This window comes from Burkholderia theae, assembly GCF_048565265.1.
GTDB lineage: Bacteria > Pseudomonadota > Gammaproteobacteria > Burkholderiales > Burkholderiaceae > Burkholderia > Burkholderia theae.
On sequence record NZ_CP183461.1, the window covers coordinates 1925725 to 2148392 of the forward strand.

At 66.8% G+C, this 222668-nt stretch carries 231 protein-coding genes and 3 riboswitches (2 of these 234 only partly in view); of the genes, 116 read left to right on the plus strand and 115 right to left on the minus strand.

Annotated features, from left to right (window positions below; all coding sequences use genetic code 11):
• Both ACN22W_RS08985 and cobA read right to left on the minus strand, forming a co-directional pair.
• Positions 1 to 166 carry the 5' end (the start) of a cobalamin biosynthesis protein gene (locus tag ACN22W_RS08985; protein WP_419683635.1) on the minus strand. 212 nt of this gene lie to the left of the window's left edge, so the window shows 166 of its 378 coding nt (coding positions 1–166); it begins with the start codon at positions 164 to 166; its stop codon lies beyond the left edge, outside the window.
• On the minus strand, positions 163 to 972 hold the full coding sequence (gene cobA, locus ACN22W_RS08990) for a uroporphyrinogen-III C-methyltransferase (protein ID WP_419683637.1): 810 nt from the start codon (positions 970 to 972) through the stop codon (positions 163 to 165). The genes ACN22W_RS08985 and cobA overlap by 4 nt, the downstream gene beginning before the upstream one ends.
• 109 nt (positions 973 to 1081) lie before the next feature.
• A riboswitch (cobalamin riboswitch) is annotated at positions 1082 to 1318 on the minus strand.
• Between the two features lie 114 nt (positions 1319 to 1432).
• Positions 1433 to 1698: riboswitch (cobalamin riboswitch) on the plus strand.
• Between the two features lie 187 nt (positions 1699 to 1885).
• Between cobA and ACN22W_RS08995 the strand changes: the two genes are divergently transcribed.
• The 8 genes from ACN22W_RS08995 to ACN22W_RS09030 all read left to right on the plus strand — a co-directional run bounded on the left by ACN22W_RS08995 (position 1886) and on the right by ACN22W_RS09030 (position 11226).
• Positions 1886 to 2944 (plus strand): HoxN/HupN/NixA family nickel/cobalt transporter, encoded by a 1059-nt coding sequence (locus ACN22W_RS08995; protein WP_419683639.1) that lies wholly within the window; start codon positions 1886 to 1888, stop codon positions 2942 to 2944.
• 25 nt (positions 2945 to 2969) lie between these two features.
• Positions 2970 to 4049, plus strand: coding sequence for a cobalamin biosynthesis protein CobW (cobW, locus tag ACN22W_RS09000; RefSeq protein WP_419683641.1), 1080 nt, complete (start codon positions 2970 to 2972; stop codon positions 4047 to 4049).
• A gap of 6 nt (positions 4050 to 4055) precedes the next feature.
• A complete protein-coding gene (gene cobN / locus ACN22W_RS09005; RefSeq protein ID WP_419683643.1) occupies positions 4056 to 7865 on the plus strand; it encodes a cobaltochelatase subunit CobN in 3810 nt (1269 codons plus the stop codon).
• Complete coding sequence (locus ACN22W_RS09010; RefSeq protein ID WP_419683645.1) at positions 7862 to 8938, plus strand: ATP-binding protein; 1077 nt, start codon at positions 7862 to 7864, stop codon at positions 8936 to 8938. Before cobN ends, ACN22W_RS09010 begins: the two co-directional genes overlap by 4 nt.
• A gap of 68 nt (positions 8939 to 9006) precedes the next feature.
• Positions 9007 to 9615 carry a vWA domain-containing protein gene (locus ACN22W_RS09015; protein ID WP_343491371.1) on the plus strand — a complete coding sequence of 203 codons (609 nt, stop codon included), beginning with the start codon at positions 9007 to 9009 and terminating at the stop codon, positions 9613 to 9615.
• 61 nt (positions 9616 to 9676) lie between these two features.
• Entirely contained in the window at positions 9677 to 10129 is a 453-nt protein-coding gene (locus ACN22W_RS09020; protein WP_193098345.1) for a YaiI/YqxD family protein, read from the plus strand.
• Between the two features lie 172 nt (positions 10130 to 10301).
• Positions 10302 to 10874 carry a DUF1993 domain-containing protein gene (locus ACN22W_RS09025; protein WP_129514552.1) on the plus strand — a complete coding sequence of 191 codons (573 nt, stop codon included), beginning with the start codon at positions 10302 to 10304 and terminating at the stop codon, positions 10872 to 10874.
• A gap of 25 nt (positions 10875 to 10899) precedes the next feature.
• Entirely contained in the window at positions 10900 to 11226 is a 327-nt protein-coding gene (locus ACN22W_RS09030) for a low molecular weight protein tyrosine phosphatase family protein (protein WP_419683648.1), read from the plus strand.
• 21 nt (positions 11227 to 11247) lie between these two features.
• Here the strand turns inward: ACN22W_RS09030 and ACN22W_RS09035 are convergent, their stop codons facing one another.
• Both ACN22W_RS09035 and ACN22W_RS09040 read right to left on the minus strand, forming a co-directional pair.
• Positions 11248 to 11670: an NUDIX hydrolase gene (locus tag ACN22W_RS09035; RefSeq protein WP_193098347.1), complete on the minus strand. Its 423-nt coding sequence runs from the start codon at positions 11668 to 11670 to the stop codon at positions 11248 to 11250.
• Positions 11671 to 11820: 150 nt separating this feature from the next.
• The gene (locus ACN22W_RS09040; protein ID WP_419683651.1) at positions 11821 to 12042 is read right to left on the minus strand and encodes a hypothetical protein; all 222 of its coding nucleotides are present in this window, start codon (positions 12040 to 12042) and stop codon (positions 11821 to 11823) included.
• A 276-nt stretch (positions 12043 to 12318) separates the two neighbouring features.
• Here ACN22W_RS09040 and ACN22W_RS09045 point away from each other — a divergent pair, with 276 nt between their 5' ends.
• From ACN22W_RS09045 to ACN22W_RS09060, 4 genes are all read left to right on the plus strand, one after another.
• Complete coding sequence (locus tag ACN22W_RS09045) at positions 12319 to 13479, plus strand: CaiB/BaiF CoA transferase family protein (protein ID WP_419683653.1); 1161 nt, start codon at positions 12319 to 12321, stop codon at positions 13477 to 13479.
• 116 nt (positions 13480 to 13595) lie between these two features.
• A complete protein-coding gene (locus ACN22W_RS09050) occupies positions 13596 to 14897 on the plus strand; it encodes a CitMHS family transporter (protein WP_419683655.1) in 1302 nt (433 codons plus the stop codon).
• A 37-nt stretch (positions 14898 to 14934) separates the two neighbouring features.
• A complete protein-coding gene (locus ACN22W_RS09055) occupies positions 14935 to 16101 on the plus strand; it encodes an acyl-CoA dehydrogenase family protein (RefSeq protein ID WP_343491365.1) in 1167 nt (388 codons plus the stop codon).
• A gap of 52 nt (positions 16102 to 16153) precedes the next feature.
• On the plus strand, positions 16154 to 16897 hold the full coding sequence (locus tag ACN22W_RS09060) for an IclR family transcriptional regulator (RefSeq protein ID WP_111017087.1): 744 nt from the start codon (positions 16154 to 16156) through the stop codon (positions 16895 to 16897).
• Positions 16898 to 16980: 83 nt separating this feature from the next.
• On the opposite strand, the gene ACN22W_RS09065 is transcribed toward ACN22W_RS09060, so the two are convergent.
• The gene (locus ACN22W_RS09065) at positions 16981 to 18336 is read right to left on the minus strand and encodes a chitinase (protein WP_419683658.1); all 1356 of its coding nucleotides are present in this window, start codon (positions 18334 to 18336) and stop codon (positions 16981 to 16983) included.
• A 390-nt stretch (positions 18337 to 18726) separates the two neighbouring features.
• Here ACN22W_RS09065 and ACN22W_RS09070 point away from each other — a divergent pair, with 390 nt between their 5' ends.
• Both ACN22W_RS09070 and ACN22W_RS09075 read left to right on the plus strand, forming a co-directional pair.
• Positions 18727 to 19050, plus strand: coding sequence for an H-type lectin domain-containing protein (locus tag ACN22W_RS09070; RefSeq protein ID WP_164992013.1), 324 nt, complete (start codon positions 18727 to 18729; stop codon positions 19048 to 19050).
• Between the two features lie 502 nt (positions 19051 to 19552).
• A complete protein-coding gene (locus ACN22W_RS09075; protein ID WP_419683660.1) occupies positions 19553 to 21808 on the plus strand; it encodes an Ig domain-containing protein in 2256 nt (751 codons plus the stop codon).
• Between the two features lie 194 nt (positions 21809 to 22002).
• On the opposite strand, the gene ACN22W_RS09080 is transcribed toward ACN22W_RS09075, so the two are convergent.
• Positions 22003 to 22905, minus strand: coding sequence for a LysR substrate-binding domain-containing protein (locus ACN22W_RS09080; protein ID WP_048243686.1), 903 nt, complete (start codon positions 22903 to 22905; stop codon positions 22003 to 22005).
• 94 nt (positions 22906 to 22999) lie between these two features.
• On the opposite strand from ACN22W_RS09080, the gene ACN22W_RS09085 reads away from it, so the two are divergent.
• Positions 23000 to 24202 carry an MFS transporter gene (locus ACN22W_RS09085; protein ID WP_419683662.1) on the plus strand — a complete coding sequence of 401 codons (1203 nt, stop codon included), beginning with the start codon at positions 23000 to 23002 and terminating at the stop codon, positions 24200 to 24202.
• Positions 24203 to 24208: 6 nt separating this feature from the next.
• Here the strand turns inward: ACN22W_RS09085 and cobJ are convergent, their stop codons facing one another.
• Genes cobJ through cobG form a run of 4 tightly spaced genes read right to left on the minus strand, consistent with a single transcriptional unit; the run spans position 24209 to position 28665 of the window.
• Positions 24209 to 25930: a precorrin-3B C(17)-methyltransferase gene (gene cobJ, locus ACN22W_RS09090; protein ID WP_419683664.1), complete on the minus strand. Its 1722-nt coding sequence runs from the start codon at positions 25928 to 25930 to the stop codon at positions 24209 to 24211.
• On the minus strand, positions 25927 to 26661 hold the full coding sequence (locus ACN22W_RS09095) for a precorrin-2 C(20)-methyltransferase (RefSeq protein ID WP_048243680.1): 735 nt from the start codon (positions 26659 to 26661) through the stop codon (positions 25927 to 25929). Before ACN22W_RS09095 ends, cobJ begins: the two co-directional genes overlap by 4 nt.
• Positions 26658 to 27284, minus strand: a complete 627-nt coding sequence (locus ACN22W_RS09100; protein WP_048243678.1) for a precorrin-8X methylmutase — start codon at positions 27282 to 27284, stop codon at positions 26658 to 26660. The genes ACN22W_RS09095 and ACN22W_RS09100 overlap by 4 nt, the downstream gene beginning before the upstream one ends.
• Positions 27277 to 28665 carry a precorrin-3B synthase gene (gene cobG / locus ACN22W_RS09105; protein WP_419683666.1) on the minus strand — a complete coding sequence of 463 codons (1389 nt, stop codon included), beginning with the start codon at positions 28663 to 28665 and terminating at the stop codon, positions 27277 to 27279. Before cobG ends, ACN22W_RS09100 begins: the two co-directional genes overlap by 8 nt.
• 67 nt (positions 28666 to 28732) lie before the next feature.
• A riboswitch (cobalamin riboswitch) is annotated at positions 28733 to 28924 on the minus strand.
• Between the two features lie 202 nt (positions 28925 to 29126).
• Here cobG and cbiE point away from each other — a divergent pair.
• Genes cbiE through cobM form a run of 4 tightly spaced genes read left to right on the plus strand, consistent with a single transcriptional unit; the run spans position 29127 to position 32965 of the window.
• Positions 29127 to 30371 (plus strand): precorrin-6y C5,15-methyltransferase (decarboxylating) subunit CbiE, encoded by a 1245-nt coding sequence (gene cbiE / locus ACN22W_RS09110; protein ID WP_419687394.1) that lies wholly within the window; start codon positions 29127 to 29129, stop codon positions 30369 to 30371.
• A complete protein-coding gene (locus ACN22W_RS09115; protein ID WP_419683668.1) occupies positions 30371 to 31459 on the plus strand; it encodes a cobalt-precorrin-5B (C(1))-methyltransferase in 1089 nt (362 codons plus the stop codon). Before cbiE ends, ACN22W_RS09115 begins: the two co-directional genes overlap by 1 nt.
• Positions 31456 to 32193, plus strand: a complete 738-nt coding sequence (locus ACN22W_RS09120) for a cobalt-precorrin-6A reductase (protein WP_419683670.1) — start codon at positions 31456 to 31458, stop codon at positions 32191 to 32193. The genes ACN22W_RS09115 and ACN22W_RS09120 overlap by 4 nt, the downstream gene beginning before the upstream one ends.
• A 43-nt stretch (positions 32194 to 32236) precedes the next feature.
• Positions 32237 to 32965 carry a precorrin-4 C(11)-methyltransferase gene (cobM, locus tag ACN22W_RS09125; protein ID WP_419683672.1) on the plus strand — a complete coding sequence of 243 codons (729 nt, stop codon included), beginning with the start codon at positions 32237 to 32239 and terminating at the stop codon, positions 32963 to 32965.
• Here cobM and ACN22W_RS09130 read toward each other — a convergent pair whose 3' ends face one another.
• A complete protein-coding gene (locus tag ACN22W_RS09130) occupies positions 32966 to 33880 on the minus strand; it encodes a DMT family transporter (protein WP_419683674.1) in 915 nt (304 codons plus the stop codon). It lies immediately after the preceding gene.
• A 141-nt stretch (positions 33881 to 34021) separates the two neighbouring features.
• Between ACN22W_RS09130 and ACN22W_RS09135 the strand changes: the two genes are divergently transcribed.
• Positions 34022 to 34558, plus strand: coding sequence for a MarR family winged helix-turn-helix transcriptional regulator (locus tag ACN22W_RS09135; protein WP_419683676.1), 537 nt, complete (start codon positions 34022 to 34024; stop codon positions 34556 to 34558).
• Between the two features lie 33 nt (positions 34559 to 34591).
• Here the strand turns inward: ACN22W_RS09135 and ACN22W_RS09140 are convergent, their stop codons facing one another.
• Positions 34592 to 35770 (minus strand): MFS transporter, encoded by a 1179-nt coding sequence (locus ACN22W_RS09140; protein ID WP_419683678.1) that lies wholly within the window; start codon positions 35768 to 35770, stop codon positions 34592 to 34594.
• A gap of 133 nt (positions 35771 to 35903) precedes the next feature.
• Between ACN22W_RS09140 and ACN22W_RS09145 the strand changes: the two genes are divergently transcribed.
• Positions 35904 to 36419 carry a MarR family winged helix-turn-helix transcriptional regulator gene (locus tag ACN22W_RS09145; protein WP_419683680.1) on the plus strand — a complete coding sequence of 172 codons (516 nt, stop codon included), beginning with the start codon at positions 35904 to 35906 and terminating at the stop codon, positions 36417 to 36419.
• A 105-nt stretch (positions 36420 to 36524) separates the two neighbouring features.
• Here the strand turns inward: ACN22W_RS09145 and ACN22W_RS09150 are convergent, their stop codons facing one another.
• Positions 36525 to 37229, minus strand: coding sequence for a glutathione S-transferase N-terminal domain-containing protein (locus tag ACN22W_RS09150; protein ID WP_419683682.1), 705 nt, complete (start codon positions 37227 to 37229; stop codon positions 36525 to 36527).
• Between the two features lie 370 nt (positions 37230 to 37599).
• On the opposite strand from ACN22W_RS09150, the gene ACN22W_RS09155 reads away from it, so the two are divergent.
• From ACN22W_RS09155 to ACN22W_RS09190, 8 genes are all read left to right on the plus strand, one after another.
• Positions 37600 to 37773: a hypothetical protein gene (locus ACN22W_RS09155; RefSeq protein WP_419683684.1), complete on the plus strand. Its 174-nt coding sequence runs from the start codon at positions 37600 to 37602 to the stop codon at positions 37771 to 37773.
• A gap of 1 nt (position 37774) precedes the next feature.
• The gene (locus ACN22W_RS09160; protein WP_419683686.1) at positions 37775 to 38161 is read left to right on the plus strand and encodes a type II toxin-antitoxin system death-on-curing family toxin; all 387 of its coding nucleotides are present in this window, start codon (positions 37775 to 37777) and stop codon (positions 38159 to 38161) included.
• A gap of 358 nt (positions 38162 to 38519) precedes the next feature.
• Complete coding sequence (locus tag ACN22W_RS09165; protein WP_419683688.1) at positions 38520 to 39686, plus strand: ABC transporter substrate-binding protein; 1167 nt, start codon at positions 38520 to 38522, stop codon at positions 39684 to 39686.
• Between the two features lie 49 nt (positions 39687 to 39735).
• Entirely contained in the window at positions 39736 to 40815 is a 1080-nt protein-coding gene (locus tag ACN22W_RS09170; RefSeq protein ID WP_129514585.1) for an ABC transporter ATP-binding protein, read from the plus strand.
• Positions 40816 to 40852: 37 nt separating this feature from the next.
• Positions 40853 to 41722 carry an ABC transporter permease gene (locus tag ACN22W_RS09175; protein WP_419683690.1) on the plus strand — a complete coding sequence of 290 codons (870 nt, stop codon included), beginning with the start codon at positions 40853 to 40855 and terminating at the stop codon, positions 41720 to 41722.
• Positions 41722 to 42645 (plus strand): ABC transporter permease, encoded by a 924-nt coding sequence (locus tag ACN22W_RS09180; protein WP_419683692.1) that lies wholly within the window; start codon positions 41722 to 41724, stop codon positions 42643 to 42645. Before ACN22W_RS09175 ends, ACN22W_RS09180 begins: the two co-directional genes overlap by 1 nt.
• 165 nt (positions 42646 to 42810) lie before the next feature.
• A complete protein-coding gene (locus tag ACN22W_RS09185) occupies positions 42811 to 43248 on the plus strand; it encodes a hypothetical protein (RefSeq protein WP_048243205.1) in 438 nt (145 codons plus the stop codon).
• Positions 43249 to 43550: 302 nt separating this feature from the next.
• Complete coding sequence (locus ACN22W_RS09190; protein ID WP_048243204.1) at positions 43551 to 43763, plus strand: hypothetical protein; 213 nt, start codon at positions 43551 to 43553, stop codon at positions 43761 to 43763.
• A 229-nt stretch (positions 43764 to 43992) separates the two neighbouring features.
• Here ACN22W_RS09190 and ACN22W_RS09195 read toward each other — a convergent pair whose 3' ends face one another.
• On the minus strand, positions 43993 to 44958 hold the full coding sequence (locus tag ACN22W_RS09195) for a D-2-hydroxyacid dehydrogenase (protein WP_419683694.1): 966 nt from the start codon (positions 44956 to 44958) through the stop codon (positions 43993 to 43995).
• A gap of 262 nt (positions 44959 to 45220) precedes the next feature.
• On the opposite strand from ACN22W_RS09195, the gene ACN22W_RS09200 reads away from it, so the two are divergent.
• The 9 genes from ACN22W_RS09200 (at position 45221) to ACN22W_RS09240 (ending at position 52290) form a co-directional block, all read left to right on the plus strand.
• The gene (locus tag ACN22W_RS09200; RefSeq protein WP_419683696.1) at positions 45221 to 46411 is read left to right on the plus strand and encodes a CaiB/BaiF CoA transferase family protein; all 1191 of its coding nucleotides are present in this window, start codon (positions 45221 to 45223) and stop codon (positions 46409 to 46411) included.
• Between the two features lie 22 nt (positions 46412 to 46433).
• Positions 46434 to 47396, plus strand: coding sequence for a hydroxymethylglutaryl-CoA lyase (locus ACN22W_RS09205; protein WP_419683698.1), 963 nt, complete (start codon positions 46434 to 46436; stop codon positions 47394 to 47396).
• 15 nt (positions 47397 to 47411) lie between these two features.
• Positions 47412 to 47795, plus strand: a complete 384-nt coding sequence (locus tag ACN22W_RS09210) for a VOC family protein (protein WP_129514590.1) — start codon at positions 47412 to 47414, stop codon at positions 47793 to 47795.
• A 178-nt stretch (positions 47796 to 47973) separates the two neighbouring features.
• Complete coding sequence (locus ACN22W_RS09215; protein ID WP_419683700.1) at positions 47974 to 48801, plus strand: alpha/beta hydrolase; 828 nt, start codon at positions 47974 to 47976, stop codon at positions 48799 to 48801.
• Between the two features lie 96 nt (positions 48802 to 48897).
• The gene (locus ACN22W_RS09220) at positions 48898 to 49791 is read left to right on the plus strand and encodes a LysR family transcriptional regulator (RefSeq protein WP_343491336.1); all 894 of its coding nucleotides are present in this window, start codon (positions 48898 to 48900) and stop codon (positions 49789 to 49791) included.
• A 427-nt stretch (positions 49792 to 50218) separates the two neighbouring features.
• A complete protein-coding gene (locus ACN22W_RS09225) occupies positions 50219 to 50803 on the plus strand; it encodes an RNA polymerase sigma factor (RefSeq protein ID WP_419683702.1) in 585 nt (194 codons plus the stop codon).
• A gap of 12 nt (positions 50804 to 50815) precedes the next feature.
• A complete protein-coding gene (locus ACN22W_RS09230) occupies positions 50816 to 51124 on the plus strand; it encodes a hypothetical protein (protein WP_419683704.1) in 309 nt (102 codons plus the stop codon).
• 2 nt (positions 51125 to 51126) lie between these two features.
• A complete protein-coding gene (locus tag ACN22W_RS09235; RefSeq protein ID WP_419683706.1) occupies positions 51127 to 51423 on the plus strand; it encodes a 4Fe-4S dicluster domain-containing protein in 297 nt (98 codons plus the stop codon).
• A gap of 105 nt (positions 51424 to 51528) precedes the next feature.
• Positions 51529 to 52290, plus strand: coding sequence for an O-methyltransferase (locus ACN22W_RS09240; protein WP_419683708.1), 762 nt, complete (start codon positions 51529 to 51531; stop codon positions 52288 to 52290).
• Between the two features lie 65 nt (positions 52291 to 52355).
• Here ACN22W_RS09240 and ACN22W_RS09245 read toward each other — a convergent pair whose 3' ends face one another.
• From ACN22W_RS09245 to ACN22W_RS09255, 3 genes are all read right to left on the minus strand, one after another.
• Positions 52356 to 53819, minus strand: a complete 1464-nt coding sequence (locus tag ACN22W_RS09245; RefSeq protein ID WP_419683710.1) for an MFS transporter — start codon at positions 53817 to 53819, stop codon at positions 52356 to 52358.
• Between the two features lie 523 nt (positions 53820 to 54342).
• Positions 54343 to 55026, minus strand: a complete 684-nt coding sequence (locus tag ACN22W_RS09250; RefSeq protein WP_419683712.1) for a hypothetical protein — start codon at positions 55024 to 55026, stop codon at positions 54343 to 54345.
• A gap of 62 nt (positions 55027 to 55088) precedes the next feature.
• Positions 55089 to 55721 carry a 5-formyltetrahydrofolate cyclo-ligase gene (locus tag ACN22W_RS09255; RefSeq protein ID WP_193098392.1) on the minus strand — a complete coding sequence of 211 codons (633 nt, stop codon included), beginning with the start codon at positions 55719 to 55721 and terminating at the stop codon, positions 55089 to 55091.
• Positions 55722 to 55954: 233 nt separating this feature from the next.
• On the opposite strand from ACN22W_RS09255, the gene ACN22W_RS09260 reads away from it, so the two are divergent.
• The 6 genes from ACN22W_RS09260 (at position 55955) to ACN22W_RS09285 (ending at position 60985) form a co-directional block, all read left to right on the plus strand.
• Positions 55955 to 56881 carry a LysR family transcriptional regulator gene (locus ACN22W_RS09260; protein ID WP_419683714.1) on the plus strand — a complete coding sequence of 309 codons (927 nt, stop codon included), beginning with the start codon at positions 55955 to 55957 and terminating at the stop codon, positions 56879 to 56881.
• A gap of 224 nt (positions 56882 to 57105) precedes the next feature.
• Positions 57106 to 58368: an MFS transporter gene (locus ACN22W_RS09265; protein ID WP_419683716.1), complete on the plus strand. Its 1263-nt coding sequence runs from the start codon at positions 57106 to 57108 to the stop codon at positions 58366 to 58368.
• 268 nt (positions 58369 to 58636) lie between these two features.
• The gene (locus ACN22W_RS09270; protein ID WP_419683718.1) at positions 58637 to 59737 is read left to right on the plus strand and encodes an NAD(P)H-dependent flavin oxidoreductase; all 1101 of its coding nucleotides are present in this window, start codon (positions 58637 to 58639) and stop codon (positions 59735 to 59737) included.
• Positions 59738 to 59908: 171 nt separating this feature from the next.
• The gene (locus tag ACN22W_RS09275; RefSeq protein ID WP_419683720.1) at positions 59909 to 60280 is read left to right on the plus strand and encodes a GFA family protein; all 372 of its coding nucleotides are present in this window, start codon (positions 59909 to 59911) and stop codon (positions 60278 to 60280) included.
• Positions 60277 to 60405 (plus strand): hypothetical protein, encoded by a 129-nt coding sequence (locus ACN22W_RS09280; RefSeq protein WP_343491327.1) that lies wholly within the window; start codon positions 60277 to 60279, stop codon positions 60403 to 60405. The genes ACN22W_RS09275 and ACN22W_RS09280 overlap by 4 nt, the downstream gene beginning before the upstream one ends.
• A gap of 124 nt (positions 60406 to 60529) precedes the next feature.
• Positions 60530 to 60985, plus strand: a complete 456-nt coding sequence (locus ACN22W_RS09285) for a MarR family winged helix-turn-helix transcriptional regulator (RefSeq protein WP_129514603.1) — start codon at positions 60530 to 60532, stop codon at positions 60983 to 60985.
• A gap of 48 nt (positions 60986 to 61033) precedes the next feature.
• Here ACN22W_RS09285 and ACN22W_RS09290 read toward each other — a convergent pair whose 3' ends face one another.
• The 6 genes from ACN22W_RS09290 to ACN22W_RS09315 all read right to left on the minus strand — a co-directional run bounded on the left by ACN22W_RS09290 (position 61034) and on the right by ACN22W_RS09315 (position 64285).
• Positions 61034 to 61750, minus strand: coding sequence for a GNAT family N-acetyltransferase (locus ACN22W_RS09290; RefSeq protein WP_419687395.1), 717 nt, complete (start codon positions 61748 to 61750; stop codon positions 61034 to 61036).
• A gap of 182 nt (positions 61751 to 61932) precedes the next feature.
• On the minus strand, positions 61933 to 62259 hold the full coding sequence (locus tag ACN22W_RS09295) for a DUF4148 domain-containing protein (RefSeq protein WP_419683723.1): 327 nt from the start codon (positions 62257 to 62259) through the stop codon (positions 61933 to 61935).
• A gap of 77 nt (positions 62260 to 62336) precedes the next feature.
• A complete protein-coding gene (locus ACN22W_RS09300; protein ID WP_419683725.1) occupies positions 62337 to 62663 on the minus strand; it encodes a DUF4148 domain-containing protein in 327 nt (108 codons plus the stop codon).
• A gap of 63 nt (positions 62664 to 62726) precedes the next feature.
• Entirely contained in the window at positions 62727 to 63056 is a 330-nt protein-coding gene (locus ACN22W_RS09305; RefSeq protein ID WP_419683727.1) for a DUF4148 domain-containing protein, read from the minus strand.
• Positions 63057 to 63119: 63 nt separating this feature from the next.
• The gene (locus ACN22W_RS09310; protein WP_048243225.1) at positions 63120 to 63539 is read right to left on the minus strand and encodes an organic hydroperoxide resistance protein; all 420 of its coding nucleotides are present in this window, start codon (positions 63537 to 63539) and stop codon (positions 63120 to 63122) included.
• A gap of 281 nt (positions 63540 to 63820) precedes the next feature.
• Positions 63821 to 64285, minus strand: coding sequence for a RidA family protein (locus tag ACN22W_RS09315; RefSeq protein WP_412021810.1), 465 nt, complete (start codon positions 64283 to 64285; stop codon positions 63821 to 63823).
• A 238-nt stretch (positions 64286 to 64523) separates the two neighbouring features.
• Between ACN22W_RS09315 and ACN22W_RS09320 the strand changes: the two genes are divergently transcribed.
• Entirely contained in the window at positions 64524 to 65489 is a 966-nt protein-coding gene (locus ACN22W_RS09320) for a LysR substrate-binding domain-containing protein (protein ID WP_419683730.1), read from the plus strand.
• A 30-nt stretch (positions 65490 to 65519) separates the two neighbouring features.
• Here the strand turns inward: ACN22W_RS09320 and ACN22W_RS09325 are convergent, their stop codons facing one another.
• A complete protein-coding gene (locus tag ACN22W_RS09325) occupies positions 65520 to 66227 on the minus strand; it encodes an SDR family NAD(P)-dependent oxidoreductase (protein WP_129514609.1) in 708 nt (235 codons plus the stop codon).
• A gap of 297 nt (positions 66228 to 66524) precedes the next feature.
• Between ACN22W_RS09325 and ACN22W_RS09330 the strand changes: the two genes are divergently transcribed.
• Positions 66525 to 66941, plus strand: a complete 417-nt coding sequence (locus tag ACN22W_RS09330) for a hypothetical protein (RefSeq protein WP_419683732.1) — start codon at positions 66525 to 66527, stop codon at positions 66939 to 66941.
• Positions 66942 to 66977: 36 nt separating this feature from the next.
• On the opposite strand, the gene ACN22W_RS09335 is transcribed toward ACN22W_RS09330, so the two are convergent.
• Genes ACN22W_RS09335 through ACN22W_RS09345 form a run of 3 tightly spaced genes read right to left on the minus strand, consistent with a single transcriptional unit; the run spans position 66978 to position 69320 of the window.
• The gene (locus ACN22W_RS09335) at positions 66978 to 67853 is read right to left on the minus strand and encodes a lipid A biosynthesis lauroyl acyltransferase (RefSeq protein ID WP_343491312.1); all 876 of its coding nucleotides are present in this window, start codon (positions 67851 to 67853) and stop codon (positions 66978 to 66980) included.
• Positions 67850 to 68581, minus strand: a complete 732-nt coding sequence (locus ACN22W_RS09340) for a class I SAM-dependent methyltransferase (RefSeq protein ID WP_419683734.1) — start codon at positions 68579 to 68581, stop codon at positions 67850 to 67852. Before ACN22W_RS09340 ends, ACN22W_RS09335 begins: the two co-directional genes overlap by 4 nt.
• Positions 68582 to 68624: 43 nt before the next feature.
• The gene (locus ACN22W_RS09345; protein WP_419683736.1) at positions 68625 to 69320 is read right to left on the minus strand and encodes a DedA family protein; all 696 of its coding nucleotides are present in this window, start codon (positions 69318 to 69320) and stop codon (positions 68625 to 68627) included.
• Positions 69321 to 69427: 107 nt separating this feature from the next.
• Between ACN22W_RS09345 and ACN22W_RS09350 the strand changes: the two genes are divergently transcribed.
• Together ACN22W_RS09350 and ACN22W_RS09355 are read left to right on the plus strand one after the other, a co-directional pair.
• The gene (locus tag ACN22W_RS09350) at positions 69428 to 70093 is read left to right on the plus strand and encodes a response regulator transcription factor (protein WP_048243167.1); all 666 of its coding nucleotides are present in this window, start codon (positions 69428 to 69430) and stop codon (positions 70091 to 70093) included.
• On the plus strand, positions 70090 to 71475 hold the full coding sequence (locus ACN22W_RS09355; protein ID WP_343491308.1) for an ATP-binding protein: 1386 nt from the start codon (positions 70090 to 70092) through the stop codon (positions 71473 to 71475). Before ACN22W_RS09350 ends, ACN22W_RS09355 begins: the two co-directional genes overlap by 4 nt.
• A gap of 31 nt (positions 71476 to 71506) precedes the next feature.
• Here ACN22W_RS09355 and ACN22W_RS09360 read toward each other — a convergent pair whose 3' ends face one another.
• Complete coding sequence (locus ACN22W_RS09360) at positions 71507 to 72076, minus strand: TetR/AcrR family transcriptional regulator (protein WP_129514619.1); 570 nt, start codon at positions 72074 to 72076, stop codon at positions 71507 to 71509.
• Between the two features lie 265 nt (positions 72077 to 72341).
• Between ACN22W_RS09360 and ACN22W_RS09365 the strand changes: the two genes are divergently transcribed.
• The 3 genes from ACN22W_RS09365 to ACN22W_RS09375 all read left to right on the plus strand — a co-directional run bounded on the left by ACN22W_RS09365 (position 72342) and on the right by ACN22W_RS09375 (position 75383).
• Positions 72342 to 73085, plus strand: a complete 744-nt coding sequence (locus tag ACN22W_RS09365; RefSeq protein WP_419683739.1) for an SDR family oxidoreductase — start codon at positions 72342 to 72344, stop codon at positions 73083 to 73085.
• Between the two features lie 40 nt (positions 73086 to 73125).
• Positions 73126 to 73722: a 2-hydroxychromene-2-carboxylate isomerase gene (locus tag ACN22W_RS09370; RefSeq protein ID WP_419687397.1), complete on the plus strand. Its 597-nt coding sequence runs from the start codon at positions 73126 to 73128 to the stop codon at positions 73720 to 73722.
• Between the two features lie 149 nt (positions 73723 to 73871).
• Positions 73872 to 75383 (plus strand): AMP-binding protein, encoded by a 1512-nt coding sequence (locus tag ACN22W_RS09375; protein ID WP_419687398.1) that lies wholly within the window; start codon positions 73872 to 73874, stop codon positions 75381 to 75383.
• A 57-nt stretch (positions 75384 to 75440) separates the two neighbouring features.
• On the opposite strand, the gene ACN22W_RS09380 is transcribed toward ACN22W_RS09375, so the two are convergent.
• Positions 75441 to 75728: a DUF4148 domain-containing protein gene (locus ACN22W_RS09380; RefSeq protein WP_419683741.1), complete on the minus strand. Its 288-nt coding sequence runs from the start codon at positions 75726 to 75728 to the stop codon at positions 75441 to 75443.
• Between the two features lie 293 nt (positions 75729 to 76021).
• Between ACN22W_RS09380 and ACN22W_RS09385 the strand changes: the two genes are divergently transcribed.
• Entirely contained in the window at positions 76022 to 76744 is a 723-nt protein-coding gene (locus tag ACN22W_RS09385; RefSeq protein WP_419683743.1) for a gamma-glutamylcyclotransferase, read from the plus strand.
• An 18-nt stretch (positions 76745 to 76762) separates the two neighbouring features.
• On the opposite strand, the gene ACN22W_RS09390 is transcribed toward ACN22W_RS09385, so the two are convergent.
• Both ACN22W_RS09390 and ACN22W_RS09395 read right to left on the minus strand, forming a co-directional pair.
• On the minus strand, positions 76763 to 77674 hold the full coding sequence (locus ACN22W_RS09390; protein WP_419683745.1) for a LysR substrate-binding domain-containing protein: 912 nt from the start codon (positions 77672 to 77674) through the stop codon (positions 76763 to 76765).
• An 86-nt stretch (positions 77675 to 77760) separates the two neighbouring features.
• A complete protein-coding gene (locus ACN22W_RS09395) occupies positions 77761 to 78213 on the minus strand; it encodes a MaoC family dehydratase (RefSeq protein ID WP_412021788.1) in 453 nt (150 codons plus the stop codon).
• Positions 78214 to 78624: 411 nt separating this feature from the next.
• Between ACN22W_RS09395 and ACN22W_RS09400 the strand changes: the two genes are divergently transcribed.
• Positions 78625 to 79245, plus strand: coding sequence for an N-acetyltransferase family protein (locus ACN22W_RS09400; protein ID WP_419683747.1), 621 nt, complete (start codon positions 78625 to 78627; stop codon positions 79243 to 79245).
• Here ACN22W_RS09400 and ACN22W_RS09405 read toward each other — a convergent pair.
• Positions 79212 to 80030, minus strand: a complete 819-nt coding sequence (locus ACN22W_RS09405) for a helix-turn-helix transcriptional regulator (RefSeq protein ID WP_343491301.1) — start codon at positions 80028 to 80030, stop codon at positions 79212 to 79214. The two genes, ACN22W_RS09400 and ACN22W_RS09405, sit on opposite strands and share 34 nt — an antisense overlap.
• A gap of 178 nt (positions 80031 to 80208) precedes the next feature.
• Here ACN22W_RS09405 and ACN22W_RS09410 point away from each other — a divergent pair, with 178 nt between their 5' ends.
• The 3 genes from ACN22W_RS09410 (at position 80209) to ACN22W_RS09420 (ending at position 82983) form a co-directional block, all read left to right on the plus strand.
• Positions 80209 to 81054, plus strand: coding sequence for a carbon-nitrogen hydrolase family protein (locus tag ACN22W_RS09410; RefSeq protein WP_419683749.1), 846 nt, complete (start codon positions 80209 to 80211; stop codon positions 81052 to 81054).
• Positions 81055 to 81183: 129 nt separating this feature from the next.
• Positions 81184 to 82524: an APC family permease gene (locus tag ACN22W_RS09415; RefSeq protein ID WP_129514630.1), complete on the plus strand. Its 1341-nt coding sequence runs from the start codon at positions 81184 to 81186 to the stop codon at positions 82522 to 82524.
• A 276-nt stretch (positions 82525 to 82800) separates the two neighbouring features.
• Positions 82801 to 82983, plus strand: a complete 183-nt coding sequence (locus ACN22W_RS09420) for a hypothetical protein (RefSeq protein ID WP_419683751.1) — start codon at positions 82801 to 82803, stop codon at positions 82981 to 82983.
• Positions 82984 to 83255: 272 nt separating this feature from the next.
• Here ACN22W_RS09420 and ACN22W_RS09425 read toward each other — a convergent pair whose 3' ends face one another.
• Positions 83256 to 83459: a hypothetical protein gene (locus ACN22W_RS09425; protein WP_419683753.1), complete on the minus strand. Its 204-nt coding sequence runs from the start codon at positions 83457 to 83459 to the stop codon at positions 83256 to 83258.
• Between the two features lie 157 nt (positions 83460 to 83616).
• Positions 83617 to 84480, minus strand: coding sequence for a DUF5677 domain-containing protein (locus tag ACN22W_RS09430; protein WP_419683755.1), 864 nt, complete (start codon positions 84478 to 84480; stop codon positions 83617 to 83619).
• 419 nt (positions 84481 to 84899) lie between these two features.
• Here ACN22W_RS09430 and ACN22W_RS09435 point away from each other — a divergent pair, with 419 nt between their 5' ends.
• Together ACN22W_RS09435 and ACN22W_RS09440 are read left to right on the plus strand one after the other, a co-directional pair.
• On the plus strand, positions 84900 to 85454 hold the full coding sequence (locus ACN22W_RS09435) for a site-specific integrase (protein WP_419683757.1): 555 nt from the start codon (positions 84900 to 84902) through the stop codon (positions 85452 to 85454).
• Positions 85432 to 85782: a hypothetical protein gene (locus ACN22W_RS09440; protein WP_419683759.1), complete on the plus strand. Its 351-nt coding sequence runs from the start codon at positions 85432 to 85434 to the stop codon at positions 85780 to 85782. Before ACN22W_RS09435 ends, ACN22W_RS09440 begins: the two co-directional genes overlap by 23 nt.
• Here ACN22W_RS09440 and ACN22W_RS09445 read toward each other — a convergent pair.
• From ACN22W_RS09445 to ACN22W_RS09460, 4 genes are all read right to left on the minus strand, one after another.
• Positions 85762 to 86547, minus strand: a complete 786-nt coding sequence (locus ACN22W_RS09445; protein ID WP_419683761.1) for a hypothetical protein — start codon at positions 86545 to 86547, stop codon at positions 85762 to 85764. The genes ACN22W_RS09440 and ACN22W_RS09445 overlap by 21 nt on opposite strands.
• A 17-nt stretch (positions 86548 to 86564) precedes the next feature.
• Positions 86565 to 87080 carry a hypothetical protein gene (locus ACN22W_RS09450; protein WP_419683763.1) on the minus strand — a complete coding sequence of 172 codons (516 nt, stop codon included), beginning with the start codon at positions 87078 to 87080 and terminating at the stop codon, positions 86565 to 86567.
• Between the two features lie 246 nt (positions 87081 to 87326).
• Entirely contained in the window at positions 87327 to 87509 is a 183-nt protein-coding gene (locus ACN22W_RS09455; RefSeq protein ID WP_419683765.1) for a helix-turn-helix domain-containing protein, read from the minus strand.
• A 132-nt stretch (positions 87510 to 87641) separates the two neighbouring features.
• On the minus strand, positions 87642 to 87971 hold the full coding sequence (locus ACN22W_RS09460) for a helix-turn-helix transcriptional regulator (RefSeq protein WP_419683768.1): 330 nt from the start codon (positions 87969 to 87971) through the stop codon (positions 87642 to 87644).
• A gap of 394 nt (positions 87972 to 88365) precedes the next feature.
• Between ACN22W_RS09460 and ACN22W_RS09465 the strand changes: the two genes are divergently transcribed.
• The 23 genes from ACN22W_RS09465 (at position 88366) to ACN22W_RS09575 (ending at position 99908) form a co-directional block, all read left to right on the plus strand.
• The gene (locus tag ACN22W_RS09465) at positions 88366 to 88545 is read left to right on the plus strand and encodes a hypothetical protein (protein ID WP_419683770.1); all 180 of its coding nucleotides are present in this window, start codon (positions 88366 to 88368) and stop codon (positions 88543 to 88545) included.
• 15 nt (positions 88546 to 88560) lie between these two features.
• Entirely contained in the window at positions 88561 to 88830 is a 270-nt protein-coding gene (locus tag ACN22W_RS09470; RefSeq protein WP_419683772.1) for a hypothetical protein, read from the plus strand.
• Entirely contained in the window at positions 88830 to 89198 is a 369-nt protein-coding gene (locus ACN22W_RS09475; RefSeq protein ID WP_419683774.1) for a hypothetical protein, read from the plus strand. The genes ACN22W_RS09470 and ACN22W_RS09475 overlap by 1 nt, the downstream gene beginning before the upstream one ends.
• A gap of 247 nt (positions 89199 to 89445) precedes the next feature.
• A complete protein-coding gene (locus tag ACN22W_RS09480; protein ID WP_419683776.1) occupies positions 89446 to 90645 on the plus strand; it encodes a protein rep in 1200 nt (399 codons plus the stop codon).
• The gene (locus ACN22W_RS09485) at positions 90638 to 90811 is read left to right on the plus strand and encodes a hypothetical protein (protein WP_419683778.1); all 174 of its coding nucleotides are present in this window, start codon (positions 90638 to 90640) and stop codon (positions 90809 to 90811) included. The genes ACN22W_RS09480 and ACN22W_RS09485 overlap by 8 nt, the downstream gene beginning before the upstream one ends.
• Positions 90812 to 90859: 48 nt before the next feature.
• Positions 90860 to 91288 (plus strand): hypothetical protein, encoded by a 429-nt coding sequence (locus tag ACN22W_RS09490; protein WP_419683780.1) that lies wholly within the window; start codon positions 90860 to 90862, stop codon positions 91286 to 91288.
• Between the two features lie 15 nt (positions 91289 to 91303).
• The gene (locus ACN22W_RS09495) at positions 91304 to 91633 is read left to right on the plus strand and encodes a hypothetical protein (RefSeq protein WP_419683782.1); all 330 of its coding nucleotides are present in this window, start codon (positions 91304 to 91306) and stop codon (positions 91631 to 91633) included.
• A gap of 5 nt (positions 91634 to 91638) precedes the next feature.
• Positions 91639 to 92199: a hypothetical protein gene (locus tag ACN22W_RS09500; protein ID WP_419683784.1), complete on the plus strand. Its 561-nt coding sequence runs from the start codon at positions 91639 to 91641 to the stop codon at positions 92197 to 92199.
• On the plus strand, positions 92196 to 92846 hold the full coding sequence (locus ACN22W_RS09505; RefSeq protein WP_059728446.1) for a hypothetical protein: 651 nt from the start codon (positions 92196 to 92198) through the stop codon (positions 92844 to 92846). The genes ACN22W_RS09500 and ACN22W_RS09505 overlap by 4 nt, the downstream gene beginning before the upstream one ends.
• A gap of 127 nt (positions 92847 to 92973) precedes the next feature.
• Positions 92974 to 93147, plus strand: coding sequence for a hypothetical protein (locus ACN22W_RS09510; RefSeq protein ID WP_419683787.1), 174 nt, complete (start codon positions 92974 to 92976; stop codon positions 93145 to 93147).
• Positions 93148 to 93154: 7 nt separating this feature from the next.
• Positions 93155 to 93286, plus strand: a complete 132-nt coding sequence (locus ACN22W_RS09515) for a hypothetical protein (protein WP_260449303.1) — start codon at positions 93155 to 93157, stop codon at positions 93284 to 93286.
• A 45-nt stretch (positions 93287 to 93331) separates the two neighbouring features.
• The gene (locus tag ACN22W_RS09520; protein WP_419683789.1) at positions 93332 to 94186 is read left to right on the plus strand and encodes a major capsid protein P2; all 855 of its coding nucleotides are present in this window, start codon (positions 93332 to 93334) and stop codon (positions 94184 to 94186) included.
• Between the two features lie 16 nt (positions 94187 to 94202).
• Entirely contained in the window at positions 94203 to 94649 is a 447-nt protein-coding gene (locus ACN22W_RS09525) for a hypothetical protein (RefSeq protein ID WP_419683791.1), read from the plus strand.
• Positions 94649 to 94915 (plus strand): hypothetical protein, encoded by a 267-nt coding sequence (locus ACN22W_RS09530; RefSeq protein ID WP_419683793.1) that lies wholly within the window; start codon positions 94649 to 94651, stop codon positions 94913 to 94915. The genes ACN22W_RS09525 and ACN22W_RS09530 overlap by 1 nt, the downstream gene beginning before the upstream one ends.
• Positions 94885 to 95289 carry a hypothetical protein gene (locus ACN22W_RS09535; protein WP_419683795.1) on the plus strand — a complete coding sequence of 135 codons (405 nt, stop codon included), beginning with the start codon at positions 94885 to 94887 and terminating at the stop codon, positions 95287 to 95289. The genes ACN22W_RS09530 and ACN22W_RS09535 overlap by 31 nt, the downstream gene beginning before the upstream one ends.
• Positions 95286 to 95798, plus strand: coding sequence for a hypothetical protein (locus ACN22W_RS09540; RefSeq protein WP_419683797.1), 513 nt, complete (start codon positions 95286 to 95288; stop codon positions 95796 to 95798). The genes ACN22W_RS09535 and ACN22W_RS09540 overlap by 4 nt, the downstream gene beginning before the upstream one ends.
• Positions 95798 to 96505 carry a hypothetical protein gene (locus tag ACN22W_RS09545; RefSeq protein ID WP_419683799.1) on the plus strand — a complete coding sequence of 236 codons (708 nt, stop codon included), beginning with the start codon at positions 95798 to 95800 and terminating at the stop codon, positions 96503 to 96505. The genes ACN22W_RS09540 and ACN22W_RS09545 overlap by 1 nt, the downstream gene beginning before the upstream one ends.
• On the plus strand, positions 96502 to 98133 hold the full coding sequence (locus tag ACN22W_RS09550) for an SGNH/GDSL hydrolase family protein (RefSeq protein WP_419683801.1): 1632 nt from the start codon (positions 96502 to 96504) through the stop codon (positions 98131 to 98133). Before ACN22W_RS09545 ends, ACN22W_RS09550 begins: the two co-directional genes overlap by 4 nt.
• Entirely contained in the window at positions 98133 to 98792 is a 660-nt protein-coding gene (locus tag ACN22W_RS09555) for a hypothetical protein (protein WP_419683803.1), read from the plus strand. The genes ACN22W_RS09550 and ACN22W_RS09555 overlap by 1 nt, the downstream gene beginning before the upstream one ends.
• On the plus strand, positions 98789 to 99139 hold the full coding sequence (locus ACN22W_RS09560; RefSeq protein WP_419683805.1) for a hypothetical protein: 351 nt from the start codon (positions 98789 to 98791) through the stop codon (positions 99137 to 99139). The genes ACN22W_RS09555 and ACN22W_RS09560 overlap by 4 nt, the downstream gene beginning before the upstream one ends.
• A complete protein-coding gene (locus tag ACN22W_RS09565) occupies positions 99136 to 99546 on the plus strand; it encodes a hypothetical protein (RefSeq protein WP_419683807.1) in 411 nt (136 codons plus the stop codon). The genes ACN22W_RS09560 and ACN22W_RS09565 overlap by 4 nt, the downstream gene beginning before the upstream one ends.
• A 15-nt stretch (positions 99547 to 99561) precedes the next feature.
• A complete protein-coding gene (locus ACN22W_RS09570) occupies positions 99562 to 99771 on the plus strand; it encodes a hypothetical protein (protein WP_419683809.1) in 210 nt (69 codons plus the stop codon).
• Complete coding sequence (locus tag ACN22W_RS09575; protein WP_419683811.1) at positions 99771 to 99908, plus strand: hypothetical protein; 138 nt, start codon at positions 99771 to 99773, stop codon at positions 99906 to 99908. Before ACN22W_RS09570 ends, ACN22W_RS09575 begins: the two co-directional genes overlap by 1 nt.
• 105 nt (positions 99909 to 100013) lie before the next feature.
• Here ACN22W_RS09575 and ACN22W_RS09580 read toward each other — a convergent pair whose 3' ends face one another.
• The 14 genes from ACN22W_RS09580 to ACN22W_RS09645 form a co-directional block, all read right to left on the minus strand.
• Positions 100014 to 100436, minus strand: coding sequence for a hypothetical protein (locus ACN22W_RS09580; RefSeq protein ID WP_419683813.1), 423 nt, complete (start codon positions 100434 to 100436; stop codon positions 100014 to 100016).
• A 19-nt stretch (positions 100437 to 100455) separates the two neighbouring features.
• Positions 100456 to 100818: a hypothetical protein gene (locus tag ACN22W_RS09585; RefSeq protein WP_419683815.1), complete on the minus strand. Its 363-nt coding sequence runs from the start codon at positions 100816 to 100818 to the stop codon at positions 100456 to 100458.
• A 186-nt stretch (positions 100819 to 101004) separates the two neighbouring features.
• The gene (locus ACN22W_RS09590; protein WP_419683817.1) at positions 101005 to 104178 is read right to left on the minus strand and encodes a multidrug efflux RND transporter permease subunit; all 3174 of its coding nucleotides are present in this window, start codon (positions 104176 to 104178) and stop codon (positions 101005 to 101007) included.
• A gap of 124 nt (positions 104179 to 104302) precedes the next feature.
• Complete coding sequence (locus ACN22W_RS09595) at positions 104303 to 105937, minus strand: ABC transporter ATP-binding protein (protein WP_419687399.1); 1635 nt, start codon at positions 105935 to 105937, stop codon at positions 104303 to 104305.
• The gene (locus tag ACN22W_RS09600; protein ID WP_193098424.1) at positions 105937 to 107046 is read right to left on the minus strand and encodes an ABC transporter permease; all 1110 of its coding nucleotides are present in this window, start codon (positions 107044 to 107046) and stop codon (positions 105937 to 105939) included. The genes ACN22W_RS09595 and ACN22W_RS09600 overlap by 1 nt, the downstream gene beginning before the upstream one ends.
• Positions 107000 to 108052, minus strand: coding sequence for a microcin C ABC transporter permease YejB (locus ACN22W_RS09605; protein ID WP_048250978.1), 1053 nt, complete (start codon positions 108050 to 108052; stop codon positions 107000 to 107002). Before ACN22W_RS09605 ends, ACN22W_RS09600 begins: the two co-directional genes overlap by 47 nt.
• A gap of 12 nt (positions 108053 to 108064) precedes the next feature.
• Complete coding sequence (locus tag ACN22W_RS09610; protein WP_419683820.1) at positions 108065 to 109987, minus strand: extracellular solute-binding protein; 1923 nt, start codon at positions 109985 to 109987, stop codon at positions 108065 to 108067.
• 217 nt (positions 109988 to 110204) lie between these two features.
• Positions 110205 to 113003, minus strand: a complete 2799-nt coding sequence (locus ACN22W_RS09615) for a TonB-dependent receptor (RefSeq protein ID WP_419683822.1) — start codon at positions 113001 to 113003, stop codon at positions 110205 to 110207.
• Positions 113004 to 113351: 348 nt separating this feature from the next.
• Positions 113352 to 113927: a helix-turn-helix domain-containing protein gene (locus ACN22W_RS09620; RefSeq protein ID WP_419683825.1), complete on the minus strand. Its 576-nt coding sequence runs from the start codon at positions 113925 to 113927 to the stop codon at positions 113352 to 113354.
• Positions 113928 to 114237: 310 nt separating this feature from the next.
• Positions 114238 to 115428: a tetratricopeptide repeat protein gene (locus tag ACN22W_RS09625; RefSeq protein ID WP_419683827.1), complete on the minus strand. Its 1191-nt coding sequence runs from the start codon at positions 115426 to 115428 to the stop codon at positions 114238 to 114240.
• Positions 115429 to 115444: 16 nt separating this feature from the next.
• The gene (locus ACN22W_RS09630) at positions 115445 to 115876 is read right to left on the minus strand and encodes an ExbD/TolR family protein (RefSeq protein WP_048250973.1); all 432 of its coding nucleotides are present in this window, start codon (positions 115874 to 115876) and stop codon (positions 115445 to 115447) included.
• Between the two features lie 273 nt (positions 115877 to 116149).
• The gene (locus ACN22W_RS09635; protein WP_048250972.1) at positions 116150 to 116572 is read right to left on the minus strand and encodes an ExbD/TolR family protein; all 423 of its coding nucleotides are present in this window, start codon (positions 116570 to 116572) and stop codon (positions 116150 to 116152) included.
• A 20-nt stretch (positions 116573 to 116592) separates the two neighbouring features.
• Positions 116593 to 117507 (minus strand): MotA/TolQ/ExbB proton channel family protein, encoded by a 915-nt coding sequence (locus tag ACN22W_RS09640; RefSeq protein ID WP_129514637.1) that lies wholly within the window; start codon positions 117505 to 117507, stop codon positions 116593 to 116595.
• Between the two features lie 86 nt (positions 117508 to 117593).
• On the minus strand, positions 117594 to 118292 hold the full coding sequence (locus tag ACN22W_RS09645; RefSeq protein WP_129514638.1) for an energy transducer TonB: 699 nt from the start codon (positions 118290 to 118292) through the stop codon (positions 117594 to 117596).
• Here ACN22W_RS09645 and ACN22W_RS09650 point away from each other — a divergent pair.
• Complete coding sequence (locus ACN22W_RS09650) at positions 118246 to 118653, plus strand: hypothetical protein (protein WP_164991955.1); 408 nt, start codon at positions 118246 to 118248, stop codon at positions 118651 to 118653. The two genes, ACN22W_RS09645 and ACN22W_RS09650, sit on opposite strands and share 47 nt — an antisense overlap.
• 491 nt (positions 118654 to 119144) lie before the next feature.
• Here the strand turns inward: ACN22W_RS09650 and ACN22W_RS09655 are convergent, their stop codons facing one another.
• Positions 119145 to 119630, minus strand: coding sequence for an aminoacyl-tRNA deacylase (locus ACN22W_RS09655; protein WP_048250969.1), 486 nt, complete (start codon positions 119628 to 119630; stop codon positions 119145 to 119147).
• Between the two features lie 101 nt (positions 119631 to 119731).
• The gene (locus tag ACN22W_RS09660) at positions 119732 to 120718 is read right to left on the minus strand and encodes a cysteine synthase A (protein WP_419687401.1); all 987 of its coding nucleotides are present in this window, start codon (positions 120716 to 120718) and stop codon (positions 119732 to 119734) included.
• 142 nt (positions 120719 to 120860) lie between these two features.
• On the opposite strand from ACN22W_RS09660, the gene ACN22W_RS09665 reads away from it, so the two are divergent.
• Entirely contained in the window at positions 120861 to 121349 is a 489-nt protein-coding gene (locus tag ACN22W_RS09665; protein WP_129514641.1) for an adenosine-specific kinase, read from the plus strand.
• A 300-nt stretch (positions 121350 to 121649) separates the two neighbouring features.
• Positions 121650 to 121937, plus strand: a complete 288-nt coding sequence (locus ACN22W_RS09670) for a YciI-like protein (protein ID WP_129514642.1) — start codon at positions 121650 to 121652, stop codon at positions 121935 to 121937.
• A 10-nt stretch (positions 121938 to 121947) separates the two neighbouring features.
• Here the strand turns inward: ACN22W_RS09670 and corA are convergent, their stop codons facing one another.
• A complete protein-coding gene (gene corA / locus ACN22W_RS09675) occupies positions 121948 to 122925 on the minus strand; it encodes a magnesium/cobalt transporter CorA (protein ID WP_419683831.1) in 978 nt (325 codons plus the stop codon).
• A gap of 170 nt (positions 122926 to 123095) precedes the next feature.
• Between corA and cydX the strand changes: the two genes are divergently transcribed.
• Both cydX and ACN22W_RS09685 read left to right on the plus strand, forming a co-directional pair.
• Positions 123096 to 123254 carry a cytochrome bd-I oxidase subunit CydX gene (gene cydX / locus ACN22W_RS09680; protein WP_419683833.1) on the plus strand — a complete coding sequence of 53 codons (159 nt, stop codon included), beginning with the start codon at positions 123096 to 123098 and terminating at the stop codon, positions 123252 to 123254.
• Entirely contained in the window at positions 123251 to 123868 is a 618-nt protein-coding gene (locus tag ACN22W_RS09685; RefSeq protein ID WP_193098433.1) for an AAA family ATPase, read from the plus strand. Before cydX ends, ACN22W_RS09685 begins: the two co-directional genes overlap by 4 nt.
• A gap of 95 nt (positions 123869 to 123963) precedes the next feature.
• Here ACN22W_RS09685 and ACN22W_RS09690 read toward each other — a convergent pair whose 3' ends face one another.
• The gene (locus tag ACN22W_RS09690; RefSeq protein ID WP_034181371.1) at positions 123964 to 125064 is read right to left on the minus strand and encodes a saccharopine dehydrogenase family protein; all 1101 of its coding nucleotides are present in this window, start codon (positions 125062 to 125064) and stop codon (positions 123964 to 123966) included.
• A 250-nt stretch (positions 125065 to 125314) separates the two neighbouring features.
• On the opposite strand from ACN22W_RS09690, the gene ACN22W_RS09695 reads away from it, so the two are divergent.
• The 4 genes from ACN22W_RS09695 to ACN22W_RS09710 all read left to right on the plus strand — a co-directional run bounded on the left by ACN22W_RS09695 (position 125315) and on the right by ACN22W_RS09710 (position 128676).
• Positions 125315 to 126097 (plus strand): hypothetical protein, encoded by a 783-nt coding sequence (locus ACN22W_RS09695; RefSeq protein WP_419683838.1) that lies wholly within the window; start codon positions 125315 to 125317, stop codon positions 126095 to 126097.
• Positions 126098 to 126135: 38 nt separating this feature from the next.
• Positions 126136 to 126576 carry a hypothetical protein gene (locus ACN22W_RS09700; protein WP_419683840.1) on the plus strand — a complete coding sequence of 147 codons (441 nt, stop codon included), beginning with the start codon at positions 126136 to 126138 and terminating at the stop codon, positions 126574 to 126576.
• Positions 126577 to 126658: 82 nt separating this feature from the next.
• A complete protein-coding gene (locus tag ACN22W_RS09705) occupies positions 126659 to 127324 on the plus strand; it encodes a response regulator transcription factor (RefSeq protein ID WP_193098436.1) in 666 nt (221 codons plus the stop codon).
• Positions 127300 to 128676 (plus strand): sensor histidine kinase, encoded by a 1377-nt coding sequence (locus ACN22W_RS09710; protein WP_419683842.1) that lies wholly within the window; start codon positions 127300 to 127302, stop codon positions 128674 to 128676. The genes ACN22W_RS09705 and ACN22W_RS09710 overlap by 25 nt, the downstream gene beginning before the upstream one ends.
• A gap of 52 nt (positions 128677 to 128728) precedes the next feature.
• Here the strand turns inward: ACN22W_RS09710 and ACN22W_RS09715 are convergent, their stop codons facing one another.
• A complete protein-coding gene (locus tag ACN22W_RS09715) occupies positions 128729 to 129193 on the minus strand; it encodes an Lrp/AsnC family transcriptional regulator (RefSeq protein WP_006481526.1) in 465 nt (154 codons plus the stop codon).
• 255 nt (positions 129194 to 129448) lie between these two features.
• On the opposite strand from ACN22W_RS09715, the gene ACN22W_RS09720 reads away from it, so the two are divergent.
• Together ACN22W_RS09720 and ACN22W_RS09725 are read left to right on the plus strand one after the other, a co-directional pair.
• Entirely contained in the window at positions 129449 to 129994 is a 546-nt protein-coding gene (locus tag ACN22W_RS09720; RefSeq protein ID WP_419683858.1) for a Spy/CpxP family protein refolding chaperone, read from the plus strand.
• 128 nt (positions 129995 to 130122) lie between these two features.
• Positions 130123 to 130554 carry a PGDYG domain-containing protein gene (locus tag ACN22W_RS09725; RefSeq protein WP_193098439.1) on the plus strand — a complete coding sequence of 144 codons (432 nt, stop codon included), beginning with the start codon at positions 130123 to 130125 and terminating at the stop codon, positions 130552 to 130554.
• Between the two features lie 33 nt (positions 130555 to 130587).
• Here the strand turns inward: ACN22W_RS09725 and ACN22W_RS09730 are convergent, their stop codons facing one another.
• From ACN22W_RS09730 to ACN22W_RS09765, 8 genes are all read right to left on the minus strand, one after another.
• Complete coding sequence (locus tag ACN22W_RS09730; protein WP_048250956.1) at positions 130588 to 130950, minus strand: DUF3022 domain-containing protein; 363 nt, start codon at positions 130948 to 130950, stop codon at positions 130588 to 130590.
• 13 nt (positions 130951 to 130963) lie between these two features.
• Positions 130964 to 131752 (minus strand): YhfC family intramembrane metalloprotease, encoded by a 789-nt coding sequence (locus ACN22W_RS09735; RefSeq protein WP_129514651.1) that lies wholly within the window; start codon positions 131750 to 131752, stop codon positions 130964 to 130966.
• Positions 131753 to 131805: 53 nt separating this feature from the next.
• On the minus strand, positions 131806 to 132849 hold the full coding sequence (locus ACN22W_RS09740; RefSeq protein WP_419683861.1) for a LacI family DNA-binding transcriptional regulator: 1044 nt from the start codon (positions 132847 to 132849) through the stop codon (positions 131806 to 131808).
• Positions 132850 to 133156: 307 nt separating this feature from the next.
• A complete protein-coding gene (locus ACN22W_RS09745; protein WP_419683863.1) occupies positions 133157 to 134122 on the minus strand; it encodes an NAD(P)-dependent oxidoreductase in 966 nt (321 codons plus the stop codon).
• Between the two features lie 4 nt (positions 134123 to 134126).
• A complete protein-coding gene (locus tag ACN22W_RS09750; RefSeq protein WP_129514654.1) occupies positions 134127 to 135407 on the minus strand; it encodes an MFS transporter in 1281 nt (426 codons plus the stop codon).
• Between the two features lie 158 nt (positions 135408 to 135565).
• Positions 135566 to 136558: a sugar kinase gene (locus ACN22W_RS09755; protein ID WP_419683865.1), complete on the minus strand. Its 993-nt coding sequence runs from the start codon at positions 136556 to 136558 to the stop codon at positions 135566 to 135568.
• 28 nt (positions 136559 to 136586) lie between these two features.
• Complete coding sequence (locus ACN22W_RS09760; RefSeq protein ID WP_419683867.1) at positions 136587 to 137351, minus strand: sugar phosphate isomerase/epimerase family protein; 765 nt, start codon at positions 137349 to 137351, stop codon at positions 136587 to 136589.
• Between the two features lie 161 nt (positions 137352 to 137512).
• On the minus strand, positions 137513 to 138406 hold the full coding sequence (locus tag ACN22W_RS09765) for a LysR family transcriptional regulator (RefSeq protein ID WP_419683869.1): 894 nt from the start codon (positions 138404 to 138406) through the stop codon (positions 137513 to 137515).
• Positions 138407 to 138518: 112 nt separating this feature from the next.
• Here ACN22W_RS09765 and ACN22W_RS09770 point away from each other — a divergent pair, with 112 nt between their 5' ends.
• Both ACN22W_RS09770 and ACN22W_RS09775 read left to right on the plus strand, forming a co-directional pair.
• On the plus strand, positions 138519 to 139586 hold the full coding sequence (locus tag ACN22W_RS09770; protein WP_343492333.1) for a YeiH family protein: 1068 nt from the start codon (positions 138519 to 138521) through the stop codon (positions 139584 to 139586).
• A 97-nt stretch (positions 139587 to 139683) separates the two neighbouring features.
• Positions 139684 to 141417, plus strand: a complete 1734-nt coding sequence (locus tag ACN22W_RS09775; RefSeq protein ID WP_419687403.1) for a ClcB-like voltage-gated chloride channel protein — start codon at positions 139684 to 139686, stop codon at positions 141415 to 141417.
• 21 nt (positions 141418 to 141438) lie between these two features.
• Here the strand turns inward: ACN22W_RS09775 and ACN22W_RS09780 are convergent, their stop codons facing one another.
• On the minus strand, positions 141439 to 142059 hold the full coding sequence (locus ACN22W_RS09780; RefSeq protein WP_129514660.1) for a TetR/AcrR family transcriptional regulator: 621 nt from the start codon (positions 142057 to 142059) through the stop codon (positions 141439 to 141441).
• A gap of 179 nt (positions 142060 to 142238) precedes the next feature.
• Here ACN22W_RS09780 and ACN22W_RS09785 point away from each other — a divergent pair, with 179 nt between their 5' ends.
• The 4 genes from ACN22W_RS09785 (at position 142239) to ACN22W_RS09800 (ending at position 149211) form a co-directional block, all read left to right on the plus strand.
• Positions 142239 to 143348 carry an efflux RND transporter periplasmic adaptor subunit gene (locus ACN22W_RS09785; protein WP_419683872.1) on the plus strand — a complete coding sequence of 370 codons (1110 nt, stop codon included), beginning with the start codon at positions 142239 to 142241 and terminating at the stop codon, positions 143346 to 143348.
• On the plus strand, positions 143345 to 146494 hold the full coding sequence (locus tag ACN22W_RS09790) for an efflux RND transporter permease subunit (protein WP_419683874.1): 3150 nt from the start codon (positions 143345 to 143347) through the stop codon (positions 146492 to 146494). The genes ACN22W_RS09785 and ACN22W_RS09790 overlap by 4 nt, the downstream gene beginning before the upstream one ends.
• 2 nt (positions 146495 to 146496) lie before the next feature.
• Positions 146497 to 148065: an efflux transporter outer membrane subunit gene (locus ACN22W_RS09795; protein WP_419683876.1), complete on the plus strand. Its 1569-nt coding sequence runs from the start codon at positions 146497 to 146499 to the stop codon at positions 148063 to 148065.
• A 117-nt stretch (positions 148066 to 148182) separates the two neighbouring features.
• Entirely contained in the window at positions 148183 to 149211 is a 1029-nt protein-coding gene (locus ACN22W_RS09800) for a MerR family transcriptional regulator (RefSeq protein WP_129514664.1), read from the plus strand.
• A 213-nt stretch (positions 149212 to 149424) separates the two neighbouring features.
• On the opposite strand, the gene ACN22W_RS09805 is transcribed toward ACN22W_RS09800, so the two are convergent.
• From ACN22W_RS09805 to ACN22W_RS09820, 4 genes are all read right to left on the minus strand, one after another.
• A complete protein-coding gene (locus tag ACN22W_RS09805; protein ID WP_129514665.1) occupies positions 149425 to 149649 on the minus strand; it encodes a helix-turn-helix domain-containing protein in 225 nt (74 codons plus the stop codon).
• An 8-nt stretch (positions 149650 to 149657) separates the two neighbouring features.
• On the minus strand, positions 149658 to 150221 hold the full coding sequence (locus ACN22W_RS09810; protein ID WP_419683879.1) for a DUF2975 domain-containing protein: 564 nt from the start codon (positions 150219 to 150221) through the stop codon (positions 149658 to 149660).
• Positions 150222 to 150381: 160 nt separating this feature from the next.
• Positions 150382 to 150909, minus strand: coding sequence for a M949_RS01915 family surface polysaccharide biosynthesis protein (locus ACN22W_RS09815; RefSeq protein WP_419683881.1), 528 nt, complete (start codon positions 150907 to 150909; stop codon positions 150382 to 150384).
• Positions 150910 to 150989: 80 nt separating this feature from the next.
• On the minus strand, positions 150990 to 152387 hold the full coding sequence (locus tag ACN22W_RS09820) for a sigma-54 interaction domain-containing protein (protein ID WP_419683883.1): 1398 nt from the start codon (positions 152385 to 152387) through the stop codon (positions 150990 to 150992).
• A 249-nt stretch (positions 152388 to 152636) separates the two neighbouring features.
• Between ACN22W_RS09820 and ACN22W_RS09825 the strand changes: the two genes are divergently transcribed.
• The 4 genes from ACN22W_RS09825 to ACN22W_RS09840 all read left to right on the plus strand — a co-directional run bounded on the left by ACN22W_RS09825 (position 152637) and on the right by ACN22W_RS09840 (position 157798).
• Complete coding sequence (locus ACN22W_RS09825; protein WP_419683885.1) at positions 152637 to 153521, plus strand: MBL fold metallo-hydrolase; 885 nt, start codon at positions 152637 to 152639, stop codon at positions 153519 to 153521.
• Between the two features lie 30 nt (positions 153522 to 153551).
• A complete protein-coding gene (locus ACN22W_RS09830; RefSeq protein ID WP_419683887.1) occupies positions 153552 to 155222 on the plus strand; it encodes a TIGR01244 family sulfur transferase in 1671 nt (556 codons plus the stop codon).
• 18 nt (positions 155223 to 155240) lie between these two features.
• Positions 155241 to 156047 (plus strand): sulfite exporter TauE/SafE family protein, encoded by an 807-nt coding sequence (locus ACN22W_RS09835; protein WP_343492324.1) that lies wholly within the window; start codon positions 155241 to 155243, stop codon positions 156045 to 156047.
• A 140-nt stretch (positions 156048 to 156187) separates the two neighbouring features.
• On the plus strand, positions 156188 to 157798 hold the full coding sequence (locus ACN22W_RS09840) for a ricin-type beta-trefoil lectin domain protein (protein ID WP_419683890.1): 1611 nt from the start codon (positions 156188 to 156190) through the stop codon (positions 157796 to 157798).
• 95 nt (positions 157799 to 157893) lie between these two features.
• On the opposite strand, the gene ACN22W_RS09845 is transcribed toward ACN22W_RS09840, so the two are convergent.
• The 4 genes from ACN22W_RS09845 to ACN22W_RS09860 form a co-directional block, all read right to left on the minus strand.
• Entirely contained in the window at positions 157894 to 158715 is an 822-nt protein-coding gene (locus tag ACN22W_RS09845) for an ABC transporter permease subunit (RefSeq protein WP_419683892.1), read from the minus strand.
• A complete protein-coding gene (locus ACN22W_RS09850) occupies positions 158712 to 159638 on the minus strand; it encodes an ABC transporter permease subunit (protein ID WP_129512211.1) in 927 nt (308 codons plus the stop codon). Before ACN22W_RS09850 ends, ACN22W_RS09845 begins: the two co-directional genes overlap by 4 nt.
• Complete coding sequence (locus tag ACN22W_RS09855) at positions 159635 to 160795, minus strand: ABC transporter ATP-binding protein (protein WP_419683894.1); 1161 nt, start codon at positions 160793 to 160795, stop codon at positions 159635 to 159637. The genes ACN22W_RS09850 and ACN22W_RS09855 overlap by 4 nt, the downstream gene beginning before the upstream one ends.
• A gap of 85 nt (positions 160796 to 160880) precedes the next feature.
• Positions 160881 to 161975 carry a polyamine ABC transporter substrate-binding protein gene (locus tag ACN22W_RS09860; RefSeq protein WP_193098457.1) on the minus strand — a complete coding sequence of 365 codons (1095 nt, stop codon included), beginning with the start codon at positions 161973 to 161975 and terminating at the stop codon, positions 160881 to 160883.
• 511 nt (positions 161976 to 162486) lie between these two features.
• Here ACN22W_RS09860 and ACN22W_RS09865 point away from each other — a divergent pair.
• Positions 162487 to 162690, plus strand: coding sequence for a DUF1289 domain-containing protein (locus ACN22W_RS09865; RefSeq protein ID WP_006493160.1), 204 nt, complete (start codon positions 162487 to 162489; stop codon positions 162688 to 162690).
• 74 nt (positions 162691 to 162764) lie between these two features.
• On the opposite strand, the gene ACN22W_RS09870 is transcribed toward ACN22W_RS09865, so the two are convergent.
• The 3 genes from ACN22W_RS09870 to ACN22W_RS09880 form a co-directional block, all read right to left on the minus strand.
• Positions 162765 to 163406 carry an OmpW/AlkL family protein gene (locus tag ACN22W_RS09870; protein WP_129512214.1) on the minus strand — a complete coding sequence of 214 codons (642 nt, stop codon included), beginning with the start codon at positions 163404 to 163406 and terminating at the stop codon, positions 162765 to 162767.
• 65 nt (positions 163407 to 163471) lie between these two features.
• Positions 163472 to 164662 (minus strand): NAD(P)H-dependent flavin oxidoreductase, encoded by a 1191-nt coding sequence (locus ACN22W_RS09875; RefSeq protein WP_419683900.1) that lies wholly within the window; start codon positions 164660 to 164662, stop codon positions 163472 to 163474.
• A 123-nt stretch (positions 164663 to 164785) separates the two neighbouring features.
• Positions 164786 to 166222, minus strand: coding sequence for an aldehyde dehydrogenase family protein (locus tag ACN22W_RS09880; RefSeq protein ID WP_419683902.1), 1437 nt, complete (start codon positions 166220 to 166222; stop codon positions 164786 to 164788).
• Positions 166223 to 166632: 410 nt separating this feature from the next.
• Here ACN22W_RS09880 and ACN22W_RS09885 point away from each other — a divergent pair, with 410 nt between their 5' ends.
• Positions 166633 to 166998 carry a hypothetical protein gene (locus ACN22W_RS09885; protein ID WP_047900785.1) on the plus strand — a complete coding sequence of 122 codons (366 nt, stop codon included), beginning with the start codon at positions 166633 to 166635 and terminating at the stop codon, positions 166996 to 166998.
• Positions 166999 to 167269: 271 nt separating this feature from the next.
• On the opposite strand, the gene ACN22W_RS09890 is transcribed toward ACN22W_RS09885, so the two are convergent.
• Entirely contained in the window at positions 167270 to 167749 is a 480-nt protein-coding gene (locus ACN22W_RS09890) for a DUF2501 domain-containing protein (RefSeq protein WP_419683904.1), read from the minus strand.
• Between the two features lie 298 nt (positions 167750 to 168047).
• Here ACN22W_RS09890 and ACN22W_RS09895 point away from each other — a divergent pair, with 298 nt between their 5' ends.
• Together ACN22W_RS09895 and ACN22W_RS09900 are read left to right on the plus strand one after the other, a co-directional pair.
• Positions 168048 to 168605 carry a hypothetical protein gene (locus ACN22W_RS09895; protein ID WP_419687405.1) on the plus strand — a complete coding sequence of 186 codons (558 nt, stop codon included), beginning with the start codon at positions 168048 to 168050 and terminating at the stop codon, positions 168603 to 168605.
• Between the two features lie 85 nt (positions 168606 to 168690).
• Positions 168691 to 169266, plus strand: coding sequence for a polysaccharide deacetylase family protein (locus tag ACN22W_RS09900; RefSeq protein WP_419683906.1), 576 nt, complete (start codon positions 168691 to 168693; stop codon positions 169264 to 169266).
• A 20-nt stretch (positions 169267 to 169286) separates the two neighbouring features.
• On the opposite strand, the gene ACN22W_RS09905 is transcribed toward ACN22W_RS09900, so the two are convergent.
• Entirely contained in the window at positions 169287 to 170273 is a 987-nt protein-coding gene (locus ACN22W_RS09905; protein WP_419683908.1) for a phosphotransferase, read from the minus strand.
• On the opposite strand from ACN22W_RS09905, the gene ACN22W_RS09910 reads away from it, so the two are divergent.
• Positions 170272 to 170961 carry a cephalosporin hydroxylase family protein gene (locus tag ACN22W_RS09910; protein WP_419683910.1) on the plus strand — a complete coding sequence of 230 codons (690 nt, stop codon included), beginning with the start codon at positions 170272 to 170274 and terminating at the stop codon, positions 170959 to 170961. The genes ACN22W_RS09905 and ACN22W_RS09910 overlap by 2 nt on opposite strands.
• On the opposite strand, the gene ACN22W_RS09915 is transcribed toward ACN22W_RS09910, so the two are convergent.
• From ACN22W_RS09915 to ACN22W_RS09940, 6 genes are all read right to left on the minus strand, one after another.
• Positions 170918 to 172123, minus strand: a complete 1206-nt coding sequence (locus tag ACN22W_RS09915; RefSeq protein ID WP_419683912.1) for a glycosyltransferase — start codon at positions 172121 to 172123, stop codon at positions 170918 to 170920. The two genes, ACN22W_RS09910 and ACN22W_RS09915, sit on opposite strands and share 44 nt — an antisense overlap.
• A 7-nt stretch (positions 172124 to 172130) precedes the next feature.
• Complete coding sequence (locus ACN22W_RS09920; protein ID WP_419683914.1) at positions 172131 to 173192, minus strand: asparagine synthase-related protein; 1062 nt, start codon at positions 173190 to 173192, stop codon at positions 172131 to 172133.
• Positions 173189 to 174067 (minus strand): radical SAM protein, encoded by an 879-nt coding sequence (locus ACN22W_RS09925; RefSeq protein WP_419683916.1) that lies wholly within the window; start codon positions 174065 to 174067, stop codon positions 173189 to 173191. Before ACN22W_RS09925 ends, ACN22W_RS09920 begins: the two co-directional genes overlap by 4 nt.
• Position 174068: 1 nt before the next feature.
• On the minus strand, positions 174069 to 175067 hold the full coding sequence (locus ACN22W_RS09930) for a phosphotransferase enzyme family protein (RefSeq protein WP_419683918.1): 999 nt from the start codon (positions 175065 to 175067) through the stop codon (positions 174069 to 174071).
• On the minus strand, positions 175068 to 175817 hold the full coding sequence (locus ACN22W_RS09935; RefSeq protein ID WP_419683920.1) for an FkbM family methyltransferase: 750 nt from the start codon (positions 175815 to 175817) through the stop codon (positions 175068 to 175070).
• 250 nt (positions 175818 to 176067) lie between these two features.
• Complete coding sequence (locus ACN22W_RS09940) at positions 176068 to 177660, minus strand: ABC-F family ATPase (RefSeq protein ID WP_193098482.1); 1593 nt, start codon at positions 177658 to 177660, stop codon at positions 176068 to 176070.
• Between the two features lie 172 nt (positions 177661 to 177832).
• On the opposite strand from ACN22W_RS09940, the gene ACN22W_RS09945 reads away from it, so the two are divergent.
• Complete coding sequence (locus tag ACN22W_RS09945; RefSeq protein WP_193098483.1) at positions 177833 to 178285, plus strand: lipocalin-like domain-containing protein; 453 nt, start codon at positions 177833 to 177835, stop codon at positions 178283 to 178285.
• A gap of 148 nt (positions 178286 to 178433) precedes the next feature.
• On the opposite strand, the gene ACN22W_RS09950 is transcribed toward ACN22W_RS09945, so the two are convergent.
• Positions 178434 to 180737 (minus strand): AsmA family protein, encoded by a 2304-nt coding sequence (locus ACN22W_RS09950; protein WP_419683923.1) that lies wholly within the window; start codon positions 180735 to 180737, stop codon positions 178434 to 178436.
• Positions 180738 to 180889: 152 nt separating this feature from the next.
• Between ACN22W_RS09950 and ACN22W_RS09955 the strand changes: the two genes are divergently transcribed.
• Both ACN22W_RS09955 and ACN22W_RS09960 read left to right on the plus strand, forming a co-directional pair.
• On the plus strand, positions 180890 to 181591 hold the full coding sequence (locus ACN22W_RS09955) for an ABC transporter ATP-binding protein (protein ID WP_419683925.1): 702 nt from the start codon (positions 180890 to 180892) through the stop codon (positions 181589 to 181591).
• Entirely contained in the window at positions 181588 to 182391 is an 804-nt protein-coding gene (locus tag ACN22W_RS09960; protein WP_419683927.1) for an ABC transporter permease, read from the plus strand. The genes ACN22W_RS09955 and ACN22W_RS09960 overlap by 4 nt, the downstream gene beginning before the upstream one ends.
• 42 nt (positions 182392 to 182433) lie before the next feature.
• Here ACN22W_RS09960 and ACN22W_RS09965 read toward each other — a convergent pair whose 3' ends face one another.
• From ACN22W_RS09965 to ACN22W_RS09975, 3 genes are all read right to left on the minus strand, one after another.
• Complete coding sequence (locus ACN22W_RS09965; protein WP_419683929.1) at positions 182434 to 182907, minus strand: PliI family lysozyme inhibitor of I-type lysozyme; 474 nt, start codon at positions 182905 to 182907, stop codon at positions 182434 to 182436.
• 244 nt (positions 182908 to 183151) lie between these two features.
• Positions 183152 to 183703: a DUF6013 family protein gene (locus ACN22W_RS09970; protein WP_412021730.1), complete on the minus strand. Its 552-nt coding sequence runs from the start codon at positions 183701 to 183703 to the stop codon at positions 183152 to 183154.
• A gap of 249 nt (positions 183704 to 183952) precedes the next feature.
• A complete protein-coding gene (locus ACN22W_RS09975) occupies positions 183953 to 184969 on the minus strand; it encodes a zinc-binding alcohol dehydrogenase family protein (RefSeq protein ID WP_419683931.1) in 1017 nt (338 codons plus the stop codon).
• Between the two features lie 124 nt (positions 184970 to 185093).
• Here ACN22W_RS09975 and ACN22W_RS09980 point away from each other — a divergent pair, with 124 nt between their 5' ends.
• Complete coding sequence (locus tag ACN22W_RS09980; RefSeq protein ID WP_129512250.1) at positions 185094 to 186035, plus strand: LysR family transcriptional regulator; 942 nt, start codon at positions 185094 to 185096, stop codon at positions 186033 to 186035.
• Positions 186036 to 186224: 189 nt separating this feature from the next.
• Positions 186225 to 187070, plus strand: a complete 846-nt coding sequence (gene serB, locus ACN22W_RS09985; protein WP_048250981.1) for a phosphoserine phosphatase SerB — start codon at positions 186225 to 186227, stop codon at positions 187068 to 187070.
• A gap of 86 nt (positions 187071 to 187156) precedes the next feature.
• On the opposite strand, the gene ACN22W_RS09990 is transcribed toward serB, so the two are convergent.
• The 5 genes from ACN22W_RS09990 to rimO form a co-directional block, all read right to left on the minus strand.
• A complete protein-coding gene (locus ACN22W_RS09990) occupies positions 187157 to 188338 on the minus strand; it encodes a cystathionine beta-lyase (RefSeq protein ID WP_129512252.1) in 1182 nt (393 codons plus the stop codon).
• Positions 188339 to 188451: 113 nt separating this feature from the next.
• On the minus strand, positions 188452 to 188994 hold the full coding sequence (locus tag ACN22W_RS09995) for a hypothetical protein (RefSeq protein WP_419683934.1): 543 nt from the start codon (positions 188992 to 188994) through the stop codon (positions 188452 to 188454).
• Positions 188995 to 189012: 18 nt separating this feature from the next.
• A complete protein-coding gene (bktB, locus tag ACN22W_RS10000) occupies positions 189013 to 190203 on the minus strand; it encodes a beta-ketothiolase BktB (protein ID WP_419683936.1) in 1191 nt (396 codons plus the stop codon).
• A 69-nt stretch (positions 190204 to 190272) separates the two neighbouring features.
• The gene (locus ACN22W_RS10005) at positions 190273 to 191199 is read right to left on the minus strand and encodes a sugar kinase (protein WP_419683938.1); all 927 of its coding nucleotides are present in this window, start codon (positions 191197 to 191199) and stop codon (positions 190273 to 190275) included.
• Positions 191200 to 191202: 3 nt separating this feature from the next.
• Complete coding sequence (rimO, locus tag ACN22W_RS10010; RefSeq protein ID WP_048250895.1) at positions 191203 to 192564, minus strand: 30S ribosomal protein S12 methylthiotransferase RimO; 1362 nt, start codon at positions 192562 to 192564, stop codon at positions 191203 to 191205.
• Between the two features lie 1313 nt (positions 192565 to 193877).
• Between rimO and ACN22W_RS10015 the strand changes: the two genes are divergently transcribed.
• The gene (locus ACN22W_RS10015; RefSeq protein WP_419683940.1) at positions 193878 to 194456 is read left to right on the plus strand and encodes an AidA/PixA family protein; all 579 of its coding nucleotides are present in this window, start codon (positions 193878 to 193880) and stop codon (positions 194454 to 194456) included.
• 566 nt (positions 194457 to 195022) lie between these two features.
• Complete coding sequence (locus ACN22W_RS10020; RefSeq protein ID WP_419683942.1) at positions 195023 to 195256, plus strand: hypothetical protein; 234 nt, start codon at positions 195023 to 195025, stop codon at positions 195254 to 195256.
• Between the two features lie 147 nt (positions 195257 to 195403).
• On the opposite strand, the gene ACN22W_RS10025 is transcribed toward ACN22W_RS10020, so the two are convergent.
• The 7 genes from ACN22W_RS10025 to ACN22W_RS10055 form a co-directional block, all read right to left on the minus strand.
• Complete coding sequence (locus tag ACN22W_RS10025; RefSeq protein ID WP_419683944.1) at positions 195404 to 196384, minus strand: lysozyme inhibitor LprI family protein; 981 nt, start codon at positions 196382 to 196384, stop codon at positions 195404 to 195406.
• Positions 196385 to 196672: 288 nt separating this feature from the next.
• Entirely contained in the window at positions 196673 to 197239 is a 567-nt protein-coding gene (gene phaR / locus ACN22W_RS10030) for a polyhydroxyalkanoate synthesis repressor PhaR (protein WP_129512258.1), read from the minus strand.
• Between the two features lie 119 nt (positions 197240 to 197358).
• Positions 197359 to 198099: a 3-ketoacyl-ACP reductase gene (locus ACN22W_RS10035; protein WP_166964704.1), complete on the minus strand. Its 741-nt coding sequence runs from the start codon at positions 198097 to 198099 to the stop codon at positions 197359 to 197361.
• 120 nt (positions 198100 to 198219) lie between these two features.
• A complete protein-coding gene (locus tag ACN22W_RS10040) occupies positions 198220 to 199401 on the minus strand; it encodes an acetyl-CoA C-acetyltransferase (RefSeq protein ID WP_412021719.1) in 1182 nt (393 codons plus the stop codon).
• A gap of 99 nt (positions 199402 to 199500) precedes the next feature.
• Positions 199501 to 201366, minus strand: coding sequence for a class I poly(R)-hydroxyalkanoic acid synthase (gene phaC / locus ACN22W_RS10045; protein ID WP_419683947.1), 1866 nt, complete (start codon positions 201364 to 201366; stop codon positions 199501 to 199503).
• A gap of 361 nt (positions 201367 to 201727) precedes the next feature.
• On the minus strand, positions 201728 to 202567 hold the full coding sequence (gene pgeF, locus ACN22W_RS10050; protein ID WP_193098497.1) for a peptidoglycan editing factor PgeF: 840 nt from the start codon (positions 202565 to 202567) through the stop codon (positions 201728 to 201730).
• A gap of 6 nt (positions 202568 to 202573) precedes the next feature.
• Positions 202574 to 203782 (minus strand): RluA family pseudouridine synthase, encoded by a 1209-nt coding sequence (locus tag ACN22W_RS10055; RefSeq protein ID WP_129512263.1) that lies wholly within the window; start codon positions 203780 to 203782, stop codon positions 202574 to 202576.
• A gap of 41 nt (positions 203783 to 203823) precedes the next feature.
• On the opposite strand from ACN22W_RS10055, the gene ACN22W_RS10060 reads away from it, so the two are divergent.
• Positions 203824 to 204648, plus strand: coding sequence for an outer membrane protein assembly factor BamD (locus ACN22W_RS10060; RefSeq protein WP_129512264.1), 825 nt, complete (start codon positions 203824 to 203826; stop codon positions 204646 to 204648).
• Between the two features lie 120 nt (positions 204649 to 204768).
• Here the strand turns inward: ACN22W_RS10060 and ACN22W_RS10065 are convergent, their stop codons facing one another.
• From ACN22W_RS10065 to ACN22W_RS10075, 3 genes are all read right to left on the minus strand, one after another.
• Positions 204769 to 207018, minus strand: a complete 2250-nt coding sequence (locus tag ACN22W_RS10065; protein WP_129512265.1) for an ATP-dependent DNA helicase — start codon at positions 207016 to 207018, stop codon at positions 204769 to 204771.
• A 57-nt stretch (positions 207019 to 207075) separates the two neighbouring features.
• Positions 207076 to 207291, minus strand: a complete 216-nt coding sequence (locus ACN22W_RS10070; RefSeq protein ID WP_006478692.1) for a YdcH family protein — start codon at positions 207289 to 207291, stop codon at positions 207076 to 207078.
• A 77-nt stretch (positions 207292 to 207368) separates the two neighbouring features.
• Positions 207369 to 208121 (minus strand): hypothetical protein, encoded by a 753-nt coding sequence (locus ACN22W_RS10075; protein ID WP_419683962.1) that lies wholly within the window; start codon positions 208119 to 208121, stop codon positions 207369 to 207371.
• Between the two features lie 160 nt (positions 208122 to 208281).
• Between ACN22W_RS10075 and ACN22W_RS10080 the strand changes: the two genes are divergently transcribed.
• Positions 208282 to 210609, plus strand: coding sequence for a Tex family protein (locus ACN22W_RS10080; protein WP_419683964.1), 2328 nt, complete (start codon positions 208282 to 208284; stop codon positions 210607 to 210609).
• A 221-nt stretch (positions 210610 to 210830) separates the two neighbouring features.
• Here the strand turns inward: ACN22W_RS10080 and ACN22W_RS10085 are convergent, their stop codons facing one another.
• The 11 genes from ACN22W_RS10085 to bamB all read right to left on the minus strand — a co-directional run.
• A complete protein-coding gene (locus tag ACN22W_RS10085) occupies positions 210831 to 212747 on the minus strand; it encodes a potassium transporter Kup (RefSeq protein WP_412021713.1) in 1917 nt (638 codons plus the stop codon).
• A 274-nt stretch (positions 212748 to 213021) separates the two neighbouring features.
• The gene (locus ACN22W_RS10090) at positions 213022 to 213618 is read right to left on the minus strand and encodes a phosphoribosyltransferase (RefSeq protein ID WP_048246924.1); all 597 of its coding nucleotides are present in this window, start codon (positions 213616 to 213618) and stop codon (positions 213022 to 213024) included.
• Between the two features lie 6 nt (positions 213619 to 213624).
• Positions 213625 to 214971 (minus strand): adenylosuccinate synthase, encoded by a 1347-nt coding sequence (locus ACN22W_RS10095; RefSeq protein WP_419683967.1) that lies wholly within the window; start codon positions 214969 to 214971, stop codon positions 213625 to 213627.
• Between the two features lie 113 nt (positions 214972 to 215084).
• The gene (locus ACN22W_RS10100) at positions 215085 to 216233 is read right to left on the minus strand and encodes an ATP phosphoribosyltransferase regulatory subunit (RefSeq protein WP_129512270.1); all 1149 of its coding nucleotides are present in this window, start codon (positions 216231 to 216233) and stop codon (positions 215085 to 215087) included.
• A 101-nt stretch (positions 216234 to 216334) separates the two neighbouring features.
• Positions 216335 to 216526, minus strand: coding sequence for a DUF2065 domain-containing protein (locus ACN22W_RS10105; RefSeq protein WP_009687995.1), 192 nt, complete (start codon positions 216524 to 216526; stop codon positions 216335 to 216337).
• 36 nt (positions 216527 to 216562) lie between these two features.
• Complete coding sequence (hflC, locus tag ACN22W_RS10110) at positions 216563 to 217462, minus strand: protease modulator HflC (RefSeq protein WP_419683971.1); 900 nt, start codon at positions 217460 to 217462, stop codon at positions 216563 to 216565.
• A gap of 14 nt (positions 217463 to 217476) precedes the next feature.
• Entirely contained in the window at positions 217477 to 218817 is a 1341-nt protein-coding gene (gene hflK, locus ACN22W_RS10115) for an FtsH protease activity modulator HflK (RefSeq protein WP_419683973.1), read from the minus strand.
• A gap of 47 nt (positions 218818 to 218864) precedes the next feature.
• Entirely contained in the window at positions 218865 to 220028 is a 1164-nt protein-coding gene (hflX, locus tag ACN22W_RS10120; RefSeq protein WP_193099478.1) for a GTPase HflX, read from the minus strand.
• Between the two features lie 72 nt (positions 220029 to 220100).
• Entirely contained in the window at positions 220101 to 220340 is a 240-nt protein-coding gene (gene hfq, locus ACN22W_RS10125; RefSeq protein WP_047901242.1) for an RNA chaperone Hfq, read from the minus strand.
• 142 nt (positions 220341 to 220482) lie between these two features.
• Entirely contained in the window at positions 220483 to 221820 is a 1338-nt protein-coding gene (gene der, locus ACN22W_RS10130) for a ribosome biogenesis GTPase Der (RefSeq protein ID WP_048246912.1), read from the minus strand.
• Between the two features lie 247 nt (positions 221821 to 222067).
• On the minus strand, positions 222068 to 222668 hold the 3' portion of the coding sequence (gene bamB, locus ACN22W_RS10135) for an outer membrane protein assembly factor BamB (protein ID WP_129512273.1). It continues 545 nt past the right edge of the window; the window shows 601 of its 1146 coding nt (coding positions 546–1146); the start codon falls outside the window, past its right edge; its stop codon occupies positions 222068 to 222070.

Here is a 222668-nt window from a genome sequence, read left to right on the forward strand (position 1 = left end):
GCGCGCACAGCGTGCGCAGCGCACGGGCGTGCGCCTTGTCGGCAAGCGTCGCGACGACCGCCGGTTCGGCGTCCGGGTAAAGCGCCAGCGCCGCGCGGATCGCGGCGTCGAGTTGCGCGGCCGTCGTGCCCGCGCGAAAACCGACGCCGAGCGCGACGCGCATCATGCACCGCCGCCGAGCGCCGCACGCACCGCCGGATCGTCAGCGAGCGCCGCGACGCGGCCGATCACGACAATCGCTGGCGAACCGATGCCGGTCGCGCCGACCTGTTCGACAAGGGTGTCGAGCGTCGCGAGCACGTGCCGCTGCCCGGGACGCGTCGCATTCTCGATCGCCGCGCACGGCGTATCGCCGGGCAGGCCGCCGTCGCGCAGCGCCGCGGCAATCGTATCGAGCCGGCGGATGCCCATGTAGATCACGATCGTCATGCGCGTCGCCGCGAGCGCGCGCCAGTCGGGTTCGTCGGCGCCCGCGCCGTGGCCCGTGACGAAGATCACGCCCTGCGCGTCGCCGCGCTGCGTGACCGGAATGCCCAGTGCGGCCGGTGCGGCGATGCCCGCAGTGATGCCGTTCACGACCTCGACCGGAAAACCCGCCGCGCCGAGCGCGGCCAGTTCCTCGCCGCCGCGACCGAACACGAACGGATCGCCACCCTTGAGCCGCGCGACGCTGCGGCCCGCGCGCAGGTGCGCGAGCATCGCCGCGACGATCGCCTCCTGCGGCGTGGACGCATGGCCGCCGCGCTTGCCGACGTGCTCGATGTGCGCGTCGGCGCGCGCATGGCGCAGCACGTCGGGGTTCACGAGATCGTCGACGAGCAGCACGTCCGCCGCGCCGATCGCACGCACGGCCTTGAGCGTCAGCAGGTCGGCATCGCCGGGGCCGGCGCCGATGAGCCACGCGCGGCTCATCGCGCGCGGCACGGCGCGCACCGTGTCGAAACAGTGGAAAGGGGAAGGCGGGCGGCACATCGGCGGCCGGCAAACAGGCAAGACATGACGGATCGGGCGAAGCCCGCGCGAACGCGGGTGGAATGCGCACCCCATCCGTCCCCCGCGGATCGGGCGTTCGGCGAGCGTCGGGCTCGCCCCTTGCGTCGGCCGGTATCCGGGCTGGCCGCTTGCCAGGCCGCGGCCTTCCCGCCCGGTGAAGGGCAGTGGCATCGTGGGCGGCATGGGCGCGTGCGCGGGGAAGCGCGTCGCGCGGGCGGCGTACCGTTGCGGGGACAGCACAGGCCGGGCGGTCGTCCGCCTCCTGTTTCCCGTTTAACTGCATGCGCGGAATGCGCGTGCGAGCACCGAACGCGGCGCTACGATAGCACAGCGGTCCGCCCGCGCGAACCCGCCGCGCACGGCCTCCGGCGCGGCGCGCGGGCCGTGCGAAACCCGGCCCGGCGGCCCGCGTCGCCTTGACGCTCCCGCCCCCGACGCCTACACTCGCACGCGTTTTGGTGCTCGCGCGCGCCGCTCCGGCGCGCGCAGTTAAACGGGAAACAGGGAGCCTGCCTGCGTCGCAGTCGAGCCAACCTGTGCTGCCCCCGCAACGGTAAGCGAACGCATCGTGCCCGCCACGATGCAACGCCGCTTCGCCGCATGCCGCGCGCATGCGGACGACCGCCACTGGATGCCTTGCGCATCCGGGAAGGCGAAGCGGCGTGTTCGCCAGCCCGGATACCGGCCTAAACGTTGGGGTTCAGCGCCGCGGGGAGGCGGCGCATCGTCCACGGCCGCAGCGTGCCCGACACCCGAGCGTTTCCCGATTCCCGTCGTCCGGCCGCCCGCGCGAGCGCGCATGATCCGGCCCGATGGAGGGCGGGGCCGCACGGGGCCGCGCAGCGACGGCCGTGTTGGCATGCTTCATGTCGACCGTTCGCAAAGGAGCGTCATGCTCGATTCGCTGTTTCGCCTGTTCAACGACAGTTCATCCGGGCTGCGCGGCAAGATTGTCGCGATCTACGCACTGCTGATCGCCTTCAACGTCGGCGCGTGGGTCTGGGCATTCATCGCCTTCCACGGCCAGCCCGTGCTGCTCGGCACCGCGCTGCTCGCGTACGTGTTCGGGCTGCGCCACGCGGTCGACGCCGACCACATCGCGGCGATCGACAACGTGACGCGCAAGCTGATGCAGGAGGGCCGCAGCCCGCTCGGCGCGGGCCTGTTCTTCTCGCTCGGCCACTCGACGGTCGTGATCGTGATGTCGGCCGTGGTCGCGGCAACCGCCGCGTCGCTGTCGCGCTTCGACGGCATGCGCGAGCTGGGCGGCACGATCGGTACCTGCGTATCCGCGTTCTTCCTGCTGCTGCTCGCGGCCGCGAACCTGATGATCCTGGTTTCCGTGTATCGCACGTTTCGCGCGGTGAAGCGCGGCGAGCCGCTCGTCGAGGCGGATCTCGACCTGCTGATGAACCAGCGCGGCGTGCTCGCGCGCATCTTCCGCCCGCTGTTCCGGATCGTGTCGCGCAGCTGGCACCTGTATCCGGTCGGCTTCATGTTCGGCATCGGCTTCGACACCGCGACCGAGATCGCGCTGTTCGGCATCTCGGCCACGCAGGTGCAGGGCGGCCTGTCGTTCTGGTCGGTGATGGTGCTGCCCGCGCTGTTTACGGCCGGCATGACGCTCGTCGACACGACCGACGGCATCCTGATGATGGGTGCGTACCGCTGGGCGTACGTGCGGCCGATCCGCAAGATCTACTACAACATGACGATCACGTTCGTCTCGGTGCTGGTCGCGGCGCTGATCGGCGGCATCGAGGTGCTGGCGCTGCTCGCCGGCAAGCTGTCGCTGCAGGGCACCGTGTGGGACTTCGCGACGACGGCGGCCGCGCATTTCGGGATGCTCGGCTACGTCGTGATCGGGCTGTTCCTCGCGAGCTGGCTCGTGTCCGCCGCGATCTATCGCATCAAACGCTACGACGAGATCGATGTGACGATCTCTGCCTGAACCCCCATTCGACCCAGGACCCACCATGACCCTACGCAAGCTTCCCGTCACGATCGTCACGGGCTTTCTCGGCAGCGGCAAGACGACGCTGATGCGCCACATCCTGCAGCACGCCGAAGGCCGCCGCATCGCGGTGATCGTCAACGAATTCGGTGAACTCGGCATCGACGGCGAAATCCTCAAGGGTTGCGGCATCGGCTGCGACGACACGCAGGACGAAACGTCCGGCCAGCTTTACGAACTCGCAAACGGCTGCCTGTGCTGCACCGTGCAGGAAGAGTTCTATCCGGTGATGGAAGCGCTCGTCGAGCGGCGCGCGGACATCGACCACGTGCTGATCGAGACGTCGGGCCTCGCGCTGCCGAAGCCGCTCGTGCAGGCGTTCAACTGGCCGACGATCCGCAACAGCTTCACGGTCGACGCGGTCGTGACGGTCGTCGACGGGCCGGCCGCCGCGAGCGGCCAGTTCGCGGAAAACCCGCAGGCCGTCGACGCGCAACGCCGTGCGGACCCGAACCTCGACCACGAATCGCCGCTGCACGAGCTGTTCGCCGATCAGCTGTCGTCCGCCGATCTCGTGATCGTGAACAAGGCCGATCTCGTCGGCGACGCGCAGTTCGCGCAGATCGAAACCGCGATCCGCGACGAGATTCCGCCGCAGGTGAAGATCGTGCGCGCGACGCGCGGCGAGCTCGACCTCGCGATGCTGCTCGGGCTCGAATCGGCATCGGAAGACACGATCCACCTGCGTCACGACCATCACGGCTCGGCCGACGACGGAGATCACGATCACCACCACGACGATTTCGACTCGGTCGTCGTATCGGGCGACGCGGGCACGCGCGAAGCGACGATCGCCGCACTGCAGCGCGTGGTCGAGACGCACACGATCTATCGCGCGAAGGGTTTCGCCGCGCTGCCCGGCGCGCCGATGCGGCTCGTGATCCAGGGCGTCGGCCGCCGCTTCGACAGCTATTTCGACCGTCGCTGGCAGGACGGCGAAACGCGCGCGAGCCGCTTCGTGCTGATCGGCGAGGATCTCGACGCGGCCGCACTGCAGCGCGCGTTCGACGCCGCGTGCGCGGCCGAACCGCAACAGGCGTAACGCACGATGCATCTGCTGCGCACCACGCCGGGCGGCTTCGTCGACGATACGCAGGGCGTCGTCCGGATCGACCAGCAACCGGCCGACATCGTGATCCTGAGCTCGGCCGACACGACGCTGTCGCTGCTCGCGAGCGTCGTGCCGCAGCTGCCGGCCGGCTTTCCGAGCGTGCGGCTCGCGAACGTCACGTTCCTGCGGCAGCCGGCGTCGGTCGATTTCTATGTCGACGACGTGCTGCGCCACGCGAAGGCGGTCGTGATCGATCATCTCGGCGGCGAAGCGTACTGGCCGTACGGGATCGAGCAGGCCGTGTCGCTCGCGTCGAAGCGCGGGCAGCAGCTCGCGATGTTCTCGGGCGACCTGCAGGAAGACCCGAACCTCGTTGCGAAGAGCACGGTCGCGCCCGACCTGTGCCGGCTGTGGTGGCGCTACCTGCGCGAGGGTGGCGTGCACAACGCCGACGCGCTGCTGCGCAGCATCGCGTTCCACACGCTCGGCTTCGGCGACGAACCCGAGTTGCCGCGCCCGCTGCCGGCCGCCGCGCTGTATCACCCGGCGCGCGACCGCGCGAGCATCGACGACTGGCGGCCGCGCTGGACGCCCGGCGCGCCGGTCGTCGCGATCCTGTTCTATCGCGCGCACTGGCAGGCCGCGAACACCGCCGTGTTCGACGCGCTGGCCGACGCGCTCGCGCGGGAAGGGCTGAATCCGCTGCCGATCGCGGTGACGTCGCTCAAGGACGCGGTGAGCCGCGAGGTCATCACGCAGCTGTGCGACACGCACGACGTCGCGCTCGTGCTGAACACGACCGCGTTCGCGGCCGGCGCGATCGATGCGGCCGAGCCGGAAGTGCTCGCCGGCGACGCGCCGGTGCTGCAGGTGATCCTGTCCGGCGGCAATCGCGACGCATGGGTGGCCGACAACCAGGGCCTGCACGCGCGCGACATCGCGATGCACATCGCGCTGCCCGAGGTCGACGGGCGCATCGTCACGCGCGCGGTGAGCTTCAAGGGGCTCGCGTATCGCTGCCCGCACACCGAGGTCGACGTCGTGCGCTACCAGCCGGACGCCGAACGGATCGCGTTCGTCGCGGCGCTGGCGCGCGGCTGGTGCCGGCTGCGCACGCTGGACAACGCGAGCAAGCGCGTCGCGCTGATTCTCGCGAACTATCCGCAAAGCGAAGGGCGGATCGGCAACGGCGTCGGGCTCGACACGCCGGCATCCGCGTTGCGCGTGCTCGCTGCGCTGCGCGACGCGGGCTACGCGGTGGCCGACCTGCCGCCCGACGGCGACGCGCTGATCGCGCGGCTCACCGAAGGCGTGACCAACGACGCGGCCGTGCATGCATTGCGCCCGGCGTTCCAGAGTTTTGCACTGGCCGATTACGCCGCGCATTTCGCGCGGCTGCCGGCGGCCGTGCGCGACGCGCTGAACGCGCGCTGGGGGCCGCCCGAAACCGACCCGACGCTGCGGCAAGGGCGTTTCACGATCGCCGGCTGGCGCGCGGGCAACGTGTTCGTCGGCATCCAGCCGTCGCGCTCGCGCGGCGAAAACGACTACGCGAGCTACCACGACGCGGATCTGGTGCCGCCGCACGCGTATCTCGCGTTCTATTTCTGGCTGCGCGATGCATATCGCATCGACGCGGTCATCCACCTCGGCAAGCACGGCAACCTCGAATGGCTGCCGGGCAAGAGCGTCGCGCTGTCCGACGCGTGCTGGCCCGACCTGACGCTCGGGCCGCTGCCGCACCTGTATCCGTTCATCGTCAACGATCCGGGCGAGGGCAGCCAGGCGAAGCGGCGCGCACAGGCCGTGATCATCGATCACCTGATGCCGCCGCTCACGCGCGCGGAAAACTACGGCCCGCTGCAGGATCTCGAACGGCAGGTCGACGAATACTACGAGGCGCTGATGGTCGATGCGCGGCGCGCGAAGCTGCTACGCAAGACGATCCTCGCGACGATCGCCGAGCACCGGCTGCACGACGAGCTGAGCGTATCGCCGCCGCGCGACACCGGCGACGAGGATGCGCTGCTGACGCGCGTCGACGCCTGGCTGTGCGAGTTGAAGGAAGCGCAGATTCGCGACGGGCTGCACGTGTTCGGCGTATCGCCGGCCGACCGGCAGCGGCGCGACACGCTGCTCGCGCTCGCGCGTTTTCCAATTGGCGACGGCAAGGGCGTGCGTGCGGGGCTGATCGGCGCGCTCGCGCGCGATCTCGCGCTCGGCGACGACTTCGATCCGCTGTCGGCCGACTGGGCCGCACCGTGGGCTGGCCCGCGGCCGACGATCCTGCAGGCGCTCGACGCATCGCCGTGGCGCCATGCGGGCGATACGCGCGAGCGGCTCGAACGGCTCGCGCAGCAGTGGCTGGACGGGCTGTGCGCAGCCGCAGGCGGCAACGCCAGCACCGACGCGACACCGCCCGGCGCATGGCCGCACACGCTCGCGGTGATCGAGCGTGTGCGCTCGACGCTGATACCCGCGCTCGACGCATGCGGCGGCGAGGAAATGCGCCAGCTGCTGCGCGGGCTCGACGGCCGCTTCGTGCCGCCGGGGCCGAGCGGCTCGCCGTCGCGCGGCCGCCCCGACGTGCTGCCGACCGGCCGCAACTTCTACTCGGTCGACACGCGCGCGGTGCCGACGCAGGCCGCGTGGTCGCTCGGCCTGAAATCCGCGCAGCAACTGATCGAGCGCCATCTGCAGGATCACGGCGACTATCCGCGCGCGATCGGCCTGTCCGTGTGGGGCACGGCGACGATGCGCACGGGCGGCGACGATATCGCGCAAGCGTTCGCGCTGCTCGGCGTGCGGCCGAAATGGGCGCACGGCAGCCATCGCGTGACCGACTTCGAGATCCTGCCGATCGAGATCTTCGACCGGCCGCGCATCGACGTGACGCTGCGCGTATCCGGTTTCTTCCGCGATGCGTTCCCGAACCTGATGCATCTGTTCGATGCGGCGGTGCAGGCCGTCGCCGCCCTCGACGAGCCGGAGGAACTGAACCCGATCCGCGCGCGCATCGAGCGCGAACGCGCGAAATGGGTCGCGCAAGGCGTGTCGCCCGACGAAGCGCGCCGCCGCGCCGGCTGGCGCGTGTTCGGCGCGCGGCCGGGCAGCTACGGCGCGGGCCTGCAGGACCTGATCGACCAGCGCCGCTGGCAGACCGACGCCGATCTCGCCGACGCCTACCGCCAGTGGGGCGGCCATGCGTATGCGCAGAACAGCGCGGGCGATGCCGCGCCCGACGTGTTCGGCGAGCGGCTGGCGACGATCGACGTCGTCGTGCAGAACCAGGACAGCCGCGAGCACGACATCCTCGATTCGAACGACTACTACCAGTTCCAGGGCGGGATGACGGCGGCCGTGCGGCACCTGTCCGGGCAGCAGCCAAGCATCTACCACGGCGACCATGCGAACCCGGTCGCGCCGAAGATGCGCACGCTGCGCGAGGAGATCGCGCGCGTGATCCGCTCGCGCGTCGTCAACCCGAAATGGCTCGACGGCGTGAAGCGCCACGGCTACAAGGGCGCGGCCGAACTGGCCGCGACCGTCGACTACCTGTACGGCTATGACGCGACCGCGCGCGTGCTGTCCGACCACCAGTACGCGCTCGTCGCCGACGCGTACCTGTTCGACGACGACACGCGCGCGTTCCTCGAACGGCACAATCCGAAGGCGCTGCACGGCATCTGCGAACGCTTCGTCGAGGCGATGCAGCGCGGCTTGTGGCAGCAGCCGGGCGACTATCGCGAGCGGATCGAAGCGGTCTGGCTCGAAAGCGAACAACTCCAGGAAGGGGGACGGCGATGACCGATCCGACACTGCACCGCGCCCGCGCGGTCTTTCCGTTTGCGGCGCTCGTCGCGCAGGATGCATTGCAGCAGGCGCTGCTGCTCGCCGCGATCGACCCGTCGCTCGGCGGCGTGCTGGTGAGCGGGCCGCGCGGCACCGCGAAATCGACCGCCGCGCGCGGCCTCGCGGAGCTGCTGCCCGAAGGGCAGTTCGTCACGCTGCCGCTGTCGGCGAGCGACGAACAGGTCACCGGCACGCTCGATCTCGCGCATGCGCTGGCCGAAAACGGCGTGCGCTTCCGGCCGGGCCTGCTTGCGCGGGCGCACCTCGGCGTGCTGTATGTCGACGAAGTGAACCTGCTCGCCGACGGGCTCGTCGATACGCTGCTCGACGTGGCCGCGAGCGGCGTGAATCTCGTCGAGCGCGATGGCGTGTCGCACGCGCATGACGCGCGCTTCGTGCTGATCGGCACGATGAATCCCGAAGAAGGCGAATTGCGTCCGCAACTGCTCGACCGTTTCGGGCTGATGGTCGAGCTGGAGAACTGTTTCGATGCCGCGCAGCGCGAGCGGATCGTGAAGGCGCGGCTGGCATTCGATCTCGATCCGGACGCGTTCCGCGCACGCCATGCAGCCGCGCAGCGCGAACTCGGCGACCGGATTCACGCGGCGCGTGCGCGGCTGCCGATGCTCGATCTCGGCGATGCGGTGCATGCGCATGTCAGCGCGCTGTGCATCGACGCAGCCGTCGACGGGTTGCGTGCCGATCTCGTGATGCTGCGCGCCGCGCGCGCACTCGCCGCGCTGGAGCAGGCCGATGCGGTGACGGTGTCGCACGTGACGCGCGTGGCCGAAGCCGTGCTGCGGCACCGGCGCCATGCCGGTACGCCGCCGTCGTCCGGCGCGTCGCAGCCGGACCGCGCACGCGACGATCGTTCGCCGCCGGAGGCACGCCATCAGCCGGAAGATCAACCGGGCACAACCGGGAACGACACCGCCGTCGCGCAGGGCGACTGGGGCTACCTGCGGCCCGAGCCGGCCGGGCTGCGCGACGTGAAAAGCGTGGTGCCGCTGCCGCTAAAAAAACACTGAGCCATCGAGCCGGCGCCGCCGCGAACGCCATTCGCGGTCCTCGATGGCAGCAAGGCGCAGCCGCGCGCGTGCCGGGTACGGCGCGCGCCGGCACGGCCGTCGCGTGGCCGGCGACGTTCGCCGCGAAGCGCGGCGATCCGTTGCATCACGGCCATCTGCGCTTCCGGAAGCGAACCGGCGCACCGGATGCGCTGCATTGCTTCGTGCTCGACTGTTCGGCGTCGATGCTGTCGCACGACCGGCTCGCGCTGGCGAAGGGGCTGATCGTCGCGTATTTCGATCGCGCCGCGCGCGACCGCGTCGAAACCGCGCTGATCTGCTTCGGCGGCAACGGCGCCGCGCGGCGCTTCGGCCCGGCCGTGCCGCGCTGGTGGAACGCGCGCTGGCTCGAACCGGTCGACGGCGGCGGCGGCACGCCGCTCGCGGACGGCATCGCGGCCGCCGCGCACCTGCTCGCGCACGATGCACGGCGCGAGCCCGACAAGCAGCGCTGGCTGTGGGTGTTGTCCGACGGGCGCACGCGCGAGACGCCGGCGAAACCCGCGGCGGCCGATCACGTCGTGTTCGTCGACTTCGACGATGCGGCCGTGCGGATCGGGCAGGGCGCGCGGCTCGCCGCTGCATGGGGCGCGCAGTGGGTGACGGCCGATGCGCTTTGCACGGACCCGATCGGCTGATTGCCGGCCGGCGGTGCGCTATGATCGCCGCTTCTGCTGCTGCCCACTGGAAACAACCGCCATGCAAGTATTGGTCGATGCCGACGCGTGTCCCGCCGTCATCAAGGACATGCTGTTTCGCGCCGCGCGTCGTGCCGAAATCTGCGTGACGCTGGTCGCGAACCAGTTTCTGCGCACGCCGCCGTCGCCGTTCATCAAGGCGGTGCAGGTGCCGGCCGGCTTCGACGTGGCCGATGCGCGCATCGTCGAGATGGCCGAGGCCGGCGATCTCGTGATCACCGCCGACATCCCGCTGGCCGCTGCCGTGCTCGACAAGGGCGCGCATGCGCTCGACCCGCGCGGCAACTGGTTCAGCCGCGAGAACATCGAGGAGCGCCTGTCGACGCGCGCGATGATGGATCAGTTGCGCAGCGCGGGCATCGACACGGGCGGGCCGGCGCCATTCAGCGCGCGCGACGGCAAGACGTTTGCGTCGCAACTCGACCGGTTCCTGGCCCGCCACGGCAAGCCTTGATGCTGCATGTCGGCGGTCAGGCGCCGTCGATCGTCCGGCAAGCGGACACGCTCGCACGCGCCACGCGACAACGCGCCGGATCCGCATCGGATCGTGTGCATCACCGCGGTCGGGATGCAGTTTTGCGCCGACGCTGATATCGTGACGCGAATCACTACACAGGAGCGCACACGTGTCACCGACCCAACTTCTCGTTCCCACATTTACCCAGATGCTGCGCGCGCAGTCCGCGTGGCTCGACAAGGCTGTCGCGCACCGGCAGGCCGCAGGCGGCGAGCTCGACGCAGTGATGACGCTGAAGCTGGCGGCCGACATGTATCCGCTCGCCGCACAGGTGCGCTTCTCGTGCTTCCAGTCGATGGAGCCGGTTTACCGGCTGCGCGGCGAGCCGTTGCCGGCGGCGCTGCTGGCATTGCGCGAAGCCGGATGGAACGCGGATGCGCAGCCCGGCTCGCTGAGCGACGCGCAGGGCATCCTCGCCGGCACGCTTGCGTTTCTCGGCGAACTCGCGCCGGATGCGCTCGACGGCGGCGCCGCGCTGCCAATCGCGCTCGAATTGCCGAACGGGATCGCGTTCGACATGACGGGCGAGCAGTACGCGCGCGACTGGGCGCTGCCGCAGTTCTACTTCCACGCGATCGCCGCGTACGCGATCCTGCGCCATCACGGCGTCGAGCTCGGCAAGGCCGACTACGTGCCGCACATGCTCGCCTACGTTCGGCCCGGCACGATTCCTCAGGGTTAAGCGGGCCAGTGGGCGGAGAAGCGGCATGACGCGGGCGCTGTTCATCTGCAGCCGCAACCGGCTGCGCAGCCCGACGGCCGAAGCGGTGTTTGCCGCGTGGCCGGGCATCGAAACCGACTCCGCGGGCCTCGCGCCCGATGCGGACATGCGCCTGTCCGCCGACCAGCTCGACTGGGCCGACATCGTCTTCGTGATGGAGCGTGCGCACCGCACCAGGCTGTCGGCGTTATTCGGCGCTTACCTGAAGCACAAGCAGATCGTCTGCCTCGACATCCCCGACCGGTACGCGTTCATGCAGCCCAAACTCATCACGCTGCTCGAACGCAAGGCCGGCCCGTTCCTGCGCGCGTGAGCGGCGCAGGCGACATCGGCGTCAGCGCCGCGGGCCGTTCAGAATCGCCGAAAAACAGTCGAGGCGCAGCAACTCGATGATCTTGCGCGTCGGCACGCTCGCGCGCAGCGTTTCGAGCCGGTCGACGGTGAACCACTTGCAGCGGGCGATCTCGTTGCTTGCGTGCGGGGTCAGGTGCGCCGGCACCTCGGCCACGAACACGTGATGCAGCTTCGTCAGCCCGCCGAATTGAACCGCGTAGTCGAGCACGAGCCCCTCCAGCCGCGTTTCCTCGGCAAGCTCCCGCTGCGCGGCCTCGAGCGGCGTCTCGCCGCGCCGGATCGTACCGCCCGGCAGCGACCAGCGCGACGCGGTGCGGGCGACCAGCAGCACGCTGCTGCGCTGGCGGCACACGATCGTGGCGCGTTCCTTGATGACGGCGAGGGTATCCGGCCCGGTACTCATGTTCGGCAAAACAGGTGCTGAATCGTGGAGAAAATGCGCGTCGGCGGTTCGTGATCCGGCAGCGGGCCGCGACGGCATGCAGGCAGCCGCGCCGATCTTACCGGCCGTTCGTGACAGTTCCGTGCACGGCGTCGCGCGATCGACGCCGCGTCACGCGTGCGTATAGATCCCGCTGCGCGTTGGCTTCACGTGGCGCGGATGGCGGCTCTTGTGAACGGCGCGCCGGTGATGGGGCGCCGGCGCGTGCCGGCTTGCAGGCGCCGCGCCGGGCATCTGCGTCTGTCCTTCGCCGAATTGGAAAGTCTGGGTCTGCGCGTGTGCGACGCCCAGCGTCGACGTCAGCACGAAGGCCGTCAGCAGCAACCGTTTCATGAATAGTCCGCCTTATTTTTTCGAGATGACCGTATTTCGTCAGCTTAACGAAGGGCGGGGCGGCACCGCAACCGGCCCGGGTTCGGTGTCGTCCCCACTTGCGCGCGGCGGCGTTCTCCATGCGGCAGCCGGGTGGATCCGGGCTTGACAATATAATTCTCGAGTGTGAATATAAATTCACACACAAGAATTATTCGACGAATCCGGAAGGGTGCGCCGCAGGCGCCGAACCACCGGAACCGGCAGTCCGATCAACCGGAAGCAGGAGCGAGACGCATGGCGGAACACGAGCAGCAGGGCGCGCTGGCGGGATTGCGCATCATCGATCTGTCGCGGGTGCTGGGCGGCCCGTACGCGACGCAGATCCTCGCCGACCATGGCGCGGAGGTGATCAAGGTCGAACCGCCGACGGGCGACGAGACGCGCACGTGGGGCCCGCCGTTCGACGGCGACACCGCGTCGTATTTCCTCGGCGTGAACCGCAACAAGCTCGGCATCGCGCTCGACCTGACGAAACCGGACGATCGCGAGCGGCTGCTCGGCCTGCTCGAACACGCGGACGCGGTCGTCGAGAACTTCAAGATCGGCACGATGGAGCGCTGGGGGCTCGGTTTCGACGCGCTGCATGCGCGGTTTCCGCGCCTCGTCTATTGCCGCGTGTCGGGCTTCGGCGCGGACGGCCCGCTCGGCGGGCTGCCCGGCTACGACGCGGCCGTGCAGGCGCTCGCGGGGCTGATGAGCGTGAACGGCGAAGCAGGCGGCGCGCCGCTGCGCGTCGGCGTGCCGATCGTGGACCTCGTCACGGGGCTGAACGCGGCGCTCGGCGTGCTGATGGCGCTGCGCGAGCGCGACGCGAGCGGCCGCGGCCAGTTCGTCGAATCGACGCTGTTCGACTGCGCGCTGTCGATCCTGCATCCGCATACGCCGAACTTCTTCCATTCGGGCAACGCGCCCGTGCGCACCGGCAACGCGCACCCGAACATCACGCCGTACGACAGCTTTCCGACCGCCACCGTCGACATCTTCCTGGCGGTCGGCAACAACGGGCAGTTCGCGGCGCTGTGCGACGTGCTCGGTACGCGCGACTGGCCCGGCGATCCGCGGTTCGCGGACAACCGCGCGCGCAGCGCGAACCGCGCCGCGCTGCGCGCGCTGCTCGAAACGGCGCTGGCCGGACACGACGGCGCGGCGCTCGCCGAGCAGCTGATGCGTCGCGGCGTGCCGTGCGCGCCCGTGCTCGGGCTCGACGCGGCGCTCGACCATCCGCACGTCGCGCATCGGGAGATGAAGGTCGAGCTGGGCCGGCATCGTGGCATCGCGTCGCCGATCAAGCTCGGCCGCACGCCGGCCACATACCGGCGGCCGCCGCCCGCGCTGAACGAACACGCGGCGCAGGTGTTTGCCGACGACGAGCACGGCGCGCCCCGCCGGGACTGACCGGCAACGCGGCATCCCGGCATCGCGGCCACCCGACGCGCGAGCCGGACGCCCCCATTCGGATATCACGCCGGCCCGCGCACCGAGGCGCGCACCGGCTGCAGAGGAGACGCATCATGCTCGCATGGATCGGCGCGATCGCCATCGTCGCGCTGTTCGGCCTGATCATCACGAAGCGGCTGTCGCCGCTGGTCGCGCTGATCGTCGTGCCGGTGGCCGCGTCGCTCGCGGCCGGGTTCGGGCTCACGACCGGCAAGTTCATCGTGCACGGCGTACAGAACATCGGCCCGATTGCCGGGATGTTTGTTTTTGCGATTCTATTTTTCGGAATCCTTACTGATGCGGGGATGCTCGACCCGATCATCGCGGGCGTGCTGCGCGTGATCGGCTGCCATCCGCCGCGCATCGTGATGGGCTCGGCGCTGCTCGCGCTGCTGATCCATCTCGACGGCTCGGGCGCCGTCACGTTTCTCGTCACGCTGCCCGCGATGATGCCGCTCTATACGCGGCTCGGGATGGATCGCCGCATCCTCGCGTGCGTCGCGTCGATGGCGGCCGGCGTCAATTTCCTGCCGTGGGTCGGGCCGATGCTGCGCGCGTCAGCGGCGTTGCATATTCCCGGCTCGGCGATCTTCATGCCGATGATCCCGGTGCAGATCGTCGGGCTCGTGTTCGTATTCGGCACCGCGTACGTGCTCGGTGCGCGCGAGGCGAAGCGGCTCGGGCTCGATCGCGCCGGCGCGGCGTCGCTCGCGGTCGCGCAGCGCGAGCTGACCGACGCCGAACGCGCGTTGCGCCGGCCGGACCGCTTCCGGATCAACCTCGCGCTGACGCTCGTCGTGCTCGTCACGCTGGTGTCGGGCATCGTCGACCCGATGGTGATGTTCATGCTCGGCACGGTCGCCGCGCTGGTGATCAACTACCCGGACGTGCAGGCCCAGCGCGAGCGGATCGACGCGCATGCGAAGGCCGCGCTGATGATGGCGAGCGTGCTGCTCGCGGCCGGCGCGTTCACCGGCATCATGTCCGGCACCGGGATGCTGAAGGCGATGGCGGAGGTCGTCGTCGCGCACGTGCCGGTCGAGCATGCGCGCCACATGCCGTTCGTGCTCGGGCTGCTGTCGATGCCGCTCAGCCTGCTGTTCGATCCCGATTCGTTCTACTTCGGCGTGCTGCCGGTGCTCGCGGAGAGCGGCAAGCTGCTCGGCGTGCCGCCGATCCAGATGGCGCAGGCCGCGCTGCTCGGCCAGATGACGACGGGTTTCCCGGTGAGCCCGCTCACGCCCGCGACGTTCCTGATCGTCGGCCTGACCGGCGTCGAACTGGCCGAGCACCAGAAATTCACGATTCCGTTCCTGTTCGCCGCCACCGTGCTGATGGTCTTCGCCGCGGTCGCGACGGGCGTGTTTCCGCTATGAGCGGCGCATCCGTTCATCTTTTCCGGGAGAGCAGTCCATGCAGTTCGACCTGACCGACGACCAGCGCGCGATCGAAAGCGCGATCGAGAAAATCTGCGCGCGCTTCGGCGACGACTACTGGCTCGAACGCGATCGCGCGGGCGGGTTTCCGGCCGATTTCCACGCGGCGCTCGCCGAGGCCGGCTGGCTCGGCATCGCGATGGACCCGGCCCACGGCGGCGCCGGGCTCGGGATGACCGAGGCCGCACTGATGATGCGCACGATCAGCGCTTCGGGCGCCGGCCTGTCCGGCGCGTCGGCCGTCCACATGAACATCTTCGGGCTGAACCCGGTGCAGGTGTTCGGCAACGACGCGCAGAAGGCGCGCTTCCTGCCGCCGCTGATCGCCGGGCGCGACAAGGCCTGCTTCGCGGTGACGGAACCCGACGCGGGCCTCGACACCACGCACCTGACCACGCAGGCGCGCCGCGACGGCGACCACTATGTGCTGAGCGGGCGCAAGATCTGGATCTCGACCGCGCAGGTCGCGAACAAGATGCTGATCATCGCGCGCACGACGCCGCTCGACCAGGTCGCGAAACCGACCGACGGGCTGAGCCTGTTCTATACCGACCTCGACCGCGCGCGCGTCGAGGTGCGCGAGATCGAGAAGATGGGCCGCAAGGCCGTCGATTCGAACATGCTGTTCATCGACAACCTGCGCGTGTCGCGCGACGACCTGATCGGCAACGAAGGCGACGGCTTCCGGTACCTGCTGCACGGGCTGAATCCTGAACGGATCCTGATCGCCGCCGAGGCGATCGGCCTCGGGCAGGCCGCGCTGCGCCGCGCGACGCAGTATGCGTGCGAGCGCGTCGTGTTCGGCCGGCCGATCGGGCAGAACCAGTCGATCCAGCATCCGCTCGCGCTGGCGTGGATGCAGCTCGAGGCCGCGTGGCTGATGGTGATGAAGGCCGCGACGCGCTACGACGCGGGGCAGCCGTGCGGCGCGGAGGCGAACGCGGCGAAATACCTCGGCGCGGAAGCCGCGTTCCACGCGTGCCAGACGGCGATCGCGACGCACGGCGGGATGGGCTACGCGAAGGAATACCATGTCGAGCGCTACCTGCGCGAGTGTATGATTCCGAGGCTCGCGCCCGTGAGCCCGCAACTGATCCTGTGCTACATCGCGGAGAAGGTGCTCGGGCTGCCGAAGTCGTACTGACGCGCGGCAGCCCGCCGGCGCGCGGTTTCCCGTTTCGAATCAAGCGCTCGTCATGGACGTCAAACTCGTTGCCCGCACGCTCGACCTGTTCGAGCTGTTCGCCGCCGAACGGCGGCCGCTGCCGCTCACCGAACTCGCGCGCCTGCTCAATGTGCCGGCGTCGAGTTGCCTCGCGATGGCGCGCACGCTCGTGAGCCGCGGTTACCTGTACGAAGTGCGCAAGCGCGGCGGCTACTACCCGACGCGCCGATTGCAGACGATCGCCGCCGCGATCGACGCGACCGATCCCGTCGTCGACATCGTCCATCCGCATCTCGTCGCGCTGCGCGACGCGAGCCGCGAGACGGCCGTGCTCGGCAAGATCCAGGGCCTGTCGGTCACGTACCTCGACGTCGTCGAATCGGAGCAGGCGATCCGCTATACGCGCCAGCCAGGTGAACTGCGCCCGCTGCACGCGAACTCGATCGGCAAGGCGATCTTCGCGGAACTCGCCGGCGATGCGCAGCAGGCACTCGGCGTGCAGCTGCCGTTCGAACGCTTCACCGACGCGACGGTGGCCGACCTGCCGGCGCTCGTCGCGCAGACCGCGCGGTTTCGCGAACTCGGCTGGGCCGAGAACTTCGGCGAGAGCGCGCCCGAGCTGTCGGCGATCGCGGTCGCGCTGACGCTCGACGGCGACTGGTACGGGCTGTCGGTCGTCGGGCCGACCGAGCGGATCCGCCAGCATCGCGACACGCATGCGGCGCTGCTCGTCGACGCGAAGGCGCGACTGCTGGCCGAGCACGCACGCGGGTAGGGCAGTACGCCACCACTAGGGGCGGGCCGTTCGCCGGCGCGCGATCCCGCCGCGCCGGAACCGGCCCGCCGCGCGTCACACCATCACGACTTCACCCACACGCCGCCCGCACTCGGGTTGTCGCCCTGCGTCCACCATTTCGCGCAGTACTTCGCGCCCTGGTACATCACGCACGTGCCACCCTGGTAGGCGGTCGTGGCCGACCACACGGGCGAGCCGCCGCCGACCGGCTTCCACACGGCGGCCTGGCCGGGCACGTCGCCCTGCGTCCACCATTGCGCCTGATACGTCGTGCCCTGGTAGGTGACCGTCGCGCCGGCCGTATAGACCTGGCCGGCCGCCCAGGGCGCGCCCGGCTGCGGCGTGCCGCCGTTCGAGCCGCCGCCGTAGTTCGGGTCCTGCGTGACGCCCGCGCCCCACTTGCCGTCGAGTGCCTTGAAGATCGTCGCGAACGCGTACGGCTGCTGCGCGACGCCCGAGCAGGTCGGCGACGCATACGCGCCGTTGCTCGGGCACGGCTGGTCGCGGCCGACCGACCAGTTGCCGAAGAACCCGTAACCGTTGTTGACTGCCGCGTTCAGCACGCTTTGCGCGTTCGCGAGCGTGAAGGTCTCGCCCTGCACGTCGTTCACGCCGATCATCGGCGTGACGCCGACCATCTGCCAGAGCTGCGCGCTGGTCTTCGTCTGGCCGACCGACTTGAACGCGGTGTCGAGCTGCGCGTACAGCGCTTGCGCGGCGCTGATCGCGGCCGCGCCCATGTCGATGTTCGCGGGGCCGTAGTCCATCGTCATCAGGTTGACGGCGTCGAACGACGTGTTGTTCGCGATCGCCGCGTTGACGACGTTTACACCGTCCTGCGTGAGCCCGGTCGGCATCGTCGGCAGCGTCAGCGTGACGTGCAGCGGCTTGCCCTTGGCTGCATAGTCGGACTGCAGTTGCGCGACGGCCTGGAAGTTGCGTGCGACCGACGCAGTGTCCTGCTGCGACGCGCCCTCGATGTCGAAGTCGATATGCGTGAGGCCATACGTGTCGATCACGGTCTGGTACGCCGTCTTCAGCGCGGGGACCGTCGAGCACGCCTGCATCAGCGGCGTGCCGTTCGCGCCGCCGAACGATACGGCGACTTCGCCGCCTTTCGCGCGATAGCTCGCGAGCGACGTCGACAGCGCGGTGAGCAGGCCGCCGCTCGCGCCGTTGCCGATCGGCTGCACGCCGCCCCACGACGGCGCGCAGCCGTTGCCCGCGACCACGAACGCGAGCGTGAACTGCTGGATGCCTTGCTGGACGCCGATCTGGTCGACGAGCGGCGTCGGATAGAGCGTGACGTCGACGAAAGGCGCATAGACGCCGGCACCCTGGGACGCGCTCGCGGCTGCGAGCAGACAACCCGCGGCAAGCGCGCGCGGGATGAAACGCGGCAACACATTGTTGTTCATTGGGTTCTCCAAGTGGAAGAGGGATACGCTGGCCCGCGTATCACCGCCGGACGGGCGACCGGGCATGCCCGGGCGGCGGCGTGCCCATCTTGGAGGATTCGCGCCGAATAGTGAATGGTTAGGTGTTCTTTTTGTTATTTGATTCCCGATACGTAACGATCTTGCCGATTCGACACTGTTCTGTAATGCGCCGGGCATCGATCAAGAAAAACTTACCACCGGTTTCGAAATAAAAACGTCACGCTCGGCACGCCCTGACAGCCGCTTCAATCGTGTAATCACGTGTAATCGCTTTCGCCTTGCGCACGGCATAACTTTGCCTTCGAGCGGAGTGCTTTCGCGCGCGGCTCACCCACGATGCAATGTCGTCTTATCCATAAGGAGCTCAAAATGCTGGAAAGAATCGTAGCAAAGCAGGCAGTCGGAAGCGTTCCAGGCGGCGACCAGAATTCCTGGATCAACCCGCCTTTCAATGCGCAAATCACGTTCCCGGGCACGTTTTCGACCGCGCCCATTGTTGTCGTGACGGCCCTCCAGGACCCCAACGACTCAACCAATTATCCGGACACGTTCTCGGTGACGGTGACCCAAGTCACGACGACCGGATTCAACGTCAACATCACCCGCGAAGATAAGGTGTTTCCCAATTACTCGGGCAGCGATTGGGGGCAAAACCTCTACGTTTCGTATATCGCCGAAGTGCCGAGCCAATAAAAATCGAACCGGAATAATGCGGTCGCTGCCTCTTTTCTAACTGCGCCGGCTCCACCGCCGGAAGTTTGACCAGGCAGTTCGGCGGCTGGCCAGTCGCAGCCATTCGCTGCGGCTGGCCGCCATCGGCGTCGCTTGTTGCGCCGCATGCTCCGCGCAGGTTGCTTGCGTCGGCGAGGGCTGTTGAGGCGGTCGTGGTGCGTTGTCGGACGCAAGGCTCACGACGCAGATCCCGCGATCCCGATGCCGTAAAGGATCGCGCTTCGAAAGCCGGCACGGTTGCCTTTCGATGAAAGATGGCCGCCGTCGACGGCAGGCGGGAGCGCTCGAATCCGTCGGCCCGATCGGCCATGTCCCATGTCCGGGGTATCCGCCGACCACCGCTGCATGTACGTCACGAGCATCGATTCGGTGTTCTGAATATTGGCTCACGGCACGCGAGGGAAGGGTGCACTGGTGCATCTGCGCCGCTCGCGCCCCCCATTCTCGTCAGGAAGGTCGAAAAATGACAAGCACTCTACACATTCCGGCTGGCTACTTGACGCTGGGCCTGGACTCCACCGGCGCCATCGTCGAACTCATCGATTCCCGCAGCGGCCGCAACTACATCTCGCCCGGGAAGTTCGTCCTGCTCGTCAGACTCGTGATCAACGGAATACTGGTGTTGCCCGCCAGCGTCCGGTGGTCCGCCGCTTACAACACGCTGTCCTTCGCGAATGACACCGGCATCGCATTCGAGGTCGATGTCCGCGTCCTGCAGAAGAACGGCTATGCCACCTTTGAAGTCACCCGCGTGAAGACCGACCGCGATTACGACGTTCAGGCGCTGCTGTGGGGGCCATTGCCTGTCGCGATCAACCAGACCGTCGGCGAAGCCGCGGGCGTGGTACGAGACAACGAATTCGCCATCGGCCTCAAGCCGCTCAACGACCGCACCGAAGGCGCGTGGCCCAAGGAATATCCGCAATACGGCTGGGGAAACGACATTATCTCCAATCCGTACAATCTGTACGTGGCGTCGATGGAACCGTGGAGCGTGGCGGCAAAGACGTCATGGGGGGCCGTGCTGCGAGCCTTTACGTACGACTACACGCGCCGGCGCGATCGGCTCAACCCCGATGGCTATCCGATCCCGCTCGGCCCACTCGACCGCGCAGGCTCGGTAATCGGATCGAAGATTGCGCTATACGGCAGCGCACCGGAGCTCGTGACGACCCTGTTGTCGTTCATTGCTTCGGGTGAAAATCTCCCGTATCCGACCCAGAATGGCCAGTGGCAGAAAGTGGCGCAGGCCAGCGGCCAGTCGTCTTTCGTGGTGAACGATCTCGACACCGGCAATGTCGACAAGGCTGCCCGCCTCGCCCACAGCGCGGGAATCAACTACATCTACTCGCCAGAGAACTATCGCGGCCCCTGGAAATCCACCGGGCATTATCAGTTCGACTCCACCTTCGGCGGCAGCGACAACGGGGCTGAAAAGCTGGTGAAAACTGCCAAGGAGCACGGTGTCCGCGTCGGCGTTCATACCATGTCGGACTTCATCAGCGTCGGCCAGCCCACCTCCATCGATCGCTACGTTTCACCGCCCGCGGACCCTCGTTTGGCCTTGGGTTGCCAAGCCACCTTGTCCCGGTCGTTGAACATGACGAACGCGATGCTCTACTTGAGTGGATTCGTGCCGATGCCGGACGGGATCAAAGTGAAGATGCTACGTATCGGCGACGAGTTCATCTCGTACAAAGATGCCCAAAGGAGCGGCAGTGAATGGAAAGTCAGTGGGCTGACCCGAGGCCAGTGGGACTCCATCCCCGCCCCGGCCGCGCGCGGCACGCCCGTTGCGAGTGTGATCGTGAATTCGTATAACGGGGCCATCGGCGGCCTCGGCATCATCGACGAGATCGCCACCCGGCTGGGGACCATCAGGAACAACGTCGGCATCCGGTACCACTCCTTCGACGGGGTGGAATCCGCCAGTGATACCGGCTGGGGCAGCTTCGGCATTGCCCGGTTGATAAACGGCACCTACGCTGCCCAGACCGGGCACGATGGATACATCAGCGAGACAAGCCGGATGACCTCGAATGCGTGGGATATGCTGACCCGGGCGAACTGGACCAACGTGGATATGGATCAGCTGTACCGCAACAACGTCTTCTACCAGGCCAACTACCTGCCGGGCATGCTTGGATGGTTCGATATCACAGACCTCTCGTTGACCCAGATCGAAACCAGGCTCGCACGCGGCGCGGCGCTCAACGCCGGCATAGGCTTCCGGGGCTGGGTGGCAACCTTGCCCTCGGCGCCGAAGATTCTCGACAAGATCAAGCAGTGGGAAACAGCCAGGAATCTCGGCGCGTTCACCGAAAAGCAAAGGGCCGCGCTTCGCGACCAGACTACCTGCTGGACCCTGGAGACCATTACCCCCGGCCAAAGTTGGTCGTTGCGGCCGGTAAGTTCCGGAGGCATCCCGATCGGCAATCCGCAGACCGTATCGGTGCCGACACCGCAACTGGGCCCCGCAGTCTTGCCAGCCGCCGCTCGAGGCACGCTCTACGCAGCGAAAATCACGTCGAATACGCCTGCGACCGTCCGTTTCACGGTGACCAGCGGGGGATTGCCCCCAGGCCTCCAGTTCAATCAGGATACTGGCGGGATCGTTGGTACGCCCGGGAGGACCGGGAGTTACACGTTTGGCGTCACGGCCACGAACGACGGGGGACTGGCTGACGCGCGTGCGGTTTACACCATCGTGGTGAACTGAAGTATCGAGCAGCCCTCATCGAATTCGCGGGCGACTGCGCCGGCATTCGGGACGCGCGTCAATCCGGCGATACCTGCGGCATTCGGTGAGGGCGATCCCCCGTTTTGGCTAACGTGATCGGTGTGGAAGAGGGGGTTGCGCGGCCAGGACACCGGAACCACGGGGAAAGAGCGATCCGGGTCGTTTGACCCGCATCATGCCGATGCGGGTTGCACAAGCGAGCGCGCGAGCGCGACGAAGCGTTCGACGCACGCCGACGAAAACGGCTCGCTCCACGACACGATCTGCTCGACCGCACGCGTGCCGGCGAGCGGCACGTACACGACGCCCGGACGCTGCAGCGTCGCCGTGAAGCCCGGCACGATCGCGATGCCGCGTTCGGCGGCCACCAGCGACACGAGCGTCGTGATCTGCGCAGCGGTCGCGCCGATGCGCGGTGCGAATCCGGCCTGCGCGCACAGGTCGTCCAGCGCCGCGGTCAACGCCGAACCGTAACCGGGCGGAAAGGTCACGAAGGTTTCGTTTGCAAGCGCCGCGACGTCGACGCTCGCGCGGCCCGCGAGCGGATTCCCGGCCGGCACGGCCGCGACGAGCGGTTCGCGCGACACGACGAGCGACGCAACCGGCACACCGGGCGCGCCGTCCCACGCCCAGCCGAAGCCGATGTCCATCGTGCCGTCCGCGATCTGCTGGCGCTGGCTGGCGGTCGCCGCTTCGCGGAACGCGAGCTCGACGTCGGGCATCGTCCGGCTCGCGACGCGGATGACGTCCGGGAACGTGTCGGACATCGGAATCGAGCTCGCATAACCGATCACGAGGCGCCCGGCGATGCCTTGCGCCATCTTGCGCGCGCTCGCCTCGGCCTCGGCGGCCGCGCTGACGACGTTACGCGCATGCTCGAGGAACAGCGCGCCTTCGGGCGTCAACCGCACCGCGCGTGTCGACCGCTCGAACAGCCGAACGCCGAGTTCGCTTTCCAGCGCGGCGATATGGCGCGTCAGCGGCGGTTGCGCGACGCGCAGGCGCAATGCCGCGCGGCCGAAGTGCAGTTCGTCGGCGACGACCACGAAATAACGGAGGCGGCGCAGGTCGAGCATTGTTGTCGTTCCGGTATCAATGGCGGTGAAAACGGTATTGGCGTGCATGCGGCGCGCTCGTCAGACTGTCGACATCGACGATCAGGCATCCCCGATGAACGACCGGACCACGCGCATCGCGTTCTTTCTTTGCGGCTTCGCCGCGTTTCTCAATCTCTATTCGACGCAGGGCATCCTGCACGAACTCGCGGCGACCTTCGGCGTCAGCGCGGAGCGCGCGGGGCAGGGCGTGAGCGCGACCACGACGGCCGTCGCCATTATCGCGCCGTTCGTCGGCGTGCTGGCCGCACGCATCGAGCGGCGCATCGCGATCGCGTGCGCGGCGGTGGCCGTCGCGCTGCCGGTCGTGTGGTCCGCGCATGCGGTGAGTTTCACGTCGTTTCTCGGCGCGCGCTTTGCCGCCGGCCTGATCATGCCGTTCGTCTTTGCGCTGTCGATCGCGACTATCGGCGAACGTTTCGATCGCGGCACGTCGGCCGAGATCGGCGCGCTGTTCGTCGCCGGCACGACGCTCGGCGGTTTCGCGGGCCGCTTCGCGACCAACCTGCTGACGTCGATGTGGGGCTGGCGGCACGCGCTCGACGTCGTCGCCGCGCTGTGTCTCGTGACGGGTGTGGCGATCTATGCGAGCCTGCCGGCGTCCCGCGCGATCGCGCCGCGTTCCGGCCACGATGCGGATGCGGGGCCGTCGTGGCGAGTCGTCACGCGCGGCCCGCTGCTCGCGTCGTTCGCGATTGGCGCGTGCGTGCTCGCGTCGCAGGTCGCGACGTTCACGTTCGTCGGCCTGCGGCTTGCGCGCGCGCCGTTTGGCTTCGGCACGGTCGAGATCGGCGCGATCTATGCGGTGTTTCTGGTGGCGGTGGTGGTGACGCCGCTCGCGGGGCGCGTCGCGCGGCATCGCGGCCCGCGCGCGCCGGGGCTCGCCGCGGCCGCGCTCGCGATCGGCGGGGCGCTGTTGACGCTGTCCGACAGCGTGCCGGTGATCCTGGCCGGCCTCGCGCTCAGCTCGACCGCCGTGTTCGTCGAACAGGCGTCGGCCAACACGTTCATCTCGCAGGCGGCAGCGTCGGCGCGCTCGACGGCGATCGGCATCTACCTGTCCTGCTATTACTTCGGCGGCAGTCTCGGCTCGATCCTGCCGGTACCCGGCTGGCATCGGTGGGGATGGGCCGGCTGCGTCGCGTTCGTGGTCGTGGCGCAGACCATCGTCGGCGTGCTCGTGTACCGCTTCTGGCGAACCGGCAGCGCGGCCGGCACGGCGCATGCCGACGCGCGCGGTGCCGGGTTCACACGCTAGCCCGGTTCAGCGATACCAGCGCGGCGTATAGACCCACTCGCGCCCGTCGCCAATCGCGAAACGCCGGGTGGTCGACGAGCCGACGATCACCATCGTGCGCATGTCGACCTGATCGCTGCGCAGCGCGCCGAGCGTCGTCGTCGCGAGCGTCGCGCCCGGCCGGCCGATGTCGCGCCCGAGCACGATCACAGTATCGGCCGCGCGGTGCGCGCGCACGACGTCGAGCGCACGGTCAAGCTGCCACGGCCGCGCACGCGAGATCGGGTTGTAGAACGCCATCACGAGGTCGGCTTGCGCCGCATGCCGCAGACGTGTCTCGATCACGTCCCACGGCTTCAGGTTGTCCGACAGCGAGATCGCGCAGAAGTCATGGCCGAGCGGCGCACCGGCCTGCGCGGCCGTCGCGAGCGAGGCCGATACGCCGGGCTCCACACGCAGGTCGACCGCGGCCCATTGCGGGTCGCGCGCTTCGTCGAGCGCTTCGAGCACGGCCGCGGCCATCGCGAACACGCCGGGGTCGCCCGACGACACGACCACGACGCGCCGGCCTTCGGCCGCGAGCTCGAACGCATGGCGCGCGCGCTGCATCTCCTCGCGATTGTCGGTGCCGTGCACGCGCTGGTCGTCGCGAAACGGGCCAGCCATGGTCACGTAGGTCGTGTAGCCGAGGATGTCGGTCGCCTGGTCGAGCGCGGCACGCGCGGCCGGCGTGAGCCACGCAGCGCCGCCCGGGCCGAGGCCGAGCACCGTCAGGCGGCCGCGCGCGCGGCCGAGCGTGGCGGGATCGACCGGCTGCGACGCGACCGCGCATGCGAGGCCATCCGACGCGGCACGCAGCGTGTGCGTGACGCGCAATGCATGGCCGAGCAGCGTGGCCGCATCGGCTTGCGCGTCGCGGTCGGCATCGATATCGATATCGACGAAACGCAGTGGCACATCGAGCGTTTGCGCGGCGTCCTCCAGTACGGTATCGCCGATCGCCGATGCCGGCGCGACGATGGCCGCGAGCGCCAGCCGCGCGAGGCCTTGTGCGTCGAGCGCCGCTTCGATGCGCGCGGCGAGCGTTTCGTGCGCGTGAACGGCATCCGCAGCGACGCCGACCACCACGCTGCGCGGATGGATCACGAGCTCGTCGCGCGTGCCGCGCCACGCATCGGGCGTCACGCGGATCGCATGCGCGGCTGCGTCGTCGCGCGGCAGCGCGACATCGTCGAGCCACGGCGCCGCGCCATCGATGCGCGTCGATGCGCCCGCAAGCAGGTCGGACACGAAGCGCTTGCCCTGCGAGAGATCGGCGAGTGCATATCCTTCGGGCGGGTTGAGCACGCATGCGCCGAAGCGCAGTTCGCCGCTCGTCGTGATCGCCGGCGCGACGCCGAGCCATTCGGCCAGTTCGCGCGCGATCGCGTTCACGCCCGTCAACCCGCCGAGCAGCGGCACGACGGCCGACCCGTCTTCCGCGACCGCGAGCACGGGCGGCTCGACGCCCTTGTCGGCGAGCGCGGGCGCGATGCAACGGATCACGATGCCGGCCGCGCACAGCGCGACGATCGGCAGGCCGCGCGCATAGAGTTCGCGCAGGTGTGCGCCGAGTTCGTCGAACGGCACGTCGGCATCGACGCGCGACGCGAGCCCGTGGATGCGCGCACCCGGATAACGCGCCTGGATGCGCCGTGCGGTGTCGAGCGCGCCCGCGCCGAGAATCACGATCGCGGGCGGAGTCGTCATCCTTGCCATTTTTCCCCCGGCACGACCAGCAGCGAGAAATACGGCGACGCCATCGGGTCGACTTCGTCGAGCGGCACGATGCGCTGGCTCGCCATCGTCGCGCGCTCGACATACAGCGCGCGCTTCGCGAGCCCCAGTTCGTCGAGCACGCGCCGCACCTTGTCGAAATTGCGGCCGAGCTTCATCACGACGGCCGCGTCGGCCTGCGCGAGCCGCGCGCGCAGTTCGTGCTCGGGCAGCACGCCCGACAGCACCGACAGGCTCTGGTTGCGATAGACGAGCGGCTGGCCGAGCACGGCCGTGCCGCCGAGCATCGCGCACACGCCCGGGATGACCTCGGTGTCGTAGCGCGGCGCGAGGCGGTCGTGCAGGTACATGTACGAGCCGTAGAAGAACGGGTCGCCCTCGCAGATCACCGCGACGTCGCGGCCCGCGTCGAGGTGCGCGGCGACGATCTCGGCGGCCGTATCGTAGAAGTCGGCGATCACCGTCTCGTAGCAAAGCGGCGGCGGCAGTGCCTCGGTCGTCACCGGATAGACGAGCGGCAGTTGCGTCTGCGCGTCGAGCAGGTGCGCTTCGACGATGCCATAGGCATTGCCTTTCTTGCCCTTCGCGACGAAATACGCGACCACGGGCGCGGCCTGCAGCACGCGCAGCGCCTTGATCGTCATCAGTTCAGGGTCGCCGGGGCCGACGCCGACCCCGAACAGGCGTCCGCGCGCGGTCGTCATTCGACCTCCGTCGCGAGCGCGTTGACCGCGGCGGCCGCCATCGCGCTGCCGCCGCGCCGGCCGAGCAGCGCGACGTACGGCACGCCGCGGCTGTCGGCGTCGAGCATCGCCTTCGATTCGGCCGCGCCGATGAAACCGACCGGGAACCCGAGGATCAGCGCGGGGCGCGGCGCGCCGGCGTCGATCATGTCGAGCAGATGGAACAGCGCGGTCGGCGCATTGCCGATCACGACGACGCTGCCTGCCAGATGCGGGCGCCACAGTTCGAGCGCCGCGGCCGAGCGCGTGTTGCCCAGATGCCGCGCGAGATCGGGCACCTCCGGCTCGCCGAGCGTGCAGATCACGCGGTTGGCCGCAGGCAGCCGCGCGCGCGTGATGCCTTCGGCGACCATCTTCGCGTCGCACAGGATCGGCGCGCCCGCCGCGAGTGCCGCGCGGCCCGCCGTGCCGGCACCGGCCGAGAAGCGCAGGTCGTAGACGACGTCGACCATCCCGCTCGCGTGAATCACGCGCACCGCCAGTTTCTCGAGATCGGGCGGGACCTGCGACAGGTCGGCCTCGGCACGGATCGTCGCGAACGACTGGCGGTAGATTTCCTGCCCGTCGCGAATGTAGTCAAGCATCGGTGTGTCCTGGCTGTGCCGCGCCCGTCAGTCGGGCCGCGGCCTGGTCAATCGTCAGATGGCGCGCGAGCGGGGCGCCGAGGCCCGCGACGGCGTCGCGCCGGTAAAGGTCGTAGTGCGCGGGTGCCACCGCGACGAGCGTGTGCGTCGCGGGATGCGGCAGCGCGCAGTGGCGCTCGCAGCCGCTCAGGTGCACGTCGACCGGACGGCCGATACGTGCGGCGAGGGCGAGCGCGTCGTGTTTCGTGTCCGCATGCGCTTTCGCGCAACCCGCGCTGCCGGTGCATGCGACCAGCGTCGCAAGCGGGTCCGACGGCGTGCAGACGAGGCCGAGCGACGCGAGCGCGGCGAGCGTGGCCGGTGCGCGTTCGCGCGACACGCCGTGCATGAACACGCCTTGCCACGGCGTCATCGACAGCGTGCCGTCGCCGTCGGTGTCGGCCAGTGCGGCGAGCCGTTCCAGTTGCGTCGCGTCGAGCCGGCCGAGCACGAACTGCGCGCCGACGCTGCAGCGCGCCGCGTCGTACGACGGGCGCGCGCCGAAACGCAGCGCCGGGTCGGCACGCATGCGCCGCCAGCCCGCCAGCGCCGGATCGGCCGCGAGCGGGAACGGCAGGTAGTGCTGGGCGCGTTCGAGCAATGCGCGTTCGCCGCACGTCGCGATCAGGGCGCGCATCCGCGTGACGTCGGCCGGCGCGAGATCGAGGAACGCGAGGAGCAAGGCGCGGACCAGCGCGACACTCTGATCGGGCGACACGTCGACCAAAGCCGGCCGGTCGCCATGCGCGACGGGCGGGCAGCCGGCCAGCCCGGCCGCGATGCGTACCGCGCCGTCGTCGCGACGCCACGCGGCCAGCCAGATGTCGTGCGGATGATCGAGCGCGGCGACCGATTCGCCGCCGTCGAGCTGGATCGAGAATTTCGGCGATAGCTCGCCGCGACGCGGTTCACGCGCCAGCATGTCGAGCAGCGGCATTGAGAGCGAACGGCTGTCGACGAGTGCGGCGGGATCGTGCCCGGCAAGCGGGCTGAGCATCAGGTTGCGGGCATCGTCGCTCGCGGCGAGCGCGGCCGCATCGGCGCCGGCGTCGATGCGCGGGCCAAGACCCGCGTCGAGCAACGCGCGCGTCAGCGCGTCAGCCGCATCGTCGCGGATGCCGCGCAACTGGAGATTCGCGCGATTGGTCGCGTCGATCGCGCCGGAGCCGCAGGCGCGCGCGGCGGCGGCGATCGCGCGCGCCTGATGCGCGTCGAGCCGGCCGCCCGGCAGCTTGATCCGGCACAGCCCGCCATCGGCGGCCGCGACCACGCGCACGAGCCCCGGGCAGGCCGACGGGCGCACGACGGGGGACGCAGGAATCGAATCGGGGGCGGAACTCAACGGGGTACCGGGGCAGTGTCGCGCCGCGGCCAACGCATCGGTACACCCCGCCCGACGCCGACTGGCACGCACGCACTTTCTGGCCGGCAGGTCTCCTGGCTGACAGGTCGGCACCGGCTCCCGGCCTTCCCGGTCGAACCAGTGGCATGAGGGGGAGATCGGCTCGCTGTCTACAGTTGCGGGGGCAGCCACAGCGGCGCGCGGTGCGCCCTGTGTTCCCTCTTCGGCCCCGAAGGGCACCGGCGAACGAACGGCCGTAGGATACCCGATTTCGACCGCGATTCGCGACCGGCAAGCCGTTCGCGACGGGCGAAGCGGAAGAGGGCCGGCCAGCGGCGGGCCGGCAGATGAAACGGGCGATGGAACACGGTACCATGCCGTTTTTCGCAATGCGGACGGCTGCGCCGGCTCTTTCACGGCCGCGCGGCGACACGATGGATTCGAACGATGGGGAAGGGTGCATGACGGCGTGGCTGACGGTAGTGGGCATCGGCGACGACGGTTACGCGGGGCTCGGACGCAGCGCGCGGCGCGCGCTGCTCGACGCGACGCGCGTCGTCGGCGCGACGCGCCATCTCGACATGCTGCCCGCACGGCTGCCGGCCGCGCGCGAAGCGTGGCCGTCGCCGTTCGATCTCGCGGGCGTGCTCGCGCGGCGAGGGTCGCCCGTCTGCGTGCTCGCGAGCGGCGACCCGATGCTGTTCGGCGTCGGCGCGACGCTCGCGCGCGCGCTTTCCCCCGACGAATGGCGCGTGCTGCCCGCACCGTCGTCGCTGTCGCTCGCGGCCGCGCGCCTCGGCTGGGCGCTGCAGGACATCGGCGCGGTATCGCTCGTCGGCCGTCCGCTCGCGACGCTCGCGCGCCACCTGCTGCCGGGCCGGCGCCTGTTCGTGCTGAGCGCCGACGGCCGCACGCCGGCCGCCGTCGCGGCCGAACTCGTCGCGCGCGGCTTCGGGCCGACGCGCATCAGTGTCTTCGAACATCTGGGCGGCCCGCTCGAGCGTCGTCTCGACGGCCTCGCGCACGACTGGAACGTCGACGAAACCGCCGCGCTCAATCTGGTCGCGCTCGATTGCCAGGCCGGCCCCGACGCACCGCGCCGCGCGCTCACGCCCGGCCTGCCCGACGATGCATACCGCCACGATGGCCAGCTCACCAAGCGCGACCTGCGCGCGATGACGCTCGGCCGCCTCGCGCCCGCGCCCGGCGAGCTGCTGTGGGATGTCGGTGCCGGCAGCGGCTCGATCGGCATCGAATGGATGCGTGCGCATCCGTCGTGCCAGGCGATCGCGATCGAAGCGCATGCGGAGCGGCAGCGCTTCATCGAGCACAACCGCGATGCGCTCGGCGTGCCGGGCCTGCAACTCGTCGCGGGCCGCGCGCCCGATGCGCTCGCGGGGCTTGCCGCGCCCGACGCGATCTTCATCGGCGGCGGGGCGACGGCGTCCGGCGTGCTCGACGCGTGCTGGTCGTCGCTGAAGCCGGGCGGCCGACTGGTTGCTAACGCGGTCACGCTGCAGGGCGAGATGGCGCTCGCTGCATGGCGCGATGCGCACGGCGGCACGCTCACGCGCGTGTCGCTCGCGCATGCCGAGCCGCTCGGCCGCTTCGATACGTGGCGGCAGCCGTTGCCGGTCACGCTGTATGACGTGCGCAAGCCCGACGCGATCGACGCGACCGGGCCGTCGAACCCGACCAACGTGTGATGCGCGACGAAACCCCCGAACAGCCCGCGCCGCTGCGTTTCGGCTATACGACCGGAAGCTGCGCGACCGCGACGTCGCTCGCGGCCGCGCGCCTGCTGCTCGCGGGCCGTGCGGACGACGCGGTCGAGATCGTGCTCCCAAAGGGACAACACGTGTTGATGCGGCTCGAGTTCTGCCGGATCACCGCTGACGGCGCCGAGGCCGGCACGATCAAGGATGCCGGCGACGATCCGGACGTGACCCACGGCGCGCTGATCTTCGCGCGCGTCGCGCTCGCGGCGGCGCCCGGCGTGCGCTTTCATGCGGGCCCGGGCGTCGGCACGGTCACGCGCGCGGGGCTGACGCTACCGGTCGGCGAACCGGCGATCAACCCGGTGCCGCGCCAGATGATGACGACGCACCTCGACGCGCTGGCGGCCGAGCATGGCTACGCGGGCGGTTTCGACGTGACGATCGGCGTCGAAGGCGGCGAGGCGCTCGCGCTGAAGACGATGAATCCGCGCCTCGGTATCGTCGGCGGGCTGTCGATTCTCGGCACGACCGGCATCGTGCGGCCGTTCTCGTGCTCGGCCTATATCGCGTCGATTCACCAGGGCATCGACGTCGCGCGCGCGAACGGCATCGCGCATATCGCCGCGTGCACGGGCAATGCGAGCGAGGACGCGATGCGCGCGCACTACCACCTGCCCGACATGGCGCTGATCGAGATGGGAGATTTCGCGGGCGCGGTGCTCAAGCACCTGCGGCGCGCGCCGATCGCGCGCCTGTCGATGTGCGGCGGCTTCGGCAAGCTCAGCAAGCTCGCGGCCGGCCACCTCGACCTGCATAGCCGCCATTCGAGCATCGATCTGCCGATGCTCGCGCAGTGGGCGGCCGAAGCGGGCGCGAGCGATGCGCTGCAGGCCGCGATGCGCGGCGCGAACACGAGCCAGGAAGCGTTGAAGCTCGCGCTGGCCGACGGCGTGCCGCTCGGCGATCTCGTGTGCGCGCAGGCGCTGCGGGTCGCACGCGACATCGTGCCGTCAACGGTCGCCGTCGAGATGTTCGCGATCGACCGGCAAGGCCGCTTCGTCGGGCAAGCGCGATGAGCGCGCGCATCCTGCTGCTCGGCGGCACCGGCGACGCGCTGACCATCGCGCGCGCGCTCGGCCCGCGGCACGTCTACAGCCTGGCCGGCCTCGGCAAGGTGCCCGGCGACCTGCGCTGCGACGTGCGGGTCGGCGGCTTCGGCGGCGCCGCCGGATTGGCGGCCTATTTGCGCGACGCCGGCATCGGCCTCGTGATCGACGCAACGCATCCGTATGCCGCACGAATCAGCGCGAACGCGGCCGCCGCGACGCGCGACGCGGGCGTGCCGCTATGGGCGCTGCGCCGCGCGCCGTGGGTGCCGCAACCCGGCGACGACTGGCGGATGGTCGACGACTGGGCCGGCATCGAGGCCGCGCTCGCGCCGTTCAGGCGGCCGCTGTTCACGCTCGGCCGCGAGCCGCTCGCGCATCTCGACGCGATCCCGCCACACCAGTTCTGGCTTGTGCGCTGCCTCGACGCGCATCCCGGCAACGCGCAGGCGCAGGCGCAGATCATTGCCGCGCGCGGGCCGTTTACGCTCGACGGCGAGCGTGCGCTGTTCGCGCTGATGGGCGTCGACGTCGTCGTCAGCAAGAACAGCGGCGGCGCGGCCACCGAGGCCAAGCTCGACGTCGCGCGCGAACACCGGCTGCCGGTCGTGATGCTGCGCCGGCCGCCGCTGCCCGACGCCGACCGCGCATTCGACTCGGCCGCCGCGCTGCTCGACGCACTCGATCCGGCTGCACGCGCGTGACGCCGCGCAGCCGATCATCCAACGAATAAACGGAGATTTTTCGATGACGGTGTATTTCATCGGCGCGGGCCCCGGCGACCCGGAGCTGATCACGGTGAAGGGCCAGCGCCTCGTGCGCACGTGCCCGGTGATCCTGTATGCGGGCTCGCTGGTCCCGCCGGCCGTGCTCGACGGCCATCGCGCGGAGCAGGTCGTCAATACGGCCGAGCTCGACCTCGACGCGATCGTCGCGTTGCTCGCCGGTGCGCATGCGAAAGGGCAGGACGTCGCGCGCGTGCATTCGGGCGACCCGTCGCTGTACGGCGCGATCGGCGAGCAGATTCGCCGCCTGAAGGCGCTCGGGATTCCCTACGAAATCGTGCCGGGCGTGACGGCCACGGCCGCGTGCGCGGCGACGCTCGGCGTCGAGCTGACGCTGCCCGGCGTCGCGCAGACGGTGATCCTCACGCGTTTCGCGGGCAAGACGACGATGCCGGAAGGCGAGGCGCTCGGCTCGCTCGCGGCGCACCGCGCGACACTCGCGATCCATCTCGGCGTGCGTCATCTCGTGCGGATCGTCGACGAAGTGCTGCCGCACTACGGCGCCGATTGCCCGGTCGCGGTGATTTATCGCGCGAGCTGGCCCGACGAGGAACGCGTGACCGGCACGCTCGCCGACATCGTCGGCAAGGTGCAGGGCACGCAGATCGAGCGCACCGCGCTGATCCTGATCGGGCGCGTGCTCGACGCCGAAGGGTTCGCGGATTCGACGCTGTACGCGAGCGCGGGCTGATCACGCGCGCGCCGGCCGGAGTTCGGCGCGGCGTTCGCGCAGGTGCGTGTAGATCGCAGCGCCGATCGTGATCGCTCCGCCGACGAAGTAGATCGGTGACGCCGATTCCCCGAGAATCAGGATCGAAGCAGCGATGCCGACGACGGGGATCAGGTTGAGCACGACCACGCTCCAGTACGACGTGTTGTCGCGCGCACCGCGAAAATAGAACAGGAATGCGAGCGTGAACTGCAGCACGCCGATCGCCAGCGCGGGCCACACTGCCGACCAGGCCGGCAGTGGGTGCAGCCCGTTGCCGCCGTCGGCCTCGAAACCGAGCAGCACGAGCGCCAGGAGCAGCGAGCCGGCCTGCTGAATCAGCAGCATCGTCGTCGCGGACGGGAGCGTCACGGCCTGCGTCGACAGCGACACATACAGCGCGGCCACCATCACGCCGGCGAACACGAACGCGTCGCCGCGCAGCGATGCGTGCCCGTCCGCCGACGCATCGCCGAGCGCGATGACCACGACGCCCGTCAACGCGACGACGCCCGCGACCAGCAGCCGCGTGTCGACCCTGAACCGGAACAGCATGATGTTGAACGCGAGGATGCCGAGCGGTTCGAGCGCGAAGATCACCGCCGTGTGCAGCGCGGACGTGGATTGCATGCCGACGAATCCGAGGTAGTACGCGCCGCACGGTTCGAGCATGCCGATCAGCGCGACGACGGCGACCTGCGCCGGTGCGATGCCGGCGAGGCTGACGCGTTGCACGGCGGCGACGCACGCGAGCGCCGCGACGCTCGCGGCGATCTGCAGCACGATGAGCCACGCGGGCGAGAGGGCAGGCAACGCCATCTTGCTGAACGGAATGGCGACGCCCCAGCACAGCGTCGCCATGATCAGGCATCCGGTCTTGCGCGCGCTGCCGTTCATGCGGTGACTCCGCTCGAAATATCGACACGTAGAATGCGGGCGTGCGGCCGCCCGGATCGACGGGATCGCGCCGCGGCTGACATCGGTGACACGATGGTTTAAATTATATGCGTGACGCACACATATACTAGGAGCGCCTACGTGAAAAAGCAACGCCTGAACAATCTGCTGGGTGCGCTCGCGCTTGCGCTGAACGACCGGGTAGAGGATGCGATCGCCCGCGAGACGGGGCTGCATGGGTCGATCGCGGATGCGCTGGTTCTGCTGTCGCAGGCGCATACGCTGACGATCGACGCGCTTGCGCGGCAACTGATGCTCGTGCATTCGTCGGCCGTGCGGCTTGCCGAGCGGATGGCGCAGGAAGGGCTCGTCGCGCGCGAGCCCGGCGAAGACAGGCGGACGGTCGTGCTGGCGCTGACCGAGGCCGGGTACGACGCGGTGCAGCAGGTGCTGGGCGCGCGCGGCGCGGCGATCGCAGACCTCACGCGCACGTTGACGACCGAACAGTGCGCGCAGCTCATGCCGATCTGCGAGCAACTGATCGGCGCACTGGCCGACGACATGCAGAACGCGATCCGGGTGTGCCGGCTGTGCGACGAAGATGCGTGCGACGTGCGGCGGTGCCCGTCCGAACGCGCGTATCGGCGGTTCGTCGCAGAGCGCGATGCGACGGGCTGACCGGGCTGATGGGGCTGACGCGGGGCCGAGCGCCTAGGCGCTCGCGACACGCCGCGCGAGCCTCGGCGCAAAACCTGCCGCCAAGACGAACAGCACGATACACAGGCACGCCATCGCCACCCAAGCAGGCGTCAGATCCGCGAGATGCTGGCGCACGACGCCGGCCGCGAACGGAAACAACCCGGCGATCAGGTAGCCGATCCCCTGTACGAAGCCCGTCAGCGACGCGGCATCGGCTGGCGTCGCCGCATGGTCGACGGTGACGATCAGCGACAGCGGAAACAGCGCGCCGATCCCCGCGCCGAGCAGCAGCGCAGCCGGCAGCGCAAGCGCCTCGGGCGCGGCCAGCATCACCAGCAAACCGATCAACAGCGACGCGATCGCCGCATGCAGCGCGGGCCGGCGATCGGGCAGGCGGTCGATCGCCGCCGAGATCGTCAGCCCCGCGACGACTTCCGCGAGCGTCACGCCGCCGAGCAGGCTGCCGGCCGCGGTCGGCGACCAGCCGAGCCGCATGTAGTACGGCGGCAGCCACGCGAGCACGAGCGTGTACGCGCCCGTCGCGATCCCGAAGAACAGCGCGAGCCGCCAGGCGCGCGGCGAGCGCGACGGCTGCGCATTCGACGCCGAAGCCGGCCCGGCCGCGAGCGCATCGCCGCCGCGGCTGGCGAGCGGCCAGGCGAGCGCGGCCACCACGGCCGGCAACGCCCAGCCCGCGAGCGCGGCGAGCCAGCCCCAGCGGGCCGCGGCGAACGGCGCGACGACACTCGCGAGCACCGCGCCGCCCATGATCGACGTCGAATACACGCCCATCGCGCCGCCGATCCGCGTCGCGAAATGCGCCTTCACGAAGCCGGGCAGCAGCGCCTGCACCATCGCGATCCCGATGCCCGCGCAGCACGCGCTCGCGAGCAACAGCCACGCGTGCTGCGCGCCGATGCGCGCCACGCAGGCCAGCCCGATCAGCGCGACGCCGAGCCATACGCCGCCCGCGATACCGGTCACGCGCTGCAGGCGCCGCGCGCTCAGCGCGCCGAGCCCCATCAGCAGGACCGGGATCGTCGTCAGCAGGCTGGCCGCGCCGTCGCTCATGCCGGTCGCGCGCTGGATCATGTCGAGCAGCGGGCCGACCGCGGCCAGCGCCGGCCGCAGGTTCAGCCCGACGAGCACGATGGCGGCGAGCCGCCATCCGGGGGAAGTGAAGCGATTCATCGACAGGCCCTCGGTATCGGTGCACGGCATCCGTCCGGGTGCCGTGGGTTTTCAGGTAAAGTATCTCGACGTCAAGATAAACGCCCATTTATCTCGACGTCAAGATAACTGGTGAGCCGAGGAGGGTTAATCAATGGATCGAGCCGCGCATGCGCTCGCGCAATGGCGCGCCGAGCGTCCGGATCTCGACGCGTCGTCGATGGTGGTGATGGGGCGGCTGCAGGAAGCCGCGCTGGTGATCGCGCGCGACCGTCTCAATCCGCTGTTTGCGCGCTTCGGGATGCAGCCGGGCGAATTCGACGTGCTCGCGACCTTGCGGCGCGGCGGTGCGCCGTTCGCGCTGACGCCGACGGCGCTGTACGACGCGCTGATGATGTCGTCGGGCGGGATGACCGCGCGCATCGACCGGCTGCAGAGGGCCGGCTGGGTCGAGCGCCGGCCGAACCCGGCCGACGGGCGCGGCACGCTCGTCGCGCTGACCGAAACCGGCCGCGCGCTGATCGACGACGCCGTTGTCGCGCACATCGACAACCAGCGTGCGATGCTGGCCGCGCTGTCGGACGCGGAACAGGCACAGTTGTCACGGCTGCTGGAAAAGCTGCTGGCGGGGCTGGAGGAAACGGCGCCGGAAAGTCAGGGCCGGAAGTAGCGCCGCCGAAGGCGCAATACGAACGCGCCGGGCGGGTGGAAAGACACGCCCGCCGCGCAATGCGACGGGCTGGGCAGATCGCGGGCGACCCGCCCGCGCTGCCGATCAGCCGCGGGCCGGGATGTTGAGCCCGCGCGCGACGGCCGGACGTGCGACGAACGCGTCGAGCGCCCGCGCGACGTGCCGGAATTCGCTGAAGCCGACGAGATCGCCCGCTTCGTAGAAGCCGACGAGGTTGCGCACCCACGGGAAGATCGCGATGTCGGCGATCGTGTAGGTATCGCCCATCACCCACTTGCGGTTCGCGAGATGCGCGTCGAGCACGGCGAGCAAACGCTTCGATTCGGCAGCGTAGCGGTCGCGCGGGCGCTTGTCCTCGTAGTCGCGGCCGGCGAACTTGTGGAAGAAGCCGACCTGGCCGAACATCGGCCCGATGCCGCCCATCTGGAACATCACCCACTGGATCGTCTCGTAGCGGCCCGCGAGATCCTTCGGGATCAGCTGGCCCGTCTTGTCCGCGAGATAGATCAGGATCGCGCCCGATTCGAACAGCGGCAGCGGCTTGCCGTCGGGGCCGTTCGGATCGATGATCGCCGGGATCTTGTTGTTCGGGTTCAGCGACAGGAACGCGGGCGACAACTGGTCGTCCGTGTCGAAGCGCACGAGGTGCGGCTCGTACGGCAGGCCGGTTTCCTCGAGCATGATCGACACCTTGACGCCGTTCGGCGTCGGCAGCGAGTAGAGCTGGAGACGGTCGGGATGCTGGGCCGGCCACTTTTGCGTGATCGGGAAGGCGGACAGGTCGGGCATGGAAGTTCGCTCGTCGACGAGGTGGGTGAACCGCGCCCCGCCAACCAGTCGCGTGCCGCGGACGATCCGCGGCGCGGGCGGCATCGGCGGGGCGCGCCGAAAAACGCCCACTGTAGCCGATCCTCGCAATCGATGCAGGCGGCGGGGTATGGCGAGTGGCATGACGCGGAGCGGCTGATCGGCGAAGTGGCGGCGCTTGGCGAAAGTCATTCCGGCTTGACGAATTGACGAATTGACACGCCGACATCTTTGCCGGCCTCGGAACTCCTTCGGCAATCCGTCGAGTGCTATGATTATCGGCAACGTAGCCGCGTCGCGAGAATGCGCGATAAGCGGCTGATTGTTATAGTTTTTTGAGCGGAAGGCTGCCATGGCTCCCAAAAGAAAGGTGCTGTACGGGGTTGAGTTGAAACCCCGCACGATCATTCGTCCCACGACGGAGGTCAAGGCTTCGACCGAAACCGAGAAGGACGACGTACTTCGCGCGGCACGAAAAGTCATTTCCGAGCATCGGGACGTACTGATCGCGTTGAAGGATCGCTGATTTGCTGGATCTCGACTACGTCATCACGATCCACGACGAGATCATCCGGGATCTCGGCGGTCTCAGCGGATTCGCGCATGGTGGTCGGGGCGGTGTCGAAGCCGCCCTGCACCGAATCGAAAATCATGCCCATTACGCGGGTCTCGATGACGTGTTCGGCATTGCCGCGACTTATGCCGCCGCGATCGCGCGCGGGCATGTGTTCAATGATGCAAACAAGCGCACCGGCCTGACTTGCGCATTGACGTATATGGAGCGGCAGGGTATCTCGATTCCTCGCCTCGCCGATCTCGAGGACCTCATGGTCGACGTTGCGGACGGCAGCGTGACGAGTGAAGAACTGGCCGACTATTTCAGTGCGATCTGGGCGTTGTCGCTGTCCCGCTGAAAGCCCGCTCCACCGGATCATCCCCTTGCACACTTGGTCACTGCCAATCGATCACGCGGCTGGCGTATCGGGCCTCGCCCGGCCTTGCATTCATCCTGCGAAATACGCGGGTCGAACCCGCTCGGCACATCGAGTTCATTGTGCATCCATCGACATACGATGTCTTAGCACACGTCACTTCTCGCGCTGCGACAATCCCCGAAATCCGTTTCGCTTTTTGAATCGCGTCATCAAGTGAAGGGGTTTTGTCAGGGAAAGTCCCGCCCCACGCGTCATGGTTTTTTGTTGACCGACATCGTATAACGCCGTCATGATTTCCTGAAAGAAAGGTCCCATCCACCGACCGAAGTGAGGAGACATGAACACAACCACGATCGCGCGCCGGGTTCGCCGGATCGCACTCGCGCTGGGCGTTACGCTGTCGGCCGCGGCTGCCGTTGCCGCACCCGTGTCGCTGAACATCGTCGACGTCGCGGGCAACCTGCAGCTCACGCAGAAGGCCATCGAGGCATTCAAGGACAAGAACCCGAACCTCGTGTCGACCGTCACGTTCACGAATGCGCCCGCGCCGCAGCTGCCGGGCAAGATCAAGGCGATGCAGGCGGCCGGGCGCTCCGACATCGACCTCGTGCTGACGGGCACCGATGCGCTGGCCGCCGGCATCGAACAGAACCTGTGGCAGAAACTCCTGCCCGACGACGCGGCCGCGTTCCCCGGCGTGCTCGACAAGTACGCACCCGGCCCGCGCAAGATGCAGGATCTCGCGCAGGGCTTCGGCCTCGAAGTCACCTACATGCCGGCCGGCCCGCTGCTCGAATACAACCCGGCGAAGGTCGGCAACCCGCCGAAGACGCCCGACCAGCTGCTCGCGTGGTGCAAGGCGCACCCAAACAAGCTGATCTATGCGCGCCCGGCGAATTCGGGCCCCGGCCGCACGTTCCTGATGGGGCTGCCGTACGTGCTCGGCGACAAGAATCCGCTGGATCCGATCAACGGCTGGGACAAGACCTGGGCGTTCCTCAAGGCGTTGAACGACTGCGTGCCGTACTACCCGGGCGGCACGTCGGCGGTGATGAAGGAACTCGGCGAAGGCACGCGCGACATGACCGTGACCGTCACCGGCTGGGACCTCAACCCACGCGCGCTCGGCATCGTGCCGGCCGAGTTCCGGATCCAGGCGTTCGACAACATGACGTGGGTCAACGACGCGCACTACATGGTGATCCCGAAGGGCGTGCCGAAGGAAAAGCTCGACGTGCTGTTCAAGCTGATGAACTTCCTGCTCGAACCGGCGCAGCAGGCGATGACGTACGACGACGGCTACTTCTATCCGGGCCCGGCGGTGAAGGGCGTGACGCTCGAGATGGCGCCCGCGCACAGCCAGGAAGTGATCCGCAAGTTCGGCCGCCCCGAGTACGCGAAGCTGCTCGCGGATCGCCCGCACGTGCAGCCGCTCAACGCGCAGGCGATGGTCGCCGCGTTCCAGAAGTGGGATCGCGAGATCGGTTCGCAGAAGTCGAAGTGACGCATGAACCGGCGGGCGCCGCGGCGCCCGCGTCCATGGAGTTCGCGCAATGAAGCACAGTTTCGAACGGTTGCGTCTCGACGGCGTGTGCCGCAGTTTCACCAACGCACAAGGCGCGCAGGTCGCCGCGCTGAACGGGCTCGACCTCGAGATCCGGCGCGGCGAGTTCATCGCGCTGCTCGGCCCGTCGGGCTGCGGCAAGTCGACCGCGCTCAACTGCATCGCGGGGCTGCAGCCGCTCACGAGCGGCGGCATCTGGCTCGACGACACGCGCATCGACGTGCTGCCGCCCGAGCGCCGCGGCTTCGGGATGGTGTTCCAGAACTACGCGCTGTTTCCGCACATGTCGGTGCTCGACAACGTCGGCTTCGGCCTGAAGATGCGCGGCGTGCCGAAGCAGGAAACGCGGCGGCGCGCGCAGCAGGCGCTCGAACTCGTGCAGCTCGTCGGCCACGAGGGCAAGCTGCCCGGGCAGTTGTCGGGCGGGCAGCAGCAGCGCGTCGCGATCGCGCGCGCGATCGTCATCGAGCCGCCGCTCGTGCTGATGGACGAGCCGTTGTCGAACCTCGACACGAAGCTGCGCATCGAGATGCGCGCGGAGATCCGCCGCATCCACACGCAGCTCGAACGCGCGACGATCTACGTGACGCACGACCAGGACGAGGCGTTGTCGATGGCCGACCGCATCGTCGTGATGAAGGAGGGCGTCGTGCAGCAGGTCGCGTCGCCGAAGGACGTCTACACGCGCCCGCACAACCTGCATGTCGCGCGCTTCATGGGTTATCGCAACGTGCTGCCGTTCACGCTCGAAGGGATGGCCGGCGACTGCGTGAACGTCACGGCCGGTGGCGTGCGCATCGCGGGCGTGCCGATGGCCGGCTTCGACGCGAAGGACGTCATGGTCGCGCTGCGCCCCGACGACATCGAGCGCGCGGACGACGCCGGCGACAACACGTTCGACGCGACGGTCGAAACGGTCGAGTACGGCGGCCGCGATTCGCTGATCCGAGCGGTCACGCCGTTCGGCCCGATCTGGGCGCGCGTGGCCGGCGAATTCGCGGAAGGCGAGCGGCTGCGGTTGCGCGTTGCGCCATCGCGCACACTCGTTTATCCGGGAGAGCCGACATGAGCGGCCCGACCGCAGCACCGTCACGCCCGGAGGCCGCATGAGCGCGCTCGCGGCCGGCACGCCGCGCGACACGAAGGCCTGGCTCGTCACGCCCGCGCTCGCGTTCATCGCCGCGCTGTTCATCTACCCGTTCGCGTACGGCCTCGTGTTGTCGTTCCAGCCGATGAACGGCGGCGGCGCGCTCGCGAACTACGTGCAGTTCTTCACCGATACCGCGATGTGGCCGACCGTGCTCGTCACGCTGAAGCTCGCGGTGCCGGCCACGCTGATCAACGTCGGCGTGTCCGTGCCCGTCGCGTTCGCGCTGCGCCGCAATTCGCCGTACCAGAAGTTCGTCACGACGCTGCTCGTGATTCCCGTCACGCTCGGCACGGTGCTCGTCGCCGACGGGATGCTCACGTACTTCGGGCCGAACGGCTGGTTCCCGCAGGCGCTGCAGGGACTGCACCTGTACTCCGATGAAGTGCGCCTCACGCACAACTACTGGGGCGTGCTGCTGTCGCTGATCGTGTCGGGCTTTCCGTTCGCGTTCCTGCTGATGCTGTCGTACATCAGCGGCATCGATCCGACGCTCGCGCGCGCGGCGGCGACGCTCGGCGCGAACCCGTGGCAGCAGTTCCGGCAGATCTACCTGCCGCTGCTCGTGCCGGGGCTCACGATGGCCGCGTGCCTGTCGTTCGTGCAGGCGTTCTCGGTGTTCCCGTCGGCCGTGCTGCTCGGCGCGCCGGCCGGGCCGACGCGCGTGATCTCGATCGCGGCGGCCGAGGCCGCGTTCGAGAGCTACGACTATTCGCTCGCGTCGGCGATCGCGATCGTGATGGGCTTCGTGCAGTTGCTGGTGGTCGCATCGATGCTCGGCGCGCGCCGTTTCTTCTATATGGGCGCGGTGACGGGAGGCAAGGGCTGATGGCGACCGACAATCATGCCGCGCGAGCCTGGCCGCCGAAGCAGGACGCGCCCGATGCACGGCCGGTCAACGCGAGGAAACCGCAAAAGATGAGAAGCAATCTCGCCGGTCGCGCGTGGAAGGCGCTCGTCTGGGGGCTGATGGCGTTCTTCCTGCTGAACGTGATGCTGCTGATCGCGACCGTCGCGGTGAACTCGGTCGCGACCCGCTGGTTCGGCACGCCGCTGCCGCAAGGCTTCACGCTGCGCTGGTATGCGAAGGCATGGGAGGACTTCCAGCTCGCGAGCGTGCTGTGGGTGACCGTCGAGGTCGTCGGCGCGGTCGTGTTGCTGTCGATCGCGCTCGGCGTGCCGGCCGCCTATGCACTGGCACGCGTGCAGTTTCGCGGCAAGCGCGTCGCGCTGCTGGTGTTCCTGCTGCCGCTGATGGTGCCGCCCGTCACGTACGGGATTCCGATGGCGACCGTGATGTACAAGGTCGGGCTCGCCGGCACGCTGCCGGGCGTGATCCTCGCGAACCTCGTGCCGGCGCTGCCGTTCGTGATCCTCGTGATGACGCCGTTCATCGAACAGATCGATCCGAATCTCGAAGCCGCCGCGCGGATCTTCGGCGCGAACACGTGGCGCTATTTCCGCCATGTGCTGCTGCCGCTGCTCGTGCCCGGCATGCTCGCGGCCGGGTTGCTCGTGCTGGTTCGGACGATCGGGATGTTCGAGCTGACGTTCTTCACCGCCGGCCCAAGCACGCAAACGCTCGTCGTCGCGCTGTATTACGCGGTGTTCTCGACCGGCGTGCGCGCGCCGCAGTCGATCGACGCGATGGCGATGATCTACATGGCCATTACACTCGTGTGGGTCGTGATCGCGCTGCAGTTCGTCAGCCCGACGCAGCTCGTCAGCCGCGTGAAGCAGGAGCGGCAGTAGAAGGGAAGAGGGCCTGCCGTGCCGCTGCGCGTCCGTGCAATTGGTTACAAATGGATACCGCGAACGACGCGCGGACGTTGCAGACTACGCGGCGTACCGGTTTGGCGGCTGCGTTCGTGCATGGCGCCGCACACCACCCGACGCTCACTCGATTGACGGATATCCATGAAGTTTCAAACGCTGCTGACACTCGGCTGTGCATCGACCCTGCTGGCCGCCTGCAACCTGCTCCACGACGGCCCCGGATCGAGCGACGTCGACGCCGCGGTGCGCCGCGCGCTCGAAGCGGAAAACCACGGCGGCCTGAACGCGCTGTTCGGCCAGCCGCTGCCGGTATCGGCCGATGTCGTGTCGGCGAAGCCCGACGGCGACTGCAAGAAGCTCGGCGACCGCACGTACTCGTGCGACGTCGTGGTCACGTGGCGCAATGCCGACTACTCGCCGTCGCGTGCGAACCTGACCTTCGTGAAGGCCGCCGACGGCTCGTGGCAGACGTCGGGCGTCGACGCGGCACTCGCGACCGGCACCGCGAAATCGCTGATCGACCAGATCGGCAAGGCATGGCACGGCGACGCGGCAAGCGGCGCGTCGGCGCCGCAGTGATGCGCCGGCGGCGGGCTGTTCACTTCCTTCCTGCCGCGCACGGTTTCTCGCTCATGAAAGCCGCGCCGTTCCACACGCTCCGCTGACAGCAATCCATCGATGACGGTTGCCCGTGCGAGCACCACCCGCGCACGGGCACGTGTCGTTCGGCGCCCGCGACCGGCGCGCAAGCACGGATCAACTAAAAAAGGGCGCAAGCACCGGGCCCGCCATCGGTCGAAGGCATCCCCGGTATGCGGGCCGGGTTATAGGGAAAACCCTTATCTCAGGGTATAATCTCAGGCTAAGAGAAAGGTCGAACCATGCCTGAACGTTTCCAAACCCTTGAAAAATTTGTGTTTTCCCTGATCGTGATGTCCGCGGTCGTGTGCTCGGCATTCCTCGCGTACGAGCGTCACCCCGAGATCAAGATCGCACTGCACGAAGGCGAAGCGCTGATGCGCGAGAGCGCCAAGTATTCGGTCATCTGCTCGCCGTCCAAGGTCGATCCTTGCGTCGAGATGTCTGCTTACTAAGCCGTTTTCCGGCTCGCCCTGTATCCCCGTCGGTCTGAATGCGTTGAAGCAGCACCCATCAGGCATTCAGAAACTGACCGCACGATAGGGCGGATGCACGAACCCGTCACGTGCCGAGTCGCTGGCGCAAGCAGCCCCTGATTCAGCAAGCCCCGCTTCGAGCAATCGAGCGGGGCTTTTCTGTTTGCGCGGCTGAAACGATCTCGCTCAGCGGCGCCCATCACACGAGTCACACCACATGCCGCGGTTCGCCCGCCACAAACGCGGCAACGTTGTCGACGAGCTGATCGGCGAGCGCCTGCATCGCCTCGTCGCTTGCCCATGCGACGTGCGGCGTCAGGATGAACGCCGGATGCGACAGGATCGCGTGAAACGGATGCTGGGCCGGCAGCGGCTCCTGCGTGACCACGTCGAATCCGGCACCCGCGATCTGCCCCGACTGCAGCGCGTCGACCAGCGCGTTTTCGTCCACGAGCCCGCCGCGCGCGGTATTGATCAGCAGCGGCCGGCGCGCCATCCGCGCAAATGCGGCCGCATCGATCAGGTGCCGCGTCGCGGGCGTGAGCGGGCAGTGCAGCGTGATCACGTCGCTGTCGCGCAGCAGCGTGTCGAGCGGCACGTAGTCGGCGCCGTCGGCATTGCCGTGCGCCGCGAACAGCACGCGCATGTCGAGCGCACGCGCGATGCCGGCCACCGCGCGCCCGAGCACGCCGTCGCCGACGATCCCGAGCGTCGAACCGGCCAGGTCGCGGATCGGATGATCGAAGAAGCAGAACTGCCCGCTGTCGAGCCAGCGCCCCGCGCGCACCGCGTCGCGATAAGCGACGACGCTGCGGCGCAGCGCGAAGATCAGCGCGAACGTATGCTCGGGCACCGTGCGGACCGCATACCCGCGTATGTTGCTCACAACGATTCCGCGCGACGCGCACGCGTCGAGATCGACGATGTCGGTCCCCGTCGCGGCGATCGCGATCATGCGCACGCGCCGTGCGTCGGCGAGTGCCGCCGCGTCGAGCCGCACCTTGTTGGTCACGACGATGTCGGCGTCGGTGATGCGCGCCGCGACTTCGTGCGCGGCCGTCCGTTCGAACGCACGCAGTTCGTGCGGAAACGGGAACGGCTTCAGCACGGTCTGCGGCGACAGCGTCGCGCGGTCGAGAAACACGATCTTCGCGGGAGAGGAAACAGAAAACATGGCGGATCTCGCTGACAGGCGCCCGGCGGGCGCGGAACGGGTTCGATTCTGCCGCCGGTTTGCGCGCCGTCGTTTGACCGTTGCGCGAGTGCGCTTTCCCGGACGGAAAGGCTGACGCACCCGCACGAGAACGCGTGCGGCAATCGCACCGGCCCGCGCCTTTCCGTTTCGGAAAGGCTGGTTGAGCATCGATCGATTTTCGCCGTGCACGAACGCCGTCATGATCGCCGTCATCGACAACACGATTTCATCGGAGACAGTCATGACGCGACCCCTGGACGGCATCCGCGTGCTGGAACTCGGCCAACTGATCGCCGGGCCGTTCGCGGGCAGGATGCTCGCCGAATTCGGCGCGGACGTGATCAAGGTCGAGCCGCCCGGCCTCGGCGACCCGCTGCGCAAATGGCGGCTGCTGCACGACGGCACATCGGTCTGGTGGGCCGCGCAGTCGCGCAACAAGACCTCGCTCACGCTCGACCTGCGTACACCCGAAGGACAGGACGTCGTGCGCCGTCTGGTCGCCGAGACCGACGTGCTGATCGAGAACTTCCGGCCCGGCACGCTCGAGGGCTGGGGGCTCGGCTGGGACGCGCTGTCCGCGATCAACCCGGGGCTCGTGATGCTGCGCGTGTCCGGTTTCGGACAGACCGGCCCGTATCGCGACCGCCCCGGTTTCGGCGTGATCGCCGAGGCGATGGGCGGCCTGCGGCACCTGACCGGCGAACCCGGCCGCACGCCGGTGCGCGTCGGCATCTCGCTCGGCGATTCGCTGTCGGCGCTGCACGGCGTGATCGGCGTGCTGCTTGCGCTGCGGCATCGCGAGCAACAGGGCGGTAAAGGGCAGGTCGTCGACGTCGCGCTGTACGAATCGGTGTTCAACATGATGGAAAGCCTGCTGCCCGAATATTCGGCATTCGGCGCGGTGCGCGAGCCGGCCGGCAGCAGCCTGCCCGGCATCGCGCCGACCAACGCGTATCGCTGCCGCGACGGCAAATACGCGCTGATCGCCGGCAATGGCGACAGCATCTTCCGGCGCCTGATGGAGCTGATCGGCCGGCCCGAGCTCGGCAACGATCCCGCGCTCGCGCACAACGACGGGCGTGTCGCACAGGTCGAGCGCATCGACGCGGCGATCGGCGCGTGGAGCGCGCGCCACGATCTCGACGACGTGCTGGCCGCGCTGAACGAAGCGCGCATCCCGTCCGGGCGCATCTACGACGTCGCGGACATCGCCGCCGACCCGCATTACCGCGCGCGCGACATGATCGTCGACGCCGCGCTGCCCGACGGCACACCCGTGCTGGTGCCGGGCATCGTGCCGAAACTCGGCGCGACGCCCGGGCGCATCGAGCGCGCGGCGCCCGCGCTCGGCGCGGATACCGATGCGGTGCTCGAATCGATCGGCATCGATGCCACGACGCGCGGCGACTGGCGCACGCGCGGCGTGATCTGAACGGAATACGGGAGACGACGACATGAGCACGCAACGCAAACGGCTCTACATCCAGGAAGTCGCGACACGCGACGGTTTCCAGAACGAAGCGGCATTCGTCGACACCGACGACAAGATCGCGCTCGTCGATGCGCTGAGCGCATGCGGCTACGCGAAGATCGAGGTCACGTCGTTCACGTCGCCGAAGGCGATCCCCGCACTGCGCGACGCGGAGGCCGTGATGCACGGCATCGTGCGCGTGCCGGGCATCGTCTATACGGTGCTCGTGCCGAACGTGCGCGGCGCCGAGCGCGCGCTGTCGTGCGGCGTCGACGAAGTGAACCTCGTGATGTCGATGAGCGAAAGCCACAACCGCGCGAACCTGCGGATGACGCGCGAGCAATCGTTCGCGCAACTGCGCGACGTGATCGACGCGGTGCGCGGCACGGGTACCGCGATCAACGTGTCGCTGTCGACCGCGATGGGCTGCCCGATGGAAGGCGACGTCCCGGCCGAAACGGTGCTCGCGTGGATGCAGCGTTTCGCGGATCTCGGCGTGCACGGCTTCACGCTGTGCGACACGACGGGCATGGCGTTTCCGTCGCAGGTGCGCACGCTGGCCGAGCGTGCGCGCGAGCGCTTCGGTGCGTTGCAGCTCGCGCTGCATTTTCACAATACGCGCGGGATGGCGCTCGCGAACACGCTCGCGGCGCTCGATGCCGGTATCGACCGCTTCGACGCGTCGCTCGGCGGGCTCGGCGGTTGCCCGTACGCACCGGGCGCGACCGGCAACGCCTGCACCGAGGAACTCGTGCACATGCTCGACCTCGACGGCTACGATACGGGCATCGATCTCGCGGCCGTGCTCGCCGCATCGGCACGGCTGCCCGCGCTGATCGGGCATGACGTGCCGAGCCAGATCCTGAAGGCCGGGCGCCGCTCGGATCTTCATCCGCCACCGCGCGCCGACGCCGGCGACATGCCCGCGCAACGCGCTTTCTCGTGAACAGGAGCGAACCCCATGGCGCTGATTGACCACCTCGACCATCTCGTGCTGACCTGCGTCGATCCCGAGCGGACCCGGCATTTCTATACCGAGGTGCTGCAGATGCAGCTCGAAACCTTCGGTGCCGGCCGGCTCGCGTTTCGCTTCGGCAACCAGAAGATCAACCTGCACGTACGCGGCGCGGAGTTCGAACCGAAAGCGCATGTGCCGGTGCCCGGTGCGCTCGACCTGTGTTTTATCGCATCGGTGCCGCTCGACGACGTGATCGCGCACCTGAAGCGCGTCGACTGGCCGATCGTCGAGGGGCCGGTCGAGCGCACCGGCGCGACGCAGAAGATCCGCTCGGTGTACGTGCGCGATCCCGACCTGAACCTGATCGAGATCTCCGAGTTGATCTGACGGGCACCGCAGTCCTTCGCCGAAAGCGGACAGATCAGCGCCGCGTCCGCCGATTCCGGATAGCCGGCCCCGGCCACGCTGCGGATAATGGCGCAACGGCGTCGGCCCGGCCGCCGCCTTCGCAGCGGGGAGGGCAAACCTCCCCGCGCATCCGCAACCCGACCCAGGCGCTCCCCGAATGACGATCCTCTATCGCGGCATGGACCGCGCGGCGCTCGACGCCGCCTACCTGAACACGAAGGCCATTCCCGATTTCCCGGCCGTGCTCGCATCGTGCCAGGCGCGCAGCGCGGCACTGTACGACGCGACGCCGGGCCGCCGCGACCTGCGTTACGGCACGCGCCCCGCGCAGCGCTTCGACTGGCTGTCGTGCGGGCAACCCGGCGCGCCGCTGTTCGTGTTCATTCACGGCGGCTACTGGCAGCACTGCGCGAAAGAAGATTTCGCGTACGCGGCGAGCGGACCGCTCGCGCGCGGTTTCGACGTCGTGCTTGCCGAATACACGCTGGCACCGGTCGCGTCGATGGCCGACATCGTCGCCGAGATCGGCGCGTTGCTCGATTACCTCGCCGCCGATCCCGACGGGCTGGGCACCGCGCGACGGCCGATCCACCTGAGCGGCCACTCGGCAGGCGGCCATCTGACGGCCATGTATCGCGCGCATCCGGCCGTCGTCTCGGCGCTTGCGATCAGTCCGCTCGTCGATCTCGAACCGATCTCGCTGTGCTGCCTGAACGACAAGCTGCAGCTCACCGCGCACGAAATCGATACCTGCAGCCCGCTGCGCCATATCGGGCCGGGTGTGCCGACCGTCGTCGCGGTCGGCGACGCCGAACTGCCCGAACTGATTCGGCAAGCGCATGACTATGCGGCGGCATGCGACGCAGCCGGCGAACCGATCGCACACGTGCGGCTACCGGGCATGAAACACTTCGACGTGCTCGACGATCTCGCGAACCCGCACGGCGAGATGCTCGCCGTGTTGCAGGCAATCGCGCCGCGTTAGCCGCGCCATATCGCGCACACATGGCCGGGCGTATGATCGGCGTCAGGCCGCCGCGATGATTTGCTTGCGCCGAACGGCCTTCCCAGGACCCACGACATGGTGAACCCGCTTCATTTCGATCTGCAGTCGCTGCGCGTGTTCGCGCTCGTCGCCGAGCACGGCAGCCTGACGAAGGCCGCCGAACACGGCCAGCTCACGCTGTCCGCGGTCAGCAAGCGCATCGCCGAGCTCGAAAGCGTGACGGGCAGCGCGCTGTTCGTCCGGCATGCACGCGGTGTCGAGCTGACGCCCGCGGGCCGCGCGCTGCTCGACCACGCGGCGAAGGTGATCGAGCAGGTCAACCGGATGGCGCACGAGATGAGCGACTACGTCGCAGGCGTGCGTGGTCACATCCATGTGTGGACCAACACGTCCGCGATCGTCCAGTTCCTGCCCGCCGATCTCGCCGCGTTCCTCACCGTCAATCCGGGCATCAAGGTGAGTCTCGAGGAACGGCTGAGCCACGAGATCGTCGACGCACTCGCGTCGGGCAAGGCCGATCTCGGCGTGTTCGCCGACAACGTGCCGGCGCCCGGCATCGAACGGCGGCTGTATCGGCGCGACGAACTCGTGCTGCTCGTGCCGCGCACGCACCGTTTCGCCACGCGCGACAGCATCCGCTTCGCGGACACGCTCGACGAGGACTACGTCGGCCTGAGCGACGGCAGCTCGCTGCTCGCGCGCATGACCGACGCCGCGTTCGCGGTCGAGCGTTCGCTGAAGCTGCGGATCCAGGTATCGAATTTCGACGGCGTGAGCCGGATGATCGAGGCCGGGCTCGGTATCGGCATCCTGCCGCGCGATGCGGTGACCGGCGAGCGCGCGGCGCGGCTCGGGGTCGTGAAGCTCGACGATGCATGGGCGACGCGCACGCTGTGGGTCGGCGTGAAGGCCGGCACCGTGCTGTCGACCGATATCGCGAAGCTGTTCGATTTCATGTCGGCACGTTGAGGCCAGCCCGCAAGCGGTAGAAGTTGGCGCGGTGCGGCTTCGAGGACGTGCGATCATCGGTGCGCGTTCAGCCCACCGCTGCAGGAAGCCGATTCGACGCATCCGCGCCAGACCGACCGGCAGGCGACCGCGAACGACTGTCGCGGGGTACGGTTCGATTGCAGCCGACAATCGCGAGCACGGCACGCGCTTGCCGCCCGCACGTTTCGCTGCCGCGAAGCGCATTTTCCGCGTTGTCGTCGCGGGTTCGTTCCTTGCACTATCTTTACACCGTTCCCGACTGCGTCGGCGATGACCTCCGGGCCGGACAAACGGGTATTCCGCTGGCTTGGCCGCGTGATCGACACCGCCCCGTAAAGCCGACGCGCTCGGCAGTCATTTTTCGCACTCGACACAATATTCACGCGCCTGAAACGTCTTCAGGCACATGGAATCGCCACCCACTTCACGCACGATGACCGACCCGGACCGCGACATCACCGCGATAGTGACACGTGAGCGAACGAGACTCGTGAGCTTTATCCGGCGTCGGATACGCGATCCGGACGATGCCGAGGACATTCTGCAGGATGTGTTCCACGAATTCGTTCAGGCTTACCGGCTTCCCGCGCCCATTGAGCAGGTGAGCGCGTGGCTGTTCCGTGCCGCGCGCAACCGTATCGTCGACCGCTTTCGCAAGAAGAAGGAGCAGCCGCTGGCCGACCTGCTCGAGGCCGACGACGAAGCGAACAGCGAGTATCGCCTGGACCTTGCGCTACCGGCACACGATGCCGGCCCCGAAGCGCGCTACGCTCGCACGCTCTTGCTCAAGGCGTTGCAGGATGCGCTCGACGAGTTGCCGGCGAATCAGCGCGAGGTATTTGTCGCGCACGAACTGGACGGCCAGTCCTTCAAGGAGATGGCCGCGCAAAGCGGTGTCGCGCTCAATACGCTGCTCGCTCGCAAACGCTATGCGGTCTTGCATCTGCGTGCCCGACTGCAGCTCATTTATGACGAATTGGACAATACCTAGAGGAGTCGACAGATGAATTTTCGAATCAGATGTGCGGGCAAGGCGCTGTTCGTCGTGGTCGCCATAGGCGTGCTCGGCTGGATCGTCATGATGTTATGGAACTGGGTGATTCCGGCGCTGTTCGTCGGCGCCCGGACGATCGACTTTGCCCATGCGCTGGGCCTGCTCGTGTTGAGCCGCATCCTGTTCGGCGGATTCCGCGGACACCACGGCTGGCGCGGCCGGCGCCACTGGCGCAAGTGGGAATCCATGACACCCGAGGAACGCGAGCATTTCCGGACCGCGTGGCAAGCCGGCAGCAACCGGCCCACGGGAGAGTGAACGTGCGCGAAACATCAACGGGCGACTGCAAACAGAAACCGGGCGTGATCGCGCCGGTCGTCAATCTGAAGCGTTGCGAAGGCAAAGGGGATTGCGTCGAGGTGTGCCCTGAGAACGTGTTCGAGATCCGGCGCATCGACAACGCCGATTACGTCGGCCTTGATCTGATGCATCGCTTGAAGCTGCGCGTGCATGGCATGAAAGTCGCCTACACGCCGAACGCGGATGCGTGCCGGTCATGCGGACTGTGCGTGACGGCGTGCCCCGAGCGCGCCATCACGCTCGCCCGAACGGTTTAGCAACCCCCGTGTATCGCCGCGATCGAGCGACTGCGCAGCAACCCTGACGGGACGCGCAGTCGCCGGATACCGCGTCGACGTGATCAATCTCGCCCAGGAGCGCACATGGCTTCACCCACCCTCGGTCTTCTGCGACGGCTCCACGAAGAGAGCCGGACCGAAATCATCGCCCGCGCCCGCGCGCAGTTCCAGGGATCAAACGAGGATTTCCTGTCGTTAGCCGACGAATATGAAGCGATCGCCCCCCGTCTGCGGGGACGGTTTCTCGAAACGCTCGGGCTGTCCACCGACGACTTCGAGTCGTCGCAACGCAGTGCGTTATCGTTGGCCGTGTCGCCGGAAACGGGAGGATTCTTGCGCAACATGGTGCTCTCGCAACGGCCGGCCAGGATCCTCGAACTCGGCAGTTCATGCGGCGTGTCCACGCTGTATTTCGCCGAGGCGCTGCGCACATTGGGCCGTGGCGTGGTCGTCGCGACCGAACGCGATGCGCTCAAGTGCGCACGATTGCGCGATCACGTCAGGGCGGCGGGCCTGGACGCCCATGTCGACCTGCGGGAGGGCGATGTATTCGACACCGTTGCCGAACTGGACGGTCGCTTCGACATGGTCTTCATCGACGTATGGGCCGACGCCTATCTGAAGTTGTTCAAGGGGATCGAGCGCCTGCTGCGCCCGGGATCGATCGTCCTCGCCGACAACATGTACACGGCCGAGGACGCCGTTCGACCGTACAAGCACTACCTCGATGACGATCCGCGGTTCTCGACCATGACACTGAATTTTGAATCGGGGATCGAATTCACGGTCGTCGTTCCTCAAGTAGGAATGTCGTCGACCGATCCTCGCCGCTCAGGCCCGGACTGAAGGACGCAGCCATCGATCGACACGCATCTCGCGTCGGACTGCGCCCGCCATCGGTTGGCACACGCTCAAACCGGATTGATTTCATCCTGGCTGCGCCGCGTGGTCAGCGGCCCGAGCACGCGCAGCGTGACCGCGACGATGCCGAGCGCGATCGAGATCACGCCGAACATCGCGCCCGCGCCGTGGCTGACGAGCACCGGCAGCAACACGAATGGCAGCGCGCCACTGACAATACGCGACAGCGCGTACGTACTGCCGATCGCCGTCGAGCGCACACGCGCCGGAAAGATCTCGGCCTGGTACACGTGATACGCATTGCTGAACACATTCGATGCGCAGGTCGTCAGCAACCCGAAGCCGACGATCAGCACGGTATTGCCCGAATACGCGAAGCAGAGCCCGAATACCGCGATCGACAGGATCGACACGATCACGAGCGTGCGGCGTTCGATCCAGTTGAGCAGCGGAATCGACAGCAGCGAACCGATCGGATAACCGACGAACGACAGCGCGATGAACAGCGTGCTGTCCGTCACGTCGAAGCCGCGGCTCTTCACGACCGTGCCGGCCAGCGTGCCGAATCCGTAATAACCGAAGCCCTGCAACAGGTGAAAGATCGCGAGCATCACATAGCGCGCGCCGTAGGGTTCGCGGCGCAGCAGCGCGATGCGCTCGCCGAGCCCGAGCGGCCGCTGCGGCTCGGCCGGTTCCGCGAATTGCTCGGGCACGCGCACGCCGGTGCCTTCCGCGAAGCGTCGCAGCGCCGCGTGCGCGTCGGCCGTGCGGCCTTGCGCGAGCAGCCAGCGCGGGCTCTCCGGCAACCGGTGCTGGACGAGCAGCACGTAGACGGCGCCAAGGCTGCCGATCGCGAGGATGATGCGCCAGCCGGCCACGCCGGCCACATGCAGCGGGTTCAGCCACAGCGCGAGGAAACCGACGAGCGGCACCGCGACATAGGAAGTCGTATAGGCCCACGCGGCGAGCCGCCCGCGCTTTTCCTTCGGCAGGATTTCGGACAGGAAGCTGTCGGCGACCGGATAGATCGCGCCGACGCCGATGCCCGTCAGGAACCGGCACGCGACCAGCATGTCGGCGTTCACCGAAAACGCGCCGACCAGCGAGAACGCGCTGTACCACACGAGCGTCAGCAGGAACGCCTTGCGCCGGCCGATACGATCGGCGAGGCTGCCGAGAAACATCGCGCCGACGAACATCCCGATGAACGCCGATGCCAGCAGCAGCTTGAAATCGGCGCTTTGCCGGCTCAACCCGTATTCGTTCTGCAACGCGGAACCGATCGTGCTGACGAGGAAGATCTCGTACATGTCGAAGAACAGCCCGATGCCGATCACCCAGACGACGAACCGGTGCAATGCACCGACCGGCAGGTCGTCCATGAAATCGCCGAGCGTGACGCGGCGGGCGGGGAGGGCCGCCGCATCGGCGCCGACGCCGGCGGGAGCGGCCGGCAGTCGGGCGGACGCGGGCTCGCCCGCGGTGCCACCCAGATCGAGGGATTGGCTGTTCATCGTGTCTCCTGATTATCGATATGCCGTCGCGCAATGCGGCCGGTCGCACGACGCGACGGCAGGCACCGCGAGGCCCGTGAAAGGGCCGGCCATGCGGGCTGCGCCGATCGTCCGACACATGGTGGGCAAATCCGGGGCACGTGATAATTGCGGATGTCTCAAGCGTCCTTTCCCGCGCAGAAAGGGTAGGGATCGCGCGGCGGCCGGCATGCGCGCGGCAGGCCGGTGCAGCCTGCGTGGCGGGTGGTTGTGCACGGGATCCGGTTGTGCGAGCGCGCAGCCGGCTGGCCGGGAAAACCATGAGCCCGATTGCCCGGCCGCCGCACTCAATCGGTCGGTATGAACGCCACGCCATGAATGAAACACGCGCACGGGGTTACCGCGCTCCAGCGCAAAATGCTGCAGCCGCCGTTGCCGGCGCGCATCCGAAGCGCATGCGGTGCGATACGAAGTCTGAAACGACAACACCGTTGCTCGCACCGGTACGCCGAATGTCACGAGCGGCGTACCGACGCGACGCGCATCATTTCAATTCCGGATTCTGCTGCGTCGCGCACGCGCGCAGCGCGGTGACGAGATCCGTCTTGCCCAGCTTCTCGAACAGGTCGGCCATCTCCATCTGCGCGACGGGGTCGCCTTCGCGTGCCGCGCGCCAGCGCAACGACGCGATCATCCCGCGCATGCGCTCGCCGGGCGTTTCGCCGTCGTAGCCGGACATCGCCTGCAGCACGTCCGCGAGCTTGTTGTATCCGGCCGGCACGTGATGAACGAGCAGCCACGCGATGACCGGCTGCGCGCCTTCCCAATCCTCGTCGTCGAGCGAACTGTTCACCAGGCGCGCGGCCGCACGCCACGACCCGAGCGATGCGGCCTTCGCATAGGCCTTGTCGGCGTCGCGGCCGCGCGGCGACGGCGCTGCGTCGAACGCGGCCTGTGCTTCGGCGGACGGCGACGGCAGCGCGAGCTTCGTGCACTGGAAGTTGCCCGCGTCGGGGGCATTGCCGGGCAAATCGGCCCAGCGCACCTGGTCCTTCAGCGTGCGATCGAGCGTCGGCCGCACGTCGCTTTCCTTCATCGACGCGAACACCCAGTCGGTGCGGACATGGCGCGCGGCGTCCCAGTCGCTTTCAGCGATGGCGTGTTGCGCGAATGCCAGGCAACCGGCCAGGCAGCCGATCCGGAACAGCTTTCGGGCAGGAGATTTCATCTTGGATTCCGGTTTGTCGAGAGGTTGTCGACGCATCGCGACCAGCCCTCGATGCGCCGATCTCAGCTCGCCATGACGATGAATGCAGTCAGCGCGATCGGGAACAACGCCAGACCGAGCAGGCCGAGCGCGCCGTCCGCCGCCATCGTGATCGGCGACAACGCCAGCTTGGCGCCGTGGCCGACCGCCGTCAGCTTCTCCGTCACCGTGACTTGATACGGACGATTGAACGCCTGCGGTACCGACGACGGCGTGACCTCGTTCGGCAGGTAGCGCTTGCCGCTGATCGTGCCTTCTTCCTCCAGGTAACCGGATTCTTCCTTGAAACCGTCCGCGAGCGCGCGCGCGCTCGTCTCAGAGCCGTCCGGCGCATCCGCATAAGGGAGTCGCATCGCATAACGACCGGTGATCCGCTCGCCGCGCGCCTCGAAATCGAGGAACGCCGTCTGAAGCTTCGGACGATAGGGTGCCTTGAGCACGGTCGCGAGACTCGGCGGCAAATCGAAGATGTAGTGGTACTTCGTGCCCAGCACGACGAGCTGCTTGCCGTCCGCGGTAATCAGAAAGGTCGACAACGTTTCGTCGTATTTCGAATCCTTCATCCATTCCTTGGTGACGGGACCGAAATCGCTGCAGCCGGCAAGCATGCCGGACGCCGCCACGGCGGGCAGCGCGAGAAATGTTCTTCTTTTCATGAGTGCTGTTCAGGTTGTTGTTCGTTATTCAGCGCAACCGCTTGAATGTCCGGCGCCGCGTTCGATGAACGCGGCGTCGTGACGGCCGTTCGTGCGGTTTCTTCGCCTGCGCATTGTAGGGCCAAAACCGCGACCGCAGCATCCCCCCGGCAAGGCACCGCACCCGCGTGCGGTAGACTGCACGCTCGCTGGCCCGCCGCCAGTCACACGACCGCTCGCCCCATTCACACGCCATGGATCGAATCGACGCGATGAAGGTGTTCGTCGCCACGCTGGACGAGGGCAGCCTCGCGGGCGCGAGCCGGCGGCTCGGCCGCTCGCCGGCGGCGGTCAGCCGCGCGATCGCCTTTCTCGAGGCGCACACGGGCACCGCGCTGCTGTACCGGACCACCCGGACGATTCGGCTGAGCGAGGCCGGCGAACGCTACGCGGCCGCGTGCCGCCGCATCCTGTCCGATCTCGAGGAAGCCGACATGCTGGTCGCCGACGAACGTTCGGCGCCGCGCGGCATGTTGACGATCACCGCGCCGGTCGCCGCGGGCGAGGACGTGCTGCGTGCGCTGCTCGACGAATTCATCGAGCGCCATCCGGCCGTGTCGATCCGCCTGCAGCTGCTCGACCGTCCCGTCAGCCTGATCGACGAAGGGATGGACGTCGCGCTGCGCATCGCGCACCTGACCGATTCCACACTCGTCGCGATTCCGGTCGGCACGGTGCGGCGCGTCGTCGTGGCGTCGCCCGATTACCTGGCGAAGCATGCCGCGATCGAGACGCCGGCCGATCTCGCGCAGCACCGGATCATCTCGATGACGCACTTCGGGCTCGACTCGTGGAGCTTCCCACCGTCCGGGCCATCGGCGCTGCCGCAGGTCGTCCAGTTCGCGCCGCGCTTCATCATCAACACGATCCGCGGCGCGGTCGCGTCGGCCATCGCCGGCCACGGCGTCACGCGGCTGTTTTCGTATCACGTCGCCGAACCGGTGCGCGACGGCGCGCTGCGGATCGTGCTGAGCGACAGCGAACATGCGCCGCTGCCCATCCATCTCGTCACACCTTACGGACGGCTGTCGGTCCCGAAGGTGCGCGCGTTCGTCGATTTCGCGGCGCCGCGCCTGCGCGAGCATTTCGCACGGCTGGCCGCCATCACCGATGGTGATTAAACCGAAGCGCGGAAGAATGGCTTTCGCGTAACGGGGATTCTCTCGACATTCGACTCAATCTAGACTTCCTTCAACCGACGGACGCGCGTGGCGCCCGTCCAGCGAATGGAGGTCGACATGCATCAAGCCCTTCTGGATCAACCGCGTGCGCTCGACGCGTGGCGCGGCACGCCGTGTGCCGTCGGTGCCGGCCCGGCCGGCCCGATTCGCGTCGCGAGGGCGCGATGAGCACGACCGCACACTTGCCGGCGCCGGCGCCGACGCCCGCCGAACGGCCGGCCGCCAGCTATGCGGAACGCAACACGCGCTACTGGCGGCGCAATCTCGCCGTCTGCGTATTCGGATCGTTCACGACGCTCGTCAGCCTGAGCATGCTGCTGCCGTTCCTGCCGCTGTACGTGCGGCAACTCGGCGTCGACTCGCAGTCGGCCGTAATTCAGTGGTCGGGCGTCGCGTTCAGCGCGACGTTTCTCGGCACGGCCGTCACCGCGCCGCTGTGGGGCCGGCTCGCGGATCGTTTCGGCCGCAAGCCGATGCTCGTGCGCGCGGCGATCGGGATGGCCATCGTGATGTCGCTGATCGGCATCGCGCACAACGTGTTCGAACTTGTCGCGCTGCGACTGATCGCGGGGCTCGTCGGCGGCTACGCGTCGGCGTCGACCGTGATGGTCGGCACGCAGGCGCCGCGCGAACGTGCGGGCTGGGCGCTCGGCATCCTGTCGACCGGTGCACTCGCGGGCAATCTCGTCGGGCCGCTCGTCGGCGGGCTGCTGCCGGGTTGGGTCGGCATTCGCGGCACGTTCTTCGCCGGTGGCGCGATGATCGCGGTCGCCGCGCTGCTGACGATCGTCTTCGTGAAGGAAGACTTCCACGCGGACACCGACGCGAAAGCACGTACCTCCGGCGCGGCCGCAAGCACGGCGCAACGCACGAATCGCGCGGCGGTCGCCGCGCTGCTGGTGACGGCGATGATGGTGCTGCTCGCGAACATGTCGATCGAGCCGATCATCACGGTCTATATCGGCGGCCTCGGCGTAGGCGGCGACGGCCTCGCGCGCATCGCCGGCGTCGTGATGGCGTGCTCGGCGCTCGGCAGCATGCTGACCGCCGCGCGGCTCGGCGCGCTGGCCGACCGGATCGGCAGCTGGAACGTGATCGTCGGCTGCCTGCTGCTGACCGCGCTCGCGATGGTGCCGCAGGCGTTCGTCACGCACTGGTGGCAGCTTGCCGCGCTGCGCGTGGTGATGGGCATGACACTCGCGGGGCTGCTGCCGTCGATCGGCAAGCTCGTCCGGCAGTCGGTCGACGAGCGCGCGACGGGGCAGATGCTCGGCTACCTGCAGTCCGCGCAGTTCAGCGGACAGGTGATCGGCCCGGTGATCGGCGGGCAGATCGGCGTCGCGCTCGGCCTGCATTCGGTGTTCTTCGTGACGGGCGCGCTGCTGGCGGCCTGCGCGGTACTCGCGCACTGGGCGCGCGGCCGATAGCGGCTGGCCCGAGGATCGAGGTGTGGCGTAGGATGGTCGCAGCTGCGGATGCGTGCCCGGAAGCGGCGATAACACACACCGTCGCCGAGCCTTCCGTGCACCGCACCTTAACGCTGCCCATCATTTCCCATCATTTTCGACACCGCTTTCACATGTCCGGCTACGCGCGAAGAACGACGAACGCGCGTCGTGCCGGACTCGACCAACACGCGTCGGCCGACATGCGGCCGACGCATTTCGATGACGGATCGTGCAGGAGGCAAGCAACATGAATCAATCGACCGAAAACCGGACGCTGTTGCGCACGCTCGGCATTCGCGCGCCGATCGTGCAGGCGCCGATGGCCGGCGTCAGCACGCCGGCGCTGGCGGCCGCCGTGTCGAACGCGGGCGGGCTCGGCTCGCTCGGCGTCGGCGCGACGAACGCCGACGGCGCACGCAAGATGATCCGCGACACGCGTGCGCTCACCGACCGGCCATTCAACATCAACGTGTTCTGCCACCGTCCGGCCCGGGCGGACGCGGTGGTCGAGCGCGCGTGGCTCGACTGGCTCGCGCCGGCGTTCCGCGAATACGGCGCGACGCCGCCCGCATCGCTGTCCGAGATCTATACGAGTTTCGTCGCGGACGACGCGATGCAGGCGATGCTCGTCGAGGAAACGCCGGCCGTCGTCAGCTTCCATTTCGGATTGCCGTCGGCGGACGTGATCGCTGCGCTGAAGCGCGCGGGCATCACGCTGTTCGCGGCCGCGACGAATCTCGACGAGGCGCGGCAGATCGCTGCCGCCGGCATCGACGCGATCGTCGCGCAGGGCATCGAAGCCGGCGGGCACCGCGGCGTGTTCGATTCGACCGCCCGCGACGATCGCCTCGGCACGTTCGCGCTGACGCGGCTGATCGTGCGCGAATGCGCGCTGCCCGTGATCGCCGCGGGCGGCATCATGGACGGCGAAGGCATCGCCGCCGCGCTCGCGCTCGGCGCGCAGGCCGCGCAGCTCGGCACCGCGTTCGTCGCGTGCCCGGAGACGTCGATCGACGACGGTTATCGCCGTGCGATCCTCGGCGACGCGGCACGCCGCACCACGTTCACGAGCGCGATCTCGGGCCGGGTCGCGCGCGGCATCGCGAACCGGCTGACCGCGCTCGGCGACGACCCGCATGCGCCGGCCACGCCCGCGTATCCGATCGCGTACGACGCGGGCAAGGCGCTGCATGCGGCGGCAAAGGCGAAGGGCGAATTCGGCTACGGCGCGCAGTGGGCCGGGCAGGCGGCGCCGCTCGTGCGCGCGCTGCCGGCCGCCGAGCTGTTCGCGACGCTCGAGCGCGAAACGCGGGCCGCGATCGCGCGGTTGCAGCACGCGCTGGACTGATCACGCACGGCTCGCAAGCCGCACACACGTGCCGGCGATCAGCGCACGAACGTGCACCGCCGGCTACCGATTTGCAATGTTCTGTATCTGCTCGGACCGCGGATACAGTGCGATACAACGCGGCTGCGCGGGTCCGCTATAAAGCAGGCATGACCTCTTCTGGAGCGCATCATGTCTGCAGCTTGGTTCAAAGGGTCCTGCCATTGCGGGACCGTCAAATTCGAAGTCCGAACGGCCATTGCGCCGGCCGCCCGCTGCAACTGCAGCCTGTGCCGGCGCCGCGGCGCGCTGATGAGCCCGATGTTCCCCGCTGACGATCTGAAGATCGTCGCAGGCGAGGGCGCGCTGACGTGCTACCACTTCAACACCCACACGGCCCGGCACTATTTCTGCAGTCGTTGCGGCATCTATCCGTTCCATCGGACGCGCATGGACCCGGCGTGCTGGCGCGTCAATCTCGGTTGCCTCGACGGCATCGATCCGTATGCGCTGGACGCGACGGTCGCCAACGGCGCGAGCCTGTCGGTCGTGGAGGACGCATGAAACGCTGGCTGATGATCCTGCTGTTTGCCGCAGGCGGGCTCGCGACCGAAATCGCCCATCCGGTGCAATGCGCGCTGCGCTCGGAAAGCCGCGTGCAGACCGGCAAGCGCCGCAGCCAGGCCTGACGGCGATCGGGCCGCGGTGCACCATCCCGCCGGTTCATCGAGACCGATTATCATGCTTCCGATAAGATCGCACGCGATATATAATGCGCTTATCTGCGACCGTTCGCGTCGCTGGAGGAAGTTCATGAAACCGACCGAAGCACCATCGCCCGCCGCGCCGAAGCTGTCCGATTTCCTGTGTTTTGCGATCTACTCGACGAACCTCGCGTTCGGCAAGGCGTACAAACCGATCCTCGACGAGCTCGGCCTCACGTACACGCAATACATCACGATCATTGCGCTGTGGGAGCAGGACAACCAGACGGTCGGCCAGCTCGGCGAGAAGCTGTTCCTCGAATCCAATACGCTGACGCCGATCCTGAAGAAGCTCGAGGCGATGGGCTATCTGGAGCGGCACCGCGATCCGTCGGACGAACGCCAGGTACTCGTCAGCCTGACGAAGAGCGGCCGCCGCGTGCGCGAGAAGGGGCTCGACATGAATCTGGTCGAGGCCACCGGCTTGAAGCCGGACGAATTCGCGAAGATGCAGAAGGCGATCGTCACGCTGCGCGGCAACCTGATCCGGTCGACCGAAGAATAAACGCCATACAGGAGCCAGCCGACGCCCGAGCGGCGTCGGCTGGCATCGTCACGCCTGCGCTTCCCCCAGCACCAGCAGGTTCATCTCGCGCCGCACGACAAAACCGAGAGCAAGGTAGCGCTCGATCGCGACCTGGTTCGTCGTGAGGACGTGCAGGAACGGCGTTTCCGAGCGTGCGCCGATGGTCGCGATCAACGTACGGATCAGTCGCGCCGCAAGACCTTGCCGCCGAAACGCGGCATCCACGCATACGGCACTGATCTCGGTATAACCGTCGAGCCGCATCCGCTCGCCCGCCATCGCGGCGAGCCGGCCTTCGCTGCGTACGCCGATATAGCCGCCGAGTTCGAACGTGCGCGGGCCGAACGGGCCCGGTTGCGCGGCGGTGGTCAGCGCGAGCATGTCCGGCACATCGGCTTCGGCCAGCGCGACGTGCTCCGATGCGGATGCCGGTTCGAGCGTCCCTTGCCAGACCATTTGCAGCAACGTCGCGCGCCGGATCACCGACAATCCCGCCGGCGGCTGGATCTCGTCCGGCGTGACCAGCGCCGCCGGCCCGTGCGCGGCGATCAGCTCGCGCAATGCATCGAAGGATGCCGGGCTCGCATCCTTGAGCGCGGCGAACGGCGCAACGGCCGCCGGAAACCGCAACGCGCGGTCGTTGCCGAGTGCAAAGTGGCGCTGCTTGCTTGTGAGCGCGTTCCAGACGACCTGGTCGAGCGCGTGTGCGCCGCTTATCGCGTTCCCGGTGGTGGTTTCCGGCATCGGCTGCTCCTCGTTTGAAGATTGCGTGCCGCACAGAATAGACCGGATCGGCCGGGGACGTCGCACCGCGGCCGCTCGAATTGGCGCTGCAAATCCGGTCGCCCCAAATAGAAAAGCGCACGCGATTACATCGCATGCGCTTTATGTGACGGACGTTGGCGACCGATTGCGTCGCGCCACGCTCAATGACCGAAATAAATCGAACGCTCGGCCACGCGAACCACGCTGCGGCTGCCGGACTGGGCCGCGCCGTCGGCGTCGCGGCCATAACCGGACGCCTGCGTATCGGCCGCGACGGCGCCATCGTCGTGAATCCGGCTCAGCGCCGCCTGGAGATTGTCCGGGTAGTGCGGGTCATTGGGCCGGTTCGGCTGGAAACCGGCCTTCTGCAGCGCGGCCAGTTCCGCTCGCACTTGCGCACGCGTGACGGTACTTTCGCTGGCGTTCGCCGGTGCGGCGGCGACGGCCGACACGGCAACGAGGAGGGCGGCAATCAATTGGGTCTTCATCTTTTACCTCGACAGGAAATCAGGAATTCGGGAGTCGCGCACCGCACGCCGGCCATCGGCGCCGATCGCGGTTCTGTTCAATGACCGAAGTAGATCGAGCGCTCGGCGATGCGCGTCGCGGGCCGGCTGCCCGACTGCGAGGCGGCAACGGCGTCGCGGCCGTAACCGGATGCCGCTGCATCGGCCGTCACGGCGTCGTTCGCGTGAACGCGCGTCAATGCGGTCTGCAGATCGTCCGGGTAGTGCGGATCGTTCGCGCGGCCCGGCCGATAACCGGCTTGTTCGAGCTGGACGAGCTCGGCACGCACTTGCGCGCGGGACACGGTGGTTTCATTGGCGAACGCCGGTGCGGCAGCAGAAGCCGAAACAGCGACGAGAAGGGCGGCGATCAATTGGGTTTTCATCATTTACCTCGATTCAGAACAGGAATGGAAAGGATTCAGCGTTCAGGTATCGGCGCGCGGCGCTCAATGACCGAAATACACCGAGCGGTCGGCCACGCTGACGGCGTGCGGGCGGCCCGCTTGCGTCGCCGCGTCGCCGTTGCCGCCGTAGCCGGAAGCCCGCTCGTTGGCCGCGACCGCATCGGCCGCATGGATCTGCGTCAGCGCGGCCTGCAGATCGTTCGGATAGGTCGCATCGGTGGCGCGATTCAGCGGATAACCGGCCGTTTGAAGCTGGGTCAGCTCGGCGCGCACTTGCGCACGGGTCACGGTGGTTTCATTGGCGAACGCCGGTGCGGCGGCAGAAGCCGAAACAGCGACGAGCAGGGCGGCGATCAGTCGGATATTCAACATTCACCTCGATAGGAAAGAAGTCTGGAATGTGGCGGGCGGCGTATCGGCCGCCCGATGCCACGTTCATGCGATACGGATTTCGACGTCGATGTTGCCGCGCGTCGCCTTCGAATACGGGCAGGTCTGATGCGCGGCATCGACGAGGCGCTGCGCGACGTCACGATCGAGCCCCGGCACGCTCACGTTCAGGCGTGCCTGCAGGAAGTACGCGTTGCCGGCCGTGCCGAGATCCACTTCGGCGTCGACGGCCAGATCTTCCGGCAGCGTCACCTTCGCGGCACGCGCCGCAAGCTGCATCGCGCCGATGAAGCAGGCCGACCAGCCGGCCGCGAACAGCTGTTCCGGGTTGGTGCCGGTGCCGGCGCTGCCCGGCGACGACAACTGGATGTCGAGGCGGCCGTCGGAACTGCGCGCCGTACCGTCGCGGCCGCCCGAAGTCGTATGCGTCTTGCCCGTGTACAGCACTTTTTCGATCTTGCTCATCATTTGCTCCGTCAGTGGGTTCAGCAGGTTTTCTCTGATGCGATTCGATCGCATGCGATGGAGTTTCGTCGAGGCGACCACCCATGTCAAGCGCATTCGATTAGATCGCATCCGATATTTTGTATTTCAATGTATCCGGAACGTGTCTGGCTTGGCTGGACAAGGCTTCCGGACGATCAAGCCCCGATATCCACGGTACCGAGGCAGGCGACGAAATCCCGGGCAGGGCGGGCGAACACGCCCGCGGGAATGGCTTGCGGCCGCGCGGGGCGGCCGAGGCGTCAGGCCGGGTCGATCTCGGCGATCACGACGAGGATGACGGCTGCGTCGGCCGGCAACTGGCGCTGAGAGAACGCCGAGCGCGCGTGTCCCGCCTTGCCGCCCAGCACGGCGGCGAACAGGTCGGACGCGCCGTCGATCACGGCCGGCTGCCCGAAAAATCCGTCCGCCGAACTTACGTGCCCCTCGACGCGCACGATCTTGCGCAGTCGGTCGAACCCGCCCAGATGCTTTTGGATCTGCGCGAGCACGTTCAGCGCCGCAAGCCGGGCCGCATGCCGGCCTTCGTCGACGCTCAACTGCTCGCCGACGCGGCCGGTGTAGGCGACTTTGCCGTCGACGAGCGGCAGTTGCCCCGATACGAACAGCAGGTTGCCGGCTTCACTTGCGGCCGTATAGCTGCCGAGCGGTTGCGGCGGTTCGGGTAATGCGAGGCCGAGTTCGGCCAGTTTCTGTTCGACGGTCATGTCGTGCTCCTTGCGGGAAAATGGATCGGACGATCGGTATTGCCTGTCAGTCACTCTAGTGATGCGGCCGAAGCCGGTAAATGTCAGCGGCGCAATTGATTCACAACGCGGTGTAACGCATGACGCATCGCGCGCAACGCGCCGATACGGACCGCGTTCACCCAAGTACGCTCGCTGGTTTCCCGCGCGATATTCATGCACACTCGTTGCTCCATCGCGCGACGGCAGGAACCGCCCCATGCAACGCAAATTCGACGATCTGCTGCTGGGCAGCATCGAGCTGTTCTGTCTTGCCGCCGAACTCGGCAGCTTCACGCTGGCGGCAACCGCGGCGAGCGTCACGCCGGCCGCGGTCAGCCGGTCGGTGGCGCGGCTCGAGGAACGTCTCGGCGTGCGGCTGTTCGTGCGCACGACACGGCAGATCCGCCTGACCGATTCCGGCCGGCGTTATTTCGAGCAGTGCCGCGATGCGCTGTCGCAGCTCGTCGACGCGGAACGCGAAGCGACCGGCCAGCAGGCGACGCCCGCCGGCGTGCTGCGGATCAGCATGCCGACGCCATACGGGCACTATCGCGTGCTCCCGCTGCTGCCCGCGTTTCGCGAGCGGTATCCGGACGTGCGTGTCGAAACCCACCTGAGCAACCGCAACATCGACTTCGCCGAGGAAGGCTTCGATCTCGCGATCCGCGGCCGCACACCGGCCGATTCGACGCTGGTCGCGCGCAAGCTGGAGGACGCCGAACTCGTGGTCGTCGCGACGCCCGGCTACCTGAAGCGTGCGGGCACGCCGGCCGCCATCGACGATCTGCATGCGCACGAATGCATCCAGTTCGAACTGCCCAGCAGCGGGCGGCCGATTCCCTGGCTGTTCGACGACGGATCGGACGAGATCGAGATCGCGACGACCGGCAACTACAGTGCGTCGGGCGACGTCCTCGCCGGCGTGACGCTCGCGCGCAGCGGCGCGGGCCTGTTCCAGACCTACCGCTTCATCGTCGAACAGGATCTGCGCGCCGGCACGCTCGTCGAGGTGCTGACCGGCCTTGGCGGCCGGTCGCGGCCGTTCATGCTGCTGTACCCGCATGCGCGCTTTCTGTCGTCGCGCGTGCGCGTGTTCGTCGACTTTCTCGTCGAGCATCTGGAGCGCGCCCCCGCCAGGCAGGCGGGCGGTGCGCGCACCAAACGCGCCACCGCATCGCGATAGGCACGCCGGCGCGTTCTTTCGACGCTGCACTCAATGCCCGGCGCTCTGGCCGCCGTCGACGTGCAGGATCTCGCCGGTGACGAACGGCGCCGAGTCGAGATACAGGATCGCGCCGACGATGTCGCTCATCTCGCCCATGCGGCCGACCGGATGCAGCGACGCGAGCGTCGCATGCGTTTCCGGCGCATGCATCGGCGACTTGATGACGCCCGGCGACACGGCATTCACGCGGATGCCGGCCTTCGCATACTCGATCGCGAGCGATTTCGTCGCCGCATTCAATCCGCCTTTCGTCAACGATGCGAGCACCGACGGCACGTTGCTGTTCGCGTGATCGACCAGGCTCGTCGTGATGCTGACCACGTGGCCGCTGCCATGCTTTTGCATCGCGGCAATCGCGCGCTGCGTGACGTGGAAGAACCCGCTCAGGTTGACGTTCGTGATCTGCGCGTAGTCGTCCGCGGTGTATTGCGTGAACGGCTTCGCGACAAACACGCCGGCGTTGTTGACGAGCGTGTCGACGCGGCCGAAGCGTTCGATTGCCGCGTCGACCACGCGCCGCGCGACGGCCGGATCGCCGATGTCGCCCGCGACGGTGACGAGATCGGGATCGTTCGACGGGCCGATCGAACGGGACGTCGCGACGACGCGATGGCCGCGTGCGCGGAATGCGTTGACCGTTTCCGCGCCGATGCCTTGCGATGCGCCGGTGACGATGATGACTTTGGATGCGCTCATGACATGCCTCGATAAGTAATGGGTGTTCGGCTTCGGTGCCGACCGGATCGATGAATCCGATGGGCAGACTGTAGGCGTGCCGATCGCGATTTCGAACACCCACCGTGGAGCAACAGTCTTGCGTCGCGGGAACAAATGGGGGGAGGCGGGGTTTGAAGCGGGGCGCGCACACGGTCGAAATACGGCCGACACCGGCCCCGATTTGCCTGTCACGGAACACGCAGTTGGATAAATTCATCCGCCTATCCGGATAACGTCGATTATCTCGACAGCCTCGTTCCGGCCGAGCAACGCCTGATGCCTGCCGGCGGCCCGGAGCGGGTGCGCGCGATGCAGCTCGTCAGCTATGCGGCGGCTTGTTACGACAAGCTGGCGCGCTATTGCGACGAACTGATGCTGCGCCCCGAGTCTCACCGGCTGCCGCATCTGCAGGCCGGCTACCTGGAGCAGATGCAGGCCGGGTTCGGCGTACTGAATGCAGCGCATGCAGAACCGTGGTTGCTCGGCGCACGCATTTCGCAAGCCGACATCATGACGGTCATCGCATTTCAGAGTGCCGCGGTCGTCATGCCGCACGCGGTCAACGACGATGCCTTCCCGCAACTGGCGCGCCTCGCGCACCATGCGATGCAATCGACGGCGTTTTCATCGACGGTTCCCGACCTGAGCGATCTGCAAGCGTCCGGGCTGGTCGACCGGAACGGCGGCGCATGACGGCCGCGGCCGCCGGCCGTGCCGCTCATCCAGCCGTCAATAAACGCCTGGCTCGCCGGCCGGACGATGCTTGAAGCGCCGGTGCACCCAGTAGTACTGCTCGGGAAATCGCAGGATCTGCGCTTCGAGAAACGCATTCATCGTGCGCGCGTCGATCGACTCGCTATCGGTCGGATAACTGCCGAGCGGTTCGAAGATGGTCAGCTTGTAGCCGCGAAAGTCCGGCAGCACTTCGGTCACGAACGGCACGACCCGCGCGCCGCTCAGCTTCGCCAGCCGCGATACCGACGTCAGCGTGCAGGCCTGCACGCCGAACAGCGGCGCAAACACCGAACCCGTCGTGCCGTGATCCATGTCCGCGGCGAGCATCACCGGGGTGCCCGCGCGCAGCAGCCTGACGAGGTGTTTCGCGCTCGCGCTGCGTTCGATCATCTCGGCGCCGAAGCGTCCGCGCTGACGTTTGGCGAGATCGCACATGCGACGGTTCGACATGCGCGTGTAGAGCGCCGCCACGGGCAGCGACGACGAATAGAGCATGCAGCCCACCTCGATGCCGACGAAGTGAAAACCCATGAAGATCGTCGGCGGCGCATCCGGATCGTGGAGATCGATGTGGCTGTCCAGTTCGACCAGCCGATTGATCGACCGCGCGCTGCCGAACCACTGGAAGCCGCGCTCCAGGTAGCTCCGCACGACATGTTCGAAATGGGCACGCGCGAGCACGTCGCGTTCCGCGTCGGTCTTCAGCGGAAAGCAGAGTTGCAGGTTCACGTGCACCACGTGTTTGCGTCGGCTCGGTATGCGGTAAAGCGCGGCGCCGATGCCGCTGCCGGTTCGCGCGACCAGCGCGTACGGAAGAATGGCCAGGAGCCGTAGCAGGCCGAGCATCAGCCAGTACCCGAGAGCGTTCATGATGATGGACTTCCGTCTGTTGACTGCCCGGCGCCGCTCGAGTCGAGTGATGGTGTACGGGAGAATCGGGTTGTGTCGAGGCTGGTTGAAGAAGTGGCTTGCGCGACTACCTCTGACAGAGGCCGCGTGCCAGGCCGCTGGTGGCCGGCCGCATCGAACCGACGTTCGAAGCGATACACGAAGGCGGGCGGGAAGTTCATCCACGCGATGCCGACTCGGACTGCGCGAAGGCGCATGGCCTCCAGATAACGCGCCGGGATCGGACAGCGCGGCACATACGTGAATTGGTAGAACGCACCCCCGGCAGCCAGGTGGCGCGCGAAGGCGCAGTGAACGATCGCGACGGCCTGTTCGACCGGCATCGCGACGAGTGGCAATCCGCTCACAATAACATGGGCGCGCTCCCCGCCGAAGAAATCACCCGTCATGCCGAGCTGGGCCGCATCCATCTGCATGATCCGCAATGCGGGAAACTGATGCCGCAGCGCGTTCGCGAAAGCCGGATCGGCTTCCACCAGCACCAGCCTGTCGCTCGCGACGCCGCGTGCGAGCAGTGCGCGCGTGAACACGCCGGTGCCCGCGCCGAGTTCGATCACGGATGCGCCGCCGCGCGGAATATGTGCGGTAATCAGCGCGGCGAGCGCCGGGCCGGACGGCGCAAGCGCGCCGACCCGGCGCGGATGGCGCAACCAGGACCGCAGGAACAGCATCCATTCGGGGATTCGCATCGACAAGCTCCTGGCGGAATCGATCGGGACGTGTCATGTCCGGCTAGATAGTGACTTGCGCGGCCAGATAGCCGGCGGTGATGAACAGCGTGTTCCATAGCGCGATGCCGGCCGCGGCGCCCGACGCGAACCGCGCGAAACTCGTTTCCAGCAAGCCGGCGAGCGCCGGCGCGACGAGCCGGACGAACGGCACCAGTTGCGACCAAAGCGCGAGGCGCGTCGGCCGCGCGCGGATTCCCGCGATCAGCGCGTCCATTCTTGCGGGCTGCAGCCTACCGAGGGGCGCGAGGCGGCGCAGCAGGGTCAGCGCGCGCTCTTCCGGCCACAGATTGCCGAGCGCGTAATGAAACAGGCAGCCCGCGAAGCTGCCGAGCACCGTGACAATGATCGCTTCCGGCAGCGTCCATGCCCCTTGCGCGCCGGCGACACCGATCATCGTGAGGAGCACGTGCGATGGCAGCACGGGGATCAGCCGCTCGATCAGCGACAGGCCGACGAGGCAGGCGATGCTATTGGTACCGGCGAGGCTGAGCGCGAGGCCGAACGGGACGAGCGTGGCGAACTGGTTCATCGCGCCGCTCCCGTGCGGCAGGCGCGCAACGCGCACGACATTCCATGCCAGAATGGCCCGCACCGGGACGGCGCGAGGGTGGAACCCCGTGCCGCCTTGCATCGCAGCAACGGAATCGAACGACAGAACACGGTCATGGCGGGCCTCTCGAGTCAGCGCCAGATGCATTGCACCGGCAATGCGGCGATCGACACGGATCGTGGCCCCCGGGCTTTAAGAAGTTTTTAATCGCGGTCCGTCAGGCTGGTGACCTCGTCATTCGAGGAGCGAAACCGATGCATATCCTGTTGGTGGAAGACGATGTCATGCTGGCCGATGCCGTTCGTGCCGGCCTGGCGCAGAACGGCTGGCGTGCGGACTGGTCGGCCGACGTGCCGGCCGCGCGGCTCGCGCTCGTCGATCACGGCTACGACGCGGTGCTGCTCGACCTGCAGTTGCCGGGCGCGTCCGGTTTCACGCTGCTCGCCGCGATGCGCGAGAACTACGACGCGACACCGGTATTGATCGTCACCGCGCGCGATCAGCTGAGCGACCGGATCCGCGGCCTCGACGCAGGCGCCGACGACTATCTGGTCAAGCCGTTCCAGCTGGAAGAGCTCTATGCGCGGCTTCGCGCGCTGACGCGCCGCAGCCAGGGCCGCGTGTCGGAGCGGTTGATCTACCGCGACGTACACGTCGATCCGGCGCGCAAGGAAGTCACGCGCGCCGGCGAACCCGTTGCGCTCAGCATTCACGAGTACCGGACCCTGGTCGCACTGATGGAGCGGCAAGGGCGAATCGTCACGCGCACGCAGCTCGAAGAGCGCGTGTACGGCAACGACGGCGCGATCGAAAGCAACACGATCGCGGTGTACATCCATCAGCTTCGGCGCAAGCTCGGCGACGAACTGATCGTGACGGTGCATGGCTTCGGCTATCGCGTCGGGGAGGGCACGGCATGAAGTCGCTACGCCTGCGCCTGCTCGCGACCGTGATGGCGACGGTCATCGTGTTCTGGGCGGGCTGGGGCGCGTTTCTCGGCATCGGCCTGTGGCGCGAACAGCGCGGCTGGCGCGACGGCATGCTCGAGGGCGCCGCGCAACTGCTGCTGTTGTCGTTGCCCGATGCGATCGATCGGCTGCCCGAAGCAAGCGCTCAGGCGGTATTGCCGAAAGCCGCGTACGGCAAGTACGACGTCGCATTCCAGATCTGGGTCGACGGCCGCAACGTGATGCACAGCGCGGATGCGCCGGGGCCGGCGCTCAAGGCCGATCCGCAGGACGGATACGGTATGAGCACCGGGCGTGGCGTCGCGCACGACGAGACCTGGCGGGTCTACTCGCTGTCGGATCCGGCGCGCCGGATTCGCGTTCAGACGGGCGGCCCGGCCACGACCTGGCAGGAGAAGGCGAGCAATGCGCTGCAACTCGGCCTGTTCAATACGGCGCTGATGCTCGGGATGCTGGGCGTCGCGATCTGGTGGGTGATCCGCTGGTCGTTCGGGCCGGTGCGCGACGTTCAGCGCACGATCCAGCGGAAGGCCGCGTTCGATTTCTCGCCGTTGCCGCTGACGACGCTGCCGCGCGAGCTCCGGCCGCTCGTCGAATCGTTCAATCGTCTGCTCGCGCGGCTGAGTCAGGCCGTCGACACCGAGCGCCGTTTCATCGGCGATGCGGCGCACGAGTTGCGCATTCCGCTGGCGGCGTTGTCGGCTCAGGCGGAAGTGGCGTTGCGGGCGGACAGTCTGGCGGACAAGGACGCAGCCCTGCGCCGGCTGGCCACGGGCGTCGAGCGCAGCGCGCGGCTAACCGGGCAATTGCTCGAACTGGCGCGGCTGGATGCTGGATCGCGGGCGGAGCAGCACGGGCCGGTGGACCTGTCACGGCTCGTTGCGCTGATCGCGAGCGACTTCGACGCGGCGGCGCATGCACGCCGACAGACGATGCGGGTCGCGGTCGAACCGGTGCACGTCTGGGGCGACCTGGACGAGATCGCGATTGCGGTGCGTAACGTGATCGACAACGCGCTGCGTTACGGCCGCGAAGGCGGGCGGGTCGAGATCACGTGCGACAGTCCAGCGGACGCGGATGGCGCGCGGGTCAGGCTGCGTATCGCGGACGACGGGCCGGGCGTGCCGGTCGACGAGCGTGCGCGGATCTTCGAACGCTTCTACCGGGTGCCCGGTACGGTGCAGCCGGGAAGCGGCATCGGCCTGTCGCTGGTCGCGCGGATCGCCGCGTCTCACGGCGGGTCGGTCGACGTCGCGGACGGTATCGACGGGCGCGGACTGGCGGTGATCCTGTCGTTCCCGATCTGGCTGGAGCCGGCGCGCTGGCAGCGCTAGCGCGGGCGCCGGCGAGAGGTGAAGACCCGGTTCAGCGCAGCGAATCGATCGCCAGCGCCTTGCCAAGGAAGCGCCGGCTGGCGGCAAGAATCTCCTTGCGCGTGCGCTCCGACTCCACGGAGCGTGCGAGCACCAATGCGCCGACGCACTGGGCAATCAGTGCCCATGCCGCATCGGCATCACCCGTGCGGCCGCTCCAGCTCTTTTGCGTGCGCTTGAGTGCCTGCTCCACGACTTCCCGAACCTCCGGTTCCGCGCGTGCGATCTCCGGCCCGAGGGTCGGCAACACGCAGCCGTCCTCCGGGTGCAACGCATGAACCGAACTCAGGTAGTTTCGCAAACAGCGTGCGACATGGTCGGCAGGCGACGCATCGTCCCCGGCCAGCATCTCCGCGCTCTTCTCGACCTCTTCGCTGACGAGCGCTTCAAACAGCGCCTGCTTCGAAGGGAAGTGCGTATAGAAGGCACCGCCGGTGAGCCCGATCGACGCCATCAACGCATCGATGCCCGTTGTCGCAAAACCGCCGCGCTTCGCGATCGCTCGGCTCTGGGCGATCAGCTTCTGGCGGGTTTCTTCCTTGTGGGTACTTGAGTAGCGCATGGTCGCCGGGATCCATCGTTGGCAAAAAATTCAAATTCAGAATAGCCGTCCGTTGCCGGCCATTCAAGCCTGGACTCGCAGCGATCACGAACGCCAAGGTTGACGCGGGAAAGGGCCGATCGATGTTAGCACGCCCGCCCGGCGCTGCCGGGGGCCGTCAACCGCCTTTCCGCGAAATCCGGACGGTACTAGGGTAATCAATGACTAGGCAGATCGGGACCTGTGCCCTATAAGTAAACGATCGTTAATCAATGAAGGAGAAGAGATGGCCAATGAGATCGCGAAGGGCCGGCCGGCAGCGCTCGTCATCGGCGCCGGCGATGCGACCGGCGGCGCCATCGCGCGACGCTTCGCGCGCGAAGGGCTGGTGGCCTGCGTGGTGCGTCGCCAGGCGGACAAGCTCGAGCCGTTGATCCGGCAAATCGAGGCCGAAGGTGGGGCGGCAGTCGGTTTCGGGGCCGATGCGCGCAAGGAGGAAGACGTGATCGATGTCGTGTCGCGGATCGAACAGGAGATCGGCCCGATCGAGGCGATGGTCTTCAACATCGGTGCGAACGTACCATGCAGCATCCTCGAGGAAACCGCGCGCAAGTACTACAAGATCTGGGAAATGGCCTGCTTCAGCGGCTTCCTGTTCGGCCGGGAAGTGGCAAAGCGCATGGTCGGGCGAGAGCGGGGAACCATCATCTTCACCGGCGCGACCGCCGCCATTCGCGGGTCCGCCAATTTCGCGGCGTTCGCCGGCGCCAAGCATGCACTGCGCGCACTGGCCCAGAGCATGGCGCGCGAATTGGGAAAGAAGAACATCCATGTCGCGCACGTCGTGGTGGACGGCGCGATCGACACCGAATTCATTCGCGAGAATTTCCCGGAGCGGTACGCGACGAAGGCGGAAGACGGCATCCTCAATCCGGATCACATCGCCGACAACTACTGGCATCTGCATACCCAACCTCGCGATGCGTGGACGCACGAGCTGGATCTGCGGCCGTGGCGTGAAACGTGGTGAGTCATCCGTCTCGACGGCCCGCAATCCAAAAGGAATCTCCATGAGCAAACGCATCGACTTCTACTTCGACTTCGGCAGCCCGACGGCCTACCTCGCGTGGACCCAGCTTCCCGGCATCGCCGCCGACCATCAGGCGGAACTCGTCTTCAAGCCGGTCCTGCTGGGCGGCATCCATAAGGCGACGAACAATGCGTCGCCGGCAACGATCCCCGCCAAGTCCGCGTGGATGCGCAAGGATCTCGAACGGTTCGCGCGCAAGTACGGCGTGCGCTTCGAATACAACCCGTATTTCCCCATCAACACGCTGGTCCTGATGCGCGGCGCCACCGGCACGCAGATGCGCGACGAAGCGCTGTTCCAGCGATATGTCGACGCGATGTTCCGGGCGATGTGGGAAACGCCGCAGAACCTCGGCGACATGGAGACGTTGCAAAAGGTCTTGCGAGACGCCGATCTCGATCCTCGGCTGCTCTACGAGATCACCCAGGATCAGTCGGTCAAGGACAAGCTGAAGGCGGATACCGAGGCGGCGGTTGCCAGAGGGCTCTTCGGCGCGCCAACGATGTTCGTCGGCGAACACATGTTCTTCGGGCAGGATCGGCTCGACTTCGTGCGCGACGCACTCGCGGCCGATTGAACGAACCCAGTCAGGGGGCACGCAGCATGAAGAGAATCTGGCAGCGGCAGTACCAGGAAGGTGTTCCCGCGGACATCGACATCGAAGGCTATCGGTCGGCGGTCGATTTCCTCACCCGGGCCGCCGACGCGCGCCCCGACGAGACGGCCATGGTATGTCTGGGCTCGACACTGAGTTATCGCGAACTGGATACGCTCAGTCGCGCGTTCGCCGGCTACCTGTTGGACGTCGAAGGGCTGCATGCCGGCGACCGTGTCGCGATCATGCTGCCGAACCTGCTTCACTATCCCGTCGTCGTGTTCGGCGCGCTGCGGGCGGGCCTCACGCTCGTGAACCTGAATCCGTTCTATACGGCGCGCGAGGTGCTGTTCAATCTGCAGGATAGCGGCGCGAGCCTGCTCGTCGTGGCGGAATCGGCACTGGACGCGGTGCCGGCCGACGTCGACGGGCGGCCCTGCCGGGTCGTCGTCGCGGCGGCCGACGAAATGCCGTCGTTCGCGCAGTGGGCGCGGCAAGCGGTCACAACCGCTGCGCTTCCGGCGCAAGGGGAGCGGTGCCGGTTCAAGGACGCGCTCCTGACAGGTCGCACCGTGGCCTATCGCGATCCGGTCGTGACACCGGACATGAATGCCTTCTTGCAGTACACCGGCGGCACGACGGGAAAAAACAAGGCGGCCATTCTGTCGCACCGGAACATCATCGCGAACACCCGGATCATGTGCGACTGGTTCGGCGCCGATTTCACGCGCGGTGACGAGTGTCTCGTGACCGTCCTGCCGATCTATCACATCATGGGTCTGGCCGTCGGTTGCTTCTTTTCGGTGGCGATGACACGCAAGAACGTGCTGATCCCGAACCCGCGCGATCTCGAACATTTCGCGAACGCGTTCCGCGCTCATCGCTTTACGTTTCTGCTTGGCGTCAACACGTTGTTCAATGCGCTGCTCGAACACGAGCCGTTTCGTGCACTGGATTTCAGTTGCCTCCGGCAAACGATCGGCGCCGGTGCGCAGGTGGAGGCGAGCGTCGCGAGAAGGTGGCTCGAACTGACCGGCTGCCATCTTCTCAGTGCCTACGGGTTGACCGAGGCCTCGCCCAGCGTCTGTGCCACGCCGCCCCATGCATTCGCGCGCCGGGATAGCGTCGGCGTGCCGTTTCCGTCGACCGACATCAAGCTGCTGGACGAAGAGGGGGACGAGGCGCCGATCGGCACACCGGGCGAAATCACGGTAAAAGGCCCGCAGGTCATGAGCGGCTACTGGAACCGGCCCGAGGAAACCCGCGAGACCTTTACCGCCGACGGTTATCTTCGAACCGGCGATATCGGCATGCTCGACAAGGACGGATTCCTGTCGATCGTCGATCGCAAGAAGGACGTCGTGCTGGTGTCCGGATTCAACGTCTACCCGAACGAGATCGAGGCCGTCATCAGCCTGCACGACGCAGTCGTCGAGTGCGCGTGTATCGGCATTCCGGACGAAAGGACGGGTGAAGCGCTCAAGGTGTTCGTGGTGTCGCGGCGGCGCGAACTCACGGCAGACGTTCTGCAGCGATTCGCCCGCGAGCACCTGACCGCGTACAAGGTGCCTCGACAGTTCGAATTTATCGACGCGTTGCCGAAGTCACCGGTCGGGAAAGTGCTCCGTCGCGCGTTGAGGTAAGCGCAATGGGCGTAGCGGCTGGTGCACGGGAAGCCGGTTCCCGTGCACCGCGACATTTCATTTCCGCGTGACGTTCAGCGGCGAATGCGCTTCCGCCTGGAACATGACCTGCTTGCTGCCGGATTCGGTCTGCGCGTCACGTTCATGCTGGCGTGCAACCTTCGCTTCGGCGGCCTGCAGGCTTTCCGCGTAGTAGTAGTCCATCGGGTTGTAACCGGCATGCTCCAGCTCGACGAGTTCGGCGCGAACCTGCGCGCGCGTCAGCGGCTGGGCTTCCTGCGCGAAAACGACTGCCGGCGCGGCGAGTGCGGATGCAACGACGAGTGTGCGAATCAGCGATTTCATGATGACCACCTCCGGAATATTGGGCGAAGCGACCTGTGTTTCAGTCGTTGAGCGGAGCTTAGGATCGAACGACGTCGCGATAAATGGCCGACGCTCCAATTCAACGTTCCAGTTGGAACAAAAATGCTGGAACGAGCGTGCCGCCCGATGAAAAGGGCCGCTGGTCGCACGTCGCCCGCATCGCGTTCGCTTTTTCATTCGCGACAAAAGCGCATTGTTCGCGCTCGGCTTCCCCGCACCGGCAGCGCAATCTACAGTCGTTTCATCACCACGACGCGCAATCGCATCCGGCCATGTCCGACGATCGACGCACCACCGATGATTCCGACTACGAGATGACGCGCGAGCGTCTGGCGCGAGGCACGCTGCTGCACACGCTGCGCGCGGATCCGCCGGCCGGCATGACGGTGCGAAGCGATGCGGAACTCGAACGCACGTTGCAGGCCACGCTCGACCGCCACCCATCCGGGCGCGATCTCCACGTATTCGCATATGGCTCGCTGATGTGGAATCCGGCGCTCGATATGGCCGGCTCGTCGGTTGCGCGCGTCGACGGCTGGCACCGCGCGTTCTGCCTGCGGCTCATCATCGCGCGCGGCACGCCCGAGCAACCGGGTGCAATGCTCGCGCTCGACCGCGGCGGCAGGTGCGACGGCGTGCTGTACCGGATCGACGCAGCCAAGGTCGAAGCCGAATTGCGCTTGCTGTGGCGGCGTGAAATGCTTGCCGATTCATACCAGCCGCGCTGGATCACGGCGAAGGTCGACGGCCGGGCGATCCGCGCGCTGACGTTCGTCGTCAACCGGTCGCACGACCGTTACCTCGGCGGATACGCACTCGACCGTGTCGCGCACCTGATCCGCACCGGCCACGGCCCGCTCGGCACGTCGCGCGACTACTTCGATTCGACCGTGCAGGCGTTGACGCGCCTCGGCCTCCATGACGCCGGCATCGAACGGCTCGTGCGCGAAATACGTGGTGCGGACGACGCGGAAGCCGAATCCGCGAACGGCTAACCCTCCGCGTTTGCGGCGTCAGCGGCGCCTGAGGTGTTCGTCGCGCTCGAACAGCGCGATGACCCAGTCGATGAACACACGCACTTTCGCGCTCAGGTAGCGGTTGGGCGCGTAGATCACGTAGACCGGATTCGCATGGGGCGTCCAGTCCTCGAGGATCGGCACGAGCGTGCCGGCGGCGATGGCGGCGCGGACCGAATAGGACGGCGCCTGGATGATGCCGAGGTTCGCATGGCCCGCGGCCAGGTAGGCATTCGTATCGTTCACGACGAGCCGATGATTCAATGCGAGATCGTTTCTTTTGCCGTCTTCCGAGAACTGGAACGGCAGCGAGCGGCCGCCGCGGGAAGGAATCATGCCGAGCGTCGGCAAATCGCGCAGCGCATCCGGCGACGCAGGCGTGCCGTGCGTGTCGAGAAACGCGGGCGTCGCGCAGGTCGTGAAGCCGAAGCTGCCGATCTGCCGCGCGACCAGCGACTGCTCGTCGACTTCGCCCGCGCGTATCGCGCAGTCGATCCCTTCGGCGATCAGGTCGGTCCGCTTGTTGCCGATATCGAGTTCGATCTCGATGTCGGGGTAGGCGTCATAGAATGCCGCGAGCGCGGGCACGAGAACGAGCGTGCCGATCGCCGCGGCCGTATCCACGCGAATCTTGCCGGACGGCTTCGCACGCGCATGGGTCGTCGACGATTCGATTTCCGCGAGATCGGCAAGCAGCCGCACGACGCGCTCGTAGTAGATCGCCCCTTCGGGCGTGACCGTCACCGATCGCGTGGTGCGATGCAGCAAGCGCACCTGCAGGTCTTCCTCGAGTTTCTGGATCAACCGCGTCAGCGTCGCATTCGGCATGTCGAGCGTATCGGCCGCTTTCGTGAAGGTTCCGGCCTCCACGACGCGGACGAAGGCATTCATCGCAGCGATGCGGTCCATGTGCGCGACTCCAGTCGAGAGTGGAGTCGCCATTAAACCGCAATCCGGCTGCGCGCCGCTAGTTGGGCGGTGCAGGGCAGGGCGCGTCACGCGGCGCGACGCTCGACCATCAGCCTGGCGGTCAGAATCTGCACGACTTCGCCGCGCTGATTGACCGTCCTGGTTCGGAGCGTCAGCACGCCGTACTGCGGGCGCGACCGGGACGGCGTCAGCTCGACGACTTCGCTCTCGACGCGCAGCACGTCGCCGGCGCGCGTCGGCCGTTTCCATTCGACGTCGGCGCCGGCGCCGAGTATTCCGTTCGCCAGCTTCGGCCCGCTCAGCACGAGCAGCCGCATCGTGATCGCCGCGGTATGCCAGCCGCTGGCGGCCAGGCCGCCGAACATCGTGCCGCGCGCGGCTTCGTCGTCGAGATGGAACGGCTGCGGATCGAATTCCGCGGCGAAGCGCTTGATGTCGGCCTCGGTGACCTCGACCGAGTCGCCGACGAAGGTGTCGCCGACCGTGAAATCGTCGAAGTAGAAAAGCGGCTGTTCCATGGACGTATCCGATGCGCGGGAGGGAAGATCCGGGCGGCGTCGCTGATGCGCTGTCGTCCGGGCTTGATGCCACTGTATGAAACGTTCCGACGCGGAGTAAGAGGGTGGCGATGAATGCGGCATTCCGGATCGGTCAATAATCGGCGCGACGGGATGCGGGTGCCACGAGCGGCGACGAACGGGGAGCAGGCCCCGCGTGACGGGGCTGCACGGTGGTCGTGCTCACGCCACCTGCCGGCCGGCATTATTGATGCGATTGGAAAACCGCTTTGATCCGGCACACCTGGGGGAGAGGCAGGCGTATCGCTAGACTGGATGCCTGATGAAGCGCCAGCCGAAAGCGGTTTGCTTTCCGCGTCGAAAGGAATCCCGACACACGGCGGGCAGTGCGCCAACCCTGCGGAGGCATGGATGGATACGATCGAGATCGAACAAGCCCCGTCCCCCGACGCGGCGCCGGACGCACCGGCCCTCAGCATCCGGCACATCTGGGAGGCGAGGGACAAAACGCCGGTACTCCTGCGCGCAATCGAGCACCGCGATCTCGGGATCGAGCGCGACCTGGTCGACCGGCTGTCGAACCAGAGCCGCTACATGCGGCTGATGTCGGCGCGCAAGCCGACCGAGGACGAGATGGTTCGATGGACCCGCATTGATCGCCGGCGGGAAGGCGCGGTGATCGCGACGATCCGGCCCGGCGGCCGCGAGCGGTTGATCGGCGTCGCGCGTTACGCGATGAACGACGGCGATTCCGATGTCGTCGAGTGCGCGATCGTGATCGACGATGCGTGGCAACGGCAAGGACTCGGCCGTGCGCTGCTGTCGAGCCTGATCGATCTGGCGAGACGGTCGGGCATGAAGCGCATGGTTGGCACGACGTTGAGCGAGAACGATGCGATGGCCGGCCTCGCGCGGTCACTCGGATTCACGCTGTCCCGCGAACCGGGGGCCGCGTTCGTGACGAATCTGCGACTCGATCTGGACGCGAGTCACGCATGTCACGCGGGCTCGCTCGTTCTCCCCGGGTCGTAGAACATCGCGAACAGTTCGGACTGCGAGCCGACACCCAGCTTCGCGTAGATGTGTTTTTTGTGCGCGCGCACGGTCTCGAACGAGATCGACAGTTTCTCCCCGATCGCCCGCGACGAGTAGCCGCTCAAGGACAGCATCGCCACTTCGATTTCGCGCGTCGTCAACGCGCCGCGCCCGTTCTTTCCGGTCAGCATGCCGAAGCGCGCATGCAGGTCGGGCGCTTCGCCTTCGGTGGTACCCGGCGCTTCTTTCACCGCGAACTTCTCGAAGCGCATGCGCTGCTGCATCAACGACAGCACCCACGGCGAGTACAGCGTGAGCAATGCCATCTCGCGTTCGTCGTACTTGCTCGTTTTGCCGAGCGAAAAACCCAGCGTGTGATCCCGGTCGATCACGACGTTGAAATGCACTTCGTCGCCGACGATGTTTTTCTTGAAGTAGCGCTGGTAGTACTCGGTCATCCGGAAGTTGTCCGGCGCGACGTCGGCCAGCGTGTAGAAGCCCGACGCCTGCGTTTCGAACGCGGCGAGATAGAACGGATCGAGCTGATAGAGCGCGGCCAGATAGTCCTGGAACATCAGGTCGATCTTGCCGTCGGGCATCGCCTGTTCGGCGAGCACGAGCGGCGCGCCATCGCGCGCGAAACGCAGCGCGACCCAGTTGTCGAAACCGAGATGCCGCTCGAGCACGCGCGTGAGGCGCGCCCAGAAATGCGGGCCATCGAGGGCGTCGATGGCCGAACCAATCTCCCGATGAAAAGCGAGATCTCGCCATTCGAAGTCCATCGTGTCCTCCGGTGAGGGTAACCCTGGCGGGGAATTTCAGGTCAAAAATAATACCTCGATAATCGGCCTCACTTCGAAAGGCAGCGGGTCATGCGCTGGTTCGCTTGCCGAGGCGTCGTACGGGACGTGCCAACGCCTGCGACACACCGATGAAAGGTTATTGGAAGGAGACGGCTTCATGCAGGTAGCACTCGCGCAACTCGCGCTGATCGACGGCGACGTCGCGCATAACACGCGCAAGGTGATCGAGACGATCGAGCGTATCGACGTGGCAGGCGGCACGAAGCTGATCGTGTTCCCCGAAACGACGCTGTCGGGGTTCCCGACCCGGGAAAACGTCGCCGATATCGCGCAGACGCTCGACGGTCCCGCGTTGTCGGCAGTACGCGACGCGGCACGGCAGAAGGGCGTCGCCGTCGCGGTCGGCCTCGCGGAACGCGACGGCGGACAGTTCTACAACACCACGGTGCTGGTCGACGAGCAGGGCGACATCGTGCTGCGGTATCGCAAGACGCATCTGTGGGCGTCGGATGTCGGCGTCTTCACGCCGGGTGACCGCTTCGCGACCTGCATCTGGAACGGCCTGACGGTGGGCCTGCTGATCTGCTACGACATCGAATTCCCCGAGACGGCACGCGCCGTCGGTGCGCTCGACGCCGATCTGCTGATCGTCACCAACGGCAACATGGACCCGTTCGGCCCCGTGCATCGCCGCGCGATCGCGGCACGCGCGATGGAGAACCAGATGTTCGCGCTGATGGTAAACCGCTGCGGTTCCGGCGACGACAACCTGACGTTCGCCGGCCTGTCCGCGCTCGTCGATCCGTTCGGCGACACCACCGTCGAGCTGGGCCGGGACGAGGCGGTCGTGCAGGCGAACCTCGATCTGACGCGTCTCGAAGCGAGCCGCGAACACTACAGCTATCTGCACGACGCACGCGTCGCGCTCGGTCTCGCGCCTGTCGAACAGGCGAACGGGCATCGCGCGCTCATGATCGACGCGCGCCGTCACCGCACCGAGTAATCCGGTTTCACTGTCCCTCCATGGCATCGCGCGGGCGCCACGCCTCGCGCATGCCCGCCCATTCCATTGAAATGCCGGCCGGGTGGCAACAAGGCATTCGTATCGGCCCCCGAAAGCCCAGGAGATAACATGCAAGCGTCGTCATCCCATGAACCCGTGCGCCTGAAGCGCACGCTCGGACTGCCGTCCGTGCTGCTGTTCGGCCTCGCCTATATGGCTCCGCTGATCGTCTACGGCACCTACGGCGTGCTCGCCAAGGCCAGCGACGATACGGCGGCGCTGGCGTATCTGCTCGCGCTGATCGCGATCGCGTTCACCGCGCTCAGCTACGGCAAGCTCGCGCGGCTCTATCCCGCCGCAGGCTCCGCCTATACGTACACGCGCAAGACCTTCAACCCGCACGTGGGCTTCATGATCGGCTGGGCGACGCTGCTCGACTATTTCTTCCTGCCGATGGTGATCTGGTTGATCGGCGCCGCGTACCTGAACGCGGCATTTCCGCATGTGCCGACCTGGATCTGGATCGTTGCATTCATCGTGTTGACGAGCGGGCTGAACATCGTCGGCATCGAACTGGCCGCGCGCTTCAATATCGTGCTGATGGTCGTGCAACTGGCGATCGTCGCGATGTTCGTCGTGCTGTGCTGGCACTACGCGTCGGCGGCGGCAGGCGCGGGCGGTATCGCGATGGCCGAGCCGTTCTTCAAGCCGCACGTGCCGTTCGGCGCGACGATGGCCGGTGCCGCGATCGCCGCGTATTCGTATCTCGGTTTCGACGCCGTCTCGACGCTGACCGAAGAGACGATCGATCCGAAGAAGAACATGCCGCGCGCGATCCTGCTGATTGCGCTGATCGGTGGCGCGATCTTCGTGATCGCGGCGTACACGATGCAGCTCGCACACCCTGGCGTCGAGTTCAAGGATACGGATTCGGCCGCGTTCGAAGTGGCGAAGATGATCGGCGGCGATCTGTTCGTGACCGTGTTCCTCGCGGGCCTGATCCTCGCGCAGTTCGCGTCGGGCATCTCGGCTCAGGCGAGCGTCGGCCGGCTGCTCTATGCGATGGGTCGCGATGAAATCCTGCCGAAGCGCATCTTTGGGTTCATTCATCCGCGCTTCAAGACGCCGGCGATCAACATCGCGCTTGCCGGCGTCGTCGGATTGATCGCGCTGAAGCTGGATGTCGCCACGTCGACGTCGTTCATCAATTTCGGCGCGTTCCTCGCCTTTACGGCCGTCAATCTGTGCGTGATTCGGCTGTACCTGTCGGGCAATCACGGCGACCGCAGGATCGGCGTGTTCGGCGGCATCGTGTTTCCTGTGATCGGCGCGGTGTCCGATATCTGGCTGCTCGTCAGCCTCGAGAAAACTGCGCTCGTGCTCGGCGTCGTGTGGTTCGCGCTCGGGCTGGTGTATCTGTGCTGGATTACGCGGCTGTTCCGTCAGGCGCCGCCTGAAGTGGCGATTTGATCGAGGCGAGGAGGGGGCATTCGGACTCGGAAGCTGACAGACAGGGCTGCAGTCACCGTCAACGGGCCCGATCCACACTAGTGCGGCTGGACTTCGAATCCGGGTTGGGCGGTGTCAGACACGCTCGAGTCGGTTCGAGTCCGGCGGCCTGGGCTGCTTGAGCGCAGCCAATCCGGCAAAACCGGATTCCCGATTGTGAAATCGCACCTCCTCTGATAGTGTTTTTCGCCCGGCAGCGGCTCCCGTTGCCAATCACATAACGACAGCGAAAGACCTATGGCAACCAAGTTTGTGCATTTTGAAGACGTGAATGGCAATGCCGTCTACGTCAATCCCGAACGCGTAACTTTCGTGCGCGAAGCCCAGTCGGACGAAACCCAGATTTTCTTCGGCGCCGAGCATGCGTTGAGAGTCAAGGGTCGCGCGGCCGATGTCGCCAGTCGGATTGCCGACGAATAACACGCGGCGACCGATGGATGGGCCCGATCATGGGTGCGACTCACTGCATTCTCGGGGCCCTAAACGCGACATTTCCAGCTGGCTAGAACACAACATTTCAAGCGCGTAACGCCAGCGTCCGAAAACCCTTCGAAATCGTTTCCCAAGCGTTCGCCCAAAGTTCGCGCCGGTGTTCGTCGCGCGCCCGCTCGATATGGATTGCGGCGATGACTTCGAACGCACTCACGCCGAGCAAATATGATTTACAACCCATTCTGATATCCGATTGATATTTAGGTGATCGCAATGGCGATAACGAAACACTCAGGCGCGGCGGTGAACAGCACTCCCGATGCACAGGCAACGTCCGCAGCTTCGGAGCCCAGCAAACGGTCGAGCAAAGCACCGATCAGTCTGACGATCGCGCCGAATCTCCTTGTCGACGTCGATCGTGTGGCCAAGCGACTCGGTCTGAGCCGTGCAGCAGCCATTTCCATGGCCCCGGCTCGGTTCGTAGAAGCCGAGGGCACACGATAGCCGACTTCCAACGCCGGCGCATACACCTTCTGCAGCCCAGCATCCGCGGGATTTGTTTTGTCTGCTCGCCGGTGCGAGATCTGTCCTGACGGCATTGATGCGAGCTCGCAATTCGGTCTACACCACAGTTTCGACTGGATGATCGGGGTCGGCCTCGTGAAGCTCTCGATATGCATTCGTGAGCGCACTCAGCTTCGCCTTCTCCTCTGGCGTGCCAAAGCGCTCCATGAACCCGTCTAACGCGACGAGCAGGGAACAGGCCGCGAGCTCCAGCGTGTCGGCAAACTGCAAGTAGTCGGGGCCGATGCGCAGACCGGTTATCTTTCCCTCAGCGTTTACCTCAACGTGGTGCTGAAGGGAGAGGGCGGACGGGTGAGCATCCTGAGAGAGTGGTCGGTAGACGACCGTATAAAGGTTGGACAGCCCCAGATCTGCCGCCAATCCGTGAAGGTCGATGTCCTGGTGCTTCCCTGGTGTGCCGATCTCGTCGATCAAGTCTTCGAGGGCCGCTCCCGTTTCAACTGGTACGTTGGGCATACTCCTTATCTCGGCCGCTACTTGCCCGCGGAATCGCTGGTGCCCACCTTCGAACGCATCGACAAACCGCGTCGTCGGCACTTCGCCCTTCTTGGGTTTGATCTTGGCGCCCTGCGACAACACTATGTCGCGTGCAGCCGCCATGCAGTACAGCGCCGTTTCAAAAGTCGATCGCACCATGGTGCGCGACTGCGCACGCAATCCCCTGGCAGCCAGGAGCACGGCGGCTTCGAAGTCTTGAATCGCTCGCCCCAAAAGCGTGACAGCAAAGAGGTCAGCGTCACGCTGTTGGATGTCGCGCGGCACGATCATGGTAGCAATGGCGAAGCGGTTGATCCGGTCCACGAGCGCTGTGTGGCCGGGGCAGTAGGCCCGCAAAGCCTCATCCGCAAGGGCGTTGATCTGCTCAGATAGGAAGCCGTCACGGCTCAGAGTCATGGTCATCTCCTGTTTCCTGACGGAGCGTAAGTGGGGTACTGTCCGTCGTCAACAATGACCCCAGCCCGATCTCTTCACTTTCCGCGGCACCAGCTGCAGCTCGTCGACGGCGATCGAATGATTAGGTATACAGAACAGTTCGACCTTACCTCCAAGGGACGGCCGGCGCCGCGACCGCGGACGGACGAGCTCGACCGGGCGCGATCGACAGCTCGAGCGCGGCGTCGACGGCCCCACGACCGAAATTCAGACATTGGGGGAGGGCATGCACCCCTAAGTCCTTGATTCCTGACTCATGGTAAGGCGATTTCTTTAGAATCAAAGGGTTAGAGTCGAAATCCGGCCGATGCCATGATTCCACCCAAAAATCTCGCCCCCGCCTCCAGCATCCGCTCGAAATTTCCGTCCAAAAGTGGACAGAATTCATGCATTACTCTCGAGGCAGATCGGCGCGGACTGTCCGCGCGTACACCGATGCCCTGGACAAGCTGGGCGAGTTTCTCGGAAAGCGAGACTTCAAAACCGCGACGGTCGACGACCTGACCGCGTTACCCGGCATCTGGCCGCACAAGCAGGGGCTTGTCGGAATCTCGCGGCGGCCGATCATTGCCTCGGTACGTGGGTTTTATGCCTGGTTGGCGCAGCAGGGCGTGATCGCAGTCAATCCGGCCCAGGAAGTGAACTACCCGAAGACCGGTCTGAAGCTGCCCCGTGTGATAACCCTGTCGAATGCGGAGCGGATGCTTTGGGCGTCGAACTTCCACAAGCTCAAGGGAGTTCGCGACGCGGCCATACTGGCGCTCATGATGGGCTGCGGACTACGCGTGAACGACGTGGTTGAACACGTCGCAACTGCTGACGATCGACTACGGGGGCGAGAGGCGCAAGGCCGAACGGCCCGTTTCGAAAGGCAATCGGAAGCGCACGGTGCCGGTGCCGCGCGAAGCCGAGCTGACCGTGCGCCTGTACCTCGAGCATGACGGCCCCGAGGAGGTCGATCGACGCCTGGAGAACAGCGACGACGTGCTGTTCGTCAGCGTGCGAAACGGGACTGTGCCGGCCCATGAATACCGCAGTGAGAATCGCTGGATGAATGTCCGTTCCGTACAGCGCAAAATCGAGCGTTACTGCCGACGGATCGGGATTCCAGAGGAGCAGTTGCACCCGCACCGATGGCGAAGATGCGCACGTCGGCAGGCGATCTGCTGGTTCGGCTCCGGCGTACGAGTTGAATATGCAAGACACTCGCGGGAATTTATAGCACCCCACGAATTTTACGAACGGCAGTTACAACTTAAGCTCTTCTAGATCACCAGCAAGCTTGCCGAGAAGAGTCGGTGTAATCCATGTGGTTTTATCGACGGGAATCGAAATTTTGCTTTTTGTCGAATCTAGCGCCACCCCCATCGGGGTTACCCAATTTTCCAGCCCCTCGGCAAATTCGCCCCAGATATGACGAGGTTCATTTTTATACGAAATAATCAAATAAAACCAATAACTTCTAAAGCCGACCAGTCGAACACAAAATCTATTGCTCAATCGCCCGTCATAGGCCACTACGGCGCACCGCAAAACATCCGGCATTAGCTCACCGATTTCGTGTCCGAGGAAAGTAATGGCCTTTGACGTCGTTACGATCTGCAATCTCACCATAATCGACATGAATACTCCTCCATACAGAATCTGTTTTGCGTATTTCGCCAACAAATTTTTCTGCTTTTCATTAGCAGTGGAACGAACCGAGTTATAGGAGATTTTTAGCAGGCCTCGAAGCAGTGCATTGTAATCGTACGAAAACTCAGCCGATTGGCCAGCCTCGACATAGTTAGCGAAATGGCTGTCAAAAAGACCCGCCAAATAGGCGTCCACTTTGCTCAGATATGTGTTGTTGCATGGGCCGCACACATCCTTAACGACAGGATCTCCCTTGTAAAAATTCTCATTTCGAGGATTGTAGGTCAACAAATCCTCGAATTTATCAATCAAATTATTTGGCCAAATATGTTCTTTTGTGAATTTGACGCCAGAAACATTACAATACGCGCATCGCTTCATGGTTAAAATTCCCCACATTTTTTGATCCAAAATAATTATTCGCCAACACTCGATCCGATAGTGACGTTGGATGTGATCAAGTACTCACGAAGCGAGCCTCTATGGCCTGCCGCAATGAACGGATCATTGTCTATCAACTTTCCCTGCCAATATTTCTCGTAATAATATTTGAATTTTTCAGGATTTCTGGGAAACTTAAAGTCCAGCCATGTCATGTCGTAGGCACTATGCTCGCCAATAGCATACACGGTATAGATGCGGGGCGGTCGTGGGTATCCGGGCTTGTTTAGTATGAAGCGACGCGCATCTTCAATGTTATCGACTGCGAAGAAAGATGACAATCGCGATACGGCCGGGATGCCGCGCAGACTAGGCAAATGGCGCCGAAAGAATTCCAGATAGAATTCGCGATAATCTATGTCCCGCAATCCGGCATGATTCAACGGGTTATGACCGCTCTGCAGCGCATCCGCGACTCCCTCACGGCTAAATGCTGCCGCATATTTCCAACCAAAGCGTGACAGCTCATTTGGATCGAGATTGATAGACATCCCAGACTTCAAGGTCCAATTGAAGTCAACGTGATAATAAGTCTTATACATTGGCCTAAGATATTTTTTCTTTAAGTTTCGGAAGCGCAAATATTAGCGTAAAAAATCAACTGATGTCCGGCGCGGCAGCGTATTCCTCTGTCGCGAGCAAGTGGAAGAAGATCCGTGCACGCTCCGGATGATTGTGAGCACGCGAAGCGCCAGTCCGTCGTCCAGCTTCCGGTTGCCCGGAAAACCGCGCTTGCGCTACACCAGTCCCGCCACGCCGGCCGCGCGATAGCGCAACACGAGGCGCTCAACCTGCCGCACGCTCAATCTCAGCCGGTCGGCTGCCTGGCCGGGCTTGAGCCGGCACTCGGCCACCGCCTCAATGACCTTGAACCTGTCCAGCTCGCGCATCGTCATCGTGATCCGCTCCGTTGCAGCCATCGCAGCCTCCGGCGCCGGACACCCGGCGGCCGGACAGCTTACGTGGCACGAAAGCGGACATTTCAATCTAGCCACTACACACGCAAACGGTCGATAATGTTGAACACGTCAAATCGCTAATTAAAGCTGGTGCTACACCTGCGGGACCCAAGCCCCACAAGCATTAGCGCGAAGCACCAGCGTGCGAAAACCCTCGGAAAATTTCTCCAACGCCCGCGTCCAAACGGCGCGACGATCGGCGTCCTTGATCCACTCGATTTTGACCGTTGCGAGCACCTCGAACGGGCTCACGTCGAGTTTCTCTGCAATCTGCAGGCACATTTCTTCGGTGAACGTCTTGTGTCCGTTCCGCCAGCTGCTCACTGCCTGGCGCGTCACGCCGAGTTCCTTCGCAAGCGCGTAGTCGGACGGCAGATTAAGCCGCTCCTTCAATGCATCGAGCCACTCACCAGTGGTTTTCATGACAGACCCCTTACAAAAATCGTTGACCCGGTGTCAAGCGTAGGGAAACGGTTCTTGATTTGCAACGGTTCTTGTTTCGGACCGTTACAGAACGGTTGACGCGTCATCCGAATTGGACCTATTCTCCCGACCATCGCCCGGGCTGTCGTCTGACCCCGACTGAGCGCCCTGACGGGGGCGCATTCCGGGCGACCTTTTTTCGGGACAGGGTCAGATAGGGGTCGATCATGCGTAAAGAGCCGTTACAAATTCACCAGGCCGCGCTCGGTGGCTACACCATCGACGGGCCGTATCGAGTTCAGGCGAGAGCGGGCGAGCGGGGCGGGCTAGTAGCGAAGCCGTCCCGCTTTTTTGCGTTCCGCCGCCTGGTCGCGCGGCTCTTCCGCTCGGGGGTGTGACCATGATCCTGAGCCACTCATCGGTCGGCCGTTCGCCGTTCCCCGAAGTGCTGAGTGTGATTGACGACTTCGGCACCTTGTGGACGCTTGTCCCGGCGGAGGATTTCTTCGGCACATACGAGCTCGCGACCGCACTGGCTGCAATCGCGTTCGAGCGTTCGGGCGAGGTGCACTGACATGCGCCTGATCCGATGCAAACACTGCCGCTCGATGTTCCCCGCCGGCACCTGCTGCAAGCGCTGTCTGCGCCTCTTCGTGTGGGGTGCGTGATGGGCGGCACTCACAACTACGACGAACAGCAGGCCCCGGGCCCGACGCCGTTCGAGATTGGCCACACGGCCTTCTACGAAGGGGCCGCCCTGGGCGACAACCCGTTCGAATGGCTGTCCGACGAGTGGCACGCCTGGCGCTCGGGCTTCTGCCGCGCCGAAACGATCTTCGGCCAAGGGGAAGCGTTCTGATGACAGGCCCTTCCAACGCTTTCCTCGACCTGGGCTATACCGAGCCCAGCGAGCCCCGTCCCCCGCGCGCCCGCCGCGCTCCTGCCGTCTCCGTTCCCGTCCACCACGAATCCGCCCCTGGCGATCGCTCGCCGGCGGCGGCCGCGCTGCGCGCCATGCGCGAGCAGCTCGACGCGAAGAAGGGCTTTCTGCCCTCCGACCAGGGCGTGCGGGCCGGCGACGATCCGTTCGCCCGCGCGCAGCTCGCGATGGCGTACGAGCGGCTGCGGTCGGCCCTGGCGCTCTACAACACGTTCGCGGCCGACCTGGACGTGCCAGGCGCGCGCGCCTTCATTGGCGACGTCGAAGTGCCGGGGGCAGGCCGATGAACATCATTTCGATGGGCGGCAACTGCCGCCGCTGCGGCTGCCGCTGGCTCAACGAAACCCGGTGCCCGCGTTGCCACGCGCGCACGCTGATGGGCGCGTTCGCGCTCGCCCGCCGTCTTCGGGAGCGCCGCAAATGACCGCCCCCGAAAAATTGCCGTCTGGTTTTCTTGGTATAAACGCGAAATCGATACACGCGGCCCGCACGCCCAATACCGACGCGGTTTCCCGGGCGAAGGCGAAGGGCCGTTTGCACGATCTGCTGCGCGTCTCCCAGTCGGTCATCTACGATCCGGCCGCGGCGAAAGAAGCGCAGCACCGTACCTGCTGGTGCCAGCGCGCGCTTACGTCCCCGGGCGAAACGCTCGGCGTGCGGCGCAACGTCGACGGTTCGGGCGCCAGCCTGGCCGGCGTGTCGACCTGCGGCTCGGTCTGGGCCTGCCCGGTCTGCTCGCTCAAGGTCTGCATGCAGCGCCAGGCCGAAGTGGCAGACGGAATGAAGGCACACGTCGGCAACGGCGGCTACGTCTGGCTGATGACCAACACCTTCCCGCACGAAGCGGGCGAGCGGCCGCTCGCCGACATGCTCGCGCTGCAGGCGAAGGCGATGCAGAAGTTCCAGAACTGCCGCACGTACAAGCGGATCCTCGGCAAGGGCGTGCGCGCCGGCTCGATCAAGGCGCTCGAAATCACGCTCGGCACGCACGGCTGGCACCCACATACGCACTCCCTGGTGTTCGCGACGCCCGATGCGTTCGGCGACGTGAAAGAGGGCGACACCGGCCGCATGGCGTCGCGCCTCATCGACGAGCTGAAGCGCGCCTGGTACGAGGCGCTGCTCAAGGTCGGCCTGTGCGAGCCGTCGCAGCTGTCGGACGTGCTCGACCACGGGCTCGACGTGCGCGGCGGCCAGTACGCGGCGGAATACGTCGCGAAGTTCGGCCGCGATACGAAGTGGGGCCTGTCGCGCGAGCTGACGATGAACGCGGCGAAGACGGGCGGCGGCCAGAAGGGCGCGCATCCGTTCCAGCTGCTCGAGTGGGCGGCGGCCGGCGACGGCCAGGCGGCCGCGCAGTTCCGCGAGTATGTCGCCGCCTTCACCGGTCGCCGCATGCTGACCTGGACGCCTGGCCTGAAAGCTGCGCTCGGCCTGGACGAGCTGGAGCAGTCCGACGAAGAAGCGGCCGCCGCGCAACTGCCGGAAGAGGAGGTGGTCGGCGCGATCTCGGCCGAAGACCTGTCCGTGCTGACCGCGCGCAGCATGCTCGGCCGCTTCCTGGCGTTCGTGTCGGAGTACTGCTACGACCCGGCGACGGCCCAGGCCGACATCGACGATTTCATGACGTTCGCGCGCGAGCACGAACGCAGGGCGAGCGGCGCAATCAGCGCGCCGTACTGGAGCGCCCGTACCCGCAAGTTCTACGACCCTGAGAGGGAATCCCATGCCTGACACCAACGAAACCGTCCAGGTTTCCAGCGCGCGCCTGTCGCACGCGCTGAAGATCGCCGGCGAGCTGCGCGCGATGTACGAAGCGCTGACGCCGTTTGAACGCGGCCTGGCGTCGAAGCAAATCACCGCCATCAAGCGCCTGGTCGAAGCCGTCGAATCGCTGTAACGGAACGCGGCCGGCCGACTCCGGCCGCACACCATCGAGAGGAAGACCATGTCCGAACTGCAATCCCTGATCGCGGCCGTGAAGGAAAAGGCCGAAGAGCTCGTCGTGCTCGTCGCCGGCAACCTGCCGCACAACCAGACGTTGACCGAGCTGGCCGGCGCGCTGCACGACGCGCTGTCCGATATCGACGGCCGCGTCGCGGCGATCGAAGCGGCCGCGAAGGCCGACCTGTCGACGCTCGAAGACGCCCTGAGCGAGAAACTGACCGCGTTCGTCAACGGCAAGATCGACACGTTCGCCCAGGGCGTCACGTCGACGCTGCAGAGCCACATGTCCCAGGTGCAGCAGGCCGTCACGCTGGCCGACCAAGCGCTCGGCACCGCGAAGCTCGTACAGGCCGACTTCATGCTCGCCCAGGGCAAGACGGCGGCCCAGGACACCGACGCGACGAAGACGCCGACCGACGCGCAGGCATAAGGGGAGGGCGCACCCATGTCCGCACCTGGCAAGTACATCGGCACCGTGCCCTGCAAGACGAAGGGCTGCTCGGAAGTCGTGAGGGTCAAGCTGAACAGGGGCGGACGCGCCTACGGCAAGTGTGATCGCTGCACGTGCCGTTTCGAGTACGACGGCGTTGCGCACTCACAGCGTTTCGTGCGAGAGGAAGTCACGCTGATGGCTGACCCTTACGACGACAACCCCGGGAATCCCGGGGAAACCACGCCTCCCGGCGGCCCGACCCCGGCCGCTAATCCCAAGCAAATCCCGGAGAAACCGAAGCGGCGCTCGCTGCTCGCGGGCACTCCCTTCGAAGGGCTCTGACCATCATGGATATCAAGGCGCTCGACCAGATCGGGCAGGAAGAGGCGGCGGAGCGCGCGGCGCTCGCCGACGAGCAACAGCAGCAGCTGCAGGCTGAAGAGGCGAAGGAAGCCGCATCGCTGTCGGACCAGTATTTCTTCGGGCTGAACAAGGCGCGCAGCGTCGTGCTGAAGATGCTGCCGGAGTGCACGGACGACTGGACCGACGACGTTACGCGCGAGATTGCCGACGCGCTGGCCGAATGCGATGCGTACTACGGCTGGGGCGGTGTCACGAACGTCATCAAGCATCCGCTGCTGAAGCTGGCGGTCGCTGCCGTGCCGCTCGCCTGGAGCATCGGTTTCGCGCTGCGCAACCGGCGCATGCGCGCGCAGATGGAAGCGGCGGCCGCCGGCAAGCATCACGTCGTGCGCGCCGTCGCGCCGGCACCGGCGAAGCCCGGGCAGAACGTCGAGCCGATGCCTGCTGCCGCTGCAGAACCGGCACCGGACGCGCAGGCCGGCGAGCCTGCATTCGTCGGTGTCGACCCGGGCGCGCTGATGGCTGACCAGATGGTGGCGGCATGACGCGGCGCACCGGCACGCGGCACGGCGGCATCATCGGCGTGATCGGCCGCTCGCGCTCGGGCAAAGGCGTGTGGATCAAGCGCTATTTCCTCCCGAAGGTGCGCGGCCCGATCCTGGTGTGGTCGCCTCTCGAAATCTCCCGGCCGGACGACTACGCGGGCGAGATCGGCGGCGAGCGCGTCTATACGATCCAGGAGCTGGTGAAGGCGCTGGCCGCCGGCAAAACGCGCCTGGTGTTCGTGCCGTCCCAGGACGACGCCGAGCGCGAAGCGCAGTTCGATCGCTTCTGCAGAATCCTGGAGAATCCCGGGTTCAAACGGTGGACCGTCATCGTCGAAGAGCTGATGCTGGTCACGAAGCCGCACAAGGCTCCGACCGCCTGGAAGAGCATGACGACGGCCGGCGCGCACTCGCGCGAGATGACGCTGATCGGCGTGTCGCAGCGGCCCGCCCAGGTCGACAAAGACTTCCTCGGCAACTGCACCGAGATTCACTGTTACGCGGTGTCGAACGTGGCCGATGCGAAGGTGATGGCCGACGTGCTGTTCGTCGACAAGGCTGAAATCCTCGGCCTGCAGAAGTTCCACTACATCCATCGCGACGCGGAGAAAGGGGAGGTGACCACGGGCGTCGTGTCGTACGAGTAGCGTCGAAGCAACATTTTTTGCAGGCCCGGAAAGCCGGGAATCCCTGATCTGACAAGGGATTCCCGGCTTTTGTCATTTCCGGCGCCCGTCCGCAGGATGAGGGCTCTTTCACCCCATAGAACGCTACGTGTCCCTCTCCGCCTACCTGCCCTCGAAGCACCGCCTCGCCCAGGAAGTCATCGCGACGACGGTCGGCGTCCTGGTCGCCGCCTGGATCATTTCCAAGTGGCCGGCCGCGAAGAAGCTGGTCGACGGCAACACGATCTGGTCCACGTCGCAATCTGACTTCCCCAACTCCTGAGGTCCACATGAAAAACCCGCACGTCAAGACCGCCATCGTCGTTCTCGGCACCTTCGCCCTTTGCGCCTTCATCCAGAAGTCGGTGTTCCAGATCCCGGTGATCGGCCCGTACCTCCCGGGCGGCGCTAGCGCAGCCTAAGCGCCTCGCGGCAACGGTCCACCTTCACGAACATAGGAGCGCGCGATGCGCAAAGAGCAACTCGTCAACCTGCAGAACGTCAACCCGGGGCAGACCGCGCTGCTGTCGATCCCGTGCGGCCCGACGTACGAGCGGATCAAGCTGTACTTCACCGGCGGCCTGCTGATCTCGATGATCGACCTCATCACGATCAAGCAAAACGGTAAGCCCGTGTGGGCCGTGGCCGGCTCGGATTTGCTCGCACAGAACCTGTACGAGGGCAAGCCGAACCCGACCAACGTCGCGCTGATCGACTTCACGCGGCGCGGCGCGAAAAGCTCGGCGACGAAAAACAGCGCGGGCGTCACGATCCAGTCCACGCAGGTGCAGGAAGAGCTGTTCACGTGCCTGGCAACGGCCGGCCTGCAGCAATGCACGATGGAAATCAAGATCAACGCGTCCGCGCCGGCCGGCGTCGGCATGACGGCCTGGGCGCAGGAAAGCGATCCGTCCAAGAACCCCTGGGTTTTCAAGGAACAGTCGGCGACCTACGCTCTGATGACGGTCGGGCAAAACGACATTGCGCTGCCGGTGCAGCAAGCCGGTTCGGTCATCACGAAGATCTACCTGCACCAGTCGAACTACGGCCAGGCCGGCGCGGGCTCGATCCAGTCGCTCCAGATCCGCAACAACCAGGTGATCATTTCCGAAGGCACCCCGGCGGTGTACCAGGACGACCAGACCGACTACCAGAAGGTGCCGCAGGCTGGCCTGTTCGTCGTCGACTTCGATCTGCAGGGCATGCGCGAGAAGTGGCTCAACACGACGCTCTCGAAGAACGTGTTCATCCGCGTCATCACGCAGACCGGGCCGGTGTTCCTGATGGGCTACGCGAAAATCGTCGACCCGATCAACCGCTAACCGACCGGGAGGCGGCATGTCGCTCTACGATTTCTCCCTCGACGGGACCGACGTCGGATCCGGTTCGGTTGACCCGAGTGGGGCGGATGCGTCGACGCTGTACGGGATCTACGGTCCCGATTCGACGAATTCGAACTACACGTATACGACGAGCCAAGACACGTCGGACAACACGAGCCTGCCGTCGACGCTCGGCCAGCTGCAGACGAACGGCAGCACGAATTCGAGCGGCAACAACGGTGCGCTGTGGCTGTCGGGCTTCCAGTCGCTGTTGGGCGCGGCCGTGGCCGGCGACGCGATCGCCAACGGCCTGACGGCCCAGGGCAATGTGCCGTATTACCGCGCACCGAACGGGACCACGTATCCGGTCGGCACCGGGCCGAGCCTGACGCGCGGTAACGGTATGGGCATGCTGTTGCTGATCGGCCTGGCCGTGCTGCTGCTCGATCGCGGGGAGGGCTGATGACTTCCCCTATCACTGCAGGCGCGCCGTCCTGGGCCGGTATGCCTTCACTGCAAGCCGCGTTCGGCGGCGGCCCATCGGCCGCGTACTCGACGACGAACAGCACGTTCAATGACGGCTCGTTCGTCGTCTCGAACGGCGGCGGCTCGCTCGATACCGCGTTGGCCGGCACCGCGGCGGTCGGCAGCGGAATCCTGCAGCAATACCTTCCTTACCTCTTGATCGGGGCGGTCGCATGGTACGCGCTGAAGCATCGCAAGGCGTGACCATGCGGCCGGCGACGCGCGACGAAATCGCGCGCATGTTCGCGCCCGTCGATCGCTGGATGACGACGGGCGAGGGCGCGGCCGACTGCGCGGCGAAGGGCGATTGCTTCGTGCTCGAGCAAGAGGGCGTGCCGGTGCTCGCCTGGTCGCTGAAGGTCGACGGCGGCGAACTATTCATCCAGGCAGCGGCCGGCCGCGCCGGTTTCGACCTGACCGAATTCGGGCTCGCGCTCGTCGAACGCCAGGCGGAAGGATTCCGGTCGATCGCCTTCCGCACGCGTCGGCGCGGCCTCATCAAAAAAGCCATCGACAGCGGCTTCTATCCGGCATGGCGCCGGGGCGACGTCGTGCTGATGCGAAAGGACCTGAAATGATTCTTCGCCCTCAACAGATTCACCTGGTCCGCCTCGGCCTGCCGGCGACGCCGTGCAACGGTGGCAGTTCGAGCAGCTCGGACAAGACCAGCAACCAGAACGTCGACCAGCGGCTTGACGTCGGTGGCGGCGGCGTCGGCGCGACTGCGTCGAGCGGCGGCTCGGTCAACATCAACGTGACGCCGACCGATCAAGGATCGATCGCCGCATCGTTCGGCCTAGCGCATGACGCGCTTTCCGACGTGACGGCAATCGGCACGTCGTCGGTGAGCGCGAGCTCGCACACGGCCGAGCTCGCGATCAACGGCGCGCTGGATAGCGTCGCGGGCGCGCAGGCGGCATTCCAGCAAGCCACGCAGGCGGTGCAGTCTGCATACCAGGATTCGTCGCAACAGGTCGCCGCCGCATACCAGGATTCGAAGACCGGCAACCAACGCGTGATCGTGATCGGCGCGCTCGTCGTCGTCGGCCTGGTCGTGCTCGCGCCGGTGCTGCGGGAGGCCGCGTAATGCAGACGATTAAGCAGCTCATCAAGGGTGGATCGGTCGGTCAACGGTTCCCGATCCAGGGGAAGGTATTTTTTCTGCAGGGTGCCGACCAGGGCAACAACGTGTCGGTCAAGTTCGACTCTGGGAACTCCGAACTGTACGAGGTCGATAACGTCGGTCAGTCGTTCAAGGCGACGCCGCGCGGTGGCTTCGCAGGGGTCACGCTTACGGTCGCGGTCGACACGAACGTCATTTTCATCATCACGGACGGCGACGTAGACCTGCAGTTCCTGCAGACCACCGTCACCATCGCGAATGCGATCGGCAACCCGGTTCCCGTCGTCGTAGAGGGCACGGTGAACGTGTCGGGCGCGACGCTGACCGCAACGAACGTCGGCATCAACAACACGACCGCGAACCCCGTGCCGGTGCAGCCGATGCAGGCGACGAGCGTAACGGACGCCGCGCCGGTGCCCGTGCCGGCCTTCAACGGTGGCGCGCCGAACCAGGTGCATTTCCGCCCGGCGGGCGCATGCCGCGCGCTGCGCGTCGCGAACCCGCTCGCGTCGACGGGCAAGCTGTTCGTCGGCGGGGCAGGCGTTACGCCGACCAACGCAGTGATCGTGCTGCTGCCTGGCGATATCTGGAGTGAGACGGACGCGCCGCAGATTGACTGGTACGCGACGAGCGACACCGGCGCGTCGGCAAACCTGCAGGTGATCGCATGAGCGGCCGCTTTTCCGGAATCGCCGCGCGCCTCGCGAGCGCGAACTACGGCGCGAACATCGTCGCGTATACGCAACCGCAGGCGGGGGCGGTGCCGAGCACGCTGCAGCAAAAAGCGCTGCTGTCGAAGAGCCTCAACGAATTCGACAACGTGCAAGACGCGATCAACGCGACCGACCTCGAAGGCGAGTTGTACATTCCGGCCGGCTTCAACGTGCTGGCCGCCGCGTACGACAACCGCTACGGCGCGAAGCTGAAGGGACCGGGCGCGCTGATGCTCGCGGACGGCCTGTCCACGTCGCCGGTGTCGGTGCGAAAGCAAAACCTGTCGTGGCAAGACACGCAGATCGTGAGCAACCGTCAGCTTGCGTCGAACGTGATCGCCAACGTGCGCGCCGGCGCGGGAAACAAAATCATCCTGTCGGGGCCGAGCACGGTCGCGGGCGATGGCCTGGTCGACACCACGTTCAAGCTCGACCAGCTGCTGACCGTCGCCGCGCTCGATCGCGGTATCCAGTTCCAGACGATCATCAACGCAGGGCACGGCGGCGCAAAGATCGATGATTGGCTGGTCCCCAGCACGGGCTACCTTGACCAGGACATGGCGCAGGGGCCGACCGGATACCTGATGGCGTGGGGCGCAAACGACCCGGGCGCAATGCAGGCGGCCGACGCAAAGGCGTTCATCGACAAGTACTACCAGGGCCTGTCGCGCATCCGCGCGTCGTATCCGGTCGGCACGCTCGCGCTGTACCTGTGCGTGCCGATGACGATGGGCGACACGCCGTCCGGGCGCTGCGAATACTGGTGCGAAATGATCGCGCCAGGTATCCGCGCGCTGGCCGAGCACTTCGATTGCGTGCTGATCGACCTGTACACGTTCGCGCAGCAAGCGCGCAGCGCGGCAACGCACTGGATGGCCGACGACATCGTTGCGGGCTCGGGGCGCGTGATCCACCCGAACGAAAACCTGAACGCGCACTACGCGCAGCTGCTAGCGGACGTGATTTGGCCGATGGCTGGCCTGACGGGGCAGCGCACGAATCGCGTGTTCAACCTGTCGAGCGCGCAGGGTGGCGGCACGCTGTACAGCGCAACCGCGATGCCGAGTCAGATGTTGATGGGCATCGGTATGTACCGCACGGATGCATCGTGGACATTCGGTCCGCACACGTACAACGGCGCGGTGTACACGTTCAAGCAAGCCGATACGGTCACGTGGCAGTTGGTCGCGGACTACGGCGCGAACCCCTGGATGATGATTCGCGCGGCCGTGACGGGCACCAACGCGTGGGGTGCGCCCGTACCGCTGGTGAATCAGGCCGCCAATCTGACTGTCGCGTCGGGCTGGTCGGGAACGCCGAGCGTGTGCAACAAGCAATGCCGGTGCGCGATTCGAGGCACGCAGTCGCAGCCGGCCGGCGCGGTCGCGTCGGGCGCGACCGTGGCGACGTTGCCAGCAGGCTATGCGCCGGCCGCACCGGTGCCGATCGTGATCGCGTATTCGGGCGGCTCGTCGGGCGACGGCACCGCGCCAGGGCGGATCAATGCGAACGGAACGATCGTCATCCTCGCGGCCGTCGCGGGCGCAGCGAACCTCCAGTACGTCGGCACCTGGGATCTCGACTGATGGCCGACAACACGGGGCTCGCGGTTCTCGTGCTCGCGGCCGGCGCGGCGGCGCTTCTCTACTCGCAGTCGAGCAGCGCGAGCGTCGCACCGAGCGATTCGAGCAGCTCGACGGACCTGGGATTTTCTGACCTGCTCGATAGCGCATCCGGCGCTTGGAGCGACTTGAACGGAACGGTGAACACTATGCTTGGCACGGCTGACAATCCGAACTCCAACGGCTACGACGCGAACCTGTCCGCATTCCTGTACATGCTGCGCATGGCTGAGTCGAACAATCGCTACAACGTCATCAACGGCGGGCGCACGTTCACCGACTACAGCCGGCACCCGGACATCGGAGTGCCGATCCCGTGGCGCCCCGGTTACGTCAGCACGGCGGCCGGCGCGTACCAGTTCATCTTCAGCACCTGGAACCAGGTTGCAGGGGAAGCGGGACTCGTCGACTTCACGCCGGCCAGCCAGGACGCCGGCGCGGTGCAATACCTGTCTGACCTGGGCGCATTGCCGTACATCGAAGCCGGCGACTTGAACGGCGCATACGCACAGATCAATTCGACGGGCGTCATCTTCGAGAGCCTGCCGAACTCGCAGGGGCACAACCGCAGCCCCTCGCAACTGCAGTCGTGGTATCAGGCGGCCGGGGGAGTACTCGCATGAAAGACACGGCCAACAACCTCGCGCTCGGGCTCGGCGTCGCTGTGCTCGGCTTCGCGCTCTATCGCTACTTCAAAGGACAGGGCGCGACGAACGCGGCCGCACCGTCGTCGTCAACGCCCGCCGTCGTTTCCGGGCAGAGCGGCAGCGGTTTTCCTGGCGCGCTATCCACGCTGCTGAATTTCGGCGGCTCGACGAACGGCACGACGCCGCTCGCCGTCGACAACCCGTACGCGTCCACGTCGTGGAACCCGGATGCGTTGAGCGGCGCGATGTCTCAGGACCTGTCGGATGCGCTTGCAAAGGCAGGCGAGGCGGGGATCAACAACTATGGTTTCACGCTGCCATGAGCCTAAAAGCGAACGCTGCAGGGCTCGCGATCGGCGCGGGCGTGATCCTGATCGGCCTGGCCTACGTGAAGCGAGGCTCGATCGTCGCATCGGCCGGCCAGGCCGTGAGCAACGTCGACGGCACGCTGACGGGGGCCGTCCTGCAGATCCCGGGCGCATCCGCGCTGACCGATCCGGCTACGGGCGACTTCAACCCGGCAGCGGCCGGCTACGCGTCCGGCCAGGCAACGCGCGATTGGCTCGGTCAGCAATGGTCGAGCGTGAAGAACTGGTTCACGCTCGCCGGCACGTCGCCGGACCCGACCTTTGACACCGGCAACAGTGCAGGGTGGGGCGGCGGCACCAGTGACGTATCACCGGGAAACGGTGCGGCGCCGACCGATTTCGGCAACTTCCTTTCGTTGTGACACCAGGAGAAAACCATGTCCTTACTCGATCGGCTCGGCGAACCGAGCACGCACGCCGGCATCGGCGTACTCGCAACCGCAGCGTCGACGGCCGCTATCCAGCTCGGCGCGAACCCGACGAAGGTCGGCGCGATCACCGCGATCCTCCAAGCGCTGTTCGGCCTGTTCGCCGTGTTCGTGCCGGACAGCCCGTCGACGCCGCCGACCGGCGCGCCGGGGGCGTAATGGATATCGGGCAGGCGTTGACGATCGGCGTAAGCGTCGTGAATCTGCTGGCGGTGCCGGTAGTCGCCATCAAGATCAGCGTCACGCTGGAGCGACGCCTGACGCGCATTGAAACGAAACTCGGGATCGATAAATAGGAGGATCTATGTCGAAGCACCATAAGCGTCGTACGCCGCCGCGCGACAACAAAGGCCGCTTCCGTCGCCGGAAGTAAAAAAGCCCCGGGAAACCGGGGCTTTTTGTTAGAACGCGCCTCCTTGCGATATGCAGGATATGTCGATGAATTCATGGCCTCGAGCGCGCATGCCGGAAACATCTGCCCGCGCGCGGCTACCCTGGACGATAGAGTTGCCCGTAGCCGGCGTGCCCTCGATCGTGACGCCGTACATGCGAGGCGGGGCCGTCCCAGGGCCGCGCGGAAACAGCGGTGAGTTGTGCTCAAAACCGAATACAGCAACAACCGGCAGGCCGTTGAACGTGATTCCTCGACGCGGCGGATAGTACGCAATGTCCGACACGAATGGGCGGCGCAGCGATGCCGCCTCAGCTCGCACGAAAGGAATGGCTCCGTTGAAGACATTGCAGCTGAGTATCGGGTACGACAGATCTTCAGCGTGTGCGGTAAGACATGCAGCGGCGAGCGTGAGTGCAACGGTAAGCTTCAAAACGGTCTCCTTCGGTTGTTTAGGCGATCCAGCGCTCGGCGGGCGCAGGCGGTATCAGCTCCAGTTGCACGAGCGCCGGGTATTGGATGATGGGGTCATTTGCGGCGCACGGCGCGGACGCGGCGTGCTGCGCGCAAGACCTCGCGGAAATTTTCTCGTCGTGTGCCGCCCAGGTCATTTCGCGAACGCGGTTCCCGTGCTCGTACCGGCGCAGGCGCAGCAGCTCGGGCACCCAGAATGGTACGCGCTCGCGGCCGACCAGCCAGTCGTGCACCGTGCGCTCTGATCGGCGCAGCTCCCGCGCCAGTTGCTTGATTGGCCGATCTGCAGCGTAGTGTCGAAGCTCGGCCGGGTTCCCGTATCGTTGGTTGGGGTACTTCATCGTCTTATTTGTCCGAAAAAAAAAGCCCGGGGAATCCGGGCTTTGCATGGTGCGATGTGGGCCTTACAACTTCTTTGGGGTCTAATCAGACAAATCGCGATTTGACGTTGATAATGTTGATTATGTCAAATACGATATTCACGTCTCCCAACCCCTGATTCCGTCGCCAACAACCCTCCGCGACCGTCAATCAATCTCCAGATCCCCAACCGTTTCCGCCCGCCGCGCCTCCCGCCGCGTCGTCGCAACATGCTTGCCACGCTTACCGACGGACGCCACCACCCGAAACGCCACCGGCGCGAACACGAGCCCGAACATCGTCGCGGCGAGCACGCCCCCGAACGCGCCGGTCCCGATCGACCGCCGGCTTTCCGCACCCGCGCCCGTCGCCAGCACGAGCGGCACGACCCCGAGCAAAAATGCCATCGACGTCATCACGATCGGCCGGAATCGCGCGGCGGCCGCGTCGATCACCGCCTGCCGCAGCGGCACACCTCGCCCGGCCAGATCGCGCGCGTACTGCACGATCAGGATCGCGTTCTTCGCCGCCAATCCGACCACGGTGATCATCCCGACCTTGAAATACACGTCGTTCGGCATGTCGCGCGCGAGCGCCGCCGCAATCGCGCCGATCATGCCGAGCGGCACGATCGTCAGCACCGACAGCGGAATCGTCCAGCTTTCATACAGCGCGGCCAACGCCATGAACACCGCGAGCACGGACAGCCCGACGAGCAGCGGCGTTTGCCGTGCGGCGACCTGCTCCTCGCGCGCCGCGTCGACCCAGTCGAAGCCGATCCCAGCGGGCAGCGCGCCGGCGAGCCGCTCCATCTCCGCCATCGCCGCGCCCGAACTCGTGCCGGTCGCCGGCCGGCCGCTGATGTCGAGCGACGGATAACCGTTGTACCTATTCAGCATCACCGGGCCGATCGTCCAGTGCGGCGCGGCAATCGCCGACAGCGGCACCATGTCGCCGGTGCGGTTCGGCACCGTCAGCGCCATCAGCTGCGCATCGGTCGCGCGTGCGGTCGGGTCGGCCTCGATGATCACCCGCCGCATCCGCCCTGACGCCGGAAAATCGTTGATGTAGTTCGAGCCGAACGTACCGCCCAGCAACCCCGCGATCCGCTCGAACGGTACGCCGAGCGCATACGCCTTCGCGCGATCGACGTCGAGCTCGATACGCGGCGCGTCCGGCAGGTCTTCGAAATGCACGGCGGCGAGCAACGGATCGGCCTTCGCGCGTTCGGAAAGCTGCTCGCGAGCCGCCTTCAACGCGTCGAGCCCGACACCGCCCCGATCCTCGAGCCGGAACGTGAATCCGTCGGAATGCCCGATACCGCGCACCGACGGCGGCAGCGACGCTTCGACGTCGCCGTCGAGAATCGTGCCGAAACGCTGGTTGAGCCGGTCGCGCAACGCCATCGCGTCGGAGTCGCGCTTCGCCCAGTCCTTCAGCTCCACGAACGCCATCCCGACGTTCTGCCCGCTGCCCGCGAAACTCCAGCCGATCACGCTCGTCACGTTCGCGATCGCCGGCTCCGCATGCAGCACCGCCTCGACACGCTCGACGACCGCGAGCGTGCGCGCCTGCGTGGCACCGGCCGGCAACTGGATCATCACCTGCAGTTGCCCCTGGTCCTCGGTCGGCAGGAAGCCGCCCGGCATCATCCAGTAAAGCAGCCCGCAGACGATCACGAGTGCCGCGTAGACCGCCACGACCATGCCGGTGCGGCGCACGGCGAACACCGCGACGCGGCGATAACCGGTTTCGGCGCGCGTGAACGCCGCACCGAACCGGTCGGCCAGGCGCGCGCCGATCCCGCGTCGCCGCGCACGGCCGGTTGCGCCGTCGTGTCGCGCGACCGGCTTCAGCAGGTTCGCGCACAGCGCGGGCGTGAGCGACAGCGCCATGAACGACGACACCAGCATCGACGCGATCATCGCCACCGCGAACTGCCGGTAGATGCCGCCGACGGTGCCCGGAAAGAACGCCATCGGCACGAACACGGCGGTCAGCACCGCGGTCACGCCGACGATCGCCCCACCGATCCGCTTCATCGCGCGGCGCGTCGCGTCGCGCGGCGACACGCCCTCCTCCATCACCCGGTGCACGCTCTCGACGACGACGATCGCATCGTCGACGAGGATGCCGATCGCCAGCACGAGGCCGAACATCGTGAACACGTTGATCGACAGCCCGAACGCCCACATCGCGACGAACGCACCCATCAGCGTGACGGGAATCACGACGGTCGGCACCAGCGTGTAGCGCAGGTCGCGCAGGAACAGCCACATCACGCAGAACACCAGCACGACCGCCTCGATGAGCGTCAGCACGACTTCGCGGATCGCGATCTTCACGAAATGCGCGCCGTCGAACGGAATCTCGATCGCGACGCCCGGCGGCAATGTCCTCGACAGCTCGGCGAGCCGCGCGCGGATCGCGTTCGACGTTTCGAGCGCGTTGCCGCGCGGGCCGAGCTGGATGCCGACGGTCGCCGCCGGCCGGCCGTTCAGCCGCGAATAGAACGAATAGTCGTCGCGGCCGATCTCGACCCGCGCGACGTCGGCGACGCGCACCGCCGAACCGTCCGTCTTCGACTTCAGCACGATCCGGCCGAACTCGTCCGGCGACGCGAGCTGCCCCTTGACGACGATCGACGCGGTGAGCTGCTGGCCGCCCGGAAACGGCGCATCGCCGATCGCGCCGGCCGTCACAGTCGCGTTCTGCGTGCCGATCGCCGCGATCACGTCGTCGGCGCCGACTCCGTATTCGCGCAGCTTGTGCGGATCGAGCCAGACCCGCAGCGCTTCGTCGGCGTCCCACAGTTCGGCTGCGCCGACGCCCGGCGCGCGCTTCAGTTCGCGCAGCACGTAGCGGTTCAGGTAATCGCCGAGCTGCGCGGAATCGCGCGTGCCGTCGGTCGACGTCAGCGTGACGAGCATCAGGAACGTGTTCGCCGCCTTGAACACGCCGATCCCCTGCTGGACGACCTGCTGCGGCAACCGCGACTCGACCTGCTTCAGCCGGTTGTTCACGTCGACGAGCGCGATGTCCGGATCGGTGCCGGGCGAAAACGTCACGTCGATCTCGAGGTTGCCGTGACCGTCGCTGCTCGTCTCGTAGTACAGGAGCCCGTCGGCACCGTCGAGGCTTTCCTCGATGATGCTGCCGACGTCGCCGTCGACCGTCTCGGTCGACGCGCCCGGATACGCGGCGGTGATCACGACCCGCGGCGGGGCGAGGCGCGGATACTGCGCGATCGGAAGCTGCGGAATCGCGAGCACGCCCGCGACGACGATCGCGAGCGCGACGATCCACGCAAAGACGGGACGATCGATGAAAAACGACGGCATGGGCACGCGTCAGCGAACCGCCGGCGTGCCGGCGCGGGACCGCCGGACGGCTTGGGCAACAGCAACGAAATCGGCACCGCCGCGCCGCGCGCGGGCGACTTGGGCGCGCTTCGCCCGGTTCACGTCAATCATCGGTTCTCTCTTGCGGGCCGCGCTCCGGCGCCAGCATCGACGACGCCAGCAGCGCGCGGGTATACGGATGGGTGGGCGCATGCAGCACGTCGAGCGTATCGCCCTCCTCGACCACGCGCCCCGCTTTCATCACGACGACCCGGTGGGCCATCGCACGCATCACCGCGAGATCATGCGTGATGAACAGGTAGCTCAGTTTGTACTTCTTTTGCAGATTCGTCAGCAGATTCAGCACCTGCTTCTGGATCGACACGTCGAGCGCGCTCGTCGGCTCGTCCAGCACCAGCAGTTCCGGCTCCACCGCCAGCGCGCGCGCGATCGCGATCCGCTGCCGCTGACCACCGGAGAATTCGTGCGGATAGCGCAGCATCGATTCGGCCGGCAACCCGACCTCCTGCAGCAGCGCGGCGACGCGCGCACGACGCGCGGCGCCGGCCACCTGCGGACGGTGCACCGCGAGCCCCTCGCCGACGATCTGCTCGACCGTCATCCGCGGCGACAGCGAGCCGAACGGGTCCTGGAACACGACCTGCATCCTGCCGTACAGCGCGCGCCGGCCACCCGTCGTGCGCAGCGAGTCGAGCGGCATGCCGTCGATCGCAATCGAGCCGGCCGCCGGCCGCTGCAGGCCGAGCACAGTCGCCGCCAGTGTCGATTTCCCCGACCCCGACTCGCCGACGATCCCGAGCGTTTCGCCGCGCCTCAGGTTCAGCTTCACGTCGTGCACGGCCCGGAACGTCGTCTTGCCGAGCACCGCGCGCCAGCCCTTCGCCGCGATGCGGTAGTCGACGGCGAGATTCTGCACGTCGAGGATCGTCTGCGCGCCGGCGGCGACCGGCTCGACGTCCCGCTGCGGTGCGCTGTCGAGTAGCCGGCGCGTGTACGCGTGCTGCGGCGCGGCGAACAGCGCACCGGTCGTGTTCGTCTCCACCAGCACGCCCTGCTCCATCACGGCCACGCGCTGCGCGAAGCGCCGCACGAGATTCAGGTCATGCGTGATCAGCAGCACGGCCATCCCGCGCGCGGCGGCCTCCTGCTCCTGCAATTCGATCAGCAGGTCGACGATCTGCTGGCGCACCGTCACGTCGAGCGCCGTCGTCGGCTCGTCCGCGAGCAACAAGCGCGGCCGACACGCGAGCGCCATCGCGATCATCGCGCGCTGGCGCTGCCCGCCCGACAACTGGTGCGGAAAGCTGTCGATACGACGCTCCGGCTCGGGGATACCGGTGCGCCGCAGCAACGCGATTCCCCGCTCTCGCGCGTCGCCCGGGCGCAACCCCTCGTGCAGCCGCAGGCTCTCGGCGATCTGCTTGCCGATCGTATACAGCGGATTCAGCGCGGTCATCGGTTCCTGGAACACCATCGCAATGTCGGCACCGCGAATGCCGCGCATCTGCTGTTCGGTCTTAGCGAGCAGATCCTCGCCGTCGAACAGCATCCGTCCCGACAGCGTCGCCTGCTGCGCGAGCCGCAGGATCGACAGCGCCGTCACGCTCTTGCCCGAGCCCGATTCGCCGACGAGCGCCACGCGCTCGCCGCGACCGACCGACAGGCTCAGGTCCTGCACCGCCGCCTTCGCGCCGAAACGCGCGGAAAATCCGTCGATCTGCAGCAACGCGTTCGTCATCATCGCCCCCCGCCGAACGCCGAGCCGCGTGCGCGGGTGTCGAGCGCATTGCGCAGCGCGTCGCCCATGAAGGTCAGCAGCAGCAGCGTCACCACCAGCACCGCGAACGCGGAGACCGAGATCCACCATGCGTCGAGGTAGTTCTTCCCCTCCTGCAGCAGCTCGCCGAGGCTCGGCGTCGGCGGCTGCACGCCGAGCCCCAGGAAATCGAGGCTCGTCAGCGACAGGATCGCGGCGCTCATCCGGAACGGCAGGAACGTGATCACCGGCGTGAGGCTGTTCGGCAGCACGTGGCGCCACATGATCTGCGCATTCGTCAGCCCCATCGTGCGTGCCGCTTTGACGTAATCGAGCGTGCGGTTGCGCAGGAATTCGGCGCGTACGTAATCGGACAGCACGAGCCAGCCGAACATCGACAGCAGGATGAACAGCAGCCACAGCGACGGCGTGAACAACGACGCGAAGATGATCAGCAGATACAGGTCGGGCAGCGCGCTCCATATCTCGATCAGGCGCTGCCCGAACAGGTCGGTGCGGCCGCCGTAGAAGCCCTGCAGCGCGCCGGTCAGCACGCCGACCAGCACCCCCGACACGGTCAGCGCGAACGCCATCAGCACCGACAGCCGGAACCCGTACAGCAGCCGCGCGAGCACGTCGCGCCCGAACTGGTCGGTGCCAAGCCAGTTGCTTGCCGACGGCGGCGCCGGATACGGTCGCGACGCGAAGTAGTCGATCGTGTCGTAGCGGTAGCGGTTCGGCGGATAGATCGCGAAATTGCCGTGCGTCTCGAGCTTCGCGCGGATGTACGGATCGAGGTAGTTCGTCTTCGCGGGAAAGTCGCCGCCGAACTCGGTTTCCGGATAATCCTTCGCGATCGGAAAATAATAGTGCCCGTCGTAGCGCACGAGCAGCGGCCGGTCGTTCGACAGCACGTCGGCACACAGGCTGAGCGCGAACAGCGCCGCGAAGATCACGAGGCTCGCATAACCGAGCGGCTGTGCGCGAAAGCGCTGCCACGTGCGTCGCCATGGCGACGGCGACGGCGCGCACGCGCACGGGGAATCAGTGGTCCAGGCGGCTGAACTGGATACGGGGGTCGACGACGACATAACAGATATCCGCGATGAGCTTGGTCAGCAGACCGATCAGGGTGAACAGGAACAGCGAGCCGAGCACGACCGGATAGTCGCGGCGGATCACCGAGTCGTACGACAGTTGCCCCATCCCGTCGAGCGAGAACAGCGTCTCGATCAGCAGGTTGCCGTTCAGGAACGCGCCGACGAATGCCGCCGGCAGCCCGGTGAGCAGCGGGATCGCCGCATTGCGCAGCACGTGTTTCCACAGCACGTCGCGCTCCGGCGCCCCCTTCGCGCGCGCGGTCAGCACGTACTGCCGGCCGATTTCCTCGAGGAACGTGTTCTTCGTCAGGATCGTGACGATCGCGAAATTGCCGATCACCGCCGCCGTCACCGGCATCACGATGTGCCACAGATAGTCGAGCGTCTTGCCGATCAGCGTCAGGTCGTCGAAGTTGTCCGACGTGAGCCCGCGCATCGGAAACACCTGCCAGAACGTGCCGCCGCCGAACAGCATCAAGAGCAGCACGCCGAGCACGAAACCCGGCACCGCGTAGCCGGTCAACACCAGCACACTCGTCACGGTGTCGAAGCGCGAGCCGTTGCGCACCGCCTTCGCGATGCCGAGCGGCACCGACACGAGATACGTGAGGATCACCGTCCACAGCCCGAGCGTGATCGACACCGGCAGCTTCGAGCGGATCACGGCCCACACGCTGCGGTGCGCGAAGTAGGACTGGCCGAGGTCGAACGTCGCATAGCTTTTCAGCATCAGCACGTAGCGTTCAAGCGGCGGCTTGTCGAAACCGAACTGCTTGCGGATCTGCTCGATCTGCTGCGGATCGACACCCTGGCTGCCGTGGTAGCCGCCCCCGCCTCCGCCCGCCTCGCCTCCGCGTGCGCTGCCGTGGCGCAACTGCGCGAGCACCTGCTCCACCGGGCCGCCCGGCACGAACTGCGTGACCGCGAACGTGATCGTCACCACCCCGAGCAGCGTCGGGATCATCAGCAGCAGCCGCCTCACTATGTATGCCAGCATCGTTGCTCCCCGTCAGGCCGCCGGAGCGGGTTGCGCCGCCGGTTTCTTCACGTACCAGTAGTCGATGATCCAGTCCTCGTACAGATAGGAGTCCGGCACGATCGCCGGATGGCCGAGCGTCGCCTTGTACCCGATCCGCGCGTTCGGCAGGTAGTACTGCGGGATCAACGCGTACAGGTTGATCAGCACGCGGTCGAGCGCATGCGTGGCCGTTTTGAGATCGTCGAGCGTGTTGGCCGCGAGCGCCGCGCGGATCAGCGCATCGACCGCCTTCGACTTCACGCCCGGATAATTCTCGGAGCCCGGCTCCGACGCGGCCGCGCTGCCGAAACGGCGTGTCAGCTCCGCGCCCGGGATCGTCACGGGCAGGTAGATGTACGTCGTCATGTCGTACTCGAAATTGTCGAGCCGCTTCAGGTAGAGGGCGCTGTCGATCTCGTGCAGGTACGCGTGGATGCCGAGCGTCGCGAGCGCCTGCGTGTACGGCAGGATCAGGCGGTCCATGCCGGGCTGGTCGTCGATGATCTCGATCGTCATCGGCGTGCCGTTCGCGTCGCGCAGCGCGTCGTCGCGATAGTGCCAGCCGGCCTGCGCAAGCAGGTCGCGCGCTTCCTTCAGGTTCGCGCGCAGCGAACCGGGCGGCAGCGTCGATGGCTGGCTGACCATCGGGCCGAACACCTCGGGCGGCAGTGTCGACCGGTACGGTTCGAGCAGCGCGAGCTCCTTCGCGCTCGGCATGCCGGACGCCGCGAACGGGCTCGCCTCCCAGAAGCTGCTGGTGCGGCGATATTGGCCGTAGAACATCATCCGGCTCATCCAGTCGAAGTCGAACGCCAGCGCGAGCGCACGCCGCACGCGCACGTCCTGGAACATCGGCTTGCGCATGTTGATCAGGAACCCCTGCATCTGCGCGGGGCCGTCCGGGAATTCGCCCTTCTTCAGCAGGCCGTTGCGAAAATTCTTGCCGACGTACTTGCGCGCCCATTGCGTCGAGCTGTATTCCATCCGCGCGTCGATGTCGCCGGCCTTGAACGCTTCGAGCGCCGTGTACTCGTCCAGGTACAGCTTGAACGACACGCGGGAGAAGCGGAACATCCCGCGCCGCGACGGCAGGTTCGCGGCCCAGTAGTGCGGGTTGCGCACGTAGCGGATCTGCTTGTCGTTCTTGCGCTGCTCGATCAGGTACGCGCCGCTCGCGATCGGCGGTGTGTTCGCGATCTGGTCGAACGGCGGCCGCGTGCCGTCCGCGCGTTGCCCCCATTTCGGCGAGAACACCGGCAGGTCGCCCGCGATCAGCGCCGCGTCGCGCTCCGCGTGCTTGAATTCGAAACGGACCGCATGGCTGTCGACCACCACCGCGCGTTTGATGATCGAAAACTGCGCGTTGTAGATCGGCGATGCCTGCGGGCTCGTCAGCGTGTCGAACGAATACTTGACGTCGGCCGCGGTAATCGCGTCGCCGTTCGAGAAGCGCGCGGCCGGGTTGATGTGGAACGTCGCGGACGTCCCGTCGGGCGCGATCTCGACGTCGTCGGCGATCAACGCGTATTCGGATGCGAGTTCGTCCCAACTGCGCTGCATCAGCGTGTCGAACATCAGGTTCTTGATGTCCGGCGCGGGCGAGCCGCGCACGAGGAACGGGTTCAGCGAATCGTAGCTTTGCCGCTCGTCGTAGTTTTCGAAATTGAGCGTGCCGGTGTCCGGAGCATCCACATCCGCATAGTCGAAATGCGTGAAATCCGGCCGATACTTCGGCTGGTCGTATTGCGAGATCGCCGACACCGCGAGCGCGGCCCGTGGCATGGCGCCGCCCGACACGAATAGCGCCGCGCAGGCGAGCAGCGCGGCACGCGTGCCGTTGCGCATCCGTGCGTGCGTGCGCGTCGGGCGCGCGTGGCGCGGCTCACGTGTCCATCGCCATTTCAACAGTGTCATGGTCAGTCTGTCCGGAAGCGTGCGGGCGTGACGCCCGCGCGCGGTCGAAGCCTGTGCCGGACGCCGCGTGCCCGCCGCGTCCCGCTGGGTGTTCGTGCTGTAGAAGATCCTGCAAGCTGCACCGTCGTGGCGCCAGGCGAAAAAAGGCCGCTCCATAAAGGGGGGGTGTGGACGCGGAGCGGCCGGTCTAAAGCCTGTCAGTGCATCGCAATCGCCATCAGAACTTGTACGTCGCGCCGATCTGCGCAAACCGGCCGATGTACGAATACACCGACGTGTCATAGCCGCTCTGGTCCAGCGTGCCGTTCGCGAAGATCGGGTCGTACGGCGGCGTACGGTTGAAGATGTTGTTGATGCCGCCGTAGATCGTCCAGTTCTTGAAGCCCGTGTACGACATCATCAGGTTGAACTGGCTGTACGAACCGACTTTCGACGGCGCGGGCGCCGGCGTGAGGTTCTGCGCGTACGGACCGGTGAACTCCCACGTCAGCGCCGCATCGAACTTCCGGTAGTTCCAGTCCAGCGTCGTGTTGCCGCGCCAGCGCGGGAAGCTGCCGCCGAACGGCTGCGTGATCGTGAAGTTGTTGCCCGCACCGTTCACCGGTGTGCCGCCCGGGAAACCGATCTTGTAGCTGTTGATGTACGCCCAGTCACCCGACAGCGTGACCGTGCCCCAGCCCTTGAGCGGCAGGGCCTGGCGGAACGTACCTTCGAAGCCGTTCGTGTCGAGGTAGCCGAGGTTCTGATACGGAATCACCTTGTACAGCAACTGGCCCGTCGTCGGGTCGGTCGCGACCAGCGACGGCGCGCCCTGGCCGATCACGCTGTCGATGCGGATCTTGTACCAGTCGAAACCGAGATCCGTGTAGCGGCTCGGCGAGACCTGGAAGCCGATGTTGAAGTTGCGCGTGCGTTCCGGCGAGAGGTGCGGGTTGCCGACGGTGATCGACGTATAGTTCTGGCCGGTGGCCGGGTCGACCTGGATGCCGAGCGTCTGCGACTTGCTGTCCTCGACGAAGGTCGGTGCACGGAAGCCGCGGTTGTACGACGTATACAGCGTGAGGGCCTTGATCGGCTGGTAGCGCAACGCAAAGCGCGGCGAGAAGGCGCCGCCCACGTCCGTGTAGTGGTCGTAACGGCCTGCCTGGCTGAACGTCAGGTTCTCGAGGATCGGCACGTTGATCTGGTAGTAGACGGCCGCGACGTTGCGCTGGCCGTTCACCGTCTCCAGGTCCGGCGTGACGACGGCCCCGCTCAGGTATTCCGAGCCCGGCGTCAGCACTTCGCTCTGGTGCGTGAACTGCGCGCCGAAGCCGATACCGACGTCACCGGTCGGCAGATGGAACAGGTTCGGCGTCGACAGCGTCGCGTCGATCGTGTCGAGCTTCGAGATGCCGAGGTTGTTCGCTTCCTGGTACAGCCCGTTGAATCCGTTGGGCGTCGCCGCCGGGTTCGCGAAATTCAGCGTGCCGTTCTGGTAGATGTTGTTCAGCGCGTTGACGTTCAGCTGGTTCGTGAACACGTTCGACACCGTGCTCTGCGAATGGCTGACCGACGTCGCCCAGTCCCAGTCGCCGTACGGCAGCGTGAACGATCCCTTGATGCCGGCGGCCGCGCGCCAGTAGTTGGCCCAGGTCTTCTGCGCGACCGTGTTCGGGAACGCATAGGTAAGCGGCGTGGCCGCGCCCGTCGTGTTGTACGGATTGCTGATCGGCACGACCGTGTTGAACGGCGACAGCAGCTTCGTTTGCGGATTCCACACGAGCGCCGGGTTCTGCGGGTTGCCGATCACGTTGTTCCACAGGCCGTCGTTGGTCGTGGTCGTGTTGTAGCTCTCGAGGAAATCCGCGAACGCGGTCGTCTTGTCGTCGATCTTGAAGTCTGCATGGATCTTCGCGTTCAGGCGCTCGGTCATCGGCAGGATCGACGTGCTTTCAGCGGTGTTGTACGCGCAGACCGTGCCCGGCGACCCGGCCGACAGCGAATTCGACACGGCAGGATGCACCGAGCCGCCGAACGGGCAGCCGCCGCTCAACGCCTGCGCGACGCCGCCGGGCATGTTCCAGTAGGACGGCGCGAGCAGCGAGAAGCCGCCCGGTTTGCCCGTGAAGTCCTGGTTGCGGGTCGAATCGCGGTCGGCGAGCGTGAAGCCGTTCGACTTGTAGTAGCTGAGCGCCGCCGTCACGTTGAAGCGGTCGGCGTTCAAGTCGCCGAAGCCGCCGAGCACGCCGAACTTTATCGTCCCGTCGCCATTGCCGGCGTTGATCGCGCTGCCGAGGCTGCCGTCGAGCTGCAGGCCGCGGAAATCGTGCTTCGTGATGATGTTGACGACCCCGCCGATCGCGTCCGAGCCGTATTGCGACACGGCGCCCGTCTTCACGATTTCGATGCGCTCGATATCGTTGAGCGGGATCGTATTGAGGTCGAAGAACGAATCGACGCTGTTCGAGAAGAACGCGTACGGCGCCACGCGCTGGCCGTCGATCATCACGAGCGTATATTTCTCGGACAGGCCGCGCAGCGCGATGCCGGCGGCGCCGGCCGCGAAGTTGCCCGACTGTCCCTCGCCCCAGCTGTTCGCCGAGTTGGCTGCCGCATCGCGCAGGAAGTCGGTGACGGTCACCGCGCCGCTGGCCTGGATTTCCTTCGGCGTGATCGTCTGCACCTGCTGGAAACCGGTCTTGTCGGCCTGCCGGATCAGCGAGCCCGTCACTTCGAACCGCTTGATCTGCGCGACCTTGCCCTGCCCGTTCGCACCGGATGTCGCGGGCGTGGCCTCCGCTGCCGCACCGGACGCCGCGTCGGGCGCCGCGGCACCCGTCGCAGCGGCCGCGCCCGACGTGCCGCCCGCCTGTGCGACGGTCACGGGCGCGCCGGTCGCGACCGCATCCGCGACCGCGACGGCGCCCGGCGCCGGCTGGCTCTGGGCGAACGCCGGCGGCACCAGTACGGCCGTCAGCGCCAGTTCCGCCCAGACTATCCTCTTGATGGCCAACGCCAAAACTCTTTGCTTCATCTTGTTCCCTCTCGCTCGTAGTAAGACCCCACCTGCTGCGCGCCGGAATCTTGTGGATTCCTTGCACGTCCTGGGCGCCCGTGTACCGGAACCCGCGATTGCCACCCTTCCGACTGCGATGACTCGAACGGATCGGCCTCGGGGCACCCGCGCCATTCAGCACCACCGCCTTTTTTGATTTTGATTCGTCATACTAACTACCTGCATTGAGCGCATTGCGTACTGCTTCCCGATTCGATCAACGGAAATTCCCGCGGACGGCGACACGGTTCTCGCGCCGCACCACGTGCCATCCGCTGTCGATCGGGTACTTCTCCTTCATCGCGGCGCACCGCGCCGGCCGCGCCGCTAGAACAGTCTCGGCGTGCCGACCCAGACGATCACGGCCTCCTCGTCCGCCGTGTTGTGCCATGCATGCGGCATCGTCGATTCGTAATGCGCGGTATCGCCCTCGTTCAGCGTGAACGTGCAATCCTCGAGCGTCAGCGCGACCTGCCCGCGCATCACGTAGACGAACTCCTCGCCCGCATGCGTCGTCACCTCCGACGGCGACTGCCCCACCGGCACCCGCACGAGAATTGCGTCGAGCTTGCGGCCGTCCACCAGGTTCGTCAGCCGGGCGAACAGGCTCGCCGAATTCGCGAACTGGAAATACTTCAGTGCGTTGCCGCGGCACACCGAGCGCGCTTCCGTCGGCGTGTCGATGAAATACTGCATCGTCACGCCAAGCGCCTTCGCGATCCGGACCAGCGACGTGATCGACGGCGTTGCCCGCCCGCGCTCGACCTGCGACAGGAACGGTTTCGAAATGCCGGCGATGGTCGCCGTTTCGTCGAGCGTGAGCTTCAGGCGCTGGCGCAGCGCCCGGATCTTGTTGCCGAGCGACACGGCGACGAGCACCGACTCATCAGGGGGCAAAGGCATGGAGAGACGGAACCTCGCAGTCGAAATCGGTTTGATGTCGGCGATCCTTGACCGAAGCGATGACGCGACCGGCCGGGCGTGACACCCGGCTACACGCTGCTGTCGCACGAAAGCCGCACGCGGCGCAGCGCGATTCCGGATCGGCGCGGTCACGCGGCCCTCGCATATTTCATTCGGTTTACTAACTAACAAGGCTGCCCCTTTTCCTCGTCGGACCTGACCGTCTAGCACTTGCATTACAGTGGCGGCATGCCGCCTGCCGACCGCGCCTGCATTGCGCGCCGTCGCGCCGTCGCGCCGTTCCGTTGCGTTACCGGGATGCCACTGCCGTCCAGAGCTTGGCCAGGTCACCGGAACCGTCGGCCCCCTTGACCGTGCGCAGCACCTGCACCGCGCGCGTTTTCTGGCCGGCCACGTAGTACGCCTCGCCGAGCCGCAGTCGCGCCGCATCGGGATGCTCGAGCCCGCCCTTCGCGATCGCCTGCTCCATCATCGGCAAGCCCTGCTGCGCATGGCCCGCAAAGACGAGGTTCATCCCCGCATCGAGCGGCGCCACCGGCGTCGCGGCATCCGCGCCCGGTTGCGCGCGCTTGGCGGCGAGCGTCTGCAGCCGCTTCTCGCGGTCCGCCTGCGCGTCCTTGCCGAGTACGCCGGCCGCGAACCCCTGGTCGATCACCTGCTTGCTTTCGGCGGGCTGTCCCGCCACCAGCGCGAGCTGTGTCATCTCCATGTAGGCGTCGGCCGTCGCGAGCGATCCTGTCGCACGGCGCAACCGGTAGATGTCGAGGTCGAGCGACGACAGATACCCGGGGTTGCCGCGAATGGCCGTGACCATTTCGTCCCAGTACGCGGGGCTCGGGTGATAGGCCACCAGCAGCCCGAGCGCACCGCGGTACGCGTTGCCGTCCTTCACTTTCTGTGCGCAGGTCGCGAGCATCTGCAACTGCCCTTCATCCGGCGCGTGTCCGCCATTCGCCTGCGCGTCCGTGCTCGCTTTCAACTGGCTCACGACCGGTGCGCAATCGTTCGACAGGTAATACGACTGCGTGAGCAGCGTGCGCATTTCCGGATCCGTTCCCCCCGCCTTCAGGTAGCGCTGCGCGGTCCGGATCGCCAGCGGGTAATTCTTCTGCTGGAAGTAGATGCCGGCCAGCGCCGCCGTCGTCCGCTGCTCGTCCTCGCCCGACAACCGCCCCGAGTTCAGCACCGTTTCGTAGGCCTGGGCGGCCGTGCCGGAGTCGCCTGCCGCCATCGCCGCGGCGCCGCGCATCTCTTCCACCATGTACGTTTCGTACGGTGTCCGGTTGGGCACGGCCGCGGCCTGGGCGATCTTGCCGAGCGCATCGCGATACTTGTGCGCCCGGTACAGCTCCTGTGCCGCCGCCAGCGGTTTCGCCACGTCCGGCCGCAGCGCATCCGCCGGCAACGCCGGCCGGCCGAGCATGCATGCCGTGCCGAGCGCCGTCACCGCCATCATCCGTTTCCATCGTCGCTGGTTCATCGGCTCGTCCGTTTCGTCATTGCATGAACTGTTCGTTACCGATCAGGCCGATCTTGGTCGCGCCCACGCGTTGCGCGGATGCCAGCACGGCCGCCACGTCCTTGTACGGCACCAGCTTGTTGGGTCGCAGATGGATCTCCGCCTGCACCGGTTCCGCCGCGACTTGCGTCAGTTTCGACTCGAGCGCCGCACGATCCGGCACGGGTGCGCCGTTCCATGTCGTCGTGCCGTCGAAGTCGATGTCGATCTGCACGATTTCCGGCGGCGTTGCCGGCGGCGGCGGATTGCCCACCGGCAAGTCCATCTTCACCGAATGCATCTGAATCGGGATCGTGATGATCAGCATGATCAGCAACACCAGCATCACGTCGATCAGCGGCGTGGTGTTGATGTCCACCATCACTTCCGGTTCCGCATTGCCCCCACCCGAAGGCACATTCATTCCCATCGTCGGCTCCTGTCGACCCGCGTTAGCGCTTTAGCGCTTACGCGGGTCCCATGCTTTGCGGTCGATCCGAGTTGGCGCTTTAGCGCCTACTCGGATCCCATGCTTCGCGGTCGACCAGCGTTAGCGCTTTAGCGCTTGCGCCGGTCCCATGCTTCGCGGTCGACCCGCGTTAGCGCATTAGCGCTTGCGCCGGTCCCATGCTTTGCGGTCGATAAGAGTGAGTGCCTTGGCACCCGCCCCATCCCCCCGCCTCGCAACGCTTCCCCAGCAACACTAACCACCGCGCGCAGGCGGCTCCGTGATGAACGACAGCTTCGCGATCCCCGCGCGCTCGCACATCGTGACGACCCTACCGATGAACTCGTAGCGGGTGTTCTGGTCGCCGCGTACGTGGACGCTCGGTTGCGGCTGCTGCTGCGACACGCCCTTCAGTTTCGCGAGCAGCGTCGGCGCGTCCACCAGTTGCTCGCCCCAGAAGAAATCGCCATCGCGATTCACCGCGATCTCGATGCTCTTCGGGGTCGTCTGCAGCGGCTGCACCGTCTCCTTCGGCAGCTGCAGCTGGATCGTGTGCGTCACGACCGGGATCGTGATCAGGAAGATGATCAGCAGCACCAGCATCACGTCGACGAGCGGCGTCGTGTTGATGTTGGCGATCACCTCGTCGCTATCGTCCTGCCCGACGTTCATGGCCATCGCGCGTCTCCGTCAGCCGATCAGTTCGCGAGCGATGCCGCTGCCGCCGGCGACGACGCACGCACCGGACGCCGGTTGCCGGCCAGCAGCACCGCGTGCAGTTGCGCGCCGAAGTTGCGGACCCGCTCCATCACCGACTTGTTCCGCCGGACCAGGAAGTTGTAGCCGAGCACCGCCGGCACCGCGACGGCCAGGCCGATCGCGGTCATGATGAGCGCCTCGCCCACCGGGCCCGCGACCTTGTCGATCGATGCCTGGCCCGCGATGCCGATTGCCGTCAGCGCGTGATAGATCCCCCAGACCGTACCGAACAGCCCCACGAACGGGGCCGTCGAGCCGACCGTCGCCAGAAACGCGAGTCCGTCCTGCATCCGGTTCGACACGTTCGTGATCGAGCGTTCGACCGAGACGTCGATCCACGTGTTGCGGTCCACCGCTTCCAGCAGCGCGTCTTCGTGATGCTCGCCGGCCTCGATCGCCGTTTCGGCGATGAACCGGAACGGCGACGCCTCATCGAGCAGCTTCGCGCCCTCGGCCAGCGACGGCGCGGTCCAGAGCTGTGCGTCCGCCAGCTTCGCGCGGCGATTCGCACGCAGTTGTTCCAGGAACTTCGTGATCATGATGTACCAGCTTCCCATCGACATGATCACCAGCAGGATCAACACGAAACGCGCGACGAAGTCGCCGTTTTTCCATAGCGCGCCGAGCCCGTACGGATTCTCGACCGCTTCCGTCGTGGCCGGTGCGGGCGGCGGAGCCGGCTCGGCGGCGGCCGGAACCGGCGCGGGCGCGGCCGACGGCGCCGCGGCCTGCGCCGACGTGCCGGCCGCACCGCTTGCCTGCGCGTGGGCGAGCTGTGGCGCAACGAACCCGTCGACCGCCGCGACGGACATCAACATGCTTGCCGCCAGCGCGGCCAGTGAACGCTTCGTCATACCCCACTCCTGCTATTTCGTTGAACTAAACATGTCAGTTCGAGATGGTTTTCCCCGGCCCGGCTCGCGCCGGGCCGCCCACTGCATCAATTCAGATTGAACGAGAACGGCACCTGGACCCGCACCGACTGGCCCTGCGCGACACACTTGAACCGTTTCACGGTGTTGAACGCGGCGCGATCGAGGATCGGATCAGCGGACTGCGCCACCCGCTCGTTCGTGATGTTCCCTTCCGCATCCACGACGAATTCGATCGTCACGTCACCCGTGATGTTGTTTTCCTGCGCTTCCTTCGGGTACTGGATCGACGCGCGCAGCGAGTCCGAGTTCGGGCAGACGACACCGACGTCATGGCTGACCGGCTTGGCCGCCGGAGCGGGTGCCACGACCGGCGCCTGTACGGCCGGCGCGGAAGGGACGGGAGCCGCCTGGTGCGTGATCGTCGCCTGCGGCGGCGCCTGCACCGGCACTTCCGGCGGCGGCACGAACGGCGGCGGCGGCGGCGCGAATTTCGGCGGCGGGAGTTTGACCACGGGCATCGGCGGTGGCGGCGGCGGCTTGACCGGCTCGATGATGCGGGTTTCGATCGGATGCTGGATCACCTGCACGACTTTCGTCGCGAGGCCATTGAGCAATGCGTAGATCAGCACGACATGCAGCACCAGGACGATGCCGATGCCGCCGAACCGGCGCACCGGATTCTGCTGCTTCTTGCCGAACTCTCGCGGACGCCCCAGCATGGCCAGTCCGCTGTTCGATGTAGCCAGACGTTCTTCGACTTTCATGCCCACCTTCCATCCCCCAAGCGATTCGCCCAGTTTCGGATTGCTGCCGGCGGCGCAGCCAGGTCGGCATCGCCACCGCATCAATCCGAAAATTTCATTTCAAATTCAATTAGCAATCCGAATTGAAAGAATTACATTCGAATTCCAATTCATTCTTTTTCAAGGAATCGTTCCGGCAGGCGCGGCCCGGTGTCACACCGGAAATCCATGCACCCGCACGTTCAGGCAATTGTCAGCTGGCGGGCGCAACCTCGTATTTCGTATGACGATTCGCCGTTCGTTACACGGTGATGTCAATGGCGCCGTTCACTTGGGTGCAGACGATAGCAAGGAAAAAATTTTGCCGTCAAACTTTATTTGATGTCCGAATACAAAGTTTGGAGGGTTTATTCAAATAATATTCCAGTAAGAATAAATCAATCTTTTATTATTTAAACGGTAATCGTTTTGTATTGGTATATACGGAACCGGATATTAAGTTCTTCCAACATAGGCATCCGCGTATTTCCTGCGTCGCAGCAAAATGACCCGATTCGGAGGCGACCGGTCAGTTTCGCCCGTTCGCGTCGCCAACGCCGGCATCGATCGTCCGCCCCCCTGGCTACCTGCCCCAGACCGGCCTGCACCGCTTCCGCGACACGTCAAGAACGCGCATGGCTACCCAAACAATCAATACGGAATCCGATGCAAATACAAGACCCTCCTTCACCGCATGGGATCCATAAAAATTACTTCGCATATCGAATTAACTATCGTGCGTGAAAGCCGACGACGTGGCACACGACCCTGCCGCCCGCGCATCGGCGCACACGCGTGCGTACCGATGCGCGCCTCACCGCATGCGCCGCGTGCTCAGGAATGCATGCCCTGCATCTTGTGCGAGAAATGCGCGCGCTCGGCCGTCTCCATGAGCATCAGGAATTCGTCCTGCATCATGTGGATCAGCGCTTCGTGGTCGCCGGCCTCGAAATAGACTTCCGGCTGCTCCGCGAGACGTTCCTCGAGGAACGTCTTCATCCCGTACGCCATGCAGACCGGCGGCAGCGCGCCCATGTCGCAATCCTTGAACAGTTCGCGCAGCTCGACTTCCCGGGCGAGCACGAGATGGCGTCCCGTCTTCACCCAGAGGTCCGACAGGCGCACGGCGTGCGTCGTCGGCAACACGGCGGCGACGTAGCCCTCGTCGTCCTCGAGCAGCACGGTTTTCGCGAGACGATCGCCGGGAATATGCGCGGCGGCGGCCGTCTCCATGCTCGTATGGCTATAGGGGTGGTACACGACTTCGTACCGCGATGACTTCTGGCGCAGGCAATCCTGCAGGGTGGCAGATACAGGCATGGCACACCTCGTCTGGGCGAATCGGGCGAACGGAGTTCGCTCCGGATTTGTTCAGCATAGGTCGCATTCGGGCCAATGGAAATCGCCGCCTCGCCCCTCTGTCATTCCGGCGCCAGCTCCGGTTCCAACCCCTTTTCGCGCAGCCATTCGCGATTGAAAAGCCGCGCACGATAGATGTCGCCGCGATCGCACAGCAACGTCACGATCGTGTGCCCCGGGCCCATCCGGCGGGCCAGCCAGACCGCCGCCGCGACGTTGATGCCGCTCGATCCACCGACGTACAGCCCTTCTTCGCGCAGCAGCCGGTAGACCATCTTCACGCACAGCGCATCGTCGATCCGCACGGCGTCATCGATCTGCGTGTCGGCGAGATTCGCGGTGACGCGCGTCGAGCCGATGCCTTCGGTGATCGAGCTGCCTTCGGCGCTGAGATCGCCCGCTTTCACGTAACCGTAGAGTCCGCTGCCGCGGGGATCGGCCAGCACGATCCGGACCGCCGGATTCTGCTCCTTCAGGTAACGGCTCACGCCCGCCAGCGTGCCGCCCGTGCCGGTCGCGCAGACGAATGCATCGACCGTGCCCGCGGTGTCGCGCCAGATTTCCGGCCCGGTCGTCTCGTAGTGCGCCTGCCGGTTGACGACGTTGTCGAACTGGTTGGCCCATACCGCGTTGTCGAGTTCGTCCGCGAGCCGCCCGGCAATCTTCTGATAGTTGTTCGGATCACGGTACGGCGCCGCCGGGACCGGGCGTACGTCGGCGCCAAGCGTACGCAGGATCGCCATCTTGTCCGGCGATTGCGTGTCGGGAATCACGATCACGCAGCGATAACCGCGCGCCGCGCAGATATGCGCAAGACCGATCCCCGTGTTGCCGGCCGTGCCCTCGACGACGGTGCCGCCCGGCTTCAGCGCGCCACGCTGCTCGGCGTCGCGGATGATGTAAAGCGCCGCGCGATCCTTCACCGAGCCACCCGGATTCATGAATTCCGCCTTGCCCAGGATTTCGCAGCCCGTTTCCGCGCTGAGCTTCGCCAGCCGGATCAGCGGCGTGCGCCCCACGCAGTCCACGAAGCCCTGCCGCACGTCCATGGTCGCCTCCGTTGCGTTCGCGCTTGCGCGCCCTACACAACGAAGGATAGGACGCGCCCGCCGCTTTCGACGCCGGCAGCCGCGTACTAAGCTGGGAGAGTTCATTGCGGCACGCGCGCCGCATCGCCAGACGAGGTCCGCCATGCTGCAACTGCACACCATTGCCATCGATAAACCGGAGCCCGTGAATTTCATCCTCGGCCAGTCGCACTTCATCAAGTCCGTCGAGGACATCCACGAGACACTGGTCGGCACCGTGCCCGGCATCCGTTTCGGGCTCGCATTCTGCGAGGCCTCGGGCAAACGGCTCGTGCGCCGTTCGGGCACCGATGCGGAACTCGTCGAACTCGCGTGCCGCAACGCGCTGGCGATCGGCGCCGGTCACGCGTTCATCGTGTTCCTCGGCGACGGCTTCTATCCGGTCAACGTGCTCAATGCGATCAAGGCCGTGCCGGAGGTCTGCCGGATCTACTGCGCGACCGCGAACCCGACCGACGTGATCGTCGCGGAAACCGCGCAAGGACGCGGGATCGTCGGCGTCGTCGACGGCTTTCCGCCGCTCGGCGTCGAAAACGACGACGACGTGCGCTGGCGCAAGGATCTGCTGCGTACGATCGGATACAAGGCGTAGGCGCGGGCCGCCGCGGTAGACGGGGCGTCATCGCGTCGCTCGTGCGCGGGCCCGTCCTGCAGCCCTTCCAGGCTCACCTTGCCGCACAAGACGCCAGGGCCGATACATCGAACACGCGATGACGGCAGGAATTCCGGGGCGCAAACCAACCGGACCGTTAGTTGCATTTTTGAGAACGAGGATAAGCGGCCGCTGGCGCCGCGCTGCCACCGACCGGCTATCCTATACTGGCCGCAGCAGGCCAACCGACGGCCTCACCGACACACCGGCCACGGCCACCGACCCTTCCCGGAGCAACGCATGCATTACCAGTTGATCTACGAGCTCGTCGACGATTACCTGTCCCGGCGCGAACCGTTTCGCGCGCAGCACCTCGCGCTCGCGCAGGCCGCGACCGAGCGCGGCGAACTCATGCTCGCCGGCGCGCTGTCGGATCCGGCCGACCAGGCCGTGCTCGTGTTCGAAGGCGATTCGCCGGAAGCGGCCGAGTCGTTCGCGCGCGCCGATCCGTACGTGCAGAACGGTCTCGTGAAATCGTGGCGCGTACGTCCATGGCGCGTCGTGATCGGCAAGCACGCGCCGCGCTAGGCACGCGGCGCTACAGCCACCCTGCCCGCTTGAAACGCCACCACAGCCCGAGATCGGCTGCGAGCATCACCGCGATGCAGCCGTAGAAACCGTATTTCAGGTGCAGCTCGGGCATGTTCGCGAAGTTCATCCCGTAGATGCCGGCGATCATCGTCGGAATCGCGAACAGCGCGGCAAACGAGCCGAGCCGCTTGGTCACCTCGCTCTCGGCGAGCGAAATCATGCCGAGGTTGACCTGGATCGCCGTCACGACCATCTCGCGCCGCCCTTCGATCGTCTTCACGATCCGCTGCAGATGGTCGTACACATCGCGAAAATAAGCATCCATCCCGCTGCAGACCTGCGGCACGCGCCCGCCGGTGAGTTTCGCGAGCGGCTCGATCAGCGGCGCCGTGTGCTGATGCAGCATCACGAGCCGGCGCTTCAGCGAATAGAGATCCTCGATGATCGCGCGCGACGACGCCGGTGTCGCCTTCGTGAAGATGCGGTCCTCGAGTTCCTCGAGTTCGGCGCCGAGCGTTTCGAGGATCGGGAAATAACGGTCGACGACCTGGTCCATCAGCGCGTAGAACACGAACGCCGAGCCTTCCTGCAGCAGATGCGGCTCGCGCTCGCAGCGCTTGCGCACGTCGCGGAAATCCTGCTCGGTATGGTTGCGGATCGACAGCACATAGTTCGGGCCGACGAACACGTTCAGTTCGCCGACCTTGAGTTCGTCTTCTTCGTCGAGCTCGACCATATGCAGCACCGCGAACAGCGAATCGCCGTATTCCTCGATCTTCGGCCGCTGATGGCCCTTGCGGGCATCCTCGAGCGCGAGCTCGTGCAGCCCGAACTCCTCGCCCATCAGGTCGATTTCCTCGGGCGTCGGATCCTTCAGCGCCACCCACACGAAGCATTCGGGCTTCGACACGTAGTCGCTGATGGCGTCGATATCGATGTCGGCCAGCTTGCGGCCATCCTGGTATGCAGCACAGTTGATCAGCATGTTGTCCGTGACGTTGCGGTTTGCGCATCAGTTTACCGGTTTGCTGCGCGGGCGGCCCGGCTTGCGCGGCACGCCGATATTGGTCATGATCGGGCTGCGTGCGCCGCAGCGACGCACTTCGGCAAGCCCGCCGCACGGCCGTGCGGCCCCACCGTCAAGGAGACAGACCCATGTGGTATTTCTCGTGGATACTCGGCATCTGCGTGGCGCTCGGCTTCGGCATCATCAACGCGATGTGGCTGGAAGCGGAAGTGTTCTCGCGCGACGACAAGCGCGCTGACACGCGCGGCGACACGTCGGGCCAGAAGTTGGGGAGCCGGTATTCGTGACGCACCTGGTGTTCTTCTGCGGTCACGCCGGCACCGGCAAGACCACGCTCGCGAAGCGGCTCATCGGGCCGCTGATGCGCGCCACCGGCGAGGCCTTCTGCCTGCTCGACAAGGACACGCTGTACGGCCGCTACAGCTCGGCCGCGATGGGCGCGCTCACCGAGGATCCGAACGACCGCGACAGCCCGCTCTACCTGAAGCATCTGCGCGATCCCGAATACCACGGCCTGCTCGACACGGCCCGTGAAAATCTCGCGCTCGGCATCGGCGCGATCGTCGTCGGCCCGCTGTCGCGCGAAGTACGCGACCGGCGCATCCTCGACCGCGCGTGGCTCGGCATCGGGCCGGACGTCGCGCTGACGGTCGTCTGGGTCCACACGTCGGAAGACGTCGCGCACGCGCGGATCGTCGCGCGCGGCAACCCGAACGATGCGTACAAGCTCACGCACTGGGACGAATACCGGCAGCGCCGCTTCGTGCCGACCGGCCGCGAATGCGACGGCATCGTGATGTTCGACAACACCGCGCCGTCCGACAAGGACGTCGACGCGTTGCTGTACCGCATCGTGCCGCCCGCGCCCGCCGCGACGATCGTCCCGCCGCTGCCGGCCTGACCGGCACCGGCGCCCTTCCCGCTCCCGCAAAAAACAACGCCGGAAGCGCTGCTGCGCTCCCGGCGTCGTACGGCCCTCGTGCCTGAGGCGGGTGGTCAGGCCACCGCGTGCACGCGCTCCATCGTGCCGCCTTCGTACAGCTTGCCGAAGCGGTTCGACAGGAACGCCTTCAGCGATACCTTTTCCTGCGGGATGAAACCGCTCTGCGGCAGCTTCTTCTCGCGGAACAGATCCAGCACCGCGCACATCGCGCCGGCCGTCGTGATCTGGATCGCGCTCATGTGCATCCCGCACACGTCCTTCGCGAAGATCTTGCGCGTGAACACGTCCTGCACGAGCTGACCATCCTTCACGCCCGTCACCGTGACGAACACGAGCACGACGTCCTGCTTCGTCGACGGCACCGCGCGGCGCATGATCGACTTCAGCGTGTCGCGGTCGGTCGACAGGCGCAGGTCCTCGAGCAGGAACTGGACGAGTTCGCGGTGGCCCGGGTAGCGCACCGACTTGTAGTCGAGCGTCTCGACCTTGCCCGACAGCGTCTCGCACAGCGTGCCGAGGCCGCCCGACGTGTTGAACGCTTCGTATTCGGTGCCGTCGAGCGAGAAGTGCTCGAGGCCTTCGAGCGGCTGCACCCACTGCTTGCGGCCGTCGCGGATCGCTTCGCACGGCTGGCAGTATTCGTTGATCAGGCCGTCGACGCTCCACGTCAGGTTGTACTTCAGCGCGTTGGTCGGATACTCGGGCAGCGCGCCGACGCGCATCTTCACGTCGCGCACTTCGCTGAAGCCGTTCACCAGTTCGTGCGCGGCGATGCCGATGAAACCCGGCGCGAGGCCGCACTGCGGCATGAACGCACGGTCGGAGCCGTCGGCCAGTTCGCGGATCGCGTGGGTCGCGCGCACGTCTTCGGTCAGGTCGAAGTAATGGACGCCGGCAGCCTTCGCGGCGGCGGCAACGTTGACCGCGAGGTAATAAGGCAGCGCGTTGACGAGCGCATCGAAGCCCTTCACTGCTTCGCGAATCGCGTTCGCGTCGGCCGAATCGACCCGTTGCGTCGCGATGCCTTCGCGCGACAGCTTCGCGAGCGCATCCGCATCGCGGTCGAACGCGACGACTTCGTAGTCGCCCGTTTCGCGCAGCATGTGAGCAATGGTGTGGCCGATCAGACCTGCGCCGACGATGGCGATTTTCATGCGCTTATCTCCTGATGATGGGTTTGGTGTTGTGGACGGCGTTGAGCCATGAACACAGTGTAGAGACGCGCAAAATCAGTTCCAAGACGAAGAATGATGCGAAACGACCGATAATTTCGACGTTACGACGATATATTTCGTCGAAATGTCGAAACGATGCGATTTAGCCCGTTGCCGGCCGCGCTATGGCTGGCCTAAGTCTCCCGTTTCAGACTGCATGCCAACCACCCGCTCTCGAAGGAGACATCGCATGCAATCCCTGCCCGTCAAACGCGCATCGCACTGGCTGAACAAGGTGCCCGACGTCGCGCTGTCGTTCTGGATCATCAAGATCATGTCGACCACGGTCGGCGAAACCGGCGCGGACTTTCTCGCGGTCAACGCGGGCCTCGGCCAGACCTTCACGCGCATCGCGATGGCGTCGCTGCTCGCGATCGCGCTGTGGCTGCAATTGCGCACGCGCCGCTACGTACCGTGGATCTACTGGCTCACAGTGGTGCTGGTCAGCATCGTCGGCACGCAGATCACCGACCTGCTCACCGACGGCCTGAACGTGAGCCTGTATGCGAGCACCGCCGCATTTGCCGTCACACTCGCCGCGATCTTCTTCGTGTGGCATCGCATCGAAGGCACGCTGTCGATCGACACGATCGTCACGCCGCGGCGCGAGCTGTTCTACTGGGCCGCGATCCTCTGCACGTTCGCGCTCGGCACCGCCGCCGGCGATCTCGCGACCGAGGCACTCGGGCTCGGCTTCACGCTCGGCGCGCTGATCTTCGGCGGGTTGATCGCGGCCGTGTTCGTGATGTGGCGGCTCGGCGTCAATGCGGTCCTGGCGTTCTGGATCGCGTACATCCTGACGCGCCCGTTCGGCGCCTCGCTCGGCGACCTGCTCACGCAGGCCCGCGCATACGGCGGGCTCGGCTTCGGCGCCGCGTGGACGAGCCTGCTGTTCCTGACCGTGATCGTGCTGCTCGTCGCCGTCGCGCAATTCGGCAGCGGCCCGCACACGCGTGCCGGCGCCGCCGAATGACCCCCTTTCCTTTCCGTTCACCGCATCGAGGACACCCCATGCACCTCCGTTATTCCGTTTCCCGTCTCGCCGTTGCCACGGCCACGATAGCCCTGCTGAGCGCCGCCGCCGGCTGCTCGAAGCAGCAGGATGCGAATGCATCGACCTCGGTGCCGGCAGCGGCTGCGGCGTCGGCCGCGGCGGGCCACGCGTCGAAGCTCGGCGACCTGTCGCAGTTCCGCACGATCGCCGCCGACGTCAATACGCTCGTCGGCAAGGGCGACCTGCCCGGTGCGAAGACGCGCATCAAGGATCTCGAGATCGCGTGGGACGCGGCCGAGGCCGGCCTCAAGCCGCGCGCCGCCGCCGACTGGCACATGGTCGACCAGGAGATCGACCGCGCGCTCAGCGCGCTGCGCGCCGATCACCCGACCCAGGCCGATTCGGCCGCCGCGATGAAGAACTTGCTCGCGGCCCTCGACCGGTTCGGCAGCAAATAACCGTGGCGCCGGGCGCGCGGTACGTGACGCGCGCCCGGGAATCGCATACGCTGGCGGCGTTTGCGCGGCACGGAGAATACGTATGCGAATACTGCTCGTCGAAGACGACCCGATGATCGGCGAGGCAGTCCATGCCGCGCTGAAGGACGCGTCGTACGCCACCGACTGGGTCACCGACGGCGCCCACGCGTTGACCGCGTTCGCGGCCCAGCCCTACGACCTGATCCTGCTCGACCTCGGCCTGCCCGGCCGCGACGGGCTCGACGTGCTGGCCGGCATACGCGCGAAGGACGCCAGCGCGCCGCTGCTCATCGTCACCGCGCGTGACGGGCTCGACGACCGCCTGCGCGGCCTCGACGGCGGCGCCGACGACTACATCGTGAAGCCGTTCGAGATGGCCGAACTGCTCGCGCGGATTCGCGTCGCGATCCGGCGTCGTGCCGGTTCGGCCGCGCCGCTGCTGAGCAACGGCATCGTGTCGCTCGATCCGGCGACGCGCGAGGCCGCCGTCGACGGGCACGCGCCGGTCCCGCTGTCGAATCGCGAGTTCTCGCTGCTGCGCGCGCTGCTGGTGCGCCCCGGCGCGATCCTGTCGCGCCGCGAGCTCGAGGATCGCCTGTACGGCTGGGGAGAGGAAGTCGAAAGCAACGCGGTCGAATTCCTGATCCATTCGCTGCGCCGCAAGCTCGGCAGCACCGTGATCAAGAACGTCAGGGGTGTGGGATGGATGGTTTCAAGAAGCGCCTGAGCGAGTCGATCGGGTTCCGGCTGTCGGTCGTGCTGTCTGCCGTGATCCTGGTCGTCGCGACGGCCGCGGCCGCGTTCGCGTTTTCATCGGCATTCGACGAAGCGCACGAACTGCAGGACGACGTGCTGCGCGAGGTCGCGACGCTGCTCGACCATCAGCGCGCGCCGTCGCCCCATGCCGCCGGCGCGGGGCCCGCGCGCGAAAGCGACGAACTGTCGCGCGTGATCGTGCAGCCGCTCGGCGGCACGCTGCAGCCGGGCACCGACGGCGCGCCGCCGCTCGCGTTGCCGCCGACGCTCGCCGACGGACTGCATACGGTCGAGGCCGGCGGCAACGCGTATCGCGTGATGGTCCGTACCTTCGCGAACGGCGAACGCATTGCGGTCGCGCAGAACGCCGGCATGCGCGACGACGTCGCGCGCGAAAGTGCGTGGCGCACCGCGCTGCCGCTGCTGCTCCTCGTGCCGATCCTGCTGCTGCTCGTCGCCGATCTCGTGCGCAAGCTGCTGCGTCCGGTGGCCGCGCTGTCCGCCGGCATCGACGCGCGCGACGAGCACGACCTGCGCCCGGTGCCGGCCGATCGCGTGCCGGTCGAGGTGCGGCCGTTCGTCGTCGCGATCAACCGGATGCTGGCGCGCGTCGCGCAATCGGTCGACGCGCAGCGTCGTTTCGTCGCCGACGCCGCGCACGAGTTGCGCTCGCCGCTGACGGCGATGTCGCTGCAGGCCGAACGCCTGGCCGACACCGATCTGCCCGACGATGCGCGTGCTCGACTCGCCGCGCTGCGCGGCGGGCTCGAACGCAGCCGCCACCTGATCGGGCAACTCCTCGCGCTCGCGCGTGCGCAAAGCGCGCCGGCCGCGCCGCCCGGCGCCGTATCGGTCCATGCGATCTATCGTCGCGTGCTGGAAGACCTGATGCCGCTGGCCGACGCGAAGTCGCTCGACATCGGCGTCGAGGACGGCCCGGACACCCGCGTGCCGGTCGACGAGCTCGAACTCACGTCGCTGGTGATGAATCTGGTCGACAACGCGATCCGCTATACGCCGTCCGGCGGACGCGTGGACCTGTCGACGCAACGGACCGACACGCACGCGTGCGTGACGATCGCCGACACCGGGCCGGGGATCGCGCCGAACGAACGCGAGCGCGTGTTCGATCCGTTCTATCGGGTGCCCGGCAACGTGCAGATCGGCTCCGGGCTCGGCCTGTCGATCGTGAAGATCCTCGCGGACCGGATGGGTGCCGGCATCACGCTCGCGTATGCGGACGAACGGGAATCGCGCGGGTTGCGCGTATCGGTGCGGATCCCGCTCGTGCGGCCGCCGGGCACGGTGCAGCCCGACCGATAGCCGGACCGATGCGCCGACGCAGGACGCGCGGCGCACGCGGGCCTTGAGCGTCTCAGCCGCCGATCGTCCCGCGATCGATCTTGCGCGACAGAATGATCGACGTCGTCGTGCGCTCGACGCCTTCGAGCGTGCCGATCTGGTCGAGCAGGTCGTTGAGCCGTTCGGGCGAATCGGCGCGTAGCCACGCGACGTAGTCGTACTCGCCGCTCACCGCGCACAGCAGTTGCACTTCGGGCATCCGGTCGAGCTTGCGCAACACGTCCTTGCCGAACTTCGGCGTGAGGATGATGCCGACATACGCGTAGATGCTCGCATCGAGCACGTCCTGCCCGAGCCGGACGCTGTAGCCGGCGATCACGTTGGTGCGTTCGAGCCGCGCGATGCGTGCAACGACCGTCGTGCGCGCGACGTCGAGCTGGCGTGCGAGATCCGCGACGCTTGCGCGCGCATCGGCTTGCAGCAGCGCGACGAGTTGCCGGTCGAGATCGTCGAGTTGATCGAGGCGGGGTGGACGCATGAGGCTGGGCCGGTGCGCGACGCGCCGGCTGAGTGAAAGGTGACGCGATGATAGCGCCGAACGCCGGCATGCCCAAACGGCATCGCCCGGCGCCGATTCGAACCTTTCAATTTCGATTCGTATCGGATGTAAGCAAGTGTCGCATTCACTGCCGCACCGCACGCAACGTGCTACTAATAGCATGCGACGCGAGATATGCGCTTGCGGCAGTTGCCGCCGCGCCCGCTCGCAAGACACCACCCCGGAGAGCCAACCATGAAGAAAATCTCGCTCACCCTCGCTACGCTCGTCGTTGCAGCCAGTGCGTTCGCACAAACCCCGGCGCAGCCGCAAGCGGGCGCCCCGGCGATGGCGCCCGCGGCTTCGGCCCCGAGCGCCGAGCAGCGCGCCGCACGCCACGAAGCGCGCGTCGAGCAGCGCATCAAGTATCTGCACGACCAGTTGAAGATCACGTCGGCGCAGGAACCGCAATGGAAGACCTTCGCCGACACGATGCGCGACAACGGCGACACGATGGGCCGCCTCTATCGTGATCGGATGGCCAAGCACGACGTATCGGCGCTCGACGACATGAAGCAGTATGCGGAGCTGTCGCAGGCGAACGCCGACGGCGCGAAGAAGCTCGCCGACGCCTTCGCGCCGCTCTACGAGAGCTTCCCGGCCGAGCAGAAAGCGCTCGCCGACACGACGTTCCGCAGCTGGCTGAATCACGGCGGCGAACACCGCGGCAAGGGCAAGGCGAAGGGCAAGGAAGGCAAGGCGGCAGCCGCGCCGGCCGCAAGCGCACCCGCCCAGCCCTGACGCCCTCCCCGCCGGCGCCGCGCTGCCCGTCCGGGCCGAACGGCGCCGCGCCCGCGACAGGCGATCGGCGCGTCACACGGCGCGCCGAATTCGGGATAAGCTCCCGGCTTTTCCCGCACTTCCTCGCCATGCTCGAACTCAAGCACATCGATCTGCGTACCGACCCGCAGGCCCGTCAAGTCGTCAAGGACGAAACCGTCGCGGTTTCATTCGCGGACGCCGACGGCGAACTGATGAGCCTCGAAGGCCCGAACCGCTATGCCGCGGGCGACGCGCTGATCACGGGCTCGACCGGCGACCGCTGGGTCGTGTCGCGCGCGCGTTTCGACGCCAAATACCTGCCCGCCGATCCGGCACTCGCGCACGGCGCCCCGGGCGCATACCGGAACCGGCCGGCCGTCGTGCTCGCCCGCCGAATGGACGAGCCGTTTACGATCGCCCGCTCGGAAAACGGCGACACGCTGCGCGGCGTCGCCGGCGACTGGGTGATGCAGTACGCGCCCGGCGACTACGGCGTCGTGCAGGCGCAGCGCTTCGCGCAGGTCTACCGCGACGCGTAATGCCGCGCGCCGGCATCGCGCCGGCGCGAACGCTCACGCAAAGTCTTCGTCCAGTTCGAGTTCCGCGTTGCGCTCGACGGCCTCACCGGCCGCGTGGCGCTCCTCGAGCGACCCGAGCATCGCTTCCGTATACGCATGCAGTACCGCATGGCTGCGCGCACGCTGCATCGGCTTGAGCGCGAGATAACGCGCGAGCGCGGCCGGCACGACGCGGATATCGAGCGTCATCCGCTTCGGCGTCGCGCCGAAACGCATCGCGAGCCAGTGCACGGACAGGAACCGCCCGCGCTCGTCGCTGCTTTCCGCGAAGCGCGTCTGCTCCGGAAAGAGATCGCAGATCACGCGCGCGAGCGCGTCGAATTCCGCGCTCTGGCATTCGATCAGATAGTCGTCCATCCCGTCTCTCCCGTCAGGCAGCCGTACGCGACGGCCGGCACGTCTTGACCATCACGACGACCAGGATCGCGGCCAGCACGAAATACGCGCCCTCGACCCATGCGGCCGGCAGCACACGCACCTGGTACAGCAGCGCCGGCGCCGCCGCGAGTGCATGCAGCACGATCGCGAGCGGCAACACGCCCGCGCGGCCGGCGCGCACGCCGCGCCATACCAGCACCGACAGCGCAAGCTGCAGCACGAATGCCGCGCAGCGTTCGAGCAGCAACAGCAGCATCGACTGCGCCGACAGCGTTGCCAGCATCACGTGCAGCCGCACGACGGTATCGCCCGGCAGGTCGGACAGTTGCGTCTCGAGCTGGCCGCGGCTCGCCAGCCACGCGAGATACGACCACTGGCCCCACACGAGCACGCCGACGAACCACGCTTCGGCGCCGCCGTGACCGATCCCGTAGCCGATCGCGCGACCGTCGCCGGCCGACGCGCCGTAGCGCCGGTTCAGGAAGCGCATCCCGAGATAACGGCCGACTTCCTCGAACACCGCGGTCGCGAGCGCGCTGTACGCGACGAACGCGAGCGGCTGCGTCAGCCAGCCACCCGCCGGCGTCTGGCTCAGCACGAGCCCGTGGAACGCGCGTTCGAGGATCATCGCAAACAGCGTGAAGACGGCGACGCCGACGATCGTGTCGCGACGATTGAGCGCAAGCGGCTTGCGCAGGATACGGTAGAGGACGAGCGGCAGCAGCGCGATGATCAACGTGGCGGCGATCAGCACCGCCAGCGTGACGGGAGCGACAATCATGTAATTCCTTGTTCGGGGCAGCGCACCTGGCGCGCTGCGTGCCCGAATGATACTCAGCTTGCGGTCGACGCGCGCGCAATCAGCTCGCCCGGCAGCATCGCGACGCGCACGTCGCCCGCCGCGCCGTCGATCCGCTCGTGCACGAATTCGACGGCCTTGTAGCCGATTTCGTAGGTCGGCTGACGGATCGTCGTGATGCCGATCAGCTCGGCCCATTCCGGATCGTCGATCGACAGCAGTGCCGCCTTCTGCTGCCACGCGGCGCCGAACCGCGCGCGCAGGTGGCGCGCGATCGCCAGCGCGACCGGCGCGTTCGCGGCGAACAGTGCCGCGCGCACGCCGCGCCGTGCCGCGTCGTCGATCCGGGCATCGACGTCGGCGAGCGCCGCGGCGACGGCGTCGGGTTCGTTCAGGTCGAGCACGATCGTCGACGGCACCGTCAGCCCGCGCGCATCCAGCGCCGCGCGGAACGCGGCCTCGCGCACGCGCCGCGAGCTGACGCGCTCGAACGGCTGCACGACGAAATGGATCGCGTCGAAGCCGTGTTCGACCAGGTGCGCGAGCGCCATCTCGATTGCGTCGGCGTTGTCGAGGCCGATCAAGTCGGCCTCGAACCCCTCGACGGTCCGGTCGACGAGCACGGCCGGGATGCCGGCGCCGCGCAACGGGCGCAGCACGTCCTCGTCGGCGCCGAGCGCGTTGACGATCAGCCCTTCGACGCGGTAGGTCGTGAGCAGCTGCAGGAAGCGGCGCTCCATCTCGACCTCGTTCGCCGCGTGACAGATGAGCGGCATGTAGCCGAGCGCGTGGCACGCGGCCTCGACGCCCTGCAGCACTTCGACGGTGTAAGGATTGGTCAGGTCGGCCGCCAGCATGCCGAGCAGCCGGTTGCGGCCACGCTTGAGCCCGCGCGCCATCTGGTTCGGGCGGTAGTTGAGCCGCGCGATCGCCGCTTCGATCCGCTGGCGCAGATCGATGGACAGCACATGCGTCTCGCCGTTCAGGAAGCGCGAAACGCTGGTCTTGCCCGTGCCGGCCTCGCGCGCGACGTCGCTGATCGTCGCCGGACGCGTCGTGGAAGGTTGCGAATCGGTCACTGTCGTGCCTCGCGACGTACGATCCGCGCCGCTTCGTGAGCAGACGGACCTTTGTTGTTGGAAACGTAAGCCACCCGGCGGACTCTCCTGTCGATCAGCGTTGGCGCCTTAGCGCTTGCACTGGTAGCAGTCGGCCGCACCGGACCTGGCGCGGATGCCCGTCGCCGAACGCAGCCGGCAGCGTTGCCGGACCATCGATACGACGAGCGGGCGATCATAACGCAGCCAGCCCTCCGGCACCAAGACCATCGACTCTAACGGCGCCGGCACCCCGCCCGCCGGTCGTCGGCCGGTTGCCCGCCGCGGCTCAGGCCCGCGCGAGCGCGTCCGGATTGACGAGATTCGTGCGCAGCGTGCCGGCCAGCGCGCCGATCAGGTTTTCCGCGGCGCAACGCGCCATCGCGTGGCGCGTCTCGTGCGTCGCCGAGCCGATATGCGGCAGCGCGACGACGTTCTTCATCTGCAGCAGCGGCGAATCCACCGGCAGCGGCTCCTTCTCGAACACGTCGAGCCCCGCGCCGCGGATCGTGCCCGCGCGCAACGCGTCGATCAGCGCGGCTTCGTCGACGACCGGCCCGCGCGATGCGTTGATCAGGATCGCACCGCGCTTCATCTTCGCGAATTCCGGCGCGCCGATCAGATGATGGGTTTCCGGCGACAGCGGCACCTGCACGCACACGAAATCCGACTGCGCGAGTAATTCGTCGAGCGTCACGCGCCGCGCGCCGTACTGCGTCTCGGCTTCGGCATGCGCGGACCGGTTCGCGTACAGCACCTGCATCCGGAAGCCGAGCGCCGCGCGGCGCGCGACCGCGCCGCCGATGCGCCCGAGCCCGATAATGCCGAGCGTCTTGCCCTGCACGTCGGTGCCGTACAGATCGGGACCGATGCTGCGGTGCCAGTGGCCGGCCTTCACCCACTCGGCCAGCTCGACCACGCGCCGCGCGGACGCGAGGATCAGCGAAAACACCGTATCGGCGGTCGATTCGGTCAGCACGTCCGGCGTATGCGCGAGCACGATGCCGCGCCGCGTGAGATCCGCGACGTCGAAGTTGTCGTAGCCGACCGAGATCGTCGACCAGGCCTTCAGCCGCGGCGCACCGTCGAGCATCTGCGACGTGACCTTCAGGCTCGCGCCGATCGCGCCGTCCGCGTTGCCGAGCGCATCGGCGAGCGCGTCGGCGCCGTCGGCCTGCACGACGTCCGCATGCTCGCGCAGGTACGCGAGAACGTCATCGGGCAGCGGCTTGTACGCGACGATACGAGGCTTCATTGTTTCATTTTCCTTGCAGCGGCGCCGCGAGCGGATGCGCATCGCGCGCCTGGGGTTTGACGGACAGCGTGAGGATCACCGCGGCGACGAGCGCGGCGCTCATGAACGCATACGACGCGACGGGCGACCCGGTCGCGCCGTTCAGGTAACCGACGAAGTACGAGCCGACGAACGAGCCGAGCGCACCCATGCTGTTGATCAGCGCCATCGCGCCGCCGGCGACGTTCTTCGGCAGCAACTCCGGCACGATTGCGAAGAACGGGCCGTACGGTGCGTACATCGCGGCGCCCGCGACCACCAGCAGCGCATACGAGATCCAGAAATGCGACGAGCCGAGTGCGTACGACGCGGCGAACGCGGCCGCGCCGATCAGCAGGAACGGCCACACGAAGCCGCGCCGCGAGCCGACCCGGTCGGACGCCCACGACGCGGCGATCATCGCGATCGTCGCCGCGAGATACGGCAGCGCGGACAGCCAGCCGGTCGCGACCATGCCGAGATCGGAGCCGTTCTTGACGATCGACGGCAGCCACAGCACGAAGCCGTATACGCCGATGCTCCAGCAGAAATACTGTGCACACAGCTTGATCACGGCCGGCGAGCGGAACGCCTCGCCATAGTTGCGCACGGGCTTGATCGCCGCCTGCTCGGCCGCCAGCGCGGCGTCGAGGTCGCGCTTTTCCTGCGCGTTGAGCCACGGCGAATCGGCCGGCTTGTCCTGCACGAGGAACCACCAGCACACGGCCCAGATGATGGCCGGCACGCCTTCGGCGATGAACATGTGGCGCCAGCCGAATTCGTGCACGAGATAACCCGACACGATCGACATCCACAGCACGGTGACCGGGTTGCCGAGGATCAGGAACGTGTTCGCGCGCGAGCGCTCGTTCTTCGTGAACCAGTTGCTGATGTAGATCAGCATCGCCGGCATCACGGCCGCCTCGACGACGCCGAGCAGGAAGCGGATCACCATCAGCGACGGGATGTTGCTGACCACGCCGGTGAGCGCCGCGCAGCCGCCCCACAGCACGAGACTGACGAACACGAGCTTCTTCACGCTGCGGCGCTCCGCATAGATCGCGCCGGGAATCTGGAAGAAGAAGTAGCCGAGGAAGAACAGCGCGCCGATCAGCGACGACAGGCCCTTGCTGATCCCGAGGTCCTGGTTGATGCCGGCCGCGGCCGCGAACCCGTAGTTCGCGCGGTCGAGGTAGGCGAGGCTGTACGTGATGAAGACGATCGGCATGATCGTCCACCAGCGTCGGGCTGCGAGATTGGTTGCCATCAGAATGTCTCCTATGTTGACCGGGCTGACACTTCAGCGCTTCGCGGCCGGAAGCGGTGCGTCAGCACCGTTCCGGTCGCCTGCTTTGCCGTCCGGTCCCACGCAAAGCGGTGCTCGATGCACGAAATGAATCCGCGGATTGTGCCGTGTCCGGCCTCTCATTGCGCGGTGACGGTTTCCTCTAAGCGATCAGCACGATTGCTGACATTTTCGATTCGATCGAGTGCGTCGCGGGTCGGCAAACCTTCCGAATCGCCGATCACCTGGATCGCGAGCGCGCCGATCCGGTTGCCGCGTGCGACCGCCTGCTCGATGCTCCGGCCTTCCAGCAGCGCGCTGACCACGCCGACCGCGAAGCCGTCGCCGGCGCCGACCGTGTCGACGACGCGCTCGACGCGCTCGCCCGCGACCGTGCCTTCACGGCCGTCGGCCGTCCGGAAGTACGCGCCTTCCGCGCCGAGCTTGATCACGACGCCACGCGCGCCCTGCGCGAGATAGAAGCCCGCGATGTCGGCCGGTGTGTCGTGCCCGGTGAGCTGCCGCCCTTCGGCGAGCCCCGGCAGCACCCAGTCGGCGAGCGTCGCGAGCGCGTTCAGCGTCTTCGCCATCACGTCGGCGGACGGCCACAGCGTCGGGCGCAGGTTCGGGTCGAACGAGATCGTCTTGCCGGCCGCGCGCATCTCGCGCGCGAGATGGAACGCGAGCTCGCAGGAGGTCGCGGAGATCGCCGGCGCGACACCCGTCAGGTGCAGGTGACGCGCTCCGAGCACGTAGTCGGCCACGTAGTCGTCGCACGACAGGTGGCTCGCGGCCGAGCCCTTGCGGAAATATTCGACGGTCGGATCGCTGCCGTCGTCGTTGCGCGACTTCAGCTGGAAACCGGTCGGGTAGCGCGGATCGACGGACACGCACGACGCGTCGATGCCCTCGCGCGCCAGCGTGTCGAGCACGTAGCCGCCGAACGAATCGCGGCCGACGCGGCTCATCCAGCCGACCCGGAAGCCGAGCCGCGCCAGGCCGATCGCGACGTTCAGGTCGGCGCCCGCGATGCGCTTCGTGAATTGCGCCGCCTGCGCGAGATGACCGGGCTCGGTCGCGACGAACATTGCCATCGCTTCGCCGTAGGTCACGACATCGAGTGCTGCTTTCATGACTGAACTCTCCAGTATCCTGCCGCCGTCACGCGGTTGCGAGCCACGCGACGCGCCGGCCTGCATCGCCCGCCAGGTCGGCCGCGTCGAACGGAAACTCGATGCCGCGCGGCGCATGCTGCGGCAGCGCCGCGAGCACGCCGGTCACGAGCGGGTCGTTCGGCGCCGGCGCGACCGCGAAGCGGCGCGCGCCCTCACCCGCGACCGCCTTGCAATGAATGTATTCCACATGCGGCGCGAGCATCTGCGCGCAATCAAGCGGCGCTTCGCCCGGCCACTGCCAGTTGCCGATGTCGAACGTCATCCCGAGCGCATCGGGCATGCCCGCCGCCGCCAGCGCATCGAACAGCCCGCGGAACTGCGCGAGCGTGCCGCCGACCGGAAGCTGGCCGTTCTCGACCACCACGCGGGCCCGCGCGCCGCGCGACAGCGCGACGATATCGGCCGCCTGCGCGTCGCCGGCAAAGCCGCCGAGCTGGAATTTCACGAAGCGTGCGCCGAGCGCGTCGGCTTCCGCGAGCGCGTCGCGCAATGCGTTCGCATCGAGCGCGCCCGTTTCCGTGTACAGCATGGCCGGCGTCGAATAGACCGACCACAGCCCGTGGCCGGCAAGCTGCGCGCCGAGCGCGATCAGCGCGCCGGGTGCCGCATCGTCGTCCGACGCGAACAGTTCGCGCCGCACCTCGAAACCGGTCGCACCGGCTGCCGCCGCGGTCGCGACGAATGCGCTGTGGCCCTCCTGGCGCACGCGGTCCATCCCGAATGCGCTCGCCACGATCACGATGTCTGCCATGTCTGCCCTTTTTTACCGAAATGGAACCGGTTCCATTTGCTTGAGACGGATGGTGCGCTTCGTGTCAGACCCACGCCATAGAGGAAATCCCTAAGACCGGTTGCCGCATGAACGCACGCCCGAAGGCGCGCATCGCGCGTTCCCGGGCCGGCTTCGGCTGCTCAGGCGAGGTCTTGCGAGAGGCTCATTTCGAGGAATTGCGCGGCGACCCGCGACGGCGCGCCGCCGTGCGGCACGAGGATGGAGAAATGACGCGTAAGCGGCGCGGGCGCGAGCGAACGCAGCACCAGCGCCGCATCCTGGTGACGCAGCGACATCGCGGACACGAAACCGACGCCCATCCCGGCACGCACGGCCTCCTTCACCGCTTCGACGCCCGCGATCTCGAACGCGACGCGCATCGGCGCGCCGCCGTGCGCGAACGCACGCTCGACCAGCTGCCGCACGCCGGAACCCTCCTCGCGCAGCACGAGCGGATGCGCGGCGAGCGCGGCGAGCGTCACGCCCGTGTCGTAGCCGGGCGCCGCGAGCGGATGGCCGGCCGGCACGATCGCGACGATCTCGTCCTCGTGCCAAGCATGCACAGCCGTGCCGGGCGGCAGCGCCTCGCCGGGCGGCCCTTCGATCATCGCGATGTCGAGCGACGGCAGCGCCGCGACCACGTCGGCCGTATTGCCGCTCATCGTATGGATCGCCACGCGCGGCGCGCGCGGCTGGAACTTGGCGATCAGGTACGGCAGCAGGTAGCTCGCGGGCGTCGTGCTCGCGCCGACCCGCAGCGTGCCGGCTTCGAGGCCGCGCACCGCATCGCGAAACGCGCGAGCCTGCGCGAACGTGTCGCGCTGCGCCTTCGCGTATTGCGCCAGCTGTTCGCCGACCGGCGTCAGGCGGATGCCGCGTCCGTCGCGCTGGTACAGCGGCTCCCCGAACTCGTCCTGCAGCAGCCGCAACTGGCCCGACACGGCCGGCTGCGACAGATGCAGCGCCACGGCGGCGTGGCTGATGTTCAGGTGTTCGGCGACGGCGGCGAACGTTATCAGTTGATCCGGGGTCATGGGGATAAATTATCGGCTTTCCGGATAGTTTACGTCACAAATCACAATTTTTCATATCGATATAACAAAATTAGGATTACAGCATCGCAACATGCTCCATCACGGTGCTTCCATGTCCACAGCCCCGACACCTCATCTCAGCCACGCCGCGCCGTCGATGCGCGGCCAATTGAACGGCGTGTTGTTCGTTGCGCTGTTCGCCGCCGCCGTCACGAGCCTGTCCGAGCTCCCCGCGATCGCGGGCCTCGGCCTGTCGCCGCTGATCGTCGGCATCGTCGCCGGCGCGCTGTACGGCAATGCGCTGCGCGACGGCATGCCGGCCAGCTGGGCGGCCGGCGTCAACTTCTCCGCGCGCAAGCTGCTGCGCATCGCGGTCGCGTTCTTCGGGTTGCGCGTGAGCTTGCAGGAAATCGCGCAGGTCGGGCTGCCGGGCTTGACGGTCTCGGTACTGGTCGTCGTCAGCACGCTCGTGATCGGCACCTGGGCCGGCATGAAGCTGATGAAGCTCGACCGCGACGCGGCGCTGCTGACCGCCGCCGGCAGCGCGATCTGCGGCGCGGCCGCCGTGCTCGCGTTCGAGTCGACGCTGCAGTCGAAGCCGCACCAGAGCGCGATGGCCGTGGGCAGCGTCGTGCTGTTCGGCACGCTGTCGATGTTCCTGTACCCGATCGCGTACCACGCCGGGCTGCTGAACCTCGATCCGGCCGGCCTCGGCCTGTTCTTCGGCGGCACGATCCACGAGGTCGCGCAGGTGGTCGGCGCGGCGAGCGACATCAGCCCGCAGGTCGCGCACATCGCGACGATCGTCAAGATGACGCGCGTGATGCTGCTGGTCCCCGTGCTGCTGGTGCTCGGCTGGTGGCTCGCCCGTTCGGCGCGTGCGACGGCCGGCGGCGCGCAAGGCAAGCGCAAGGTGGCCGTGCCCTGGTTCGCGCTCGGCTTCCTCGGCTTCGTGATCGTCAACTCGCTGAACGTGCTGCCGGGTCAGGTCACCCACACGCTGAACGTGCTCGACACCTTCGCGCTGACGATGGCGATGACCGCGCTCGGCATCGAAACGCGCGTGTCGCAGATCCGCGCGGCCGGCCCCCGCGCGCTGATGACCGGCCTGATCCTGTACGTGTGGCTGATCGCCGGCGGCTACGGGATCACCTGGGCGGTACAACATTGGCTTGGCTGAGCCCCGCAACACTTCGCGCGCCGCGCCCGACGGGATGGTCCCGCGGGCGCGGCGCAGTGCTATGCTTCGCGTCGTTTTCCATCGCCCTCTTTCAGCCGTGCTCTCGTTCCTGCTGAAGCTGCGCACTCGCGCCCAAACGCTGTTCCGCCTGTCGGACGCCCATACGATGCTGATCTGGTCGGCCATCGTCGGCGTCGGCGGCGCCTTTGCCACCATGGCGTTCCGCGAAGGCATCGACCTGATGCAGCACCTGATCTCCGGGCGCAGCGGCAGTTTCGTCCAGATGGCGAAGAGCCTGCCGTGGTACGTGCGGTTCTGGATGCCGGCCGCGGGCGGCTTCCTCGCCGGCTGCGTGCTGCTGCTCGCGACGCGCGGCGACAAGGCTTCCGGCAAGACCGACTACATGGAATCCGTCGCGCTCGGCAACGGCATCGTGCCCGTGCGGCAGAGCCTGTGGCGCAGCGTGTCGTCGCTGCTGACGATCGGCAGCGGCGGCTCGATCGGCCGCGAAGGCCCGATGGTGCAGCTCGCGGCACTCGCCGCGTCGCTGGTCGGCCGCTTCGTGCACTTCGATCCGCCGCGCCTGCGCCTGCTGGTCGCCTGCGGAGCCGCCGCCGGCATCACGTCCGCCTACAACGCGCCGATCGCCGGCGCGTTCTTCGTGTCGGAAATCGTGCTCGGCACGATCGCGATGGAAAGCTTCGGGCCGATGGTCGTCGCGTCGGTCGTCGCGAACATCGTGATGCGCGAATTCGCCGGCTACCGGCCGCCGTACGAGATGCCGGTGTTCCCGACCGTCACGGGCCCCGAGGTGCTGCTGTTCGTCGTGCTCGGCGCGCTGTGCGGCGTGCTCGCGCCGCAGTTCCTGCACCTGCTCGACGCGTCGAAGAACCAGTTCAAGCGGCTGCCCATGCCGCTGCCCGTGCGGCTCGCGCTCGGCGGCCTCGTGGTCGGCGTGATCTCGGTGTGGACGCCGGACGTGTGGGGCAACGGCTACAGCGTCGTGAACAACATCCTGCATTCGCCGTGGACCTGGCAGGCGCTCGTCGCGGTGCTCGTGTTCAAGGTGATCGCGACTTCCGCGACGGTCGGCTCGGGTGCGATCGGCGGCGTCTTCACGCCGACGCTGTTCGTCGGCGCGGTGTTCGGTTCGCTGTTCGGGCTCGCGATGGAAGCGCTGTGGCCCGGCCATACGTCCGCGTATTTCGCGTACGCGATCGTCGGGATGGGCGCGTTCATGGCGGGCGCCACGCAGGCGCCGCTGATGGCGATCCTGATGATCTTCGAGATGACGCTGAGCTACCAGGTCGTGCTGCCGCTGCTGGTGTCGTGCGTGTTCGCGTATTTCGTCGCGCGCGCGACGGGCACGACGTCGATGTACGAGATCACGCTGCACCACTACCAGGACGCGCAGGAACGGCTGCGGCTGCGCACCACGCAGATGCGCGAACTGATCCAGCCCGCGCAGACGGTCGTGCCGCTCACGGCGAGCGTCGCCGACATGACGCGCGTGTTTCTCGAATATCCGGTGAAGTACCTGTACGTGACCGACGATGCCGGGCGCTTCCGCGGCGCGGTCGCGCTGAAGGACATCACGTCGGACCTGCTCGACAAGCGCGACACGACCGACAAGACGGCCGCGCACTACGCGCATACGCCGTTTCCGCTCCTCACGCCCGACATGCCGCTGGCCACCGCGCTCGAACGCTTCATGGCGTTCCAGGGCGAACGGCTGCCGGTGATCGAAAGCGAGGCCGAGCCGACGCTCGCGGGGGTGGTCTACAAGACGTCGCTGCTCGACGCGTACCGCCGGATGACCGGCGAGCGCTGACCCGCGAGCCCGCTTTCCCGTTCAGTCCGGCGCGCGCCCCAGCACGACCCGCGCGAAGAACCCCGCGAGCACCGCTTCGGCCGTGTCGGCCGACACGTGCTGCGGATCAGCCGTGTAGTACGACTGCACGCCGTCGCACAGGCACATCAGCCCGAACGCGAGCGTGTCCGCCGGCAGCAGCAGCGGCGTGCCCGCACGCTCGGCAAAGCGCTGGATGAATTCGGCCATCTGCATGCGTTTGCCATGCAGGAACTGGTTGAAGCGCACGCGGAACTTCGCGTCGCGCGCCGCCTGCAGCTTCGCCTCGCCCCACAGCAGCGAGTATTCGTCGTCGCGAAACAGCGTCCGGTAGTACGCAAGCGCCATCGATTCCATCTGCTCGCGCGGCCCGCCTCCTTCGAAGATCGCCTCGAAATCGGCCCGCACCGACGCGTGGTCGTGCTCGAGCAGCTCCAGCAGCAGGTCCGACTTGCTGCGGAAATTCGAGTAGAACGCGCCGCGCGTATAGCCGGCCGCGGCCGCGATGTCCTCGACGCTCGCGGCCACATAGCCTTTCTTCAGAAAAATACGGTGCGCGGCTTTCAGCAGACGTTCACGCGTCTGGTCCCTGCTCTGCTCGCGAGTTAAGCGCTGTGGTTTCATGGCGCGCAGTCTAGCACCAATTCCCTTTCGGATTCATCTTTGCATTCGGATACAGGTGTGTATTAGAATCCGCCACAGTTTCCGAAAGATGTTGTCCGCGCGCCCGTGCCGGCGCCGCTTGGGGCAAGCGCCCGCCGCGCTTGCCGGCTTCGTTCCGCTCCACCTCACCTGGGGGTTTCGTGAATCGCTCCGGTTCCCGCGCCGCGCTGCTGATCGGCGCCGCGCTTGTCCTTGCCGCCTGTCATCCGAAAGAATCCGCGCCGCCCGCGCCACGCCCCGTCGTCGCGCTGCCCGCGCACGCCGACGACGCGGCGGCCGCACGCACGCTCCCCGGCGAGATCCAGCCGCGCTACGCGACGCCGCTGTCGTTCCGCATCGCCGGCAAGATCGTCGAGCGCAAGGTGCGCCTCGGCGATACGGTCAAGGTCGGCCAGGTCGTCGCACTGCTCGATCCGTCCGACGTCGAGAAAAACGCCGCAAGCGCGCAGGCGCAGCTGGATGCCGCGACGCACAGCCTCGCATTCGCGAAGCAGCAGCTCGACCGCGATCGCGCGCAGGCACGCGAAAACCTGATCGCGACCGCGCAGCTCGAGCAGACCGAGAACAGCTACACGTCGGCGCTCGCGCAACGCGACCAGGCTCAGCAGCAGCTCGCGCTCGCGAAGAACCAGCTCCGCTACGCGACGCTCGTCGCCGATCATGCCGGCTACATCACCGCCGAACAGGCCGACACCGGCCAGAACGTGTCGGCCGGCCAGGCCGTCTACCAGCTCGCGTGGTCCGGCGACGTCGACGTCGTCAGCGACGTGCCCGAGGCCGCGCTCGCGTCGCTCGCGCCCGGCCACACGGCGACCGTCACGCTGCCGTCGCTGCCGGGCCGCCAGTTCGCCGCGAAGGTGCGCGAAATCGCGCCGGCCGCCGATCCGCAAAGCCGCACGTATCGCGTGAAGCTCACGCTCGCCGCGCCCGATCCGGCGATCCGCCTCGGGATGACCGCCAGCGTCGCATTCGACGGCGCGCCGGCCGCCGGCGACGCGCAACCGATCACGCTGCCCGCGACCGCGCTGTTCCACGACGGCGCGCAACCGGCCGTGTGGGTCGTGCGTACGAAGGACGACACGCTCGAATTGCGCCGCGTCGACGTCGCGCGCTTCAACGAACGCACGGTGACCGTGTCGCACGGGCTGCAGCCGGGCGAACGCGTCGTGCTGCAGGGCGTGCATACGGTCAGCGCCGGCGAGAAGGTGCGCCCGATCGCGCCGTTGCATCCGGAGGACTTCGCATCGTGAGCACCCCCCACGAAGAAGGCCGGTTCAACCTGTCGGCGTGGGCGCTGCGCCACCAGGCGCTCGTCGTCTACCTGATCGCGCTCGCGACGCTCGCGGGCATCCTCGCGTACACGCGGCTCGCCCAGTCCGAAGACCCGCCGTTCACGTTCCGCGTGATGGTGATCCGTACGTTCTGGCCCGGCGCGACCGCGCGGCAGGTGCAGGAACAGGTGACCGACCGGATCGGCCGCAAGCTGCAGGAAACGCCGGCCATCGATTTCCTGCGCAGCTACTCGCGCCCCGGCGAATCGCTGATCTTCTTCACGATGAAGGATTCGGCGCCCGTGAAGGACGTGCCCGATACCTGGTACCAGATCCGCAAGAAGGTCGGCGACATCGGCTACACGCTGCCGCCCGGCGTGCAGGGCCCGTTCTTCAACGACGAATTCGGCGACGTCTACACCAACATATGGACGCTCGAGGGCGACGGCTTCTCGCCCGCGCAGCTCCACGACTATGCGGACCAGCTGCGCACCGTGCTGCTGCGCGTGCCGGGCGTCGGCAAGGTCGACTATTTCGGCGACCCCGACCAGCGGATCTTCATCGAGGTCAACAACGCGCAGCTCACGCGCCTCGGCATCTCGCCGCAGCAGCTCGGGCAGGCGATCAACGCGCAGAACGACATCTCGTCGGCCGGCGTGCTGACGACCGCCGACGATCGCGTGTTCGTGCGTCCGAGCGGCCAGTTCGACAATGTCGACGCGATCGCCGATACGCTGATCCGCATCAACGGCCGCACGTTCCGGCTCGGCGATCTCGCGACGGTCAGGCGCGGCTACGACGATCCGGTCATCACGCAGATGCGGGCGGCCGGCAAGGCCGTGCTCGGCATCGGCGTGACGATGCAGCCGGGCGGCGACGTGATCCGGCTCGGCAAGGCGCTCGACGCCGAATCGAAGAACCTGCAGGCGCAACTGCCGGCCGGTCTCAAGCTGACCCTGGTGTCGAGCATGCCGCACGCGGTCGCGCATTCGGTCGACGACTTCCTCGAGGCCGTCGCCGAAGCCGTCGCGATCGTGCTGGTCGTGAGCCTCGTGTCGCTCGGCCTGCGCACCGGGATGGTCGTCGTGATCTCGATTCCCGTCGTGCTCGCGGTGACGGCCCTCTTCATGTACCTGTTCGACATCGGGCTGCACAAGGTGTCGCTCGGCACGCTCGTGCTCGCGCTCGGGCTGCTCGTCGACGACGCGATCATCGCGGTCGAGATGATGGCCGTGAAGCTCGAACAGGGCTACAGCCGCGCGCGCGCCGCCGCGTTCGCGTACACCAGCACCGCGTTCCCGATGCTGACGGGCACGCTCGTCACCGTGTCGGGCTTCCTGCCGATCGCGCTCGCGAAATCGAGCACCGGCGAATACACGCGCTCGATCTTCGAGGTGTCGGCGATCGCGCTGATCGCGTCGTGGTTCGCGGCCGTCGTGCTGATCCCGCTGCTGGGCTTCCACCTGCTGCCCGAACGCAAGCGGCACGCGCACGAGGCACACCTGCCCGACGACCACGAGCACGACATCTACGACACGCGCTTCTACCGGCGGCTGCGCGGCTGGATCGACTGGTGCATCGAGCGGCGCTTCGTCGTGCTGCTGATCACGGGCGCGCTGTTCGTCGTGGCGCTGATGGGCTTCTCGCTGGTACCGCAGCAGTTCTTCCCGAGTTCCGACCGGCCCGAGCTGCTGGTCGACCTGCGACTGCCCGAGGGCGCGTCGTTCGCGGCTACGCTGCGCGAAACCGAGCGCCTCGAGAAGGTGATCGACAAGCGCCCCGAGATCGATCATTCGGTGAACTTCGTCGGCAGCGGCGCGCCGCGCTTCTACCTGCCGCTCGACCAGCAGCTTCAGTTGCCGAACTTCGCGCAGTTCGTGATCACCGCGAAATCGGTCGAGGATCGCGAAAAGCTCGCGACCTGGCTCGAAACCACGCTGCGCGACCAGTTCCCGGCCGTACGCTGGCGCCTGTCGCGGCTCGAGAACGGCCCGCCGGTCGGCTATCCGGTGCAGTTCCGCGTGAGCGGCGACAGCATCGCGACGGTCCGCTCGATCGCCGAGAAGGTCGCGGCGACGATGCGCGGCGACGCGCGTGCCGTGAACGTGCAGTTCGACTGGGATGAACCCGCCGAGCGCTCGGTGCGCTTCGAGATCGACCAGAAGAAGGCACGCGAGCTGAACGTCACGTCGCAGGACGTGTCGAGCTTTCTCGCGATGACGCTGTCCGGCACGACCGTCACGCAGTACCGCGAGCGCGACAAGCTGATCGCGGTCGACCTGCGCGCGCCGCGGGCCGATCGCGTCGACCCCGCGAAGCTCGCGGGCCTCGCGCTGCCGACGCCGAACGGCCCGGTGCCGCTCGGCTCGCTCGGCCGCTTCAAGCCGACGCTCGAATACGGCGTCGTGTGGGAGCGCGATCGCCAGCCGACCATCACCGTGCAGTCGGACGTGCGCGCCGGCGCGCAGGGCATCGACGTCACGCATGCGATCGACGCGAAGCTGAACGCGCTGCGCGCGCAGTTGCCGGTCGGCTATCAGATCAACATCGGCGGCTCGGTCGAGGAAAGCGCGAAGGCGCAGACGTCGATCAATGCGCAAATGCCGCTGATGGCGATCGCCGTGTTCACGCTGCTGATGATCCAGTTGCAGAGCTTCTCGCGCGTGCTGATGGTCGTGCTGACCGCGCCGCTCGGACTGATCGGCGTGGTCGCGACGCTGCTGCTGTTCGGCCAGCCGTTCGGCTTCGTCGCGATGCTCGGCGTGATCGCGATGTTCGGGATCATCATGCGCAACTCGGTGATCCTCGTTGACCAGATCGAGCAGGACATCGCGGTCGGCCACGGCCGGGTCGACGCGATCATCGGCGCGACCGTGCGGCGTTTCCGCCCGATCACGCTGACGGCCGCGGCCGCCGTGCTCGCGCTGATCCCGCTGCTGCGCTCGAACTTCTTCGGGCCGATGGCGACCGCGCTGATGGGCGGCATCACGAGCGCAACCGTGCTGACGCTGTTCTACCTGCCCGCGCTGTACGCGACGTGGTTCCGCGTGAAGCGCGACGAACGCGACCCGCAGGACGGTCCGCCGCCAGGCGGCAGCACGCCGGCCGCGCCGTCGGGAGCCTGATCATGGACGTATCGATGAACCTGAAAACGAAAGCCGTGCGGGCGCTCGCGGCCGCGAGCCTCGTCGGCCCGCTCGCCGGCTGCGCGTGGTTCGCGCCGAGCGGCGAGCCGCCCGCGATGCCGTCGCCCGCGCATTACGGCACCGCGCCGCAAGTCCAGCAAACCGTGTCCGCGCAAGGCGTCGCGCAGCAGTTCGAGGTCGGCGCGCAACCCGTGCCCGACTGGTGGAAGCAGTACCGTTCCGATTCGCTGAACGCGCTCGTCGACGAAGGGCTGCGCAACAGCCCGACGCTCGGTGCGGCGTCGCACTCGCTGGATGCCGCGCGCGAACAGCTGCGCGCGCAGATCGGCAGCTCGATGCTGCCGTCGATCGACGCGGTCGGCCAGGCCACGCGTCAGCGCGCACTCGGCGTGCCGATTCCCGCGCTCGGCGCGCCGACGCTGCTGTACGACACGTTCGTCGGGCAACTGCAGGCGAGCTACACGATCGATCTGTTCGGCGTCTCCCGCTTCGCCAACCGCGCGCTCGCGAAACGCGTCGACGTCAGCGCGTTCCAGCTCGAATCCGCGCGGCGCGCGCTGGCCGCGAACATCGTCACCGCGTCGATCACGGTGTCGGTGCTCAACGCGCAGATCAATACGACCGAGCGGCTCGTCGCGCTCTCGAACGACCAGGCGCACGACGCCGAACGCCGGTACGCGCTCGGCTCGGCGTCGCGCAGCGACGCGCTGACCGCGCGGCAAAGCGCCGACACGTTCGCGGCAAGCCTGCCCGCGCTGCGCCAGCAGCGCGACTCGGCGCGCCATGCGCTCGCGGTGCTGGTCGGCCGCACGCCCGACCGGCCGCCGGCCGATCTCACGCTCGCCGATCTGCACCTGCCCGAGCAGGTGCCCGTCGTGGTGCCGTCGGACCTGCTGCAAAGCCGCCCGGACATCCAGGCGGCCGACGCGGGGCTGAAGGCGGCCGCGGCCGAAGTGGGCGTCGCGACCGCGCAGATGTTCCCGCAGCTGTCGCTGTCGGCGGCGATGGGCCAGGGCGGCTTCAGCTGGCCGACGATGCTGTCGGGCGCCGGCGCGATCTGGAACGTCGGCGCGTCGCTGAGCCAGCCGATCTTCCACGGCGGCGCGCTGTTCGCGCAGCGCCGCGCGGCCAAGGCCACCTATGAAGCCGCGGTCGACCAGTACAAGCAAGCCGTGCTCGGCGCGTTCCAGAACGTCGCCGATTCGCTCGCGGCGCTCGAACACGATGCCGAGGCGCTCGACGCGTCGTCCCGCGCCGCGCTGTCCGCACGCGGCGCGTACGACGACGCGGCCGCCCGCGTGCGGCTCGGCGCGCTGCCGCCGTCGGCCGCGCGTGCCAGCGAACTGCAGTACCGCAACGCGCGGCTCGACGAGATCCGCGCGACCGGCGCGCGGTTCGCGGATACCGCGCGGCTCTATCAGGCGATGGGCACGCCGCCGGCCGGCAAGGCCGACAAAGCCGGCAAAACCGCCGACAAGGCGGCCGGTGACAGCGCAACCGGCAACGAAGCGCGCGCCGCCACGCCCGACACCCCGCCTTCGCCGCAATAAGCCGGCCTTTCGATCGGGCGCGCGCGATCTCCGGCGCGCCCGATTTCCGATCTTCCGCTTGACCCTCACGTAGCGTAACGTTCGAGACTCCAGTGTGCGTACCGAACGGAGGAACGAATGCGACTGAAAGTGGGAGAACTGGCGAAACGCAGCGGGCTGACCGTCCGCACGCTTCATCACTATCACGCGATCGGTCTGCTGACGCCTTCGGCGCGTGCCGACAACGGCTACCGGCTGTACGACCGCCACGACATCGCCCGGCTCCACCAGATCCAGGCGTTGCGTCGCTTCGGACTGTCGCTCACCGAAATCGGCGACTACCTGAACCAGCCCGACGCCCCGCTCGTCGATCTCGTCGCGAAGCAGATCGCGTCGCTCGACCGCCAGCTCGCGCAGACCGCGCAGCTGCGCGAGCGGCTCGTGCACCTGCACGCGCAGCTCGCCGCGGGCACCGAGCCGGAACTGGCCGATTGGCTCACCACACTGGAGTTGATGACCGTGTACGACAAATATTTCTCCGAGGCAGAACTCGCCAGCATGCCGATGTACCGCAAGAGCCAGACGGGCGACGCGGAATGGATCGCGCTCGTCGACGACGTGCGCGCGCTGCACGACGCGGGCGTGCCGCCCGAGGACGAGCGCGCCCGTGCGCTCGCCGGTCGCTGGATGGCGATGCTCGTGCGCGACACGAACAACGACCCGCGGCTGCTGGCGAAGCTGAACCTGATGCACGAACACGAACCCGCGATGCAGTCGAAGATCGGCATTTCGACCGCGCTGCGCGACTACGTGCTGCGCGCGGCTTCGGAAACGAAGATGCGGATCTTCGAGAAGTATCTTGCCCCGGACGAGATCCGCTTCATGCGGGCGCACTACGGCGAACGCGCGATGGACTGGCCGCAACTGATGGGCGACGTGCGCGACGCGATCGAATCGGGCGCGCAGCCCGATTCGCCGGAAGGACGTGCGCTCGCGCGTCGCTGGCTCGACCTGTTCTGCAGTTACGCGGGCAACGATCCGGCCACGCACGCGAAATTCCGCCACGCGATGATGAACGAGCCGCAGCTGACGAAGGACACGTGGGTCGACGAGACGCTGCTCGGTTTCATGCGCGAGGCGATGGCGCAGCTTGCGCCTGCGCGCTGATCGGGAATGGCGTGGCGGGCGGCATGCGGGTTACCGATCCGGCCGCCCGCGTCACCCCTTGCAGCCGGTATCGCGAACCGCATCCCGTGCCGGCATCGGCAACGCAAGGAGGCCGGCGCTTGCATGCGCGTTCCGGCAGTCGATGCGGCGCGCGCCCGACATCCCCGTCGCCAGCCTGGCGTCGATGGTATCGCGGCGCGCCGTGACGATGCGTCAATCCGGCTCGCTGACGCCGTCATCGCTGAACGCGAGCAGGTCGCCGGGCTGGCAGTCGAGATAACGGCAGATCGCCTCGAGCGTCGCGAAGCGGATGCCCTTGACCTTCCCTTGCTTGAGCAGCGACAGGTTCTGTTCGGTGATGCCGACAGCCGCCGCGAGATCCTTCGAGCGGACCTTGCGGGTCGCGAGCATCACGTCGAGCTTGACTACGATCGACATGGCGCGCCTCAGACGAACTGCCGATGTTCGGCGTCGAGCTCGCTCGCCTGCCGGAGAATGTGCGCGACGACCGCGATGCAGGCCGCGGTAAACAGCGCAACGACGTACGGCATGCTGAAGCCGATGCTGACCACGCGATGGCCGACCGGCTCGCGCATCGTCGCCCACACGCTCAGCAGCGGTTCGCACAGCAGGCTCAGCAACACCCACAGGCCGATCGCGCGGCCCGTCTTGCCGAGATGGCCGGCCGCCTGCGCGGAGAAATAGTCGCGGCGCGCGTAAGTCCGGAACAGCGCGCGCAGATGACGCAGCCCGTTCGCGAGCGCGACGAGCGGCACGCTCGACAACAGGATGCCGACCGCCTTTTGCCACCACGGGAATGCGGCGACATCCACGCGCAGGTTCGACATCACCGAGTCCGTCAGGCCGAATACGAAACCGGGCCCGGAGTCGGCCGCGCTCAGCGACGGAAACGCCCAGCAAGCGGCGTTGAGCGCCAGCATGGCGACGATGAACCACAGCGTGACGGCGGCCATCCGCTGGCTGATACGGGCGATGCGATCGGAATGCATGCGAGGTCCTCGACGGAGATTGAACACGCGCCGATTGTACGCCGATAATTATCGTAAAACGATAATTAATCGTCGTTTCGCCATGATTTTTTATCGTGCAACGGACTCTCGCCGCGTAGCCGAACCGGCTTCGCACGCGCCGCGGCGGCCACGCAGCCGCCTACTCGTAGTTGCGCACGCTGATCCCGTGCCAATGCTTCGTCATGTAGTGCAGAAACGCGGGATGGGCCTTCAGGTCCGCATTCGGCACCGGGGGCGCGCCGCCGTCCGAGAACTTGCCCTTGACCGTCACGGTTTCCTCGCCGCGCATCACGTACTTCGTGCCGCCGTCGACCAGGAAGTACTTGACCTGATCGGCGCTGATGTCGCCGCGGCAGCCGATCTTGTACGCGAACAGGAACTGCTTGCGGCCGTTGCCGAGCAGGTCGCGCATTTCGATCGACGCGGGCACGACGTCGAGGATCACGTCGACCGGGCATTCCTTCACGTAATCGCGCACCGTCCAGTCGGGGCGGCCGTCGAGCGTCGCGGAGACCTTGAGCGCGACGTCGTCGCCGGACGCGGTTCTGACGAGCGTCACCGCATGCGCGCCGGCCGCATCGGTCCATGTGTATTCGGCGGCCGGTGCCGGGCTGGCCAGCGCAGCGGCTGCGACGAACAGGCAAGGCGAAAGGAGGTGTCTCTTCATTGGCGATAGGGGCTGGATCGAACGCGCCATTATCGGCAAAGCCGCCTGCCGCTGCCAGCGGCGCCTGGCGCCCATGCTGCTTACCGGTCGCGCGACCCGAGCCCAAGTGCCTTCATTCGCCGGTACAACGTCCGCTCGCTCATCCCGACCTGCTCGGCAAGCGCCTTGCGCGTGCCGTCGAACGTGCGCGCGATGCGCACGAGTTCCGCGTCCGACACGCCGCGCACATCCGCCGCGCGGTCCTGCGGCACCGCCGAGGCGGCGACCAGTTCCGCCGGCAGATGCTCGACCCGGATCGTCCCGTCGTCCGCGAACAGGCACGCGCGTTCGAGCACGTTGCGCAATTCGCGGATGTTGCCGGGCCATGCATACGCATCGAGACACGCACGCGCACGCTCGGTCAGCACGAACGGCCGGGCCGCGAACGGCCGGGCGCTCGCGTCGCCCGCGCCGGTGCGCGCGTTCGCGATCCGCCGCAGGATCGATTCGGCCAGCAGCGCGACGTCGCCGCGCCGGTCGCGCAGCGCCGGCAACGGAATCGGAAACGCGTTGATCCGGTAATAGAGATCCTGCCGGAACCGGCCGTCGTCGATCATCTCGCGCAGCGGCTTGTGCGTGGCCGCGACGAGCCGGAAATCCGCGCGCAGCGCCTCGACGCCGCCGACGCGCCGGAACGTGCCCGATTCGATCAGCCGCAGCAGCTTCACCTGCATCGGCAGCGGCACGTCGCCGATCTCGTCGAGAAACAGCGTGCCGCCCTGCGCGGTCTCGACGAGGCCCGGCTTGCGCTGGTTCGCGCCGGTGAACGCGCCCTTCTCATAGCCGAACAGTTCGCTCTCGAACAGCGTCTCGGCGATCCCCGAGCAATCGACGACGACGAACGGCCCCATCGCGCGATCGCTCGCCTCGTGCAGCGCGCGTGCGAACAGCTCCTTGCCGGTGCCCGATTCGCCGAGCAGCAGCACCGGCAGCGTCGACGGCGCGACGCGCTGCAGTGCGCCGAGCGCCGCGTTGAACGCTTCGGCGCCGCCGACGAGCCCCTCCGCGCTCGGCTGCGCGGACGCGCTGCGCACCGTCGTCAGCCGCTCGACATACGCGATCACGTTGCCGGACGCATCGAAGATCGGCCGCAGCTCGACGTCGACATGCTCGGGGCCGCGCGGCGTGTGGTGGATGTGCAGCACGCGGTTCAGCCCGCGCGATTCGAGCGCCTGCTTCATCGGGCAATGCTCGCCGGCCTGGTCGCACGGCACGTCGTAGTGATGCGACACCTGGAAGCAGTGCCGGCCCACGTGCTCGACGCCCGCCACGCCGAACTGGCGCCGGTACGCATCGTTCGCCGCGAGGATGCGGTAGTCGGGATCGACGACGATCATCGGCTGCGGGTCCTGCTCGAGATACGCGACGAGCGCGCGCACGTCGGGCATGGCGTCGTGGCGCGGCGCGGGAACGATCGGGATGGTGTCGTGCGGATTCATGCGGACGCTCGGTGAGGATGCTGCCGGACGAACTGCCAGGCAGACTGCCAATTCTGCCACGACACTGCCAGATATGGCAGTCCATGTCCTGAACCCGGTGCCGCCGACGCCTGCGCATTGCCGACGCCGCACCGAAAACCCGAGCCGAATCAAGTCTCTGGCACATCGACCGGGGTTGCGGTGCCGGCTGGCACGTTTCTTGAGATAAAGATCCCGATTGCAGATGCAGAACCCGATCGAGGACACCCCGTGAGCCATGCCCCCACGCTGTCGGTCGAAGGCTTTTTCGACCCGGCGACCCACACCGTCAGCTATCTCCTGCTCGATACGGCGAGCCGCGCCTGTGCGCTGATCGACAGCGTGCTCGACTACGACCCGAAATCCGGCCGCACGCGCACCGACAGCGCCGACCGGCTGATCGCCCGCGTTGCCGAACTCGGCGCGACCGTGCACTGGCTGCTGGAAACGCACGTGCATGCCGACCACCTGTCGGCCGCGCCCTACCTGAAGGCGCGGGTCGGCGGCCGGATCGCGATCGGTTCGCACGTGCGCCGCGTGCAGCACGTGTTCGGCACGCTGTTCAACGCGGGCCCCGGCTTTGCGGACGACGGCCGCCAGTTCGACCAACTCGTCGACGACGGCGACACGCTCGCGCTCGGCGCGCTGACGATCCGCGCGCTGCACACGCCGGGCCATACGCCCGCATGCATGACCTACTGCGTCGACGACGCGACGCAGCGCGCGGCGTTTGTCGGCGACACGCTGTTCATGCCCGACTACGGCACGGCCCGCTGCGACTTCCCGGGCGGCGACGCGCGCACGCTGTACCGCTCGATCGCGCGCGTGCTCGGCCTGCCGCCCGACACGCGCCTGTACCTGTGCCACGACTACCAGCCGGGCGGCCGCGACGTGCAGTTCGTGACGACCGTCGCCGAGCAGCGCCGCGCGAACGTGCATGTGAAGGACGGCGTGACCGAGGACGATTTCGTCGCGATGCGCACCGCGCGCGATGCGACGCTCGCGATGCCCGTGCTGATGCTGCCGTCCGTGCAGGTCAACATGCGCGCCGGCCACCTGCCCGAGCCCGAGAACAATGGCGTGCGCTACCTGAAGATCCCGCTCGACGCGATCTGAGCGCTGCCGCCCCCAACCGAGACCCCCGACATGACCACCATTCGCAAGCTGACCGACGCATTGTCGGTCTCGCCGCAGATCGCGGCGGCCGACCTGCCCGCGCTGCACGCGGCGGGCATCCGCGCGATCATCTGCAACCGGCCCGACGGCGAAGGCCCCGACCAGCCGACCGTCGCCGAGATCCGCGCGGCCGCCGCGCCGCTCGGTATCGACGTGCATTACCTGCCGGTCGATACGGGCAAGGTCACCGACGACCAGGCCGCGCAGTTCGGTGCGCTCGTCGCGTCGCTGGAAGGCCCGGTGCTCGCGTATTGCCGCAGCGGCACGCGCTCGGCCACGCTGTGGGCGCTGTCGCAAGCCGGCCTGCGCCCGCTGAACGACATCGTCGCGACGGCCAATACAGCCGGCTACGACCTGCGCGCGCTCGCGTCACGCGTTGCTCAAGGCGGCAGGCAAGCCGCACCGGCCGTCGACGCGCGGCACGACATCGTGATCGTCGGCGCGGGTGCGGCCGGTATCGCGGTTGCATCGAGCCTGCTCGCGCGCGACGCGTCGCTCGACATCGCGGTGATCGACCCGGCCGACGTTCACTACTACCAGCCGGGCTGGACGATGGTCGGCGCGGGCGTGTTCCGGCCCGAGACGACCGCGCGCCAAATCACCGACTTGCTGCCGCGCGGCGTGCACCGGATCCAGGCCGCCGTCGCGGGCTTCGAGCCCGACGCGCATACGATCGTGCTCGACGGCTGCCGCCGCATCGGTTATCGCAAGCTCGTCGTGTGCCCGGGGCTCAAGCTCGACTGGGAAGCGATCGAAGGCCTCGCCGACACGCTCGGCCGCAACGGCGTCACGTCGAACTACCGCTACGATCTCGCGCCGTACACGTGGGAACTCGTCCGCGCGTTCCGCGGCGGCAATGCGCTCTTCACGCAGCCACCGATGCCGATCAAGTGCGCGGGCGCGCCGCAGAAGGCGATGTACCTGTCGTGCGACCACTGGCGCCGCGCGGGCCACCTCGACGCCGCGAACGTCGAATTCCTGAATGCGGGCGGTGCGCTGTTCGGCGTCGCCGACTACGTGCCCGCGCTGATGGAGTACGTGAAAAGCTATGACATCGCGCTGTCGTTCGGCCACAACCTCGTCTCGATCGACGGGCCCGCGCGCCGCGCGACGTTCGCACGCGCGCTGCCGGACGGCGGCAAGGAAACCGTCGTGCGTTCGTTCGACATGATCCACGTCGTGCCGCCGCAGAAGGCGCCCGACTTCGTGCGCGCGAGCCCGCTCGCCGACGCGGCCGGCTGGATCGACGTCGACCCGGCGACGCTGCGGCACAAGCAGTTTCCGGACATCTACGCGCTCGGCGACGTCACCAACACGACCAATGCGAAAACCGCCGCGGCCGCCCGCAAGCAGGCGCCCGTCGTCGCGCACAACCTGCTCGCGTCGCTCGGCCGCGCGCACGGCGACGCCGCGTACGACGGTTACGGCTCGTGCCCGCTCACCGTCGAGCGCGGCAAGATCGTGCTCGCCGAATTCCTGTACGGCGGCAAGGTCGCGCCGACCTTCCCCGCGTGGCTGATCGACGGCAAGCGCCCGTCGCGGCTCGCGTGGCTGCTCAAGGAACGGGTGCTGCCGCCGCTCTACTGGAAGGCGATGCTCAAGGGCCGCGAATGGCTCGCGAAGCCCGCGATCGCACGTTGACCGGAGCCCGATGACGTCATGCTGATTTCCCTCGTACTGGGCGGCTTCGTCGGCGCCGTGCTCGGCCTGACCGGCGCCGGCGGCGGCATTCTCGCGGTGCCCGCGCTCGTGGTCGGCATGAGCTGGCCGATGCAGCAGGCCACGCCCGTCGCGCTCGTCGCGGTGGCGGGCAGCGCCGCGCTCGGCGCGCTCGAAGGCTTCCGCCGCGGGCTCGTGCGCTATCGCGCGGCGCTGCTGATGGCCGTGGCCGGCGTGCCGCTGACCACGCTCGGCGTGCGGCTCGCGCACGTGCTGCCGCAACGCATGCTGCTCGCGCTGTTCGCGCTGACGATGCTGATCGTCGCCGGCCGCCTGCTGCGGCAGGCGCTGCGGCACGCGCCCGTCGATGCCGACGCGTCGCCGCTGTGCGTCGGCCGCGTGAATCCCGATACGGGCCGTCTCGTGTGGTCCTGGCCGGTCGGCGTCGCGCTTGCGTCGACCGGCGCGATGACGGGCCTGATGACCGGGCTGCTCGGTGTCGGCGGCGGTTTCGTGATCGTGCCGATGCTGCGCAAGTTCACGAACGTGTCGATGCACGGCGTCGTCGCGACGTCGCTGATGGTGATCGCGCTGGTCGGCACCGGCGGCGTGTTCGCGACGCTCGTGTCGGGCACGCACGCGCCGCTCGACGTGACGCTGTGGTTCACCGTCGCGACCGCGCTCGGCATGGCTGCCGGCCGCGGCGCATCGCGCCACCTCGCCGCGCGGCACGTGCAGGCCGGCTTCGCGGCCGTGCTCGTGTGCGTCGCGCTCGGGTTGCTGGCGAAGGCGGCATTCGGCGCGTGATCGATCGCACGGGCATCGACCGTGCCCGTCACCGCCGTCGCTCAGATTTGTTCATATGGCTGCCGGAATCCGCGTGCTAGAGTCGTCTCGCAACGCTGTTGCACACGCATCGAATCCAATAAAGAAAATGGAGCTCCGGCATGCAAGCAAGCACACGAGGATGCGCGGCGATCGCCGCGCTGCTGTTCGCCCCACTCACCGCTTTCGCGACACCCGCCTACACCGCCGCACTGACGCTCGCCACGCTCTCGCCGTCGGTCGGCGGGACCGACAAGGCAACGCTCAAGCTCGCCAACACCGGTGCCGCGCCTGCCGCCGCCGGGCTCTTCATCGGGATGCCCGCCGGCTTCACCGCGAACGGCCTCACCAGCACGTGCGGCGGCACGCTGACGGATGACGGCGCGTCGCGGGTCGCGCTGTCCGGCGTGACAGTGCCGCCCGGCGGCACGTGCACGCTCGGCTTCACGCTCGACGTACCGCCCGTCGCGTCGCTGCCGCCTGCAGGCGCGCGCAGCTTCACCGTCACAGGCAACCCGGCACCCGGTCTCGCGACGCTGTCCGCCAGCACCGCGCCGACGTTGTCCGGCTTCCTCGGCTCGACGCCGGGGCTCTACAGCAACACGTGGTTCCCGTCGACCGTGCGCAGCGTCGGCACGCTCGATCTGTTCATCACGCCGCGGACCGACCCCGGCCCGAACTCGAACGTGTTCTGGTCGAACCAGGTCAATTCGCTGAACGGCTACACCGGCCTGCAGTCGACCGAACTGGTATCGGCCAGCGAAGGCACCGGCCGGCAATTCCTGTTCAGCCTGTGGGGCGCGACGGCCGCAAAACCCGGCACGCCGGCCAGTGCCGGCATCGGCGCGGGCAGCTACTGCACGGTCAGCGGCTCGGCGACCGACGGCAGCGCGGGCGCGCAGTGCCGCTACCGCTACGACTGGCAGGCCGGCCACACCTACCGGTTCCGCATCACGCCGGACACGGCCCAGGGCCCCGGCTGGTTCAAGAGCAACGTCACCGACGTGACGCCCGGCTCGACCGGCGACAGCTTCGACATCGGCAGCATCTACGTCGGCACGACGCAGACGCAGGTGCCGGTTTCGTCGATCAGCCAGTGGGTCGAGTATTTCGACTGGAACTCGAGCCGCACGAGTTGCACGTCGATCGCGCACACCGATGCGCAGTTCAGCATTCGCGCTTATGACGCAATCGGCAACGCGGTGGCCGTGCCGGCACCGTCGGTCACCGTCAACAAGACCTGTCCGGCAAGCGATGCGAATGCGTCCGTATCGAACGGCGTCGCGACGCTGATCGGCGGCCCGCAGCAATCGGCAGCCGGCCTCGTGAAAGCAAGCGGCGCGTGCCTGACCGCGTCGGGCGGTCTCGCCGACGGCCATCCTGCGGCGCTCGGCGCCTGCCCGACGCTCGCGTCGGTGCGCACGTCCGGCGGCACGCACTTCAATCCGCAACTGTGGGTCGTCGCGAGCGACGGCACGCTGCAGACGAAGTACAGCTACTGCCTCACCGCGCAGGCAGCCGGCGCGGGCAACGGTGCGCTGCTGCGCACCTGTACCGCCGGTGTAGCCGATCAGCAATGGCGCGTGAAAGCCGGCACCGCACCGGGTTCGGCGCAGCTCGTCTCGCAGACCGGCCGCTGCCTCGCGCCCGCGGCCGGCGGCACGCTGAGCCTCCAGCCGTGCACGGCCGCCACCGCAGTCTGGACGACACCCAGCAAGAGCTTCGCGTACTGACCGGCGCTGCAGCACACGCAGCCCGCCAAACAAAACGCCCGGCCCGACTCGTCGTCGGCACCGGGCGTTTTTCATTGCTGCAAGCAACGCAACCGTCAGGTCGCGAACCCCGCCATCCGCTTGCGTTCCTGACGCAGCATCACGAAGTTCGCGATCACGACACCGGCCGTCACCGCGACGATGAACAGCGTCGCGAGCGCGTTCATCTCCGGGTTCAGCCCGAGGCGCACGCGCGAGAACACGACGAGCGGCAGCGTCGTCGAGCCGGGGCCCGACAGGAACGCCGACAGCACGAGGTCGTCGATCGACAGCGTGAACGACAGCAGCCAGCCCGCGATCAGCGCCTGCGAGATCAGCGGCAGCGTGATCGTGAAGAACACCTTCAGCGGCGTCGCGCCGAGATCGAGCGCGGCTTCCTCCAGCGACGGGTTCAGCTCGCGCACGCGCGACTGCACGATGATCGCGACGTACGAGATGCACAGCATCACGTGGCCGAGCCAGATCGTGAAGACCCCGCGCTCGGCCGGCCAGCCGATCCACTTCGCCAGTTCGATGAACAGCAGCAGCAGCGAGATCCCCTGGATCACCTCGGGAATCACGAGCGGCGCGTTGATCATCCCGCTGAACAGCGCGAAGCCGCGAAAGCGGCCCATCCGCGCGAGCACGAAGCCGGCCCACGTGCCGATGAACACCGACGCGAACGCGGTCAGCACGCCGATCTTCAACGACAGCCACGCGGCGGTCAGCAGCTCGTCGTCCTGCACCAGCGCCGCGTACCACTTGAACGAGAAGCCCGACCACACGGTGACGAGCTTCGACTCGTTGAACGAATAGACGATCAGGCTGATGATCGGGATGTACAGGAACGCGAAGCCGGCAAACAGCGCCGCGAACTGCAGGTAACGATTCGGCTTCATCGACGGCCCCCCTGCTCCTTCGCCTGGAAATGCTGGAACATCGCCATCGGCACGAGCAGCAGCAGCACCATCGCGCAGGTCACGGCCGACGCCATTGGCCAGTCTGCGTTGTTGAAGAACTCATTCCACATCACGCGGCCGATCATCAGCGTGTTCGCGCCGCCGAGCAGCTCGGGAATCACGTACTCGCCCACCGCCGGGATGAACACCAGCAGGCAGCCCGCGATGATCCCGTTCTTCGACAGCGGCAGCGTGATCTGCACGAACGCCTTCCACGGCTTGGCGCCGAGGTCGTACGCGGCCTCGAGCAGGCGCAGGTCCATTTTCACGAGGTGCGCGTAGAGCGGCATCACGAGGAACGGCAGGTACGAATACACCATCCCGATGTACACCGCGTAGTTCGTGCGGTACAGCTCGATCGGCGTATGGGTCAGCCCGATCCCCATCAGGAAGTTGTTCAGCAGGCCGTTGTTCTTCAGGATGCCGATCCACGCATACACGCGGATCAGGAACGACGTCCAGAACGGCAGCATCACGCCCATCATCAGCAGGTTGCGGGTCGCCGGGTTCGAGCGCGCGATGTAGTACGCCATCGGATAGCCAAGCAGCAGGCACAGCAGCGTCGTGACCGCGGCCACCCACACCGAATTCACGTAGGTCGCGAAATACAGGCTGTCCGTGAACAGGAACGCGTAGTGCGACAGGTTCAGCGCGACGTGCACGACGCCGTCCGCGTACGACGCGAGCTCCGTGTACGGCGGGATGCCGAGCTGCAGCTCCGCGAAGCTGATCTTGACGACCAGCACGAACGGCACGAGGAAGAACAGCACGAGCCACGTGAACGGCCCGGCGACGACCGCCGTGGCGCCCGTCAGGTTGAAGCGCCGCACCGGCCACTCGAGCAGGGACTTGAACGTGGTCATGACGTCAGCACCACACCCGCGGTCGCGCTCCAGCGCACGTAGATCTCGTCGCCGAGCGCCGGCGTGTCGAGCTCGGAAATCGCGAGGCTCGACACGTTCGCGATCACCGTCTTGCCCGCGTCGAGCTTCACGTGATACAGCGAATAACCGCCCATGTACGCGACGTTGCTGATCCTGCCGCGCGCCCAGTTGAACGCGCCTTCGGGCGGCTTGCGCGTGAGCGCGATCCGCTCGGGGCGCACCGACACCGTGACCGGCATCCCGAGCGGGCCCGAGATGCCGTGGCTCACGTACAGCCGGCTCGGCAGTTCCGGCGATTCGATGTACACGTGGTCGGGTTCATCTTCGACGGTCACGCCGTCGAACAGGTTCGTCGAGCCGATGAATTCGGCCGAGAAGCGGCTGTTCGGATATTCGTACACTTCGTTCGGCGAGCCGATCTGCACGATCTGCCCTTCGCTCATCACCGCGAGGCGATTCGCCATCGTCATCGCTTCTTCCTGGTCGTGCGTGACCATCATGCAGGTGACGCCGACCTTGTTCAGGATGTTGACGAGCTCGATCTGCGTGCGCTGGCGGATCTGCTTGTCGAGCGCGGACATCGGCTCGTCGAGCAGCAGCAGCTTCGGGCGCTTGACCAGCGAGCGGGCCAGCGCGACGCGCTGCTGCTGGCCGCCCGACAGCTGATGCGGCTTGCGCTTCGCGTACTTGCCCATCTGCACGAGCTCGAGCGCCGCGGCGACGCGCTCCCTCAGCTCGGCCTTCGGCACGCCTTCCTGCTTCAGGCCGAATGCGACGTTAGACTCGACCGACATGTGCGGGAACAGCGCATACGACTGGAACATCATGTTCACGGGCCGCTTGTACGGCGGCATCTGCGCGAGGTCCTCGCCGTCGATCAGGATCTTGCCCGACGTGACCGTCTCGAGGCCCGCGAGCATCCGCAGCAACGTCGACTTGCCGCAGCCCGAGCTGCCGAGCAGCGCGAACAGCTCGCCCTGGCGCACCGTCAGATTGACGCTGCGCACGGCTTCGGTGTCGCCGAATTTCTTGACGACGTCGACGATCTGGACAAAGTTCTCGGCGCGCGCATCGGCGCCGGAGGAGGAAACGGAGAACGGCGCGCCCGCGACCGGCGCACCCGACTGGCTATTCATGATGTGCTGCTTCTCTCCTGCGTTTGACGAACAAAGCCCCCGGGGGCACCAGGGGCTTCATGACTGCTGGTTCACTTCGCTCGCGTCAGCGGCCCGACTTCAGCTCGGTCCACAGACGCGTCTGCAGGCGCTGGATTTCAGGCGGCAGCGGCTTGAGCAGGAACAGCGTCTTCACGACGTCGGCCGGCGGGTAGACGGCCGGGTCGTTCGCGACGTCGGGCCGCACGTACTTGCGGGCCTCGGCGTTGGCGCTCGGGTAGTACACCGCGTTCGTGATCGCCGCGTGCACCTTCGGATCCTCGATGTAGTTGATCCACTGCAGCGCGGCATCCTTGTTCTTCGCGTCCTTCGGGATCGCCATCACGTCGAACCACACCGGCGCGCCGCCCTTCGGAATGTAGTACTCGACCTTGTACGGCTTCTTCGCTTCGATCGCGCGATGCTTCGCGATCACGACGTCGCCCGACCAGCCGAACGCGAAGCAGATGTCGCCGCCGACCAGGTCGTTGATGTAACCCGACGAGTTGAATTGCGTGATGTACGGGCGGATCTTCTTCAGCACGTCCATCGCGGCCTTGTAGTCGGCCGGGTTCGTGCTCATCGGATCCTTGCCGATGTAGTGCAGCGCAGCCGCGAACATCTGGTCGGGTGCGTCGAGCACCGACACGCCGCAGGTCTTCAGCTTCGCGAGGTTTTCCGGCTTGAACAGGATGTCCCAGTTGTCGAGCGGGACCTTGCCCAGCGCCTGCTGCGCCTTCGTCAGGTTGTAGGCGAGACCCGTCGTGCCGTACGCCCAGGGCACCGAATACTTGTTGCCCGGGTCCGCGCCGGCGACGAGCGCCATCAGTTGCGGATCGAGATACTTGAGGTTCGGCAGCTTCGACTTGTCGAGCGGCGCGAAGATGCCGGCGGCGATCTGCTTGCCCGCGTAGTTGCTGGTCGGCACGACGATGTCGTAGCCCGAGCTGCCCGTCAGCAGCTTCGCCTGCAGCGTGTCGTCGCTGTCGTAGTTGTCGTAGCGGACCTTCACGCCCGACTGCTTCTCGAAGTTCGGGATCGTGTCCTTCGCAATGTAGTCGGACCAGTTATAGACATTAAGCTGCGTATCCTTCGCTGCTGCCGCCGATGCACCCACGCACAGCGCGAGCGCTGCGAACCGGCCCACTACCTTTGCTTTCATCCCGCTCTCCCTCCGGCCGGACACGTTGTCCGGCTGCCGTCTGCCTCGTCATGGCGGCGCATTCTGGTGCTCCGCCCCTCGAAAACCCCGAAAACTACCACCATTCGCGCTACGTCACAAAAAAATCATGCCGGTGTCGCGCAAACGGAACAGATTCCCGCCGCCGGCCAGTCAGGCCGCCCGTGCGGCGGGGTGTTCCGGGGGAATTTTATCGGGTAATCAGCGGCTGTCCACAGGGAAAAACCGACGGTGGCGAAATGACGTTCGCGCGCCGGGCGCGCGGCCCGTTCGGCGGGAGCACACGCTGCGTGTTTCGCCGGTGAAATCGCGACGCGTGTCGCGCGCACCCGGGCCCGGGGCCGGCTGGCGATCCCGCCGGCAAGCCGTTGCCGGTGCGGGGTCGTACTGTCACGGCTCTGCACCGGTACAGCATGCCGGCCGCACCCGCCCGACCGGGCGGCCGCGATGCATTAAAATGGCGGCTGACGATTCAACTGCGCGAACCCTCCCGATGGCCTCCAATCTCCACGACTTGCCCGACAGCCCCTGCATCGGCGTGTGCTCGACCCTCTTCGACGAAGTCTGCAAGGGCTGCGGCCGCACGGCCGCCGAAGTATCGAACTGGGTGTTCCTGAGCGACGACGAAAAGCGCGCGGTGTGGGAGCGCATCACGCGCGAAGGCACCGCGATGCGCTTCCAGTACGACAAGCTGTAAATCCGCCGCGCAAAAAAAAAGCGGCATGCCGACTGCCATGCCGCCAACCCCAACTCTGTTTTTTCCCGCCGCGTCTAGAACTTCATCCCGACGCCCACGCCGACGATCAGCGGATCGATGTGCAGCGTGCCGATGCCCTTGTCACCGAGCGTCGCATCGGTGCTCATCCAGATCTTCTTCACGTCGACGTTCATGAACACCTTCTTCGTCAACTGCACGTCGACACCGAACTGCAGCGCGGGGCCGAAGCTGCTCTTGTTGATCGACACGCCCTCCCCGCCGACGTTGAGCCCGTTGTTGTAGAAGTACGTGTAGTTCAACCCGGCGCCGACGTACGGACGCACCTTGCCCGCATGGTTGAAGTGATACTGCAGCAGCAGCGTCGGCGGCAGCACGCCCACGCCGCCGAGATTGCCGAGGCTCGACGTCAGCTGGTGCCGCGACGTGCCGAGGATCAGCTCGACACCGAGGTAATCGCGGATCATGTACGTGAAGTCGAGCTCGGGCACGATCGCGTTGTTCACGCCGACGTTGAGTGCACCCAGCGTGTCGCTCGCGCGCTCGTTAGGCTGGATGCTGATCGCGCGCAGTCGAACCAGTACGTCACCCTGATTGATGCCGTCGCCCGGCGACGCTGCGTGCGACAGCGAAGGCATCGCGACGAGGCTTGCCGCGACGGCGGCAGCGGTGACACAAGTTCGAATCGTTTTATGCATGGTACGGACCCCCAAAGAATGGTTTCCATTCTCCTCGTAGGGTCTTTTCGACATCTTGATATCCGTCAAGCCAGCGTAAACGTGGGACGGTTTGCCGCAGGCTCGGTCGCACGGCCTGTCAGCAGCAGGTCGAGCAAGTCACGCACGCTGCGGATCGCGCGACCGAACGGCAACGCTTCACGGCCGCGGAAGAACAGCCCGTTCGCGACGTCGCCGCGCAACGCGGCCGCGAGCCGCGTATCGATGCAGAAATGGCCGAACTTCTCGATGCCGTCGCGCAGCCCGCACACGCTCAGGCATTCGAGCGCGGTCGGACAGCGCTGCTTCAGCGCGCCGAGCTTGTTGCGAATGCGCGTCTCGTTGCGCAGGTAACGATCGAGCCATGGTGTCTTCACCGCGCGCGCGGGCAGCCCCGTCACGCTGACGAATTCGACGATGTCGTCGGGCGTCGCGTCGGCGAGCACGCGCTTGAAATCCGGATGCGCGTCGCCCTCTTCCGTCACCGCGAACGGCGTCCCGACCTGCACGCCGTTCGCGCCGGCCGCGAACGCCGCGCGCACCGTGTCGTGACTGTTGATCCCGCCCGCAACGATCAGCGGGATCGTCTCGCGCGCGAGGCCGAGCGACGCCATCACCTGCGCGGTCTCGTCGAGCACGCGTGCGAAATCGAAGCGCGGGTCGTGCATGTCGTCGATCTGCGTGACGCCGAGGTGGCCGCCCGCATGCGCCGGATGCTCGATCACGAGCGCATCGGGCAGACGCCCCTTCTTCATCCACTTCTTCAGCACCAGCGCGATCCCGCGGCTGTCCGACAGGATCGGGATCAGCGCGATATCGTGTCCTTGCGTGAGATCGGGCAGGTCGAGCGGCAGGCCCGCGCCCATCACGATCGCGTCCGCGCCTTCGTCGCACGCGACGCGCACGTAGTCCGCATGCGCGCTCACGGCCTTCATCACGTTGACCGCGATCATCCCGCGCCCTTCGCTGTAGGTCTTCGCGAGACGGATCTCGCGCGCCAGCGCATCGAGGTTCGCGCTTTCGAGCGTCACGCGATCGGGTTGCGCGCGGCACCGCGCGAGCAGGTCCGCATGATGGTGGCGCAGATCGATGCTCGCGATCGTGCCGACCGCGCCTTCGCGGGCGACGCTGCCCGCCAGCCGGTGTGCGGAGATGCCGACGCCCATGCCGCCCTGCACGACGGGCAACAAGGTGCGGCCGCGAATCGTCAGCGGCGGAAAGGAACTGCGTACGGTCATCTGAAACCTCGTCGGAACATCGGAACCGCGATGATCGACGATCCACCGCCGCGCACCTTGACGCGCGTCAATAAAAAAACGGCACGCGAGCGTGCCGTTTCCGGTTCATGCGCGGCGAAGCGCTCAGGCCGGCTTCGCTGGCTTGAGCTGCATCGACTTGTACTCGAGATACTCTTCGAGCCCGTACACGCCGTTCTCGCGGCCATGCCCCGACTGCTTGTAGCCGCCGAACGGCGCGGCGCCGTTCCACGTGCCGCCGTTGATGTCGACCTGCCCCGTGCGGATGCGGCGCGCGACGCCCATCGCACGTTCGTCGCTGCCGGCCCATACCGCGCCGCCGAGCCCGTACGGCGAATCGTTCGCGATCCGCACGGCCTCGTCTTCGTCGCGATACGTGATGATCGACAGCACCGGCCCGAAGATCTCTTCCTGCGCGATCGTCGATTTCGGGTCGACGCGGCCGAACACGGTCGGCTTCACGAAGAAGCCCTTCGCGAGCCCCTCCGGCAGGCCCGTGCCGCCCGTCACGAGTTCCGCGCCTTCGTCGATGCCGCGCTGGATATACGCCTGCACGCGCTGCTGCTGCACGGCCGACGCGAGCGCGCCGAGGCGCGTCGCGTCCTGCCGCGGGTCGCCAGCGACGTACGTTTCGGCCGCGGCCTTTGCGATCGCGCGCGCCTCTTCGTAACGCGCTTCCGGCACCAGCATCCGCGTATGCGCGGAGCAGGTCTGGCCCGCGTTCAGGTAGCACGCGTTGACCGTGCCCTTCACCGCCGTCGCGAAGTCGGCGTCGTCGAGGATCACCGACGCCGACTTGCCGCCCAGTTCGAGCGCAACGCGCTTGACGCCCGCGGCCGCCAGTTCGGCCACGCGCTTGCCGGCGCGCGTCGAGCCCGTGAACGACACCATGTCGACGTCCGGATCGGTCGCCAGCACCTCGCCGACCACCGGGCCATAACCGCACACGAGGTTGAACACGCCGGGCGGCAGACCGGCTTCGTGAATCGCCTCGGCGAGCATGAATGCGTTGAGCGGCGCGACTTCGGACGGCTTCAGGACGACCGTGCAGCCCGCCGCGAGCGCCGGCGCGACCTTCAGCGTGACCTGGTTGAGCGGGTAGTTCCACGGCGTGATCGCCGCGACGACGCCGACCGGCTCGCGCACGACGAGCGAGTTGCCGACCTGCGCCTCGAATTCGAACGACTCGGCGAGCTTCGCGTACGCCTTCCAGTTGTAGATCGGGCCGCCGACCTGGATCGCGCGCGACAGCTTGATCGGCATGCCGACTTCGCCCGTGATCGACTGCGCGAGCTCCTCGGTGCGCGCCTGCAGATGCTCGACGATCTTGCGCAGGTAGCCCGCGCGCGTCGCGGCCGGCGTGGCCGCCCATGCGTCGAAGGCCGCACGCGCCGCGCGGATCGCATCCTGCGCGTCGGAAGCGACGCCCTCCGGAATCCGGCCGATCACGGCTTCGGTGCCCGAGTCGATCACGTCGATCGTGCCGGTTCCGGCCGGTTTGCGCCATGCGCCGTCGATATAGAACTGGTCGTAGATTTTCATCGTGCTGCGTCTCCTGTCGATCAGGGTTAGCGCTTCAGCGCTTACTCTGGTCCCATGCCTTGTGCGGTCGGCCAAAGTTAGCGCTCAAGTCGGCTGGAGCGGGCGCTTCAGCACCTGCGCTTCGCATCGGGTCCCGTGCTTCGGGGAAGCCGACATTCTAACGAGCGTTGCGGTCGACTGGTGTGACGATTGACAGTCATTCGAAAGAACGCCGACCGCTGCCGCATCCGCGCTGCGCCGTCGGCTGTGAACGCCGGCCGTGAACGTCGGCGCAGCGTCCGTTTCGCCGTCGCCGCGTCAGCATCCTCCCGGGTGCGCGGCCGGGCCCGCATCGTGCTATGTTTTTATTATCGGCACCGGCCCATTGCGACCGGTGCCGCCCGGAATCCCTGCATTTCGTGAGCGCTGCCATGTCCGACGCATCCCATACCCTCGGCTCGCAAGACCGCCTGGAGCTGCTTTGCTGGCTCACCTGCGGCAATCTCGGCGCGTTTTACCTCAACGAATCGTGGCCGGACGCCACGTTCCAGGTTCAGGCCGCGCACCGCTGGCTCGATCGCCATCACCGTCAGGCCGACTGGCTCGCGGTCGCCAAGCTCGCGGCGCTCGCGCAGGACATCGCGAAGCGGCACGCCGGGTTCGTCGATGCGTCATGGGCACGCGACGCGGTCGAGGAAATCGTCGATACCGACGATCTCGACTATCGGGCGAAACTCGTGCAATGGGTGTACGAAGACTGCTGCAAGGCGCTCGCGGACAAGCGGCTGGCCGATTGACGCGCGCGGCGGGCGGTACACAAACGGCGGTTGGCCAGCCCGTAGCGGCTGCCGCCGTCAATCGCCGGCACGACCGGAGCGCCCGACCAGCCCCGTTCCCTGCATGGAGCGGCGGATCGAATGACGGTCGTCGAAGCGACGCGCCGGACATACGCCGCGCCCCATTTGCGGGTAAATGCCTGCGCGGGCGGCAATCACGCGGTCATGCCGCGAATCCGTCGCGCGGGTGTTCGATATCGTGCGCCCCGTTGCAGGGCGCACGTCCCCGCATTTACAGCAGCGATTTCCCTTGCGACAGCACCTTGTCGCAGATCTGCTTGGTCACCTGCTGCTTCAGGCCGCCGCCGCTCAGGTCGAGCTTGCTGCCGTTGCCGGCATCGAGGATCCCGCTCGCACCGCTGGTGTAGCCGCTGTCGGATGACGCATTGCCGCCGAGCTTGCCCATCAGCGCGTCCTTCACCGACGATGCGCCGCCGGACGCGCCGCCGAGATAGTTGTTCTGGATGCAGAACTGCAGCAGGCCCGCGACGTTGCCGGTGCTGCCCGGCATCAGCGACGAACCGCCACCGCCCGTCAGCGCACTGCCGAGGCCGCCCAGGTTACCGAGCGCACCGCCCGCGCTACCGCCCGAATCGCCACCGCCGCCGACCTGCTTCAGGACGTCGCCAAGCTGCGCATGGGCCACCGAAAACGGCGCGAGCAATCCGATCAGCGCGCCGGCAACGGTCGCGCGGTATAGACGTGGATTCATGTGAAGCCTCCCGGTTGTGACTGCATGAGTACCGCAAATCGAATTCAAGGATACTCAATCGACCCGGACATGACAGCCTTCGTGCACGGCCTGAAACGTCAGGCATCGTGATATATCGCCGCGATTTGACAATGCTTGACGGGGAGACGTATCGCGCACGGCCGGTTCGATGCGCGACTGAAGGCACGCGCGCGCGAACGCCATTCCGTGTCGCCGGCACACGCAAAGCGTCATAGAATCGTCGTCGGCCGTTCGGGCCCCCGGCCCGATCTCAACCTCGAACATGAAGGATGCTCGCGTGGCGCTCGCCTATCGATTTCTGCTGATCGCCGGTGCATCGGCCGCGCTGATAACCGGTTCCGGCCCGGCCCATGCTGCGCCCCCGCCCGCAGCGACGGCTGCCGCCGCATGCCCGTCACCTTCGTTCGACCGCTATCCGGCACCCGCCGCACGCGCGCCGCGCAAGCCGGCCGCAGCGCCCAGGCTGACCAGCAAGGAAGCCCGCCTGTATCGCACCGTCATTCGCGACGAATTCACGAAACCGGCCAATTTTGCCGGCCACTACCGCGTCGCGATCTGGGGCTGCGGAACGGATTGCCGGAATTTCGCGATCGTCGACAAGTACACGGGCGCGACCTACACGATGCCCGGCGTGAACGCGATCGCGGGCGTCATGGGCAACGACGACGAACGCGTCGATTTCCGCGCCGGCAGTGCACTGCTGATCGTCGCGGGCTGCTTCAACGACGACTGCGACGACAACAACGCGAAGGCCGCCCGGTTCTTCTATGAATGGACCGGCACGCGGCTGCGTCCGGTCGGTACCTGTCCGCTGGCCATCGAGCCGCTTCAGTAGGCGGCCCGGTCGCTTCGCTGGCCGCCATTCGGCACGAATGCGCTATCGTTCGTCCGGTACACCTGAAACGACGCGCCCATCCGCGATGTCCATCCAGCTCAGTTTCGACGACGGGCCCGGCCCGTCGACGCTACCCTTGCTCGACGTGCTGCACGCCGCGTCGTGCAAGGCGACCTTCTTCCTGCTCGGCCAGAACCTCGCGGGCGCGCTCGACGTCGCGGCGAGAATGGCGCGCGAAGGTCATCGGCTCGGCAATCACACTCATTCGCATGCAAGGCCGGGCGCGCTGCCGGACGACGTGTTGATCGACGAAATCGAGGCGACCGACGCGCTGATTCGCGAGGCCTATCACCGGGCCGGCGTTCCCGCACCGGACGCGATCCCGCTGCGCCTTCCCTACGGACTGATGCCGCAGGACAATCGCGCCGGCGTGCTCGCACGGCTGCGGCGCGAACACACGGGCTGGACCGCGATACTGGACGACTGGCAGCGGCCGGCACCGTCGCCCCAGGCGCTGTGCGACGCGATGTGCGCACATGTCGACGCCAGCGCGGCACAGCATCGCGACGTGCTGTTCTGCATGCACGACGGATCGCGGCATGGCGAAGCGCGGCCCAATACGGTCGAAGCCGTGCGCTTGTTCCTGAATCTCCGGGACTGACACAGGGCGACCTGCCAGCTTCAGGGCGTCGCACCATCCAGCAATTGCCGCCAGCCACCGAGAAATCCGATGCCGGGCCCCGGCATCCACAGGCCGCGCTGTGCGGCTTCCAGATGGATCAGCGTCTGGTCCGCGCAGAACAGGGCCATCAGCGCAGCGCGGTTGTCGCGCATCCAGTCCGGCGCAGCATCGCGCCGCATCGCCGCATAGGCCTGCAGCCCGGCTTCCCATCGTTGCGCATCGAACACGAAGCGATCGTCCCTGCCCGCATCGCGCGACAGCGCGAACAGCGCAAAGGCCGTCTCGAGCCACTGCGCGCCCTGCCCGACATCGTCGAAATCGAGCACGCCGTTTACCGCATGGCCCACATACAGCAGGTTGCCCGCGTGATAGTCGCCGTGCAGCCAATGCACCGGCCCGGTCAGCCAGCGTGCCGCGGCGTCGAGATGCGCGCCGATCCGCCGGATCATCGTGTCGTAATGGCTGCTCAAGTCGGCTGGCAACGACGGCATCGCACGCGCCGAGACGCGCGCATGGCGCGCCGACAGCCAAGCCAGCGGCGCGGATTCGCTCGCGGGGATCGCCGCCAGCGCCGCATGCAGATGCGCGAGCGCACGCATCGCATCGATCGCGCCCGCCTGCGCATCGTCGGGCAAGCCGGGACTGCCGTCGATATGCTCGAACAGATGCAGCCAGCTTCCATCGGGCGCCTGCACACCGGGTTGCGCATCCACGGTCGACCGCAATCGCGGCAGCGCGGGCAGCATCGGCGCCGTGCGCGAGCGGCCGAGATGGCCGAGTATCGACGCTTCGCGATGCACCTGCTCGACCGGTTTGCCGGACCACGACACGCGCAGCACCGCGCGCGCCGCATCGCACTCGACGAGATACGTTTTGTTAGTATGGCCCGACGGCAGCGCCTGCATGCGCGCCGGCCTGAGGTTCCAGTGCCGGTGAAGCCAGGATTCCAGCGTTTTCACGTCACTCCTACTCGTTGCATTGACCATGTCAGAGCGTCCTTCGGCCCGCATGCGGGACATCAACATCGAATGGCTGACGCGCGCTGCCGAATTCGACCATCTGTTCCAGACGCGCTGGCTCGGCGAGCGCTTCTTCCACCTGCCCGGCGACATGCTCGCGCTCCAGGAACTGATCTGGCGCACGCGCCCCGACTGCATCGTGCAGACCGGCATCGCGGCGGGCGGCGGTGTCGTGTTCTCCGCGTCGATGCTGGAACTGGCGGGCGAGCACGGCCGCGTCGTCGCGATCGAACCGCGCCTGCGCGACGAGGTCAGGCAACGCCTGCAATCGCACCGGCTCGCCCATCGCATGGTGCTGATCGAAGGCGAATCGTGCACGGCCGACACGCTCGCGTCGGTGCGCGCACAGATCGTCGACGGTGCGCGCGTGATGGCGATCCTCGATCTCACGCATACCCACGCACACGTGCTGCGCGAACTCGAATGCTATGCGCCACTCGTGACGCCCGGCAGCTACGCGATCGTGATGGATACCATCATGGAGTACCTGCCGGCATCGATGTTCGACGGCAAGCCGTACGGCAAAGGCAACAACCCGGCCACGGCCGCGCGCGAATTTCTCGCCCGCGACGCACGATTCGAAGTCGACGAGGACATCGAGGACCGCGTGCTCATGACGCTGTCGCCAGGCGGCTTCCTGAAGCGAGTGCGCTGATCAGGCGCGCGGCCTGCGCCGAGCCGTCACGCGCGTAGCTCGCGCGGATTCGCGCCGCATGCTCGCGCAACGAACCGGGACGCAACAGCCGTTCGAGCGCATCGGTGATGTCCGCCACGCCAGCCTGCTGCAGATCCAGCACGCATCCGGCGCCGGCCCGCTCGACGAAGTGCGCGGAATGAAACTGGTCGTTGCAGAACGGCGACAGCAACATCGGCACGCCGCACGCGAGCGACTCCATCACCGAATTCGCGCCGCCGTGGCTGACGAACGCATGCGTGCGCTGCAGCAGCGCCAGTTGCGGCACATAACGCACCGCGACGACGCGCGCGTCACCGGTCGGCAGCAGATCCGAATCGACCAGTTCGCCCACCGACAGCACCAGTTGCGCCGACGTCGCGCGCGTCGCGTCGATGACCTTCGCGAACACGTCCGGGTGGTAGTAAAGCTGGCTGCCGAGCGACATGTAGACGAGCGGGCGATCCGCATCGAGGCGTTCCCACGGGAACGTCGTCTCGTCGCCGCGCGGGCCGGACGGCAGCGCGGGGCCGACCAGTTCGACACCGGGCGGCGGCGCACCGACCAGCGCGTCGGTCGTGAACGCGAGCGTCAGATGCGGCGACAGGATGTCGCAACCGCGAAAACGCGCGTCGAGACCGTAGCGCGCGAACAGGCGCGTGCGTTCCGGTGCGAGCCAGCGCACCGTGCGCAGCAGCTCCGAATCGAGATCGTCCGGCAACACCGGATTCAGCGAATTGGACATCGAGACCCACGGCAGCCCTTCCAGTTCGGCCGCAATCGCCGCCGCATAGAGCAGCGGATCGATCACGACCACGTCCGGCTGCCATTCGCGCAGGACCGCGCGGATACCGTCGACCTGCGCGGGCGCGAGGTCGATCAGCAGCGTGCGGATCCAGTGCCGCAGCCAGTCGGCGTCGCGGATGTTCGCGGCGAAGCTCGCGCCGCGCGACAGGTCGTGGCGTTCGGGTGTCTCGCGCGGCCCGACGAAGGCGAAATCGCCGGCGCCATCGAGCTGCGCGCTGATGTCGGCCGGCGCATAGAACGCGACGTCGCAGCCGGCGGCGCGCAGATGCTGGGCCGGGCCGATACAGGGATTGACGTGCCCCTTCTCGGGCACCACGCAGAACAGGATGCGTTTCATGAGCGTTTCAGGTTGGGCGATGCGCGGCATCGCGATGATCGAAGTGATCGAGGATCAGCATCAGCGTCGTCCACAGCACGCGTTCGGTATCCGCGTGCAGCGTGGGCGCGGCAAGACCGAGCGTGTCGGCCAGCGCGCACGCGCGGTCGCGATCGAGCAGCGCCGTGAGGTCCATCGCCGGCGCGAGCCGCCCGCGCTTGGGGCCGTGCACGAGACGGTCCGGCAGGTTCAGGCGCGCACCCAGATCGCGCAGGCATTGTTTGTTCAGGTCGGGTTCGACGCTCGTCAGATGCGCGACGACCGCATCGTCGACAAACGGCGGATGCAGGTCGACCGACGCCGCATCGAACAACGCATGGCACAGCGGCAGGTAGTTGGCCGACCGGTCGCGGCGCAACACCTGATCCGCACCGTCTCCGGTGATGGCCACCTCGACGCCATCCGCGGCCATCGCCTCGGCCAGCAGCAGCTTCGCGACCGGATGCAGGTTGAACATCGGCTCCTCGACCGCATGGGTCGTTCTCGGCAGCGCGGCCACGAAATCGGCCTCGTTCGCGCGCACGATCTTCACCGTCGCCTGCATCTGCTCGGCCAGTTCGAGTGCCGCATCGCGTTCGCAATAGTCCGGCATGTCGGTCGCGAGGATGTAGGACGTCACGTGCCGCTGCGCGCCGAGTTCGCGCAGCAACGCGAGCAGCAGCGCCGAATCGAGCCCGCCGCTCAGGGCCAGCGCGACGCGCTTGCCGCTGTCGAGCACGCGTTGCAGCGATGCGCGCAGCACGGTTTCCAGATCGGCGCGCTGCGGCCGTTCCGGTGCCGGCTGCACCGCGAGACCTTGCGGCGAACGGATCAGCGCATGGCCGGGCGGCACGGCGAGCACGTCGCGCAGCACGGTGCGGTCGACGGGACGCTCACCGCTCAGGTAGCCCGCGATGGCGGCCGTGTCCGGCGCGCCGGCCGGTTGCCCCGACGCATGCAGGACGGCCCGGATGCCGGATGCCGATACGCCGGTGCGCGGATGGTAGTGCAGACGATCAAAACCGAACAGGTCGCGCGTGCCGACGATCATGGATAACGAGCCTTCAAGGTGTCCACTTCAATGCGTTTGAGGATGCGATGCGGCGCCACCGGCGCGCTGCCGCCCTGGCAATGCAGGCACGCTTCGAGCGGCGCCTCGCGTTGCAGATAGGCCAGCATCGCGTCGAGCATGTCCGCATCGTCACGCAGCGGCAGGCCGTCGGACCGGAAATCCTTCTCGCCCTTGTAGAGCGTATGGAAATGCGCCGGACGCGTGCAGGTGTAGAACATGCCGTCGCGAATCATATGGCAGCGCTCGCGGATCCAGCAATCGTGATAGAGACGCTGCGCGTCGTCGCGGTCCGTGCCGGGCTGTGCGCGATTCATCGTCGTGAACACGTCCTGCACCTTCCAGTTCAGGCGCACGTCGAAGCGCGCGGCCTGGTGCTCGACATGCGCGATCAGGTCGGGCGAAAGCGACGGCTTCGGGTAACGCGAGATCGTCAGCGCATCCACCGCCTGCCAGAACGCGTCGGACATCTCGCCCAGCTTCAGGCCGTTCGTCGTGACGGAGATCACCGGCGCGATACCCGTGTCGCGCACGCGCCCGATGAGTTCGACGAGCGCCGGGTGCAGCAGCGGCTCGCCGCCGACCAGCTTGAAAACGCGCGGGCTCAGGACCTTTGCGGCCTTGTGCAGATCGGCCTCGACCGAATCGGGGCTCGCATACCACTCGGGCAGCAGCGGCGACAGCGAACAGCATTCCGCGCAGGTCAGGTTGCAGTGATCGACGATATGCGCTTCCAGCGAGCGCGTCCTGACGCGCCCGTCTTCGACGCGGTAATCGCGGTCCAGCGGCGGCGGAAAGACATGCTGCCGCTCGCCGGACGGCGTCGGATTCGAAACCCGGTTCAGATTCGCATTCACTTCAGCTTCCTGCCTGCACGCAACGGGAAAAGAATTCGACGAGACGGTCGCGCGCGTCCACCATCGCGGACGCCATCGTCACCGCGCCGCTCAGGTGCGCGGCGAAGCGCGACGGATCGTCGAGCCAGCCTTGCACGACCCACAGCTTGAGCGCGTGCTGCAGGCACGCGGCATCGACCGCCCACGCGATACGCGCCGGATTCACCGGCCTCACCCGCCGATACGCGAGCACGAAGGCTTCCGCCAGATGCGGCGCCTCCAGCGGCAGATGGTTCAGGCAACGCACCAGCTCGTATTCGCGCGGCGCACCGATCGCCGCTTCCCAGTCGAGGATGAGCGGCGGCGACGTACCCGCGTCCGCGAACAGATAGTTGAACTGGTTGTAGTCGTTGTGGATCGGATGCTGCGGATCGTCGGCGGGAAACGCTTCGATGCTGCCCGGATAATAACGATCGAGCATGCGCAGCGCGAGTTCGACATAACGACGCAGGTTCGCTGCGCCGTCGTTCGAGCGCGCGCGATCCAGCGCGTCCAGCAGGCTGCGGCGCACCGCATCCGCATCGATCGCGGTCAGCCGCGCGCCGATCGTGTCGAGCGACGGCAGATGAAGCCGCTCGAGACTCAGATGCAACGCGGCCAGGCTCGCGCCGAGCGCATCCCATTCGGCCGGCGAAAACGTATCGTAGGTTCTGAACTGTCCGGCTTCCCAGTGCGTCAGCATCGCGTGCGAGCCCGCGCCCGTCCACAGCAGTGCGCCGGCCGTCGTGCGCTTCAGCGTCTGCACACGGAAGCGGGCATCGCCATGCGTCTCGAAATGCGCAAGGACAGTGGCTTCCTTGGCCGCGCGCGCATGATGCTCGAGTGCGTAGAGCTTGATCGCGACACCGCCATCATCGGCCGGCAGATGCCAGACACGTTCGCCGACCTGATGCGGCGATCCACTTCGGCCAAGCGCATAGGCGTCGCGAATTTCGTCGAAGGTGGCGGCGAGCGGGCCCATTCAGATGTGCTCGGCCGGCCCGTGCCGATACGGATGGCCGCTCAGGAACGTGTTGTGGCCGACGTAGCGCAGCTTGTACATCGCCGGCCGGAACAGCACCGACGGATCGTTGTTCACGATGCCGAGCAGCGGATACAGATCCTGCCGCACGAAGAACGCGTTGTTGCCCATGTCGTCGCAGCAGACGAGTTCATAACCCTTCTTTCGGCCGAGGTGCACGAGCGATTCGAGGCTGGCGCCGTAATAGGTCGACCCGTCCCATTCGTGGTCCGGATTGAAGCACATGACCCAGCGCTCGGGCGGCGTGTAGTACGGGTTGTATTCGATCACGACGATGCGCGGCTGAAACGCCTGCAGGCCGCGCCACACCCAGTAGTCGTTGCCGTCGATATCGATCGACAGCAGGTCGAAGTCGGCCGGCGTGTTCGCGTCGGCAAGCAGTTGGTCGACCGTGTCGGGCTGGACGCGGTCATGGTGCAGGTGCACGCGATCGGCGCCTGCGTAGTGGGCGGCAAGCTTGCCGAACCGGTACGCGCTGCCTTCCACCAGCACGCCGGCCCAATCCTGTTCGCGCAGCAGCCGCGCGGTGTTGCTGTTGCGCAGGCCGTCGCTCGCGCCGATGTCGACGCAGAAGCGGTTGACCGGCGCGATCCGCTCCATCAGCCGCGCCAGGATGCTTTCCTCGGTGCCCTGCGCATACAGGCTTGGCGCAAGGCCGGACAGGTCGAGCGGGAAAGGATGGTCCTGCATCGAGGGGCGGCTCCGGGTCGGGATGGGGATTGGAGGTTCGAGATTGGCGTTCGGTGGGTAATTTACCTGAAGTCGATTAACCAGAGGAAACTGGAATGAGCAACGCCGTCAGGCCTCGCCGAGGCGGAAATGAAAAAGCCCGCATCGACAATGTTGTCGATGCGGGCTTGATGCGTTTCCGGCCGTTCCGCTTTATGTGCCCGGCTTCGTGCTGCTTAGCCGGGGCACATGAACGGACGCGTCAGAGCAATTACTCCTGCCCCTGGCTCGTCAGGAATTCTTCGTAGTTGCCGCCGAAGTCGAACAACGTACCGTCCGTGCGCACTTCGATGATCCGGTTCGCCAGCCCGCTCACGAACTCGCGGTCGTGCGACACGAAGATCAGCGTGCCTTCGAACTGCTCGAGCGCGATCTGCAGCGACTCGATCGACTCCATGTCCATGTGGTTGGTCGGCTCGTCCATCAGCAGCACGTTGTGGCGGCCGAGCATCAGCTTGCCCCAGATCATGCGGCCCTTCTCGCCGCCCGACAGCACCTTCACCGACTTCTTGATGTCGTCCGACGAGAACAGCAGGCGGCCGAGCGTGCCGCGCACCATCGTTTCGTCGTCGCCGTCCTTGCGGTACTGGTCGATCCAGTCCATCAGCGTGATGTCGTTCGGGAACTCCTCGTACGTGTCCTGCGGCATGTAGCCGACATTCGCGTTCTCGGACCACTTCACCGTGCCGTGTTCGAGCGCGAGCGCGCCGAGCAGCGAACGCAGCAGCGTGGTCTTGCCCGCGCCGTTCTCGCCGATGATCGCGATACGCTCGCCCGGCTGCACCGACAGGTTGAAGTTCTGGAAGATCGTGCGCTCGTACTTCTTCGTGATGTCTTCAGCGACCACCGCGACGTTGTGCAGCTTCTTCTCGAACTCGAAGCGGATGAACGGGTTCTGCCGCGACGACGGCTTGAAATCCTCGATCTTGATCTTGTCGATCTGCTTCGCGCGGCTCGTCGCCTGGCGCGCCTTCGACTTGTTCGCCGAGAAGCGGCGCACGAAGTCCTGCAGTTCCGCGACGCGCTCCTTGGCGCGAGTGTTCGCCGCGGCCTGGCGCTCGCGCGCCTGCGCCGACGCGAGCATGTAGTCGTCGTAGTTGCCCGGCCAGACCTTCAGCGTGCCGAAGTCCATGTCGGCCATGTGCGTGCACACCGAGTTCAGGAAGTGACGATCGTGCGAGATGATGATCATCGTCGAGTTGTACTCGTTGAGCATGCTCTCCAGCCAACGGATCGAGTTGATGTCGAGGTTGTTGGTCGGTTCGTCGAGCAGCAGCACGTCGGGCTTCGAGAACAGCGCCTGCGCGAGCAGCACGCGCAGCTTCCAGCCCGGCGCGACGTCGCTCATCGTGCCGCTGTGGAACTTCTCCTCGATGCCGATGCCGAGCAGCAGCGCACCCGCGCGCGCTTCGGCGTCGTAACCGCCGTATTCGGCGAACTTGCTCTCGAGCTCGGCCGCGTGCATGTAGTCGTCGTCGGTGGCTTCCGGGTTCGCGTAGATCGCGTCACGTTCGGTCATTGCGGCCCACATCTCGGTGTGGCCCATCATCACGACGTCGAGCACGCGCACGTCTTCGTACGCGAACTGGTCCTGGCGCAGCTTGCCGAGACGGACGTTCGGCTCCAGCGCGACGTTGCCGGCGCTCGGCTCGAGGTCGCTGCCGAGGATCTTCATGAACGTCGACTTGCCACAGCCGTTCGCGCCGATCAGACCATAGCGGTTGCCCTCGCCGAATTTGACCGAGATGTTCTCGAACAGGGGCTTTGGCCCGAATTGCATCGTGATGTTGGCAGTAGAAAGCACGGCAGGTCCCGTTAAAGGATAAATCGACGGAAAACCGTGTATTTTAGCAGGTGTCGGAGAAACTGCCGACCATGCCGTTCCGACAGCGCATTCCGACCCCTGGTCCGCCGCCCGGCGGCCCGCCAACACGACGGCACGCGCCCCACCGCCGTCTTACTGGATGGAATCCCGCATGCTTGCCAGCCAGCTTCGCGAACAACTCGTCGGCGCATGGCGCCTCGTGTCCTACGAAGTCCGCCCGCGCGACGGCAGCGCGGTCGCCTACCCGCTCGGTCGCGACGTGCGCGGCTGGATTCTCTACACACCGGACGGCTACATGTCCGCCCAGCTGATGGCCGCCGGTCGGCCGCCTTACGCGAACGGCGACCTGCACGGCGGCACCGCCGACGAGTGTGCGACCGCCGCGCGCGGCTACGTCGCCTATTCCGGCCCCTTTCATGTCGACGACGACGGCACGCTGACCCACGAAATGGACGTCAGCCTGTTCCCGAACTGGATCGGCAACGTGCAGCAGCGGGTCGCCGTGCTTGACGGCGATCGCCTGCAACTCGGCACCGCCGCCCCGGCGCGGATCGACGGCCGGGAAGTCGACGCCGTGCTGCACTGGGCGCGCGCGGGCCGCTGACGCACCGCCGGCGGCCGCAACGGTTCGCCGGATCGGCGCGACCGGGCGGCCGGCCGTTGCGCGCACACGCCGCGTGCGGCGTGCGGCGCGGCTGCGTCGCGCAAACGCGCCTCGCGCTCACCGTGCGACGAGCGCGCACACCCGCACATCACTTGCCGGCCTTCATCGCCGCCTTCTGCGCGACCTTCTCCTTCATCTGCCCGAACAGTTCCGAGCACGGCACGTCCCGGTTGTTGCTCGGCGCGATCAGCGGGATCAGCGCCGCGAACGGGTTGATCAGCCCGAGCCCGATCATCGCGCCGGCACGCAGCGCGAGCGCGCCCGCATCGACGCCGACGTTCGGGTTCTTGAACGTGCCCTTCGCATACAGCGGCGAGCGCAGCGAGAAGATCCGGAAGCCCTTCGTATGCGGATGGATCTTCAGGTCGAGCGTTTCGTCGCGCAGGCTGATCGGGCCATCGACGTTGATCAGCGCGTCGTCCGTATCGAGCGCGAACACCTTCGGGTCGAGCATGCCGTTGGTCGCGACGAAATCGATCGCCGCGCAGTTGATCTTCACGTCGTTGTTGCCGAACAGCTTCTCGTAGACGACGTTCGCCACGTTCAGCCCCGCCGCTTCCATCAGCAGGCGGCTGATGCGTCCGTCGGTCACGAGCGCCTTCACTTCGCCGTTCGACGTCGCGGCCAGCGCGGCCGGCGAATTGCCGGTCGCCGACAGCGACGCGTCGCCATTGATCTCGCCGAGCGCCGACTGCATGACCTTCTGCGCAGGGAACAGCTGCTTGAGCTTCAGGTGACGCGCGGCCACCGTGAAGCGCCCCTTCAGCGGCGCGCCGCTGCCGTCGAGGTGCGCGGTCGTCGCGAGCGTGCCGCCCGCGACGCCGAACTGCAGCGGTTCGAGCGACAGCACGCCGTCCTGCATCACGATGTGCGTGTACAAGTTCGTGATCGGCAGGTCCGAACTCTTGACCAGCTTGCGGCCCGTGAACTTGACGTCCGCGTCGAGCGCGCGCCAGCGGTCGGTGCGGAACGTCTCGACCGGCAGCACGCGGCCCGACGGCTGGCGTGTCGTGTCGCCGCGCTGCGCCTTGCTCGCGGCCGTGTCCGCACCGATCACCGGCGCGAGATCGGCGAACTGCAGCAGGTTCGACACGAGTTCGCCCGACAGCTTCGGCCGCGGCTCGCGCTGCTCGTACACCAACGTGCCGCCAAGATCGCTGCCGCCCACGCGGCCGTTGAAGTTCTCGTAGCGGAATGTGCTCGCGCGCCGCTTGAAGTTGCCGATCAGCCGCCCTTCGGTCGCGTAAGGCGGCGTGTCGGGCAGCGTGATGCCGGTGAGCTGGTAAAGGTGCGACATCGACGTGCCCTGCAGCCACAGCCGCAGGTCGATCGCCGCGAGATGCGTCGGATCGGTCAGCGTGCCGACAATCGCGAGCCGCGTGTCGCCGGCCTTCACGTCGGCCTGCAGCGGGAACGGCCGCGACGTGTCCTGGATCGCCAGCACGCCGCCGAGCTTGCCGGTACCGCTGATCGGCACGTTCTTGTAGCGACCGTCGACCTTCAGTCCGAACGCATAGGTCGGGCCGGACGGCTTCGCCGGCGCCGCGGCACCGCTTGCGCCGGACGCGACAGCGGCCGTCGATGCGGAAGCGGCAGACGAGGCAGACGAGGCAGACGATGCTGAAGCCGAAGCGACCGAAGACGCAGCCGAAGCGCCTGCGGACGACGCCGCACTCGCCGCCTGTGCCGCGGATGCGCTCGACGCGGCTTCCGCGTTGGCCTTCGCGCTCAACTGCGCGGCGCCGTGCTTGCCGACCCGCTGCGCGGACGCCGCACGCGACGTCTGTTCCTGCTCCTTCAGCACGTCGCCGAGCGGAATCGGCTGCCCGAGCGTATCGATCGCGACGGTCAGGTCGGCCTTCGTGATCGCATCGCGATACGTGACGGTGCCCTTCGCGAAGCCGAAGCTGTCAAGCCGTACCTTCCACGGCGACGGCTGCGACGATTGCTTGAACTGGAAGGTCCACGTATTGCGGCCGTCGGCGAGTCTCTCGAGGTCGACGGCGGGATTCTCGATGTCGATCGACGGAATCACGATCTCGTGCGCGAGCAGCGGCAGGATCGCAAGATCGAAGTGCGCGGCATCGAGCGTGACGAACTTGGGCGTCTTCGCCCAGTCGGGATTGCCGATCTCGAGCTGCGTGGCCGAAAAACTCGGCCAGGGCACCCACGCACGCCAGCCGGTCTCGCCGTCGGGGCGACGCCAGCCGACCTTCAGGTCGCCGTTGATCGCGAACGGGCGGCCGAGTGCCGCACTCACCTGTTCGTTGACCCACGGCTTCGCGCGGTTCCAGTCGAACGTGAAAAGAAAGACGCCGGCCGCCGCGATGAGCACCGCGACGATACCGACGATCCATGCAGCCGATTTGCCGATGGCTCGGGTTAGCGTCATGGCGGTTCCGTTGTTGTTCTGAAGTGTTGCCGCATCATGCCGGGCCGCGTGCGTGGACGAACGGCGCACGACACCCGCGGCTTTTCAATCGGTATTATGACGCACGCCATGGTGACGTTTCGGCGCCATTAACGCTTTTTTTCATTTGTGACATGACAGCCCCCACCGGCCTCATCGATGCGCAGCGCATCACGCGGCGCGACGCCAGCAGCGGCAAGACCCTGCTCGCCCCGACCGATTTCAGCCTCGTTGCGGGATCGCGAATTGCCATCACGGGCCCGTCCGGGTCGGGCAAGAGCGTGCTGCTGCGCGCGCTCGCGCTGCTCGACCCGCTCGACGGCGGCCACATCCTGTGGCGCGGCAGCCGGATCCGGCGCGGCGCGATCCCGCGCTATCGGCGCAGCGTCGCCTACGTGCGCCAGCGCCCCGCGCAGATGGACGGCACCGTCGAAGCGCAATTGCGCTATCCGTATTCGCTCGCGATCTATCGCGACGTCGCGTTCGATCGCGCGCGCGCCGAAGCGCTCGCCGCGCAGGCCGGCCGCGGCCCCGACTTTCTCGACAAGCGCGCGAGCGACCTGTCGGGCGGCGAAGCCCAGATCACGGCACTGCTGCGCGTGCTGCAGCTCGATCCCGACGTGCTGCTGCTCGACGAGCCGACGTCCGCGCTCGATCCCGAATCGGCACGCGCGATCGAGGCGCTCGTCGGCGCATGGTTCGACGCGGCGCCCGACGCACGCGCATACATGTGGATCTCGCACGATCCGGCGCAGGCCGCGCGGATCGGCACGATGCGGCTCGTCATGCAGGCCGGCGTGCTGCATGTCGCGAACCCGACGGAGGCTGCGCAATGAGCCCGGCACTGCAGGACCTGAGTCTCGTCGACGTCGGCATTGCCGCCGCGCTCGTCGCAGTCAACGGCGCGATCTCGGTCGCACTGTCGCTCGGCCTCGGCCGCAAGCTCGCGCTCGCGGCGGTGCGCACCGTCGTCCAGTTGCTCGCGATCGGTTACGTGCTCGGCTGGGTGTTCGGTCATCCTCACTGGTACGTCGTGCTGCCGCTCACCGCGCTGATGACGCTGATCGCCGGCTTCGCCGGCGCGGGGCGCGGCAAGCGCACGTACCGCGGCCAGCGCATCGACAGCATCGCATCGATCTGGTTCAGCAGCTGGTTCGTCGCGGCGGTCGGCCTGTTCGTCGTGATCCGCATCCATCCGTGGTTCGCGCCGCAATACGCGATTCCGATCCTCGGGATGATTCTCGGCAATACGCTGACGGGCGTGTCGCTCGGCGTCGAACGGATGATGGAAGAACTCACGGCCCGCCGCGACCGCGTCGAGACCGCGCTCGCGTTGGGCGCGACGCGCTGGGAAGCCGCGCAGGACGCCGCGCGCCAGGCCGTGCGCGCGGGCATGCTGCCGACGCTGAACCAGATGGCAGTGGTCGGCGTCGTGAGCCTGCCGGGGATGATGACGGGCCAGGTGCTGGCCGGCCAGTCGCCGCTGCAGGCCGTGCGCTACCAGATCGTGATCATGTTCCTGATTGCCGCGGCCTCCGCGCTCGGCACCGTCGGCGCGGTGCTGATGACCTATCGCCGGCTGTTCTCGGCCGATCACCGCTTTCTCGCGGCACGGCTAGAAGAGCGCACGCACTGACACGCAACGACGCCGCGCGAAGCGCGATGCGCGATTGCGTAGTCAGCGCGCGGCGCGGCGCTTGCCGATCGCCTGCCGCAACGCGGCCGCGATGTCCGTGTCGGGCGCGAGCCCGTCGACCGATGCGACGAGTCGCACCGCGCGCGGCGTCGTCACATACGCCTGCGCGCCGACATAGCTGCCGCTGCCGGCCGAGCGCGTCGTCACGACGAGCGCCTGCGGCGCCCGCGCGCCGAGGTCGGCCGTAAACGCGTCGGCGATCGTGCCATCGCGCGCATGCAGCACGCCCGTCACGTAATCGTCGGTATCGAAGCCGGGCGCGGCATGCGCGGTCGAATATACGCGCACCGCGTAGCTGCCGGTCGAGCACGGCTCGAGCGCGCCGCTCGACACCACGGCCACCTGCTGCCGCGACGGCAACTCGACCTTCTTCACGAAACTGCAATCGTCGGCCGCCTGCGCGTGCGCGGCGACGAACGCAGCAGCAGACAGCAGCATGCGCATTCGGAATTTCATCGGGATATCGTTACAGGAAGGTGATGATGTGGCCGAGCATAGCGTGACATCCGCATGACGTCACGCACCGCCGACGCGCGGCGAACGGTGCAATACCGTTGTCGCGGCACTGTCAGTACCGCGAAGCAGGTCGCGGGAAAGCATCGTGACGGCGGCACGCAACCGTCACGTGCCGCCCTGCTTGTCCCGCCATTCGAATCCGTTGTGCGCGCACCGGACGACCCACCTGCCCGCGCGGCGCCGCTCAATGCTTGATCGACACCGTCACCTTCGTGCCATCGCTCATCGTCACGGACTTCGAACCGCCGTTGGTCGAAATCGACACCCACTTCACCTGGCTCACCGACGCGACGTCCGGACACTGCAGCGATTTGCCGCCGGCCGTCACGTTGCGCGTGCCCTTCGGCGCGGCCGCCTGGAAGCTCAGCTGTACGTTGGCAACGCCCTTCGCGTCGACCGACGGCGCAAGCCGCACCTGGGTCTGGCGCACCATCGCGCCGTTCTCGTCGCGCGGCAGGCTGTCGGCGTTCGGGCAGCCGCTCGGCATCGCGACCGCGCCGCTCGGCGGCACCGACTTCCAGTTGAAGTCGTCCGTCTCGCCCGAGCGGATCTTGCGGGTCTCCTGCGTATTACCGAAGGTCTTCGAATCGACCTTGACGGTGTATTCGAGCTGTCCCGTACCGCCGCCCTTCAGGCTGCCCTTGACCGGCGGCGCCGCGAATACGCTCGCGCTGACGCACGCCGCCACGAACACGACCGACCACGATGCGGCGACCGACAAGCTGCGTTGGCTCATGCTGACCTCCTTGTAATGCGGCGGCACGCGCGTGCCGCGCGGTTTTCGATGCATGATGCGCTGCCAGTCTACCGCCAAGCGGGATGCAATGCGCCGCAAACGCATCGGGTGTTACCCCGCTTGCGCTCGCGACGCCGCAACCTTACGCGTGAGGCCGACGCTCGGGAAAACGCCGGGCCGCCTCGAAGAAAGTCACCTTGGGGGAGGCCCGTCGAGGGGCGTGGTACGAAGCGACGGGCCCGATGGCGCTCAGAAGCCGCTCAGCACGAGCTTGCCGATCGCGCGCCCGCCCTCGAGCAACTGATGCGCGCGCCGCACGTTCGCCGCATTGATCGCGCCGAGCTGCTCGCCGACCGTCGTACGCAGCGTGCCGCTGTCGACGAGCCGCGCAACTTCGCCGAGGATCCGGTGCTGCTCGATCATGTCCGGCGTCTCGAACATCGCGCGCGTGAACATGAATTCCCAGTGAAACGCGGCGCTCTTCGCCTTCAGCAGTTCGACCGGCACCGGCTTATCGTTCTCGACGATCGTGCAAATGCCGCCCTGCGGCCGGATTACTTCCGCAGCGGCAGGGAAATGGCGGTCCGTGTCGTTGAAGATCAGCACGTAGTCGACGTTCGGATGCCCTGCGTCGCGCAACTGCGCAGGCAGGTCGCCGAAATGGTCGACCACCGCATCGGCACCGAGCGAGCGCACCCATTCGGCCGATGCCGGCCGCGACGCGGTCGCGATCACGTGCAGCTTGCCGAGTGACTTCGCCAGCTGGATCGCGATCGAGCCCACGCCGCCCGCGCCGCCGATGATCAGCACCGACTTGCCGGCGTCCGTGCCCTGCGGCGATACATGCAGCCGGTCGAACAGCGCTTCCCAAGCGGTCAGCGCGGTGAGCGGCAGCGCGGCCGCCGCGGCGAAGTCGAGCGTGCGCGGCTTCAGCGCGGCGATCCGCTCGTCGACCGCATGGAATTCGCTGTTCGTGCCGGGCCGCGTGATGCTGCCCGCGTAGAACACTTCGTCGCCGGGCCGGAACAGCGTGACGTCGGCGCCGACCGCGACGACCGTGCCGGCCGCATCCCAGCCAAGCACGCGCGGCGTGTCCTCGACCTTCGGTTTCGGCGCGCGCACTTTGAAATCCACCGGGTTCACGGAAACCGCCTCGACCTTCACGAGCAGGTCGCGCGGGCCCGGCACGGGCTGCGGCAGTTCCACGTCGAGCAAGGCTTGCGGGTCGTCGATCGGCAGATAGCGGGTCAGTCCAACGGCTTTCATCACGAAACTCCTTTCAGGGAAACCGGGCGGGCCGCGGCGCAGCCCCATGAACGTCATCGTAGGCAACCCGATAATTCGAGAAAACCGCTATATTTCCTGAAACATTTTCAGGAATTTCAGAATAATGACATCCGATCCGATTCCGGCTCCCGACAAGCCGCTCGACCTGCTCGACGTCGCGCTGTTCGTGCGCGCGGCGCTGCTCGCGAACGTCACCGCGGCCGGACGCGAGTTCGGCGTCTCGGCCGCGGTCGCGAGCGCGCGCATCGCACAGCTCGAGCGTCAGCTCGGCGCGCGGTTGCTGCACCGCACCACGCGCCGCATCAGCCTCACGCAGGACGGTGAAGTCTTCATGGCGCGCGCCGACGCGCTGCTGTCGGCCGCCGACGCCGCGCGCGCGTCGGTCGGCCATGGCCGCAGCGAGCCGTACGGGCGGCTGAAGGTGTCGATGTCGTCGTCGTTCGGCCGCCAGCATGTCGCGCCGGTGATTCCCGCGTTCCTGCGCCGCTACCCGTCGGTGTCGCTCGACCTGCGACTGTCCGACGAGATCGTCGATCTCGTCGACGACGGCTACGACGTCGCGGTCCGCCTTGGCGCGCTGAAGGATTCGACGCTCGTCGCGCGCAAGCTCGCCGTGAACCGCCGTGTGCTGTGCTGCTCGCCCGCGTATCTCGCCGAGCGCGGCACGCCGCGCCATCCGGCCGACCTTGCACAACACGAATGCGTGATCCTCGGCGACCAGCGCGACTGGTCGTTCGCCACGCCGCAAGGCCCACTCACCGTGCGGGTCGGCGGCCGGCTCGTCGCGAGCAACGGCGAGGCGATCCGCGAAGCGCTCGTCGACGGCTTCGGGATCGCGATCAAGTCGACCTGGGACGTCGGCCCGCTGCTCGCGAGCGGCGCGCTCGTCACGGTGCTCGACGACTATCCGTTCGCCGACGACGTCGCGATCTGGGCCGTCTATCCGAGCCGCGCGCACGTGCCACTGAAGACGCTCGCGTTCATCGCATTTCTCGCCGAGCATTTCGGCGATCCACCTTATTGGGATCGCGCGGACGAACGTTAGGCACCGGTGTTCGTGCTCGCGCCGCGCGCGTGCCGGTTCAAGTCCGGCCTCAGGATTCGTACCGCCCTCGACCGAGCGGCTACAATGGCGCGTTCGCGACGCAATGGCCCGCAGCCGAACGGGGCCGCGTTCGCAGGCGGCCGCCCGTTGGCCGCGTAAGCGTTTCATTCGCCTTCCAACCATCCCGCCATGACCCACAACCTCGTCATCCAGAGTCTTGCGCCGCTGTCGGACGCCCATCACAAACCGCTGCTCGCGCTGTCGCGCGGCACCCGCATCGTGCAGACCGACGATCACGCGCTGCGCATCGACAACGCGAACCCGGCACAGCGTCTCGACATCGACGCGTACTGCGGCACGCACGCGCTCGACTTCGCATTCGTCGAGGCCGGCCTCGCGCTCGGCGATTTCGGGCTCGTCGTGATGGACATGGATTCGACGCTGATCACGATCGAATGCATCGACGAAATCGCCGATTTCTGCGGACTGAAAACGCAGGTCGCCGAGATCACCGAAGCGTCGATGCGCGGCGAGATCCGCGATTTCAACGAAAGCCTCACGCGCCGCGTCGCGCTGCTGGCCGGGCTCGACGCGCAGGCGCTCGAACGCGTGTACGAGGAGCGGCTGCAACTGTCGCCCGGCGCCGAGACGATGCTGGCCGGCGTGAAGGCTGCCGGCATGAAGACGCTGCTCGTGTCGGGCGGCTTCACGTTCTTCACCGAGCGGCTGAAGGCGCGCCTCGGCCTCGACTACGCGCAGGCAAACACGCTCGAGATCGTCGACGGCAAACTGACCGGCAAGGTGCTCGGCGAGATCGTCAACGCCGACGTGAAGGCACGCCTGCTGCGCGAGACGTGCGCGTCGCTCGGCCTCGCGCCGAACCGCGCGATCGCGATGGGCGACGGGTCGAACGACCTGAAGATGATGGCCGAAGCCGGGCTGTCGGTCGCATTCCACGCGAAGCCCGTCGTGCGCGAAGCGGCAACGGTCGCGTTCGATCACGTCGGCCTCGACGGGCTGCTGCGGCTGTTCTGATCCCGTACGGCCTCAAATGAAAAACGCCGGCGCGATGTCGCATCGCGCCGGCGTTTCGTTTTTCCGCGACCGTGATCGGCCTGCGGTCAGCCGAGTGCGGCCTGCATCGCGCGCTCGAGGTCCGCGCGCAGGTCGGCTTCGTCCTCGAGACCGACATAGAAACGCACCAGCGTGCCGCGATGCGGCCAGTCCTGCCGCATCGACGCGACGTCGTAAGGCATCGCGAGGCTGCACGCGCCGCCCCAGCTCCAGCCGATCGCGAACAGTTCGAGCGACTCGACGAAGCGGTCGATCTGCTCCGCGCTGTAGCGCGCGTCGAACACCACCGAGAACAGCCCGCCCGCGCCCGTGAAGTCGCGCATGAACGACGCGTGCCCCGGGCAGTCGGCAATCTGCGGGTGCAATACCGACGCGATCTCCGGCCGCGCCTTCAGCCACTGCGCGAGCGCAAGCGCGCTCTTGCTGTGCGCGTCGAAGCGCACCTGCATGCTCGGCAGGCTGCGCAGCACGAGCGAGCAATCGTCGACCGACACGCCGATCCCGCAGCGCATCCGCGCGAGCTTCAGCTTCGCGTGCAGCTCCGCGTCCGCGGTGATCGTCGCGCCCATCAGCACGTCGCTGCCGCCCGACTGGTACTTGGTCAGCGCCTGCATCGAGATGTCGACGCCGTGATCGAACGGCTTGAACGCGAGCCCGGCCGAATACGTGTTGTCGATCGCGGTGACGATGCCGCGCGCCTTCGCGACCGCCGTTATCGCCTGCACGTCGGGCACTTCCATCGTCACCGAGCCGGGCGCCTCGATCCAGATCAGCCGCGTGTTCGGCTGGATCAGGTCGGCGATGCCGGCGCCGATGAGCGGATCGTAGAAGCGTGCCGTGATGCCGAAATCCTTCGCGAGCCAGTTGCCGAAGTCGGCATTCGGCCCGTACACGTTGTGCGGAATCAGCACGTCGTCGCCCGCTTTCACGATCCCGAAATAGACGTTCATGATCGCCGCGAGGCCCGACGGCTGCAGCAGCGCGTGCGTGCCGCCCTCGATCTCGGCGAGCCGCTGCGCGAGCGCGAGCGACGTGGGCGTCGCGTGCAGCCCGTAGCGCCACTGGTTGTCGTTGTGCCACACGAGCGCGCGCATCGTCGCGAGATCGGGGAACACGACCGTCGACGCGCGCGCGACCGGCGGCACGAACGAACGGAAGCCTTCCGGAATGACGTCGTCGGGTTGAACGATGCGGGTTTGCAGCGCGCGCTTGGAAGTGGATGCAGTCATGACAGGAAGGCGGGCACGAGGCCGTTCGGTTGCGGAATATGTCGCTAGATTAGCCAAAATCGGCGCATTTGGCCCGGTACAATGCGCGCCGCGCACACCGAGCCAGCGCGAGCTCAGTCGTCGGTGCGCAGGTTGACGACGCCGCCCACCGTCTCGATTTCCTGCACGCGGCCGTCGCGCACCTGCAGCGCCGCGCGCTTGCCTGGCGCGAGACGCAGCACGACGGGCTGCGGGTCCGACTCGTCCGAGTTCATCCGGTCGGCCTTCAGGTCGCCCGTCGCGTCGAAGCGGCCGACCCACACGCCCGTGATGTTCGTGCCGTCGTTCGATTCCTCGATTTCCAGCGTATCGCCGTCGCGATCGCCCGCGAGCAGGACGACCTCACCCGTATCGGCGAACTGGTATTCGCCATGCACGCCTTCCTCGTCCGTCTTCGGGCCGAGATGCACGACGATCGGCCGGTCACCGAGCGTGCCTTCGTAGCGCGGCAGGCGGGCGAACTCGGGATTCGGCCGCAGCGGCCGCGCGGGTGCCGGTTCGTCCTGTTGCGTGCCCGGCGCGGCGGCCTGCGCCGCGACCGTGCCCGGCATCGCCATGCCCGCCGCCAGCGCGCCCGCGACGACGAGCGCCCGTTGCCATTCCGAATATCGACCCACCTTGCGTTGCTCCTTGCTTCAGATTCGCTCGAAAATCGCGGCGATGCCCTGCCCGCCGCCAATGCACATCGTGACGAGCGCGTAACGGCCGCCGACGCGCTGCAACTCGTACAGCGCCTTGACGGCGATCAGCGCGCCCGTCGCGCCGATCGGGTGGCCGAGCGAAATGCCGGACCCGTTCGGATTCACCTTTGCCGGGTCGAGACCCAGTTCCTGCGTCACCGCGCAGGCCTGCGCGGCGAATGCCTCGTTCGCCTCGATCACGTCGAGATCGGCGACCGTCAGCCCTGCGCGCGCGAGCGCCTTTTGCGTGGCCGGCACGGGACCGATCCCCATGTAGGCCGGATCGACGCCCGCGTGCGCATACGCGACGAGGCGCGCAAGCGGCTTCGCGCCGCGCTTCTCGGCAACGCCGCGCTCCATCAGCAGCACCGCGGCCGCCGCGTCGTTGATACCCGACGCGTTGCCGGCCGTCACCGTGCCGTTCTCCTTCACGAACACCGGCCGCAGCTTCGAGAAATCCTCCAGGCTTGCGTCGTGGCGCACGTGCTCGTCGTGATCGAACATCACCGGCGTGCCCCTCTTCGAGCCGATCAGCTCGACCGGCAGGATCTGCTCCTTGAAGTAGCCGGCCTCCGCCGCATGCGACGCGCGGCGGTGCGATTCAAGCGCGAGCGCATCCTGTGCGTCGCGCGAAATGCCGTACTTCGCCGCGACGTTCTCGGCCGTCACGCCCATGTGGATCGTCTGGAACGGATCGTTCAGCGCGCCGACCATCATGTCGACCGCACGCATGTCGCCCATGCGCTGCCCGAAGCGCGCGGCCGGGATCGAATACGGCGCACGGCTCATGTTCTCCGCGCCGCCCGCGATCGCGATGTCCGCGTCGCCGAGCAGCACGCCCTGCGCGGCCGACACGATCGCCTGCAGTCCGGAACCGCACAGCCGGTTGACCGTGAGCGCCGGCGCATGTTGCGCGACGCCGCCGTTGATCGCGGCAACGCGCGCGAGATACATGTCCTTCGGCTCCGTGTGCACCACGTTGCCGAACACCACGTGGCCGACTTCGTCGCCCGACACCTGCGCACGCTGCAACACTTCGCGCACGACTTTCGCGCCGAGCTCGGTCGGCGCGATGTCCTTCAGGCTGCCGCCGAAATCGCCGATCGCGGTACGCACGCCGCTCACCACCACCACTTCACGTTGCATGTTGCCTCCTCATCCTTGTCAGCGAATGAATCGATCGTGCGGGGCCGTGGCCGGCGTGCGTGTTCCGCGTCAGCCTTGCATCAGGCGCTCCACCGCGTCGCGATGCGGAATCGGCGCGACCGCGCCGTAGCCCGTCGTCGACAGCGCCGCCGCCGCGTTCGCATAACGCGCCGCCGCGAACGGATCGTCGCCCGCGACGATCCGCGCGACGAATGCGCCGCCGAAGCAATCGCCCGCGCCTGTCGCATCGACGGCCTCGACCGCAAAGCCCGGCACAACGCGCCGCTCGTTCGGCGTCGCCACATACGCGCCGTCCTTGCCGAGCTTCAGCGCGACGACCTGCGGCCCGTGTTCGAGCATCGCGTCGACGATCGCGTCGCGATCGTTCGCGCCCGTGAGTGCCGTGACGTCGTCCCAACTGGGCAGGCAGATGTCCGTCTGGCGCAGCGCCTCACGCATCACCGCACGGGCGCGCGACAGCGGCCACAGCTTCAGGCGCAGGTTCGTGTCGAAGCTGACCTTCGCGCCGTTGCGGCGTGCATGTTCGACCGCCGCGAACGCGGCGTCGCACGCGGCCGTGCTGATCGCGAGGCTGATGCCCGACAGGTGCACGGCCTTCGCGGCCGCCAGCGCGTCGAGCGGCAGGTCGCCCACCGCATAGCGGCTCGCCGCGGAGCCCGCGCGCAGATAGTCGAACTGGTGGCCATCGGCGCCGTGCGTGACGAAATACACGCCGGTCGGCGCCGCGCGGTCGATCCGCACGTACGTCGTATCGACGTGCTCGGCGCGCCACATGTCGGCCAGCAGGCGGCCGAACGGATCATCGCCGATCGCCGACACGAAGCCGGTCGACGCGCCCTGGCGTGCCGCGGCGATGCAGAAGTTCGACGTATCGCCGCCGAAGCCCTGCAGGAATTCGGGACGGCCCGGCTGCGACTGGTTGAATTCGATCATCGCCTCGCCGAGCGCGAGGATCTCCGGAAATGCGCCGGTCATTGCTTACACCTCGCCCCACAGATCGTGGCCGTCGGCGCCCGTGATCTTCACGGACACGAAATCGCCGACCTTGTAGCGCTTCGACGCCTTCGCTGCCGGCTCGACATAAACGACACCGTCGATCTCCGGCGCATCCGCCGCCGTGCGGCCGATGCCGCCTTCCGCGCTGACTTCGTCGATCAGCACCTTGAGGGTCTTGCCGACCTTGCGCTGGATGCGGTTCGCCGACACTTCCTCGGCCACTTCCATGAAGCGCGCGCGACGTTCCTCGCGGACCTCGTCGGGCAGCGCACCGTCGAGTTCATTCGCGGTCGCGCCTTCGACCGGCGAGTACGCGAAGCAACCGACGCGATCGAGTTCCGCCACGCGGATGAAGTCGAGCAGCGTTTCGAACTGCTCTTCCGTCTCGCCGGGGAAGCCCGCGATGAACGTGCTGCGGATCGTCAGGTCCGGGCACATCTCGCGCCACTTCTGCACGCGCTCGAGCACCTTCTCGGCGTTCGCCGGACGCTTCATGCGCTTCAGCACTTCGGGGTGCGCGTGCTGGAACGGCACGTCGAGATACGGCAGCACGTGGCCCTTGAACGGACCCTCGGCCATTAGCGGAATCACTTCGTCGACGCTCGGGTACGGATACACGTAGTGCAGGCGCACCCATGCGCCGTACTGCGCGGCGAGTTCGCCGAGCGCGGCGACCAGGTCGGTCATGCGCGTCTTGATCGGCTTGCCGTTCCAGAAGCCCGTGCGGTACTTCACGTCGACGCCGTACGCGCTCGTGTCCTGCGAGATCACGAGCAGTTCCTTCACGCCCGACTTGAACAGGTTCTCGGCTTCCAGCATCACTTCGGCGACCGGACGCGACACGAGATCGCCGCGCATCGACGGGATGATGCAGAACGTGCAGCGGTGGTTGCAGCCTTCGGAGATCTTCAGGTACGCGTAGTGGCGCGGCGTGAGCTTGATGCCGGCGGCCGGCACGAGGTCGACGAACGGGTCGTGCGGCTTCGGCAGGTGCGAATGCACGGCCTGCATCACTTCACCCACGGCGTGCGGGCCGGTGACGGCGAGCACCTTCGGGTGGACTTCCTCGATCAGGTTCGAGCCGCTGGCGCTCGACTTCGCGCCGAGGCAGCCGGTGACGATCACCTTGCCGTTCTCGGTCAGCGCTTCGCCGATCGCGTCGAGGCTTTCCTGCACGGCTTCGTCGATGAAGCCGCAGGTGTTCACGACGACGAGGTCGGCGCCGTCGTAGGTGCCGGAGATTTCATAACCTTCGGCGCGCAGCTGGGTGATGATTTGTTCGGAGTCGACGAGGGCTTTCGGGCACCCGAGGGATACGAACCCTACTTTTGGGGATTGGGACATCTGGATGTGTGGGGGCGTGGCAGCAAAAGCGTGAGTTTACAGCGATTTAGGGGCGGCGAGGCAAAATCGGGGAGCCGCCGGCGGCCCAACCCCGCGCCGGTGAATTCACCGCCCGACGGGCGGCCGATCATGTGACTGAGCTTGATGCTTGCCTTTCACTTCGGGATGAGAGGTGGCCGAGCTACCGTAGCGATCCGTCCGCCAAGGGGCGCTCGGGGAGCTGCGCGCCGTCGAGGGAGGCCAAGTGCTCGGCGGCTCCGTGCCGGTCATTGACGGTCCAGATCGGTTGGGCTGTGCCGAGCCGCTGTAGGCCCAGGCGCAACCCGCATAGATCGTGAACGCCGACGTCACCTCCGTGACGGCTCACCCACGTGAGCGAGCACAACCGCGGGCATCTCAGGATGCGGCCAATGGACCTCGTATACGGCCTGCTGGTAGTGATCCGCCCTCATGAGGAATCAGACACGAAGAGTAGGCACGTGAAGGCAACGATCAACCGACAGTGTCAGGGACGGATCGCCGGCACATGGCTAGCACCTATCCGCGTAGGGAAAGATCTGCATTGGGTGCAGGAAACCCAAACCGACGGGTTCGAGTCAGCGGCTGACCGAGCGGCGGCGGTGCGTCTCGTCATCGAAATGTTCAGGCGGGGTCATGGTGAGGTCCGGATTGTGCGCGAGTTTTCCGAGCGCGGGCTCAAGATCCCCGACAGCAGGCACTCAGCGTCGTCGAACAATTACAGGCCGCTTAACCGAAAGCGGATCAGCGAGAGGTCCGTCGAGGCGGACGGAGAAGCGTTCCGGCTTGAAGGCTAGTACCCCGCCCACTGACGTCGACTGAATTCGCGAACCTGCGATACCTCGCCGAGCAGCGTCGGCGTCGCAAGCGCTCGGGAGAAATTTCCGGCGGCACGACCGGCCTCCCGATCACCTACTGCGGGCACCGCCGCAAGTTTTCGAAACCACCTGATCCCAAGGCTTCATAGAGCAACGGCGCCAGATGGTGCCGTTGTCGTTTATGCAAGCCTCGCAATGCGTCGAAAGCTTCAGCAATTCCTTCCAATGGTGCTGCGTTCAGATGACAGACGCGTGTAATTGGATGTAATGGATCTACCGTGCAAGCGGGAATATGTTTGTTGTGCGTGAGCTTTATATGTCACGCGGCAAAACCAAGGACTGTACGTTTATCCGAGCTAGACAAGGATGTAGATCATCAACATTCCATTTCAACGCGGAATGCCATCCGTCTCAACTTTGCCAGCGAGTCCCCTCGTCATTCTTAATTATCGCCACCAAGTCACTTGAGGAAATGAAATGTACAAGGAAACCGGCGTTGATGCCAGCATTCAGGAAATCACTTTACTCTCAGTTATTAATGCAGAAAAAGTAATCGAAGAGGCAAAGGGAAAAACATCGTTCGACAAAAACCTTCCCGTCCCGATTGGGCACAATCATCAATACCTGTTGTGTGACGACCCCTATCGCCCCTCGGAAAATCAAGGAGCGTGGAATATAAAATTCTATGCAAAGAGGTTTGATTCCGTCAATTTTACCGGAACAACGATTCATACCAACTCACGCTATGCCGTAATTGTCTACGATCTCGTACACCAGAGTGGTGAACACGTATTGGACCTGCGACCGAAAATCGGGCTTACCCACCGCGGCTATACATTGGCGAGAGCCGCGGAGCCCAACCCGGATACCTATGACGGTCTGGATGCAATCCCTCGCCCGAGAGCCTTCTCGCTCTTTGATACGCGTGTTCTTGCAAACGGAACGGAGAGTTTTTGGATCCGCTTTGCTTTGTATACGCTTGAACCCGATGGGGAAACGCAGAAGTTCCACAGTTATTTCGAATGGGATCCGACGATTACCACCTTGGGGCTGTGAGTAGCAGTTTGCGAGTATGTGTGACACGTGTCCACTTCGATCGAGTGGACACGTGTGTCAGAGATCGCCGTTCCTGACAAGGCGGGTTGCATACATTCGCCAACGCATCGTCGCTCCCGCACGCAACTGGCCATGACGCAGGCACGCTCAGCAATTCTACCGGGCACGTCGGCAAGCGCACCGAGGGTATCATCAGATACCGGGCCTCCGGATCTTCAGCACTTGGCCAATATGTCACGATTCCGGTGACGCCCACTGCACTTTAAGGTTTCAAGCATCGGACTATCCCCGGAATCACTTCCATCGCCATGCTTGCCATGTATTCGGGCGCCTTGGTGATCTTGTTCCCTCACACTCCTCCCTCTCCTACCGCTCGGCCTATTCGATCTCGAAGAGTGGGCGCGGCACCGTATTCGCGGCGCAGAGCTTTATCACCCGCCGGGGGGCTGTCACTAGATCCGGAATGCCGCAACCGACGCGTGTCGCACAGGAATCGACCCGGACGCGGGCTGCGGCTATGCGAAAATCGCAGCGTTCGCTCTCTTCAATTACCCAGCGGGGCCCGCATGACCACCCACATCACGATCGAATTCACCGAACACGCTGCCGAAACCATCGGCGAGCAAACCAGCACGAGCTTTTCCTACGACCAGGGCGCACACGTGCCGCAACCGGGCGACTTCGTCGAACTGGAGAATTCGCCGCAGACGTTTCTCGTGATCGGCCGCGTGTTTTCGCTCAAGGCGAACTACAGCGCCGTCAAGCTCGTGCTCGATCTTCCGCCGCACGACGACGAGTAAGGATTCCCGGCGCTTTAAAACAATCCGGGCCGGACCCGTCGGCGTTACCTTCGGCATTCGCACACATCCGGCCCGCGTTGCGTGAAATCGCGCCCGCGACGAGGTCGCAAAAAAGCCCGCCGAAGCGGGCTTGATCCGGTCCTGTATTCACGGAAACATCGCCGCGGTCAGGCACCGATCGAACCACACCGCATCGTCTCCATCGCCGATCGGCCACATTTCCGCATCGAGTTGCGGCAACCCGGTTACCGGCGCTGACGCGTGGTTATCGCCACCAGGCGCGCCCGCGCGCATCCACCCCGATTGCGCTCCACCGTTGTCGCACGCACTCGCATGCGCCTGCGCTTCGCAGAACGCCACGGGTCGCACCTTCCGGCCATCGGCCGCACTCACCAACCGGTACTGGTAAACCGCTCCGGTCGCCCAGTCCTCGCTCTGGCTGCAGACCCGCGCACGATTCTGCACATGGACCGCGCCGAAACACGCATATGAAACGTGCGCGCCACTCGCATCGTCAGGAATGAAATCGCAGTTTCCATCGAAACCGGTCAGCGGGCCGCCCGTGTATTTCGCGAGCCACTGGCGCTCGGCCAGCGCTCGCGCGATCAACCCTTTACCCGACTGATCGGCCAGCACGGCGGTACGCCGATCGATGGCCTTGCGCACTTCGTTGGCGGCCATCGGATGGCCCTCGTAATCGGCGCCGAGACGGTTGTCGCGCGCGTCGATCCAGCGGCGCTGGCTGCGCACCAGCATGTCCCGGATAACAGCGTCCGGCGCAGCCTTCAGCACACCCGCATAGGCCGAATTCATGCGCGCATCGGCCGCCCGCAGCCCGGGATTCGCGCAGATGCGCTTCTCGATCGGTTGCGCGGCTTTCGCGCAATCCATCGCAAAGGCCGGTGCGGCCAGGCCAATGCCGCACATGAACATCGAAGCAAGACCGGCCAGCCTGCCGGCCGATGCCATTTGAATCCCTCGCATGCTCTCTCTCATTCGGTTTGTTTTTCTTGGCTGCACCGCATCGGCGCGGCATCGAACATCGTGTCGTGCCCGGAACCCGATGCCGCGTTTCGCGACAAACGACTTCCACGGCTTTGCGGTGCTGCGCCGCTGCGGGTTCGACACGCAAACATCCGAGCCGGTACACACGCACCTGTCAGGTGCGGTGCGTCCCGGCGTTCATTCGTATGTGACTGGAGCTCGATCGACCGGACCGCGGTCATGCCCGTTCATGCCCGGCGCGAGCATTCGGTGCCGACGATCATGAACGACCGTCGGCGAACACTTCCGGCAGGCGGCAGCCGCGCATCGTCGTGCGGGAACGCACGATCGATCGGCCGCCCCGCGCCGCCTTGCTTCACGGCACCGACGCCCGACAGCTCGCGCCGCCACGGCCGGCCTGCCGCGAAATCGCTACTTCTTCTCCGGCTCCGACGCGCCCGGCTGCTTGAACGGGAACGTGCTGAACATCGACTTCGCCTGGTTCTGCATCTGTTCCTGCATCTGCACGAACATGTTCTTCGACTGCTCGATGTAGCTCGTCATCATCCCTTGCATCATCGGCGCCTGCATGTTCATGAACTGCGACCAGACTTCCGGATTCATCGCATTGGTGTCGTACAGGTTCTTCGACTGATCCGCGAGCTTGTTCTGGATATCGATGAACGCCTGGATGTTCTTTTCCAGGTACGTGCCCATCATGCCCTGCATCGCGTGACCGTAGAAGCGGATGATCTGCGACAGCATCGACGACGAGAACATCGGCACACCGCCGCTTTCCTCTTCGAGGATGATCTGAAGGAGGATGCTGCGCGTCAGGTCTTCGCTGGATTTCGCATCGACGACCTTGAAGTCCTCCTGCTCCAGCACGAGTTGCTTCACGTCGGTGAGCGTAATGTACGTGCTTGTCTCGGTATCGTAGAGCCGGCGGTTCGGATACTTCTTGATGAGCCGTTCGGCCGTCTTCTTTGTAGTGGTCATGTAACGCCCTTCTGTGCAGCGTAGCGCAAGTGACGAATCCCCGCCGCCCGAATCCGGGAGGCGGGGGCCTTCGGAACACACCCGGCTGCGCGGCCACCCGGCCCGCACAGCCCGGGCGTTCAGCCCATGTGCAGGCCGCCGTTCAGCGAAAAGTCGGCGCCCGTCGCGAAGCCGGAATCGTTCGACGCGAGCCACGCGACGATCGAGCCGATTTCCTCCGGACCGCCGAGACGTCGCACCGGGATCGTCGCGACGATCTTCTCGAGCACGTCAGGACGGATCGCCTTCACCATGTCGGTGCCAATGTAGCCCGGCGACACGGTATTGACCGTCACGCCCTTCGTCGCGACTTCCTGCGCGAGCGACATCGTGAAGCCGTGGATGCCGGCCTTCGCGGTCGAATAGTTGGTCTGGCCGAATTGCCCCTTCTGGCCGTTCACCGACGAAATGTTGATGATCCGGCCCCAGCCGCGCTCGACCATCCCGTCGATCACCTGCTTCGTGACGTTGAACAGGCTCGTCAGGTTGGTGTCGATCACGGCGGTCCAGTCTTCATGCGTCATCTTGCGGAACACGACGTCGCGCGTAATGCCCGCGTTGTTGACCAGCACGTCGATCTCGCCGACTTCGGCCTTGACCTTGTCGAACGCTTCCTTGGTCGAGTCCCAGTCGCCGACGTTGCCTTCCGACGCGATGAAATCGTATCCGAGCGCCTTCTGGTCCTCGATCCATTTCACCCGGCGCGGCGAGTTCGGGCCGCAACCCGCGACCACCTTGAAGCCGTCTTTCAACAGACGCTGGCAGATGCTGGTGCCGATGCCGCCCATCCCGCCCGTTACGTACGCAATTCGCTGAGACATAAATCTCACTCCATTTTTTGGTTTCGAGAGCTGCCTGAGGCCCCTCTGACTTCACGTGGCGCCGGCCGAAGCCGCAACCGGCCGGCGCCCGGATTCGGTTCGCTGATGGCGAACGGCCGGTTACGGACGCTCGACCGCGAGTGCGACACCCATCCCGCCGCCGATGCACAGCGACGCCAGCCCGCGCTTCGCATCGCGCTTGGCCATCTCGTGCAGCAGCGTCACCAGGATCCGGCAGCCCGACGCGCCGATCGGGTGACCGATTGCGATCGCACCGCCGTTCACGTTCACCTTCGACGTGTCCCAGCCCATCTGCTTGTGCACCGCCAGCGCCTGTGCCGCGAACGCCTCGTTGATCTCCATCAGGTCCAGGTCACCCGGCGTCCAGCCCGCGCGCTCCAGGCACCGGCGCGAGGCCGGCACCGGGCCCATGCCCATCACGCTCGGATCCACGCCCGCGTTCGCGTACGCCTTGATCCGCGCCAGCGGCGTCAGGCCGAGTGCCGCCGCCTTCTGCGCCGACATCACCAGCACCGCCGCCGCGCCGTCGTTCAGGCCCGACGCATTCGCCGCCGTCACCGAACCGTCCTTCGAGAACGCCGGCTTCAGCCCCGCCAGCGAGTCCGCCGTCACGCCGTGACGCACGAACTCGTCGGTCGCGAACTGCAGCGGCTCGCCCTTGCGTTGCGGGATCGACACCGGCACGATCTCGTCGTTGAAGCGGCCGGCCTTCTGCGCCGCTTCCGCCTTGTTCTGCGACAGCGCCGCGAATGCGTCCTGCTCTTCGCGCGTGATCCCGTATTCCTTCGCGACGTTCTCCGCCGTGATACCCATGTGGTACTGGTTGTACACGTCCCACAGGCCGTCGACGATCATCGTGTCGACCAGCTTCGCGTCGCCCATCCGGAACCCGTCGCGCGAGCCCGGCAGCACGTGCGGCGATGCGCTCATGTTCTCCTGGCCGCCCGCGATCACGATCTCCGCGTCGCCCGCCACGATCGCATTCGCCGCCAGCATCACGGCCTTCAGGCCCGATCCGCACACCTTGTTGATCGTCATCCCCGGCACTGCCGTCGGCAGCCCGGCCTTGATCAGCGACTGCCGCGCCGGGTTCTGCCCCGAACCGGCCGTCAGCACCTGGCCCATGATCACTTCGCTGACCTGCTCGGGCTTCACGCCCGCACGCTCCAGCACCGCGCGGATCACCGTCGCGCCCAACTCCGGCGCCGCAATCTTCGCAAGCGAGCCGCCGAATTTGCCGACCGCGGTACGCGCGGCCGATACGATCACTACGTCCGTCATTTCCCTTTCCTCCAGGCCCGCACGACACGGCGCATCGCTACCGGCCCTGTTAAAAAAACTGCGGTGCATCGGACAGCGTGCGCCGCTGTCCGGTTTTCGTCAATCGCGCTGCAACACGTAACGTCCCGGCGCCGGCTCGATCACCGGGAACTGCGCGGAACCGGGCTGGGCGGGCGGCGCCACTTTGCGGCCGCCGTACTGGTCGAGCCATTCGACCCAGGTCGTCCACCAGCTTCCCGGTTGCTCGGTCGCGCCGGCAAACCAGTCGTCCGGGGATTCGGGCAGGTCGCTGTCGTTGACCCAGTAGCTGCGCTTTTTCTTCGCCGGCGGATTGATCACGCCCGCGATGTGACCCGACGCGCCCAGCACGAACTTCAGCGGGCCCGTCAGGATCGACGTCGATGCGTAGGCCGTCTGCCACGGCACGATGTGATCCTCGCGCGAGCCGTAGACGAAGGTCGGCACGTCGATCAGCGACAGGTCGACGGATTCGCCGCATACGGTCAGTTCGCCCGGTTCGCGCAGCTTGTTCTCGAGATAGGTATTGCGCAGGTACCACGCGTACATCGGGCCCGGCAGGCTCGTCGAGTCGCTGTTCCAGTACAGCAGGTCGAACGGCGCGGGTGTACGGCCCTTCAGGTAGTTGTCGACGACGTAGTTCCACACGAGGTCGTTCGGGCGCAGGAACGAGAACGTGTTCGCGAACTCGACGCCGCGCATCAGCCCCGGTTGCGTGCCGTTCTTGCCGCCGATGGTCTGCTCGCGCATCTGCACGTGCGCCTCGTCGACGAACACGTCGAGAATGCCCGTGTCGGTGAAGTCGAGCATCGCGGTGAGCAGCGTCATCGACGCGGCCGGATGTTCGCCGCGCGCGGCGAGCACGGCCAGCGCGGTCGCGAGCATCGTGCCGCCGACGCAGAAGCCGAGCGTGTTGATCTGCTCGCGGCCACTGACCTGCTGCACGGCATCGATCGCCGCGAGCAGCCCTTCGTTCATGTAGTCGTCCCACGTCTTGTGCGCGACCGATGCATCCGCATTGCGCCACGACACGAGGAACACCTGATGGCCATTCGACAGCGCATGCGCGACGAGCGAATTCTCGGGCTGCAGGTCGAGGATGTAGAACTTGTTGATGCACGGCGGGACGATCAGCAGCGGCCGCTCGAACACCTTGTCCGTCTTCGGCGTGTACTGGATCAGCTGGATCAGGTCGTTTTCGTAGACGACCGCGCCTTCAGTACACCCGAGGTTCTTGCCGACCACGAACTGCGATTCGTCGGTCTGCGAAATCTTGCCGCGCTGCAGGTCGCCGAGCAGGTTCATCATCCCCTGCCGCAGGCTTTCGCCCTGCGTCTCGAGAATCGATTTCTGCGCATCGGGATTGAGTGCGAGGAAGTTGCTCGGCGCGGCGGCCGCCGTCCATTGCTGGACCGTGAAACGGATGCGCTCGCGCGTCTTCGGATCGGTCTGAAGCGCGTCGGCCAGTTCCTGCAGATAACGCGCGTTGAGCAGATACCAGGCAGCCGCGAACGCATGCGCGGGCGACGCCTTCCACGCATCGCCGCTGAAGCGGCGGTCCTTCAGTTCGGGGGACTCGAGCTTCGCGGCGGCCGCCTGCTGCATCAGCGTCATGCAATCGCGCGCGTAGTCGGCCTGCAGCGTCTGGAGCCGTTCGGGCGGGATCGCGGCAACCGGCAGCTTCAGCCCCGCGAACGGCGACGCCATGCTGCCGAGATCGGGCATTGACGGCACCTGGAACGGAAACGACGTCGGGAACTGGAATGTCGCGAACGGATTCACGGTGGCCGACGCAGTCGCGGCGCGTGCCGGATCTGCAAAACCACGCCAAGCGTGCAACCACGACTCGAACATCTGCTGCATCGGCTGGGCGGCCGGATCGAATCCGATGCTGCCCGCGGAAGTGCCCGCCTGAGCGGACGTCGACGAATTTTTCGATGCTGTCATTACCTGCCTTACCGGTGATTCGTGAGCGTCAATCGTGAAATCCTGCTCGCGCGCGGCGTGCCGGCTGCGAGCCGGGCCGTCATGCTCTGGAGAGGCGTCTCCAGATTCTGCCGCAGTGCGGTATTTTTATCATTATCGTTTTCCCCATGTGAAGCGCCGCGTCAAACCGCTGAACATTTCTGCGCGGAGATAATCCGTGTGCAACAGACGCGACAAGGGTTCCGGCGAAACATAAAGCATATTGGTCGACTTGACTTCGGGATTTTTCATTCAACCGCGCATGCAACGCCGAATTGCCGCCTCAATATCGAGATAACCCGATTTCGCGGCGCAACAAAACCATGCGCGCATGCGCATGCCTTCAATCTGCCAGCCAGATCGCCGCCGCCATGCGGCCCGTTACACGGTCGCGCCGATACGAATAGAAACGCGCGTGTTCGGTGACCGTACAGGCCGTCCCGCCGCTTACGTGCGCCACGCCCGCACGTGCGAGACGCAGGCGCGCGAGCGCATAGAGATCGGCGAGAAACTTACCGGGCGCGCCGTCGATCGCGACGAACGCATGGCGGGTTTTATCATGCTCCGACTGCGGGGCCGTGTCGAGAAACGCGTCGCGCACGTCGGCACCGACCTCGAACGCCTGCGGGCCGATCGCCGGCCCGAGGTACGCATGCAGTGCGTCCGTCGCGCCGCCCGCAAGCGCCGCAACGCGCGCCGCGGTCTGCTCGACGATGCCGGCCGCGAGCCCGCGCCAGCCCGCATGCGCGGCCCCCACCGCCCGGCCCTGCGCATCGCACAGCAGCACGGGCAGGCAATCGGCCACCATCACGACGCAGACGGCGCCCGCCCGGTCCGTGACGCTCGCGTCGGCCTGCACCGGCGCCGCGGCAGCGGGCGCCGCCGCGATCACTTCGTCGGCACGCACGATCTGCGCGCCGTGAACCTGCTCGAGCCATGCCGCGCTCGTCTGGCCCGCCAGCGCGAGCAAGCGTGCACGATTCCCGGCGACATGGGCCGGATCGTCACCGGTATGCAGGCCGAGGTTCATCCCGCCCGGCAACGCGGCGCCATCCTGCCAGCGCCCGTATGGGCCTTCGCTCACACCACCGTCGCGCGTCGTGATCAGCGCGCGCACGCGCGGCGACACCTGCCAGTCGGGCTGCACGCAGTCCTGCCACGTCAACGGCGCCAGGTTCGTCATCGGCACTCACTCCTCCTCATCGTCCAGGTACGGCTCATCGTCGTGATATTCGCCGCCGAAATCGTCATCGTCGTAGACACCGTCATCGTCGTCGAATTCCTCGTCGCCCTGCCCGAAGCCGAGCGCGGCGACGAGCGCGTTCATGTCGTCGGGCAGCGGGCAGCGCCATTGCACCATCTTGCCCGTCACCGGATGCACCAGGCCGAGCCGCCAGGCATGCAGTGCCTGCCGCGCGAACCCGTCCGGCAGCGGCGTGACCGAGCGCTTGCCGCGCGCGCGCCCGTAGACGGGATCGCCGAGCAGCGGGTGGCCGGCGTGCGAGCAGTGCACGCGGATCTGGTGCGTGCGACCGGTTTCGAGGTCGCACTGGATCGCCGAAACCGGCTGACGTTGCCACACGCATGTGTCAACCGTACGGAAATGGGTGCGCGCGGGCTTGCCCGACGCGCCCGTCACGACGGCCATACGCGTGCGCTCGCGCGGATCGCGGCCGATCGGCGCGTCGATCGTGCCTTCCTCGGGCATCGTGCCCCACACGAGCGCGAAATAGCGGCGCTTCACCGTGCGGGCCTGCAACTGGCGTACAAGGTCCGTCTGCGCGGCCAGCGTGCGCGCCACCACCATCAGGCCGGACGTTTCCTTGTCGAGCCGGTGGACGATCCCCGCGCGCGGCAGGCCGGCAGCCGCGTCGCCGTAGCGGTGCAGCAGCCCGTTGAGGATCGTGCCGCTCCAGTTGCCGGCTGCCGGGTGCACGACGAGGCCGGCCGGCTTGTTGATGACGACGAGCGCGTCGTCCTCGTAGATGACGTCGAGCGGCACGGGCTCCGGCGTGAACGCGAGCTGCTCGGGAAGCAGATCGGGCACGAGCTCGATCGTCGCGCCGAGCGGCACCGGCTGGCGGATCTTCGCGGGCGCGCCGTTGACGAGCACGCGCTGCGCCTCGATCCAGCTCTGCAGGCGGCTGCGCGAGAATTCGGGGAACAGTTGGGCGAGCGCCTTGTCGAGGCGTTCACCCGCGAGCGACGACGGCACTTCGACGACGCGCGGCGCGTCATCGACGGCCGCGGACGGCACAACGGGCGGTTGCAATGCGTCGCCAATCAGATCGTCATCGAGGGAATCCCCCGAGGCAGCGTCGGCGGGCCGATCGCTTGGGCTATAATCTTCGCGATTTGGTGTGCCCGGCTGGGCATTCTGCGAACTTGAACGGGTCATTTAGACTGGGTCACCGAGACTTGAAGCTAGGACATGCGAGCATGATGAATTCGACCAAACGCACGGCCAGAACCGCCGCCGCCCGGGCTGCGGCGGTAGCGGCCGCGGCCCTCATCGCCGGCTGCCACGGCTTGCCGCAGAAGCAGGACGAGACGGCTACCTGGTCGAATAACAAATTATACTCAGAGGCCCAGGACGCACTGTCCGGCGGCGACTGGGGCAAGTGCGCGAAATATTTCGAATCGCTGCAAGGTCGCGATCCGTTCGGTCATTTCGCGCAACAGGCGCAGATCAACGTTGCATACTGCAACTGGAAGGACAACGAAGCGGCAGCCGCTGACCAGGCCGTCGACCGATTCATCCAGCTTCACCCCGATCATCCGGACATCCCGTACGCGTACTACCTGAAGGGGATGATCCACTTCAACGACGATCTCGGCCTGTTCGGCCGCTTCTCCGGCCAGGACATGAGCGAGCGCGATCCGCAGGCACTGCGCGAATCGTACGATGCGTTCAAGGTCGTCGTCGACCGCTTCCCGAAGAGCAAGTACGCACCCGACGCCGCGGCACGGATGCGCTACATCGTCAACGCGCTTGCGTCGCACGAAGTGCACGCGGCCGACTACTACTACCGGCGCGGCGCCTACGTCGCGGCAATCAACCGCGCGCAGCTCGCGATCAAGGATTACAAGGGCGCGCCGGCGATCGAGGACGCGCTGCACATCATGATCCTGTCGTACGGCAAGCTGGATCAACCGCAGCTCGCCGAGGACACGAAGCGCGTGCTCGCGGGCACGTTCCCCGACAGCCCGTACGTCACGGGCCACTCGCGCCCCGGCGCGAAGAAGTCGTGGTGGCAGTTCTGACGAACGCGCGACGCAACGCCCGTTGCACACACAAAAAACCCGGCCATCGAGCCGGGTTTTTTATTGGCGCCGCATTCATGCGGCGCAGGTAAGCCCGCGCGGCAATCGCCGCGCGCGCCGTCACGTGCGCTTGTCCGAGCGTTGCTCGTCGAAGAAATCCTGGACGACCGCGATCTCGCGGGTCCGCTTGAACGGCGGCAGGCTCTGCCAGATCCGGCGCCCGTAGGGCTTGTCGACGAGCCGCGTGTCGCAGATCATCAGCACGCCGCGATCCGTCTCCGCGCGAATCAGCCGGCCCGCGCCCTGCTTCAGCGTAATCACGGCCTGCGGCAACTGGTGCACGGCGAACGGGCTCAGCCCCTTCTTCGTCAGCGCGTCGAGCCGCGCGGCCAGCACCGGATCGTCCGGCGGTGCGAACGGCAGCTTGTCGATCACGACGAGCGACAACGCGTCGCCGCGCACGTCGACGCCTTCCCAGAAGCTCTGGCTGCCGACCAGGATCGCGTTGCCGTACGCGCGGAAGCGGTCGAGCAACTCGGTGCGGCTCGCATCGCCCTGTACGAGCAGCGGTGTGTTCCAGCCGCGCGACTCGATCACGTCGCGCAGCTTCGACGCGATCCGGTCGACCGCGCGCAGTGTCGTGCACAGCATGAACACGCCGCCGCCGGACGCCTCGATCGCCGGCAGCGCGGCATCGAATACGGCATCGGTAAACGCCGGCGAAGACGGTTGCGGCAGATTGCGCGGCACGTACAGCAGCCCCTGCGTCTGGTAGTCGAACGGGCTCGCGAGCGTCATCGAGCGACGCGAGCTCAGGCCCATCTGCGCCGCGTAGTGCGTGAAATCGCCGCGCACCGACAACGTGGCCGACGTGAACACCCACGCACGCGGCACGCCCGCGCGCTGCTTTGCGAAGATCGGCGCGACCGACAGCGGCGTTTCGTGCAGCTGGACGGTATGCGCGAACACCTCGACCCAGCGCACCTTCTCGTTCGGATCGCCGTCGGACGCCGCCTTGTCGCCGGCCGCTGCCGCATCGGCCTTCGCGGCTTCCTCCGCCGCACCGGGGGCGACCCAGCCGGCCAGCAGGTCCTGCAGCTCGCGTGCGCGCCGCAGGCACGCACCGAGCGATTCCGCCCGCTCGGCCTGGCTGGCAAGCGCCGACGCGAGCGCGTCGAGCGCGGCATCGAGTGCGTCGAGCGCACCGAACATCGGGTGATCGTCGCCAAGCTGGGCGAGCGACATGCGTACGATCTGGTCGTTCGCGAATGCAAGGCGCAAGTCGCGCGCCGCGCGTTCGAGATCGCCGCCGAGCTTCACCCACTCGACCGCGTCGCGCGCATGGCTCAGCCCTTCGGCCACCGTGTCGCGTGCGAGCTCGAGAATCTGCGTCGTCGACAGCGTCTCGCCGAAGAACAGCGTCGCCGTCTCGGGCAACTGGTGCGCTTCGTCGAAGATGACCGTGTTCGCGTTCGGCAGCAGCTCGGCCATCCCCGTGTCGCGCAGCATGATGTCCGCGAAGAACAGGTGGTGGTTGACGACGACGACGTCGGCCTGTTGCGCCTCGCGCCGCGCCTGCATCACGAAGCATTCCTTGTAGTGCGGGCACTCCTGGCCGAGACAGTTGTCGCGCGTCGACGTGACCATCGACCACACGGGCGCCGTTTCCGGCACGCTCGCGAGTTCGGCCTTGTCGCCGCTCTTCGTGATCTTCGCGAAGCGGACGATTTCCTGCAGATAGGCCGTGTCCTGCCGCGACGGCAGGCGGCCGTTATCGGCCGTGCGTTGCAGGTAGTAGTGGCACAGGTAGTTTGCGCGACCCTTGAGCATCGCGACCGTCACCGGCACCGCGAGTGCGTTGCGCACGGTCGGGATATCGCGCTGGAACAACTGGTCCTGCAGGTGCTTCGTGCCGGTCGACACGATCACCTTGCCGCCCCACAGCATCGCGGGCACGAGATACGCGTAGGTCTTGCCGGTACCCGTACCGGCTTCGACGATCAGCGTGTTGTCGCCCGAGTCGCTGTCGGGCTCGGCCGCCGCGGCGGCATCCGCGCCCGGCTCTGCCGTCTTGTCGCCATCGCCGAGGCGGCGCGCCGGCCGCTTGCGGGTTTCGAAGATCTCGGGCTCGGGCATCCGGCGCGCGGACGCTTCCATCGCGGACGCAACCGCACGCGCCATCTCGATCTGCGACGTACGCGGCCGATAGCCGTCGAGCGCACGTGCCAGCAACCCGCCTTCGCCGAAGATCGTGTCGAGTTCGTCGACGCGCTTGCGGCTCAGTTCGAAAGTGCCTTCGGGCGCACGAACGCGCCCGGCGGACGATGTGTCACGCCGGGCATCGGGGGTGGCTTCAAGCGGAGAATTCAAGGCAAGCGTTCCTGTGTGTCCAGCGCCCGTGCGGCGCCGGCGCTTGCCAGGCCGCGCTCAGGCGCGCTTATCCGGTTCCAGCTGCGATTGCAGCAAAATGATCTTGTCTTTGGCCGCCAGCTTTTCCTTCTTCAGCCGGTGCAGCGTGATGTCGTCGATGTCGGAGTGTCCTTCCTTCAGCTCGATCTCCCGAGCGAGCTGCTGGTGCTGCTCCTGCAATGCAGCCAAACGGTTGTGCAATTCCTGCTGCTGTTCCGTGTGACGGTTTTGCATATTTGCCTCCTCATCGAAGCAGCGCACCGGCTGGCGTGCCGGCGCGCTTGAGACTGATTCCGGATCAATCCAACACGTTACTGCCCCTGCTGTTGCTGCTGCTTGGCCTTCTCGGCCGCTTCCTGCTGGCGCCGCTCGACGTCGGCCTTGTGCTGCACGGCTTCCTTCTGCTTCTGCTCGTAACGCGCGGCATTGTCCGCCCGCTCCTGCGCCTTCTGCGCAGCTTGCTGGTGCGCCTGGTCGAGCTTGTGCTGGAAGTCGGCCTGCTTCTGGTCGTACGCCTGCTTGCTCGCCGCGCGCTGCGGCCCTTCCGCGCCGCGCTGCGCCTGCTTCAGCGCATTTTGCTCCTGCTTGTCGCGGAACGCAGCCGCGTTCGCCGCGTCGGTCGCCGCGCGCTGCGGTGCTTCCGCCGCGTTCTGTGCCTGCTTCAGCGCCTGTTGCTGGTCGCGCTGCTGCGCGCGCACCGCGCGCTGCTCGTCGTTGAGCGCGAGTTGCTCCTGGCGAATGCCCGCCCGCTCGTCGCGCATCTGGTCGCGTGCCTTGCCGAGGCAGTGATTGACGAAAAATTTGCTGTAGCAATCGTGCTCGGCCACCGCATAACGATAATCGTTTTCCGCGGTGCGTTGATTGAGCACTTTTTGACGGGCGTCGAAATCCGGTGCGGCGGAGGCCGCGGCAGGCGCGGCCGCGACGGCGTCCGGCGCGGTTGCGCCCGAGGCCTGCGCGAACGCGCAGGAAGGCCCGGCAGACAAAGCCGCGGCGAGCGCTGCGCCGAGCGCGACGAGAGAAATGCGGGAAGTTGGCAACGTCGTAGGAAAGCTGCGGGACATGTGTCAAATTCTATCACCCCCGGCTGGAGCCTCCGCCATTTATGGCAAAATGCCCCGCTTCACTCACCCGCGGCCTCAGGCCCGTCGGGCCCGCCACGCAGCCCGCCGCTCCGGGCCTGCCGGCCCGCGCCGCGATTTCAGCAGGCAGATCATCCACGACATGACGGAAACCGTAGCACTCAAGATCGTACAGCGCATCGCCACCGAACTGTCCGTCCAGCCGCGCCAGGTCGCGGCGGCCGTGCAACTCCTCGACGAAGGCTCGACCGTTCCGTTCATTGCCCGGTACCGCAAGGAAGTGACCGGCAACCTGGACGACACGCAGTTGCGCCAGCTCGAGGAACGCCTCCTGTATCTGCGCGAGCTCGAGGATCGCCGCGCGACGATCCTGTCGAGCATCGACGAACAGGGCAAGCTGACCGACGAACTGCGTGCCGCGATCGACGCGGCCGACAGCAAGCAGGTGCTCGAAGACCTTTATCTGCCGTACAAGCCGAAGCGCCGCACGCGCGCGCAGATCGCCCGCGAAGCCGGCCTCGAGCCGCTCGCGCAGGCGCTGCTCGCGAATCCGCTGCTCGACCCGCAGGCCGAGGCAGCCGCGTATGTCGACGCCGACAAGGGCGTCGCCGACGTAAAGGCCGCGCTCGACGGCGCGCGCGACATCCTGTCCGAACAGTTCGGCGAAACGGCCGAGCTGCTCGGCAAGCTGCGCGACTACCTGCACAACCAGGGCGTCGTGTCGTCGGCCGTCGTCGAGGGCAAGGAAAACGAGGAAGGCGAGAAATTCCGCGACTATTACGACTACGCGGAAACGATCAAGACCGTGCCGTCGCACCGCGCCCTCGCGCTGTTCCGCGCGCGCAACGCGGGCGTGCTGACGGTCAAGCTCGGCCTCGGCGAAGAGCTCGACGCACAGGTGCCGCATCCCGGCGAGGCGATGATCGCGCGCCATTTCGGCATCGCGAACCAGAATCGTCCGGCCGACAAATGGCTGTCGGACGTGTGCCGCTGGTGCTGGCGCGTGAAGGTGCAGCCGCATATCGAGAACGAACTGCTCACGCAGCTGCGCGAAACGGCCGAAGCCGAAGCGATCCGCGTGTTCGCGCGCAACCTGAACGACCTGCTGCTCGCGGCACCGGCCGGCCCGAAGGCCGTGATCGGTCTCGACCCCGGCCTGCGTACGGGCGTGAAGGTCGCGGTCGTCGACCGCACCGGCAAGGTGCTCGCGACCGACACGATCTACCCGCACGAGCCGCGCCGCGACTGGGATGGCTCGATCGCGAAACTCGCGCGCATCGCCGCACAGACGCAGGCCGAACTGATCAGCATCGGCAACGGCACCGCGTCGCGCGAAACCGACAAGCTCGCGAGCGAACTGATCGCGAAACACCCGGAGCTGCGCCTGCAGAAGATCGTCGTGTCGGAAGCCGGCGCGTCGGTCTACTCGGCGTCCGAGCTCGCGGCGAAGGAATTCCCCGAAATGGACGTGTCGCTGCGCGGCGCCGTGTCGATCGCGCGCCGCCTGCAGGACCCGCTCGCCGAGCTCGTGAAGATCGAGCCGAAGGCGATCGGCGTCGGCCAGTACCAGCACGACGTGAACCAGCGCGAACTCGCCCGCTCGCTCGACGCGGTCGTCGAGGATTGCGTGAACGCGGTCGGCGTCGACGCGAACACGGCATCGGCCCCGCTGCTCGCGCGCGTGTCGGGCCTGAACGCGACGCTGGCGCGCAACATCGTCGATTATCGCGATGCAAACGGCCCGTTCCCGTCGCGCGAACACCTGCGCAAGGTGCCGCGCCTCGGCGACAAGACGTTCGAACAGGCTGCCGGCTTCCTGCGCATCAACGGCGGCGAGAACCCGCTCGACCGCTCGTCGGTGCACCCGGAAGCGTATCCGGTCGTCGAGCGGATGCTCGCGAAGATCAACAAGCGCATCGACGACGTGCTCGGCAACCGTGACGCGCTGTCGGGCCTGTCCCCGACGGAGTTTGTCGACGAACGTTTCGGCCTGCCGACCGTACGCGACATCCTGTCGGAACTGGAGAAGCCGGGCCGCGATCCGCGTCCGGAATTCAAGACGGCGACGTTCCGCGAAGGCGTCGAGAAAGTGTCGGATCTCGTGCCGGGCATGACGCTCGAAGGGGTCGTGACGAACGTTGCCGCATTCGGCGCGTTCGTGGATATCGGCGTCCACCAGGACGGCCTCGTCCACGTGTCGGCGATGTCGACGAAGTTCATCAAGGATCCGCACGAAGTCGTGAAGGCCGGTCAGGTCGTCAAGGTGAAGGTGATCGACGTCGACGTGAAGCGCCAGCGCATTGCGCTGACGATGCGCCTCGACGACGACGCGGCAGCACCCGGCATGTCGTCGCGCGGCGGCAGCCAGGATCGCGGCAATGCCGGACGCGGCGCGGCACGCCCGCCGCGCTCGCGCGAGCCGGAACCGGCCGGCGCGATGGCCGCGGCATTCGCGAAGCTGAAGCGCTGAGCACGCGAAAGCCGTCGACGCACGAAAAGCCCGCCGAAAGGCGGGCTTTTTCATTGCGGCGGCGGACACGCAGTCGGCTACCGGATCGGATTGGCTAGTGCGGAATACGCAGCGCCATGCGGCTGCGTTTGCGATTACGACCGGCGATGCGAACGATCGCGGCCGGTTCGAGCGGTTGACAAGCGCGGCGCGCGGCCAGACGGCCCGCGCGCCGCACCCGGTCAGATCTCGATCTTGGTGCCGAGCTCGACGACGCGGTTGGCCGGAATCGAGAAGAAGTCGGTCGGCTTCGCGGCATTCTGGTGCATCCACGCGAACACGCGCTCGCGCCAGATCGACATTCCCGGCAGATGCGTCGGCACGACCGTTTCACGTGCGAGGAAGAACGACGTGTCCATCAGCTCGAACATCATGTCGTGCGTACGGCCGAATTCCTCGAGCACGGCCTTCACGTCCGGCGTCTCGTTGAAGCCGTACTCGGCCGTGACGATGTACAGCCCGCCGCCCGCATCACGCGCGCTCAGGCGCTTGTCGTCGCGCACATAAGGAATGTCGCGCGTGACGAACGTCAGGAAAATGGTCCGCTCGTGCAGCACCTTGTTGTGCTTCAGGTTGTGCAGCAGGCTGACGGGCACGAGCTTGTCGTTGCCGGTCAGGTAGATCGCGGTACCCGACACGCGATGCGGCGGATGCGCGAGCAGCCCCTGCAGGAACGGCTCGAGCGGAATGCCGTCGGCCGCGGTGCGCTCCTTGACGATATGGCGCCCCTTGTACCAGGTCATCAGCAGGAAGAACAGCAGCGCGCCGATGCCGAGCGGCAGCCAGCCGCCCTGCGCGACCTTCAGCAGGTTCGCGCCGAAGAAGCCGAGATCGACCACGAGGAACACGGCGATGATCGCGCCGACCAGCAGGCGGTTCCAGTTCCACACCTTCACCATCACGACGGCCGCGAGCACGGTCGTGATCACCATCGTCGCCGTCACCGCGATGCCGTACGCAGCCGCGAGGTTGTCGGAGCTCTTGAAGCCGACCACGATGCAGAGGATCACGAACAGCAGCAGCCAGTTCACGACCGGCACGTAGATCTGGCCGATCGCGAGTTCGGACGTATGCAGCACCTTCATGCGCGGCACGTAACCGAGCTGGATCGCCTGCGACGTCAGCGAATACGCACCCGAGATCACGGCCTGCGACGCGATCACGGTCGCGACGGTCGACAGCACGACGAGCGGCAGCAGCCCCCATTCGGGCGCCAGCAGGAAAAACGGGTTTTCGATTGCCTTCGGGTTCTGGATCAGCAGCGCGCCCTGGCCGAAGTAGTTCAGCACGAGCGACGGCATCACGAGCCCGTATGCGGCGAGGCGGATCGGCTTGGCGCCGAAGTGGCCCATGTCCGCGTAGAGCGCTTCCGCGCCGGTCAGCACCAGCACGACCGAACCGAGCACGACATAGGCCTGCAGCAGGTGATCGGCCATGAACGACGCCGCGTAGTACGGGTTGATTGCGGCGATGATGCCCGGCACGCGCACGATGTGGTACACGCCGAGCGCCGCGATCACGATGAACCACAGCACCATGATCGGGCCGAACAGCTTGCCGACCAGTGCGGTGCCGTGACGCTGGATCCAGAACAGCGCGATCAGGATCACGATCGTGATCGGCAGCACGAGGTGGGACAGGTGCGGTGTCGCGATTTCGAGACCTTCGACCGCCGACATGACCGAGATCGCCGGCGTGATCACCGCGTCCCCGTAGAACATGCACGCGCCGAATATCCCCAGCGCCATCAGCGCACCCGCGACGCGGGTCTTCGAGTCGAGCGGCCGCAGCGACAGCGCCATCAGCGCGAGCACGCCGCCTTCGCCGTTGTTGTCAGCCCGCATCACGAACAGCAGGTACTTGATGCCGACCACCAGGATGATTGCCCAGAACAGCAGCGAGATCACGCCGAGAATCGAACTTTCGGTGAGCGGAATGCCGTGTGCGGGGCTGAACGCCTCTTTGAGCGAATACAGCGGGCTGGTGCCGATGTCGCCGAACACGACGCCGATGGCTGCTATCGCTAGCGCCCGCATCGAGTGTTGTTGCGTCGAATGCGGCGCGTGTGCTGCGTCGGTCGCGTGGATCGTGTCGTTCATATGAAGCGTAATAATCGGGTCCGGGTCGGACAAAACGAGCGCTATTCTACTCGCGCCCCCGTGAAACGCCGCCCTGCTCTGTTGCCGTGGAGCCACGTGATCCACGCCGCGCATGCAATCTGGCGCGAGCTGTGGCAGGGCTGCCATCATAGCCGGGGCTGCGCCGTCTGCCTACCGGATATGCAGAGCCCGTGGCGCGGCGCACCCTGCGCCCCAATGAAAAACGGCGCCGCAAGCGGCGCCGTACAAGGCTTTCCTTCAATCGGCCGGCCGCTTACGCGCCCGAACCGTCGCGCTGCGCGCGACCGCGCTTGATCCACGCCTCGAGGTTGTGCGGACGAACCGTGTCCCATTCCTCGAACGGCTGATGAATCCACGGATTCGTCGGCAGGAACTGCGTGTGATAGTCGGGCTTGACCTTCGAGCAACCCTTGTACCAGAGCACGGCCGAACGCACGGCCGTCACGGCCGGATAACGCTCCTTCAGGTGCTCCTGCACGCGCGCGAGCGTGACGCCCGAATCGACGAGATCGTCGACCAGCAGCACGTTGCCCGCGAGGTTGCCGCGCGTCATCGTGATGTACTGCGCGATGTCGAGGTCGCCCTGCTCGGTGCCGGCCGCCTCGCGGTACGAACTCGTCGCGAGGATCGCGAGCGGCACGTCATAAATGCGCGACAGTTGATCGCCGACGCGCAGGCCGCCGCGCGCGAGGCACAGGATCTGGTCGAACTTCCAGCCCGATGCATGCACCTGGAGCGCGAGGAGCTCGATCAGACGGTGATACTCGTCCCAGCCTACCCACAGATTCTTGTCGTCGTTGCGCGGATCGGTCATCAAGTCTGCCGCCGTCATCGAAATTTGCTGCGTCATCTGGGGTTACACCTTGAACGGATGGCGGAGCAGGATCGTTTCGTCGCGGTCCGGGCCCGTCGACACCATGTCGACCGGCACGCCGGCCACTTCCTGGACACGGGTCAGGTAGGCCTGCGCGTTCGCCGGCAGTGCGTCCCACGTCTTGATGCCCACCGTGCTTTCCTTCCAGCCGGCGAACGTCTCGTACATGGGTTCGCAACGGGCCACGTCGGCTGCACCGCGCGGCAGGATGTCGGCATCCTTGCCGTCGATCTTGTAGCCGACGCACAGCTTGACCTCGTCGAGGCCGTCGAGCACGTCGAGCTTCGTCATGCACAGGCCCGACACGCCGTTGATCTGGATCGAGCGGCGCAGCGCGGCGGCATCGAGCCAGCCCGTGCGGCGCGGACGGCCGGTGACCGAACCGAATTCCTTGCCGACGTTCGCGAGCGTGACGCCGACCTGGTCCTGGCGCTGCGGATTGTCCGCATCGTACAGCTCGCTCGGGAACGGGCCCGAGCCGACGCGCGTGCAATACGCCTTCGTGATGCCGAGGATGTAGTTGAGCTTCTGCGGACCCACGCCCGCGCCGGCCGACGCCGCACCCGCGACGCAGTTGCTCGACGTGACGAACGGATAGGTGCCGTGGTCGATGTCGAGCAGCGTGCCCTGCGCGCCTTCGAACAGCAGGTTCTGGCCCGCGTTGTTCGCGTCGTACAGGCGGCGCGACACGTCGGCCACCATCGGCTTCAGGCGATCGGCATAACCGAGCATCGTGTCGAGCGTGGCCTGGAAGTCGACGGCCGCGCCACCCAGGTACTGGGTCAGCACGAAGTTGTGGAAATCGAGGTTTTCGCGCAGGCGGTCGGCGAAAGTCTTCGCGTCGAACAGGTCCTGCACGCGCAGTGCGCGGCGGCCGACCTTGTCTTCGTACGCGGGGCCGATGCCGCGGCCCGTCGTGCCGATCTTGCCCGCGCCCTTGCGCGCTTCGCGCGCCTGGTCGATCGCGATGTGGTACGGCAGGATCAGCGTCGTGGCTTCGGAAATGAACAGACGGTCGCGCACGTTCACACCGGCTTCTTCGAGCTCGCCGATTTCCTTGAACAGTGCTTCGGGGGACAGGACGACGCCGTTGCCGATGTAGCAGGCGACGCCTTCACGCATGATGCCCGACGGAATGAGGCGCAAGATCGTTTTCTTGCCGCCGATGATGAGGGTGTGGCCGGCGTTGTGGCCGCCCTGGAAACGCACGACGCCCTGAGCGTGGTCCGTCAGCCAGTCGACGATCTTGCCCTTGCCTTCATCACCCCATTGAGTTCCCACGACGACGACATTGCGCCCGGGAGTCACGTTCACTGCGCTGGCAGACATGTTGATTCGTTAGCTGGTTAAAAACGTATTCTACCTATGTTCGCGGGCGATTCCGAATTTTTCCGTTTCGCTTCAACGATATGCACGCCGAAGCACGGCCCGCGAACGCCTGTTTAACGGGGTTCGACCACCCATGCACCATCGCGCTCGACGAGCGAACGATCGCATGCGAACTCGTCGAGCACGTGGTCGTGGCCCGGCAGCGCCTGGATCACGACCTCGCCCGCATCGCGCAGTGCCGCGACGGCCGCGCGCAGCGCGTCGTCCTGCACCCACGGCGCGAGAATCGCGGTGCCGCGCGCCTCGATCGGCGAAATCCGGGCGAGTTCGCGCAGGTCGAGCGAGAAACCCGTTGCCGGTCGCGCACGGCCATACGCCTGGCCGACGTGGTCGTAACGGCCGCCGCGCGCGATCGCGTTCGGCACGCCGTCGATGTAGGCGCTGAACATCGCGCCGCTGTGATACGCGTAACCGCGCAGATCGGCCAGGTCGATCGCCACTTCCACGCCCTTCGCCTGTGCGGCGAGCTGCGCCAGATCGTCGAGCGCCTGCGTGATTTCCGGCAGCACCGGCAACCGCGCACGCGCCTCGGCCAGTACGCTCGCGTCGCCGTAAAGGTGCGGCAGTGCGCGCAGCGCGGCGCGCGTATCGGCGCCGAGATCGTCGGTCAGTTCGTTCAGCAGCGGCACGTCCTTGCCCGACAGCGCGTCGTACAGCGACTCGCCGCGCTCGGCGGCCTGCGCGTCGCGCGCGAGCAGCGCCGCGAGCACGCCCGCATGGCCGAGGTCGAGACGGATGCGCGACAGGCCCGCGAGATGCAGCGCGTCGAGCATCAGCTGCTGGATCTCGAGATCGGCTTCCAGTCCGGCATGCCCGTAGATTTCGGCGCCGATCTGGATCTGCTCGCGCGTCGCGTGCAGGCCGCGCGGGCGCGTATGCATCACGTGGCCCGCATAGCAGAGGCGCGTCACGCCCTGGCGGTTCAGCAGGTGCGCGTCGATCCGCGCGACCTGCGGCGTGATGTCGGCACGCAGGCCGAGCGTGCGACCCGACAGCTGGTCGACCAGCTTGAAGGTGCGCAGGCGCAGATCGGCGCCGCCGCTCGTCAGCAGCGACTCGAGATACTCGAGCAGCGGCGGCATCACCATTTCGTAGCCGTACGAACGGAAGCGGTCGAGCAGCCTGCGACGCAGCTCCTCGATCTTGCGCGCTTCCGACGGCAGTACGTCGGCGATATTCTCGGGAAGTAACCAGGTCGACATCGGTACGGTCCTACGACGGGAAACAGCGCGCGACACGCGCGCCGCGAGATGAATCGGAAATTCGGAATCGGGCGGGACGAACGGCGGATGCGCCGTCCGGATCAGGTGGCGAGCAGCAGCAGCACGAGCCCGAGCGCCATCACGATCAGCCCGCCGATCCGGATATGATGCGGCGGTCGCTCAGCTATTCTACGAAACGTGTCGCGCCAGGCGACGGGAAACACGAAAGGGAACGCCCCCTCGATAATCAGCATCAGCGCTACTGCGAGCAACAACGAGCCAGCCAGGTCCATGCGAGCGACGGCGCCGCTCGACGCGGCGCCCCAAGATCAATGTTTGCGGGGAGCAGGCGCCACCGGTGCGGCACCGCCCGTCGGACTGCGCATGAAGCGGAAGAACTCGCTGTCGGGATCGACGACGATGATGTCGTTGCGCTTGAACGTATTCCGGTAGGCCTGCAGGCTCGCGTAGAACTGATAGAACTGCGGATCGCGGCCGAACGCATCGGCGGCAATCGACGCGGCCTTCGCGTCACCCTCGCCCTTGATCGTCTGCGCGGACTTGTACGCGTTCGCGAGCACGGCCTGCTGTTCGCGTTCGGCATCGGCCTTGATCTGCTCGACGTCGGCCGCGCCTTCCGCACGCACCTGCGCCGCCTGATCGCGCAGCGCGCCGATCATCCGCTGATAGACCGCGTCCGTTTGCGCAGCCGGCAGGTCCACGCGCGTCAACTGGACGTCGACCACGTCGACGCCGAAACCGGATGCCTTCTCCTTCGCCGCGTCGCGGGCCGCATCGGCGATCGCGCGCTGGCCGCCGAGCGCGTCGTCGAGCGCGCGCTTGCCGAACGCGTCGCCGAGTGCGCTCTTCAACACGCCAGCCAGGCGGTCGGTGGCCGCCGCCGGATCGCCGCCCGTCGCCGTGAAATACTTCATCGGATCGCTGATCCGGTATTTCACCGCATACGCGACGAGCAGGTCGTGCTTGTCTTCCGTGGCCAGTTGCAGCGGGTCGGACGACTCGAGCGATTGCAGGCGCGTATCGATCAGCGTGGCCGTCTGCAGCGGCGGCGGCAGTTTGAAATGGATGCCGGGGCCCGCGAGTTCGGGCTGCGCGCCGTCGCGGCCCGACAGCACGGCCGCATGGCGCGGATCGACGGTGAGGACCGTCGAGGACGCCGCAAAGGCAACGATCACGATTGCGACGACGAGCGCAATGATTCGGTTCATGTTCTGCGCTCCCGTTACTTCAGATCGTCTTCGCGCGACCGGCTGCGAAACGCTTCGCGCGATCGCAGCACGTCACTGCCCGACGCCGCTGCGGCCGGTGCCGCGCTGGCGGATGCGGCGGCTGCCGGCGCGACGGCCGCCGGTGCCGACACCGCATCGGGCGCGGATGCGCCGGTGGATGCCGCGGCGTTTTGCCGCCCCTGCTCGACGAGCTTGTCGAGCGGCAGATACACGACGCTATTGCCGCCCTTGTTGCCGACGAACACCTTCGTCGCGTTCGAATAGATTTCCTGCATCGTCTCGAGGTACATCCGCTCGCGAATCACTGCAGGCGCCTTCGAGTATTGCGCGTAGACCTGCTTGAAGCGGTCGGCATCGCCGTCGGCCTCCGTGACCACGCGATCGGCATACGCCTTCGCTTCGTCGACGAGCTTCGCGGCATCGCCCTGCGCCTTCGGCAGCAGGTCGTTTGCGTACGCCTGCGCGGCGCGCTTCGCGGCCTCGCGCTCGTCGCGCGCCTTCGCGACTTCGGCGTAGGCGGCCTGCGTCTGCTCGGGCGCCGCAACGCTCTGCATCGTGACGGCCGTCACCTCGAGCCCCGACTGGTAGCGGTCGAGATCGCGCTGGATCGCGGCGGACAGCTGCTCGCGCAGCGCGTCGCGGTCCTGGCTCAGCACGTCGGCCGCGCTGCGCGTACCGACGATCGCGCGCACCGCGGCCTGTGCGGCCTGCGATACGCTGCGCTCCGGATCGACGCTGCGGAACAGGTAATCGGTCGCGGAACGGATCCGGTACTGGACGATGAAGCGCACGTCGACGATGTCGGCATCGCGCGTCAGCATCGCCGCTTCCTTCACGTTCGCGAGACGCACGACGTTGTTGCGGCCGATCTCGATCGAGCGCACCTGCGACGTATCGACGATCTCGTGCGACGCGAACGGATACGGCGCGCGCCAGTGCACGCCCTGCCCGACCGTGCCCGACAGCTTGCCGAGCTGCAGCACGACGCCGGTCTGGCCTTCCTGCACGACGAACAGCCCGCTGCCTGCATAGACCGCGACCAGCACGCCGATCACGATGCCGACGCCGACCCGCGCGGCCCGCCCGTTGTCGGGACGGAAGCCGTTGCCGCCCTTGCCGCCGAAAAGGCCGCTCAGGCGCCGGTTGAAGTTGCGCCACATCTCGTCGAGATCGGGCGGACCGTCACCGTCGCCGCTTTGCGGGCGTTTCGATTCGTTCGCACGGGGGCGGGATCCGTCTTTGCCATTGCCTTCGCCGCGTCCCCAGCGGGGATCGTTGATCGACAGCAAGGCGCGCATCCGCCGCCAGGTACTCCGCTCGTTGTATTCGTTCACCAGAGTTTGTTCACCAGATTAGACGCCGGCGTACCGGCCGGGACCGGTTAGCGCCCGTGTTCGGAAATCGTGTGGTCTTCGTGTGGTTCAGCGGACGCGCCGTCGAGCGGCATCGCGCCGGACAGGTGTTCCGCGGAGGCGATTTCGGCGATGGCGGCACGCAACGCGTCAAGACCCTGACCGGTGCGTGCGCTCAAAAAGACGCGCGAAATATTACCATACTCGTCCCGCTCAACCGCGTCGCCGCGGGCCGCCAGCTCAGGCACGGCGTCGATCTTGTTGAAGACCAGCACCTGCCGGATCGTGTCCGCGCCGATCTCGTGCAACACGCCGTTGACCTGCTCGATCTGTTCGAGCCGCACTGCACTCGACGCATCGACCACGTGCAGCAGCAGATCCGCGTGGATCGTTTCCTCGAGGGTCGCGCGGAACGCAGCGACGAGCTGGTGAGGCAGTTCACGGATGAACCCGACGGTATCCGACACGACGATCTGGCCGACCTCGTCGCCAAGGTACACGCGCCGCGACGTCGTATCGAGCGTCGCGAACAGCTGGTCGGCCGCATATGCCTGCGCCTTCGTCAACGCATTGAACAGCGTCGACTTGCCCGCGTTCGTATAACCGACGAGCGACACCGACATCGTGCCGCTGCGCGCGCGCTGCCGGCGTTGCGTGCTGTGTTGCCGGCGCAGCCGGTCGAGCCGCGACTTCAGCATCTTGATCCGCTCGCCGATCAGTCGGCGGTCGGTTTCGAGCTGGGTTTCGCCAGGACCGCGCAGGCCAATACCGCCCTTTTGCCGCTCGAGGTGGGTCCACGCGCGAATGAGCCGCGTCGACAGGTATTGAAGCTGCGCGAGCTCGACCTGCAGCTTGCCTTCGTGGCTGCGGGCACGCTGCGCGAAGATGTCGAGGATGAGGCTCGTACGATCGATCACACGCCTGTTAAGTGCCCGCTCCAGATTGCGTTGCTGGGCCGGCGCCAGTGCGTGGTTGAAGATGACGAGTTCGGCGTTGTGCGCGTCGCAGGCAAGCCGCAGTTCTTCGGCTTTGCCGCTGCCGATGAACATCGCGGCATCGGGACTGGAGCGACGACCCGTGAGGGTGACGGCGGGATGGGCCCCCGCGCTGGAGGCGAGAAGACTGAGTTCTTCGAGACTGGCTTCGAAATCGGTCTTGCCGAAATCGATGCCGACGAGCGCTGCGTTGATCAAATTATCAGGTGTCAAGATAAGGCGGCTGGCATCGGTCGCTCGCGGCGACCGGATGCCGGCCGCTGCGATAGGTTAGGACGTAGCTTCCGCGTCCGGGTGGAAATTCACCGGGCGCGCCGGCACGACCGTCGAGATGGCGTGCTTGTAAACCATCTGGGTCACTGTATTACGGAGCAACACGACGTACTGGTCGAACGATTCAATGTTCCCTTGGAGCTTGATGCCATTGACGAGGTAGATCGAAACGGGAACGTGCTCTTTGCGCAGTGCGTTCAAAAACGGGTCTTGTAACAATTGCCCTTTGTTGCTCATGGCGTACTCCATCTTTTTTTGCAGGTTGATCTGGATTGGCGGCGAAGAAAAAGAGATCCGGCGCCAATCGCTACACTATAGCCGATTTTGCCTGCCCCGCCCGGGGCGTAGGCCTTGCGGCCTATCCCTTGCGGGGCGTGCTTCAGCCCTTGTCCGCGTACGGGTTGTTCGACGAACGGAACTCTATGCGCAATGGAGTCCCGATCAGTGAGAAAGTTTCGCGGAACCGGTTTTCCAGGTAGCGCTTGTACGTTTCCGTCACCGCGTCGAGCGCGTTACCGTGGATGACGATGATCGGCGGATTCTGGCCGCCCTGGTGCGCGTAGCGCAGCTTCGGACGCACCGGGCCGCGACGGCGCGGCTGCTGGAACTCGACAGCCTCGATCAGCGCGCGCGTGAGCTTCGGCGTCGGCAGCTTCGCCATCGCCGCCGCATACGCATCGTCGACCGAGCGCATCAGCGTGCCGATGCCCGTCTTCTTCGTGGCCGAAATGAAGTGCGATTTCGCGAAGTCGAGGAATTTCAGCTTGCGGGTCAAATCCGCTTTCGCACGATCGCGCGCGTGGTCGTCGAGCCCGTCCCACTTGTTGACGCCGATCACGAGCGCGCGGCCCTGCTCGACGACGAAGCCGGCGATGTGCGCGTCCTGGTCGGAGATGTCCTGCTGCGCATCCAGCAGAAGAATGACGACGTTCGCATCCGAGATCGACTGCAGCGTCTTCACGACCGAGAACTTCTCGATCGCTTCGAACACCTTGCCGCGGCGCCGCAGGCCGGCCGTGTCGATCAACGTATATTTCTTGCCGTTACGCTCGAAGTCGACGTAGATCGAATCGCGCGTCGTGCCCGGCATGTCGAACGCGATCACGCGGTCCTCGCCGATCAGCGCGTTCACGAGCGTCGACTTGCCGACGTTCGGACGGCCGACGATCGCGATCTTGATGCCGCGCGACGGGTCGTTCTCGTCCTCTTCCGCCGGACGGTCCGCGTACGCGACCTCCAGCGCCTCGTTGATCATGTCGGTCACGCCGTCGCCGTGCGCGGCCGAGATCGCGCGCGGGTCGCCGAGCCCGAGTTCGTAGAACTCGGATGCAACCGACGTGTACTTCATCCCCTCGGCCTTGTTGACGACCAGGAAGATCGGCCGGCCGGTCTTGCGCAGGTAGTCGGCGATCGACTTGTCCTGCGGCGCGAGCCCGTTGCGGCCGTCGACAATGAACACGACGACGTCGGCTTCCTCGACGGCCTGGCGCGTCTGGCGCGCCATCTCGTGCAGGATGCCGTCCTTAGCGACGGGCTCGAAGCCGCCCGTATCGACGACCAGGTACGGCCGCTCGCCCGTCCGCCCCTCGCCGTAATGGCGATCGCGCGTCAGGCCCGGCAAGTCGGCGACCAGCGCATCGCGCGAACGCGTGAGCCGGTTGAACAGCGTGGATTTCCCCACATTGGGGCGCCCAACGAGGGCAATGACCGGTTTCATCTGTGTTTTCTACGGTGAAGCGCAGCAGCGGGAGGCCCGCTGCTGCGGGCGGCTGCGCTGAATGAAAATATCACGAATTCGCGCAGCGCCGGATGCGCGCGCCGGGCGCACGTTGCGCGCCGTCGTCTTTCGTCTCGAACTGCCTTTCAAATACCGAGCGGCCGGGAACACCGGCCGCCTTCAAATCGCACGGCCCGGGCGCGCGGGACAAGCCCGCCGCGCCACGGCCGCGCAGGTTTCCTGCTCGTCAGCGCGGACGGAACCCGTACAGGCCGCCGTCCTTCGTCTGCACGACGAGCGTATTGCCCGCGAGGACCGGCGCCGCCGTGATCGCGCTGCCGTCGGTCTTCATCCGGGCGATGAAGCTGCCGTCTTCGCGCGACAGGAAATGCACGAAGCCCTGGTAATCGCCCATCACGACCGCATGCCCGAGCAGGTACGGCACGCCGACGTCACGGCTCTTCAGCTTGTCGTTGCGCCAGAGCTGGTTGCCGGAGGCCGCGTCGTACGCCGTCACGACCGACCAGTCGTCGCCGCCGGCGACAACCGAATCGTCCTGCGCAAGACCGCTGCGGCTCGAGAACGCCTTTTCCCACAGCGGGCGGCCCGAGTTCGCATCGAAGCAGCCGAGCTGACCCTGGAACGTCACCGCGCAGGCTTCCGCGCCCACGAGTGTCGGCGGGCCGCTGACGTCGTTGATGCGCTCGACCTCGGTCACCCCTTTCGGGAACGACACGGGCGTTTGCCAGAACGGGTCGCCCGACTGCAGGTTGATCGCGACGAGGCCACCGCCGGGGAAGCCCGCCAGCACCGCCGCGTCGCCCGCGAACGTCATGCCGGCCGACACG

Coding starts and splice junctions, on each gene's coding strand:
- cobA (WP_419683637.1), bottom strand. CDS start 972: ATGTGCCGCCCGCCTTCCCCTTTCCACTGTTTCGACACGGTGCGCGCC.
- ACN22W_RS08995 (WP_419683639.1), top strand. CDS start 1,886: ATGCTCGATTCGCTGTTTCGCCTGTTCAACGACAGTTCATCCGGGCTG.
- cobW (WP_419683641.1), top strand. CDS start 2,970: ATGACCCTACGCAAGCTTCCCGTCACGATCGTCACGGGCTTTCTCGGC.
- cobN (WP_419683643.1), top strand. CDS start 4,056: ATGCATCTGCTGCGCACCACGCCGGGCGGCTTCGTCGACGATACGCAG.
- ACN22W_RS09010 (WP_419683645.1), top strand. CDS start 7,862: ATGACCGATCCGACACTGCACCGCGCCCGCGCGGTCTTTCCGTTTGCG.
- ACN22W_RS09020 (WP_193098345.1), top strand. CDS start 9,677: ATGCAAGTATTGGTCGATGCCGACGCGTGTCCCGCCGTCATCAAGGAC.
- ACN22W_RS09030 (WP_419683648.1), top strand. CDS start 10,900: ATGACGCGGGCGCTGTTCATCTGCAGCCGCAACCGGCTGCGCAGCCCG.
- ACN22W_RS09035 (WP_193098347.1), bottom strand. CDS start 11,670: ATGAGTACCGGGCCGGATACCCTCGCCGTCATCAAGGAACGCGCCACG.
- ACN22W_RS09040 (WP_419683651.1), bottom strand. CDS start 12,042: ATGAAACGGTTGCTGCTGACGGCCTTCGTGCTGACGTCGACGCTGGGC.
- ACN22W_RS09045 (WP_419683653.1), top strand. CDS start 12,319: ATGGCGGAACACGAGCAGCAGGGCGCGCTGGCGGGATTGCGCATCATC.
- ACN22W_RS09050 (WP_419683655.1), top strand. CDS start 13,596: ATGCTCGCATGGATCGGCGCGATCGCCATCGTCGCGCTGTTCGGCCTG.
- ACN22W_RS09055 (WP_343491365.1), top strand. CDS start 14,935: ATGCAGTTCGACCTGACCGACGACCAGCGCGCGATCGAAAGCGCGATC.
- ACN22W_RS09060 (WP_111017087.1), top strand. CDS start 16,154: ATGGACGTCAAACTCGTTGCCCGCACGCTCGACCTGTTCGAGCTGTTC.
- ACN22W_RS09065 (WP_419683658.1), bottom strand. CDS start 18,336: ATGAACAACAATGTGTTGCCGCGTTTCATCCCGCGCGCGCTTGCCGCG.
- ACN22W_RS09070 (WP_164992013.1), top strand. CDS start 18,727: ATGCTGGAAAGAATCGTAGCAAAGCAGGCAGTCGGAAGCGTTCCAGGC.
- ACN22W_RS09075 (WP_419683660.1), top strand. CDS start 19,553: ATGACAAGCACTCTACACATTCCGGCTGGCTACTTGACGCTGGGCCTG.
- ACN22W_RS09080 (WP_048243686.1), bottom strand. CDS start 22,905: ATGCTCGACCTGCGCCGCCTCCGTTATTTCGTGGTCGTCGCCGACGAA.
- ACN22W_RS09085 (WP_419683662.1), top strand. CDS start 23,000: ATGAACGACCGGACCACGCGCATCGCGTTCTTTCTTTGCGGCTTCGCC.
- cobJ (WP_419683664.1), bottom strand. CDS start 25,930: ATGACGACTCCGCCCGCGATCGTGATTCTCGGCGCGGGCGCGCTCGAC.
- ACN22W_RS09095 (WP_048243680.1), bottom strand. CDS start 26,661: ATGACGACCGCGCGCGGACGCCTGTTCGGGGTCGGCGTCGGCCCCGGC.
- ACN22W_RS09100 (WP_048243678.1), bottom strand. CDS start 27,284: ATGCTTGACTACATTCGCGACGGGCAGGAAATCTACCGCCAGTCGTTC.
- cbiE (WP_419687394.1), top strand. CDS start 29,127: ATGACGGCGTGGCTGACGGTAGTGGGCATCGGCGACGACGGTTACGCG.
- ACN22W_RS09115 (WP_419683668.1), top strand. CDS start 30,371: ATGCGCGACGAAACCCCCGAACAGCCCGCGCCGCTGCGTTTCGGCTAT.
- ACN22W_RS09120 (WP_419683670.1), top strand. CDS start 31,456: ATGAGCGCGCGCATCCTGCTGCTCGGCGGCACCGGCGACGCGCTGACC.
- cobM (WP_419683672.1), top strand. CDS start 32,237: ATGACGGTGTATTTCATCGGCGCGGGCCCCGGCGACCCGGAGCTGATC.
- ACN22W_RS09130 (WP_419683674.1), bottom strand. CDS start 33,880: ATGAACGGCAGCGCGCGCAAGACCGGATGCCTGATCATGGCGACGCTG.
- ACN22W_RS09140 (WP_419683678.1), bottom strand. CDS start 35,770: ATGAATCGCTTCACTTCCCCCGGATGGCGGCTCGCCGCCATCGTGCTC.
- ACN22W_RS09145 (WP_419683680.1), top strand. CDS start 35,904: ATGGATCGAGCCGCGCATGCGCTCGCGCAATGGCGCGCCGAGCGTCCG.
- ACN22W_RS09150 (WP_419683682.1), bottom strand. CDS start 37,229: ATGCCCGACCTGTCCGCCTTCCCGATCACGCAAAAGTGGCCGGCCCAG.
- ACN22W_RS09155 (WP_419683684.1), top strand. CDS start 37,600: ATGGCTCCCAAAAGAAAGGTGCTGTACGGGGTTGAGTTGAAACCCCGC.
- ACN22W_RS09165 (WP_419683688.1), top strand. CDS start 38,520: ATGAACACAACCACGATCGCGCGCCGGGTTCGCCGGATCGCACTCGCG.
- ACN22W_RS09170 (WP_129514585.1), top strand. CDS start 39,736: ATGAAGCACAGTTTCGAACGGTTGCGTCTCGACGGCGTGTGCCGCAGT.
- ACN22W_RS09175 (WP_419683690.1), top strand. CDS start 40,853: ATGAGCGCGCTCGCGGCCGGCACGCCGCGCGACACGAAGGCCTGGCTC.
- ACN22W_RS09180 (WP_419683692.1), top strand. CDS start 41,722: ATGGCGACCGACAATCATGCCGCGCGAGCCTGGCCGCCGAAGCAGGAC.
- ACN22W_RS09185 (WP_048243205.1), top strand. CDS start 42,811: ATGAAGTTTCAAACGCTGCTGACACTCGGCTGTGCATCGACCCTGCTG.
- ACN22W_RS09190 (WP_048243204.1), top strand. CDS start 43,551: ATGCCTGAACGTTTCCAAACCCTTGAAAAATTTGTGTTTTCCCTGATC.
- ACN22W_RS09195 (WP_419683694.1), bottom strand. CDS start 44,958: ATGTTTTCTGTTTCCTCTCCCGCGAAGATCGTGTTTCTCGACCGCGCG.
- ACN22W_RS09200 (WP_419683696.1), top strand. CDS start 45,221: ATGACGCGACCCCTGGACGGCATCCGCGTGCTGGAACTCGGCCAACTG.
- ACN22W_RS09205 (WP_419683698.1), top strand. CDS start 46,434: ATGAGCACGCAACGCAAACGGCTCTACATCCAGGAAGTCGCGACACGC.
- ACN22W_RS09210 (WP_129514590.1), top strand. CDS start 47,412: ATGGCGCTGATTGACCACCTCGACCATCTCGTGCTGACCTGCGTCGAT.
- ACN22W_RS09215 (WP_419683700.1), top strand. CDS start 47,974: ATGACGATCCTCTATCGCGGCATGGACCGCGCGGCGCTCGACGCCGCC.
- ACN22W_RS09220 (WP_343491336.1), top strand. CDS start 48,898: ATGGTGAACCCGCTTCATTTCGATCTGCAGTCGCTGCGCGTGTTCGCG.
- ACN22W_RS09225 (WP_419683702.1), top strand. CDS start 50,219: ATGGAATCGCCACCCACTTCACGCACGATGACCGACCCGGACCGCGAC.
- ACN22W_RS09230 (WP_419683704.1), top strand. CDS start 50,816: ATGAATTTTCGAATCAGATGTGCGGGCAAGGCGCTGTTCGTCGTGGTC.
- ACN22W_RS09240 (WP_419683708.1), top strand. CDS start 51,529: ATGGCTTCACCCACCCTCGGTCTTCTGCGACGGCTCCACGAAGAGAGC.
- ACN22W_RS09245 (WP_419683710.1), bottom strand. CDS start 53,819: ATGAACAGCCAATCCCTCGATCTGGGTGGCACCGCGGGCGAGCCCGCG.
- ACN22W_RS09250 (WP_419683712.1), bottom strand. CDS start 55,026: ATGAAATCTCCTGCCCGAAAGCTGTTCCGGATCGGCTGCCTGGCCGGT.
- ACN22W_RS09255 (WP_193098392.1), bottom strand. CDS start 55,721: ATGAAAAGAAGAACATTTCTCGCGCTGCCCGCCGTGGCGGCGTCCGGC.
- ACN22W_RS09260 (WP_419683714.1), top strand. CDS start 55,955: ATGGATCGAATCGACGCGATGAAGGTGTTCGTCGCCACGCTGGACGAG.
- ACN22W_RS09265 (WP_419683716.1), top strand. CDS start 57,106: ATGAGCACGACCGCACACTTGCCGGCGCCGGCGCCGACGCCCGCCGAA.
- ACN22W_RS09270 (WP_419683718.1), top strand. CDS start 58,637: ATGAATCAATCGACCGAAAACCGGACGCTGTTGCGCACGCTCGGCATT.
- ACN22W_RS09275 (WP_419683720.1), top strand. CDS start 59,909: ATGTCTGCAGCTTGGTTCAAAGGGTCCTGCCATTGCGGGACCGTCAAA.
- ACN22W_RS09280 (WP_343491327.1), top strand. CDS start 60,277: ATGAAACGCTGGCTGATGATCCTGCTGTTTGCCGCAGGCGGGCTCGCG.
- ACN22W_RS09285 (WP_129514603.1), top strand. CDS start 60,530: ATGAAACCGACCGAAGCACCATCGCCCGCCGCGCCGAAGCTGTCCGAT.
- ACN22W_RS09290 (WP_419687395.1), bottom strand. CDS start 61,750: ATGCCGGAAACCACCACCGGGAACGCGATAAGCGGCGCACACGCGCTC.
- ACN22W_RS09295 (WP_419683723.1), bottom strand. CDS start 62,259: ATGAAGACCCAATTGATTGCCGCCCTCCTCGTTGCCGTGTCGGCCGTC.
- ACN22W_RS09300 (WP_419683725.1), bottom strand. CDS start 62,663: ATGAAAACCCAATTGATCGCCGCCCTTCTCGTCGCTGTTTCGGCTTCT.
- ACN22W_RS09305 (WP_419683727.1), bottom strand. CDS start 63,056: ATGTTGAATATCCGACTGATCGCCGCCCTGCTCGTCGCTGTTTCGGCT.
- ACN22W_RS09310 (WP_048243225.1), bottom strand. CDS start 63,539: ATGAGCAAGATCGAAAAAGTGCTGTACACGGGCAAGACGCATACGACT.
- ACN22W_RS09315 (WP_412021810.1), bottom strand. CDS start 64,285: ATGACCGTCGAACAGAAACTGGCCGAACTCGGCCTCGCATTACCCGAA.
- ACN22W_RS09320 (WP_419683730.1), top strand. CDS start 64,524: ATGCAACGCAAATTCGACGATCTGCTGCTGGGCAGCATCGAGCTGTTC.
- ACN22W_RS09325 (WP_129514609.1), bottom strand. CDS start 66,227: ATGAGCGCATCCAAAGTCATCATCGTCACCGGCGCATCGCAAGGCATC.
- ACN22W_RS09330 (WP_419683732.1), top strand. CDS start 66,525: ATGCCTGCCGGCGGCCCGGAGCGGGTGCGCGCGATGCAGCTCGTCAGC.
- ACN22W_RS09335 (WP_343491312.1), bottom strand. CDS start 67,853: ATGAACGCTCTCGGGTACTGGCTGATGCTCGGCCTGCTACGGCTCCTG.
- ACN22W_RS09340 (WP_419683734.1), bottom strand. CDS start 68,581: ATGCGAATCCCCGAATGGATGCTGTTCCTGCGGTCCTGGTTGCGCCAT.
- ACN22W_RS09345 (WP_419683736.1), bottom strand. CDS start 69,320: ATGCATCTGGCGCTGACTCGAGAGGCCCGCCATGACCGTGTTCTGTCG.
- ACN22W_RS09350 (WP_048243167.1), top strand. CDS start 69,428: ATGCATATCCTGTTGGTGGAAGACGATGTCATGCTGGCCGATGCCGTT.
- ACN22W_RS09355 (WP_343491308.1), top strand. CDS start 70,090: ATGAAGTCGCTACGCCTGCGCCTGCTCGCGACCGTGATGGCGACGGTC.
- ACN22W_RS09360 (WP_129514619.1), bottom strand. CDS start 72,076: ATGCGCTACTCAAGTACCCACAAGGAAGAAACCCGCCAGAAGCTGATC.
- ACN22W_RS09365 (WP_419683739.1), top strand. CDS start 72,342: ATGGCCAATGAGATCGCGAAGGGCCGGCCGGCAGCGCTCGTCATCGGC.
- ACN22W_RS09370 (WP_419687397.1), top strand. CDS start 73,126: ATGAGCAAACGCATCGACTTCTACTTCGACTTCGGCAGCCCGACGGCC.
- ACN22W_RS09375 (WP_419687398.1), top strand. CDS start 73,872: ATGGTATGTCTGGGCTCGACACTGAGTTATCGCGAACTGGATACGCTC.
- ACN22W_RS09380 (WP_419683741.1), bottom strand. CDS start 75,728: ATGAAATCGCTGATTCGCACACTCGTCGTTGCATCCGCACTCGCCGCG.
- ACN22W_RS09385 (WP_419683743.1), top strand. CDS start 76,022: ATGTCCGACGATCGACGCACCACCGATGATTCCGACTACGAGATGACG.
- ACN22W_RS09390 (WP_419683745.1), bottom strand. CDS start 77,674: ATGGACCGCATCGCTGCGATGAATGCCTTCGTCCGCGTCGTGGAGGCC.
- ACN22W_RS09395 (WP_412021788.1), bottom strand. CDS start 78,213: ATGGAACAGCCGCTTTTCTACTTCGACGATTTCACGGTCGGCGACACC.
- ACN22W_RS09400 (WP_419683747.1), top strand. CDS start 78,625: ATGGATACGATCGAGATCGAACAAGCCCCGTCCCCCGACGCGGCGCCG.
- ACN22W_RS09405 (WP_343491301.1), bottom strand. CDS start 80,030: ATGGACTTCGAATGGCGAGATCTCGCTTTTCATCGGGAGATTGGTTCG.
- ACN22W_RS09410 (WP_419683749.1), top strand. CDS start 80,209: ATGCAGGTAGCACTCGCGCAACTCGCGCTGATCGACGGCGACGTCGCG.
- ACN22W_RS09415 (WP_129514630.1), top strand. CDS start 81,184: ATGCAAGCGTCGTCATCCCATGAACCCGTGCGCCTGAAGCGCACGCTC.
- ACN22W_RS09420 (WP_419683751.1), top strand. CDS start 82,801: ATGGCAACCAAGTTTGTGCATTTTGAAGACGTGAATGGCAATGCCGTC.
- ACN22W_RS09425 (WP_419683753.1), bottom strand. CDS start 83,459: ATGGAAATGGCTGCTGCACGGCTCAGACCGAGTCGCTTGGCCACACGA.
- ACN22W_RS09430 (WP_419683755.1), bottom strand. CDS start 84,480: ATGACCATGACTCTGAGCCGTGACGGCTTCCTATCTGAGCAGATCAAC.
- ACN22W_RS09435 (WP_419683757.1), top strand. CDS start 84,900: ATGCATTACTCTCGAGGCAGATCGGCGCGGACTGTCCGCGCGTACACC.
- ACN22W_RS09445 (WP_419683761.1), bottom strand. CDS start 86,547: ATGTGGGGAATTTTAACCATGAAGCGATGCGCGTATTGTAATGTTTCT.
- ACN22W_RS09450 (WP_419683763.1), bottom strand. CDS start 87,080: ATGTCTATCAATCTCGATCCAAATGAGCTGTCACGCTTTGGTTGGAAA.
- ACN22W_RS09455 (WP_419683765.1), bottom strand. CDS start 87,509: ATGGCTGCAACGGAGCGGATCACGATGACGATGCGCGAGCTGGACAGG.
- ACN22W_RS09460 (WP_419683768.1), bottom strand. CDS start 87,971: ATGAAAACCACTGGTGAGTGGCTCGATGCATTGAAGGAGCGGCTTAAT.
- ACN22W_RS09470 (WP_419683772.1), top strand. CDS start 88,561: ATGCAAACACTGCCGCTCGATGTTCCCCGCCGGCACCTGCTGCAAGCG.
- ACN22W_RS09475 (WP_419683774.1), top strand. CDS start 88,830: ATGACAGGCCCTTCCAACGCTTTCCTCGACCTGGGCTATACCGAGCCC.
- ACN22W_RS09485 (WP_419683778.1), top strand. CDS start 90,638: ATGCCTGACACCAACGAAACCGTCCAGGTTTCCAGCGCGCGCCTGTCG.
- ACN22W_RS09490 (WP_419683780.1), top strand. CDS start 90,860: ATGTCCGAACTGCAATCCCTGATCGCGGCCGTGAAGGAAAAGGCCGAA.
- ACN22W_RS09495 (WP_419683782.1), top strand. CDS start 91,304: ATGTCCGCACCTGGCAAGTACATCGGCACCGTGCCCTGCAAGACGAAG.
- ACN22W_RS09500 (WP_419683784.1), top strand. CDS start 91,639: ATGGATATCAAGGCGCTCGACCAGATCGGGCAGGAAGAGGCGGCGGAG.
- ACN22W_RS09505 (WP_059728446.1), top strand. CDS start 92,196: ATGACGCGGCGCACCGGCACGCGGCACGGCGGCATCATCGGCGTGATC.
- ACN22W_RS09515 (WP_260449303.1), top strand. CDS start 93,155: ATGAAAAACCCGCACGTCAAGACCGCCATCGTCGTTCTCGGCACCTTC.
- ACN22W_RS09520 (WP_419683789.1), top strand. CDS start 93,332: ATGCGCAAAGAGCAACTCGTCAACCTGCAGAACGTCAACCCGGGGCAG.
- ACN22W_RS09525 (WP_419683791.1), top strand. CDS start 94,203: ATGTCGCTCTACGATTTCTCCCTCGACGGGACCGACGTCGGATCCGGT.
- ACN22W_RS09530 (WP_419683793.1), top strand. CDS start 94,649: ATGACTTCCCCTATCACTGCAGGCGCGCCGTCCTGGGCCGGTATGCCT.
- ACN22W_RS09535 (WP_419683795.1), top strand. CDS start 94,885: ATGGTACGCGCTGAAGCATCGCAAGGCGTGACCATGCGGCCGGCGACG.
- ACN22W_RS09540 (WP_419683797.1), top strand. CDS start 95,286: ATGATTCTTCGCCCTCAACAGATTCACCTGGTCCGCCTCGGCCTGCCG.
- ACN22W_RS09545 (WP_419683799.1), top strand. CDS start 95,798: ATGCAGACGATTAAGCAGCTCATCAAGGGTGGATCGGTCGGTCAACGG.
- ACN22W_RS09550 (WP_419683801.1), top strand. CDS start 96,502: ATGAGCGGCCGCTTTTCCGGAATCGCCGCGCGCCTCGCGAGCGCGAAC.
- ACN22W_RS09555 (WP_419683803.1), top strand. CDS start 98,133: ATGGCCGACAACACGGGGCTCGCGGTTCTCGTGCTCGCGGCCGGCGCG.
- ACN22W_RS09560 (WP_419683805.1), top strand. CDS start 98,789: ATGAAAGACACGGCCAACAACCTCGCGCTCGGGCTCGGCGTCGCTGTG.
- ACN22W_RS09565 (WP_419683807.1), top strand. CDS start 99,136: ATGAGCCTAAAAGCGAACGCTGCAGGGCTCGCGATCGGCGCGGGCGTG.
- ACN22W_RS09570 (WP_419683809.1), top strand. CDS start 99,562: ATGTCCTTACTCGATCGGCTCGGCGAACCGAGCACGCACGCCGGCATC.
- ACN22W_RS09575 (WP_419683811.1), top strand. CDS start 99,771: ATGGATATCGGGCAGGCGTTGACGATCGGCGTAAGCGTCGTGAATCTG.
- ACN22W_RS09585 (WP_419683815.1), bottom strand. CDS start 100,818: ATGAAGTACCCCAACCAACGATACGGGAACCCGGCCGAGCTTCGACAC.
- ACN22W_RS09590 (WP_419683817.1), bottom strand. CDS start 104,178: ATGCCGTCGTTTTTCATCGATCGTCCCGTCTTTGCGTGGATCGTCGCG.
- ACN22W_RS09595 (WP_419687399.1), bottom strand. CDS start 105,937: ATGACGAACGCGTTGCTGCAGATCGACGGATTTTCCGCGCGTTTCGGC.
- ACN22W_RS09600 (WP_193098424.1), bottom strand. CDS start 107,046: ATGTCGTCGTCGACCCCCGTATCCAGTTCAGCCGCCTGGACCACTGAT.
- ACN22W_RS09605 (WP_048250978.1), bottom strand. CDS start 108,052: ATGCTGGCATACATAGTGAGGCGGCTGCTGCTGATGATCCCGACGCTG.
- ACN22W_RS09610 (WP_419683820.1), bottom strand. CDS start 109,987: ATGACACTGTTGAAATGGCGATGGACACGTGAGCCGCGCCACGCGCGC.
- ACN22W_RS09615 (WP_419683822.1), bottom strand. CDS start 113,003: ATGAAGCAAAGAGTTTTGGCGTTGGCCATCAAGAGGATAGTCTGGGCG.
- ACN22W_RS09620 (WP_419683825.1), bottom strand. CDS start 113,927: ATGCCTTTGCCCCCTGATGAGTCGGTGCTCGTCGCCGTGTCGCTCGGC.
- ACN22W_RS09625 (WP_419683827.1), bottom strand. CDS start 115,428: ATGAACCAGCGACGATGGAAACGGATGATGGCGGTGACGGCGCTCGGC.
- ACN22W_RS09630 (WP_048250973.1), bottom strand. CDS start 115,876: ATGGGAATGAATGTGCCTTCGGGTGGGGGCAATGCGGAACCGGAAGTG.
- ACN22W_RS09635 (WP_048250972.1), bottom strand. CDS start 116,572: ATGGCCATGAACGTCGGGCAGGACGATAGCGACGAGGTGATCGCCAAC.
- ACN22W_RS09640 (WP_129514637.1), bottom strand. CDS start 117,507: ATGACGAAGCGTTCACTGGCCGCGCTGGCGGCAAGCATGTTGATGTCC.
- ACN22W_RS09650 (WP_164991955.1), top strand. CDS start 118,246: ATGGCCAGTCCGCTGTTCGATGTAGCCAGACGTTCTTCGACTTTCATG.
- ACN22W_RS09645 (WP_129514638.1), bottom strand. CDS start 118,292: ATGAAAGTCGAAGAACGTCTGGCTACATCGAACAGCGGACTGGCCATG.
- ACN22W_RS09655 (WP_048250969.1), bottom strand. CDS start 119,630: ATGCCTGTATCTGCCACCCTGCAGGATTGCCTGCGCCAGAAGTCATCG.
- ACN22W_RS09660 (WP_419687401.1), bottom strand. CDS start 120,718: ATGGACGTGCGGCAGGGCTTCGTGGACTGCGTGGGGCGCACGCCGCTG.
- ACN22W_RS09665 (WP_129514641.1), top strand. CDS start 120,861: ATGCTGCAACTGCACACCATTGCCATCGATAAACCGGAGCCCGTGAAT.
- ACN22W_RS09670 (WP_129514642.1), top strand. CDS start 121,650: ATGCATTACCAGTTGATCTACGAGCTCGTCGACGATTACCTGTCCCGG.
- corA (WP_419683831.1), bottom strand. CDS start 122,925: ATGCTGATCAACTGTGCTGCATACCAGGATGGCCGCAAGCTGGCCGAC.
- cydX (WP_419683833.1), top strand. CDS start 123,096: ATGTGGTATTTCTCGTGGATACTCGGCATCTGCGTGGCGCTCGGCTTC.
- ACN22W_RS09690 (WP_034181371.1), bottom strand. CDS start 125,064: ATGAAAATCGCCATCGTCGGCGCAGGTCTGATCGGCCACACCATTGCT.
- ACN22W_RS09695 (WP_419683838.1), top strand. CDS start 125,315: ATGCAATCCCTGCCCGTCAAACGCGCATCGCACTGGCTGAACAAGGTG.
- ACN22W_RS09700 (WP_419683840.1), top strand. CDS start 126,136: ATGCACCTCCGTTATTCCGTTTCCCGTCTCGCCGTTGCCACGGCCACG.
- ACN22W_RS09705 (WP_193098436.1), top strand. CDS start 126,659: ATGCGAATACTGCTCGTCGAAGACGACCCGATGATCGGCGAGGCAGTC.
- ACN22W_RS09710 (WP_419683842.1), top strand. CDS start 127,300: ATGGATGGTTTCAAGAAGCGCCTGAGCGAGTCGATCGGGTTCCGGCTG.
- ACN22W_RS09715 (WP_006481526.1), bottom strand. CDS start 129,193: ATGCGTCCACCCCGCCTCGATCAACTCGACGATCTCGACCGGCAACTC.
- ACN22W_RS09720 (WP_419683858.1), top strand. CDS start 129,449: ATGAAGAAAATCTCGCTCACCCTCGCTACGCTCGTCGTTGCAGCCAGT.
- ACN22W_RS09725 (WP_193098439.1), top strand. CDS start 130,123: ATGCTCGAACTCAAGCACATCGATCTGCGTACCGACCCGCAGGCCCGT.
- ACN22W_RS09730 (WP_048250956.1), bottom strand. CDS start 130,950: ATGGACGACTATCTGATCGAATGCCAGAGCGCGGAATTCGACGCGCTC.
- ACN22W_RS09735 (WP_129514651.1), bottom strand. CDS start 131,752: ATGATTGTCGCTCCCGTCACGCTGGCGGTGCTGATCGCCGCCACGTTG.
- ACN22W_RS09745 (WP_419683863.1), bottom strand. CDS start 134,122: ATGAAGCCTCGTATCGTCGCGTACAAGCCGCTGCCCGATGACGTTCTC.
- ACN22W_RS09750 (WP_129514654.1), bottom strand. CDS start 135,407: ATGGCAACCAATCTCGCAGCCCGACGCTGGTGGACGATCATGCCGATC.
- ACN22W_RS09755 (WP_419683865.1), bottom strand. CDS start 136,558: ATGAAAGCAGCACTCGATGTCGTGACCTACGGCGAAGCGATGGCAATG.
- ACN22W_RS09760 (WP_419683867.1), bottom strand. CDS start 137,351: ATGGCAGACATCGTGATCGTGGCGAGCGCATTCGGGATGGACCGCGTG.
- ACN22W_RS09765 (WP_419683869.1), bottom strand. CDS start 138,406: ATGACCCCGGATCAACTGATAACGTTCGCCGCCGTCGCCGAACACCTG.
- ACN22W_RS09770 (WP_343492333.1), top strand. CDS start 138,519: ATGTCCACAGCCCCGACACCTCATCTCAGCCACGCCGCGCCGTCGATG.
- ACN22W_RS09780 (WP_129514660.1), bottom strand. CDS start 142,059: ATGAAACCACAGCGCTTAACTCGCGAGCAGAGCAGGGACCAGACGCGT.
- ACN22W_RS09795 (WP_419683876.1), top strand. CDS start 146,497: ATGGACGTATCGATGAACCTGAAAACGAAAGCCGTGCGGGCGCTCGCG.
- ACN22W_RS09800 (WP_129514664.1), top strand. CDS start 148,183: ATGCGACTGAAAGTGGGAGAACTGGCGAAACGCAGCGGGCTGACCGTC.
- ACN22W_RS09805 (WP_129514665.1), bottom strand. CDS start 149,649: ATGTCGATCGTAGTCAAGCTCGACGTGATGCTCGCGACCCGCAAGGTC.
- ACN22W_RS09810 (WP_419683879.1), bottom strand. CDS start 150,221: ATGCATTCCGATCGCATCGCCCGTATCAGCCAGCGGATGGCCGCCGTC.
- ACN22W_RS09815 (WP_419683881.1), bottom strand. CDS start 150,909: ATGAAGAGACACCTCCTTTCGCCTTGCCTGTTCGTCGCAGCCGCTGCG.
- ACN22W_RS09820 (WP_419683883.1), bottom strand. CDS start 152,387: ATGAATCCGCACGACACCATCCCGATCGTTCCCGCGCCGCGCCACGAC.
- ACN22W_RS09830 (WP_419683887.1), top strand. CDS start 153,552: ATGACCACCATTCGCAAGCTGACCGACGCATTGTCGGTCTCGCCGCAG.
- ACN22W_RS09835 (WP_343492324.1), top strand. CDS start 155,241: ATGCTGATTTCCCTCGTACTGGGCGGCTTCGTCGGCGCCGTGCTCGGC.
- ACN22W_RS09840 (WP_419683890.1), top strand. CDS start 156,188: ATGCAAGCAAGCACACGAGGATGCGCGGCGATCGCCGCGCTGCTGTTC.
- ACN22W_RS09845 (WP_419683892.1), bottom strand. CDS start 158,715: ATGAAGCCGAATCGTTACCTGCAGTTCGCGGCGCTGTTTGCCGGCTTC.
- ACN22W_RS09850 (WP_129512211.1), bottom strand. CDS start 159,638: ATGACCACGTTCAAGTCCCTGCTCGAGTGGCCGGTGCGGCGCTTCAAC.
- ACN22W_RS09855 (WP_419683894.1), bottom strand. CDS start 160,795: ATGAATAGCCAGTCGGGTGCGCCGGTCGCGGGCGCGCCGTTCTCCGTT.
- ACN22W_RS09860 (WP_193098457.1), bottom strand. CDS start 161,975: ATGAAAGCAAAGGTAGTGGGCCGGTTCGCAGCGCTCGCGCTGTGCGTG.
- ACN22W_RS09865 (WP_006493160.1), top strand. CDS start 162,487: ATGGCCTCCAATCTCCACGACTTGCCCGACAGCCCCTGCATCGGCGTG.
- ACN22W_RS09870 (WP_129512214.1), bottom strand. CDS start 163,406: ATGCATAAAACGATTCGAACTTGTGTCACCGCTGCCGCCGTCGCGGCA.
- ACN22W_RS09875 (WP_419683900.1), bottom strand. CDS start 164,662: ATGACCGTACGCAGTTCCTTTCCGCCGCTGACGATTCGCGGCCGCACC.
- ACN22W_RS09880 (WP_419683902.1), bottom strand. CDS start 166,222: ATGAAAATCTACGACCAGTTCTATATCGACGGCGCATGGCGCAAACCG.
- ACN22W_RS09885 (WP_047900785.1), top strand. CDS start 166,633: ATGTCCGACGCATCCCATACCCTCGGCTCGCAAGACCGCCTGGAGCTG.
- ACN22W_RS09890 (WP_419683904.1), bottom strand. CDS start 167,749: ATGAATCCACGTCTATACCGCGCGACCGTTGCCGGCGCGCTGATCGGA.
- ACN22W_RS09900 (WP_419683906.1), top strand. CDS start 168,691: ATGTCCATCCAGCTCAGTTTCGACGACGGGCCCGGCCCGTCGACGCTA.
- ACN22W_RS09910 (WP_419683910.1), top strand. CDS start 170,272: ATGTCAGAGCGTCCTTCGGCCCGCATGCGGGACATCAACATCGAATGG.
- ACN22W_RS09905 (WP_419683908.1), bottom strand. CDS start 170,273: ATGGTCAATGCAACGAGTAGGAGTGACGTGAAAACGCTGGAATCCTGG.
- ACN22W_RS09915 (WP_419683912.1), bottom strand. CDS start 172,123: ATGAAACGCATCCTGTTCTGCGTGGTGCCCGAGAAGGGGCACGTCAAT.
- ACN22W_RS09920 (WP_419683914.1), bottom strand. CDS start 173,192: ATGATCGTCGGCACGCGCGACCTGTTCGGTTTTGATCGTCTGCACTAC.
- ACN22W_RS09930 (WP_419683918.1), bottom strand. CDS start 175,067: ATGGGCCCGCTCGCCGCCACCTTCGACGAAATTCGCGACGCCTATGCG.
- ACN22W_RS09935 (WP_419683920.1), bottom strand. CDS start 175,817: ATGCAGGACCATCCTTTCCCGCTCGACCTGTCCGGCCTTGCGCCAAGC.
- ACN22W_RS09945 (WP_193098483.1), top strand. CDS start 177,833: ATGCTTGCCAGCCAGCTTCGCGAACAACTCGTCGGCGCATGGCGCCTC.
- ACN22W_RS09950 (WP_419683923.1), bottom strand. CDS start 180,737: ATGACGCTAACCCGAGCCATCGGCAAATCGGCTGCATGGATCGTCGGT.
- ACN22W_RS09955 (WP_419683925.1), top strand. CDS start 180,890: ATGACAGCCCCCACCGGCCTCATCGATGCGCAGCGCATCACGCGGCGC.
- ACN22W_RS09960 (WP_419683927.1), top strand. CDS start 181,588: ATGAGCCCGGCACTGCAGGACCTGAGTCTCGTCGACGTCGGCATTGCC.
- ACN22W_RS09965 (WP_419683929.1), bottom strand. CDS start 182,907: ATGAAATTCCGAATGCGCATGCTGCTGTCTGCTGCTGCGTTCGTCGCC.
- ACN22W_RS09970 (WP_412021730.1), bottom strand. CDS start 183,703: ATGAGCCAACGCAGCTTGTCGGTCGCCGCATCGTGGTCGGTCGTGTTC.
- ACN22W_RS09975 (WP_419683931.1), bottom strand. CDS start 184,969: ATGAAAGCCGTTGGACTGACCCGCTATCTGCCGATCGACGACCCGCAA.
- ACN22W_RS09980 (WP_129512250.1), top strand. CDS start 185,094: ATGACATCCGATCCGATTCCGGCTCCCGACAAGCCGCTCGACCTGCTC.
- serB (WP_048250981.1), top strand. CDS start 186,225: ATGACCCACAACCTCGTCATCCAGAGTCTTGCGCCGCTGTCGGACGCC.
- ACN22W_RS09990 (WP_129512252.1), bottom strand. CDS start 188,338: ATGACTGCATCCACTTCCAAGCGCGCGCTGCAAACCCGCATCGTTCAA.
- bktB (WP_419683936.1), bottom strand. CDS start 190,203: ATGCAACGTGAAGTGGTGGTGGTGAGCGGCGTGCGTACCGCGATCGGC.
- ACN22W_RS10005 (WP_419683938.1), bottom strand. CDS start 191,199: ATGACCGGCGCATTTCCGGAGATCCTCGCGCTCGGCGAGGCGATGATC.
- rimO (WP_048250895.1), bottom strand. CDS start 192,564: ATGTCCCAATCCCCAAAAGTAGGGTTCGTATCCCTCGGGTGCCCGAAA.
- ACN22W_RS10015 (WP_419683940.1), top strand. CDS start 193,878: ATGTACAAGGAAACCGGCGTTGATGCCAGCATTCAGGAAATCACTTTA.
- ACN22W_RS10020 (WP_419683942.1), top strand. CDS start 195,023: ATGACCACCCACATCACGATCGAATTCACCGAACACGCTGCCGAAACC.
- phaR (WP_129512258.1), bottom strand. CDS start 197,239: ATGACCACTACAAAGAAGACGGCCGAACGGCTCATCAAGAAGTATCCG.
- ACN22W_RS10035 (WP_166964704.1), bottom strand. CDS start 198,099: ATGTCTCAGCGAATTGCGTACGTAACGGGCGGGATGGGCGGCATCGGC.
- ACN22W_RS10040 (WP_412021719.1), bottom strand. CDS start 199,401: ATGACGGACGTAGTGATCGTATCGGCCGCGCGTACCGCGGTCGGCAAA.
- phaC (WP_419683947.1), bottom strand. CDS start 201,366: ATGACAGCATCGAAAAATTCGTCGACGTCCGCTCAGGCGGGCACTTCC.
- pgeF (WP_193098497.1), bottom strand. CDS start 202,567: ATGACGAACCTGGCGCCGTTGACGTGGCAGGACTGCGTGCAGCCCGAC.
- ACN22W_RS10055 (WP_129512263.1), bottom strand. CDS start 203,782: ATGACCCGTTCAAGTTCGCAGAATGCCCAGCCGGGCACACCAAATCGC.
- ACN22W_RS10060 (WP_129512264.1), top strand. CDS start 203,824: ATGATGAATTCGACCAAACGCACGGCCAGAACCGCCGCCGCCCGGGCT.
- ACN22W_RS10070 (WP_006478692.1), bottom strand. CDS start 207,291: ATGCAAAACCGTCACACGGAACAGCAGCAGGAATTGCACAACCGTTTG.
- ACN22W_RS10075 (WP_419683962.1), bottom strand. CDS start 208,121: ATGTCCCGCAGCTTTCCTACGACGTTGCCAACTTCCCGCATTTCTCTC.
- ACN22W_RS10080 (WP_419683964.1), top strand. CDS start 208,282: ATGACGGAAACCGTAGCACTCAAGATCGTACAGCGCATCGCCACCGAA.
- ACN22W_RS10085 (WP_412021713.1), bottom strand. CDS start 212,747: ATGAACGACACGATCCACGCGACCGACGCAGCACACGCGCCGCATTCG.
- ACN22W_RS10090 (WP_048246924.1), bottom strand. CDS start 213,618: ATGACGCAGCAAATTTCGATGACGGCGGCAGACTTGATGACCGATCCG.
- ACN22W_RS10095 (WP_419683967.1), bottom strand. CDS start 214,971: ATGTCTGCCAGCGCAGTGAACGTGACTCCCGGGCGCAATGTCGTCGTC.
- ACN22W_RS10100 (WP_129512270.1), bottom strand. CDS start 216,233: ATGTCGACCTGGTTACTTCCCGAGAATATCGCCGACGTACTGCCGTCG.
- ACN22W_RS10105 (WP_009687995.1), bottom strand. CDS start 216,526: ATGGACCTGGCTGGCTCGTTGTTGCTCGCAGTAGCGCTGATGCTGATT.
- hflC (WP_419683971.1), bottom strand. CDS start 217,462: ATGAACCGAATCATTGCGCTCGTCGTCGCAATCGTGATCGTTGCCTTT.
- hfq (WP_047901242.1), bottom strand. CDS start 220,340: ATGAGCAACAAAGGGCAATTGTTACAAGACCCGTTTTTGAACGCACTG.
- der (WP_048246912.1), bottom strand. CDS start 221,820: ATGAAACCGGTCATTGCCCTCGTTGGGCGCCCCAATGTGGGGAAATCC.